This is a genomic window from Priestia sp. 53B2, assembly GCF_056099005.1.
In genome coordinates this window covers 173,014-403,699 of sequence record NZ_JBLZXA010000020.1, presented here as the reverse complement: position 1 = coordinate 403,699, position 230,686 = coordinate 173,014, and the positions used below count along the sequence as shown (strand labels likewise).

The window sequence follows — 230,686 nt, the reverse complement described above, 5'->3', positions numbered from 1 at the left end:
GCGTTCATTTATGGTCCAAAACGTTCTGAAGAACTAATTGGTGAAGTGCTAAAAGAACGTGGAAATCGTGAAGAAGCGGTTATCGCCACAAAAGGAGCACATAAAATTGTTGGAGATGAGGTACTGCTAGACAACTCTCCTGCGTTTTTAAAACAGTCGGTTGAAGATAGCTTAAAACGCCTTCAAACAGATTATATCGATTTGTATTATATTCACTTTCCAGATAAAAACACACCTAAAGACGAAGCGGTCGGTGCGTTAAAAGAATTAAAAGATGAAGGTAAGATCCGCTCTATTGGCGTATCAAACTTCTCGTTAGATCAGTTAAAAGAAGCAAATAAAGATGGTTATGTAGACGTGGTACAAGGGCAATATAACTTAATTCAGCGAGAAGCAGAAAACGATATTTTACCTTATACGGCTGCAAACCGCATTTCATTTATTCCATACTTCCCGCTAGCTGCTGGTTTACTTGCTGGGAAATACGATAAAAACACAAAGTTTAATGACTTGCGCGAAGATATGCCTCATTTTATCGGGGAAGCATTTCAGCAAAATCTAGAAAAAGTAGAGCGTCTTCGTCAAATCTCTAGCGCAAAAGGCATAGAAGTAGCTCATCTTGTTCTGGCTTGGTACTTAACGCGCGATTCAATTGATGTACTAATTCCGGGGGCAAAACGCGCTGATCAAGTACTTGATAACTTAAAAACATTAGATGTTCAGCTCACTTCTTCCGAAATTAAAGACATTGATCATATTTTTAAATAATACAAAAAGAGCTTTGCCACAGGTAAAGCTCTTTTTTCTATACAATTCCGCTGGCTAATAGAACAAAAGCCGTAAAGAAGAATCCCATCTGTACAAAGCTTGTTATGTATTCTTTTGTTTCTTGTTTATATTTCCATTCATCTATACTTTTCAACAAAATATTCACGACTAAGAATAGGAGAGATACGATATAAGGCTCTACAAACATAAAAATCATATCTAATATCAGAAAAAGAACAAAAGCTACCATTACATATTTGTCCCAACGTTCTAAAGCTAGACTCTCATATTCATATTTGCCCCAAAATTTGCTGCGAGGGATATCAAAGACTTTTCTTAAGATAAAGTCTGCTAAGACCGTTGCTGCTACAAGTATTATTAATATATACATTGCCACTCCCCCTTCCTTTTTATGGTATCATTTCAGCTCGTTTCTGTTAAGGTCTGAGCTACAAAGTGCTTAAACTGCTTTGTTTCTTCCGTTTCACCTTTTGTTACGATATACGTGTGTGAAGAAGGCCGGATAATTTTTTGCTGTGAAATTACGCTTAACGTTTGATTTTCAACTTCCTTTTTCACCATAGAAAATGGCAAATAAGATACGCCTAAACCTTCTTCAATAAAGCGCTTTGTAATTTCTACTTGCGTCACAGGAAGCAGCTGAATGTGAGGATAACAAGCCTTGATTTGAAGGAGTAAATCTTCCCAATAAACAGGATGATTATTCGTAAGCAGCCGGTAGTAAGATAACAGCTCCTGTTCCGTACGTACTCCTGCAGAAAACGGGGCGACTAAGACTGCTTTTTCTTTATGAATTAACTCATAAAAAACATCTGCCTGACCCGGAAGCATCCTTGTTAATCCAATATCTGATTTTCTGTCGCTGATGTCTTTTCCCACTTGAAACGAATTTGTGATATTAACCGTGACTTCAATATGGGGATATTTCTCTACAAATTGTTTGATTAAACTAGGCAAAACAGATGCTGCTATTTGAGGAGCAGCGGATATAGTCAGTTTTCGGTTATATCCTTGCTTCCATAATTTAAAATTCCCTACTCCTTCCTCATATGCCCTCACCATTTTTTGAGCATGAGGCAAAAAAAAGCGTCCTGCCTCAGTCAGCGCGATGTATTTACCTTTTTTTTCAAAAAGCTCATCTCCTAATTCTTGCTGCAGTCGCTGAATATGCTTTGATACAGCAGGCTGCGTTAAAAATAAATCTTCAGAAGCTTGTCTGAAATTTTCATAAGAAGCCGCTATGATGAATGTTTTTAACCATTTGATCTCCATTTTCTTCTCTCCATCTCTTTCTATTCATAACAAACTGGAATCAATACTGCTTATTTTTGTTTATTTTCTTTTCTATCAAACTTCTATACGATATATGTATCTCAATATTACCAAATAAAGGAGCTGTAAAAATGAAAAATAACGTTAAAGAAAAATTTAATGCTCATGCTTCTCAGTATGATGAGCAGCGCCGCAAACTCATTCCTTGTTTTTTTGATTTTTATTCTATTCCCGTTTCGCTTCTTCACTTTTCAAAAAAGCCGCTTCGCATACTTGATATCGGAGCAGGTACAGGCTTGTTTTCTTCTTTTGTTAAAGAAAAATACCCAGATGCGCATTTCACGTTGATTGACGTATCAGATCAAATGCTTGAAAAAGCCAAAGAGCGCTTTAAAAATGAACCGCATATAGAATTTATCGTATCAGATATAACAAGCTACAAATTTGAGCACTCATTTGACATTGTGATTTCTTCACTTGCTATTCATCATTTAGAAGACGAACAAAAACAAAAACTGTATGGACAAATTTATGATTTGCTGCATACAGGAGGAATATTCATTAACGCCGATCAAGTATTAGGCCACTCTCCTATTATTGAAGAGCTATATAAAAAGGATTGGAGTGAAAGAATTGCCGCAAGCGGATTAACTCATAAGCAGATTGAGGCTGCTCATGAACGTACGAAGTTAGATAAAATGGCAACTTTAAACGATCAGTTAAATTGGTTAACAGCAAGCGGGTTCAGCACAGTGGATTGCATCTATAAATTTTTTAATTTTGTTGTGATGTATGCCCAAAAATAACGCTTTAAAAACTACTTGCCTCTTTGCAAGTAGTTTTTTTACTCTTTCCCTCCCTATATTCGAATAAGAATATTTATCTATTTCCACAAAACTACGCATACTTCTTTTCCAGTTTCGTATATCTAATAATAGCTTCGTTCTCCTGAACTTTTAAATTTTTTGTACATAAAACCCATATAAAGTATTTTTTATACTATTTTATGTCTTTTTATGGTATGAAAAATACAAATATGTTACAATATGATTACAAAACAATCTATATAACGCTTTCATTTCTTTACACAAAAATGAAGAACTGGAAAGGATGTGATGCTTATGTAAATGTGAATCCGCTAGATTAGTAAACTTATATTCCTAAAGTTGTACAAACAATTAAGAAAAACTTAGATATTCTTATTATTATAAATTCCCGCTAGTAAAGTCTTTCTACTTAATGATTTCCTTATTAAGCTCATACATACAGGTATAGAAAATACAGCTATTCGTCTTTTATTTTATTAGTGAAGAATTTATAGCACAGCCCAAAGCATCATACGTTTTTCATTAATGCAGCCTAAGGAGGCGCAGCACATGGCAAATAGAATATCAAGAACAGTAATCGTACTCATAGCGGCTATTTTAGCTCTAGCCTGCTTGTTTGTAGGAGTTCCAAAAACAGAAGCTGCTTCAACACCATCTCATTTAATTATCATTAACAAAGCGACGAATAAACTCGCTTATTACCAAAATGGTTCACTTGTCCGAACGTTTTCAGTAGCAACAGGACGCACGCAGTCTCTTACACCAGAAGGACATTTCAAGGTAGTGAATAAAATTGTCAATCGCCCTTATTACTCAGGGAACATTCCTGGTGGAGATCCTCGAAATCCCCTTGGCAATCGCTGGCTAGGTCTAAACGCGAGAGGTACATACGGCACGACGTATGCTATTCACGGAAATAACAATCCTGCTTCCATTGGCAAATATGTAAGTAGCGGATGCGTTCGTATGTACGATGAAGAAGTAGCATGGTTATTTAGTAAAGTGACCGTCGGTACACCGGTTGTGATTACAACTTCTTCTAAATCATTTAATGACATTGCAGCAGCAAACGGGTACAACGTTTCTGGAAACTCAGGTTCTACTCCAGCTCCTTCTACAGGAACTGTTTTAAAGAAAGGCAGTAAAGGAAATGCAGTTAAAGAGCTTCAGCAGAAACTAACTTCACTTGGCTATAATACAAAAGGTACGGACGGTGTGTTCGGTGCCAATACAGATTCAGCTGTTCGTAAGTTTCAAAAAGACCACGGCTTAACGGCTGACGGCATTGTAGGCCCATCAACATATAAAGCTTTGGGAAGTTCAGGAACGAACCCGACGACACCAACAAACCCAACAAATCCAAAGCCAACAAATCCACCAGCAGATACAACAATTAACACAAAACAAACACTTAAAAAAGGAAGCAAAGGCAGCAATGTTCAAGCTCTTCAAAAGAAATTAACAGCGATTGGCTATAATACAAAAGGTACGGACGGTATCTTCGGTGCCAATACAGAAGCTGCTGTACGTAATTTTCAAAAAGACAATAAGCTAGCAGTTGACGGCATTGCTGGACCTAATACTTTAACTGCTATTTCCAAACGCTAATAGAGCCTGATTTCAGGCTCTGTTTTTTTTATTGATAAACCTCTTTTTTTACATCGCGCCTTGACCCCTTAATGAACCATTACGCCGTCTTTCTTTTCTACGACATACTTAATCAGCTGATAAACCGTTCTCATAAGAATTTGTTGCTGATAGATATCATTTTTGGCAGGAATTACGTTTTCTATCAGTCTGCTATATTTGTAGGCTTGATCGTCTTCTTTTTGTTTATAAAGAGCGAGCCAGTTATTACGGGATTTTTCAAGCAACTGTTCGTTGAAATAGGAATAAACGACGGTTGCGAACTCACCTGCCAATTCTTGAATAACCTGCTGTCGGTCGGTGACCGAATGATAGGTACTTGACCACCCAGACGGCTGGCTTAGAAAATGCTCGTAGACAGATGAAATAAAAGCGGAAGTAATGACTGGCACCGGCCCTTCATGCTCTCCTAAGGAAATGTTCAAACATGTTTCTCTATCCATATAAGGAATGTTCAGCGACTCCATCGCTTCATAAAAAGCCTGAGAGACAGTTAAGTTTAAATAAATAGGATGCAACTCTTGCTGCTTTTTTCTCGTTTCTGATACTAAAGCCGCCTTTAAGTCTTTATACAGAAGGTGGCTCTCTTTGAATTCCTCGTGTACACATTCTAAAATAGACGTATTCCCTACTGTTAAATAGTAGTGAAGCTGCTTTTTCATAAGAGGTGAAACGCTTTTAAGCGCATAATCTATCATTTTAGCCATAGCATGTTTTTTAGCATAATCCGTACGGCAGCTTGGAGAAGTAAGCAAATCTCCGTGTGTAACACAAACGTTTACCTTAGCACCATGACCATGTACGATGAGCTGTTGAAGAAATTGAATATCCAATTCTTTAAGCCCATGATGTACGTATAAAATAGAAGCTGCTTTTTTAAAAGAATCGTGGATGGTGCTCGTATATTCAAAACACGGATGCTCGCAAATCGCTACTCCTTTTTTAAAAGAAAAAGGGCCGCAAACTTCAATTCTACGAAACAATGGATAAATAAGACGTCCGTTATTTTCTTCTTCTTCATTTGTTAGCGGACCAAAGGAAGACAGCTCTTTTGCTGTGAGACGGCAAGATATTGGCCAGTCGTCTTCTCCTATTTCCCATGTTCCTTCCTTGTATTCTTTCAACCGGGATTCAATTGCCAGAAGCATTTGCTCGGTGATTTTCCTACATTCAAGCCGCTTGTGCCATCCCTCTGCAAAATCTCTTCCTTCTTGATCAACAGCGTCTTTTACTATTTCACTTTCTCGTTTAATTGCATCTACAAATTGTTTGAATGAACTATTTTCTTCGCTCATTCTTAAAGGAACATCATCATTAAAATAACGGGCTTTGTATGGAATATCTCCCAAAAGAGCGCGCAGATTAAAAGAGGAATCTCCGTGTAACAACTCAAAGACCAAGTCATAATCCGTGCCTCCTTCAGCATAAACTTCAGCGCTTCTTAGTAGGATATTCTCCAATTTCCTTTGCACTTCACTTCGCGTAAAAAAAGAGACAGCAGCTTCATAGTGTTGGGAATCCTTCACCTTATACGTAGCAGAATAAGCGCCTTTACTGCCTATTCCTAGAAAGCCACATTCCTTTGTTATACCAAGAAGCTGGCGGATTAAGGATGTTTTGCCGCTTCCTTGTTCTCCGATTACATGAACGTACTCATACTCGCTGTCAATTTGTTCGCTCGTCCTTTTTTCAATATCGTTATAAAAAGCATTCACTACTCGTTCATCATATCTTGCTTTTGCTCTTCCTTTTGCAGTACTTGTCCAAAAATCCTGCACTCTCAGCAGTTCATTCATCTCTTCAACCAGAATGTCAATTTCATCGTGTTGCTCTGTATACATAAACCGTTTAACAAACGGGTGCGATCTTCCTCTTTCATCTTTTTTAAACGGATGCTGAAACATAATTGACCAGCCTTTTCGCATAGGAGATTGACAGGCTTTTGCACGAAAAACTTTCATTCATTTCCCCTTCTTTCCCTAACATTGTCCTATTTGAAATGTATGGCTTTTAAAGGGGGGATATGTCTATGATTTTCCTCTTTTTAGAAGGATTTTTCCTTCATTTATCGAAGTAATTAATTGAGGTGATGGGAGAATGTTGACAAAAATTGTGAAATGCAGCATACCGACTGATAAAAAAGCATCTTTTTCATATACGCAACAGCATTGGGCTGCTCTTGCACACGTGAATGGTTTCATTGGCCAATTAGGGGGTTGGAACGTGGAAGATGAAACAGATGCTTGTATTCTAGCTCTGTGGGAAGATGGAACAACTTATCAAGAATTCATGAAGCATACTCATGATTCTATTTTTTATAAAAGCAAGCAGGATCAAACATATACGAATTTGGACGTTTCAACATCAGATCCGTCCTACTTCATAGGAGCGCGCTACAATTATTATCGAAGCAGCGCCATTGAAAGCCGTTATTTAGTAAAGACGGAAATTGAAGTCGATTTTTACGACAAAGAAGATATCCATGAGATGGTAAAAAGCTTGATAAATCCTTCTTACCGCTGTTTATCTCACGTTGTATCACCAATCGAGCATAGCAAGCTTGTCATTTTTTCATTATACGGATCTGCTTGTCCGCAAAAAACAATTGATACTTTCGTTCATCCAAATGTACTGAACGCGTCTCAATACATATATCAATTAGAGAAAAATTGGAACGTTCTTTCCAATTAAAAAATAGAAGCCTAGGCCCGACGCCAAAGCTTCTATTTTTTTATGATATGAACATCTTGGTTTTGTACGGTAATGACTTCCTCTGTCATGCCTACAAACAAACCGCTCTCTACTACGCCTGGGATCCTTATCAGCTGTTTTTCCAACTCAGCAGGATTTTTAATTTCCGAAAAATGGCAGTCTAGAATGTAATTTCCGTTATCGGTGATAAACGGCGTATGATCATCTAAAAGCCTAAGCTGCGGTACACAACCTGCACTGCGAATGTGCTTCGCCGTCATTTCCCAGCCAAAACGTATAACTTCAACAGGAAGAGGAAAAGCTCCTAGCGTCTTCACTATTTTCTTAGAATCTGCAATCACGATAAACCGCTTCGCTGCGTACGCAATCATTTTTTCTCGAAGCAGCGCGCCTCCTCCTCCTTTAATTAAAGAAAGTTCGCTATCTACTTCATCTGCTCCGTCAATTGCTATATCAATATATTCAACATCTGCTAAGGTAACAATGGGAATACCTAGTTTCCTTGCCAGCTCTTCTGTTTTTTGAGAAGTAGGAACCGCTTTGATGTTTAATCCATTTTTTACTCGTTCACCTAATTTTACAATTGTATAATAAGCTGTTGAACCTGTCCCTAGCCCTACAATCATTCCATCTTCCACAAATTGTGCTGCTTTTTCACCAACTGCTTGTTTTTCAATCATACAAAGGCCTCCTTACTCATATTGTACCCGTTTACATAAAAAAGCAAAAGTATTATGAACCCTTACGAAAAAACTCAGCTGACTATTGAGCTGAGTTTTTTTGAAACTGTGTATTTAGAAGAATTTTTTCTATCCAATACTGCTGTTTTGTACTGTTTGTCTGTTCGCTGCTTTTTAGTTCAAACGTGTAGTAAATATACTTGTCTGAATAATCATCATTCACATAAGCATGATAAATGCTGTACTTTCCATCTCTTGTTTGTTTTTTCACATAAATCGTTGCATTTTTACCTTTTAACATGTAATCAGGCTGAAACGCATCCATTTTATTTTGAGCTGCTTTGCTTTTTTTCTTAGAAAATAAAGCCGTTATTTTCCCAGCATTGTATGAATCATTTTCCTTCGTTGATGCTGTCCATACTTCACTTTCATCTTCACTGCTTTTATAAGAAGATTTATGAATAACATACTGAAGCGGAAACCACGTCCTATATTGATTGGTATCCGAAGTAAATAATTCAAATCCATTGTCTGTTTGTTCATGATCGACCAAAAATGTACTCGTAAACTTATCTGCCTGCGCTTCACTTTTAAATTTCCCGCTTTGAAATAGCCAAATTCCTACGGCAATAACCAATGCTCCAGCTACTGATGCGACTTTTTTTCGATCCATTCTTTCCACACACCTTTTAATATCCCTTTAACTTTTGATAATACCATATTGACGTTTATATCGTCATAAGGAGAAATAACCAAAGGGTTATAAGAGCGCACATGCTAATTTAACTAGAGAAAATAAACTTTTTTACAATAGTAAATTTGATAACAGACGCTGAGCTAACAGCCGGTTAGCCTCACCGGGCTCTATCGTATACGTTAGTAGTTCTTGCTTTTCAGCTTTCGCTTTTATCAAACATTCACCCTTTGGAGAAAGAAGAGAAGTCGTGCTTTTTTGGTTCTCTAAGGCATAATTCACGCTTGCAAAGTAAATACCATTCTCCGTACTTCTGGCAATCATTGCATAATCATAAAACCTCGGATCCGGTACTTCACCAGTAAACTGTGGATGAAACACAATGCTTGCTCCTCTTACAGCAGCCCATCGGACAGTTTCAGGATAGCGCCATCCCTCATGGCAAATAACAATACCGAATTTCACGCCGTTTATTTCAAACAACTGGCGGCCATTTCCAGGCTTATAACCAAATTGATCTTCTGCTGGATCAATTTGATTTTTAGTTTGATACCCTAATTCTTTTCCATTTTCATCAATTACAAAAGCAGTTAAATGCATACCAAGTTCGGCACGCCATTCCAGTGGTAAAATTACGTTGAGCTTTAACTGTTTGGCAAGCAACTTAACTTTATAAAGCGTATTTTGTTGAATTTCGTGATTGTATGTCTCAACTTCAAAACCCACTCCTCTAAGTCCCGGCACAATTGATTCTGGAAAACATACAAGGTTACATCCTTCTTCTGCTGCTTGTTTCATATAATTTTCTACCGTTTCTACACCCTCTGCGGCTGACTTTGGAAATCTCACTTGCGCTAACCCAATTTTCATTCATTGCTCCTCCACTTCCAATATCATAAAAAAACTCATGCTACTAGCGTAACATGAGTTTTTTATCTTTACGTAAATAATTTAATTAGCATGCTAAGAAGAATACCTACCGCACTAAAGTCCGAATCTCCAAATGTTGTGCCTTTAAAACCTAACGACGCGAGAACAGGCAGTAAAATAGCCGGTAAAAAACTAATTAAGATTCCATTGGCAAATGACCCGACCACTGCTCCTCTTCTTCCCCCCGTCGCATTTCCAAATACTCCGGCAGCTGCTCCCGTAAAAAAGTGCGGAACGAGGCCTGGCACGATAATACTTAGACCAAATAGAGGCAAAAAGAACATCGAAATGAGACCTGCGATAAAGCTTGAAAAGAACCCAATGACCACTGCGTTAGGAGCAAACGGAAACACAGTTGGACAATCTAGAGCTGGAATGGCATTTGGTACCGCTTTGTCAGCAATTCCTTTAAATGCTGGTACAATTTCTGCTAAAAGCATACGAACACCCGCCAGCACGACATATACTCCTGCTGCAAAGGTGATTGCTTGAATTAGCGAGTACATAATAAAGTTTTGACCCCCGCTTAATTTCGTTTCGATAAATGCAGGACCTGCGAAAAGTGCAACAACAATAAATAAAACGGTCATGGTCAGTGAGACAGAAACGGATGTATCCCGAAGAAATCCTAAGGATTGAGGAACTTTAATTTCTTCTGTTGTTTTTTCGCGATTTCCTACTCGCTTGCCGATAAACCCTGCTACTAAATAGCCTAAGGAACCAAAATGACCAACGGCAATATCGTTTGACCCTGTAATTTCACGCACATACGGCTGAAGCAGTGCAGGAAATAAAACCATTAAAATACCTAATAATAGTGCACCGATCAAAACCAAAGGTGCTCCCGTTAACCCGCCGGTAGATAAAATTGCTGCAATCAAACAAGCCATAAACATGGTGTGATGCCCAGTTAAAAAGATATACTTAAATTTCGTGATGCGCGCAATAATGATATTTACAATCATACCTAAAAGCATAATCATCGCTGTTTCTGTACCAAACGTTTGTTGAGCTACAGCTACAATTGCTTCATTATTAGGAATGATCCCTTCAACGGAAAACGCTTTATTAAACATTTTCCCAAACGCTTCAAGTGAAGCAATTAATATGTTAGCTCCTGCTCCTAATATAAGAAAACCCATAATTGTTTTTAAGGTGCCTGATACAATATCTGCACTTTTTTTCTTTTGAAGCAACAAACCGATTAGTGCAAACAACCCTACCAGAATAGCGGGTGTTCCTAATATATCTTTCATAATTAAATCAAACATGGCTTACGCCTCCACGAAGTATTTTTGCAGTGCTCCTTTAATTTCCGCTTGATTTAAAATGTTTTGCAGTGCCACGACCGTGCGAGTGCCATCATCCAATTGATTTACAATATCTGCAGATCCTAAATAGATATCTGCCTGCTCCGTTTTACTAGTTGTTAAATCCGTATGAGATACCTGTGCTTGAACACCAAGCTCTACTAAAATTTTCTTTACATTCATTTCTACAATAAAACTGCTTCCTAAACCGTTTCCGCATACAACTAAAATCTTTTTCATTTTTTATCTCTCCTTTTAATTTGAGTAAGCCTCAATTAATGCAAGCATTTCTTGTTTTGTATTTATAGCAATCAGCTTGTCAATATTATCGTTTTCAGATAGCATCATTGAAAGCTGTGACAGTGCTTTTAAGTGGGTTTCATTATCAGTAGCAGCAAGTACGATAATAAGCTGCGCTCCGTGCTGTTTTTCAGTAGAAAAATAGACCGGCTCCTTTAAACGAAGCATGCTCATACCCACACGATTTACACCTTGTTCCGGTCTTGCATGAGGGAGCGCAACTTTTGGCGCAATAACAATATAAGGGCCTAACTGTTCTACACTTTTAATCATTGCTTCTACATAAGAAGGTTCAATATATTCATAGTTCAACAAAGGCTTGGCAGCCAGCCTAATAGCTGATTTCCAATCATCTGCTGAATCTGTAAGCTGCAAGAATGGCTCTTGCAATACTTCATGCAACATTGGCTTTTTATCCTCTCTTACCATTTTTTTAGATTGCTGTATCACTAGTTTTAAATTAGCTAACAGAGCTGGTTCATCCTGAATATTTGCATGCTGCTTAATAATACCCATGATGGCTTGAGTGGTTAGCTGAGAAGAAGCTGGTTCAATTAAGTCGATTAACCGCTGCTTTTCATCATCCGTTAAAATAGGATTCACAAGCATCACATTCATTCGCTTTTTTAATGGCGTAGTTGTAATAACTAAATCATAGGTTTCTTTAAACTGCTCATAATCTCTTACCGTCATTGGCCCTATCAATTCAGCAACTGTTAACAGTTGTTCAAGCTGATACTGAAGCATACGGGACGTTCCAATTCCATTGGCACAAACAATAACAATACGCTTTTGTTTTTGCCTTCCCTCTTGTTTTTTCATCCATCCTCCGAAATGAAGAGCAAAATAAGAAATTTCGTCTTCATTAATACGTGTTTGAAGGCTGTTTTCCAAAGGAAGCAACGCTTTTTTTGTCAGTTCCACTATATCCTGATACTTTGTTTGAATAGCCGAAAGCATAGGGTTAGGGAGGTGAATATTATAGAGAAGCCTGTAATAAGCCGTCTTCAAATGAATATATAAATTTTGTTCAAGACGATTTCGATCTTCAAATACCACACAAGCATATGCTTGAAACCGTGATACCATTTCTTTTACAATGCTTCTCATCCAATCATCACTATCTGCTTGATTTACTACATTTACTTTTGCACTTAGTAAAACCGTGGCCAGATAATGTTTTTCATGAGGTGGAAAATCAAATCCTAAAACGCTTTCAATTTCTTGCAGCGCTTTGTACTGCCTGGTTTTTTCTAATTCATCTTTTCTAGTAATCAAGGCGTCTACATAGCGCTTGCCTCCAATACGCTGAATACAGCACGTGAGCATATAGGCTAACTGCGTCAGCATCTTGTCTGTAAACGCCATTCCCAGTTTATCTTCACACTCTACAAGCCAGTTATAAATCATTGAATATTCGTAATCTGCTTTCATGACCCTTTTCAATAACTCTTCCTGATGTTGACTTAGTAATTCTGTAATGTGTATATAAAGCAAATTTCGAATGTCGCTTTCAGATCCCTTTACTTCGTACCCATCTTTATAGCTGTATATCAAAGATATGCCTTTCTTTGCCCACTTGTTTTTTAAGTCTTTAATATCTTGTAAGACAGTGTTGCGACTAACTTCTGTTTCATCCATGAGCTGCTGAGTTCCGATTTTCCCGCCTCGAAGTATACACATCAAAGCAACGTATATTTGCCGGTCCTCAACTGATAAGTAAGCAGATGGCATAACATGAGAAAATTGTTTAGCAACTTGGTCCTTTGCTTGATCGTTTAGAAAAAAGCCTTTTCCATATGTGTACTGAACAAACTCTAATTCTTGCTGACACAGCCAATCGTTAATTTTCTCAATATCATAATAGATAGTACGTCTTGAGACTTGAAACTGCTTCATTAACTCTTGTACTGATATAAATGTTGCGGCTTGAAGCAAAACTTGCAATACGGCCGTACTGCGTTTGTCTAACAAATGAATCACCTTCAGTCCAATTCATGCACAAATTGAAATACTTACTATGCTTTATGTTTCTACTATACTACGGGTCTTGCAAAATGATTAGACCGAATTCACCCACATACATTGTGCAAAAAATGTACTCAACAAAAAAAAGAAGTGCTGTATGCACTTCTTTTAAGGGTTAATCTTTAATCTGCTGTTCCATTGCTTCTCCAATGGCTTTTTTTAAATGTCCGTCATGTTTATCAAGCAGCCGATACACCTCATCACCTTCTGTAGAAGTAAGAAGCGCAAGAATGGCGGCTTTTGGCGTTTTGTATGTTTGTAAACTTTCCGCTGCCTCCTCTGGTGAGACGCCTGTTAGTTCCGCAATAATATTTTTAGCACGCTGTACGAGTTTATCATTAGTCGGCTGTACGTCTACCATTAGATTGCTGTAGACTTTACCAATTTGAATCATAGAAGCGGTCGTCAGCATATTAAGAACAAGCTTTTGAGCAGTTCCGGCTTTCATTCTTGTTGAACCTGTTACAACTTCCGGCCCTGATTCTGCTACTATTGCATATTTTGCTTCTTGTTCCATAGGTGATTGAGGAGAATTTACAACACAGCCCGTTACTGTCCCTAGGCTGTTTGCATACGCAAGCGCTGAGAGTGTATAAGGAGTTCTTCCACTTGCAGCTATACCTACAAGAATATCTTTATTTGATAAATTAATCGCTTTCAAATCTTCTATCGCTTGTTTCTTATTATCTTCTGCTCCTTCTAACGCATGACGGAGCGCTTTGTCTCCCCCCGCTATGATCCCAATTACTTGTTCGGCAGGTGTACCGAATGTTGGTACACATTCAGATGCATCTAACACACCTAGCCGCCCGCTTGTACCTGCTCCGATATAAATAAGACGTCCGTCTTGTTTAAAAGCACTGACAATTTCATCTACTAACAGAGCAATAACAGGCAGCACTTTATTGATTGCCTGAGGCACTTGATGATCTTCTTCATTAATTTTTTTTACAATTTCCAGACTTGATAATTCATCAATGTTTAAGGTTTGCGGATTGCGTTTTTCTGTTAAGATATGATTTAAGTTCACTGTGATCCCCTGCCTTTTCCACCATCATTTTTTCTCTATTTATACTCTTTCATGAACAGCTGATAAGCTCCTTTAGCAGATGATACTCGCTGTGTTGCCCACTGGATATGCTTTATTCCTTTTTCACATGTTTTTTTATAAACATCAAATACTTCTGGAACTTCCGTTAAAATGCTGCCTTTGCATGCCAGCAAGCAGCTCCCTTCAAACCGCTGTTTCGTATATAAATGAAGAGTCATGTTTGCAAGGTTCTTTCCAGCTTGTTGAAGAATGTCACTTGCTTCTTGTTTATGATTTCTCGCTTGATTTACAACAAGCGGAGTGAGTGAAGCAACTTCTGATTTAGGAGATGAATAGACAAACTTTTTTATATCGTGTATGGTATCTGCTTTTACATGTTGCAAGATTGTCTGACTAAGGCTGCTGTAAGCACGGCTTTGATCATGCTCTTTCGTCAACAATATAAGTGCTTGAAGACCAATCCAATATCCGCTTCCTTCATCTCCAAGAAGGTGTCCCCACCCTCCTCCGTATTCGTACACCCCGTCTTTTTTCCCAATGCTGACGGCTCCAGTTCCTGCAATGGTTAAAATCCCGTCTTTTCCATGCAGTAGTGCTTCATGTGCAATCATGGCGTCATCATATAAACCTACTTCTACCTGATAACGATCATAAAAATATCTTTTTATTTCTTCTTTAGATAATGCTTTACTTCCAGCAAGCCCTAGTGAAATGCCTTTACATGTATGACCAGCAAGCGCAGTTTTGCACGCCGTAATACATTCATCAATATGAGTAATAGCCGTATTGTAATGAATGAGCAAATTTCCATAGCCGCTTTTTGAAGCAGCGAGCTTTTGACCGTCTAAGCTGTACGCAACGGCTTCTGTTTTTGTTCCGCCCCCGTCGATACCAATAATATAGTCCATTTTATCACCGTTCACAAAAAGCAAATTTATCCCATGGCTGCAGTTCATTTAGTAAGAATATTTCCTCTTCTGCAATGCGTCCTACTACGTTTGTTTTACCTGAGTTTTCCATGTCTAACAGCGCAATTTGCAGCTCTCCTTTGTACTGACCATAAAGTTCATTTTCTATTAAAATATCGCCTCTTCGAATGGAAGGAGTATGCGTAGGCTTGAATTCTTCTTTTTTATATTTTACTCGGCTTTGCGTAGAGCGAATTAAATAATCGGATACGTCTCCGCGGTAAAAATGAAACTCTTCCAGCACAATTTTTTTCTCAAGTTCAGTAACCGTATCATACAGCGTCACATTAAAAGTAAAGCGCTCTTGCTGAATAACATCACGCAGTGCCTTCATTTCTTCTTCTGATGCATAAGCATTCGCAATGATTGCACAATCAATTAATTCCGTTTTAAAAAGATGCTTAGCCTGCACGTCTATGGGAAGCGTGCGATGCATTTCAAGCGTACAAAGTCCTTCAGTAACAGGCCACGGTCCAAAAGTAGCGCTTGGTGAATTAATAAAGGCTGCTGTTTCAAGGTTATGTTCTTTAAACAATGCTGAACACTTCAAAAAGTGATCATACGACAATCCCGCGTATCGATGAGGATAGAAGTTGTGCGACCCGAGCAGCTGCTTTCGATTCGGACGGTAACTTAAAATATTATCCACATACTTCGTTGCATTGCTCATATTAATTTCAATTTTTAAGCCGTATGGATTAAAGGTCATAATTGACTCTTCATTTCCCGTATACCCTAGATCAAGCCGAATAGCATAAGCCCCTAATTCGTGAAAAAAAGATAAGTCATCATAAGAAATGCCAAGCGCTCCAAATACGCGAGGAGCAATATCCACTACTACTTCCATCTTTAGCTCATTGGCAAACTCAATGATTTCTTTAAAATTTGCCATTACTTTTTTCTGATCGCCTTCAACAGAAAGCAAGCATGTAAAAATGCGGGTAAATCCGTATTGATGCGCAAGTGCTATATACGCTTTATCTTTTTCGACAGTCGAATGTTCCGGATAAATCGCAATACCTAGCTTTTTCATTGATTTTCGCCTTCTTTTTTAAATTTTTTAATAAGCTTAATCATATGTTCAATTAATTTTTGCTCTGAAATAGCCGTCATTAAATGATCTTGTGCATGAATTAAAAGCAGCGACTTTTCAATTGTTTTTCCGTTCAATTCACGTTGAATAAGCGCAGTTTGCGTTTTATGAGCATGACTGAGCTCTTCTTGAGACTGCTTTAAAAGTTCGTCAGCTTTATTAAAATCATAGTCTTCAGCTGCTTCTAACGCTTCATATGCAAGTGACCTAGCATTTCCTCCGTATGCAATAAGTTCAAAAATTTCATTTTCCATATTTGCTGCTTCTGTCATTTCTTCCATCCCCTTTTTTATAGTGGTGCAGGCGTAATGTTTCCTAATATTACAGGAGACAAAGCGCCGGTTGCGCTTGGTACATTGCTGGGATAACCTGAAAGTGTTTCATTTGCGAGCACCGCAAAAGCTACGGCTTCTTTTGCTTCTGAAGACATTCCTATTTCTTCTTGTGTATACACGCTGCAGCGCTTTCCGAGCTGCGTTTTAATCATATTCATCAGCGTATTGTTATAACTTCCGCCTCCTCCAATAATCACTTCGTCAATAGAATAGGCAGGAAAAATAAATGTTTCATAGTGATGTACAATGGATGATGCCGTGAACATAGTAATCGTAGCTAGCAGATCTTCTTTTTTATGTTTGGTATATTTCTCTAGCAGTCTTTTTGTGTACTGTGTACCGAACAGTTCTCTTCCCGTCGATTTAGGAGGAGAAAGCTTCATGTAATCATGATTCATACAGTCTTCTAAAAGCTCTGAAATAATCTTTCCTCCAGCTGCTAAACGCCCATTTTCATCAAATGAAACATTAAAAAGCTGCTGACACGCTTCATCTATCATCATGTTTCCCGGCCCCGTATCAAAAGCTACTACGGATATAGGAGATTTTTTGGGCGGAATTAACGTTACATTTCCAATACCTCCAATGTTTTGAAGCAGTCTTGTACGGTCATCGTGGCTGTACAAAATCCGTTCCGTGTGAGGAACTAACGGAGCACCTTGCCCGCCTGCTGCCATGTCCATCACTCTGAAGTTTGCTACTACCTTCGTTTTGGTTTCATAGGCAATAACAGCCGGCTCTCCAATTTGCAGGGTAGACATCGCTGTAATTCCCGAAGCATAAGGCTGATGGTAAATGGTTTGCCCATGCGATCCAATAAAATCTATTTGTTCAAGAGAAAAGCCGGCTTCTTGGCACACTTTTTTCACTGCATCTGCAAATGCATAGCCAAGTTTAAAATTTAAGCTGCAGATCAGCTGTACATTTGAATGTTCAAAAGAAAGCGCCTGCTCAATTTCCTTTTTTAACTGAGGTGAAAACGGCATAGTAATGAAATGAAGAAGCTTAACTTTACTTTCATAGCCGCTTCCTTCAATTTGAACAAGAGCTGCATCAATTCCGTCGAGTGACGTTCCTGACATAAGTCCAACAGCATACATACTAGGCGTTCACTTCCTTAAAAAAAGCAGGTAAATACTTGCGATGAGCTTGAAGCAGTTCATCTAAGACCGACTTAGCCAGCTCATCACTTGGAACAAGCGGATTAATGCTCAGCGCAACCAGTGCTTTTTCATAAGATCCTGTAACCGCAGCTTCTGCCCCTACTCGTTCAAACGATTTAATTTGCTGCACAAGCCCATTCACTTCTACCGGAAGTTCACCGACAGCGAGTGCTACTGGCCCTTGCTTTGTTACCACACAGTTTACTTCAACCGCAGATTCGTTTGGGAGTGAGGAAATAGCGCCATTGTTTTTTACATTCAATGTTTGAATATCGCCTTTATCGTTATAAATGGATGAAATTAAATTGCATGCGGCATCGCTGTAATAAGCGCCTCCTCGTTTTTCCAGCTGCGGAGGCTTCATTTCTAGATTTGGATTTTTATAGAGTTCAAAAAGCTCGGCTTCTAATGCTTTGACCACTTCAGCGCGTGTGGTACCTGACTGAAAGGCTAGAAGCTCTTCTGCTAATATTTCTTTTGTTTTGTAGTAGTAGCGGTGATAAGGACATAAAATCAAGCCAAGAGCTTCCAAAAAGTCCGGTTGCCACGAAATAGGAGCTATGTTTCTCATTGTTACTTGGGACTTTGGATCACTTAATCGCCGAATGACTTCTTGCGTTACTTCCTTTCCTTTTGCATACACATGCAGTCCATATACCAAGTGATTTAACCCTGCAAATTCAATGTGAACATCTTCTTTTTCTATTTGAAGCAAGCTGGCGATGGAGTTTGTCATATGTACAGGCAGGTTACAGACTCCTACTACTTTAGAATGCTTTCCGTAGCGAAGCAGCGCCTCCGTTACCATACCTGCAGGATTTGTAAAATTAATAAGCCAGGCGTTTGGACAAACTTCGTGTATTTCCTCGGCAATTTTCAATAAAACCGGTATCGTTCGCAAGCCCTTAAATAATCCTCCCGCCCCGTTTGTCTCTTGACCAATCATTCCGTACTTAAGAGGGATGCGTTCATCTTGAATACGCGCATCAAGCTGACCTACTCTAAGCTGTGTCGTTACAAAATCAGCATTTATCAACGCTTTTTGTCGATCAAGCGTTAAATGAATTTCCATATCAACACCTGCTTTTTTGACCATTCTTCTCGCAAGTGCTCCTACAATTTCAAGTTTCTCTTTTCCTTCTTCAACATCTACAAGCCATAGCTCTCGAATTGGAAGCTCATCATATCGTTTAATAAACCCTTCGACCAATTCAGGTGTGTAGCTTGATCCTCCCCCTATTGTCACTACTTTCATTTTTTGCCCCTCCTTGTTAAAAAACAGCTAAATATGTAACGGCTGTGCACCCTATTCCAAGCAAAACAAAGCGTATATAAACGGCGGTTTTAGATAAAGCTGCGTTTGAAAGCCGAATGGAAATAAATGTTGTAAGCAGCGCTGCTGATAGGCTTGTAATGGCAAATAAACTATGCTGCGCTGATAAACCAGCATACTGCAGCAGAGGTGTAAAAATAACGTTGCAAAGAACCATGGTTAGCAGAAATAAAAACACAGTTTTATATCGAAACCGTACAAACATTGACCCTCACTCCTACTAAAGAGATAGAAGCCAAACAAGTTGGCTTCTCTTTCTTTACATTTGAACTGAACTATCGGATGGTGCAACCGTTGCTTCATCGCTTTTTTCCATTTCGACCATCTTTCGGTCGTACATTTTAAAGAACGGAAGATAAATGACAACAGAAATAGCAATATTAATAACGACTAGCACAACCGCCCGCCAGTCTCCTCCGGTTGATAGATAAGCTCCGATCGGTGCCGGGAGCGTCCAAGGAACCATTACGTAGGTTGGCGTAATAAGACCTGTCGCCGTTGCTGCGTATGAAATGATCGTTGTAATAATCGGGATAATGATAAATGGAATAATTAAAATAGGATTTAACACAATTGGCAGACCGAAAATAATTGGTTCGTTAATATTAAAAACCGCTGGAATAAAAGATGTTCTAGAAAGCGCTTTCGAATATTTAGATTTTGAGAAAAACAGCATCGCTAAGGCAAGACCCAGCGTCGCTCCAGATCCTCCGATCCAAACAAACCACTGAAAGAACGTTTCAGGTGCAATATAAGGAAGCGTGGAAGCTCCGTCTGCTACCGCTTCAGCATTTTTGGCTAAATACACTTCCCATACAGGCCTTGCCACTGTCCCAACAACAGAGACGCCGTGGATTCCAAATGACCAGAAAAACGTAATTAAGAAAACCGGTATTAACACTCCTGCTAAACTATCTCCAGCTTCCACAAGCGGAGCAACTAGTTTATCAACTAAATGGTGAAGATCGATACCTAAAACAATGGTAATAATCGTCATAAGTACAACAACAATCGCAACCGGAATGAGTGCTTCAAAAGACCTCGATACCGAAGGCGGCACTTGTTCCGGCATTTTAATGGTGACATTTTTCGCTTTACAAAACCTGAGAATTTCGACCGATAAAATCGATACAATCATCGTTACAAATAAACCGTGACCTCCAAGGTTTGTCATTGGAAGCATAAACCCTTCTTCTTCAATCAGCTTTGGAGTGACCGTAAGAAGTAGTGCAGCTACTGCAATTTGCGCTCCTGACAGAGGATCGAGATTATAGCTTTTGGACAAGTTGTATCCTATCCCAAAGGCTATATATAAAGACATAATAAACATCGTTACTCGATACGGTATTAAAATATTGGCGCTGTTATCAGCGGCCCATTTCGCAATTGTGCTATCTTGCGGTACAGGCGGAAACGCTAGAATCAAGAAAAAACTTCCGATAATGATAAACGGCAAAGCGGAAATAACACCATCGCGAATGGCTTGAAGATGCCGCTGTTCCGATAACCTGGCCATGGGTCCCGATAAATTGTTCTCTAAAAACGACACAAATTTGCTCATATACCCTTTCCCCCTCTATATTCTCCCCTTGTGTAAATAAAACCCCTTATCTATTTAAAAAGCAGGAATACACCTGCTTTTCTCAGCTAACGAGCTGTTGAACCGTTTTAAAAAGCGTCGGACCTCCAAGCGGCGTATAAGCCTGCGGCGGAATGGGCCCGCATGGAACAGAAGCTTTATCTGCTTCCGCTTTCACTGCGTTAAACCGGTGACGAATCTGCGGTGCAACCATTACAACGTCCCAGCCCTTTTGAATTTCCTCTGCCACTTCATTCGTTCCAATTGCCAGCACTTCCATATCCGTTCCGTGCTTTTGTGCTTCCATTTTTAATGCTTTTACCACAATCGCACTTGACATTCCTCCGGAACATACAAACAATACCTTCATTTTTTCGTTTCCCCCTACCTCTTTATTTTTTGAATTACATTATGTGTATCGATTATGCGTTCAAACACCTGATTGCCTTTTTGAATACATAACCGTATAAACATCGCATCTACAATGGCTAATTGAGCAATACGAGCGCTCATCGTTCCAATTCGAATATGCTGTTCTTCTACCGAAATAGTCAGCAGAATATCAGCTAATCTAGAAGCTGGCGATGATCCGTGCTGCGTTAGCAAAATGACGGCTGCTCCTTTGTCTTTGGCTATTTGCATCAGCTCTATCACTTCTTTTGTTTGACCGGAAGTGGATACCACAAACAGCACATCATCTTTTGTCATATTCGTAGCCATCACCATTTGAACATGACTATCTAATGAAAACAGAGCCGAAATATCAATTCGAAGCAGTTTATACTGAGCATCTAGTGCAACTACAGATGATCCTCCTGCTCCGTATAAAAACACTCGTTTCGCTCCATGAATAGCTTCCGCAGCTGCATCAATTGCAGAAATGCTCACTAATCGACTTGTATTCATCAGTGCGCTCATACTTTTGCTTATGACTTTTTCAAGCACAGCACCGGTCTCATCTTCAAAATTAACTGAAAGATTCGGCAGCTGTTCGGTATTCACCTTATGAGCATCTTTGGCTAATTCAATCTTTAATTCTTTAAAACTATTAATGCCTACACGCTGGCAAAAGCGAATAATCGTAGCTTCGCTGCACTGACACTGCTTAGCTAGCTGTTTGGTCGTTAAGTTCAACGTGATCGTGGGATTTTCTAGCACGTAATCAGCTACTCTTCCTTCAGCAGGACTGTAATGATTCATTTGTGCATCGATTAAAGTAAGTACGGAAAATTGGCGCATGAATTCCTCCATCGTTAAGTAACGTATTTCTAAAATATTCTTTAAATTACCATTATTATATTTTTTCTGAAGTTTAATTTCAATATTTTTATGATGTTTTTAAAACTTTATTTTATTTTTCAGAATATTTCATTAAAATCTATTGTGAATATAACGACCGCATGCTATATTATGAAAGAAATTTTATCTCAACCAAAAAAGAAGGAGGAACGAACATGCATATTAAAAAATGGGTTGGAGGCATCTTGTTTTTGCTGCTGTTTTGTTCGAGCACATTGCCTGCTAAAGCAGACGTACCTACTACGTATCAAAAGCGGGAGCTCCGAGCCGCTTGGATTGCAAGCGTATACAACATTGACTGGCCTTCTCAGCCTGGTCTTCCCGTTGAACAGCAGAAAAAAGAGTTTACCTATTTGCTAGATGAAGTCAAAAAAATGGGGATGAATGCTGTTGTTGTTCAGATTAAACCTACCGCTGATTCCTTTTATCCGTCAAAATATGGTCCGTGGTCAGAATATTTAACCGGTACACAAGGAAAAGATCCCGGCTATGATCCTCTGGCCTTTATGGTAGACGAAGCACACAAGCGCAACTTAGAATTCCACGCATGGTTCAACCCTTACCGCATTACAATGAATCATACTGATTTAAACAAACTAGCCGATAATCACCCTGCCAAACAACATCCTGATTGGGTCGTCTCCTACGGAAAACAACTCTACTACAACCCAGGTATTCCAGAAGTAAAAAACTTTATTATTGAAGAAGTGCTCGAAGTCGTAAGAAACTATGATATTGATGCTGTTCATATGGACGACTATTTTTATCCTTACAAAATTGCAGGTCAAACGTTCCCAGATCAAAAAACATATGAAACCTACGGTGCTCAAACGTTTTCCAATATTGAAGACTGGCGGCGTGACAATGTTAATCAGCTTGTTCGAGATTTAAATAAGTCTATTAAAAAAACAAAATCATACGTGAAGTTTGGCATCAGTCCGTTCGGCGTATGGCGAAACATCGCTAATGATCCAACCGGCTCTGAGACGACTGCCGGACAAACAAACTACGATGATTTGTATGCCGATACGCGTACGTGGATTCAAAATGGATACATTGATTACATCACTCCGCAAATTTATTGGAATATCGGATTTGAACCCGCTGCTTACGATACGCTGCTCAACTGGTGGAGAGATGAAGTGCGCGGAAAACCAGTCCACCTTTATATTGGACAAGCTGCTTACAAAATTAATAACAACGCGGTGGAAGCTTGGTCTGATCCCGATGAGTATCCAAGGCAAATTGCTCTGAATCACCAGTTTCCAGAAGTACAAGGGAGCATGCATTTTAGCCTGAAAGATTTGAACCGAAACCCGCTAGGAATAAAAGACAAGCTGCAAAACGATATTTATAAACACCCTGCGCTTATTCCAGCAATGCCTTGGCTTGATAACACGGCCCCAAAAGCACCAAAATTAAAAAATGCGGGCCCTCATATAAAAGAAGCAGCATTTGAAATTCGAGATTACCAGCAGAATGATTCTGCTTATTATGCCATTTATCGCTTTCAAAGCAATAAAAAAGGCGACATTAACAACGCAGAAAGCTTGCTGACAACCGTTCGAAAAACAGGAGAAAAACAATTGTTTGTAGATCAAAATGCACTCAAAAATCAAACATACACATATGTTGTAACCTCTGTTGACCGTTTGCATAACGAAAGTGCCGTTTCCCGCACGCTTACTGTAAAAGCATCTCATTAAAAAAGGTTCTATAGCAAAATGTATGGTAGGATAAAGAAATCAAATGATGCTTTATCAAGCCATTCTGTTATAGAAAGTAGTGAAAAAAAGATGGAACCAAACTATGATCGCGCCTTTGGCGTATATGGAATTTGTATGCGAGATAACAAGCTGCTTGTTATTCGAAAAAATAGAGGTCCGTATATTCATCGTTTTGATTTGCCAGGCGGACAGCTAGAGCACGGTGAAACATTAATGGAAGCGATGAAAAGAGAATTTGTGGAAGAAACAGGCTTTGAGATTAACATTGTTTCTCAAGCGGGTACAACAGATTTTCAGTATCCTTGTAAGTGGAAAGAGTTTACTCACGTGCATCACATTGCTGTTTTTTATTACGTAGACATTGCCGGCGGTAAGCTTCTTTCCCACCCCGTACAGTTTGAAGGACAGGATTCTTTGGAAGCATTGTGGATTGCACCGCAGGAACTCAACATCGATAATGCTTCGCCTCTTGTTCTAAAAGCAGTGGAATCTTTAAGCTTATTATCATGGCCTTATGAATCTCAGATTTATGATGATTGGGAGCTTAAAACCTCCGAACAATAATAATGATAGTGCCTAAACATTACTTTTGAATATCGTACGCTTAGCTTCTGTCTAGGTCAAAATCAGAAAGCATGTTTAATTTCTTTCTAATGGTGGAACAGACAAGTAACACTACTTAATCACTAATAGAAAGGAAGGTTAAAATGAGTAAAGGTTTAGGAGATAAAATTAAAGGAAATGTATCAAAAGCTAAAGGTGAAGTAAAAGATCAAGTGGGAAATGCAACGAATAACCGCGACCTTCAGCGTGAAGGAAAAGCTGAGAAAACAAAAGGAAATGCTCAAAAAGCAGTAGGCGAAACAAAAGATACATTTAGCAATAAATAAAAAAGGACGAGCTTAATGCTCGTTCTTTTTTTATTTAATAAGCTGATTTAAGCTTTTAATGATTACGTTTGGCTGCAATTCTTTATGTTCAGCTACATTTCCTTTTCGGTTGACCCAAGCCGTTGCGAATCCGTAGTTTTTAGCACCGGCAATATCCCATGTATTCGATGACAAAAATAATACTTCTTCTCTTTTTGCGTTCATTTTATTTTTTGCATAGTGATAGCTTGCCATCGTAGGCTTGTACTGTTTGATTTCGTCTACGGAAATAACGTCTTCAAATAAATGATTCATGTTGTGATAAGAAACAAGCGGATCAATCATGTGCTTAGGACCATTCGTAAAAATAGCCAGACGATATCCTTTTTCTTTCAAATAGGCGAGCACCTCTTTGACCTCATCGTAGACATTCAGCTTCATGTAAGCACTCATCAGCATTTTTTCTTCATGTTCCGTTAAATCAATATCATTTGCTTCTGCTGCATATTTCAGGGATTGATTTGTTAATGTATAAAAGTCAACGTATCGTCCCATCAACTGATATTGCATTGCATATTCGATTTGCTTCAAACGCCATAAATGGCTAATACTTTCTCCTCGTTCCGGATACAGCTTATCACACGTTTCAATAACGGTATGTACATCAAACAGTGTTCCATATGCATCAAACAAAATCGTTTTAAATTTCATCTGCGTTCGCCTCCTTCTTTCATTTTACCCACTCGTAAAAAAACATAACGTTTTTTCTGTTAAAAAAGAGGCATATTAACAACTGAGGTGATCATGATGTATAAAAAAAAAAACAGAAAAATTGTCCCAACTTAAAACCTTGGCTCCTTTGCAAATGGAAGCGTTTATTGAATTTACAAAAGCAGTGATGAAAGACGGTGCACTTTCTATAAAGGAAAAAGAATTAATTGCCGTAGGCGTAGCACATGCTACAGAATGTCCTTACTGCATCGATACTCATACAAAACATGCAAAAAAACAAGGTGCTACAAAACAAGAACTCGTTGAAGCAGTGATGGTGACAATGGCCATTGAAGCAGGAGGCGCCTATACGCACAGCACACATGCCAAGCAAGCTTTTGAAAATAGCCAGGCCGCTACTTTGTATCCACGTACAAATTTAGAAAAATTATCGTATTTACAGGAGCACGTCCCTTCCGCCTTTCATGGAGCTCAAACGTTTTTTAAAGCAGCTTTCACTGAAGGTGTCTTAAGCCCAAAGCTAAAAGAGTTAATAGCAGTAGCAATAGGGCATACAACAGAATGTCCTTATTGTATTGAGCTCCACACAAAAGGAGCAAAAGAAAAAGGTGCTACGTTGGAAGAACTAGGTGAATCAATCTTTGTAGCCAGCTTACTTCGTGCCGGAGGCTCTTACACCCATATGGCAAATATGCTGATTGCATACAAAGAGTAAAAAAACAGTAGGAATACCTACTGTTTATAATCCCACACGACTTTCCATTCTCCTTTTTCACGAACAGCATACACTTTCTGCACCAAATCAAAGTTTCCATATTTCCCTTTATACGTTTGGATCACGGTCATTTCGTAAACAACAGGAAACGCCTGACGATCATTTTCCATCTTCCAGCTCTTTCTTTTTTCAACGTCTTCAATGGAATACGTAAACGTGTCTACTCCAAAATGATTAAGAAATACGTGTGCTCGATCTTGTATGTATGCACCTTTTGTCCACTTCTTTTTCATGGATGGATGAAAAAGGTTCCATGACTCCGAAAAGTTCCCTTCCTGTTCCAGCGTATAAAATTCTTTTACGGCAGATTTGGCTTGATGACTCGGAGAAAAGAATGTAAATTGAAACATCCAAATTCCTAGCGCAATAACAGAAAGAAACACAGCTACTCCTAAACTTCGCTTCAAAAGCAGTGTTTTTTTTCGATACAAGTAAAAAGCCCCTTTATCAAAAATGCAGTATACAACAGCTTATTCGATATCCAAGCTTTTTAGTATTGCCGAACTAAACTTATCCGGCATATCTTTAAAAAAAAGATTGAGACATAACCATAAAAGATCCGAACGATTCATCGTTCGGATCTTCCTTCAACTAAAATACGTTTGTCCCAGCCTCTTTCGTCGCTATACAATGTGAAAAGCCATTTGCATGGCTGCTAAAAAGCCCACGAACACAAGGCCCGTCACGAGACCCTCTTTCCAATCTGGCCGGTCCCCTCGAACAAATTTAGCAATATCATACGATAGCATCGCTGCTAAAAAAATCGATAAAACAATATACAGCGGCTCCATCTTTTATCACCCACTATTTCTTTTCTTCAGTGTAACAACTTTTTAATAAGTATGCATGTAAGAAAAACAACTTGAAATTCTTGACGAATGTGTGAAATTTCTTTTTTTTATGCATAAACTACTTAAAAGCGTGAAAGGAAGATGCCGTTTGTCTGCTTTTAACCCTCAGCAATTTAGCGTCACATACCGGCAAGGAAGCACGCCTACCTTTCCTTTTATCGGGCGCCGCTATACGCTCACTCACTCTGAACAAACAGACGATTTATTTCTTTGGATTGATGAAAAATTTGCTGTTGATCAATTAAACGAGCAGCGAAATGAGCTTTTTGCCGAATGGCTCCACAAAGACGGTGTCGATACGCTGTATGTATACGTATTTATTGGAAATGAACAGACGGAAAAGTCCATTCAAGCCATACGGTATGCTATTTTCAAACAGGAAATGCCTTACTTGCTAAAAGCCCTGCGCTACGGTGATGCCACGTTTTTTAACGCTCATCCTGCCTTGGACCGCTCACCCATTTATGTACATTTTCATTCCAGCGACAAAGACTTTCATTCCATTCGATATTTTCAAACGCCTTCTCATTATGCCTAAGCATATGAGAAGGGGCCTTTACTTCGTTAATCTCCTGTTTTCCAAACCCCATTTCTTCTAGGATCTCCTGCTCCTTCCATCTGTTTATCTTGAAAATTAATTGTTAACGCTTGGATACCGCCATAAAATACGTCACTTTCCTTTGTTTCTATTCGAAACGCAGAAGGAATATTTTTTGTATTTAAATCAGGCTCTACATAAATGGTCGAGTCGTCAAAAATAAATCTTGGTTCATTTACAGCTTCTTGAAGCGGTTCATTTCCTTCAATATTTTTAGAAAGAACTTGAGTTAAAATTTGAGGAATCCGCGTTCCGCCCGGAGAACCTATTCCCATTGCCCACTCGCCTTTTTCTCTTATAATAGTTGGAGCCGTAAAAGTTCTTGCTCTTTTTCCTGGCTCGCGATTATTCGGTTCTTTGCTTCCAAAGGTATCTGCATTGTTATTAAGAAAAAAGCCGTCAACTTGTTCGCCTGTACCAAAGAAGTTACTCAATGTATTGGTTGTAGATATGACGGTTCCTTCTGAATCAATAACCACAAAATGTGTTGTACTTTCATGTTCTTCATCGCCTTCACCTGAAGAACGTGTCGGGTGATTGACCAAGTTTATTATATAATCATCACTAACTAATTCGCTTGAGTTTTGATTATGAAAGTCTGGATCGCCGATTTGTTTTAACCGGTCGGAGTAAGCTGCTTTTTTAATTCTGTTCATCGTTTCGTAATATTCTTTGTCAGGCATTGTTTCAAGATTTTCTTTCTCTGCCATTTTTAACATTTGAATCAGTGTAATTCCGGAAAAAGGCGGAGGCGCTGAAATCACTTCCGTTCCATTGTAAGCAGAAACGACAGGCTTGGTTTCTGTCACTTGATAGGAAGATAAGTCTTTTTTAGAAATAGGCGTTGCATCAGCAAGATCTTGTGCCACATCTCCTTTATAAAATGCAGACGCACCTTCTCGCTGAATCTTGATTAGTGTTTTAGCTAACACGGGCTGCGACAGGGTTTCTCCTTCTTCGATTGCTTCTCCCTTCGGATAAAAAGCGGATAGATCGTCTACATCCATCCTTCCTCTGGAGTAATACAATCGAGAAGATAAAAGAGAGTCTACTTCAAACCCTTTTTCAGCGTATTCAACAGCTGGCTGAATCAAATCACTCATTGATTTTGTACCATACTTCTGCTGAATATATTCCATACCAGCGACAAATCCCGGCACGCCGTTTTTACCGCTCATAGAAGTTGGAGCGGTTTCCCGGTAATCGATAAAGGTAGCAGGCTGATCTTTTTTGGCAATCAGCATACCTCCACCTCCGCCAATTCCAGATCCAAAAGGTTCAACTACGTTGAGGGCATACGAAATAGCAATGGCCGCATCTACTGCATTCCCGCCTTCTCTTAATACGTCCATCCCTACATTTGCTGCCAGAGAATTAGAAGAACTCACACCATAAGAATGATCATTATTTTTTTTAAGCAGCTTTTCAGGACTAAGGTCTGTACTCGATTGAGTCATAAAAAAAGCGGCTATAACGCAAATTAATAATAAAAAAGCAACAATATTAAATAGCAGTAATTTTTTATTCACATATTCTCCTCCATTTTTACTCATATGTATATTTTGTGAAGCGCTTTCATTTTTATCCACACATTACATTGAACACAAAAAAGACATCGTCTAAGACGATGTCTTTTTATTACTATATAAGTTTTATTTTCCAGCAGCTGCTGCAGCATCATCTACTGCATCTGTAGCGGCAGATTTTGTTTGTTCAATCATTTTTACGTTATTTTCAATTTTTTGCTGTTCATCCGTTGAAAGAGTAGCCGGATGTTTTAAAGCTCCAAGTCCTGCTACTACTCCTGCTACAATAGCAATTGGTCCTACAATCCCTACGATTCGTTTTGCGATCATTTTCTATTCCTCCAATTAAGTTAGTCTGTACTTTTTTCCCATAAACCGTGGCGGCGCGGATCAGCGTCACCTTGAATTTTATTTTTCTTTAAGTCTTTTACAAGAGCTTGAACGCCTCCGTAAAACATCGCGTTATCATTGTTTTTTAAGTCATATCCGTACGTTTTTAAACCATCTTTAGTCGACTGTTTCAGCTTAGCTTCTGAATAAAACTTATGAGAATCAAAAATTACACGCTTGTTTTCTACTGCGTTTTTAATGGAATCTTTACCTTCAAAATAATCCCCAATTACCTGCGTTAACACTTGCGGAATGCGATTTCCTCCCGGTGTGCCAATGGACATTACCCACTCGTCACCTTCACGAATAACGGTAGGAGCGGTAAATGTTCTTGGCCGCTTACCAGGTTCACGCTTATTAATTCCTTCTCCAAACGTATTGAGCGTATTATTTAAAAAGAATCCATCTACATATTCACCGCTGCCGAAGAAATTACTCAGCGTATTCGTTGTTGACACAACGGTTCCTTCACCGTCCATGACAACAAAATGAGTTGTACTTTCATGTTCTTCGACGTCGCTTACTTTGGTATGATCTGTTTCAGTATTATTTAATTTATTACGAAGTAAATGCACGTAATGATCGTCGATCCAATCATTTGGTGTTTCTTTTATAAAAGCCGGATCGGCAATTTTTTTCAAGCGGTCTTGATAAGCTACTTTTGAAATTTGACCAAGAAAATGATAATAAAGACTAGGATGCGATTCCTTCAGCGTCCAAATATCTTCTTGATCCGTCATTTTTAACATTTGAATAAGCGTAGCACCAGCAAAAGGAGGAGGTGCTGAAATAATTTGATGACCTTTATAATTAGTCGATAGAGGTTTGCGCTCAACAGGCTCATACTTTCGCAAGTCTTTGTGACTTACTTTCGTTTCTCCGGTAATATCGTCTGCAATTTCTCCTCTATAAAAAGCATTTGGTCCTTCTTCCTTAATCTTTTGCAGCGTGTTCGCTAATTCATGCTGTTTGACGATTTCACCTGTGTTAATGGCGTCCTCATCTGGATAAAAGCTAGGAATTTCATCTTCATTCACATTACCTTTGTATGAAACCAGCCTATCGTGCAAATCTTTGTCCACTTTGTACCCATTCTCGGCATAGTTAATGGCCGGGTCGATTAGTTTGCTCATCGACAGAGATCCGTAGTGATGCTGAATATAATCCATACCAGCGACGAATCCTGGTACGCCAATCTCATCTTCTTTATCATTCTTAGGTGCAATTTCTCGGTAGTCAATAAATGTTGGAGAGGCATCTGCTGGATCAATCAGCATTCCGCCGCCTCCCCCAAGTCCTGATCCATACGGTTCCACAACACCAAGCGTATAGGAAATGGCAATAGCCGCATCAACTGCTGTACCGCCTTGTTTAAGAATTTCCATACCTACTTTTGTGGCTCGAGGATCTGAAGTACTTACTGCATATTCTTGTTTTGGAAACATAAATTGATAAACACATACACCTACTATGAGTGAAAAGATGACAATGGAAACAATAATCGTATTACGTTTATTTATCATCTTTTACCTCCTCTGTGTATGACGGTTATTAGTTAGCTTGCGCTTCGTTCTTTTTGCGCTCCTCTGCATGTTTTATAATGCGAGAATGATCTAAGTTTAATTCAAACTTGTTTCGTTCTTTCTCTAACAATTCAGGGTTTGAAGAAAACTTGTTTAAATCGTTATAAATACGCTGCATGCGCCAAGGGTTATCTGTTGGAGTTGGTGTACCTGCTTTAATAACCATTGGAATAACATCAATTTTAGCTTGACCCTGCTTGTTTAAATGGTACTGAACCATTGCTGTATTTTTCGTACTTGACCACCCTTGGTCAAAAATAAAGTTTCCTAAGCTATAGAAAATAACCGAACCTTTATATACGTCATATGACTGTAGAACGTGCGGATGGTGACCAATGATAATGTCCGCACCAGCATCTACCATCGCTTTTGCTAGTCCTTCTTGACGAGGACTTGGCTGTGCATCGTATTCTTCACCCCAGTGGGCATTCACTACAACTAAATCAGCATTTGCTTTCGCTTGCTGAATCGTGCTGAAAATAAGATCCGGGTCTGCTTTTAAAATACCTGGATTGTTTTTTCCAGCCTGCGTTCCATCTACATATACGTCCGTAAAACCTACGGTTGCAATGCGGATACCGTCAGCATCTTTATACGAAATATGTTTCGCTTCTTCAGAATTGCGTCCAGCACCCACAAAATCTAATTTGTTTGCTTCAAAGGTAGAGATCGTATCTTCTAACCCTTTTGCACTGTAGTCCATTGAGTGATTGTTTGCTAGGTTTAATACATCGAAACCTGCATTTTTAACAGTCGCTAGATCAGCAGGCTTACTATATAAATGAATACCTTTTTCCACTGCTTTATATGAATCTACGTCATTTGTTAAAATCGGTGTTTCATAGTTTCCGCTTACGTAATCCGAATTTTTAAAGAACGGCTCTACGTTGCGGAATACAAAATCTTCTCCATAGCGTTCAGTTACTTCTCTTACATGGCGACCCATCATAATGTCTCCGACCATAGTCATCGTTAAATCATTATTGGCCTCTGGATTAGCCGTCTCAGGGTTTTCAAGAGCATCCGAACGCTCCATCCATCCTGAAAGAGCTAAAATTACGATTAAAATTGGCGTTAGGATAAGAGCTTGCTTGCCAGTTGTAGGCTTTGTTTTCTTTATAAACATCAATACTTTTTCTTGAAAGTTTAATTTTTTCTCTTTCAACGCTTTCACCTTCCTTTACCAGCTGCGGTTTGTTTGTGTATTAAAATAAATAATAAACTTGCATAATTCCAAATGTTACACCACTTAATAAAACCGTTGTTCCAACTGTTAAAGGAAGACCTTGCTTTTGCATTGTATTTGCAATTAAGCCCGGTACAATGATACCAATTCCGCGTAATTCAAACACTTCAAACGGCAAGATCGGGAAGAAATAATCAAATGCAACTTTAATCACAATACCCGTAATTAACATCGCTGTAAATTTGCGACGTCCATATAAAATAACCACTTTTGAGATTCCGTATACGACGATAACGTACGTTAAAATACTAATTAAGAAAATCATTAAAATTGTAATTGGCTGATCAAATACAAGAGCTAAGTAACCTGGTACGATAAGACCGGCTGGCAGCACGCCTGTTTTTTCTGTAAAAATTAAGCTTAGTGTAACCCCTAACACAAGGGCGATATATAAATCTGATCCGAACATGAAATGGCCTCCTAGATTAAACTGCTTTTCTCATCTTTTTCATTTCAATAATAGCTTCAACAAGCGGCTCGGCTGAACCGTGGATATTCCCGACACCGTATACAATACGATCTTTTAAATAAGGCTTCATGCGCTCTAAAATTTCTTCTGTAGAAGCGCCTTCCATATCCCAGAATTCTTTTGTTGGCAATTCGCCTCTTTGATATGCAGCAGCGATTGGTGAGGTCGTCTGACCAATTGCAATCATTACATCCGCTTCAATGTATGGCATTACATCTTCAGCAAATTGCTCCGTGCGATCTACACGATCCGGACGGCAGTTCATAATGACAATAGGAAGCTTTTCGCTATAGTTCATTGAATCTACACGTTCCCAAATACGAAGCGTAGAAGAAGCGTCGTTGGCAGCAAATCCATTTACTAAAAAGGCTGGATTCTTTTCATCACCAAACGTTGTAATTCTCATAGCTCCTGGGTCAGGCTGAGCGTTTAACATTCCTCTCATCGCTGTTTCAGCATCGATACCAAGTGCTTCTGCTACTGCTAAACCGATGGAAGCATTATCAGGAAAAACCATATAATCAAATTTACGTAAATACGCTTCAGATACTTTATCATTATCAGCTACAATAACCTTCGTGTTACGCTCTTCGGCTATTTTTTTATAGTATTCCAAATATGGACCTTCAATTGTGACAAGGTGGCCGTCATAAGGAATAGTAGCAGTGAACGCTTGAGCAACTTCATCTAGAGTTGGACCCATTACATCCATGTGGTCTTCTAGAACGTTTACAATAACGCCTACTTTAGCTTGAATCAGCTGATTTTGAAATGTGATTTGATAATCAGGCTGTACCGCCATACATTCACAAATAAGAGCTTCCGCGCCAATATCAGCAACTTCATTTACGACTCGTCGCTGTTCTCCAATGTTCGGACCTTCTTTACGACGAATAATTGGTTCTTCTTCACTTGTATGCCAGTAGATCATACGCGCTTGTGTTCCTGTCGTTTTCCCTACTGTTTTGTAACCTGCTTCTTTTACAATACCTGTAATCAATCGTGTAACGGTGGATTTTCCGCGAATACCATTAACATTCACTCGTACAGGAATTGAATGCAGCTTGCGTAAATGTCTGCGATACTCCCAAACGCCATACCCTACTAAAAATAGGCAGCATAGGATAATTAAGATCATGTTTCATTCTTCTCCTTCCAAACTTCTCCTGTTGGATACGTTATGAATGCTTTTGATTCATAATGATAGATATACGATTTCATAGTTTCACTCCCTTTATATATGTATGGGAGCTAATCAATTAACAGCGCTAGCATGCTGCTAAAACACCTGCTTTGAAAAATGGACTCGAGTACCAATTTCAACAGCTCTAAAACTATCATCTGCGCTCATTAGTGGTCAATAGCTCAAATGTTATATATTCTTACAATTCCGATTGTCTATTTACAGAATTAAAAACTCATCGTTTTATTTAAAATTTACAAAATAGGTCTAAAGTTCATTTACCTAGAAAAATCCCATCGATACCTTTTTTTACCATAACAACAGGAATATTTTATACATCACTCCTACAATTAACACACGGAAATATTACGTAATTAAAAATTTCTTAACTTTAGAAAACGTTTTGTAATATAAAGATGGAATAAAAAATATTTTATCCCATTAATACCTTTTTATGGATATTCCAATTGAATTTGTCTAATAACCGTACTTGTAAGGATGATAGATAGATATAAAAGTAAGAAAAATACATTTATTTATCATTTTCTGCTTACACTTAACTTACTTAAATAGAAAGGACATTAAATATTTTTTTCTAATTATATAAGTATTTAGACTCTGTATTCGATTAGTTCTTTTGTTGTTATTTTATAGATTTCCTTTATTTAATAATCAATTCAGTAAATCTAAATCTCTTGACTATGGCCTCTTTTCCTATTTTTATTTCAATATTTTCTGAATCTTTCTACCGATAAAGGGAGATTTCGTCCGATAAGATTGCCTAGAAAAATGCATGATTTCTCACTTTTTTGGCATATGATGTTATCATAAAAAGAAGAAGTATCATCAAAAGGAGGAAAACAATGGTTGATACAATCCTTTATTTTCTATTTTCTTTTTGCTATATTGTCCTGTTTTTCTTTAGCATATATGTAGTAAGAAAAAACACTTCGCCGTTTTACATGCTTTTTCTTCCTTTAGTAATAGCTGGACTAATTTACGATAATGTAATGATTGGGATTGGTTCATTTATCGGTGAAGGCGATACTTTACGTTCACTCAGCATGCTTCGCTTTTGGTTTCACGCTTTATTTACCCCTACTTTGGTGCTCTTTGCGTATGGCGTAGCGAAATATTCGACGATTACATGGGCTAAAAAACCTGTTGCCGGCATTCTATTTTTGCTAACTACGTTTGCCTTAATTAGCTATGAAATAATCGAGACGATTAGTCAGCGCATGGAAGTTGTACGTGAATATGGCATTGTTCGCTATACATTAGTGGGATCATCCGGTCCGCCTCTTATGGTTCTCATTGTGGCGATTATTTTGCTTTTTGTTGGAATTTCCTTATTTCGCAAGACGCGATGGAGCAGTATGATGATTGGAGTAGCCGTAATGATTGTAGGAAGTGCCGTGTCAATTCCTATACCAAGCACAGCTGTAACAAATACGTTTGAGCTTATTTTTATCTTCTCTTTATTTTTAACTCAGCGTCATTTAGTGAAAATACATTAAAAAGAAGCGATTCCCTTGCTTCTTTTTTTTATATTTGATATCTTTTACCTAACGACCGTTAGTTAGATTGAGGAGGAGCTTTTCTTGAGTGAATTATCAACTGTAGAAAAAATTAGAGCTGCAGCAATGGAGCTCTTTGGAGAAAAAGGCTATACAGAAACATCGCTTGCTGATATCTCATCAAAAGTAGGCATAAAAAAACCTTCCTTGTATGCTCATTTTAAGAACAAAGACGACTTATTTTTACTAACCGTGCATGATTTAATGAATTTATTTTTAACAAAGTTATCTGTTATATACGAACAGCATAAAACAAAGTCTGCTAAAGAACAGCTTCACTGCTTTGTTGTAGATTTCTGCACGATGATTGAAAAAGATTCTTTTGGCCAGATGTACCGTCGTCTTATTTTATTTCCACCTGAACATTTGCAGTCGGAAGTAAAAGCTATTTTCTTAAAAAGCGAACGATTGTCTGATCAAATTCTGCATGCTATTTTTACACAGGGAATGACTGAAGGCGAAATAATTGAACGTCCGATTGATTTGTATATCAATAGCTTTTATTGTTTAACCGACGGACTGTTCATTCAGCGCTTTTATTATGAACCAGAGTATTATGACCAAAAAATCCACAATGCTTGGACGATATTTTGGGAAGGCATACGTGCTAAATAGGCCCTGTAAAAAGGGCTTATTATTATGTAAGGAGGAATTAAAATGGCTTGGATTTACCTTATTATCGCTGGTTTGCTCGAGATTGTATGGGCAATCGGCTTAAAATATTCACACGGATTTACTGAAGTAACTCCAACAATCATTACAATCGTCACAATTGTCATCAGCTTTTATTTCTTTTCAAATGCCTTAAAAAAAATTGCTGTCGGAACAGCTTATGCAGTATTCACTGGTATAGGAGCTGCTGGCACAGCGATACTTGGAATGACCGTTTTAGACGAAGGCGCAAATATTGGAAAGATTTTATTTTTAGGATTAATGATCTTTGGAATCGTTGGTTTAAAGTTGATTTCTACTGAAGAAACAGAAAGAGAGGAATCGTAACATGGCTTGGATTGCATTAATAGCTGCCGGTTTTTGCGAAGTGGGATTTGTGATTTTTTTAAAACTTTCAGATGGGTTTAAGCGGCTGTTTCCTTCGATTGGATTTATCCTTTTCGGTGCAGGAAGTTTTTATCTTCTCTCCTTAGCATTAAAGGAGATACCTATTGGAACAGCTTACGGCATATGGACGGGGGTAGGAGCTGCCGGAAGCGTACTTCTTGGCATGCTTTTCTTTCATGAAGCAAAAGATATGCGTCGAATTTTATTTATTTTTTGTATTGTAGCAGGTGTAATCGGCCTTAAAATCACTGGATAATGGTGTACTACTTCCTTTCTTTTCATGCTATACTAAACTTGTAAACACTTTCAAAAAATAGGAGACGATGACAATGAACCTTGGGTTTGGAGAAATTGCCTTAATTGTATTTGTCGCTCTATTGCTTTTTGGCCCAAAGAAACTGCCCGAATTAGGGAAAGCTGCCGGAAAAACGTTAAAAGAGTTTAAAAACGCTACAAAAGGAATTATGGAAGAAGACGAAAAAGAAAAAGCCCCTCCTAAATAAGAGGCTTATATCTCTTTTAAAAGCTGACTTAAACGTTTGAGTCAGCTTCTTTGTGGTGAGAATATACTGAAATTCGATTTTGACCCGTACGCTTTGCTTTATATAAAGCCTGATCTGCTTGATGGACAATTGAAATTGGCGGTATGTTTTCGGATGGAACGACTGTCATTATTCCAACACTGATTGTGATACATTTAAACACGTCAGAAGCTTGATGGATAATTCCACGCTGCTCCACTTGCTGTCTAATAGCTTCTGCTATTTTTATCGCTTCATATTGATTAGCTCGAGGAAGCAATATACCAAACTCTTCTCCTCCGTCTCTTGCGACAAAAGCCGATTCGTCAAAGACAACGCTTTTAGCAATATTCGCTACTTCTTTTAAGCATTCGTCTCCTTGAATATGGCCATAGGTATCGTTATACGCTTTAAAATAATTAATATCAAATAAGAGAAAAGAAAGCGGCTCTTTTTCTTTCTGTGCGTATTCCCACTCAATTTCCAGCTGTTTATCAAAAGATCGACGGTTGTTCAGATCCGTTAAGCCATCTTTCATGGACAGCATTTCAAGCTTTTTGTTTGCTTTGCGAAGATCACACTCAGCCTTCTTTTTCTCCGTAATATCTCGATATTCCCAATAATGACCAATATACACATGACCTTCATAGATTGGAATGTAGTCACGCGCATAAATTTTACCGTTAATAAACGTAATTTCTTCATCTACTATTGACTCTTTTGAATAGACGGTGCTTTCTACCGTTTTTAAAAACCTAGCAGGATCTTTCAACATAGGAGCGTGAGATAAAAACAGATGATTACTTTCCAATCCAACGTATTGATTAGGAGATCCGGGTATATCAAACATGTCACAAAAAGTTTGATTAATAACGGCCACTTCGCGCTCTGGCGTTTCAATCATGGTACCTGTCTTTGCATTTTGAACCATAACTGAAAACATTTTAGACAACTTTTTATGCTGACTTGTCGTTACTCGAGATACATATATATATCTACCTACTAAATACACTAGACACCCACCTATAAAAGAAGCAGGCAGTAAATAGATGATAATTGTAGCAGCGTGCTCGATATCTTTAAAAAGAAAGGACAATGAGAAAAATACGCAAAGCAAGCCGATAGAATTCATTAATTGAAAACGAATAAATGGACGATAAGGTAAGCGAACCGTCCACCCAGACAGTAAAGCCATTACGATAATTGTAGAAGCGCCTACTATTCCGCTTGCCGTAATTCCAAACAAAAGCAGACGCATTACCCCTATAATACAAGCCGCAATGATAGCCGGTACCATTCCTGCATAAAGACAAACAATTGTCACCGCTAAAAAGCGAAGGTCAAGAATAATAGTAGAATCTATTTTAATTGTATATATCATTAAAATGGTGCCTAATAGTCCGTAAGAACATCCGTAATAAATTAAGCGGTACATTTTGTACCGTTTTATTCCTTCTACTCTATAAATGATTTGCTCTCGAACTATACTCGCAGCAAACATGAAAGAAATAATTAACGTGATATTAAAGAGAAGTTGACTCACTTTATTCTTCACCTCTTTCCAAAAAGCTAAAACAAAAAACAATAGACTTCTTAGCTTAACATATTGTTTACTGCCGCTTCTTTATAAATCGTGCTGTTTGATTTATCGAACAGCACGATTTTTTCCTTCATTAAATAAAACTCTTCTATCCTCTATTCATTGCCGATAATCCTCTCTATATAAAGAGTGACTATCTTCCTTTTATACACATCACCTTTTACCTTTTTTTAAATATTTTTCCATTTTCTATTTTTTGTATTTTTCACTGTAAGGTAAGTAGTGGAACTTCAGCAAAAATAAAAAAAGAGCGTCGATACAACGAGCGCTCTTTTTTATTTATGGCGTAAAAATTCCCAAAGTCCTGGCGTTCTTGAAAAATCAAACGTCTTAACAGCGGAAAGAATTTTAATCTTTAAATCTTGCTTTACGTCTTCTCTCTCATGCAGTGAAAAGCTTTGGACAGCTTTATTTAGTTTTGGTTCCAGCTTTTTTAATAAACGCCTTGACGCCTCTTCATCTCCAGCTTTCACTTTATTTACAAGCTCATATAGAGTTTCCATTTCTTCACTTCTTTCTTAGGTCAGTTGTTAATTCTTCTACTTTTTCTTCAAGTCGCTTTATATTGTTTTCTACACGCAGTAATAAATAAAAAGAAAGGACAGCGGGAAATCCTACGTTTCCAACAAGTTGAAGCCACTGAGGATCAAACATATCTATCACTCACCTTCATAATTTTTTTCAACTTGCTTAGCGCACGTTGATAATGATTAGAAACCGCTTGCTGAGAAATAGAAAAATAAGCAGCGATTTCTTTATGAGTCCAGCGTTCGACAATAATCAAGTGCAGCATACACTGCTGCTTGGCCGTTAATTGGAGAAAAGCATGATGAAGAATACGATTTTCAAGTTGATTTCCTAAAAATTCATGCTCCCATACAGCCCCGTCCTGTACTCCTAGCATATCTTCAACTGTTCGATTTCCATCTAGCGCAGCCGGCTGCTGCAGGCGAAGAGGAATATAAGAACGCTCTTTTTCTTTGACACGCATAACATCTCTGGAATAATGTCTGCAAAGCTTGTTAATATAATGAAGCAATCTAACTTCGCTATAAAACTGATGAAATTCTTTGTTTAGAAGTCTTTGTTCTTTTGTATCATTTTTAACAACCGCTTTTTGTAATCGCTCATAGCGTTCTGGTGTCAAAAATGTATTCATTATATGAGTCTGAAGAGTTGCGCTGTGGTTTGTAAGAAATGTATGAAAGGTACATTCTTTGTCGTGCCGCTTTTCTTGCTGCGAATAGAGCTGAGTCATTGTGCAAATCTCCTCCTTTTTTCTTATACTTATTAAAAAGGGAGAAAAGAGTAAAATAACAACACCGAAAACGAACATTTGTTCTTATATAAATTTAACTATATTAGGTTTTTTATGTCAATATGATGAAATGCTCATTAATAATAGAAAAGAATCAGTAAAAAACAAAAGAGGTTGAGACATACCTAAATGAATCCAATCTAAAAACGAACAAATAGGATACATGAGCTGAACCTCTTGTTATACCGCAGTTGATTTCCGTGCAAGGCTTCGCTTTCCGCAGGCGGCCGCTGAGCCTCCTCGTCGTTTGCGCTCCTGCGGGGTCTCACCTATTCCGCTTTTCCCGCAGGGGTCTTCGCCTTGCCCTCCAATCAACTGCTAGAAGGAACGAAACAGATGAAATCTACGTTCAGCATAACAAAAAAAAAACGAACTACTAATCAAACATTTTGATCAGTGGTTCGTTTTTCACTTCGACTAAAATATTTTTATCCCGGCTCTTTTTATTTCTTCTTCATGTAGAGATTATTCTTCGCCTAAGACGCGGTTAATACGTTTGCGAAGCATCGGCATTCCATTTCCACCCGCTTGGAAATGACGAAGCTGACCTTCTTTATCAAATACATAATATGCTGGTACATATTTATTTTCAAAAGCGTCTGTTAACTTATGCTCACTGTCTACGTAAATTGGCTGAGTAATATCGTGTCCCATGGCCATTGCCTCAATAACACCCATATCTAAGTCATCTTCCGAACGAGGCATATGAACTGCTACAACATTCAATTGATCATCATACTCATCACGAAGATCATTAACTTCAGGCATTGCTTCTTTACATAAATGGCAGCTTACTGACCAAAAGTGGATAAGCGTTGCTTTATCACCTACTAAATCTTCCTTTGTTACTTCGTCGTTAATCCAAGATGTTGCTCCAGTTAATTCAGGCATTTGTTCACGTAATTTCATTTTAAAATCCTCCTTGTTAATAAAACTGAATATTCTGTATATTTCGATTAGAAAACTATCTTTTCTATTTTAATGGCAGCAGTAGAGGAATTTCTCCTCTACTCTACCGCTATTTATTAAAGTGTTTTTTGACCTGGTTTCCAGTTAGCTGGGCAAAGTCCGCCAGTTTGAAGTGCTTGAAGTACACGTAATGTTTCTTCTACGCTGCGGCCGATGTTGTTATGGTTTACAACTGCGTATTGCAATTCACCTTCTGGATTAATAATAAACAATCCGCGAAGCGCTACGCCTTCTTCTTCAATTAACACGCCGTAATCACGTGCTACTGCATGAGTTGGATCTGCAGCCAATGGATAATTCAAATCTCCAAGTCCATTATCTTTACGATCTGTGTTAATCCAAGCTAAGTGAGTATGAATTGTATCTGTAGAAACACCTACAACTTCAGCATCTAGATCTTCAAACTCTTCGTAGTGATCTGATAGAGCTGTAATTTCTGTTGGACATACGAATGTAAAGTCCATTGGATAGAAGAACAATACTGTCCATTTACCGTTTTTCATATTTTCTTCTAAACTTACTTTTCCAAATTCCTTATTTGCAAGTACAGCTTCCATTTCGAAGCGTGGTGCTTGTTTTCCTACCATACGTTCTGCCATGTTAAAACCTCTCCTTGTACAATATATTTCACAAGCTTATGCTTGTATGTATTATTTTTAATGCAATCAATGACACCTTCTATTTGATAACGATTATTAGTATCATTATAAACTAGTAATGACTATTGATTACATTCTTTATTATACACGAGCTATTATTATAGTCAATACTTTTTTATAATCATTTTAATCTAGGATTAATTATCGAATATTTTCCACTCTTTTTATTCTGTCCTTTGATTAATCCTATGTATGCAGGGATGAATAAAGATAGAAGATACTAAAAAACTTCCCTTGTTTCAACATATTTGCTTTTAAAACGTGCTGCAGCAAGATTTGGAATCTCAATTATGCTCTTTATAACCATAATAAAAGAGAATGAGATATAACTATCTCAATCCAATTTAGAGACGAACAAATTGGAAAATGATCTAGTGTGGATGACTGGTTACACCGCTGTTGATTTCCGTGCAAGACTTCGCTTTCCGCGGGCGACCGATGAGCCTCCTCGTCGCTTGCGCTCCTGACCGGTCTCATCCCTTCCGCTTTTCCCGCAGGAGTCTTCGCCTTGCCCTCCAAACAACAGCTAGAAGCAACTTCATACATGAAACCTACTTTTACCCTACCCATGAAAAAATCCGAACGAGCTTGATTCTCCATCAAGAATCAAACTCGTTCGGATCTTTCTTCAACTAAACTACTTTTGTCCAGCCGCTGTTATTTATTTCTTATCATTTGGATATACAAGACCGATTTGCTCTCGCACTTTATCCATCACGTGCATTGTTAAATATGAATTCTCATAAGAATTTGTGTCCGATTCCATCTTTCCTTGCTTTAACAGCTCTACGAATTCATTTAGTTCATAGTACATAGCAGGATAAGGCTGATCGACCGTTAACTCTTCTACCCGTCCGTCATTGTATCGAATTTCTATCTTTTCAGCGGTATGTATTTTGTCAATAAACATACTGCCTTTTTCTCCTTGAATTTCACTTGGTAAATGCGAATTTGTAATTTTAGAATACATGATGACCGCGTCGCGATCTTCGTACTCTAAAGCAACTGACCCTTCTCCATCTACTCCAGATTCTAGCATAAACGCCGTTGCCTTTACTTTATGAGGCCCTCCAAACAACGTAATGAGAGGATAAAGACAATATACACCCAAATCCATCAGTGAACCATTAGCAAGCTCTGGCTTAAAAGCATTAAGCACGATACCTTCTTTGTATTTATCATAACGAGAAGAATACTGACAGTAAGACGCCACGTATTTTCGAATTGGACCAATTTTATGTAAGTTCTCTTGAATCACTTTGAAGTTAGGAAGAAGAGTTGATTTCATTGCTTCCATTAGTAACACCTTGTGATTTTTGGCTGCTTGAATCATGCGAGTTACTTCTGTTGCATTGGCTGCGAGCGGTTTTTCACACAGTACATGCTTGTTGTTTTTCAAAAATAAGATAGCTTGTTCCGCATGATAAGCATTTGGAGTAGCAATATACACTGCGTCAATTTCAGAACTTGTCGCCATTTCCTCTAAATCAGTAAATATATGAGGAATATCATATTTACCTGCAAATTCTTCTGCTTTTTCAATGGTTCGAGAATAAACAGCTGCAAGCTGAAAGTCGTCTACATACTGAGCTGATTCTAACAGTCGATCTGTTATCCAGTTTGTTCCTATTACGCCAAAACGAATCATCTTTTCATCCCCTTTTTATCATCTATGTTGTATTGTATCGTTTTTAAAAAGAAAAACGAAGAAATATTAAAAAATCTATACCAGTTTCCATTGCTTTATATCTATTTTGTTCTATATAAAAAACAGCTCACAACAAATGTAAGCTGTTTTTCAATATGACTCAAACGTAAGCTTATGCTTTCTCACCCACTACAGCAAAACGTTCATTCATATGGTTTTTATTCTCTAACTCATCTATTAAAGCAATCGCATAATCAGCATAGCTAATATAGCTTTCATTTTGACTATTTGTTATCACATGATCTTTTCCTAATTGATAGGCTCCTGTGCGAGCACCTTCTGCATCAAAAAAGGCTGCCGGGCTTAAATAAGTCCAATTTATAGTCGACTTTTCAAGTTCTTTTAAACCTTTACCCATGTTTGAAGCCGTTGGATAATAAGCTTCTGGAAACCCTTCTGTGCTCATTAAAGGCGTTGTTTTTTCTGTATCTACAAATAAACTTCCCGCTCCGCCCACTACTGCGAGTCGCGTTTGAACACCTTGAAATACTTTAATAAGTGATTGTATAGACTCAACATGGAGCTGTTCGCTTCCAGGAGGTGCATTAAATGCATCTACCACAGCATCGAACTGTTCAATATCTTTTGAAGTAATGGCAAAAATATCTTTTTTAATTACGTTTGTTTGATTTTTTAGTTTAGAAGCATTCCGAACAATGGCTGTTACTTCATGTCCTCTCTGTTTTGCTTCTTCCATAATTAATTGACCTGCTTTTCCTGTTGCTCCAATAACACCAATTTTCATTTTTATTCTCTCCTTTTATTTTCGTTGTAACCATTAAAGTTACATATAACACAAAAAAATTTGAGCTTTTTATAACACTGCTAATTCTTCTCAGCTCGTTGTAACCATTATAGTTACACATTATTCAATTTGTCAACCTCGCTATTCCTTTTTTTTACGAGATAAAAGATTTTAGTGATTGCTAAAGATCCACAAAACAATAGCTTATTTGCTATTTCAAAATATATCCATATTTTCAACTTATTTTTATCTCAGAGTACTTTTTTATGAAAAAAGGTTTCTTTTTTATAAAAAAGTGTTATACTAGGTATATTATTTCTTGTTCGGTGTTAACAAATAGAAAGACTTTCTTTAAAGTGATTCTTATTGAAATTGAGCAGAGATAGTAATATATTCGTGGATTTTCCACACAGGAGGTACTACAATGGTACAAGGTAAAGTAAAATGGTTTAATGCAGAAAAAGGTTTTGGATTCATCGAAGTAGAAGGACAAGACGACGTATTCGTACACTTCTCAGCTATCCAAGGCGAAGGTTTCAAATCACTTGAAGAAGGTCAAGAAGTTACATTTGAAATCGAAGATGGAGCTCGTGGACCACAAGCTGCTAACGTTCAAAAGTAATTGATTAAGAAGCTGTCACTAATGTGACAGCTTCTTTTTATGTCTATTTAACCAATTAAAATTTGATTTTCCTGCCAAAGGTTAGTCAAGTTCGTATCAGCGAGCCGCTGATGCGTCTCTTTTACGCTAAGCCAGCGATGCTTGTTGAAAACAAAGCGAGTTTCGGGAAGTTCAGTCCATATTTCCTGTACAGACTGGACATTTAATAGAACAAAGTTTGCTTCGTTTCCTTCTTCCACTCCATACTTTTCTTTTCCAATCAGCCGGGCTGGTATACTTGTAATCATTCGGAGCAACTGCCGCTGATCATCCGGACTTCCCATATGTGCAGCATAGGCAGTTAGTAACCCTACTTGCAGCAAGTCTGCTTTTCCAAACGGATGAAAGGGGTCGTTCACGTTATCAGATGCAGTAGCAATTGGAATCGCTGCTTTTTGTATGTCGCGAATACGCGTTATGCCTCGTCTTACAATCCCTTTATCTTCTCTTCCCTGTAAATATAAATTAGAAGCAGGTAATGTGACAACTCCAATTTTCGCCTGTTTCAAAAGGTTTAAGATTTCTTTCACTTTTGCATCAGTCATTCCTGCAAGCGAGCAAAGATGCCCCACTACCACTTTTCCTTCCATATTTAATTCAATTGTTCTATGAGCAATATTAATTATTGTATCAACAGACGGATCATCGCTTTCATCCACATGTAAGTCAAGAGGTTTATTATAGGCTTGAGCCAGTGAAAATAGAGCATCAATCTCTTTTTCTGGATTTCTAGCTAAATGAGGACAGCCTCCAATCGCATCAATTTCAAGGTCGAATGCTCGTTCAATTTTATTCATCTTATGCATATCATCAATGTCTAGGTTAGAGAATAGCGGAACAACCTGCACGTCCATATACGGGCTTAATTCATCTCTCACTTCGACAGCCGCTTGTAAACTTCGAAATAAACTATCTTCTTCCATGCTGCAGTCAAAATCAATATGCGTTCGAATCGTAGTCGTACCGTTAGCTAATGCCTGCAAAGCAGTTTTTAACATTCGCTGCTTAATTTCTTCTTCTGGAAATGCCGGCAGGCTGCTGCTGTAATTTTTAATGGCTTCTTGAAGAGTTCCAGATATATTGGGCACTTGAGGAAGCGAATGAGCTTTGTCTAAATGCATATGCATATCTACAAATCCTGGTAATAGGACACGACCCTGTGCATCAAGTGACGTTTCTTTTCCTAACACGGCCGCGTGCAGCGGAAAAAACTCGTCACCTTCAAGATAACCGTTTTGTAAAACGATAGAAGTATACATTCCATTTGAAATTTTCACTTCAAAAAGAGCGTGGTCGTGCATAATTGGCAAACGAACATTAATTAAGTGAAGCAACATAATTCCCTCCTCAATTTTTCAACTTCTTCATTTTTCATAGACCGCTTTATCTTCTCTATCATTTATTGTTTAAAGCATTAATTCGCCAAATTTCGCAAATCACCTTCTCTTTAGAGACCTTTATTTACCGAGAAAAAAGCGAGAACAAAAAAAGGAGCAGCGTCCCCACGCTGCTCATCAAAGAAAAAATGCTAGAAAATAGATAGAATGTACTTCCCATGGTTAAATGAGGGCTTACAGATAAAGCTTCAGTGAGTGATTTCATGCTTTGCATCGCTATTCTCCCCAGAAAGCAATGCAGATACAAACAAGAAATTTCCATCACTCGCTCATACTGTAAATAGACACATAAGAAAAAGCCCAAACAAAGGCAGGTCTCTCAAATACAATGAGCAAAAACCTACCCGCCTGGGCTTTTATCCCTTCGGTGTCATATCCACTTCTTTTCAAAAATGAATATGTGAATCGCTTGGACCAAACTTTCTACTAACGTAAAAATGGGAACCTAGATTCACTTTTTACTCATAGTCCTATCATTTACGGTGATAAGGTAGAAACGTCTGAGCCATATTCTCAAACATATATGAGTGAACCGTATTTAGCTTTTTCTTGTCTACAAATATACTATAGGTCTTTCTGTAAGTCAACTATAAACGAATAATCTTTTTAATAAAATTATATATAGTTCGCCTTTTACAAAAGTTTACTTTTTTAAAAAGTTTGTTAAATTATCTAACACAGTAGTTGCATCTTCCTATAATCCTGCTTATACTTCGAACTACTTACATTACCTATAAAGGTCTTCACTCTGTTGAAGACAAAAAAGCGATCTAGGGTTCCGTTTAACACATGTTAAAGGCTGGTCCGAGAGAGAGCGTACGGAATGGTTTCGTATACACGGAGGGATAAAAGCCTGGGAGAATGACATCATTCTCCCAGGCTTTTCTTTTTTACTACTATAAAATAGAGGAAAGAAGGGATTTATATGAACAACCAACCAGCGTTAAGTAAATCGCTAAAGGTATATCAAATTGTGTTTTTGGGTCTTGCCTGGATGACTCCGATGACTTTCTTTACAGTTTACGGAGTAGCCTACGATGCGGCTGGAGGGCAAATGGTCCTTGCTTATTTAATCGCTTTTTTAGCTATCTTTTTTACCGCATATAGCTATAGCCGAATGGTAAAAGCATATCCGATAGCGGGATCTGCTTTTACGTATACGAAAAAAGCTATACATCCTCGCCTTGGCTTTTTAGTAGGCTGGGCACTTCTTTTAGACTATATTTTCTCCCCTATTATCGCTATTTTAACATTTGGTATTTTTATGCATACGGAATTTCCTTCTATTCCTGTATACGTATGGGTCATTGTCATGAACATTATCTTAGCTTTAGTCAATATTGTTGGTATTAAATCTGTAGCTCGTATAAGCGGCATCTCTGTTGTAGTTCAGATTCTCTTTATAAGTTTGTACGGAAAATAGACGCTTCCCATTTTCCGTCCGCTGCTCAGGCGATGCGAATATACTTGTGGAGTACGGAGAAATAGAGCTTGATCTGCTCTGCTTCGCTTCCAAGTACATGCTTTAATGGAAGCTATCCAAAAGCGTGAGGATTTACCGGTTCTAGATTTAACGCCGGGTATCCGTTCTCTTCAAATTCATATTGATGCAACAAAGATGTCTATTCTTGAACTTTGTCAGCACATTTCAGCTATTGATCGTACGCTTCCTCCTCTTGAAGAAATGGAAGTTCCGTCTCGTATTGTAAAACTTCCACTTTCATGGGATGATCCTGCGACTCAATTAGCTATTGAATGCTATCAGCAAAACGTTCGTCCAGATGCACCATGGTGTCCAAGCAATCTAGAGTTTATTCGCCGAGTAAACGGTCTGGACCACCTTGAAGATGTTAAACGAATTGTATTTGACGCTAATTATCTTGTAATAGGGCTTGGAGATGTATATTTAGGCGCACCTGTTGCTACGCCTCTAGACCCCCGTCACCGTTTAGTTACAACGAAATATAATCCCGCCCGTACGTGGACAACTGAAAATGCAGTTGGTATTGGCGGTGCGTATATGTGCGTATACGGAATGGAAGGTCCTGGCGGCTATCAATTTGTGGGGCGCACGATTCAAATGTGGAACCGACTTCGTCAAACAGAAAGTTTTGAAGCAGGGAAACCGTAGCTTCTTCGTTTCTTTGATCAAATTCAATTTTACCCAGTAGAAGCAGAGGAGCTTTTAAAACTGCGCGAAGATTTCCTTCGTGGGAGATTTGAAGCAGATATTACGGAGACAACGTTTAAACTTGGAGAATATTTAGATTTTCTTTCATCTATTGAAGAAAGCACGGCTGCTTTTCGTAATACCCAGCAGGCTGCTTTTCAAACAGAACGAGAAAATTGGAAAACACTTGGTTTAGCTGAGTACGTCTCTGAACATGAAACAGCTGAAATTACGGAACAAGAACTGCCTGAAGGTACGGAAGCCGCGCGCTGTACAATGCCGGGAAGCGTATGGAAAGTTCTTGTAGAGGAAGGACAAAAAGTTAAAAAAGGCGACACGTTAATTATCGAAGAAAGCATGAAAATGGAGTTTCCACAGCTAGCACCTATGGATGGATATATCAGTTCTATTCATGTGAAACCCGGCGATGAAGTACAAGCTGGACAGCTGATTGCCGGTATAAAAGCCTTTGCTCCAATTACTCATTAAGGACGGTGGATACAATGAAAACAGTGAGCTTGCCTAAAACATTTTCGGTTCAATGGTTGCGTGATATGTATATCAAAAAAGAATTAACTCCGGAAGATGTAGTACATCAAATTCTTACGCGTGTAGAAGCTGACAAAGACATGAATATTTGGATTACCCCTCCTACACTCGGTGAGTTAAAACCTTATCTGGATCGCTTAGCTACGCTAAGCCCTGAAGCGTTGCCTTTGTGGGGAATTCCATTCGCCGTTAAAGATAATATCGATGTAGCACATGTACCAACGACAGCCGGATGTAAAGAATATACGTATATCCCTTCTGAACATGCTACGGTTGTTCAACGCCTTATCGATGCAGGTGCTATTCCTCTTGGAAAGACCAACTTGGACCAATTTGCTACAGGACTGGTCGGTACACGATGCCCCTATGGCGAAACGCACAATGCGTTAAAGCCAGAGCTCATTAGCGGCGGATCGAGCTCAGGGTCAGCTGTATCCGTAGCTCGGGGGCATGCTGCTTTTTCTTTAGGCACCGATACAGCAGGTTCAGGGCGGGTTCCAGCTGGTTTAAACCGTCTAATCGGCTATAAACCTTCCCTCGGAGCTTGGCCATCTGCGGGTGTAGTTCCGGCATGTAAAAGCTTAGACTGCGTCACTGCGTTTGCTCATGAATGGAGTGAGGTACTGCTCGTAGATTCCATTATTAGAGGAGTAGACGATCGAGATCCATGGTCACGCTCTGTTGTTCGGGCTTCTTCGGCGCTTCCTGAAAAAATTTATATGGTAAAAGAACCGCTTTCGTTTTACGGACCGTTTGCTGAGCAGTACGAAAAAGTGTGGAAACAAGCTGTGAAAAAGATTGAAGATTTATCTATTCCCATCGACTACATTGACGGCTCGTATTTAAGTGAAGCAGCTGCTTTATTATATGACGGCCCTTACGTAGCAGAGCGCTGGGCTGACTTAGGAGAATTTATCACTTCTCATGAAGAAACAGCCTTTCCTGTAACCGAGCAAGTGCTTCGTTCAGGAGCTAAATCAGAATATGATGCTGCTGCTTTATTTCAAGCTTCACATAAGCTTCAATCCTTTAAACATAAAGCATATCATCAGCTTAAAAATGCTGTTCTTGTTATGCCAACAGCAGGCGGAACGTGGACGCGGGAACAAGTAAGAGAAAATCCAATTGAAACAAACAGTGACATGGGGCGTTTTACAAATCATTGTAACTTACTCGACTTGTGTGCTGTCTCTCTTCCATCTCAAGATGCAGATCTTGATTTACCGTTTGGCATTTCATTTTTCTCTATATTTGACGGCGAACAATTCATTTGCGGACTCAGCGAATTGTTTTTAAATGGGGAACGAACGGTTGATTCAAAAAAAGATACAACATTAGTAGCTGTTTGCGGTTTGCATATGCGCGGGTTTCCACTTGAATCTCAAATGCGTGAACACGGAGCTTCATTCGTACGAAAAGACCAAACCGCTCCTTATTACCAGCTTTTTAAACTGCCTACTTCTCCAGCAAAACCGGGGCTGTTGCGAACACATCAACAAGGAGAAAAAATTGAAGTTGAACTTTGGGAAATGCCTTTATCACTACTCGGCTCTTTTGCCGATTCTATCCCTTCTCCTCTCGGACTAGGCAAAATCACTCTTGAAGACGGCAGTGAAGTAGCGGGTTTTCTTTGTGAAGCTCATGCGACAGAAGATGCGGAGGATATTACGTCTTATAGAAGCTGGCGGGCTCTCTCAACTTACTAATGAATCGATTATTTACTAAGCTGTTGAGTACATTCTCAACAGCTCTTTTCCATTAAACCTTCAATGTATATAAAAATAAGAACTTAGCATTAATTATGACAAAGTGAATGTATGATGTCACACTTTTATATTTATTCTTGATTCTTACGTTTACCGTTTTAACAGAGAATACCCCCACTTTAAGCTTGCTAAGTGGGGGTACTTCAATTAAATAAACCTAAAAGGTAAGCTGCACAATGCTCTCCAGAACACCTATCGTGTAGAATGGAAACGCAGCTGATCTTGATGAGAAACATACTTCTTGCGCGGATGCTTATCTAAGTATTGTTTAGCAGTTTGTAAACATTGGCGCGCAAACTCTTCATATCCTAGTTCGTTGGCACGTTTTACATTTGGCAACTCTATGGAATAGGGAACCTGCGGGATACGATTAATAATACTTGCAACATCAATACCTTCTTCATTTAAATACAATCGTTCTTCTCTAAGAACTCGAGTCATCTCCTCCTTTGAACTCGGAATTTCCGCAGAAGCATTGCAAAGATGAAGATAGCGAAACCACTCACGAGGCACGTCGTCCAAATCTTCCACCTTATCTCCTGATCGATGAAAATGGTGGATATCAATCATAAGACCTGCATTTTCACGATTAGCCGTATGAAGAACATCCATTGCGCCTTTAAGGTTGTATACGCTTGCAATAGGAACAAATTCTAATTCAATGGTTAACCCAAAAGGCTTAGCTAGATCACAGAGTTCAGCAAAGCATTCGATACCAAAATTGCGATCGTCCGTCCAAATGCTGCTAAGGACGTGACGTCCTCCAAGTTCAGCAGCTGCTTCCATTGCAGGTAAGTAACGTTTTGGATCAACTCCCTCATAGATACGTGCTAACTCTATATCAAGAAGCTTCACTCCTGTTTCTGACATAGCAGATTTTGTTTCTCGCATCAGCTGCTTATTTTCAGCTAACGCATAGTTAGGCTCTCCAGTCAACCCCATGTAAATAGGCCTTAAACTAACAAAATCATATCCTGCCTTCGCAGCCATATACGTCATTTCAGGCGGCGAACATCCAAGAACAGTAAGATACGCAAGGGAAAATTGATTAGGCATTTTATAAATTCCTCCTTTATTCAAACGAATTAGATCGATCTAATTAAAATGACGATATATACTTATAAACGTCCTACATATTGATTTGATTTTAACTCTCTGTAGGCAGTCTTAATACAATCATCTTCGTTTCAGTCATTTCTTCAACGGCGTAACGTGGACCTTCTCTGCCAATACCGCTGTTTTTCACTCCGCCATATGGCCAATGATCTAATCTAAAGTTAGATGTTCCATTAATAACTACACCGCCCATTTCAAGAGAATGAGCTACTTTATAAGCCAAATCCATTTTGTTCGTAAAAATCCCTGCTTGAAGACCAAAAGCAGAATCATTTGTCTCTTCAATAGCTTCTTCAATCGTATCGTACGGCACAATACTAATAATAGGGCCAAATACTTCTTCACAAATAACTTTGCTTTCTTTAGAAGGGTTTAGTAGAACTGTAGGTTCCACCGTAGCTCCGCGGCGCTTTCCTCCGCATATCACTTGTGCCCCCGACTGTACGGCCTCATCAATCCAGCTCGTCACTCGCTCAGCTGCATGGACATCTACTACACACCCTACATCCGTATCTGGCAATAAGGGATCTCCGATTTTAAGTTTCAGCACCTCTTCTTTTAAAAGATTGGTAAACTCAGAGACCACAGATTGATGTACATAAATTCTCTGAACAGAGATACAGCTCTGCCCGGAATTGCTAAATCCGGTTTTAGCACACATAGCCGCAGCACGGTTTAAATCTGCGTCGTTATGGACGATCGTTGCAGCATTTCCTCCTAGCTCTAGCAATACTTTTTTCATTCCAGCTAGCTCACAAATGTTTTTACTAGCTACCGTTCCACCTGTAAATGAAATAATGTTCACACGATCATCTTTTACCATTTGCTGTGCAACCTGTCTTCGACCAAGCACCATATTTACAGCATCTTTAGGGAATCCCGCCCGCAGCAGCAGCTTTAAGAGCTCTGTTGCAATTAAAGTTGTTTGCGAAGATGGCTTTAAAATCACGCTATTCCCAGCAGCAAAAGCCGGCCCAATTTTATGGCATACAAGATTTAAAGGGGCGTTAAACGGTGTGATAGCCGCTACAACACCAACGGGCACTCGGAAAGTAGATGCAATAGCTTGTGGGCCTCGTTCTGAAACGTCGCCAGGCAATGTTTCACCAATCAATCTTTTTGCTTCTTCCCCTGACAGTTCCAATGTTTCAATTGAACGGGCCACTTCGTCCAGCGTATTTTTCAAAGGCTTTCCTAATTCTAAAGAAATAAGTCGAGCAAATTTTTCTTTCTCTTGTTCTAGTAATAGAGCCGCTTTCTTTAAAATTTTAGAACGCTGGTAAGAAGAAAGGGCGGCGACATGTTTTTTTGCTTCATAGGCTGATGCTAATGCTTTTTCAACATCTTCTTCATTCGCTAATAGCTGCTCACCTATGACTTCTCCAGAATAGGGGTTTTTTATTAAAGCAACTTCTCGATCTTCAATAATCCATCCACCGTTAATATAAGGCTGTGATTTCTTTTCAATAGTTTCTATCATGCTTAGCACCAACTTTTCATTTTTATTAAACAAACTTTTATATAAAACAAGGCCTGAACGTTTTTACATGAGAGGAAAATAGATCGATCTAATTTATTTTAATTTAAACGCTCCCATCACCTCCTAAAAGGCTATCATGTTCACTGCTTAGTTATACTAATTTCTCTTGAACCTTTGGCTTGGCATGAAGTTCTGAACAAGGACCTGCTTGCAGCATATAGCTTCCACCGTCATGACCAATTACTTGCTTCACCTCTTTTGCTGCTTCAATAAGCCTGTTAAGATCAATGTCCGTATGAATTCCCATTTCACTTAATCCATGAACCAGATCTTCTGTAGCTATATTTCCAGTGGCGCCTGGAGCGTAGGGACACCCTCCTAACCCGATAATAGAACTATCAAAATGAATAACACCCTGCTGCAAAGCAGCCACTACATTAGAAAATGCCATTCCTCTCGTATTGTGCAAATGCATGGAGAAAATAATGCCGGGATAATTTTGTTTAAGAAACCCTAGCATACGATAAACTTGCTGAGGATTTGCCATCCCCGTTGTATCCGCTAAAGAAATTTCTTCGACACCCATCATTCTGTATCGTTCTACAATAGAAGAAATGCGTTCTATAGCAACTTTTCCTTCATAAGGACATCCAAACGCTACCGAAATTGAACCTCCCACTTTAACATTATGCTTTTCCGCTAATTCGATAATAGGATAAAAACCTTTTTGGGCTTCTTCTACAGAACAATTTGCGTTAGATAAGCTGTGAGAATCTGTAGCTGAAAGCATCAGCTTTAACTTTTTCACTCCGGCGTCAATGGCTCTCTGTGCACCTTTTACATTCGGCACTAACGCGCGAAATTTGATATTTGTTAAATCTTGAACACTTTCTACGACCTGCTCGGCATCCTTTAACTGAGGAATCGCTCTCGGGTGTACAAAAGATGTAATTTCCATTGATTGAATGCCTGTCTTGGCTAGCTGACGGATAATAGATATTTTTTCTTCTGTAGGAATCCACTCATGTTCAGCTTGAAACCCATCCCTTGGGGCTACTTCACAGATTATGACTTTTTCCGGTAATTCTATTTTTTGAATAGTATTCATTAAATAACCCCCTTTTCTTTTAACACCGCTAAGTCTTCACTTGATAACCCCAGTTTTCCGCCTAGAATTTCTTCATTATGTTCTCCCAATTCAGGGGCACGATGACGAATTGCTCCCGGTGTATGTGAAAACTTTGGCACTACTCCCGGAACCTTAATTTTTCCTAAGCGGGGGTGCTCTACTTCTACAATGTTTTCTCGTTCTCTATACTGAGGATCATTAAATATATCTTCAATGCTGTAGATAGGACTAACTGGCACACCAAATGAATCTAACTTTGCCTGCAGCTCGTCTTGAGTGAAGGACTTAATCCAATTTGACACAATTTCCTGAACTTCATGATCATGCTTTAGACGCTCTACGTTTGTATAGTATCGCGGATCCTTTAACATATCTTTTCTTTCCATTGCCTCTGCAAGACGATCAAAGGTCGAGTCTGTACTGCATACTAATACAACAAACTTTCCATCTTTTGTTTCATATGTGCCTGCAGGACTTGAGTGACCTGCAAGTCCAGGGCTTCTCTCTCTTACTTTTCCGTTTTGATCATATTCAGCGATTAAAAACTCCATCATTCGAAAAATAGATTCATATAATCCCATTTCTACTACTTGACCTTCCGGCTGTTCGTGTACATCTCTATGATAGATAGCGCTTACACAAGCGAACGCGGTATATATGCCCGTTACATAATCTAGTAAAGAGTAAGAAGGACTGACGGGCGGACGATCTGAATATCCTTGTAAATAAGTATGTCCGCTAAATGCTGTCCCCGGTGTACCGAATCCAGCTTTTTCTCGATAAGGACCTGTTTGTCCATAACCTGATACGCGCACCATTACTAGCTTAGGGTTAACTTTTTTAAGCTCTTCATATCCTAAGTTCCATTTTTCCAGTGTACCGGGGCGGAAATTTTCAATTAAAATGTCTACGCCACTAATTAGCTTTTTGAAAATTTCTGCTCCTTCTTCTGATCGAATGTCCAGCGTAACAGACTTTTTATTGCGAGCAAGTCCGGGCCACCTTAAGGGTTCAGTCCCTTTCCAAGGCCCTACAGTCCGAAGCGTATCTCCTTTTCCCGGAAGTTCAATTTTGGTTACTTCCGCCCCCAAGTCCGCTAGTAAAGTAGCTCCAAAGGGAGCAGCAATCATAGTAGAAATATCTAGTATTTGAACTCCTGTTAAAGGTCCATAATTTTTGGTTAACACGTTGAATCCCCTCCGGTAATAACTGTTTGTATGCTTAATTAAGATAATTAATTAATAGATTTCCTTTGATATGTTAAAAACGTATACTATTAGTCAAAATATTAAGATTTTTTATTTTTCTAAAGTTAACTCTTTTTCTTCTAATAGGATAGACTCTTTGCTTTCAATCGGGTCTAAATCTGTTAATAAGAACGTATAGCTTAAAATTCCAATCACTAAAAAAGCAGCTGCTAAAAGGAAAGCATACATAAATGAACCCGTGGCTTGAACAATAAACCCAGTCGTAATAGGTGCAACAATAGCCATCGAGTTATTCCCGAATGTTAAAAGTCCCGTTAATGTTCCTACCGTTCCTTTTGGTGCAATAAATGTAGGAATGCTGTAGGCAACAGCAGATGTGACAACAAGACCTCCAAGTGCTGTTGAAATCCAAAATACAGCTACGTTCGCACTGTGAGTAAATGCTGCCCCAATAATTGACAAACCAAATACCATACCTATTACTAGAAAAAACTTGCTGACACGCGTCCGGTTATACCCTTTGTTAATAAGACGATCAACAAGCCAGCCCCCGATTACTATTTCAGTAATGGTACCTACAATCCAAGGTATAGCCGAGTACCAGCCCGATTTTAAAATAGACATGTTCATTTCTGTTGCTAAATATCCAGGAAGCCAAGTCAAGAACAAAAACCATGAATAGCCGTATGCCGCAAACCCAATGAATACTGCCCAGACTTTTCTTTTAGTCAGCAAATATCGAATGTTCTCCATTGCACTGCCTTTAACTTCTTCTGAACTTTGAGAACCGCCTTGAACAATGTAGTCATATTCTTCTTTCGTCAAACGCTCATCTTCATGAGGTTCACGATACCAGATCCAATAAACAATAGCATATATGAAACTAAGAATAGCAGTTGCTAAGAAACCGCCTCGCCAGCCCCACTCTGTTACAATTAGTGCTAATATAGGCGCCCCGATGGCGTTGGAAAGTTTGGATTGAGAATCATAAGCTGCGATAGCTTTTCCGCGTTCCTGACGCGGAACCCAATGGCTAACTGCTTTAGCAGCAGATGGAAAGAATGGTGCTTCTCCAATTCCTAACAGCACCCGAGATAAAATAATTAACCCCCATCCATTTGCTACTGCAGTTAAAAGACAAGCTACTGTCCATATCACGGTCGCTACACGCGTTACCCATTTTACGCCTATTTTATCTAGCAAAGGCCCTATAGGAAGTTGAAGTAAAGCGTAAGACCATGCAAATGCTGATAAGAAAATCCCCATCTGACCTGCTGTCAAGTTAAATTCTTTTTGTAACAACGGCATAGCAATGGACATATTAATTCGATCAAAATAGTTTACAACTACACCAACCGCAATCAAGAATACAATCGACCAACGATGTTTTTTCATTCTTTTCCCTCACTCATAAGATTTTAAGTATGCGCTTTCATTTCTGTGAAATATTTCTTTGCTCAGATCCCATTTATAATTGCTTGCTTGCATAAAGTCTGTCTGAACTAAAGTTGAAAGATGGCAATGCTGAAAACCTAATCCTCTAGCTATTTACTTATTCTTTTATCCTTTCGTAAAAACATTTTTTTAATGGAATTAAAAAGATTAATAGAAAGTTCTAATTAGAACGATCTAATAAATTTTCATTAGAACGATCTAATTCCAGCGGGAATCTCTTCACATATTGCGGAACGGTGCTGTATATTTTATGATCTACTCAAATATCCGAACATGATAATCAACGTCTGCTTTTTAAATTTCTCATTGTAACACCTGCCTTTTTTTCGCTAAGCGTCGTCTTTTGACACAGCCTAATATAAAATCAATTCAAACTTGAGTTTTAGTATACTGAATTACATTTCTCTGCGCAATGTATATTTTTAATTTTTAGAAAATTGAAATACACCTTTTTTTAATATAACAAAACCTTATATATATTAATCATCTGGACTTAGAATCTTTTTTTTATTGTGCTAGAGGAAAAGAGGATATAGCTACTTCATTCATACAACTTTCTAGCAAAGTTAAAAAATACGCGTTTTTAATACTGTAAGCTCGGTTCAAACATTTGTTCCTTAATATAATCCACAGGCATCTCTTTTCCTGTCCACAATTCAAACGCCATGGCCCCTTGCCAGATCATCATTCCTATTCCATTAATGGTGTGACATCCAATTGATTCAGCTTGTTCTAAGAGTTTTGATCTCATAGGCATATACACGACATCTGTTACAATTAAATCACGGCGCAGCATTGATATATCTTCAATAATGCTGAATTCTTCTAACGGTTTCATTCCCACTCCTGTTCCATTTGTCAAGATATCGCTCGTTTTAATTTCTTCTCTTAACCTGTCTGTATCCTCAAGAGAATACAGCTTCGCTTTACATGAAACATGTTTCATCTCTTCATTAATAATTTTTACGTTTTCGACAGCTTTTGAATAAAATTCATCGTGACGAGCAAAAATTGTTAATTCTTCAAGTCCTTCTAAAGCCGCTTGAATAGCAATAGGCGTCGCTGCTCCGCCCGAACCGATCAACGTCATTTTTTTCCCTGTGATATCCACGCCGTGCTCTTTTAAATTTCGAATGTAGCCCATACCGTCTGTGCTATGCCCAACTAGTACGCCATTATCGTTTACGACCGTATTGACAGCTCCTGAAAATTTGGCGCTGTCTGCTAATTCATCAAGAAACGGGAGAATTTTTGTCTTATTGGGCATGGATACATTAAAACCTTTAACATTTAACGCTCTCAGCCCTTTAATCGCATCTTCTAACGAGTCATTTCCTACCTCAAAAGCTAAATAAGCATAATTTAATCCCAGTTTCTTAAAGGCCATATTATGCATAGATGGTGATAATGAATGTCCAATTGGAGTTGCTAAAAGGCCGATGAGCTGAGTTTTGCCATTAATACGCCCTACGCTTTTCATGATTTTACCTCCTGTTTTATTAAAATTTCAGAAATACTTGTGGTACCTAACCTGTACTTTTTAAGCTTATTTTCAGTTAGGATCAAACACATTTCACATTCATGCAATACGGGTAATTAGATCGATCTAATTCTAAACTATACTCACTATTCAACCAACCTGTAACAAGCTGCATTCAAAACCAAAGCTGCTCTACTCACATGTAAAAAGAAAGAAATCGCTTACAAATTTACGGTTTTAATAACATACGTTTGACACGTACTGTACGTCTTACCTCCCTTCACAAGGCAGCATTTCTCAACATTACTAGAAACAAAGCTTTCACCTATACCTGGCTTCTTTTATTAAATGACTGCAGTAAACACTCGGTGAACCAAGACAACTCTTAGCGACCTTATGTATCATAGTATCACATTTTTTTAAAAGGAAAAATGTTTTTTTGTTACTTTTCAGAAAAATCTTTTTATTTAAATAATTTCTTTATATTAAAATAAAGCTATAACCATAATTATAGCTTTATTCTTGAGCGTGGCTTTCTCTTTTCTTTTTCATCCACCAGCCTGCGCCAACTATCACTCCGATTATAAGAATAACAAATATTAAACGATCAACATCATGCAAATATTTTTGGATTTTTTCAATATCTCCAAGTCCTCCTACATAGAGCAAAAAAACAAACCACGGAAAAATGCCTAAGGTACTGTATAAAACAAAGTCCCTAGATTTGATTTTACTAAGGCCTGCCAAATAGGTTATATAGTTTGCGATACTGATGGGACGAGAAATTGTAATACTCCATTTTCCATATTTATGAAACCATTTTTGGGCACGCTTTATATTTTTTTCACCAAACCAGCGCTTGGTAATAGATTCGAACCTGTATCCCATAACGAACGGAATATAGTTGAATGCGATATAAATAACGGTATTGACAGCTGAAACAATAAGGATTTTCCATATTGAGAGCTGCAGCACCGAGCCAATAAGCAAAATCGATAACGTACACGGAAAAGGAATTGCCGCAGCTTCGATTGCTGTAGCAATAAAGATGCCCACTATGCCTAAATTTTGTACAAAATCAATAAACCCTTGCACCTTTTTTCTCCTTTCAATCATACAAATTTCACGTTCTTTCATCATAACTCAAACTATTCAAAATTTCACGATTTCAAAGCAATTTTACTAGTAAAAAAAGCTCATACGCACCCGTTTGCTATATTTGATTATCTTCTATCATATGCAGTTCATAAGTGAAGTAACGCAAAAAAAAGAAAATAGCAGAAAAAGACTCTTTTATTAGTTGTAATAAAAGAGTCTTTTCTGTCCTGCTATTATTTAACTTTAGCAATAATTTTCCCTTTCACGTGGCGTTTTGAAAGCTCTTCTAATGCACTTGGCACTTCTTTTAACGAGATGATGCGCTCAATCATCGGACCTACTTTCTTCTCTGCTACTAATTCTAAAAGCTCATCGCCCATTTTTGCTAAATCCGCTTGCGCAATCAGGTCATCAATGTGGTGTGCAGCATTTAAAGCTACTTCATGATAAGAAATCACCTTTGTAAAAGGCTTTACTTTTGTATAATCAGGTGCACCAGCAATATGTGCTAAATGTCCTCTATAGGCAATCATATCTAAAGAATCCGTTGCGTTCTTTGCGCTCACCGTGTCAAGCACAGCATCTACGCCGCGGCCATTTGTCAGCTCCAATACTTTTTCCACGACATTTTCCTCGCGATAATCAATTACATAATCAGCTCCTAACGACTTCACATACTCATGATTATGTGCTGAAGCTGTTGAGAAAACGGTTTTCCAGCGTTTTTAGCAAGCTCCACGCCAAAGCCCCCTACGCCTCCAGCTCCTCCGTGAATTAAGATGGTTTGAATATGGTTCATTGGAAGTTTACGAAATAGTGCTTCATACGCCGTGTAACCTGCAGTAGGCAAAGCAGCAGCTTCTTCAAATGTAACAGCATCAGGAATGCGCGAAATTGAATGAGCAGTTGTAACCGCATATTCAGCATATCCGCCTTTTTTCATAAAGTCGCCGTGATAGACAACGCGGTCTCCTTTTTTCCAGCCGGCTACTCCTTCACCAATTTCATCAATTGTCCCAGCTACATCTAAACCTAGAATGTGAGGATATGTCCAATGAGGGTTGCCGTTAGTAGCCGTTTTGTAATCTACGGGATTAAGTCCCACTGCGTGAACTTCAACTACTACTTCCCCTTTATTTGGAAGAGGTTTTTCTATTTCTTCTACTTTCATTTCTGTCCATTTATTTTTATCTTGCAATAATAATGCTTTCACAGTCTAACTCTCCTTTTTAAATCATTTGCCTAGCGTTGCTTTTATTATTTTATCTAAAAATGATTTGCTTACTATTTTTATTTTAAAGAGAGCTTGTCTATAATACAAATTAGAAAATAAATAGATATCCATAAATAAATTTATAAGAAAGGATGACATAAATGATTGATTTTGAGTGGTATCGTAGCTTTATTAGCATTTACAAATATCGATCCGTTTCTGAAGCAGCCAGAGCGAGGATCTTAACGCAGCCGGCCATGAGTCAGCACTTAGCTGCTTTAGAAGCTGAAATAGGCGAAGGTTTATTTATCCGTGCACCGAGAAAGATGATTCCAACAGAAAAAGGTAAAGAACTGTACACGCGTATTGTCCCGTTAATTGAAAGTCTAGAAGCTGCTTCAATTGAATTAAAAATGACCGCTTCATCTCCCGACGCGCTGCCGGTCGTAAAAATTGGTTCTCCCGTAGAGTATTTTACCGAACAAGCTTTAGAAAGAATAAAAGATGCAGGTATCCGCTGCTACAGCCAGTTTGGTATTGCTTCTGTTTTGCTTGAAAAGATACAAAGCGACGAAATTGATATTGCGATTACAACCCAAAGATTGCAAATACCTGGAATTGAATATACGGTCATTGAAGAAGAAGAGTTTGTCTTAACCGTCCCTCCTTCTTTTGAAATGACAGCTAGTAAAGACGTAGAAGATTTTTTATATAATCAGCGGTGGATTAGCTATGGTCTTGAACTTCCTATTATCAGGAGATTTTGGCGGCAACATTTTAGAAAACGACCTGAAATTCAGCCTCATCATGTGATTCCCAATCTTCAAACGGTGTTAAAAGCCATTCAGCATCACATGGGAATCAGCCTGCTTCCCCGCTATTTAATTCAAGAAGCGCTTCGAGAAAAAAAAGTGAAAATCGAACTTGAACATTTAGCAGTAAAAAATCAGATCTTTCTTGCTTATAAACTTAAGCATCGCGATCATCCTACTATTCAAAAAACGATACGCTCGCTAAAAAAAGAAGAGGTTGAGAAATAACGACATGAATCCATTCTAAGGACGAACAAATAGGATATATGAGCTGAACTGCTTGTGACACCGCAGTTGATTTCCATGCAAGACTTCGCTTTCCGCGGGCAGGCGCTAAAGCCTCCTCGTCGCGTACGCTCCTGCGGGGTCTCACCTGTTCCGCTTTTCCCGCAGGAGTCTTCGCCTTGCCCTCCAGTCAACTGCTAGAAGGAATGAAACAGATGAAACCTACGTTCACCATAACAAAAAAAACGAACCACTAATCAAACATCTTGATCAATGGTTCGTTTTTCACCTCGTCTAAAATCATTTTGTCCCAGCCTCTTCTTTTTTTGACAGTTGCTGTGCTGAATCTACTCCTACTAAATCTAAAAAGAAAATAAAAATAGGAATACCAAGAATCAGCCCCCATACGCCCAAGAAGTGTTCACCAAACACTAAAATGATAAACGTAATGAACGTTGGCAAGTTTGTTTTAGATGACATGAGCTTTGGATTTAATACATAGCTTTCAAGTGCGTGAAGTACTACCACCATAATTAACACAGATAGTACTTTTACACCGCCTCCTAAACTGTAAGCGATTGTACAAAGTGGAATGAGTGAAACAAATACCCCAAGAACCGGCACTAGCCCTAGCAGAAAGACCATAACGCCAAGTGCAAGCAAATTAGGAAACCCTAACACCCACAGCGCAATAACGGATAAAATGCTGTTCACAAAAGCGATAATAAACTGAACTTCTATTACCTTGCCGAAGGAATTAACAAATTTTCTCCCCAAGTAGCCCGCTTCTTTGAAAAACCAGCCCAGCCTAGATTGTTCCAGTTGGACAAATAATCGGTGAATCCGCGACTTTTCAAGTAAAAAGAATAGGCTTAACAAGAGTGCTAAGAAAACTTGTGCACTTACTTTTCCAATATTAGATAAATAGCTGTATACTAAATCAATATTCTGCTGAATATTTTCTGGTGATTTGAATCTCTTTAGATTATCGATAATATAGGTGACGAATGTATTATCAGGGGGGTGCTTGTAAAAATACATCAGCTTCTGTACAAGCTCAGTAACTTGCGTCATAATAACCGGGATATATACATATCCTACAATACCGAGGGCCCCAATCAGTGCGATATAGATGACGATGAGTATAAGCGTTGAATTAAGCGGAAGCTTTCTTCTTAACGTTTGTTGAAGACGACCAATTAAAAAGGTAAAAATAAACGTAAATAACAGCAGCTGAAGCATACTTCTAATGCTGACAAGTAAAACTGTAATGATAATAAGCGTAATGATGCGAACAGTAAGTTTGTTGTGAAGCCAACTTCTTGCAATATTCATGAAACCTTCAATTCTCCTATCTCTCTTTTTCCCAAGTCATTTGTATACATATAAATAAAACGGATACGCTAGACGCTCATATCCGCTTTCGCTATATATAGTGTATCATTTAATATTCAAATTTTACTATATTTCGGCGCTTTTTAGTATGTCTTTATTTTCTCTCCGCTATTCTTTTTCATTTTCCCATACATTATGATAAATTAGCTTGTCTAAATCCCTTCTTTTTTCCCAGTTTGCTTGTTCTAAGATTGGTTTCTCAGGATATTTATCTGTATAGCCAATTGACATGAGCGCTACAGGATCAATATGAGGAGGAATATGTAAAATGTCACGTACATCATTTTTCTTATAAAAACTTACCCACCCCATTGCCAGTCCTTCTGCATATGAAGCAAGCCACATATTTTGAATCGCACACGCAGTTGACATCATATCGGTTTCTGGAATTGAGTTTCTTCCGAGAACATGAGAGCCTCCTCTTGTTGGATCACACGTTACGCAAATAGTTAATGGCGCTTCTTTTAATCCTTGAATCTTTAGCTCTAAAAAATCTTCTTTCTTTTCACCTTCATAATGAATAGCCAGTGCTCTTCTCTCTTTATCTGCTGCCCAGGCAAGTTTATTTTTCACTTCTGTATCAGATACTAATATAAAATTCCAAGGCTGCATAAACCCGACGGAAGGTCCGCTGTGAGCAGCCTGCAGAATGTTATAAACCGTTTCATTCGGAATCTCATCAGACAAAAATGTTCGTACATCTCTTCTTCCGTAAATCGCTTTGTATACCGCTTGCTTTTCGTCGTTTGTAAACGAATTCATCTTCTTCAACCTCCATTAAATTCTCTTTTTAACTATTTTTCTAAAAGAATATTAAAAAAATGTGATCCAAACTTTATGTTTTCTCGTATTACTATATGAATCTATCATAAAGGAGGTTGCAAACATGTTCAACGACGTTTTAATGAACTTATTTAACGCGGTAAGCAGCATCATTAACACAATTGGATAATTTGATTGTACATATTTAGTAAGAGAGGAGGCATATTACATTGCTAAACGAGGTACTTATGAACTTTTTTAACGCAGTAAGCAGTATCATCAACACAATCGGATAAAAAAAGCACAAAGAAAAGGGTAACTGCCATTACCACCGTCTTTATGCTTTACTAGTTCAAAATCATATATTTTACAATAAAAAGAACTCTTTGATTGGGAGTTCTTTTTATTTATCCTAACATGTTCCCTTTTATTTGTATATATGCCTTGCCATTTCAACAGGTTCACTTATATGTTGCAAGCATACACATAGGTCTGCAGCTCGTAGTGCAGTTCTTTTAAGTCTTCAGCTGCTTGAGTCAATAACTTCTTTCGCTGAGCTGTATACACATCTTGAATAGCTCTTTCTACTTTTACCTTTTCTTCATATAAAATATCTAACTTATCTTCATTTCCTTCAAGCGAAATAGGCTTTAACATAGCAAATTGATAAATGGGTTGTCCATAATCCAATTTTGTTAAAATAGAACCTACTAATACATCCTGCGAGCATTCATATACGAAGTTTAACAGCGTACTTAATTCTTCTAGACGAGAAATATCCAGCTCTGCATTTTCGTTGATCACAGCCCCTATATATTGAAAGCACTCTTCTTCTAACTCATTATAAATAGTTGTGATGCGGTGCAACACTTCATTCAACTTCATAAAGTTCCCCCTTTACACACGCTTCTTGATACAACCATATGACAAAACTTGGTGTTTTATACTAACGAAAAAGCGAGGAATATAAACCTCGCTTCTTCTTTTTACCGATACATACTAGCAATATCTTCAATAAACATAAGCGGTTCTTCTTCTGTTAGTTGTTTAATTGGAGAATAATCCTCTCCACCAAAACTTTGATCTATGTCTTCAATAAATGAAGAAACTTCTTCCGACTCTTCACGATTAGCCGGCATTTCGTATTTTTGTAATTCTGTGCGGTGCACGACGGATAAAATATGGCGAGGAAATTGCTGCTTCGTTTTTCCAAAACAGTATACCGGCTTGTGTTTCAAAAAGCGTTCTACTTCCTCTTGCCGGTTATAAATGCTTCCATGATCACCCCAAGCTACCACAACCAGTTCAGCATCTTCCACTGCTTTTTGAATATATTCACCTGTTCTTGTTCCAACAGCTTCTTCTTTTGAAAGCATGCGTAAAAACGAAACATGATCGGTTTGATAGCTGAATAAATAAACGATTTCTAAGACTCCAAATCCCCACTTTTGCGCTAGTTCTATGCATTTGGATGCAGCTGTATCGTCGCTGTATTCATACGTATTTTCTGGAAATGACAAGATAAACGTAAGTTTACGTTCGTTTACTTCACTCCATTTGCATAATAGAGAGTATTTGTATGTCCCTGTTTCATCAAAAATAACTTCTTTTTTCACTGCTTCCATCCCCCTGCCTTCTTACAATCTTGTTACTTATCTATTGCAAATGAGCTAAGCAGTAATCGTAACCTTGACTGTTAAAAGTTTTATTTTATATGTATTTCAAAATCATGCCTTCATGACAACTTTTCTGCCATTTTTTCAAAAAGCAATTTTTTCTTCTATACATGCTTTTTACAGCTAGTGAACATTCACATATACATCTTTTCTCTTTTCGGACCTCCAGTCAAAATAGATAAAATCAAAAGAATGGTCTATAATAAAGAAATAACCAATGACCTTTTCACTCATGTTTTTGACAGTTACGGATTTTTTCTCAGCAGGTATGTTCAAAACTGATCCTCTGAGAAAATAGAAGATAAATTTGTGTAAAGAAAGGATTTTGTAAATGGCTACTACACACACATTTACAAGAGGAGAAGAAATTGCAAATGCGATTACACACGGCGTTGGAGCCGTACTCAGCATTGTTGGATTAACACTTTTAATCGTACTTTCTTCGTTAGAAGGAACGCCTTGGCATGTTATCAGTTTTACTATTTACGGAGTAACCATGCTGCTTCTCTATGTCTCCTCTACGCTTGTCCATAGTTTTCCGGAAGGTAAGGTAAAAGATCTTTTTGAGATATTTGACCACTCTTCTATTTATTTGTTTATTGCCGGTACGTACACTCCATTTTTATTTATCGCAGTAAAAGGAACCACCGGCTGGACACTTTTTGGAATTGTATGGGGCATCGCTCTTGCAGGAATTGTATTCAAAGCTTTTTTTGTGAAGAAATTCCTTTTTATTTCCACCATTCTTTACGTATTTATGGGATGGATGATTGTGTTTGCTTGGGATTCATTAACTCAAAACATTGCCCATCAAGGAATTGTCCTTCTCGTAGTTGGAGGCGTGTTGTATACAATCGGGGCCGTTTTTTACGTATGGCGAGGATTTCGTTTTCATCATATGATTTGGCATATGTTTGTTCTTGGCGGGACCGTACTCCACTTTTTAGCAATCATTTTATATGTATTGCCTATAACCAATTAAAAAAGGGCCAGAAGGCCCTTTTTTAATTGGTTATAGAATTCCTTACCACAGTTTTGCCATTTGAATCACAAGCGTATAGACTCCTAGCACAGCCATAATAACGACCACAAAACCGCCAAAAACGGTAAGCCAAGTCGGATGCTTGTAATCGCCTACTATCTTCTTTTTATACGCCGCTATAAGCATTGTTCCGAGTGTAATAGGTAAGATTAATCCATTTAATGCTCCAGCTAAAATAAGCAGAGTGACCGGCTGACCAATCGTTAAGAAAACCAGGGTTGAAATCGTAATAAATGCAATGATAATCCAGTTTTCATATTTCTCAATCCTTTTGCTGAAGGATTTAATAAAGGAAACCGATGTATATGCCGAACCAATAACTGAAGTGATAGCCGCCGCTGCCATAACGACACCGAATAATTTATAGCCAATATCCCCTGCGACCAACTGAAAAACAGAGGCAGGTGGATTATCAGGATTCAGTTTTACCCCTTGACTCAACACACCTAATGTCGCTAAAAATAGAAAAATTCGAATGATCGAAGCAATCGTAATACCGGATACTGCTCCTCTTGTTACTTCAGGAATCGCGTCTTTTCCTTTGATTCCTGCATCTAATAAACGGTGACCTCCTGCAAATGTAATATACCCTCCTACTGTTCCTCCTACAAGAGTAACAATCGCCATTACGTCAATGTGATCCGGCCAAAATGTTTTAGAGACTGCTTCTCCTAATGGCGGAGCGGAAGAAACTGCAACATACACCATTAAAACAATTAATATTCCGCCCATTAATTGAGCAAAACGATCCATTAATTTTCCGGCTTCTTTGACTAAAAAGATTGCGATAGAAATGATGGCTGTAATGACTGCACCCGCTTTAGGAGAAATACCAAATAGCGCATTGAAGCCAAGACCTGCTCCTCCTACGTTTCCAATATTAAATGCTAATCCTCCAATTACAATTAAAATAGCAATAAATAAACCGAGACCTGGCAAAACATTGTTAGCAATATCCTGTGCTCTTTTTTCTGAAACGGCAATAATACGCCATACGTTTAGCTGAACGCCAATGTCTAATAAAATCGACAGTAAAATGACAAAACCAAAACTTGCGGCGAGAGCTTGTGTAAAGACCGTTGTTTGAGTTAAAAAACCTGGACCCACTGCTGAAGTAGCCATTAAAAATGCTGCTCCGAGCAGTACACTCCAGTTGCGTTCTTTTTTCATGATGTCACCTCATTGTGGTTGAATAATGATTTGTTCTTCTTTTAGCTTGTCACAAATAGCTTTGGCAAATTCAACAGCATGTGCACCGTCTCCATGAATACAAACGGTATCTGCTTGAATGGGAATCTCTTCATTTTGCACAGTGAATACTTTCTTTTCTTTGACCATTTTAATTACTTGAGAAATAGCCGCTTCTTCATCTTGAATCACGGCGTTTTCAACGTTTCTCGGCGTCAGCATGCCGTTCTCTTGATAGGTTCGATCTGCAAAAACTTCCTGAGACGTACGCAAACCTATTTCGTTTCCGGCTTTAATCAATTCACTTCCAGCCAAACCATATAGAATAGCTTCCTCACTAACATTATAAACGGCTTCAGCAATAGCTTTAGCTATGTCTTGATCCCCTGCAGCCATATTATATAAAGCCCCATGAGGTTTCACATGATGAAGGGTCCCTCCTTCTGTACGTATAAAAGCTGAAAGAGCCCCCATTTGATACACCATTAAATCATAAGCTTCTCGAGGCGTGATTTTCATATATCTACGTCCAAATCCAGCTAAATCTTGCAATCCTGGGTGCGCGCCAATCGCCACATTTTCACTCAAAGCCAGCTTAACTGTTTCTCTCATAACCGAAGGATCTCCGGCATGAAAGCCACAAGCAATGTTTGCTGACGTTACATAGCGTAAAATTTCTTTATCATTTCCTAATCTATAGTTCCCAAAGCTCTCTCCTAAGTCACAGTTCAAATCAACGGTAGCCATCTTCTTCTCTCCTTATATTTTCATTCGAAGTGCTCTTTTAATATGATTTATTTTCTTTTCCTGCTCCATATATAAATGCTGCGCTTCATCCAGTGAAATTGCTTGAAAAGAAACCTTTTTCCCTGGAGAAATTTGCGCCATCGCTGAAAAATCTGCAGTTGCTACCTGTCCGATTCTAGGATATCCTCCTGTCGTTTGATGATCTGCTAATAAAACAATGGGCTGTCCTTCTTTTGGTACTTGAATCGTACCGAACGTCACAGCGCTAGAGAGCAGCTCTTTTCCTTGACCAAGGACTAATTTCTTCCCTTTTAGCCTATAGCCCATGCGGTCAGATTGAGGGGTAACGTCAAATTCTTGATTAAAGAAATGTTGTTGACTTTCTTCTGTAAACCAATCAAATTCCGCACCTTTCATCGTGCGGATAATAGGCGTCTCGTATGAAGGAAGAAGTTTAGGATGAATCGTCCAAAAAGCCTGCTGAAAAGAGCGATCCGTTTGCTTTTTCACCAGTTTCTTTATAATTGCTTTCCCTGTTTCTGTAGGAGGGTGGCTTAATACTTCGTCCCCTGACTGTAATGCTTTACCGTGCAGCCCGCCTATCCGAGCGCGAAGTGAAGTAGATGTACTTCCCATAACTGCAGGAACATTAAAAGCACCGGAAACCGATAAATAAGAACGGCACCCTAAAGTCGGAACACCAAACTGTAGCACGCTCCCTTTTTTCACATATAAAGGCCGCCACATCTTTACGGCTTCATCATTAACAGTTGGCGATAAATCCCCTCCTGTCAGGGCAATCAAAACATCTTGCTGAAATTCAATTTTTGGTCCCATTAACGTAATTTCAACAACCGGCTGGTTTTCTTGATTTCCTACTAATAAGTTGGCAATCCTTAAAGCAACTTTGTCCATTGCCCCGCTGACAATCATGCCGTCCTTTTGATATCCATGTCTGCCGATATCTTGAATCGTTGTTAATAAACCGGGACGTATCACTTTAATACTCATCTTCATCCACCTCCTTTTGGGCTTCATATTCCGTTTCAGAAATGGAAACAAATCGGATACGATCACCTGCTTGAAGCAAGCTTGGCGAATCTTTTTCTGGGTTAAATAGTGTAAGAGGAGTACGCCCGATTAACTGCCATCCTCCAGGTGTCTCAATTGGGTACACGCCGGTTTGCATTCCTGCGATGCCAACTGACCCTTTTGGGATGCTGTTTCTCGGTGATTCTTTTCTTGGGGTCGCAATTTCTTTGCTCATCCCTCCCAAGTAAGGAAAACCAGGAGCAAAGCCTATCATATACACCAAATATTCTCCATTTGTATGAATGGAGATAACTTCATCAGGCGTTAATGAATGAAAAGCGGCTACCCTCTCTAAGTCCGGGCCGTACTTTCCTCCGTAACACACCGGAATTTCAATTTGTCTAGCGACCGCTTCAGATTTTTCTTCCTGGCGGAAAAGCAGTTCTTCAATATATGTAGATATTGCTGTGTAAGGATTTCTTCTTCCTTTTTCACTCATTATCCAAGGATCATAATAGATTGTAACTGTTGTAAAAGCCGGCACATATTCAATCATTCCCTTACATAATGATTGCTCTAGCACCTCAGTAAATTGCTGAATACGTTTATGTATGCCGAAATTAATTTCGTCTCCAAATGAAACGACAATGCCGCTGTCACCAAGAGGATAAAGTCGATAATCGTGACTCATTCCGTCTCCTCCTTTTTACTTAGTATTGTTTGAGCAGCTCCCTTTAATGCTGTAGTTAGATACATTCATTAGAATTACTAATGGAATTGTTGTTTTCAAATAACATTTTCTTATATATCTAATAAAAAAAAAGAACAATAAATCTCTATCCTGTATGGATAACATTATACAAATATAAAATAATCTTATGTTCTACTAAAACAAACTCCAAAGAAAAATTCAACCTTTTTAAAGTTTTATGGTCAAAAGGATCACGTTTTTTCAATTTTCCCCATAAAAAAACTGCTTTGTTTTTTATACCAAAGCAGTTTTTTGTAAACATGTACAAAAAGGAAAAACTCATGGGCAGTAAAACATTATATACCTCTGCGAGCAAAATCTACAAAACGAAACTTATCAAGACGATGACGTGATTCCGTATATTGAAAAAGGCTTGCATCTTCTAAATACACATAGTTTCTTACTACCACAATATGTTCATAGTCTTTTAAATCTAAGTAACACTTATCTTCGTCCGTCAGCTCGTCAACGGAAATTTCTTTTTTGGCAAAGCTTATTTTCAGCCCAAGATCTTTTTCTAAGTATTCATAAATAGAGCCTTTGCATATGTCTTTTGTGAGGTGAGGAACATACTTTTTATGAAAAAAATCTTTATCTAAAATAATTTTCTCTCCATCGATTTCACGAGCTCGAACCACTTTCCATATGAAATCTTTTTTCGTCACCCCAAGCTGTGTGCACAGATCTTGATCGGCCTTAACTAATTCAAATTCTTTTACAATAGTAGTGGATGTATGTCCTAACTTTTCCGCCACTTCTTTGAAGCTAACAAGTCCTGATACTGGAAAATCAAAGCGTGATACGTCCAATACAAATGAGCCTTTTCCTTTCATTTTTTGAATGTACCCATTTTGTGAAAGTAAATTTAACGCTTTCCGTATTGTTTCACGAGACGTTTGATACTGTTCAACAAGCTCATTTTCAGAAGGAAGTTTTGTATTGGGGCGCCAGTCACCACGTTTAATTTTATCGACTAACTGTTCGTAAATGCTGATAAATTTATTTTCTTTCAATTGCCATCACCTATTTTACTTTCTATATATACCCAATTGTATAAAAAGAACGATAGATTGTCACCCATCGTTCTTTTTACTTTTTTCTCTATTTTTTTAAATGATACACGATTGATTCATACGGCCGAAGTAAGATTCGCTTGAATTCCTTTGATGAATCTTCGTAGTTAGACAACAATATTTCACTATGATATCCTTCAAAAGTTATATCTTCTGGCAGTTCAAAGGCTGTTTCGCTGCCGTAGAAATTATTTATCACCAACAGCTTTTCATCTGCTCCATTTCGGATGTAAGCGAAAATCTGCTCGTCTTCTCCAAGAATCAATTCATAGTTTCCATAGGTGATAATCTCGTACTGCTTTCGCAGTGCAATAAGCTTTTGATAAAAATAAAAAATTGAATCTTCATCATCTAACGCTTTTTCTACATTAATTTCACGGTAGTTATCGGCCGGATTAATCCATGGCTTTCCTTTTGTAAAACCTGCATTTGGCTCATCGCTCCATTGCACCGGTGTACGGGAATTATCTCTTGATTTATGTTTTAAAATCTCCAAAATTTCATTTTCGTCCATTCCTTGTGCACGTTTTATCTCATACACATTTAATGACTCCACATCTCTATATTCATCAATAGAGGAAAACTTCGGGTTTGTCATCCCTATTTCTTCCCCTTGATAAATATAAGGTGTTCCCTGCATCAGATGAATCGTTGCAGCGAGCATTTTGGCAGATTTATTATGATAGAGTTCATCGTTTCCATAGCGGGAAACAACGCGAGGCTGATCATGGTTGCACCAAAATAGTGCATTCCATCCCCCTCCTTTATTCATCTCCGTTTGCCAAGTTGATAGAATCTCTTTTAATTTAATGAAATCAAAATCTGCTAGCGCCCACTTTTCTCCGTTTGGGTAATCGACTTTCAAATGATGAAAATTAAACGTCATGCTAAGCTCTCCCCGGTCCGGATGAGAATATTGAATACAGTGGTCAACAGTTGTCGACGACATTTCCCCAACGGTCATGCTATCGTATTTTGAAAAAACTTCTTGATTCATTTCTCGCATATATTCGTGAACGCGAGGACCGTCGGTATAAAATTTCCGTCCATCTCCTGGCGCGATAGAACCATCATCATCTAAAAAGCGCTGATCTTTTGAAATTAAGTTAATAACGTCCAGACGAAATCCATCTACTCCTTTTTCAAACCAAAACGTCATCATATCGTACACGCTGCGGCGCACACGCTCATTTTCCCAGTTCAAATCCGCTTGCGTGACATCAAACAAATGCAGATAGGATTGTTCTGTCAGCTTATCATGCTCCCACGCCGAACCTCCAAATTTTGAAACCCAATTCGTCGGAGCACTTCCATCTTCTTTTTGATCTTTCCAAATATAAAAATCTCTGTACGGGTTATCTTTCGATTTTTTAGCTTCTTGAAACCATTCATGTTCAGTTGACGTATGATTAACGACAATATCCATGATGATTTTAAGATCCCGCTTATGCGCTTCTGTTATTAAACGATCGAAGTCCTCCATTGTTCCGTATTCTTCTTGAATAACAAAATAATCACTTATATCATATCCATTATCCCGCTGCGGCGATTTATAAATTGGCGTTAGCCACACGACGTCTACGCCAAGCTTTTTCAAATAATCTAGCTTTTCAATAATACCAGCTATATCACCCACGCCGTTGCCAGTCGTATCGTAAAAGCTTTTAGGATAAATTTGATAGACAACCGATTTTTTCCACCAAGGTTCTTGCATTTTTAACACCACCATTTAATTCTTTGAATTATGTTGAAACGATTCTGTAGCCGCGACAGTTGATGTAACGGTTGATTTTTTCTGAAGCTTTCCAAGCGTTAACGTTAAAAGAAACGGCACCACAATTACGATTACCATTCCAATAATAAAAGCTGACCAGCTCTGTGGAACAATCGATAACGGAGCTGGGATACCACCAATTCCCACCGATGCTGCTTTCACTCCCGCCACGGATATGACGACACCTGCAATAGCTGAACCAATCACTGCAGAAATAAAAGCAAATCTAAAGCGTAAATTCACACCAAACATCGCAGGCTCCGTAATGCCAAGCCACGCTGAAATCCCTGACGTTAAAGACAGTCCTTTTAATTTCTCATCGTCTTTTGAAAGAACCATTATCGCGAAAGCGGCAGAGCCTTGTGCAATATTAGATAATGCTACCATTGGCCATAAGAACGTACTTCCTACGCTTCCAATTAGCTGTAAATCTACGGCCAAAAATGTATGATGCATGCCTGTAATAACAAGGGGAGCATATAAGCCTCCGTATACAAGCCCTCCAATAAATGGAGCCGTTTTAAACAGCCATACAACTGCACCTGTAATCACATTTCCTATTGCAAATGTAATCGGACCAATCACAATGAAAGCGAGAAACCCTGTTACTAAAAGAGCTACAGGCGCTACAATTAAAAGCTGAAAACCATCTGGTATTCGTTTTCTTAGGAATAATTCGATTTTTGCCAGTACAAACGAAGCAGCTAACACAGGTAAAACCTGCCCTTGATAGCCAACCTTTTCAACATGCAGGCCAAATAAATTCCACGTATCGATACTTCCTTTTTTTAATGCTTCTCCATAAGACCAGGCATTCAGCAAATCAGGATGGACCAGCATGAGCCCAAGGACAATTCCAAATAAAGGACTTCCTCCAAAACGCGTAACAGCTGACCATCCAATAAGAGCCGGCAAAAAGGCAAAAGCCGTATTGGCAATTAAATTAATCATGCTCGCGAAGTCTTTCCACTGTGTATGAACATCTACGATTGATTTATCATCGTAAAAAATTCCGGCTCCTGTTAATACATTATTGATTCCCATTAATAAACCCGCGGTTACGATGGCCGGTAAAATGGGAATAAAAATGTCAGCTAATGTTTTTATTGCGCGCTGCAGAGGATTTAAGTTTTTAGCCGCTTCGTTTTTCACTTCCTCTTTTGACAGTTCACCTATCCCTGTAAGCGCCACCATTTCTTTATATACTTTATCAACCGTGCCTTGACCAATAACAACTTGAAACTGGCCGTTTGTAGAAAAAGATCCTTTTACTAATTCGTGCTCATCTAGCATACGTTGATTGACTTTACCTTCATCTTTTAAAACAAGTCGAAGGCGCGTTACACAATGCGTTGCAGCAGAGATATTTTCTTTTCCGCCCACGGCTTCTACAATGCGTTCAACAGATTCTCGATTCATGTCTTTTCCCCCTTGTTTCCGTTTTCATTTTACTCCTGTATTTCCTATCCCCCATATAAATCTCACCACAAACCTGTATATACAAGTTTTATGTTTTTATTCTAACCTGTATATACAAGTTCGTCAACAAAAATAAAATTACTTCTTTTTCATTTCATGATATAGTCAAAAGCAAAGTATATGGAAGGAGACGTTACAATGCTGCAAGTAAGATTAATGGGAAAACAAGAAGAAATTAATGAAGCGATCAAACAGTTTGAACAGAACTACCATATAGAACATCAGTCAAAAGAATATACGCGAAGCGCTAATCCAAAGTACGAGCGCAAAAAAGATACGCGCGTGTATCTTTCAATGCATTTAAAGGAGAAATAAAAAAGAGGCTGGGACATAACAAAATGAATTCAATCTAAAGGCGAACAAATGAGATACATGAGCTGAACCGCTTGTGACACCGCAGTTGATCTCCGTGCAAGACTTCGCTTTCCGCGGGCGGACGCTGAGCCTCCTCGTCGCTTACGCTCCTGCGGGGTCTCACCTGTTCCGCTTTTCCCGCAGGAGTCTTTGCCTTGCCCTCCAATCAACTGCTAGAAGGAACGAAACCGATGAAACCTACGTTCACCACAACAAAAAACGAACCATTAATCAAACATCTTGATTAATGGTTCGTTTTTCACTTTAGCTAAAATACTTTTGTCTCAATCTTTTTTTTATTCTATATCGAACCAATTTGATGGAAATGATAGCTCTCAGGATCCGTAACTTTTTTTGTTAACTGAATTATTTTTCGTAATTCATCAATTGGAACTTGCCCAAGAGCTGAGCTGCTTTTCCCTACAGCGAAAGTAACAGAAGAGCCGTACATCCACCCGACGATTCGGCTAATAGCTCCTAACCCTCCCATCGACATGGTAATGAGAGGAATCCTGAGCTCTTTTTCAGCCTCTCTTGTAGCTTCTAATAAAGTTAAAACATCTTGATTGTTCTGAGGCATGACAGCTGCTTTCGCTGCATCTGCTCCGTAAAATTCAGCTAGAAATAAGCTTTTTAAAATTTCCGCTTTAGGAGGAGTAAAAGAAAAATTATGATAAGAAAGCACAAGTTTCTTTTTACTTTCCTTGGAAATTTTGCGCAAATAGCGGATATGCTCTGGCTGATTTGATACTTCAAAATCAATAATTGCTACATATGGGTGTTTACATACCTCTGCAAGTACGGCTACTACTTCCTTTTCTGATAAGGAAATAGGCTGCCCCCCTTCTTTTTGAGAACGTACAGTAAGCAAAATAGGAGTGCGCTCGCTATTTTCATATATATCTTTAGCTGCAGAAAGGACGCTGTTTATATCTTGAATTTCTTCGTAAAAATCTAAGCGCCATTCAATTATATCCGGTTTTTTTAATAGAATTTCCGCTAGCTCTGTTAAAAGCTCTTTGCGATCTTTGCCCACTAAAGGCGTACAAATAGATGGAGAATGAGCTCCTTCTCCTCGTTCTAACATAGGAACAGCTCCTTTTTATCAAAGTTAAATGTTTCCGTTTTCATTTCAGCATTTGTTCCATATTTGTTAAACAGATACATGGTGTACTTTCTTATCCGGCGAGTAAATATCCATGATGTTCCAATGTCCTGACGTTGGTACAGGATTATTTAACATCGCTACATCAATTACAACTGGTTTATTAGAAGCAATAGCTCTTTGAAGTGCCGGTTTAAACTCTTCGGCTGATTGAATCTTTATACCTTCTACTCCATAAGCTTTAGCGATACTTGCAAAGTCAGGAGAATATACCTCTCCCTCTTTTTCAAATACCGTGCCTAGAGTGGTTCCAAAATGTGCTTTTTGCAATCCAGCGATCGTACCAAACGCAAAGTTATTCATAATGATCCAAACCACAGGAATATTCTCTTCGGCTGCTGTAGCAAGCACAGCTGGATTTTGGCCGAATCCCCCGTCTCCTACTAGAGAAACTACTACTTTATCAGGCTGAGCTACCTTTGCTCCTAAAGCTGCCGGCGCTCCAAATCCCATTGTGGCAAAACCTCCTGGAGTTAATATACTTCCAGCTTCATAGATTGGAAACTGCTGTCCTACCCCATTCTTATTCCAGCCTACATCAGTAGTAATATAGGCATCTTTCGGCAGGACTTCGCGAACTTCATTTAAAATTCGCTGCGGCTGCATTGGGAATGAATTGTCGTGAATATATTCTTCATTGCTAGCTTTAAACTCTTCACGATAAGAAGCAATCTCTTTGATTAATGCTTCATTTTTTACTCCTTCCGGAATAAGCTGTTTAGCTACGCGATTTAAGACTTTAAGGGCTTGTTTTAAATCAGCCACTGCACCGATTTCGGCAGGGTAATTACGCCCTATCTCGCTAGGATCAATATCAATATGAATTAATTTTGTTTGTGAAAAATCAAACGTATATTCCGGCTCCCAGGAGCTAGAATCTGCTTCTGCAAATCGTGTTCCTAATGCTAAAATATAATCAGCAGTCCGACACTTTTCATTAATAAACTTCGTGCCCCAAAAACCAGTCATCCCTAGAGTCAAGTCATGATCATCTGGAAGTGCTCCTTTGCCCATTAAGGAGTGGGCTACCGGAATGTTCAAGTGGTCCACAAGCTCTTTTAATTCATTTGCTGCATCTGCTAATAGGATGCCTCCGCCTACATATAGCACTGGATTTTTAGCATTAATTAATTTTTGTACAATACTCTTTGCCGTTTCATCATCGATAGAAGGTTTTTGCAAAGATTTCGTTTGGCGATGCAATCGATCAAATAAAGAAACATCGATCTTTTTTGAAAAGATATCCATAGGTACAGATACTAATACGGGGCCAGGATTTCCACTTTCCGCTAGTAAAAATGCTTTCTCTAATATTTCTGGAAATAAATCTGGACGGTCAACTCTCCATGCACGCTTAACGAATGGACGATAAATTTCATATTGCGAAGCATCAGCATGTAAATTTACCTCTTGATGCGGATGCTTTCCATAATAATGAGTAGGAACATCACCAGCGATGACAACCATTGGAATCGAATCTAACGCTGCATTGGCTACACCTGTAGCAGCATTTGTTAAGCCAGGACCTAAGTGACTTAATACTACTGCTGCTTTTTTCGTCACACGTGCATAGCCATCAGCTGCATGCGCTGCAATTTGTTCGTGTCGAACGTTGATAAATTTAATTTTGCTTTCTTCTAAGGCTGTTAGTACCGCTATGTTTGTATGACCACACAAACCAAAAATATGCTCGATGCCTCGTTCCTCAAGATAATTTACTAATTGATGTGATATTAATTTTTCCATTGTATATCCCCCTTTAAATTCACTATATATTTTTTCAGGTAATAAACTCAGCTACGATAGCTGCAGGACAATCATTTTTGTTTCTGTCATATCTTCAATCGCAAATCGAGGTCCTTCTCTACCAACGCCGCTGTCTTTTATCCCACCGTACGGCCAATGGTCGAGTCGAAAATTAGAGGTCCCATTAATCACAACTCCTCCTACTTCTAAAGATTCAGCAACACGGTAAGCTAAATCCATTTGATTTGTAAACAGCCCTGCTTGCAAACCGAATGATGAATCATTTGTTTCCCGAATAGCTTCTTCAATATCTTGATAAGGAATAATGCTTACCACAGGCCCAAACACTTCTTGACACACTACTTTGCTTTGTTTAGGAGGATTTAATAGAACAGTAGGTTCTATAGAAGCCCCTGTCTTTTTGCCGCCGCATATCAGCTTTGCACCTAGAGCGACTGCTTCTTCAATCCAAGCCAAAACTCGGTTTGCAGCTTTTTCATCTACTAAACATCCAACATCCGTCTGCGGCAGCAGAGGATCACCAACTTTTAAAGACGTTACCTCATTCTTCAGAAGCTCTGTAAATTCAGAAACAACTGAGTCATGTACATAAATACGCTGAACTGAAATACAGCTTTGACCGGAGTTGCTAAACCCTGTTCTCCCACACATTTCAGCAGCTTTCTTAATGTCGGCATCTTCATGAACAATCGTTGAAGCATTTCCTCCTAATTCTAGAAGCACTTTTTTCATTCCAGCCAGTTCACATATATTTCTGCTTGCCACTGTTCCACCGGTAAAAGAAATTATATTTACACGGTCATCTTTTACGATTTGCTGTCCTGTTTCTACTCCCCCTAAAACCATATTAATAGCGCATTCAGGCATTCCAGCTTCTAATAATAGAGCTATAAATTCTGAAGCAACTAAGGTTGTTTGCGGAGCCGGTTTTAAAATAACACTGTTGCCAGCAGCAAAAGCTGGTCCAATTTTGTGGCATACTAAATTCAAAGGTGCATTAAAAGGAGTAATAGCAGCAACAACCCCGACAGGCACACGAAATGTGGAAGCTATCGCTTTTCCCCCTCGTTCGGAAGCATCTCCTGGTATCGTTTCACCGATAAGCCTTTTTGCTTCTTCCGCAGATTGCTCTAATGTTTCTACAGATCGAGATACTTCATCCAACGTATTCTTCAGCGGTTTTCCTAACTCATTTGAGATGAGAGAAGCAAATTTTTCTTTTTGCTTTTCCAAAAGCCGTGCTGCTTCTTTTAAAATTTTGGCCCTTTCATAAGAAGACAGACTCGCAATTGTTTTTTTAGCTTCATAGGCGGCTGATAGCGCTCGTTCAACATCTTCTGGCGTTGCTATAATTTGCTCACCAATTACTTCCTGCGAATACGGACTTTTAATACTTACTGCTGATCGATTACCTTCAAGCCATTCTTTATTTACATAGGGCCTTGCTCGTCTAAAGCTCATTGTTATCTCTCCTTTTAACAATTGACCTGATTGTTATTTTAGATCGATCTATTTTTATCTTTAGATCGATCTAAAATTTAATGCAGTTTTCTATAAATCCTATTGATTTAAAGTAATAACTCGTTTTGTAAACGTTATCATAATCCTACAACAGAAATTTCAATCTAGCAATAGAAAATTAAAGAATTTTCTAAAAATATTCATTGATCCTGAGTTCAGTTTGCTTATACTCGCTTACGTAGTCTCACATTCACTTCCTTTTTTTCTTACATACACTGTAGGATTATGTAAGATAGCAGCACTGTCAATATGACAAAGATTTATGATTGTGATCGAGCTTAACTATTACTTATTTGTTTCCGTTACAGCGTATCACCATCTGTTGACTAACAAAAATTTTATAAACGTGAGCTGATACTTGCTTCTTAGGACATAATATACCTTTCACTGTTTTTACAAACAGTAAAATTTGTATTATAATTCTAATAACTAAAATACAAAATAATAAGTTTTTTATTGTTAAAAACAGAAAGAGGCTTTGAAAAATGAATTACAGCGAGATGTCTCTTAGAGAAAAAAGCATTGTATTTATTGGCTTTATGGGCGTAGGTAAAACAACAATCGGCGAACTAGTCGCTAAGAAATTATACAGAGATTTTGTCGATATAGACCAAGAAATCGAAAAAATGTTTCAAATGCCTACATCACAAATCTTTAAAGAGTTTGGTGAAGAGTTTTTCCGAAATAAAGAAAAAGAAGTAATTAGCCAGTTATCTCAGCAGCGTTTAAAAATTATATCCGTTGGCGGAGGCGCATTTCTTCAAGAAGAAATTCAAAAAATATGCTTATCAAATTGTATTGTATTCTTTTTAGACCTTTCATGGGATTCATGGAAAGAGCGCATCAGCCTCATTATTGACAGTCGCCCTGTTTTACAAGGAAGAAGTCTAGAGGATATTGAAGAATTATTCTATACGCGACAAGCAATTTATTCCAACCACCATTCCAAAGTAGAAACTGACAATTTGGATATTGAAGAAGTAGCAAATTATATTGTTGATTCCTTGAAAATGGCTTGGGATATTTATGAACCGTCTAAATAATTCACAAGGAAAAGAAGCAGTTCATTAACTGCTTCTTTTTTTTGATGACGATTCTCGAACAACTAACTGAGGCGTTAAAATAATGCGATGATGATGTTCTTTTTTATCAACAATTTGGTTATGAAGACACCGTGCAGCATCTTTTCCTATTTGTCTTGCAAAAGAAGAGACGGTTGTTAGAGTAGGGTGACATACGGATGATTCCATGACATTATCAAATCCCACTACCGCTATATCTTCTCCCGGAACAATCCCTTTCTCTTTTAAACCTTGCATAACACCAAATGCAACTAAGTCGCTAAAACAAAAAACTGCTGTTGGAGGCTCAGAAATGTCCAGCACTTGACGTGCAGCTTCTACACCGCCGCTTCTTGTCGGACCGCTCGGAATAACAAGCTCTTCATCAATAGAAATTCCTGCGTTCTTTAGAGCCAAGCGGTAACCTTCCATTCTTTCTTTCCACGTTGTAGAACCGGTTGTTCCTCCTAAAAATGCGATTCTTTTGTGTCCCTGTTCAAGTAAGTGTTGAACCGCTTTTTGAACGCCTAAGCTATAATCTACCCCTACATAATCTGACTCCACCTCAGGCAATTCCCTTACTGCTAGTACTGAAGGAACATCTAAATGCTGAATTTTTCTTATCGTATCTTCCGATGTACCCGCAACAGGACATAAAATAATGCCTCCTACCCGATGCTCTAGCATCGTAGAAAGCAGCTGATCCTGTCGATTATCCGAATCAAACGTCGTACCTAAAAACACCGTATATCCGTCTTTCTCGAGCTCCTCGTGCACTCCAATTAACAATTCTGTAAAAAACGTATTAGATATATCCGTAATAATAACTCCGATTGTTGATGAAGTTTGAGATCTTAAATTTGCTGCAATACGGTCATATACATATCCTAACTCTTTCATCGAAGCTAGAACTTTTTTCCTTGTTTTTTCAGAAACACTTGGACTATTTCGCACAATAAGCGAAGCGGTAGCTCGAGATACTCCCGCGTGTTCTGCCACTTGTTGTAAGGTTACACGTTTGCGTTTACTTTGTTTCAATTTATCCCACCAACCCTTTATAACGCACCTTTTATAATTATTTTACAATTATCTAAAATAAAAGAAAAGCTTCATCCTTTCACGATGTTCTCTGACAAGGAATCAGTAACCAAAAAAGACGCAGCGTGGGGCTACGTCTTTTCTTCCTAATGCGAACTCATATAAAAATTGATAAAAAAGGCAATCGTGATCACATACATCATCCAATGAATTTCGCGATGGCGTCCTGTAAACAGTTTAATCGCTGTGTATGAAATGAAGCCGAATGCTAAACCTTCTGCAATGCTGTAGGTTAACGGCATCATGACAATTGTTAAGAAAGCGGGAACAACTTCAGTAAAGTCGTCGAAGTTAACGTTTTTAATGTCACTTAGCATAAGCGAACCAATAATAATGAGTGCTGGAGCAGTAGCAACGCTTGGGATAAATTGAATAAGCGGTGCAAAAAACAAGGTAAATATAAATAAGATGGCAACCGTTAATGCCTTTAAGCCGGTACGCCCTCCTTCTGCAATACCTGTTGCATTTTCAATATACGTATTTAACGCAGTGCTTCCAAAAATAGCGCTCGCCATTGTACCGATTGAATCAGCTGCAAGCGCGCGATTTAAACCTGGAATTTTACCGTTTTTATCTACTAAGTTTGCTTTTTTAGATAGTCCAATCAATGTCGCTAGCGTATCAAATAATTCTACGATGGTGAAAGAAAATACAACTGAAAAAATGCCGTAGGCAACTGCGCCCTTTAAATCCATTTGAAAAAATGTTTCTCCAACACTTGGCGGCGTAGCTGAAAAGACGTCTTTCAGGGAATGAGGAACTGCTTGTACTCCTACAATCATCGCTAATATTGTCGTAGCAAAAATACTTATAATGAGAGCGCCTTTTACATTTTTAGCCATCAGTACAGCTGCTAATATCAGCCCAAAAATAGCCAGTAAGGGGCCTTTATCCATGACATTTCCAAGCCCTACAAAAGTAGACTCGTTTGCCACAACTAATCCAGCGTTTTTCAAACCGATAAACGCAACAAAAAGACCAATTCCAACTGCTATGGAAGACTTTAGTACGTTCGGAATGGCATCAATAATCTTTCCGCGTATTCCTGTTACCGTTAAAACAAAAAATAAGACCCCGGATATAAAAACTGCTCCAAGTGCCGTTTGCCATGACAATCCTTGCCCTAATACTACTGAATACGTAAAAAACGCATTTAAACCCATCCCTGGACCGGTTACAATCGGGAAATTTGCCCATAGAGCCATCAGTAACGTACTAAATACAATGGCGTAAATGGTAGCTGCAAGAGCCGCTTCACGGGGGATACCCGCGTCAGACATGATAATGGGGTTGACGATTACCATATAACTGACCGTCATAAAAGTTGTAAGTCCTGCTAGTATTTCTTGTTTTGGTGTTGTGTTGCGCTCTGATAGTTTAAACAAGCGCTCTAATATTCCGTTACGCTCCAACACGCGCGCCTCCCTACTTCTAAAAAAAATAAAAAATCCTACCTATTCAAATGTCCTAAAAAGGACACGATTTAGGAGGATTTTACATTGCAAAGTAAAATCTTTTGTCCTATTATAGTCTTAATTTGTAGATATGCAAAGGTAGAAAACGCTATCATTATAAAAATTTTTATCTTCCGTTAGTTTGGAATTTTGAAAATTTATTTCTTCTATCCCTTTAGTCTGTGGCAAGAGTGCTCTTTTTAATCATTTATACAAAAAAAGAGATTGAGACATAACTAAATCAATCCCATCTAAAGACGAACAAATTGGATAAATGATCTGGACTGCTTGTGACACCGCTGTTGATCTCCGTGCAAGGCTTCGCTTTCCGAGGGCGGGGGATGACCCTCCTTGTCGCCTATGCTCCTGCCGGGGTCTCATCCCTTCCGCTTTTCCCGCAGGAGTCTACGCCTTGTCCTCCAATCAACAGCTAGAAGCAACTAAACAGATTAAACCCACGTTCATCATGACAACAAAAAACTCGAATTATTAATCAATAATTCGAGTTTTACTTCAACTAAAATACTTTTATCCCAGCCTCTTCTTTGTTTTACATCTATGATTATGAAATTAAAAGCGGGATTCTTTTTAAAAGACGATCAATCGAATGATTTGCTTCTTTCAATACAATTCCTTGGTCAATTGTTTTTAACACGCGATTTTCCATCACAATTTCTCCATCAACCATCGTTAGTTCTACATCTCCTCGCGTTGCTGAATACACAACTCTGGAAATAGGGTCTACGCCGTAAGATGGAAAGGTATGAAGCTGATTTAAATTTAAAATAGCAAGATCCGCTTTTTTCCCGACCTCTAAACTTCCAATTTCTTTTTCAAGTCCAACTGCTTTCGCTCCCCCGATTGTAGCCATTTCTAGCACGTGCTTTGCATTCATGGCCGTTGGTCCGTGCGAGGGTTTATGAATCGTAGCGGCCAGCCTCATTTCGTTGAACATATCCAAATTATTATTACAAGGAGCACCGTCAGCGCCAAGACTTAAAAATACACCTTGCTCTAATAAACCGGGCACATCTGCGATTCCCGATGCAAGTTTTAAGTTTGAGCCTGGGCAATGACTAACTTTTACTCCTTGATTCTTAATAATTTGCTTTTCTTGATCATTTAGCCACACACAGTGCGCTAAAATAAGGCGCTCATTGGCTAATCCTAAATGATCTAAGTACATGATATTTCTCATACCCGTTTCAGCTTCTACGATGCGAATTTCTTCTTGATTCTCAGAAGCATGAGTATGTACATGGACATTATATGCAGCTGATAAATGGCTCACTTCACGCAGCAAATCTTCCGTACACGACAGCACAAATCTTGGGGAGAATGCGTATCGAATACGACCGTTATTTGAATTATGCCATTTTTCAAGCAGCTCTACACTTTCTTTGATCGAGTCAGCCGTTGTCTCCTGCAGAGCTTTTGGCAGATCATCGCCTTTTTTATCCATCATTACTTTTCCTGCAAGAGCTCGGATTCCACTTTGAGATATAGCTTGAAAAGCAGAGTCCGTATGATGAACAGTTTCCATATCTACAATTGTTGTAGTCCCGCTTTGAATGAGTTCGCCGATCCCTAACAGCGCTGAATAATAGATAGAGTCTTCATCATGTGAAGCTTCAAGCGGCCATATTTTCTTCTTTAGCCAGTCTAGCAGCTCTAAATCATCTGCTTGCCCTCTAAAAAGCGTTTGACATAAATGAATATGAGTATGTATAAAGCCCGGCACAATCGTTTTATTTGCTGCGTCAATGACTTTATCTACCTTTTCCGGATGCAGGTTTTTCCCGATGGCTGCAATACGATTTCCAACAATATAAAGGTCACCGTAAATAATATCATTCTTCTCATTCATCGTAATAATCTCTGCATTTTTAATTAATGTGTGCGTCATACCTTCTTTCCCCTCTTTCGTAACATCTATCTATTTCTAGCTCAAGCCGAACACTAACATTTTCAAGCAATCTTTCTTACACTGGTCTTAAATATATATGGTGCATGCTCTGAGTTGAATAAGTGTAGGTAACCTCATGCGCGATAGAGAGTTTGGGTAAAAAAAATTCCTAGCTGATTATACAGCTAGGAGGTTGGATTTATGATAAAATCCCAAGTCCCTTTTTCAAGAGGTTATACGAAATCGCAGGAGAATAATGTGATCTTGTATTTATAATATGGTGTTTTCAGTCTATATACCAGCTTTTTGTCAGAAGTTCTAACATTGTTTTTTTATTCTTTTTCATTATGTGACTTTTCTTAACACCCTTATTTTTCATGTTATGCAATTTATTTTCGTTTCTTCTATGTAATATTTCCTAAAAATAAAGAATCTATCTTCTGTTTCTATACAAAACAGAAAAGTTATTTTATGATTTGTATGATTAAAAAACTACAAATCTATATTTTAGGGGTGATTAACTTGGAAAAAATAAATGTTGGCTGTCGTTTTACGCTTTCCGTTATGAGTGATAACTTCATCGATATTATTTTAGGCGCACTAAACGAAGTGGATATGTCTAAAGTTCAGCGAAAAACGGACCGTGTTAGTACGTTTATTGAAGGAACTGCCAAAGACATATTTGAAGTTGTGCAGGCCGTTTATAAAAGTGCTGGAAAATCAGGAAAGCATATTGTGCTGAATGCCACGTTTTCAACAGGGCAGCACGAAGAATATTTTGAAGAAAGAAAAATAAAACCAAAAGAAAACATGTCTTCAAACCAACAGCTTTGTGTTTCGTTCCCTGTATCCACTCAATTTTCTTTGTATCCATTAGATACGCCGCATTATGTAGACATCATCAAAAGCGGAATTGGCGCAGTTAAACAACAGGGAGTATTTTCCGAAACCGTGCCTTTTGCAACAGCTTTAGAAGGAGATGTGGACAAAGTGTTCGCTTCTCTATACAAATGTTTTATGAAATCTGTACAGCAAGCTCGTGTCGTGATGACAGTTAATATGTCAGCACACAGTCCTTCTTCAAAACGATAAATTACTTCTTATCTATTTATAAAGACAGAATACTAGAAAGGATTTATATAAATATGGCTACAAAAAGAACATTTTTTTCTTTTTTCCTGATAAGTGCGTTATTATGCCTATTAGTCGTACCAACCTCAGTTATGGCTAGTGAAAAACCTGCACATTTAACGGTTGCTTCTTACACGCAGTTCTTGAAAGCGCAAAATGATAAAAGTTCACTGTATGAATTTTCAAAACTGTCGCGTCAACAAAAACAAAAAGTTGTACAATCACTAAAGGATCCATCTCTGTTAAAAATGGATATTGAAGAGACTAGCGGCACGGTCGAAGCTGCAAGTACAGCAGCATACGGAGCAAGAACGGCTTCACCTTTATTCAAAACAGCAGCTTATACGGCTTCTTATAAAGCGGCTGGATTTACAACAACAAAACTAACCGTGTATGTAGACTATTACACGAAAAACTCATCGGTGACTTCAGTCAAAAGTGTACGAGGCGTCGTCACGAAAAATGTAAACCCCCTTGTATCTATTTCAAAAAAGAGCTCAAAATCTTGGGTGCAAAATAATCGAGCCTACGGGCGAATTGACTGGCAGTGGAAAATTGCAGCTAAAAATGCCGGAATCAAAAGACAAACTGCTTACGGTACAGCTTCGGGCGCTTCCGGCGGATCAACAGCTATAGTTAATTGATAAAGAGGAATAAATAATGAAAAAAATGATGTGGTGGATTGTTGGTATTACGATTGGAGTATTTTTACTAGGAATTCTGGTAGGTTATTTATCATTTTACAGCATATAAAAACAGCAGGTAATTTCGCCTGCTGTTTTTTATCTAAATGTCATATTCTTGTCATAAAATTAAAACCTCCACTTACAGTGTCTAAGTGCCTGTAAGAAGAGGTTGGGATCACAATTGTTAGTAAGCCTGGTCTCTTCTTATCTTTCAAGCACTGCTTGTGGGAGTTGGCACGGTTCTATAAAGTCCGTTGCCGAGGTTTCACAGGGCCTATCCCTCCACCTCTCTTGATAAGAAGTTTGTCGAAGTTTGTCGAATTTTGTTGATAATTGTTGATAAGATAAATATTATGTTACATGCTGCACAAACAGATGTCAACTACTTTTCAGAAAATTGTTTTCCCTCTAAAACTATGATATCGCTACCATTACTATGACAACTAGGTTACAAATATATAATTTTTTTATATTTTTTTATCACGCTTTTACAGCTGACTTTTTCTCAAAAGAAGTGATAGCCTCATCTAGCATGCGAATGCCGTCATCTATCTGTTCTTTTGTTACAGTAAGCGGAGGTACCATGCGAATAACTTCACTTGCATTTCCGCAAAAATAAAATAACACGCCTTTTTCTAAAGCTAAGTCCAAAATCTCGAATAAGGCGTCTCCATCGCCTTCTCCAGTATCCGGATTAACAATTTCAATTCCAATCATAAGTCCTAAACCACGGATATCCCCAATAATTGAATGTTTGTCCTTTAAAAGATGCAGCTTTTCTAACGCATAAGCGCCCATTTTTTTCGTGTTATCCAGCAGTTGTTCTTCTTTCATCACTTCAAGAGTTGCAAGGGCTGCTGAACATCCAATAGGATTTCCTCCAAATGTTGTACTATGTGTGCCAAGGGGCCACTGCTTCATTAATTCTTGAGAAGCTACCGTTGCACTAAGCGGAATTCCAGAAGCAATTCCTTTTGCTATAGCCATAATATCTGGCACGACATCAAACGTTTGTCCAGCAAACCATTCGCCGGTACGGCCAAACCCTGTTTGCACTTCATCGAAAATAAGTAATATTCCGTGACGATCACAAATCTCTCTTAACTTCTTCATCCAACTTTTCGGAGGAATAATATAGCCGCCTTCTCCTAATACTGGTTCCAAAATAACGGCAGCCACTTCTTCAGGCGTGACTTGGTGCTTAAAGAGTATTTCAAAATCTTTTTCAAGCTTTTCAGTAAAGTACACATCGCTGTCTAGCTCCGCAGGGCACTCTTTTGGATTGGCATATGGAATCTGATACGTCAGTCCCGAAGGCTGCTGAAATTGTCTATATTTGCTTTTCGAGGTTGTAACACTTAAAGCTCCCATCGAGCGGCCATGAAAACACCCTAAAAAAGAAATAACATACGGACGCTTTGTGACATGTCTCGCTAATTTCAAGGCTCCTTCAATTGCTTCGGTGCCACTATTTCCAAAGAAAAAGCAGTCTAAATTGCCCGGCGTTACTTTTGCTAACTCATCGGCTAACTTTAATATCGATTCGTACATAATAACACCTGAAGGACCGTGCAATAATTGGTCTGCTCCGTCTTTGATTGCTTTTACTACTTTCGGATGCCTGTGTCCTACATTTGTCGTAGCGATTCCAGAAGTAAAATCGAGATATTCTTTACCATCCAATCCATAATAATAGCATCCTTCTTCTTTCACAACGGGCAAATTCGGATGGTCTTTAGCCATCGTCGGTGCTAGCAATTCAGGCATTCTTTCAAATAAGCGACTCCAATCTTTTGACATACTACATCCTCCTTGAAATTATACAAATCAATTAATCTTATTCCGAAATATAGTTATTTATTAAACAATATTAGGAAATTCAGTTATATTAAACGCTTTAATAGAATAGTAATAAAACTTATTTTACTATGCATTTTTATTAAAATCAATTGTATAAATATTTATATATAAAATTAATATTCGGGGTCTCATCCCTTCCGCTTTTCCCGCAGGAGTCTTCGCCTTTCCCTCCAATCAACAGCTAGAATTACTTACATATATAAAACCTACGTTCACCATCACCATAAAAAAATCCGAACGATTAATCGTTCGGATCTTCCCTCAACTAAAATACTACTGTCACAGCCTCTTTAAGTATATTTATTCAAGATGTTTGGCATCATTGATCGTTTCAAGACGCCATTTCCCACTTTCATAAGCAAAAGTTGTAATCGATGTATTTTGTAAAATAGTAGTCCCTGTTCCTTGTTCTCCGCTTGTTACATGATGAATGAATGTATTAATTGCCGCCCCGTGACTAACAACTGCTACTTTCTTTCCGATAGACTTCTTCATAATTTCCGTTAACCGCCGAACCATCCGTTCTTGAGCGGTTTCGAGTGTTTCGATATTATATAAGGGTTCTTCTCCCCAATTTGTTGCATAGTTTGGCACAAGCTCATGCAAAACTTCTACGTTCTTTGATTCTAGTTCTCCAAAAGAGCGCTCACGCAGCTGCTCACAAACTTCGATTTTCTCTACTTTAGCAGCTGCTGCAATTTCCCTAGCCGTCTCCTGCGCACGAAGCAAATCGCTTGTATAGATTACATCAATATGGATATCTCGAAAACGTTCCGCTACGCGTTTAGCTTGTTGCTTTCCCGCTTCGTTGAGCGGAATATCAGCATGCCCTTGAATAAGTTTGTTTTTATTCCAATCTGTTTGGCCGTGTCTAATTAAGTAAAGCATCGTAATCCCCCTTTAATCCCGTTTTAAAAATTGATAGACGGCTTTATCAACCTCTGAGCTTTCATGTAAATCTGAATGTGCTTCATGAAACGTTTGGAGATGAATGTGTTCGGTGAACTCTTGCAGTCCGTACGCACTTTCTACTGTTACCACTCCATCTGTCTTATCTCCCACATCTCCTGCTCCTGAAAAAACGTCGATTTCTTTTGAGAAATCTTGACGACTTTCGTACAGCTTGTTTAACGCTATAGAGTGAAAAGCTAAATCACGAGCACCCATAGATTCAATATGATTGCGTGCATGAGGATACATCTCCATTAATTCCTGATAATCTAATCCTTGAATTGGCGATCCTAACGTAACTAACTTTTGAATATATTGAGGGTTAGACAAACTAACAGCTACTGCTGTTACTCCTCCCATACTATGTCCAACTAAATCAACAGAAGATGCTTTATATGTATCACGTACATCTTGCATAATAGCTTCAATCCATTTTTGCTGCTGTGCAATACTGGCATCTGGCTTTTTAAAGACGATATGAATAAGCGGAAGTTTTCCCTCTTTTGCTTTCATAATATGCTTCCACTGAATAGCTCCATCTTTTTGAACAACGCAGTAACCTACTTTAGTTCCCCATCCGTTTTGTTCAAATCGTTTAATCATTTTCCCTAAGCTTTTTTGACTGCCTAAATAGCCATGAATAAATAAAACCGGCACATTTTTCGATTGGGCACCTCGTTTTATTTGTGGGGCAAAAATATAAAAACAAAGCGAAATAAATAGTATGATACTGATCAATAAAATTAACAGCCGCAAGTTCTCACCCTCCGATCGTCTCGTCCATTACACTCATTAATAAAAAAATTTGGAGTAAATTTTATTCTGATACGTCCTGTAAGCTGCAGAACTTGTCATCTTTTTCTTGTCAACGAGCTGCTCAAAGCGCAAACGCTTTTCCGTAAGCATCTCTGTTAGCCTTTGTTCTTCATTAGCATCCGTGCATATAGAAATCAATTCTTCTATTGTAGCCATATCTCGTTTCAGCTCTTGTTCATCCGTTATCATGTTTGCATTTTTTAATATCCTATACGCTTGGCGCAGTTCTTCAGGTATATGTGATAAATCTTCTAACTTTAATGGTTTTCCTTCCCCAGGCAGCTTATCAAAGTCACCGTCTTTTATTGCTTGTCTAATTCTTTCTTCAGCAATTATATACGCAATATCCAAGGAAAGACCTCCTTTAAGAAAATATAAAATTCAACCTTACCTTCTATATAAAAGATGTATAACAAACACAGCTTTTATAACCGTATTTTTTATTATACTATGATTATAAAAATTGAACTACCTTCACTTCTTGGATAGACTATCCTCCCTTTGTGAAATAATCTCCAGAGCTTCACTCCTTTCACTATCAAACTTTCTTGAGCAGTTTCTTAACTAGCTGAAATTCAATGAACGATTCTGCATCAGGTTTTGTTATCTTATCTTACTATATTTATACAAAAAAGCCTCCTTACGCATGTAAGGAGGTGGAAAAAGGTAATTCTAAGGTCATCATGTTATGCCTACTTTCTATAAAACCACATTTTGATAGCGTTTTCAATAATTTTTTTATATTATTTTGCTAATTTTCTTTTCGTTTAATGAGACTCCGTAAATATAACGAAGCCTCACCAAATTTCTACTCTTCTTTATCTGATGGAATCATAATTTCTCCTTCGTGCTCTTGTTTTTTCAAAAGCAGCTGGAGAATCGTTTTGGATAATTTACTAGGCTGATAGGGTTTAATCAGAAACTCACACACTCCAAGCTCTAACCCTTTGCTTCTTTCGTCTAAAGCAGATGAGATTAAAATAGGAATTTTTTCTGTCTCTGTATTTTCTTTGAGCTGTCTTAAAACATCCCAGCCGTCTAACTTATTTTCTCCTAACATAATATCTAGAACAACCACTTCAGGCTTTTGCTGATGAATAGAGTTTAATGCGTCTTCTCCGTTGTTAAAATACCGAACGTGAAAACCGCTTTCTTTTAATTCTACCTGTAAAAGCGTCGCTAAACTTTTATCATCTTCTACAATCACTACGCTTTTACGATTATCATTCGTACTTATCATCTCTTCATCGTACTGAACTTCATATAGAAGCGGGAGAACAACCGTGAATGTTGTTCCTTTTTTCCATTCCGATTGTACAGTAATGTCTCCACCATGAGCTTTTACAATTTCTTTTACAATTGCTAATCCTAGACCCGTTCCGCCAATTTTGCGCATATCGGAGTTATCTACTCTGTAGAATTTGGTAAACAATTGACCTAGCGCTTCACTTGGTATACCAATTCCTTCATCTTGAATATCAATATAAACAGCGTGTTCCTTTTGATACACTTTAACTGTAACGTTCCCTCCATCAGGCGAATATTTCACTGCATTGCTAATTACATTATTAAACAATTGCAGCAGCTTATCTTTATCTCCCATTACTGTAAAATGCTCTTGATCAGAAATCATATCAAATTCATGCTTACTTGTTTGTATTTTCTGGACCTCAATCACCTGCTTAATAAGCGGCAGAATGTCTTGATACTTTTTATCGTAGGTTTGTTTCCCCGCTTCCATTCTTTGGACGTCCAGAAAATCGTTGATTAAAGACGTTAACCGCTGTGCTTCCTGATAAATAGTAGTTAAATACTTCTTCTGTCTTTCTTCTTTTAATGTTTTGTTTAGCATAAGCTCAGTGAATCCTAACACACTTGCTAAAGGTGTGCGCAGCTCGTGACTCACAGTGCTTACAAATTCCGACTTCATCTGATCAACTTCAAATTCTTTCGTAATATCCCGATGAACGAACAATACGCCAAACATCTGACGGTTTCGATATACGTATTCACTATAAACTTTTATAACTTTTCGCTTACCTTCCGTGTGCAGGTAATAAACAAAAGACTTTTCTACTTGCTCTCCCTTACAAATGGATTCAACGTATTGTCTCAGCTGCTGTATATTTTCGACTTTTTGAGAGAGAGCATCTAGCCATTGATCGCGAGAGAGCTGAAGAAGCCCGCTTTGATGCTCATATTGAAACAATTCGCTAATCTTCGTATTCACTTGTAGAATCGTACCGCTTGTATCTACAAGCTGCATTCCTTCTTGAATCGAATTTAAAATATCTTGAGATAGCAATCGGTCATGCTCAGACTCTTCGTAAATATAAATTTTTTCAAGAGCAATCGTGATTTGTTTGGCCAGTATTTCAAATGTCTGTAATTCATGGTCTGTGTATTCATCCGCGTAGCGGCTGTAAAACATATAGGCTAGCATATCTCCCTGTGAAGACAGCACCGGTACGATAACATCATACAAATAAAACGTTTGCTGATGATATAGGCGCTCATGTTCTATACACTCTCTTTTTACTACCATACATTTTTTCGTCTTTTGCACATGATCAACGTAATTATTATGAAGATTTGCCACCATCTGTTGAACACTTGATGAAGATAGACCAAATGAAGCATGTGTCTTTTCATCGGCCAGCATAATAAACCCGTGATCAGCTTTCATCACCCGGCTCATGTTTGTGACAGCACTCGTGAGAACCTCTTGCTTGTGAAGAGAATTTGTTAGTCCATGCACAAATAAATTGCGCAATTCTAACTCTCCTTCTCGTTCCTTTGTCAATTCTAATGCGTGCTGAAGTTCATCTTGCTGACTGTGCAATTCATCTTGCTGTGCAATCAGCTCCTCATTTTGAGCCGTTAACTCCTGTTCATTATTTTGCAAAGCCGATACCATTTGGTAAAAAGCTTGAGATAGCATACCAATTTCATCTCTTCTATGTTCATCAAATGTCATAGGCATTTCTTTTCCGGCAGCAATTTCGCTTGCCGTATATGCGAGCTGACTCAGTGGCTTTACAAACTTATTTAGCAGTACCCGTGTAAGCAATAGTAAAATGACCACTGTAAACGCTAAAAATAAAATAAAGAACGTTTGACTTTTCTGCATGTCACTCGACGTATCATCGTACTGTGTATTTAAGTCTTTAGTTAATTCATTTTGGTAGCCATCAAGTTCTTTTTGCATTTGTTCTATTGACTTAGAAGCAGCCTTCCGCTCAGGACTAGAGCGGACTCCTTCAATACCTTTTTTGTCGTAAATATCTTTAAAATAAGGAAGCGTTTGATTAAAATACGTGTTTAGCATCACCGTCGCTTCATTTACAAACGTACGCTCACGTCTATCTGCGGCTAGACCTGAAAGTCGGTCAAGATTTTCTTCGATAATTTTTTGCTGACTTGCAGCCTCGTTATACATATCCTCTGAATCAAACGCAATAAACCCACGAGCCTGCAAAAAAGCCTTGTTCATTGATTTATCAATTGTAGATAGCAGCTGTGCCTTTTCCCGTACTTGTGCCCTGTACTGGGCATAATCAGCTGTAATTTCTTTTTGCCGTACAACAAGTACAGTTGAACCCACCGCAAAAGCAAGTAAAAGGATACTTGCTAAGAGGATGAACTGGGTTGAGATACTTTTTCGTTTTAGTTTATTGTTCATCTAAAATTTCCTCGACACGTTCGGCTAGTAATAGGGGACTAAACGGCTTAGACATAAAATACGCAGCCCCTGCTTCTAACACTCGGCTTTGATCAGCAGCTTGACTCTTAGCTGAAAGCATCAATACTTTTGTATGGCGCTTATCTTTCATTTCTTTCAGCTGCTGAATGACTTCAAGCCCGGTGAACACGGGCATCATATAATCCAAAATAATCAAGTCAAAATCACGTTCTTTAATAAATTCCAAAGCTTCTTCGCCATTTTCTGCTTCCGTCACATCATGTCCTTCATCTTCAAGCGTATCTACCACTAACATACGAAGCACTTCTTCATCTTCCGCTAATAAAATTTTTGCCATTGTTATTCCTCCGCTTGTAGTCGTCCATACGTTTTTTGCAATATGAAGTAGGACGGCTTTATTCGTTCGTGAAAAGTTGGATACTCCCAATTTTTCCACTTGTATAAGTAAAAATCTTTTAATAAAAGTTCTCCTTTTTTCTGAGTCGGAAACGTATCTTCCACGTCATTGCTCTTCTTATTAACAGCTACGACTCCCACTTGAATTCCTTTTATTTTCTCGCTGGATTCTAATCCTTTTTTGGACCAAATATCTCCCATTATTTCTTTTTGACTCGGGTCTTTTACGTTTAAAAGCGCCCAAGGAATGCGAAGTTCAGCAATTCCATTTAATTCATTCACTTTAAAATCAGCAAGCGAATCAAATGAAGAAGAATTAGGATCGCTGTTTCCTTCTTGGAATTTCCCTGTTTCATAGGCGTCAAAAGGAATGGTTCTCTTGTTTTTACCCTCTCCAATCGCTAACTCTTTGTTAAGGGCGAGCCTGATTGGATTAAACATGCCGTTGTCTTTTGTATCGGTTCCTTTTACCGCCGGGATCATTTGAAGCTGATGAGCATATGAAAAATAATACGTATCGTAATAGCTGTCTATCCATAAATGACTGTCTTCTTTCCCGTTTAATTCTGCTACAAAATCAATTTCTTTTGTTTTTAAGGAAGGAATTTGAGGAATCTTTGACTGTCCCTGATTGTTAATCGTGTTAAACAAGAAATAAAGCTTTTGATCTTCCAGTTCTTTTGCACTCACGTGTAGATATAGATAACCTTCATCACTTGTAATGTTCAATGCTTTTAACTTCTTAGACGGCTTATATACCGACTTACTGTTCAGCTTTTTCCAATCATCTGATTTACCGTCTACTTTGACTTTTAGCTTCGTTCCTGGATCAAAACTCAGCAGTCCAAAATGCTGCTCTCCCGTTTGCAAATTCGTCCAAAATGGCCTGCGGTTCGGATTGTCGTACTCCATCGTATTCCACGTTCGCTTGAACCATTCATCTTGCCATGTAAAGACCATACCGCCAGCCATTTTTTCTTCAACAATGTCTTCGTATAAGCGTGACAGAATCTTTCCTTGTTCTTGTTCTGTATGAAAGCCTTGATCCCACCCGTATACGTTTCTATGGGTCAATCCTCGTGAAGCAGGGATACCGAATTCTGCAACAAGAACGGGCATATGATGAACTTCTTTCATATTTTGCAAATAGCCTGCATAGTTATTTTTCTCTCCTCGATGATCTTGATAAGCGAGATAACGAGGTTCATAGTTTAAGAAATCAGGATAGTACGGATAAATATGATAAGAGGCAAATAATCCCGGCTCAAATTTTTTAGTTGTGTGAATTAAATTAGGATTAACAGACACTTTATCTTCGTCTTCAGAAGGCTCATATGGATGAGTCAGCAAATCCGTCGTCACCCAGTTCGTAAAGCTCATAGGCCGTTGCCAATCATATTTATCCTGCTCATAGGAAATTGTTTTTTCCATAAGCTGAGCAAGCCAAATTTCAAAGGGGTTGCCTTTTTCGGTATAGATATACTGCCCTTTAAAATCTTTCATTCCTTTATGTTTTTCATTTGTCGAAAGAGCTACCGTGGGATCCCATTCAACTCCTATAATCCAGCCCAAAACGTAAGGAGAAACGTCTGCTGTATACGTTCCGCTAGCATGTCCCGTCCGTTTTGGCAGTGTTGCATTTCCGTGAATAACGTTTACAATCCTTTTCATTTCAGCTTCAAATTCTTTTGTATTTTCCTTTGCAAAAGCATCTTGTGAATCATAGAAAACTTCTTCATTCACCCAAACCCCATGAAAAAGATAAATGGGTTCTTTGGCTTTTTGGTTATACTCAGCAAGCGCTTCATAAAAGGCGGGAGGATGAATGGTGTATACGCGGATTGAGTTTGCATTCATTTTTCCTATTTCTTTAAACCAGCGCAAATATTCCTCTTTCGAAATAGCAGTCTCACCAGGGAAATGGCCTGGCTTACTAATGCCCATATTTACTCCTTTAATCAGCAAATCTTGCCACTTGCCATTTTGATAAACTTGCAAATAATCTTTTCCTACTTTCCCGGCTACTTTATGGTCAGCATCTTCATAGATTTCCATATTTTCATTAAACGTAACAGAAGCAGGCTGAGATTCATTTTGCTGGTGATCTATGATCTTATTCATAAGAGGCAGGTAAACAGTCCAGTAAAAAGAAGACTCATCTTCTTTTCCGATTTTCTCTGTCCATTTCTTCCACACCGGGTAAAAAGAGGTTTGATAAATGGAAGGTACTTCTCCTTGATCTGCAAAATCTCCTGCAAAGTAATAGGTATCATATCGCTCTTTATTATGATGAACGACTGCTGGTATGGACAAAGGAATACCATTTTCCTTTAGCTTGTTTTTTCCTTCAGAATCCAAGTGAAAGACAAACTGAGCCTGCACATCACTTTTTTGCTGCGGTGTAATTACGTCAAACCAATATTGATAAGCAGATTCATCTTGTAAATTCAATGTTTTCTTTCCTTGTTTTGTATATTGAAACCATACTGGATTTTCTTTTAATTCTTTTTCCGTTATAATAACGAGCTTATTGGACTCATTAACGAATAATAAACCTTTTCCTGTAAGGCTCCACTCTTTGTTGTACTGCTTTTTGTAAGCACTTTTCACCCAAGCAGGAACTTCTTCACTGCCGAATTCCTCAAAATAGCGACCAATCCAGCCGGACCACGTAACATTGTACAATTCATACAGTTCTTTGCGAACGTCTAAAGAAGTAGGGCTTCCAAATGTATTAAACTCTCCAATCAGCGTTTTTGTACGTCCATTCAGCGCTTTCTTAACGTAGCTCACGTCTTCAGAAGTCATTCCGCCATACACCAATTGAGAGCGATCTCCTCTTTTAGCTTTTACGCCTAAATCTTCTTTGTATACGCCATACGTGTCCGTGATATAAATCATATCTGCAGAGTTTGTTTTTGGCAGAGATTTAATGCTGTATGTTTTATCTCCTTTTGGGTAAAACCCTGCATAATCTTTTGAGATTTCATAAGGCTTCCCGTCTTTGCGTACTTTCGCTTGATTCAGCATCCACATTAAACCTTGATGCTCTCGAAACGTTTGATCCGGCACTGTTTTATCAATGACAAGCATATTCAAATCAGTTGGTTTCTTTAACTGCCAAATAAGAAATGGAGAGGCCGTTACTGCCATAACCAAAATAATGCCGCCAATTAGTAACCATTTTTTCATTGTGAAACTCCTTTTCGCTTCATGTCTCCCCAGCCTTTTTTATTGCGAATAACATCCAATAATCCATGACACCGCCATATAACAGTTAGAGGGCGATACCAAAAAGATTCGGTCAGAGAAAAGACAAACAGCTTAGCGATATCAGATACTTTTGGATATTTGCGAAGGCTCCACTCTTCTAGCAAAACGGCCGCCATTGAATAAAGAGAACCATATACAACCATTAAGAGAAAAAGCAAATAAGCAAACTCTACATAAATCCCGCCTATAACTAGAGAAATGACAATAAACAAATAGCCTAACATTTCCATGACCGGCCCGATTAGTTCAATAAACACAAAATAAGGCATCGAAATCATTCCGATACTTCCGTATTTCGGATTAAACAGCATCTCTTTATGCTTCCAAAGACTATCAAATAAACCTCGGTGCCAGCGGTTTCGCTGTCTTCGCAAATATTTGATTTCATCGGGTGCCTCTGTCCAGCATACGGGATCTGGAATATAAACAATTTGATTGTTGGCTTTTTTCTGTTTAATCAGTCGGTGCAGGCGAACAACAAGCTCCATGTCTTCGCCGACTGTATGAGAATATCCCCCAGCTTCAATCACCCAGCGTTTAGAAAATACGCCGAATGCTCCTGACACAATAAGTAATAAATTATGGCGACTGAGACCAATGCGCCCCATAAGAAAGGCACGTAAATATTCAATAATCTGCATCACAACAAGCGGCTGCGTATCAAGTCCAATCGATACGACCGCACCGTTTTCGATTTTACATCCGTTTGCAATTCGAATACTTCCCCCTGAAGCAATTACTTCTCCGTCTGAATCAATAATTGGCTTCATAACTTTTAAAAAAGCGTCTCTTTCTAACACTGAATCGCCATCGATCGAACAAAAATAAGGATAGTTGGATAAATTAATTCCTGCATTTAATGCATCTGACTTTCCCCCATTTTGTTTATCGACTACATATAAATAATCGTATAATTTAGAACGATATACAGCTTTTACTTCTTTCGTCTTTACTTGCTTTCTCACAACTCGATTCATTTTCACAAGAGAAAACTCCTCGATTAGCCTTTCTAACGTATCATCTGAAGATCCGTCATTTACTACAATTACTTCATATTCCGGATATTCAATTCCAAGCAGCGAACGCACGCTTCCAATAATCCCGACAGATTCGTTATAAGCGGGAACTAATATAGATAACGGCGTTGTATAGCTAACCGCAAGCAAATCTTCATAAGGTTCTTCATCATTTAATTGATATTGCTTTCGCAGTTGAAAAGCAGAGATGATAAACATCATAAAATAAAAACAAAGCACAAAAATCATATAAGCAAATACAGCCCATTCGCAAATGGACAATAAAAGATGCCAAACACTATTCCACAACCGTAACTCCTCCTTTTTCAAGCCATTCTGCTGCCATATCTTTCGAAAACTTGTCATCAGTCGTTTTGTATACATGAACTAAGTATTCTTTACCTGTTGGGATTTTCATCATTGACTGAGCAGCATTCGAACGCACAAGAAAATGAGAATCTTTTAGCGACTGCTCAAGAAGTGACAATCCCTTCTCATCTCTCGTTTTGCCTATTAGTTTTGTAGCCATCATTCTTTCTTGCCAAATACCTGACTGAAGATGGTTCGTGAGCTCCTCTATTCTTAATGGAAAAGATAAAGCATTAAGTGATTTCAACGAACGAATTCGCAGTTCTTCTGATGAACTTTTCATGTGCATTTTTAAGAAATCTATATACTCTAACTTATGATTGATACCGATCATATCGATAAGAGGCAGCTGAATTTCTTCTTGTAGATTTTCAAATTTATTAATAAATTGCTGAAACTGCTCACTGTTCATAGTTCCAAACAAAGAGCGGTACATACATTCAGACAGCGGTCTAGAAGCGTTCGTTATGTACACAACAAACTCAGGACGGTTCAGCTTAACTAAAATTTTTAAAATTTGATTTTTTTCAGCCGCTGTACTATTTTTTTTCTCATACATTTCTACTAATTGGTCTGTTAGCGTAGTTAGACCAAAGTCTTCGATAGCATAAAGGGCATTCATTCTGACACTCCATCTAGAATGATGCAGCTCTTTTTTATATTTGGGTGTAAAAACCTTCTCCGCATAAAGCGTGATGTTATTTAGAATTTCATCGCCTTGCACAGCTGCAGAAAAACCGCTCAATAGTTCCTCTACACCCGCCAGCTCTATTTTATTTTCAGGCTCTACCCGATGTTCTTCATCTTTTCTGTATAAATAAATAAAAAGAGATTCTTTCATACTATCTTTATAGGATTCTACTTTTGCTCGACAAGCGTTTAAACGCGCTTTTTGAATAAGTAAATAACTCAGAAAACAGACTAAAAGCAATAGTAATCCGCCAAATAAGACATATACCACTTGAATTGAAATTGCCATTTATTTCACCTTCTTCATTAAATGACGCACGCGCGCTTCAAGCTCCATTAACTTAAATGGCTTTGTCATGTAATCGTCTGCCCCAAGTTCTAATGCTCTTTGAATATCTTGTTCGCTGTTTCTTGATGTAAGCATAATAACCGTATACTGATCGTGACGTTTATGCTGTCTTAATTTTTGCAGAACTTCCAAGCCATCCATCTTAGGCATCATTCCGTCTAAAATAACAAAGTACTGATCGCTAGAGTGAATCCATTGGGACTCAAAAAATTCGATGCCATCTTTAAACACTTCTATTTTCACTTCATAGCGATCTCCTACATCTATCTTACTTAAAAGCTCTTTCAGCATCGTTCGAATGATAGAATCATCATCAATAATAGCCATACGAAGCGTTCGCTTTTTAACCAGCTTGCTTTGAGAAGAAGCTACAATTTTTTGACGTCCTGATTCCTTCGCTATATATAATGCTTCATCAGCTTGATGAAGAGCTTTTTCTAACGACCATTCAGTGTTATGAACTTCTACAACTCCGCCGGAAAAGCTGCAATAAAACGAATTGCTTTGATGTGTGAACACTTTTTTCACAAACAAATCCAACAGTCTATTTAATACTGTTTCTGCCTCTTTTATATTGGTTTTTGGAAGTAAAAGAATAAATTCTTCGCCTCCATATCTAAAGATGTAATCTGTTGGACGAATTTCATGCTTCATATACTCTACAAATGCTTGCAGCACGCGGTCTCCCATAAGGTGCCCATACCGATCATTTATTCTTTTAAAGAAATCTAAGTCTAAAATCGCTAAACAAAAAGGCTCTTTCAAGCGGTCGTAGCTTGATAGCTGCTGACTGTAGACTTCTTTTAAATACGTTCGGTTATAGGCTCCTGTTAATTCATCAAACATTAAATAGGAGTTAAACATCTGCTTTCGTTCAATATGGTGACCAATTCGAAGTAGACTTTCTTCCATATCGAGAGGTTTACCAAAAAAATCATCGGCCCCTAATTTAAAAGCCTTCAAACGCGTCTCTCTTTGATTATCAACGCTCATCATGACAATCGGGACGAACAGTTGCTTTGTTTTATCACGTAAAAATGAAAGAATGTCAAAGCCTGTACAGTCTTTCATATGTACATCAACAACAAAACAATCCGGCTTTAATTCGTAAAAAGCCGTAATAGCTTTTTCTTTAGAGGCAGTTGCTAATACGTACCACCCTTGTTTTTCAAACTGTTCTTTTAAATACATCAGCATTGAAAGATCATCATCCACAAGTAAAACATTAGCTGTTTTTTCACTGATTTCTATCGATTTATTTATATCTTCTACCGATTGAATTTCATCTTGATAACAAATTTTAATAATATCTAATAAAAAAGTATTCAACTCCGCGTAATCCCAGTTTTTTTTCTGATTTTTTTCAACAGCTTCCATTAACTCGCGGGAACGGTCTCCTAAATAACGCAGTCCAATGGTCGCAGAGGTTCCAGAAATTGAATGCAAAAAGCGGTACACCTCTTCATGAGGTATTTCTTCATTTTGATCAGTCCACTCTTGCAGCTGCTTACGCACATTAGCTAATAATGCAATTTGATATTTATCCATCTTATACACCCTTTGTTCGATATAGTTAACACTTACCCCATATTACTCCATCCATTTTTCTATAATATTTTGTGAGTGGATGAAATATTTTCTTACTTTTATTTTAAGTATGTTTTTTCAAATGAAAATCAATTCCTTTTTAACCATACTTTTCCTCTAATGATTTTACTTTAAAATGATTCTTTTTTCACTCATTATTTTTTCTTCCAAATAAGCAAAATGACCTGTTATCTTCTTTATAAATAGACCTACAACCTTATTGACAAAATTAATGAGTCTTTGTTACCCTTATACACGTTGTGAAAAATTTAAAAGTGAATGTTAAGGAAAGCAGCCGTTTTGATGAATAATCAATCAAATCAGGTTCTTTCCTTTTTATATTTTTACTAAGGTAGATACTTTGCTAAATAAAGTTTCGCTTTATACACCGTGTCCTCTTTGTCATAGGCGCACTTAGACCGAAAACAGACGGAAAGGAGTATAAAATGTTTACTCAGCTTACAGAAAAAAACCAGAATGCAGAAGAACTAAAAGAAACACTTGATGATTTAGAGTTTCAGCTATTTCGCATGCAGGATAATTTAAAAGAAATTGCTAAAAAGTATGAAGTTATTGGTGTCGATCAGCCTGAAGATAATCAGTTAGTTATTGTATCGGCACAAAATGACGGAAACGCATGTAAAATTATGCTAAATGAATGTACAAAAGCCTATAGAGGGGCTTGGGATTTTGCCATCGATAGCGTATATGAAGATAATCACACGATTTTTATTGGTGACATTAAAGGGCCCGCTAATAAGGGATATGGCTCTGTATGTATGAATTATTTAAAAGAAGTAGCGGTTGATCAAAATGTTCATATCATTAAAGGCGATATCGCTGAGCGCGATTGGGATCATCTCGAAAGATTGATTCATTTTTATGAAAAACATAACTTTGAGGTAAATATTGATTATACGAATAAGTGCGGAGAAATTGAGTGGACTCCAGCTTATCAATAAAAAAACGAACAGACGCTGTCTGTCCGTTTTTTATTTGATATATGCTAAGCTTTTTTTAATGCTGCTAAGAGGACTTTCTATGCATTGATCTTGTTCAACGATCCACCATTTTACGCCTGCTCTATGTCCTTCTTGCATTACAGCCTTTACATCTACTCCTCCGGTACCAAGAGGAGCAAAAAATTGCTCGCCGTCTGTTGTCATATCTTTCAAATGAATAAAAGGCGTACGATTTTGATAATGCTTCATCCACTCCACTGGATCTTCGCCTGCTTTAGTCAGCCAATAAATGTCCAGCTCTACGTTTACCTCAGTTTCTTCTAAGATTGTTTGGAGAGCTGACTTTCCAGTTGACAATTTCTTCAGCTCAAAATCATGATGATGATAGCTAAACGACATGCCTTCTTTTTTACAATACGTATCAATATCATTTAAAGAATCAATAAGCACGTGATATCCTTTTTCAGTTTGTCGTTCAGGCATTAAATAAGGACAAACAATATGTGAATTTCCAATTTGCTGTTCAAAGTGAATCACTTGCGCTAAATTAGATTCTAATTGTTCAAGCGGCACATGACTAGAAGCTGGCTTCAGCTGTAAATCCGTTAACCATGCTTTTACTTCTTGCGCTGTATATCCTTCGTACCCTGCAAATTCTACCCCCTGATATCCTAAAGCAGCTACTTTTTGAAGCGTTCCTTTAAAATCTTTTTTCGTTTCTTCACGCAGCGTATAAAGCTGAACTCCTACAGGTATTTCTCCCATCTTCTCTCCCCCTGTTCATTGAGAAAGCTCCTATAGTAGGAGCTTCTGCTTTTATTTTACTGCACTTCCAAGCATTCCTGAAATAAAATGACGCTGAAGTGCCAGGAAGAAAACAATGATTGGAATGGTTGCAATCGTTACCCCCATCATTACTTGACCGTAATCAATAATCGATAAGCCAATTAAGCTTGAAAGAGCAACTGGCAATGTAGCCATTTCGTTAGATGTAGTCGCAACTAGAGGCCACATAAAGTTATTCCACTGTGTCATAAATAAGAAAATAGCTGTTGCAGCCATAGCAGGCTTCATAGAAGGAAGCACAATAGTTAAAAAGATTCTCATCTCTCCAGCTCCGTCCAAACGAGCTGCTTCAATAAGTTCCGTTGGAAAAGCTAAAAAGTTCTGACGTAATAAAAAGATAGCAAACGGAAAGCACAGCTGCGGAACAATAAGTGCAAAATACGTATCAAGCAAATTAAAATTCGACATCAGCTGAAAAAGCGGAATGAGCGTTGCTTGATATGGAATCATCATAGACAATAAAAGCGTAGTAAAAATTGCGTTTCGGCCTTTGAATTCAAATTTAGATAGGGCATATGCAGCTGTGGAGCAGACCATTAAAGCTACAATCACATACACGACTGAAACAAATACTGAGTTAAAAAAGACGCGCCCTAAATCAATTGAAGCATTTAAATTTTGTAGATTTGTCATAAATTGATCGCCAGGCTTCAGCGTTGGAGGGTTTGTAAACATTTTTCCTGATTCATTCGTAGCGCCGATAATCATCCAGTAAAAAGGAAAAATAGAAATAATCGTGAACAGCCCAAGCATGCTGTATAATCCTATTTTGCGCATGATGTTACTTTTCTTTTTAACCTTAGGCACGGTAGCTACTGCGGTTGCTTCTACTCTCTCTAATACACTCATGATTTATCACCCGTAAATTTAAATTGGAAGAACGTTAAAATACCAACTAATAATACAACAACGTACGCAATGGCTGATGCATATCCAAAATCAAAGTATTTAAAGCCATTTTGATAAATATATAAGCCTAGCGTCATCGTTGAATCAGCAGGGCCGCCTTTTGTTAAGTTAAAAGGTTCGTCAAACAATTGAAGCGTGCCAATTGTCGATAAAATAGTAGCGAACAAGATAACGGGTTTTAATTGTGGAACCGTTACGTGGAAAAACTTTTGAATACGATTTGCTCCGTCTAAATCAGCTGCTTCGTAAACTTCATGAGATAAACTTTGAAGAGCTGCTAGAAAAATAACCATGTTATAACCTGTCCATCTCCAAGTCATCGCAACGATGATTGAGACTTTAGCCCAAAATGGATCTCCCAGCCACTGAATGGCATCAATACCGAAAAATCCTAAAATAGTATTCATAATTCCTTCATCTTGAAGAATGATTGAAAACAAAATAGAGTAGGCAACTAGTGACGTTACCGCCGGCAAGAAAAACGAAACTCGGAAAAAACCTTTTAGTCTTAAAAGCTGACTGTTTAACGCGTTAGCTAGTACAAGCGCTAATAAAATCATAACGGGTACTTGAACGATTAAAATGATACCCGTATTTCCAAGGGCTTTCCAGAAAATATCATCTCCGAGCAAACGTGTATAGTTTGATAACCCGGTAAATACATACTTTCCGCCTTCCATACTCTGAAAGCTTAGAACAAACGATGAAAAAATAGGGTAGATTGTAAACAGCGCGAACAGCAAAAGTGCTGGAGCAATAAATAAGTAAGGCAACGATTTATTTGTCTTCATGATGACCTCCTAGTACCGCAAGAAGAAGAGATAGAAGGCAATTTTCTAGAAATCACCTTCTATGCTTCTTGATTATTTTTGAATTCGGTTTTCTAAGCGTTTTTGAGCTGCTTCAAGCGAGTCTGTAACGCCCTTACCATTTGTTACTTCTGACACAGCTTTGACTGCTTCACTGTTTGCAACTGAGTAATTGCCCGTAAAGTTAACCGGCTTAATATCTTTCATTTCATCTGCGAATGTTTTCCAAATCGTTTGATTGTTAAAGTACTCATCTTGTGCAGTGAATAATTTTGAAGAATATACGGTATTTAATGATGGGAATAATCCGCCCTTCATCGCTTCTTCTTGAACTTTATCCGTTGTTGAGAAATACTCCATAAATTTGTACGCTTCATCTGCTTTTTGACTAGTTGCTGAAATCACATAGTTGCTTCCGCCTAAGTTAGAAGCACGGTTGCCTCCTTCTTCAAACGAAGGTAATAAAAACACTCCCCATTTTCCTTTTAAATCCGGAGCCTGCTGCGTAATAGAACCGGATAGCCAAGCACCAGATGGTGAACTTGCTACTTTACCTTCTGCTAAAGCACTGATTGAAGCATCCCAGCCCACTGTATTTTTAACAATGCCTGCTTCTTTTAACTTCTTATTTAACTCCATTGCTTTTTTCGCTTCTTTAGAAGTTAAATTCAACTTTCCTTTGTTATTAAAATAGAACGTACCTTGCTGCGTCAGCGCCATTCGGAATAAGCCATCGTCATTATTAAAATCTAAACCTAGTAAATCAACACCAACTTTTTCTTTAATTTTCTTACCAGCCGCAATGTAATCATCCCATGTTTTGATACTGTTTGGATCTACGCCTGCTTTTTCAAAGTAATCTGTGCGATAGAAAACGCCTGTTGGACCTGCATCAAACGGGAAGCCGTACATGTTCCCATCCTTTGATAAAAGAGCTTTCTTAAACTCTGGAAACTTATCTTCTTGCTTATCAAATCCTTTTTTAGATAGGTTTAAAAATGCTTTTGGAAATGCATCCAAGTATCCTTGGAAACGATCGTCTTCTACTAATACAATATCAGGAAGGCCTTTTCCGCCAGCTTGCAATCCTGTTGTTAATTTTGAATAAACGTCTTCACGTCCCATATCCACTACTTTTAATTTAAACCCTGGATTCTCTTTTTGGTATTCTGCTGCTGCTTTCTTTAATACTGGTACGTTAATATTCCAAGCCCATGCAACAACTTCTTTTCCACCGCTACCACTTGTTTCATTAGCGGACTTTCCTCCGCATCCTGCAAGTACTAGGGTTAAAATGAGTGCAAAACTGATTAAACTAAACCAACGTTTCAATGAATACCCCTCCTATAATCTCGTCTCCTAGTGTGGCAAGTTTTTTTGTAAACGCTCATAATTCTTTCTCGAGAGAATTATTGAAAAATAATTCTGTATATTGAAAGCGTATACAATTTACTTAATCTAAATTATATGAATGAATATCCTTTTCCTCAATGGTAAATATAAAAGCCAAAAACCTTACATTTTTGCCTTTTTCTAAATTGATTTTGTTATTATGGTTTCTATTAACTTTTTCGTTCATGAAAAAAAGCGAATGTACTGTCGTTGTTGAAACAGAACACAATCGCTTATTTAAAAAAATCCAATGTATACTATTTTTTTGCTACATAAGTAACACTTTCTTGCTTATTTGGGACGTTCTAAGGAAAATAATTGCCCCAATTTACTATAGTTAGAACCCGCAAGTCGGCTGACTGGCTTCACACGTTCTGCAGAAACGCGATCGTTTTCTATCACTTTTTCACTAATATGAAACATCACAACTTCACCGATAAACAAATCTGAGCTGTATGCCTCATCCGTTCCTAATGGAACAATTTGGTGAAGCTTACACTCCATCCGAATGCTGGCTTCTTGAATTCCAGGAACCTGCACTTTTTTGCTCGGTGCTAGTGTTAACCCTGTTTCTTCGACTTCACTGACGGAAGAAGGATAAGAAGATGCCGCTTGATTCACCTGTTCCACTAAGTTTTCGTCTACAAGATGAACTACAAATTCTTTAGATGCACTAATATTTTTGGCCGTATCTTTCGTCATTTGACCTTCACTTCTCGAAACCGAAACAGCAATCAGCGGAGGCTCTGCCGCAACTACATTAAAGAAACTAAACGGCGCGGCATTCACTATACCGTCATCGTTTTGACTTGTAACAAACGCAATCGGCCGGGGAATGACGACACCTGTTAACAAATGATAATTGTCTTTTGCACTTTGTACCGCTGGGTCGACTATCTTCATTTTACCCACTCCTTTTCTTCCATTTACTTTATTGTATGGTAACGAAAAGAGTATAGATTAGCTAGCAACTTGCTCACCAAACATGCAAAAAAGAGATTGAGACATAACTACATCCACCTAATCCGAAGACGAACAAATGGGAGTAATGAGCTGGTATAGATCACTTGTGACACCACTGTTAATTTCCATGCAAGGCTTCGTTTCCGCGGGCGACCGATGAGCATCCTCGTCGCGTACACTCCTGCGGGGTCTCATCACTTCCTCTTTTCCCTCAGGAGTCTTCACCTTCCCCTCCAATCAACAGCTAGAAGCAACTAACTAGATGAAGCCTACGTTCACTACAACAATGAAAAAATCCGAACGATTCATCGTTCGGATTTTCCTGCAACTAAAATATTTTTGTTCCAGTCTATTTCTTTAATTTAACACCGTAATTTTCACTGTACGACGTCCGAATGCTTTTGCAGCTGACTCAGAAGGTACTAATACGTCAATTCGATATCCTTTAATCGCACCGCCCGTATCACCTGCTGTTGCTACTCCGTATCCTTCTACATATACTTTTGAACCTAATGGAATAACGGATGGATCTACCGCAATAATTTTATGAGTGCCTGAACTTACATTTTGTCCAGTGGCTGTTACACCGCTACACCCTGCACAATTAGCTGTATAAGCTGTTGCTTCTACATACATTTCTTTTCCAGAATGCTTTTGTGTGCTTTCTTCTTTTTTCGTTTCTTTTGCTTCTGAAGAAACGGCTGCTTTCTTCTCTGTAGCTGCAGCTGTTTTTACTTCTTGTTTTGGCTCTGTTTTTACTTCTTTTTTAGCTGTTGCTAGTTCAGCTTGACGCTTTGCTTCTGCATCAGCCTCAGCCTGTTCAGCTGCCTGCTGTTTTGCCACTTGCTCAGCTTGCTTTTGAGCTGCTTCTTTTTCTTTTGCAATCTTATCTTGAATGCCTGTTAATTCAGACTGAAGGTTTGCTTTTTCAGAAGAAGCTGCATCAATTTCATTTACGACCGTGCTGTACTTTTCTTGCATAGTTGTTAACGTTGCCGTTTGTTTGGCAACGTTTTTATCTAATTCAGCTTGTTTAGCCGCTAAGCTACCTTTTGCTGCTTCTAATACTTTTTCTTGCTTATCAATTTCTTTTTTATCTTTTTCAATTTGATCTAAATCATTTTGATGCTGCTTTAAAATATCATTATCTGCTGACAATAAAGTTGTGACAGCACCCATACGTGCAACAAAATCTCCAAAGTTATCAGCATTCATTAATGTATCAATAACAACGCTTGTTTTATCGTCTTGCTGTAAAGCAACTAATCGATTTTCAATAATATCTTTACGACTTAACACTTTTTCCTGAAGCAAAACGATTTCTTTTTTCTTTTTCTCAATCATTTTGTTCGCTTCTGAAATCTGCTTTTCAGTCGATGCTAACTCTTTTTTATTGCTAGAGATTACTGTATGTAATGAATTTAATTGTGATTGAATGTTTTGAACATCTGAATTGATAGACTGTTTCTCTTTCTCTTTTTGTTGAACAGCCTTTTCTGTTTCTTTAATTTTATTTTCAGTACTCTGGAGCGCTTCTTCATTCGATTGGGCGTGAGTCTCTGTGATGCCGGTCATGAAGAAAATTCCTGTGACTGCTGCAAGAGTCATACGCTTAAAAATTTTCATAAAGTAATAGTCCCCTTTCCTCATAGACATAGTTATACCATAAAAAACTATCTGTTTATGTTACAATACAGTTAAAAGTTTCCCATAATCTGTATAACCAAGAATCTCTTTCTGGGAATTCATCACCAAAATCCCTTGATAGAGAGGTTTACTGTTTATTAAAAAAGATATATTTTTGTCATAAACAGGGCAAAATTGCTCTTTAAAAATAGAAATAAACGCTTATTGTTACAGGTATATTACAAATTTTTCACAGAAAATTATGTGTTTTACCGTCTTTTTTCGGTGTTTTTTACTTTTTATTACATAAATTCCACCTACATAATTCCTACACTATTTATAAAGTTGTGACTTTTTCACTTCTTTTTTACACTTTATATACATAAAAAGACGCCCATAAATCAAATGAGCGTCTTTTTTCTACACACGTACAAAACCATTATTTGTCAGAGGTTACTAGTTTTAAAGGCACTGGAATTTGCTTATCTACCTTTTTGCCTTGAAGAACATTTTTAGCAGACTTTACGGCAAGTTTACCAATTAAAACAGGCTGCTGGGCTACAGTTGCTCCTAGCTTCCCTTCTTTTACCGCTTTAATTGCATCGTCGTTTCCATCAAACCCTACTACTAGCACATCTTTTCCTGAGCTGTTAATCGCTTGAATAGCTCCTAATGCCATTTCATCATTATGAGCAAATACGGCTTTGATACCAGGATTTCCTTGAAGAACATTCTCCATAACGTTTAAGCCTTTTGTACGGTCAAAATCAGCCGACTGTTTAGCCGTAATATCTAGCTTTTGATCCGCAACGTTGTGGAACCCTTTTCCTCGTTCACGAGTTGCTGAAGCTCCCGGCACGCCTTCAAGTTCTGCTACTTGAGCTTTTTCCCCTACTTTTTTCACAATGTAATCAGCAGCCATTTGACCACCTTTTACATTATCTGAAGCTACCAGGGTTTCTACTTTTCCTTTTTCTGCTGAACGATCTAGCGTAATAACTGGAATACCTACATTATTAGCCGATTGTACAGCTGTTGAAATAGCAGCTGAATCCGTTGGGTTAATAAGCAGAATATTAACACCTTGCTGCATTAAATCTTCTACATCGTTAATTTGTTTTGCTGAATCATTTTGAGCATCTACTACAACTACTTCCATGCCCAGTTTTTTTGCTTCTTTTTGTACCCCTTCTTTTAGCGAAACAAAGAACGGATTGTTTAATGTAGAAACGGATAAACCAATTTTAATATCTTTTAAATTTTTACTTTCAGATGGTTTCGCCCACTCAGGAGGCTGAAGTGAACAAGCCCCTAACAGTAATAATGAAAATGATAATAGCACGAGCCAAATTTTCTTCATGTTTTTCCCTCCTAAGCTGACTTTTTGCGATCAATTAATACCGCGATTAAAATAACAATTCCTTTTACGACCATTTGGTAAAATGACGAAACGCCGAGTAAGTTCAAACCGTTGTTTAACGTTCCGATAATCAGCGCACCAATTAATGTTCCAACAATGCGTCCACGTCCTCCAGAAAGGCTTGTTCCACCCAGTACTACTGCAGCGATAGCATCTAACTCGTAAGACGTACCTGCCGTTGGCTGAGCAGAGTTCAAACGAGAAGTCAAAATCGCTCCTGATAGCGCTGCCAATAATCCTGCTAGTGAGTAGATCATAACCTTAACTTTTGGTACTTTAATTCCTGAAATAAATGCTGCTTTTTCATTTCCCCCGATTGCATATGTTCTACGGCCAAACGGCGTTTTATGCAAAATCACCCATAGGACAGCAAACGCTAGTACCATCGTAATTGCCGGAACAGGAATACCTAGAAAATAGCCGCGGCCAAATAACTGGAAGTAATAGTTTTCGCCTAAGCCCGTAATCGGATTTCCATCTGTATAAACAAGCGTTAACCCTCTAAAAATTGTCATCGTCGCTAGCGTTGCAATAAACGGCGCCATTTTTCCTTTTGTAATAAGCAAGCCGTTAATCATACCCATTACAGCTCCTAACACACATCCTATTAAAATAGCTAAAATAGGATCTACACCTGACACAATCATACCTGCCATTAACGCACTTGATAAAGCAAGTATAGAGCCAACCGATAAATCAATTCCGCCTGTTAAAATGACAAATGTCATACCGAATGCAATTAAGGCATTAATGGCTACTTGACGCAGCAAGTTTAAAATATTTAAAGGTTCTAAAAAGCTTGGATTTAAAATCGATACAATGACAATAAGAATAAATAGACCTAGTAACGGACCTAACTTTTGCATCACGTTATCAACGCGATTTTCTTTTATCGCTGTGTTTGCTTTCATTTTACTGACCTCCTGTTGCAAATGTCATAATTTTTTCTTGAGTTGCTTCTTCACTTGTCAGTTCGCCTGTTATTTTCCCTTCATGCACAACCAAAATGCGATCGCTCATGCCGAGTACTTCCGGAAGCTCTGAAGACACCATGATAATGGCCACGCCTCTGTCTGTCAGTTCATTCATAAGCTGATAAATTTCACGCTTTGCCCCGACGTCAACTCCTCGAGTTGGTTCATCCAAAATCAGCACTTTTGGTCCAATGCCAATCCACTTGGCAATAACTACTTTTTGCTGATTTCCCCCCGATAAGTTACCCGCACTCGTCTCAGACGACTCGGTTTTGATCGTTAAACGTTTAATAAGTAAATCTACGAATTGCTGCTCGCTTTTTTGTTCAATAAAGCCTTTTGGCGAAAAGCTGAATAGACTCGGAAGTGCAATGTTTTCGCGAATAGAAAAATCTAGGACAAGCCCTTCTGTCTTACGGTCTTCTGTAATAAAACCGAGACCCAATTTGATGGCTTGATCGGGCTTTGTGATGTTGACCTGCTGGCCATTTAAGATAATTTCGCCTTTTTCTAACGGATCCAGCCCGAAGATAGCGCGCATAATTTCGGTTCGTCCAGCTCCCATTAGCCCCGCAACACCGACAATTTCTCCTGATCGCACTGAAAAATAAACGTTTTGAAATACACCTTTTCTCTCCAAGCCTTTTGCTTCAAATACAACGTCTCCCTTAGGAGATGTCCTAGCAGGAAATCGATCCGTTAGCTCTCTTCCTACCATTTTGCGAACAACATCATCGAAGCTGGTTTCTGGAATCGGCTTTTTGTCTACCGTCTGTCCGTCACGCATGACCGTAATGGAATCACAAATAGCGAAAATCTCTTCCATACGATGTGAAATATAGACAATCGATACACCTTGTTTTCGCAGCGCATTAATTACGTCAAATAACTTTTGAATTTCTCTTTCAGTAAGCGCTGCAGTTGGCTCATCCATGATAATGACTTTTGCATTCGTCATCAGCGCTTTGGCTATCTCAATCATTTGCTGCTGTCCGACAGAACAAAGTCCCGCTTCTTGATCAAGAGGAATGGTCACAGCTAATTTTTCAAACTGCTTCTTTGCTAACGCTTTCATTTCTTTTGTTTTTAAAAAACCTAAAGGCGTTTTTAATTCTTTGCCGATAAATAAGTTCTCAAGCACCGTCATTTCAGGCCAAACGTTCAGCTCTTGATGAATAAAGGTAATTCCGTTTTGTTCTGCTTCTTTTGGATTTTGAAAATACGTCTCTTTGCCATCAATCAGAATCTGCCCTTCATCTTTTTTATGAAGGCCGGTTAAAATATTCATCAGCGTAGATTTCCCCGCTCCATTTTCCCCCATTAGTGCGTGAACTTCACCTTCATGTAATTCAAAATCCACGCCCCTTAGTACACGGTTTGCTCCAAAGGCTTTATGAATCCCTCTCATTGCAATATGCATGCTGTTCACCTCTTTTAAAAAATAACTCCCGCTTGTAAAATGCAGTTTGCATAAGGAGTTGCTTCTCCTGTACGAATCACAACTTTCGCTTTGCTTGTCAGCATTTTTAATTGTTCATGCGATACTTCTTCTACTAAGATGTTTTGCTTCTCCATCAACTCGTAAGCCTTTTGATTTCTTTCTTTCATTTCAGAAGCAATCACTATTTTTTCTGTAGCCATATCTTCTAACACAGCTACTACTACATCTTCAAAGCTAGGCACTCCTAGCTTTAAAGATAAATCAATTTTAGGCACGTCACTAGGAACAGGTAACCCTGCATCTGCAATGACAATAGTGTCTGTATGACCTAGATCTGTTAGTATTTTCGTAATATGACTGTTAATTATTCCGTGACGTTTCATTTACAGACTCTCCTCCACTTCTTTTCGAGTCGGCATACCGCCTTGCGCACCAAATTTAGTGACGGATAGCGAAGCTGCGCGATTAGCAAACTGAATTCCTTTTTCAAAACTCATTCCTTCGGCAAGTGCCACGGCAAGCGCTGCGTTAAATGTATCTCCTGCTCCTGTTGTATCAATCGTTTCTACTTGATAAGAAGGAACCAATACTTCTTTCTCGCCGTTAAAATAGCGTACACCTTGTTTTCCTTCTGTAATAAACAATTTATTTGGATATTGTTTTAATACTTCTTCTTTTTCTTTTCCTTCAAATAAAAGCTCTGCTTCATGTTCATTTGGAGTGATGTAAGAAACTTTTTCAATCACTTCTGCTTTTAATGGTCTTGCAGGCGCTGGATTTAACAAAAGCGGTACTTTAAGTTCCTGACAAAGCTGAGCAACATATTCAACCGTTTCTTCTGGAATCTCTTGCTGAATAAGTACGATATCAGCTTCTTTAATTTTTTCTTTTGCTTTTTCTACGTAGTCTGGAGTAATATAATCGTTTGCTCCTTTGACAACTACAATGCTGTTATCTCCTTCAGCGAGTATAATGTGAGCTGTTCCGCTATCTGAATCTGTAACCGGTTTCATATTTTCCACAGATACACCGTTTGATTTGAAATTCTCCAGGATTGCTTTTCCGTAATGATCTTCGCCCACACACCCAATCATACTCACATCAGCTCCAAGACGGGCTGCTGCAACAGCTTGGTTCGCTCCTTTTCCTCCAGGAACGGTTTTGAATGATTCTCCTAACACTGTTTCTCCAGCTCCAGGACGAATATTTGATGTTACTACTAAATCCATTGATGAACTTCCAATCACAGTTACTTTAGCCATGTTCCTCAACCTTTCGTGTCGTATTTCGTTCAATAAACGTAACGGGTAGTTGTACTTGCTTTTGAATTAAAGGTTCTTTCTTAATGCATTTCATTAACAGACCTGCTGCTTGCTTGCCCATTTCATAAGCAGGCTGACGAATTGTAGACAGCGCTGGAAACGAAAAGCGGCTTTGCGGAATATCATCAAAACCAATTACTTGTAGATCATCAGGCACGCTTTTTTCTAATCGAAACGCCTCGTGTAAAACGGCTGTGGCTACAATGTCATTACTTGCAATAATCCCGTCCGTTTCAGGGTACTTTTGAAAGATTTCCTTTGCCCATTTCTGCGCATCGTCAAACGCTAGAGAATTTGTATTTAATACGTAAAAGTCTGCATCAGACTGACTCAAAACAGACAAAGAGCCTTGAAAACGTTCCTGGGCAGGCTTTACATTTACTGGACCTTTGATAAGTGTAATTCTTTTACTTCCTCTTTTGATTATTTCTTCTGCAGCAAGTTTTCCACCTTCAAAACCATCAGCATAAACGGATGGATACTGATCAGAACTTCTATCTAAAAACACGACGGGAAATGTAAGACCTTCATATAGTTTCTGAGCTAGACTTGTTGTTGCCGTGATCATACCTACTACATGGTTTTGCGTAAACGTTTGGAGATAGGTTAATTCTTTCTCTAACTGCTCATCACTATTGCCAAGAATTAAACGAAATCCATGGCTATGTACTTCATCTTCTATTCCTCGTGCAAGCTGAGGGAAAAAAGGGTTTGTAATGTCTGGAAGCAAGAGACCAATCAAACGCGATTCACGTGTATAAAGCGAACGGGCTACCTCGTTAGGGCTGTAGTTTAATTTTTGAATTGTATTCATTACTCGCACACGTGTGTCTTCTTTTACATATCCTGTACTGTTTAAAACGCGCGAAACGGTCGCAACGGACACGCCTGCTTCTTTTGCTACATCGCGAATTGTTACCACTTTATTTCCCTCCTTTCATATATGTAACCGTTTACACAAATGATAACATGGAAAAGTGAAGTTGACAATCTTTTTATTAAAAAAAATCACTCCATTAAGAAGTGATTTTTCTTTCATTAGATATTAGCGTCTAGTTTCTTAAATAATTTCAAAAATTGCTCTTGATCTTTCGGTTCATAGCAAGAAAAGAAATGAGCAATCATCTTTTGCACAATTTCATTTGCTTCTTCAATCACTTGTTCACCTTTAGCAGTTAACTCAATGTTTACCTTACGACGATCCTCTTTAGAGTGATAGCGTGAAACTAACTCTAAGTCTATTAAGCGATTAATAACAGGAGTAATTGCACTAGGCTTGACGCGCATCTCTTCTGCCAGCTTGGTTACCCCAATGTGACTGCACTTACCGATAATTAATAAGATATGATATTGAAAAGGTGTAATCCCTTGTGAAAGTAACCTTTCTTTTATCTCCGTCATTACCTTTTTGTTAAGGGATATCGAAATTCTCTGGACCTCTTCAATAAATGTGAGCTGTTCCATGTTTTGACGTCCCCTTTCTTATAATCAGGGAGTCGATGTTAACATGTCAGCCCCCTGCTGCACTCCAAGCGAAACCTAGCCTGGGGAGAGCGGCTGGTTTCGCGGAATGCTTATACCCTATTTTCTATCTACTTTATTCCGTACTATTATAATAGAAGAAACTCATTCACTATCGTTTTTCTTAAACGATCTTAAAGCTTTACGAAAAGCGTCATCATTCATAACGTCACGTTCTTCTTTTGTAAAAACCGTGTCGTCTTTTTCGCCTTCTCTAAACTTTTGCAGCACTTGACGATACATATCATCGTTCATGACATCTTTTTCTCTCTTATGTCTAGATGTTCTTGTTTCCGTCTTCGCCTGCGGCTCTTTTGGCTCTTCTTTTGGTGCTGCAGGTTTTTCTTCTGCTACTTTTTTCTCTTCTGCTTTTCGTTCTTTAGGAGCATTTGAAGCAGCCGCTTCTTTTTTAGGTGGAACTGGACGCTGGCGCTTAGAAGATGATGCTTTGGCATTCATTGTAATAATTAGTATAACCAGAATCACAGCTACAACGATCAGTAAAATACCTAACATACCGTCACCTACTGTCCTTGTGTCATTCGTTTAGTCACTTGAACAACACGTTCTCCTAATGCTTTACCTAGCGCTTGGTCGTTCTCTGTTAATAATTCGTCACCTTCGATTGGACAAGTAATTCCAACACCGTAATAAGTACCGTAAAGCGCATTTTCTGGGATGTTACCTGGTAACCCAGCGATAATCATACCTTGATGAAGCATAGGTGTAATTAAATTTAAAAGCGTCGCTTCTAAGCCACCGTGCGTTGTAGCTGTTGTACAGAACACCGCACCTACTTTATTAATTAATTTACCTTCTGCCCATAGATAACCTAATTTATCGATCCACGTTTTTAACCCTGAACTAATTGTTCCAAAATGCCCTGGGCAGCCCCAAATAATAGCATCCATTTCAGGCAGTTCACGTACATCTGCATCTTCGACATGCTTTACATATACGGTTGCTTCTCCAGACAGCTCGGCGCCAGAAGCAATCGCTTTTGCTAATGCCTCTGTATGTCCGCCTTCACTATCATATACGATACAAATTTTCATCCTTTATCCCTCCGTTGCTTATGAGTTCATATCTTTTGGTGCCGGTAACATACGAATATCGTCTGTTGCTTCTTTTTCTGTTTCTTCTACTTCTACTACTGCATCTTTACGAACATCACGTAGGAAGAAACTTAAAATCAATCCAATAATGGCAATAATAACTGTCCAGTAAAATGCGTCGTTAATTCCTTGTACAGTTGCTTGCGCTTGAACTTTTCCAGCTAAAGTTGTTAAAGCTTGTTTTTGCGCCTCAGTTTGAGAAAGGTGAAGCGTTTGAGCAATCTTTTGAACAAACACCTGGAAGTTATTCATAAAGAATGGATCAGATGTATTCATTGAACTGCTCATTTCATTTACATGATATGTTGTGCGATTTGTAAAGATTGTAGTCATTAGACTGATACCGATTGAACCGCTAACCTGACGAAGCGTGTTCGCCATTGATGTACCGTGGCTGCTTAATTTTGCCGGCAGCTGATTTAAACCAGCTGTCATAATTGGCATCATTAATAATGACATACCGAATGCACGGATCATATAAATAATAACAATATGGCTAAACGGTGTTTCTAGCGTTAATTTTGTAAATTCAAATGTTGTCACAACCGTAATCAACATCCCGACAATTCCTAATGGGCGCGGTCCTAATTTATCAAACAGCGTACCAGAAATTGGTGACATAACTAACATAACAAGTGCACCAGGCAAGATTAATAAACCTGAATCAAATGCTGAATAGCCACGAATATTTTGCAAGTAAATTGGCAATAAGAACATACCAGCATACATGCTAATTGTGATGGCAATACTAATAATATTAGATAATGAGAAAATACTGTATTTAAATACTCTCACATCAAGTAATGGACTTTTAAGTCGAAGCTGCTGCACGACAAAGATGATTAATAAGACAATACCGCCAATCATCGTTGACAATACAACTGAATCCGTCCAGCCATCGTTTCCAGCTTCACTGAATCCGTATAGAAGTAAAGCCATACCTGCAAGAGATGTAAACACAGAAATTAGATCTACTTTTACATTTTGAGGTGGTTTAATATCTTTTAATTTAAAAGCTGCAATAATAAGTACGATCGCACCTAGTGGCACCATTCCCGTAAATAAAATGTGCCAGTCATAGTTCTGAATAACCCATCCTGAAAGCGTCGGTCCAATTGCCGGAGCGAACATCATGGCTAAACCAAAGATACCCATTCCTTTTCCGCGCATATGAGGAGGGAAAATAAATACGATAATGGTCATAACTAGAGGTGCTAGCACTCCGCCTCCGACTGCTTGAACCAGACGTCCGATTAGCATAATCGAGAAAGTAGGCGCAATTCCACAGACAAGTGCCCCTATTGTAAAGCAGGCCATTGCAAATAAGAATAAGCGACGAACTCCAAAACGTTCAATTAAATAGGCTGATAATGGAATAAGTGCACCATTTACAAGCATATATCCTGTAAGCAACCACTGTGCGGTATTAGCCGTAACGCCAAACTCTGTAATCAGATGCGGAATCGCAACATTTAGCAGCGTTTGGTTTAAGATTGCTAAGAACAATCCAAGCATAAGTACGACTAGCAGCGGAATATGCTTTTTAACTGAGCTTTCCTCTGGTTGTATCGTGTTTGCTGACATCAGTTCCTTCCTCCTTTCTTCTCTTCTTAATCATGTACGTTCTTAGTTTTTAGAGATTTTAACTTCTGCGTTCATACCTGGTAGTACGTTTTCAGAGTAGTTAGAAATAGAGATTTTAACAGGAACTGTTTGTGATACTTTCGTATAGTTGCCGTCTGAATTAGAGCTTGGCATTAATGAGAAAATTGAGTTTGTTGCATAACCGATTTCTTCTACTTTTCCATCGATTGTTGTTTTAGTATCTCCGTCAACTGTTACATCAACGTCATCGCCAGCTTCAATATCTTTTAATTTGTCTTCTTTAATGTTTGCAATGATGAATAAGTTATTCATATCTACTTCGCTAGCAATTTGTTGACCAGCTTGAACCATTTGATTTTCTTTTACCTGTGTTTTGATGATTTTACCGTCTTCTGGTACTGTAACTGTTTTTTCTCCATCTTCTGATTGGATTTTAGCTACCTCATCATCTTTTGAAACATCTTTACCTTCTTCAATGTTCCAGCTTGCTACTTTACCTGCCGCTGGCGCTACTACTGTATAAAGGTCGCCGGACACTTTTGCATTGTCTGTAGATACATAATTAGATTTTTGAATATAATAGTATCCCCCACCAATAATTAAAGCTAATACTACAATAATTCCGATAAAGTTCATTAAAATTAAACGCCCTCTTGACATTTATTTTACCTCCTTAATATTTCATTCAGTTAAGTATTACGCTAGATAACTTTATCACAAAGATATTTAGTTGTAAATAACTTTGATTTTAATTTATTTTTAAAACTAAACATTTATGTTTCATAAAGTTTTCCCGACTGAATACTTTACTACATCTTTAACTGAAATACAACTTAAAAGTTTTGGTTTCTTTACAAGTACTTTACTTTACTTTAAAGTTAGATACATAAGCATAGGGTTATACACAAAACAGCTCCTTTTTTCGGAACAAACTCCCTATATACATAAACCACAATAGGTAACTAGCAGCAATTGTTTAACACCTATAATGATAAAGAAAAGGTGATTATAATGGATCAGCAGTTAATAGATAAACTAGAAAAACTTGACCAAGTTAAAACCTCATTATTTGAACTCAAGCGAAAGCTCTTGGAAGATAAAATCAGTGAGCAGCCCTATAATTTGACCATTACGAAATTTTTAATTCTAAAATTCATTGGAGTCAGCTCTAAACGTATGGTAGCCGAAATTTCTTCAAATCTAAAGCTAACCTCCGGGGCTACTACCATTTTATTAAATCAATTAGAAGATGATGCACTCATTAAGCGCGTACGTGACCAAAAAGACCGCCGAATTGTATGGATATCCTTAACAGAGGCTGGCGAAACATTAGTGAACTATGTAATTGAGCAGCGAAATTTATTTTGGCAAGACATGCTTTTTGCTCTAACTCCTGAAGAACAGGATGAGTACCTCCGCATGCTTGAAAAAATGGAAAAACGAATTAGACAAACTGTGGATCGTTAATGCTAAAAAGCGTGTGTTCATTTATTTTATGGACACACGCTTTTTATGACCCGCTACTATTGACGAGTTTAGGAAGCTTGTTGTTTGCTGCCTTTAAAATTCAGGATTTTTTTTCAAAAATCCATTCCAAGCCTGTGCTGTAGCTTTCTCAATTTCTTCTTTGGAAGCATGAAGCCTCTTAGCGCTGTCTCCATAGCCAATTTCGATTTTACCTTTTTTCAATTCTTCAAATATCGAATCAGCAAAGTCATCAAGCGGTGCTCCAAATGTATGAAGACCGGGTCCTCCTAAATCCGTGTTCACGGCTGGAGGAAGAATTTCTATCACTTCGGTATTTGTTTCTTCTACTTGATGTCTTAAACTAATCGTAAACGACCTTAACGCCGCTTTTGTTGCGCTGTAGATTGGCACCCATGCTCCAGGTGTTAAAGACAGTCCGGACGTTACGTTAATAACCGTAGCACGTTCTTGTTGAACGAAATGAGGAATCAATAACGACGTTAAATGAATAGGAGCACTTACATTACTCATTAGTTCTTTTTCATAATACTGCCACTCTTCGTGCATGTGTAAAAGATTTACGCGCTGCTGAATACCTGCATTATTCACAATCACATTTAATTTTGGGAACGTTTCAGTCGCCCATTTTACTAGCTCTACTCTGCTTTCTTCCATTGATACGTCGCACACTTTTGTATGTAACGAAGGGAATCTTTCTTTTGCTTCTTGCAGCTTTGATTCCCTTCTTCCACAAATAATGACTTCATTTCCTTCATTTAAAAAACGTTCTGCAAGCGCCAACCCAATTCCGGACGCTCCGCCCGTAATTAAAATAGTGTTTCCTGACATTTTCATTACTTTTCCTCCTCGTTCAACCATCACATTTACTTTTTAATAAACAAAGCGCTACTGCATGAATGACAATAGCGCTTTGTTTATTATTTATCTTACAAGACGTTTTAGCCTTGTTTTAAAATTAAAAGTCAAAGTTATCCGGATCTGGACCTACGCGATAATTTTGATTTAATGCGTTAATTTTTTCAACTTCTTCTGCATTTAATTCAAAATCAAATACATCTGCATTTTGGATAATACGATGTTCTTTTGTTGACTTAGGAATAGTTACTACTTCGTTTTGTAAGTCCCAACGTAAGATAACTTGAGCAGTTGATTTTCCGTGCTTTTCAGCGATTTGAGTTAACACTTCGTTGTCAAGCAGCTCACCTTGTGCAAGCGGTGACCATGCTTCCACCTGGATTCCTTGTTTTTTGCAGTATTCACGCACTTCTGTTTGTGTTAAAAGTGGATGAAATTCGATTTGGTTTACCATCGGCTTGACTTCTGCATCTGCAATTAAGTCTTCTAAATGATGAACTTGGAAATTCGATACGCCGATTGCACGAATTTTCCCCTCTTTATAAAGCTTTTCAAGTGCTTTCCACGTATCCTTATACTTACCTTCAACTGGCCAGTGAATTAAGTATAAATCTAAATATTCAAGACCTAACTTGTTTAAGCTTGTTTCAAACGCTTGAAGAGTTGTGTCATATCCTTGATCTGCATTCCACACTTTTGATGTAACAAATAGTTCTTCGCGAGAAACACCTGATTCTTTGATCGCTTGTCCCACGCCTTCTTCATTTTCATAAATTTTAGCCGTATCAATGCTTTTATATCCAGCTTTGATTGCATATTTAACTGAATCTACAACTTCTTGACCATCTTCTACTTTATAAACACCTAAACCTAACCAAGGCATTTTAACGCCGTTTGCTAAGGTCGTCGTTGACTGTAAGTTTTCCATGTTGCTGTTCATCCCCTTTTTTACTGTTGAATTATTCGTAAAGAGTAATTGCTTGTGAAATTTGTTCTGCGCACTGTCTAACGAGTGCAGCATGTTCTTCGTCTTTCTCTTGTGAAATACGAAGGGATGGACCTGATAAAGCAATAGCCGCCATTATTTTTCCTTTTCTGAAAATAGGGGCTGCAATACAGCGAACGCCGGGCTCCCGTTCTTCATCATCGACAGCATATCCTCTTTCCTTACTTAAAGCCAAATCAGCTTCAAGCTCGTCCAGCTCGGTGATCGTTCGATCTGTATAAGCTTCAAGCGAAAGTTCATGAAGAATAGATTTTTGTACGCTGTCCTCTTGATAAGCAAGAATACACTTTCCAATAGCATTTGCATGAAGCGGCTTTTTATTTCCTACTTCGGAATGCGTACGAGTGCTATATTGCCCGTTGACCACCTGAGTTGTAACCATTTGTTTATGATGGAGAATTCCCGCGTAAATGGTCTCTTTGGTCTCTTCACTCAGTTTCTGCATAGCAGGAACAGAGAGCCAATTCATTTCATAGTTCGTATGCATCGTATTTTGCACGAGTGCCAGCACCAGTTGTGGTGAAACCGTATAGCGGTTAGACGGGTTTCTTACAATAAATCCGTTTTGTTCAAGCGTGCTCACAAGACGATACATCGTACTCTTATTAAAACCGAGCGCTTCCATCATTTCTGGAATAGTCATATTCGGACGGTTTAAAAGCAAAGAGAAGATATCTAATCCTTTTTTTAAAGTTCCAACCTCGGACATGCCCTTCTTCCTCCTTTTATCCGAACAACAATTTTATTATAAAACAAAGCTCTTTATCGTATCAAATAAGGAAACTAAACTAAGTTATTTTCCCTATATGAGAGAATACATAACGTAATTGTTCTTCTTAATCTATTCCACTGTTTTTTCTATTTAAACATAAAAAAAGCCTTAACAATAGAATTTTTTTACAGTTTTTAAATTAGTTTTGCTTTTCACTCGTTAACTTCTTCAAATCGCTTCAGCTGCTCCAGCTGATTTTCCTTTTTCATAATTTCTTTCTGACGCTCGCCTAGTAAATCAAAATGAGGATAGCCAGATCGATTATCAATATACTTAGCGGGAATACCATACTTTTTTCCCCACTTAATCAGCTTATTTAAGTCACTGCAACCTACTTTTGTTACGGTAGTTGCATGTGGAAAACGCTCATCAAGCCAGTAATGAGTTAAAAATGCGATCTCTCCTCGCTTAACAGCTGATTTCCATGCGTTTAGTTCGGGGCGTTTAATTCCAAATGCCATTCTTTCACCTTTCCTCTTTTATATAAGTAGTCACATGATTTGTTTGCTATAAAGAAAAAATATCATTCATATAGAAATCTTTCATAATATCTTGTCTATTTATAACCATCTCTAAATAATAGCGTACTTTCTCAACCTGTTTCCTATCTAAGCATTATTGTGTGCTTATGATTTTATCATCATCTTCTTTTATTTTTCAAAAGATCAAACAAAAAAATAACGTTTAAATAATAAAGAAAAGCCTTATATGTAAAAGAAACTAAGGATTAATTTCAACATTTCTTTTTCGAATGATTTTTCCTTTGTATTGAATGTTGTTCTTTTTTTATTATGGCAGTATGCATTTATTGTGAACCTTCAGTACATTAAAAAACTTACACAGTTACCATTCTCGCAAAAAGACAGAATTTACTTTTTATTCCGAAAATAATATAATTCAAGTGATATGAAGCTTTTCGCTTCATCTATTTATTATCAAAGGGGGAATTCCGCTTGGCGATGAATGAAAATTCTTTAAAGAAGGTAAACAATGCTTCTTCCTCTCCTGATTACACAGAAATTGTACAGTCTGCTTCATTTCAAAAGCTTTTGAAACAAAAACGCAATTTTATTTTACCGCTCTCTCTGTTTTTTCTTGCTTTTTATTTTACCTTGCCTATCTTAACGGCTTACACAACCGTCCTAAACAAACCAGCTTTTGCTTCTATGACCTGGGCGTGGGTATTTGCTTTTGCACAGTTTGTGATGACCTGGACCCTATGCATTCTATACACAAAAAGAGCCTCGAAATTTGATGAACTTGTTGACACGATTAAAAAAGAAGCTGCAAATTAAATAGGGGGTTAAATGAATGAACGTACTAGCTTTTTCACTTTTTTTAGCCATTGTAGGTCTTACGCTAATCATTACGTATGCGGCATCCAAGCGGACAAAAACGACCAGTGACTTTTATACAGCAGATGGAAGTTTAACCGGCTGGCAAAACGGTATGGCGATTGCCGGAGATTATATGTCTGCTGCATCATTTTTAGGCATAGCTGGAATGGTAGCGCTTTCTGGTTTTGACGGTTTTTTTTACAGCATCGGCTTTTTAGTTGCCTACCTCGTTGTGTTATACATTGTAGCTGAACCACTTCGCAACTTAGGAAAGTACACGATGGCAGATATGATAGCAGCTCGTTTTAACGAAAAGAAAGTGCGGGGAGTTGCTGCGTTAAACACGATCACCATTTCCATTTTTTATATGATTGCGCAACTTGTTGGAGCAGGAGCATTAATTCATTTATTACTTGGTCTAGATTACGTGTACTCTGTCTTGATTGTCGGCGTCTTGATGACGGTTTACGTTGTATTTGGAGGAATGACAGCGACTAGCTGGGTGCAGATTGTCAAAGCCTTGCTTCTGATGATTGGTACGTTCATTATTTCCATTATCGTATTTTCAAAATTTGATTTTAGCTTAGCTAAAATGTTTTCCGAGATGAAAACTGCAACTCCTCTTGGTGACGGCTTTTTAAATCCAGGAAATAAATTCAAAAATCCGCTGGACATGATTTCGTTGAATTTAGCTCTTGTTCTTGGTACAGCAGGCCTGCCTCATATCCTTATTCGTTTCTTCACAGTAAAAGATGCCATCACCGCAAGAAAGTCTGTTATTTATGCAACGTGGATCATTGGCGTTTTTTACATTATGACAATCTTTTTAGGATTCGGTGCTGCTGCATTTGTAGGATACGATGATATTATAAAAGCAAATGCAGCAGGAAATATGGCAGCTCCCCTGCTCGCTCAAGTTCTTGGCGGAGACTTTCTTTTTGCGTTCGTCTCAGCTGTAGCTTTTGCTACAATTTTAGCTGTTGTAGCTGGACTGGTGCTCTCAGCAGCTTCAGCATTCGCGCACGACTTCTATAGTCATATTCTCCGTAAAGGAGCTGCTACTGAAAAAGAACAGGTAGTAGCTGCACGATGGGCTTCTATTGGGGTATCCATTCTATCTATTATTCTTGCATTATTTGCTCAAAACATGAACGTGGCATTTTTAGTGGCACTTGCGTTTGCGGTAGCAGCGAGCGCTAACTTACCAATTATTCTTCTCACTATTTTTTGGAAACGTTTCAATACAGCAGGAGCAGTCACTGGCATGCTGGTTGGACTATTCAGCTCACTGTTTTTAGTTGCCATTAGTCCAAACGTGTGGGCACTTGAGCCGGGAGCTGCTATCTTTGTAGGTGAACCGCTCATCACGCTAACAAACCCTGGTATTATCTCTATTCCTCTAGGCTTCTTAGCTGCTTTTATAGGAACACTTCTTTCGTCTAAAAAAGCAGATGAAAAGAAATTTGATGAGATTTTAGTAAAAGCAAATACAGGTATGGGAATCGAAGAGCCTGTCAAACATTAACGCCAAAAAGCCTTGAAGCACTTTGCTTCAAGGCTTTTTACTAGAATAAATCTTCTTGTAAACCAATAGCGGAAATTTGTTCATTTCTAAATTTTACAGCTAACATATGCTCTTCTTCCCACGTACACTCAAAAAACAAACCAAGTTCTCTTGTATCATGAGGTGCTTCAGGAACAAAGATTTGAATACACTCAACTAAAAAACCGATGTCTTTTCGCTTTTTTACATTCGGAACTAATAAGTCTACAACATCTTTTTCAACTTGAGTTCTGTATTCATCTCGCACCTGTTGATAATAATCAAAAAGAGCTTTTTCCGTCCTCTTTAACAATAATTCACCTTGAAGCCAAAATGCTTGAAAGGCCTCTTCTTGTTGTTTTTGAAATGGCTTCTCTTTATCTCCATCAATTGTCAGCAACACGTGTTGTTTTTGTCCAAAAAAAGTGACCTGTTTTTCTCCAACCCAGGCCGAGTCATATAACAAAGATCCAAAAAGCGGATGATGTACTCGTAATGTTTGATTCATTGCATACCTGACCCTCTCAAAAAGTGGATTTCTGCTTGCATTGGCGTATAATAAATGGTGCTTGAAACAAACTTCTAAACTTATTCTATGTTACCATATTTTTTACAGAAAGGAGTGCCACAATGTGTGAATACAATTAAATCTTTGTACCCTTACTTAAAACCTTACAAATGGCTCGCGCTGTTTGCCCCGCTATTGATGGTAATTGAAGTGTTAGCTGACCTTCTTCAGCCTGCTATTATGCAGCATATCATTGATTATGGCATTGCAAACAACGATCAAACATATGTTATCACTCGAAGTATCCTTATGCTCATGTTAGCACTCATTGGCTTAGCTGCCGGTATCGTCTGCGCCATCCTTAGCACAAAAGCGGCAGTAAATTTTTCTACCGATATTCGGAAATCGCTTTTTGAAAAGATTGAGAACCTCTCAAACAGCAACAGAGACAAACTAGGAACTGGTCACTTAATTACCGTCATGACAAATGATGTAACGAGTGTTCAAAACGCATTGAATATGACGCTAAAAGTATTAGTTAGAGGTCCTTTACTTTTTGCAGGAAGTATTGTGATCGTGTTATTAACCGCTCGTTCTTTGTTTCCTATTATCGTCGTGGTCGTCCCTATTTTATTTTTATGCATTTGGTTTGTGATCACGAAAGCTGGAAAACTTTTTAAAAAAGTTCAGCAAAGCGTTGATCGTGTAAATACAAAAGTCCAAGAAAATTTATCAGGGATGCGTGTAGTAAAAGCGTATGTAAGAGAATCGTATGAAATCAATCAGTTTAAAGAAGCAAACAGTTCCTTGACGCGAGCTAATATGAGTGCTGTTCAGCTTATTTCTCTTTTAATGCCCGTTATTTTATTTGTAGTAAATATCGGAATGGTAGCTACTCTATGGCTGGGAGGACTTCAAGTCGAAGCAGGAAAAATTGAAGCAGGTGTGATTTTAGCTTTTATTAACTACTTAACGATTATTTTAAACGGACTTATGTCAAGCAGCATGGTGCTTATGCAAATTACACGCGCATTCCCTTCAGCTGAACGAATCGATTCTGTTTTAAAAACAAAAATAGACATCCCTCCAGCAAACTCTGCTGCTCAAATCAACAGACTTAAAGGTGATCTATCGTTTCAACACGTTACATACAGCTATAGTAAAAATGGCGAAAACGTATTAAAAGATATTTCGTTTACTGCTAAACACGGGGAAACCATTGGCATTATCGGCTCTACTGGAAGCGGAAAGTCGACGCTTGCAAAACTTATTTCCCGCTTATATGATCCTGATGACGGCGAAATCTTCGTAGATGGAAAAAATCTTACGGACTATGACGTAAAAGTGCTTCGCTCATCCATTGGGTTTATTCCTCAAAAAGCTACGCTGTTTACCGGCACGATTGATATGAATATTCGAATGGGAAAAGATCATGCTTCTTCCTCAGAAATTGAAGATGCTGCGGATTTTGCATGCGCAACGGATTTTATTGAAAAACTCCCAGAAAGATATGAGTATCCTTTAACGCGAGGAGCAACCAATTTATCAGGAGGACAAAAGCAGCGTCTTTCAATCGCGCGTGCATTTGTTAGAAAGCCCGCTATCCTGGTCATCGATGATGCAACTTCGGCATTAGACGCTGTCTCAGAAGCGCAGGTACTAACACATTTAAAAGAAGAGTTTGCTGATGCGACCGTTATCATTATTGCTTCTAAAATTTCGTCTCTTCTCCACGCTGACCATATTATCGTCATGGATGAAGGCAAAATTGCTGAACAAGGGACTCATGAAGAATTGCTTCGTTATCGCTCTCTTTATTACGACATTTATCTTGCACAAGGCGGAAAAGAGGTGTTGCCTAGTGAATAACCAAGGTAAAAATCAAATGAGCTCTATTCGCGGCCCTAGAGGAATGATGAAAGGCCCTATAGTTAAGCCAAAAAATGCGAAAAAAACACTGCACAGAATCTGGTCATATATGGGGAAACGAAAACCTCCGCTTGCGGCTGCGATAATCTTAGTTATTGTGACTTCCCTGCTTAATTTATTAGGCCCTTATTTAATTGGGGTTATTATTGATGAGCATATTATTCCCAAAGATATCAGCGGAACGATACGAATGTCACTTATTCTTGCAGGAATTTATATTACGACATCTTTGTTAACATGGCTGCAAACCTATTTAATGGTGAACGTTTCGTTTAAGACTATTGGCATGCTTCGACAAGATTTATTTGCAAAGCTTCAGACTCTCTCCCTTCGCTTTTTTGACAAACGAGCTCACGGAGAGTTAATGAGCAGAGTCACAAATGATATTGATAATCTAAACAACGCTCTGAGTCAAAGCGTTATTCAGGCTCTGTCCTCTATTTTGTCTTTAGTCGGCATTACTATTGCGATGTTCTCGCTCAACTGGATTCTTGCCATTATCACGCTGATTGTTATTCCCTTGATGGTTATAATCGTTCGACAAATATTAAAACGAAGCAGTGAAAATTTTGTCAAACGCCAAAAAGACTTAGGTGAGCTAAACGGCTTTGTAGAAGAAGCAATCTCTGGAGGAGAAGTTGTTACGCTTTTTAGTAAGGAAAAAGACTTTTTAACTGTTTTTAATGAACGAAATGAACAGCTGAGAAGTTCATCAACAAAAGCGGAAACATTTTCAGGCTTTTTAGGTCCTGTCACAAACTTTATTAACAACTTAGGCTTAGCACTAGTGATTGGAGCGGGAGCATTTATGGCTGTTCAAGATAGCGTTACAGTCGGGATGATCGCTTCATTCGTTAACTACTCACGTCAGTTCTCTCGCCCAATCAGTCAAATGGCAAACTTAGTAAACACCATTCTTTCGGCTATTGCCGGCGCAGAGCGCGTGTTTGCGATTATGGATGAGCAGCCGGACGTCACAAACAAGCCAAACGCTCTTTCTGTTACAAAATTTGCAGGAGACGTTGCTTTTGAGAACGTATCATTTGGCTATACTGACGAAAAAATGATTTTAAAAAATGTTACACTGACAGCAAAAAAAGGTGAAATGGTTGCTTTGGTCGGTCCGACAGGTTCTGGTAAAACAACAATCATTAACTTGCTCACACGATTTTATGACATCTCAAACGGAGACATTAAAATTGACGGACGTTCTATCAGTGACTATAACATCCATGATTTACGAAACCGAATCGGCATTGTTCTTCAAGATACCTATTTATTTTCCGGTACGATTGCGGATAACATTCGATTTGGCCGGTTAGATGCCAGCGACGAAGAAGTTAAAAATGCCGCAAAGATGGCCAATGCTCATTCGTTTATCAAGCATCTGCCGCAGCAATACAATACCGTGATTTCAGCTGGCGGAGGAAATTTAAGTGAAGGTCAAAAGCAGCTTTTATCGATTGCTCGAGCCATGCTTTCTGACTGTGATATTTTAATTTTAGACGAAGCTACTTCCAATATTGATACAAAAACAGAAATTGATATTCAACGAGGAATGAGTAATCTGTTAAAAGGAAAAACAAGCTTGGTGATTGCCCACCGCCTTAAAACGATTGAAAATGCAGATCAAATCCTTGTCTTAAAAGACGGACAAATTATTGAAGAAGGAAATCATCGCGAGCTGTTAGAAAAACAAGGGTTTTATCACAAGCTCTATACGCAGCAGTTTACGATTTAAAAGAGGTAAAATAAAAAGTATGTTAGTTTAAGGAAGGTCCGAACGAGTAATCGTTCGGACCTTTTCATTGTGCTGGTAAACGTAGGGTTCATCCAGTTAGTTGCTTCTAGCTGTTGATTGGAGGGCAAGGCGAAGACTCCTGCGGGAATAGCGGAACAGATGAGACCCCGCAGGAGCGCAAGCAAAGAGAAAGCTCATCGGCCGCCCGCGGAAAGCGAAGCCTTGCACGGAAATCAACAGCGGTGTAATAAATGATCGATACGAGCTCCTTTACTCCATTTGTTTGTCTTTAGATTGAATTGATGTAATTATGTCTCAATCTCTTTTTCGTTTTATCATTTATCTATTACAGCTACAATTTTCCCTTTTACTCGACGAGTCGCCAGTTCATCTAATGCTGCTGAATCAAGTCCTAATACGTGAGGATATGTCCAACTAGGATTACCGCCGTTTCCTGTTTTATAATCTACAGGGTTCAGGGCAGTAGCTTTAATTTTAACTAAAATTTCACCTTTAGCTGGATGCGGCTTTTGGATATTTCCGACTTTCATCTCACTTACTTTCCCTTTGCCTTCTAGCAGTAAAGCTTTCATCAAGATCTCCCCTTTTACATTTCTTCCTTCAATTAAAAGTTCTTTTTCAGTATAATAAATACATGTTGTTTACAAAAGACAGCACTTTCATGTAACCAGGTACCTTCCCGGTAACCTAGGTCTATGGATATTAAATTATTATATCCATATTTCATATCTGTTTATGAATGGAGGATTAACGGTGAAAGCACCCCACTATAATGTACCTGTTGAAGCAACGCTTGAAGTAATCGGCGGGAAATGGAAAGTCGTTATTTTATGCCTATTAAAAGAAGGCGAAAAACGTTTTAGTGAACTCCAGCGAGCTATGCCTGCTATTACCAAAAAAATGCTATCTCAACAGCTAAAAGAATTAGAAAAAGACGGTGTGGTTAATAGAAAAGTATACAATGAAGTTCCTCCTAAAGTAGAGTACTCACTCAGTGAAGAAGGCGAAACCTTACGAGAAATTTTAAATATGATGTGCGCATGGGGAGATAGAAGAATGGGAAACACCCCAAATTGCAGCTAAGTTCTCCTAGCGGCTCTGTTAAGACAAACGAATAGCTATTGCCAAGAGCTATTCGTTTTTGTTTTATCTATTCTCCTACTCTTTCTTGCGATTCGCCCCTGTGTAAGAACATCTGACAACACTATAGAATTCTTTCGCATTTTCAGCTATGATGATGTCGAACGATGCAGCCAGAATTGTCGAAATAAAACTCAAGAATGATAGGTGATTCAATGATGCAATTAGGTTTAGATTTATCCCAAAAACAACTATTAAAATTGGCTATGACACCTGAATTACGTCAGTCTATCAACATTTTAAATTATTCTACGGCCGATTTAGTTCATTATCTTCATCAGCAAGTCAATGAAAATCCTGTAATTAAACTGTCTGCTGGCGACTCTCAGCAAAAAGATTCATTTGATACTCGAGAACAGCGTTCATATTCAAAAGGTTATACCGATGACGAGTATAATCCGTTTAATTATATATCTGATCAAACTGTGACATTAGAGAGTCATTTATTAGAGCAGCTATCTATGCTAAATCATTTACACTCACACCAAAAACACATCGTTCAATTTCTAATTGGAAACTTAAATAAAGACGGCTTTTTAGCAATTGAGCAAAAATTGGCAGCCGAACTGCTGAATGTTTCAATTAGCGAAGTCAACGATATGATTCACGTTTTACAAAGCTTTGATCCGATTGGCGTGGGCGCTCAAAATTTTGTCGATTCACTGCTTATTCAAATTAAGGCCAAAAAGTCAAAGCCTCCTCTTTTATACGACGTGGTAAAACACGATATTGAAGATATTGCCAACAAAAAATATCGGAACATTTCAAAAAAATACTCTATTTCGATGCGCGAAGTACAAGAAATTGTTGACTGCTTGCGGACATTAAATCCTCGTCCAGCAGGAGATTTCTACGTCCCGCTTACGAAGTACATCTCGCCTGATGTAACGGTACAAAAAGTTGACGGCCGCTATCATGTTATTCTTCATAGCGAGCTGCTTCCGTCCATCGAAATTAACAGTACCTACCAAAAGCTGGTTCATCACTCTGCATGCGTAACAACCGATCGATACGTACAGGAAAAAATTCATGAAGCTACTTGGCTAATCAATAGTATTGAGCAGCGTAATGCCACGATTTACAACGTGTCCAAAGCCATTGTGGAACATCAGCAAGATTTTTTTGAAATGGGTATTTCGGGGCTAAAGCCGCTTACCTTAAAAGATATTGCGCAAAAAGTAGACTGTCACGAATCAACGGTAAGCCGTGCGACCAATGGAAAGTATATTCAAACGCCACGCGGGCTGTTTGAGTTAAAATACTTTTTCACCAATTCTTTAGAGCGAACTGATGGCGAACAAAGCAATTCTACTGCCTTTATAAAAGAAAAAATCAAAACATTAATTGCCGAAGAAAATAAATTAAAACCTCTTTCAGATCAAAAGCTCATGTCTCTTCTTTCCAGCGAAGGAATTCAAATTTCAAGAAGAACAGTAGCTAAATACCGTGAAGAAGCAGGAATTGAAAGTTCTTCTAAGCGGCGACGATTTTAATATTGCTTATTCTAAATTACAGCTTTATCACTACTAAAAAGAACCCGTTGATTTTACTCAACGGGTTCTTTTTATCGGTTTCCAATAAATAAAAGCCATATGATATTGATACGTATATTCATATGTGCTCTTTATTTTCTTTACATGCTGTAAAATAATCTTTTCAGTTTCTAACTTGTCAATATCTTTAGAAAGCACCTTTGTCGAGTTCTTCTTGATGAGATCTTCGTACGTCTCATAGGTTACCGTTTTGGTTATAGGAACAAGTTTACAATCTGCGTAAATACCCAGTTCATATAAAATATTTAATAAGTCAATATATTCCTTACGGCGCCATTTAATCTCATACCCAAGTTTTCTATGTAACTCTATGTAATGGGGCTTTTCTGGACCCGTTGACATGCCGATAACCGCCAAACGATTAGCCGAATCATTCATATTTAAGAGACCATCGACAATATTATGCATACGGTAAAAACAGTTTATTCCTACTACGGCATCATAAGTATCCGTTAAATTCTCATGCTCCCATTTTCCTTCTACAAACGTTAGATTAGAGCGATCACCCGATTGTTTTTGCAAGTAGCGGATGATGCTTGGCGAACAATCCATACACGTAAGTTCTCTTACATAGTCAGCAATCGAAAACGTATAATTTCCCCACCCAGGGCCAATTTCCATAACAGAGTCACTAGGATTTAAAAAAGCAAGAAGTTCTTGTTGAAGCTGGTTTACTGCGGGATCATTTTCTGAATCAAAAGACATTTTTTCTAAATACTGCTGCCAAAATTCATCTTCAGCTCGGTCGTTTATCATTCGTTCCGATATTGAACCGTCCCATTCTTTCAGGCCTTCCTGCCACTTTTTCACACGATCACTTTCATATACCAAATTTTTTGTAAGCTGCTGCATGCATTCACGTTCCCCTCTTTTATACGTAAACCTATACTATCATAAAGAAAAAGAGAGTTCCTTTTTAAACTGGAACTCTCTTTTATATTAACTAAATTATGCTGCTGCCTCTTCCTCTGTGTGATGCTTCTCTTTTCTGGCATTGATATAAAACATTATCAATGAAAGAGTGATGAAGATTGCTGCAAAGATTCCAAGTACGCCAGCTTGATGCCATACATAGCCGAAATCATCACCAATTGAAATGATTTCACGGAAACCGCGAATGGCATAGGTCATAGGCAAGTATGGGTTGATCGCTTGGAAGAATTCCGGCACAAGTGCTTTAGGGAATGTACCTGCACTGCCGCCAATTTGAAGCAGCAGAATAATAAAGGCTAAATACTGCCCTACTTTTCCTAAACCTGTTGTTAAGAACAAGATAAGTGTAAAGAATGTCACACCTGTAATCATGGTAAAGATATAGAAGTGCCAAATGCTTGTTACGTTTAAATGCAAGCCCCATAGAAGAGCCGTAACCGCAATCGCTGCCTGCAGCATACCTACAATAGTGATGACACTAAACTTACTTAAGAACCACGAAATACCTGATGTCGGTCGAATTGATGGCTCTTTCATTGGATACACCGCCGAGAACATTAACGTTCCTGCAAACAAGCCAATACATAAGATATATGGAGCTAACCCAACACCGTACTTATCTACGTTGTTTTGTTTATCCGATTTTAAATCCGTTGGATTTGAAAACATGCTATATGTTTTATCATCGGCTTTAACATCTTTTGCATCTTTTGCACCGTCTGCTAAAGAAGAATGAAGTTCGCTTGTTCCATCTGATAGTTTAGATGAGCCATCATATAACTTGGATGAACCATTCGTTAACTCTTTAGAACCATTTGCTAGTTTAGTTGCGCCGTTTTCAAGCTGTGTTAAACCATTAGCTAGCGCTGCGCTTCCTTGTTCAGACTTTTTAAGTCCATCCACAATTTGCTGCTGCCCGTCAGCAAGCTTTCCGGCTCCTGTATGAGCGTCAGCAATACCGCTGTTTAGTTCTGCAAATTTGCTGTTGAACTGCTTTTCTCCGTCTGCTAGTTTAACAGCACCGTTGTATAATTGAGTTTGAGCATTATATAATTTTGTTTGGCCATTGTACAGCTGACTTTGTCCGTCAGCAATTTTATTAATCGCGCTTTGGATGTCTTCTCCGCCTTTAGAAAGCTTTTGAAGCGCTGCTGATAACTCTTGCACTTTATCTACTTTTGCTTTTAGCTGCTCTGCTTTTTGCTGCTGTTCATCCATAAACTGCTGAGACGTGAGTTTTTTAATTCCTGCAATCAGCGTTTGTTTTTGCTCATCAGGAATGGACTCGTTGCTGTTAATACTGTCAATTAGAGCTTGCTGCTGCTGTTCAAACTCTGCTTTTTTTGAATCGACCTGCTGTTTAATCTGCGTAATTTCCTGTTCCGCTTGATTAATTTGCTGCGTAACGCTGCTCACTTCAGCATCCACTTGATTTAAGCCGCTTGTGAACTGCGGTAGTTTCCCTTGAAGTGTTTTTGTTCCTTCATTGAGCTGCTGTGTTGCACCTTGCAGTTTTGCAGTTCCGTCTTGCAGTTGTCCTAATCCAGTGCTAAGCTTTCCTGCACCTGTTTCTAGTTCTTTAGAAGCCCCGTACAGCTGTCCGCTTCCACTTTCCAACTTCCCTAAACCGCTGTTTAGGCTGCCTAAATTTTCATTAATTTTATCCGCACCGTTTAGTAGCTTAGCTGTACCAGCATTTAAATCTGTTGCTCCTTTTCGTGCATCCGTTAATCCGTTTGCTAATTTAGCTGTACCGTCTTCAAATGTAACCGTGCTGTCTGCTAATTTCTTCATGTTATCTCGCAGCGTTTTTGAGCCGTTTTCGAGCTCTCCTGCACCGTCACTTGCTTTTTGAAGACCGTCCGCTACTTGCTTAAAGCTGTCAAATACCGTTTCAGCATACTGCTTTGTGACTGCTTCTTTAATCTGATCATTGATTTTAGCCACTGCATTTGAGCTAATTTGAGCGCCTGAATAGTTCTTTCCGGCATTTGTATGATAGATAAATTTCATTTTTTTAGGATCTTTATCCATTAATGTTGTTGCATTTTTGGAGAAATTCTTTGGGATTTCCAACACTAAATAGTAGTCCTCATTTTTTAAGCCTTCTAACGCTTTTTCTTTGTTCGTAAATTTCCAGTCAAATTTATCGTTTTTCTTTAAATCATCAACAAAATCACGACCAACATTCAATTTCTTTCCATCTAACGTAGCACCTTTATCTTCATTTACCACTGCAACTGGAATTTGATCTGTTTTTCCATATGGATCCCAGTAAGCAGATAAAAAGATGACATTATAAAGTAATGGAACAAATAACAATCCGCAAATCACAACAATAGTCATTGGTTTGGAAAAGATTTTTTTCCATTCTCCTTTAATCATATTCATGTTTTTTAGCCTCCAATAATCCTTACTTTCGCCTGACTATTTGACCGAAAAACATTTTCGGTCATTAAGTTCTGATTAATGTTACCATATTCACAAGAACAAGGTCAATCGTTATTCTGTAATTAAAAGCTGATTTTAACAGAAAGTTCAAAATCAGCTTTTTTAAGATAACGTTCATGCTATAGGCTTAAATCATTAACTTCATCCGCATCGTTTTTAACAAATGCCCTTCAAATTCATCATCAAATTCATCCACGAGCTGGAAACCTTTTGATTGATAAAAAGCACGGCCTATTCCGTTTTCCCTTTCTACATTAATGTAAACGATTTTTAATTCCTTCGAGCGCTTCATTCCTTTTTCTAACAATTGCGAACCGATTCCTTTTCCTTGATAAGCAGGCAGTATATAGATAGATCCTAGTTCTATTTCCCCTCTGTTTTGTAGTCGGAAAAAGTTAGCGTATCCTACGATTTTCTCATCAATAGTTGCTACATAAATGAACGAATTGCGCAAGCGCCACAGCAGCCTTTTATTGGAGTATGCTTCTGAAAGAAACCGATTCTGAACGCTTCTAGGAATAATTCCTTCATATGTATCATACCAGCTCATCTTTGCGACGTATTGAACAGACGTAATATCTTCTTTTCTCATTTTGCGAATGATTACCTCCACTCACATCCCTCCTGACAATTTGCTGCTAAAATCGTACATAATTTCACCTGAAAAATATAGTTATAAATATATATTTTTAATTGTAACGCTCTAGAAGCATTGATTGATTGATTTTAGAACCTTACGTATAATCGAGATAGATACAAATTGAAAATGATTATCATTAACAGGAGTGCTGAATGATGAATTTAACTACCGTGAGTATTGGCGACAAAGTAAAAGTTAAAAACATTGAATTTTTAGATAGATCATTAGAACGCCGCCTTCTTTCTTTTGGAGTAAAAAAAGGCTGCGAACTATGTATGAAGCAAAAAAACATCTTAGTGGGACCTTGTATTATTGAATGTCAAGGTCAAATGATTAGCATCCGAAAACGCGATGCGGCTAAAATTGAGGTTGAGACAGCATGAGTACAATTGCACTTTTAGGAAATCCAAACACAGGAAAAACTTCTTTATTCAATATATTAACAGATTCCTATGAATACGTAGGAAACTGGAGCGGTGTAACCGTTGAAAAGAAAGTTTGGTCTATTAAAAAGCAAAACAGCCAGCTGGTTGATTTGCCGGGTGTGTATGATTTTACTCCTCTTTCTTCAGATGAAGCAGTGGTAACTAACTTTTTGTTAACCGGAGAATTTAACAGTATGCTGAATATTGTAGACGCTTCTCAGTTTGAAAGAAGCATGCATCTCACTATTCAAGCATTGGAGTATGGAAAGCCATTAGTAATCGGCTTAAATATGATTGATGTAGCGGAAAAACGCGGATTGACTTTTCATTTGGAGAAGCTTAGCAAATCATTACATATTCCGGTTTCTGCAATTATTGCCCGGAATGGAAAAGGAATTAATGAGCTTCTCTCCACTTTGAAGCAAGATTTAAAAGCCCCGTTATTTCAACTAAATTACGGGGAAACCGCTGAACACGCAATTCATATGATTCAAACAAAAGCGGATGTCAGCAGATGGATTGCCATTCAATTTTTAGCTGAAAATAGCGTAATTGAATCAACATTAAAAGAAAAAACGAGTTACTCAGAGCTGCTTGAGCTTCGAAAAGCAGCTGCACAAAAATTAACCAAGCCGCTTAGCGAGCATTTCTTCGACGTGCGTACAGCATTTATCGAGCGCATTTCCAGCGAGTGTATCGTAAAGGGCAGTGAAACACCTCTAACCTTCACAGATCGAATCGATCGAATTGTGACGCATAAGTGGCTTGGCCTCCCTATTTTTCTTAGCTTAATGTATTTGATTTTTAATATTACGTTTACTTGAATTGGCGTTCCTCTTTCTGATAAACTGGACGGTTTTTTTGGCGGAACGCTTAGTAAAGGCGCTGATTCTCTTCTAAATGCAGCAGGTGCTGCTCCATTTATTCATGATTTAATTGTGGACGGCATCATCGCAGGCGTAGGCGGCGTACTAGTATTTGTACCACAAATCTTTGTCCTGTTCTTTTTCATTTCACTGCTTGAAGATTCAGGATACATGGCTCGAATTGCTGTAGTAATGGATCGTATCATGGAATTTTTCGGTTTGAACGGAAAAGCATTTATTCCGATGATTATTAGCTTTGGATGTAACGTACCGGGGATCATGGCCGCGCGTACAATTGAACAGCGAAAAGAGCGCCTTATGACCATTTTAGTAAATCCATTTATGAGCTGCTCAGCACGCCTTCCTGTATATGCTTTGTTTGTAGGTGCGTTTTTTGTGCAAAACGGAGCAGCTGTGGTGTTTTCTATGTACTTGCTTGGCATTATTTTAGCACTTGTTGTAACGAAAATTTTATCAGTAACGCTTCTCAAAGACGAACAATCAACTTTTATTGTTGAACTTCCTCCTTACCGCGTACCTCAAGCCAAGACTCTTTGGAGAAGCACGTGCAAAAGAAGTGGTTGTTTCGACTATGAGCATCATTTATAAAGTACAAGAAGGACAGCTTGGCGACACAATGAAGACATTCTTTACACCTCTAACAGCCTATACGTTTATGGTGTTTGTTCTTCTTTATGTTCCGTGTCTAGCAACCGTCGCTGTTATTCGACGAGAAACCGGCTCATTGAAATGGACAGCATTTGCTGTAGCCTATCCTTTGGTTGTCGCTTATCTCGTAGCTTTGCTTGTACACACTATTGGAAAAGTACTTGGTTTTTCTTAAAAGGAGTGAATAATATTGATTATTAACATTTTAATTGGGGTTTTGATATTTGGATATGCCCTTTATCATATGACAAAATTCTTCCGCAAGAGTACTCAGGGAAAATGTGCAAGCTGCGCACAGCAATCTTCTTGTGCAACGGATGATTTGCGGTATTGAGTGGGATAAAACGATTCAAGAGGCTCAAAATCAATCATCTTAATACATTAAAAAAGCATCCTGATAGATAGGATGCTTTTTTAATGTTACCCAACTAGTTTTAAAATGAGATGAGAAAGGACTTCCTGTTCCTCTTCACTGCTGACTTTCCATAACTCATGAAGGACTTTTTCTTCTCGGTTTCGAGGTTCCTCATTTTCAGCTAAATAGCTAGCCACTTTTTTTGTAGCGGCCGTTAATTGTTCCTCACTTAACCCGAGCTTTTTACCGACATGAACTTTTTGACTTAAATAATCAGTAAACGTATCAAAGTTCTGCAAAATTGCTTCTTTTTTCTCCGTCCCTAAATTATCTGCCGTTTCTTCAATTTTATTCATGTCTTTTGTAGTTCCTTCATTCATTTGACTCACAGTTAACATCTCCTTTTTAGTGAATAGACTGGTATGTTCTTTCACGCTCAGCTTCTGGTTTTTCGTCTGGCGTCATCTTTTCCTTACTTATTTCAGAAGTTGCATCTTTCACTTTTTCACCAATTTGCTGTAAATCACTTTTAGCATCTTCTACCGTCGATTTTGCATCATGCGTAACGCTTTTCACATCTTCTGCTTGCTTAAAGAAATCTTCATTTACACGCTCGTACAAATGTTTGGCATCATTAATTGCATCTTTTAAAAGATTCGATGCGTTTTTCATTTGTTGCACCATTTTTTCTTTTGTTTCTTGAGGGTTCTCTTTTACTTGATTAATCATGTTTGCAGAAGAGTCCTTCAATGTAACGGCTCTTCTTTTAACAGATGAGCGAGTTTTATTATCAAGCAATGTTATACATCCACCCACAACTGCCCCGACAACAACACCTTTTACTAGCTTGCTGCTGCAGCTTTTTCCAGCGCTAACAGCAGCAGTGCTATTAGCTGTCTGTGGATTGTTATTGATTCCCACATCGTTATTAATGCCTGCGCTGTTGCTTAAAGCAGGGTTTTGTAATTTAGATCGGTTTCTTTCCATTTTTACTGCCTCCTTTAGCATTGTTATTGAGTGATTTCCCATCTTTTTTTATATTTAAACAATTGAATTCCTTAAAAATAAAAAACATGACTAAAGGCCACCTTTTACGCCTCACTAGTCAAGAATAACTATATAGTAAGAAAAGCTGAACTTTTTAATGGAAAGATACAAGCCGGATTTTTGTAAAAGGATTGTCAGCACCGGTATAATAAGAAGTACTTTAAAAGAAATTTTATACTATTGGTCATAGGGGTGAAGCAATTGAGCCAGCTTAATAAGGAATTTAACTGTGAAAAAGAATTAACGCTTGCTATTATCGGTGGAAAATGGAAGATGCTGATACTATGGCACTTAGGGCGGGAAGGAACAAAACGGTTCGGGGAACTAAAATCGCTTATTCCTGACATTACGCCGCGCATGCTGGTTAACCAGCTGCGGGAACTGGAAGAAGATCTAATTGTTAACCGTAAAGTTTATCCTGTTGTACCACCTAAAGTCGAATACTCACTTACAAAAGAAGGAGAAAGTTTAATGCCCATTTTGACAGCCATGTATGATTGGGGTAAAAATTACCGTGATACAGTGCTGATCAATCAAGAACAAAAGGCGGAAACGTTAATTAAATAATGGAAACTACTCCTTCTATTCCATAGTTTTTATTTTTTTATGCGGATGATGTTACTCACTATCATCCGTATTTTTAATGACAATTAAGCGGTTACAAGACTGGTATGTCCATTAGTATACTTCTGTATACTATCATTCCCCACACTATTTGTGGGAAAAGTGCGTACTTTTAAGAACCTCAAACTGCGGGTACAATAACTACACCAGCTGCTTTTTATGTAAAAAAGCACAAAAGGTATATATAGATTTCTGTAAGGAGTGGAGTAGAATGGAATTACAATTAGCATTAGATCTTGTTAATATCTCTCAAGCAAAAGAGGTAGTAAAAGAAGTTGAAGAACATATTGATATCGTGGAAATCGGTACGCCCGTTGTAATCAATGAAGGGCTTCGCGCCGTTAAAGAAATTAAAGAAGCATTTCCTAATTTAAAAGTACTAGCTGACCTAAAAATTATGGATGCAGCTGGCTATGAAGTACAGCAAGCTTCTCAAGCTGGAGCAGACATCATTACCATCTTAGGTGTTGCTGAAGATATGTCAATCAAAGGTGCAGTTGAAGAAGCCAAAAAACAAGGTAAAAAAATTCTAGTCGATATGATTGGTGTAAAAGATATTAAAGGACGCGCAAAAGAGCTAGACGAATTTGGCGTTGACTATATCTGTGTACACACAGGATACGATCTTCAAGCAGTTGGCCAAAACTCTTTTGAAGATTTAGTAACAATCAAAAGCGTTGTAAAAAATGCAAAAACAGCCGTTGCTGGCGGCATTAAATTAGAATCTTTACCTGAAGTAGTAAAAGCACAGCCTGATCTTGTTATCGTTGGCGGAGGAATCACAAGCCAAGATGATAAAAAATCAGTTGCTTCTCAAATGAAAGAGCTTATTACAAATTAAGGAGCTTTCTATGCAGACGAGCGAACATTTAAAAACGGTTATGAATGAGCTTTTACAAACAACGGCTCTAATCGCTGACGATGAAGCGGAGCAGCTTGTAAATGGCATCATCTCATCTAAAAAAGTGTTTGTTACAGGAGCAGGCCGTTCAGGTCTTATGGGCAAGTCGTTTGCTATGCGTATGATGCATATGGGCATTGATGCTTATGTCATTGGAGAAACCGTGACGTCCACTTTCACGCAGGATGATTTATTAATCATCGGATCAGGTTCTGGCGAGACGAAGAGCTTGATTCCTATCGCTCAAAAAGCAAAAGAACTTGGAGGAAAAGTTGGAGTAGTCACAATTTCTCCCGACTCCACGCTTGGCAAGCTGGCTGACTTTATCGTGAAGCTGCCTGGTGCTCCGAAGGATCAAGAACAAAGCAGTTATCAAACAGTGCAGCCTATGGCGTCACTGTTTGAACAAACGCTTCTTCTCTTTTACGATGCGCTGATTCTTCGCTTCATGGAGAAGAAAGAACTTGATACCCATACAATGTACGGAAAGCACGCAAATTTAGAATAAAAAAAGAGGCTGGGACAAAAGCTTTTTAGTCCAAGTGAAAAACGAACCATTAATCAATATGTTTGATTCGTGGTTCGTTTTTTTGTGACGGTGAATATAGTTTCATCTGTTTCGTTTCTTCTAGCAGTTGATTGGAGGGCAAGACGAAGACTCCTGCGGGAAAAGCGGAACAGATGAGACCCCGCAGGAGCGCAAGCGACGAGGAGGCTCATCGGCCGCCCGCGGAAAGCGAAGCCTTGCACGGAAATCAACTGCGGTGTAATAAGCGGTTCAGCTCATGTATCCCATTTGTTCGTCTTTAAGTTAAATTCATTTGGTTATGTCTCAACCCTCTTCTTATTTTGGAATTTTCTATATAATCAAATATTCACTTATGTCATAACCTAATGTACTTTATCGTTAACTTTTTTTAAAAGCCCTATTCGAATTTTGTTGCATCTCCATAAAACGGCTGCTCTGCGACTTTAATGAATTCTGTTGGGCATCCTTCATACGCTTCCCTCATCTCATCTTGCTGATGTTCAGGAACTTCTTTTGTTCCTTCGTTGTTATCTAACACTGCATAAGCAAGACCTTCTGAATCATAATCATAAAGATCTGGTGCGCTCCCTACACATGCTCCGCAAGCAATACATGTTTCCTTATCTACCATCGTAAAAGCCATAAAAAAACCTTCTTTACCTTTTCACTTTCTCGTTCAGAAAGTTACGTTCAGTATAAGAAGGTTTTTTTTATTTGTCTTAAGTTATTTACTTAGATTCTGCGATATTCTCAAACATTTCATCTACATTTGGCTTTTTCTTAATTAATCCTGACTCTTTTAACCAGTCCACATTTGACTGCCATGATTCTTTCGTTTGACTGCCAAATCCTTGTTCAGACTTCATTTTCGGAAGTAAAATATTTAAACTTTTTGTTTCCACGTCTTTTTCAAGAGGGAAGTTTGATTTATCTTGATTATCTAACAAAATTTGAAGTGATTCTTTTGGATGTTTCTCCGTGTATTCATACCCTTTTGTCGCGGCACGCCAAAACGCTTTAATCGTATCAGAATCTTTTGCCCACGTTTGATCCCCAGTAACTGCCACTAGCTCGTAATAAGATGGCACGCCGTAATCTGAAGGATCAATGTCAACCGTTTTATATCCTTTTTTATGAAGTAGTGGTACTTCATGGTTAATATATGCACCTATTACGGCATCTACTTTTTTGCTAATCAGCGACGAATTTAACTCAAATCCTACGTCTACTAGTTTTACCTTATTCGGATCTCCTCCATCGCTTTTCACCATTTTCTTGAGAACAGATTCACTTAATGGTGTTCCGCTGTATCCTACTACTTTTCCTTCTAAATCTTTAGGACGCTTAATACCGCTATCTTTGAGCGCCACAACTCGGTTTAACGGAGACCTTACAATCGCTCCTACCGACTTTACCGGCACATCTTCATTTGCTCGTGCCATTGCTACATCAGGCTGATAATAAAGGCCAAGCGTAACTTTCCCCGCAGCTGCTAAATTAAGCGAGTCTGTTGGATTAGCAGGAAACTGTACTTTTACATTCAGCCCTTCTTTTTTAAAATATCCTTTTTCTTGTGCAGCGTAAATGAAGCTGTGCACTGCATTCGGGTACCAATCAAGCATAATTGTAACATCTTTTAATTTTTCACTGTCACCAGCTTTATTTTCCTTGTCCTGACCGCAAGCAGCGAGCATCATAACAAGCATCAGGCTTAAGCCAATTACAAACCATTTTTTCATTCTGTTTTCCTCCACTTTAATGAACGTTTTTCGAAACCTACTACAATAATAAAGAATAAAATACCAAGCGCGGATAAAATCACAATTGGTGCAAATACACCAGCTGCATCAAACTGTGTCATCATGCGCCGGCTGAAATATCCTAAGCCTGCTTGTGCACCTAACCACTCCCCAATGGCAGCACCTATTATACTAAAGGTAACCGCTACTTTGAGCCCTGAATAAAAATGAGGCAGTGCAGAAGGAATGTTCAACTTAAAGAAAATATCTTTTTTTGTTGCTCCCATCGTTAGCATGAGTTCTTTTAACTCTTTGTTTGTGGAACGAAGCCCATCAAACGTGCTAACAGTAATGGGAAAAAACGTAATTAATACGGTCACAATCACTTTGCTCCAAATGGAGTAGCCAAACCAGAGAACAAATACAGGAGCAATGGCAATGGTCGGAATCATTTGCGACGCAATAATAAGCGGATAGAAAGCACGCTCAATAAGCGGACTCCAATTCATCCATACGGCCAGCAGAATCCCTAGCACAACGGATATAACCAGCCCAATTACGACAATAGATAACGTAGCTGGCAAATGCTTAAACAATAAATCCATTCGCAAATCCCAAAGCTTCGCTAAAATACCGGTGGGCGTTGGTAAGATAAACGGATAGTTTACAATGCGTGCTCCAATTTCCCAAGCAGCCAGTAAAATGACTACTAATATCACTGAAGCTCCGTACTTTTTCATGTGTTCACCTTCGATCTAAGCTGTTCAATTAAATACTCTTTCACGTCAAGCACACGCTGTTGATTCAAATCTTTTTGCGTTCGAGGTCTGCTAAGCGGCACTTGAATCTCTTCAAGATGACTTACCGGCTTGTCTGAAAAGATAAAAATACGATCTGACAGAAAAAGCGCTTCGTTTACGTCATGAGTGATAAATAAGATGGTGTGCTTACGCTTTTGCCATTGTTCAAGCAGCCATTCTTGCATCGACAAACGCGTAATGGCATCAAGCGCACTGAAAGGCTCATCTAAAAGCAGCACGTTAGAACCGCTTAATACCGTTCGCAGAAAAGAAACACGCTGCTTCATCCCACCGGATAAATCACTTGGAAAACGGTTTTCATACCCTTTTAACCCAAACTCTTCGAGCAGCTGAGATACTTGCCTATGAGCACTTGCTTTTGACACATTGTGAAGCTCAAGCGGCAGCGCTGCATTGTCTAAAATCGTGCGCCACGGAAGAAGCAAATCTTGCTGCGGCATGTAGCCTACTTTTCCAAGCCGCTTTTCATAAGACTGTCCGTTAATCACGATATCGCCTTCACTCTGCTGTTCAAGACCTGTGATAAGACGAAACAACGTACTTTTTCCAGATCCGCTTGCTCCAACGATACTGACAAACTCGCCTTCTTTCACGTCTAAGTTTAATGATGTTACAATCGCTTGATCACCGTTTTTGTACGTAAAACTGACGTTTTGAAAAGATAACACAGACTTATTCATGAATTGGCCACATCGCTTCGTTATAAGCCATATCCCAGAACATGTACTCAAAACGCGTTGTATTTAAGAAAATTTCTTCGAGCTTTTCTAACTCTGCTTCTGATTTGTCTTCAGTAAGTGAGTCAAATAAGTTGATACACCACGTCGCTAGTTCTCCAAATTCTTCTGAGCTGTACATTTCAATCCACTCACGATAAAACTCATTGTTAGCTCCAGGCTTTTCACTGAGTTCTTTTCCTATTTCCCAGTAGCTCCACATACAAGGCAAAAGAGCCGCCACTAATTCAGCCAATGTTCCGCTTTGACCAACGTGCAGCATATAGTGTGTGTATGCAAGCGTTGTAGGAGATGGCTGCGCTTTTTCTAATTCTTTTTCGCTGATTTCAAATTTCTTGGCATACTCACGGTGCAGGCTCATTTCTTCGTTTAATGTAGAATCTAAAAGGGCTGCAAATTTCCCCATCGTTTGAACATCGGTAGCTTTCATGGCTCCAATCGCAAATAATTTAGCATAATCAATTAGGTAAAGATAATCTTGAATCATATAAAAGCGAAACTTCTCCTTTTCAAGCGTTCCGTCTCCCATTCCCTCTACAAAGGGATGATTATGATTTTGGCGCCAAATCGGCTGCAGCTTTTCATATAATCGTTCACTAAATTTCATGATGATCACTCCTTATGCGTATGCAGCCACGTATAAATGAACTGCACCATCACTTTTGTATATTGAATAAGCTGATTGACATCTAATTGTTCGTTCACAGCATGTGCATTTGCTAAATTTCCTGGACCATAAATAGCTGCCGGAATTCCAGCATCAGCTAGCCATCCCCCGTCTGTTACGCTAGTTGACACATCAATTGGAGGCTTTTTCCCTTCAATTTGTTCATGAGTATGTGCAAGCAGCTGTACTGCAGCATGATTTTCATCAATTTCTAATGACGGGAAGATTTCTCCTCTGTCTTCAATCATTGATGTGCCTCCCCATTCAAAGGTTGGCAGATTATCTTTTAACCATGGATCTGCTTTTGCAATAGATAAAATGTATTCTTCCACTTCTTTTGATACTTGGTCGTATGATTCATTGGGATAATAGTGAACGGTGATCCACAGCCTGCATTCATCTGCAATAAACGCAGCATGCCTTCCGCCTTCGATTACTGCTGGATTAATCGTATTTGTCCCCGGCAAAAATCCTGGATAGCTTTTTGTAACAGCCCAGTGGCGCTCTAATTCTTGCAGCCCTCCGATCACTTTTGCCATCTTCTCAATAGCACTCGCAGCTAACAGCCCTCCTCCAGCATGAATCATACTTCGGCGTGTACCGTCATGATAGGTTTTGCTGCTTTTTATCGTAATCCATCCTGTGATCACTCCGCCTTGACCTTGAATATGTAAATCACTCGTATCGGCAACGAGCGCAAAGTCAGCAGTATATCCTTTCTGACAGCATTGCAGCGTACCTGCCTCTCCAACTTCTTCTCCTACAACGGATTCAAAAATCAAGTCTCCCGGCAGTTCAATGCCTGCTTCCGTTAAAAGCTGCACTGCAAATAATGCTCCTGCCATGCCGCCTTTCATATCAGAAACTCCGCGTCCGATTATCATGTTGTCTTTTACCACAGCTTCAAACGGATTTGTCTCCCACTTTTCATTTTCTTGTACCTCAGCAACATCCATATGCCCGTTAATAATCAAGCTTTGATAGTCAGCTGATTTTTTCCCTTTTAACGTACCTACTACGATGGGATCGTTAGAATATAAGTCCCACATATCGATGGAAAAACCGCAGTTTTTAAGGAAATCCGCTACGTAGCGCTGCGCTTCATGAGAATTTCGTGCAGGAGGCGCCGGCGTTTTATATGAAACAAGCGTTGTTAATAATTGGATTAGCTCCCCTTTGCGCTCCTCTACCTGTTTGACAAGCAAATCAATTGTTTTCTCCATGTATGACACCTTCCTTTACGCAAAAAAAACACTTCTTTCGCAGGAAAGAAGTGTTTTTGTTTATATACAAAAAATTATTATAACGAGTTCGTAAGGAAATACCATACAAAACATCCATTACAATACCTCTTTCCTACGCTAGTATTACCTAGTTCAGGTTATAAGGGTTAAGACTTCTCGTCTCTCTCAGCTTAGAAAGCACCCCTAGTGGCGTTGTATCTCTATAAAATTAAACGATTATCATATGTTTACCTGTAATAGTTTTATCATAGTAAAGCGTTTTATTCAATAGAAAGGTTCATGATTCAGCCATGAAAATATTTTCCTTTTTAGTAAAATAAAAAGCACACACTTGTTTCAAGCAGTGTGTGCTCTTTACTTTTATAAGCTTACTAGTTAGCTATCGGCTTCTTTAAAAATACGCGGTTTTTCCATTTAGACAGTGACAAGCTCAAGTTTTTGCCCCGGCCTCACTAACGAAATCAGCTCATGATCTTCCTCTATCACATACCCAATCACGTTAACGTTAGCATTGGCAGGCAAATTCGTTTTAGCTATTTGAACCTCTCCTCTGTAACGTCCGTAGCCATCGTTGTCCATTGTAATTGCTCCGATTCTGCGTTCTACTGTATGACATGGCGGCACTGGTTTTACAGATCGAGTATCAACTAAACGCAGAACGTCTCTTGATACATCCGGACGCACGCTGTACGTTCCCTCTATATGAGGTGAACGAATGCGCAGCGGAATAATGCGGCTTTCTTGATATTGAACTAAACGCTTTAATAAACTCGAACCCGGGTATGGATCTCCAATATAAACCTCCGCTACTCCGCATCTGTATAAATCTACTGCAGAGGTAAAAGGACATCTATTACGGTCTTTTTCTCTAGTAGGAAGACCTTGATAAATAGGGCCTCTTTTTTCGCCTTCTCCAGGAATATAAGCGCAGACTGGAATACGAAGTTCATTAAATAAATCTGTCTGTTGTTGAAAAAACGTTTCTTCAAGTCCTGTTTCAGGCCGCGGATAAAAATTATGCCATGCAAGCAGCTGATGATGATGAAGCCCTGCAGATAAGAGCGCTTCAATTTCTTGTTTGGATAACGTACTTGCATTAACAGCAATATAAAATTCATTCGCAAGTGAAAGAGTTTCTTCTACACTAAAGCCATCGTCTAGTCTAATACCAGGTACGCCAAGTGAAGATAGCGACATAAGGCTTTCAATACCTAAATGAACCGGCGTATGCTTGGATACGTCTGCATACACGCTTATTCCACAATCTCTAGCCACATGAAGCAATTCTTTTGCCCGTTCAGCCAAATCTCCTTTTTCTTCTGGAATGTGAAGCGAAGTGAATGCACGTGTGACACCGCACTCACTCGCTTCTATTAATTTTTTTTCGGCATCACTATCATTTAAATAAAACGAAATACCAATCATTCAAACTCCCTCGCCATTTCATCGTTAAATCCAAAGAAATAGGTACAAATAAAGCCTGCTGCGTAAGCAATAACTAATCCAAGTAAATAAAGAAGAATTTGATGCGCATGAACTAAAAAAGTAAGAGGCAAACCTGATACTCCCACTGCTACAGTTGCAATATGAAATTGCGCCTGAAACGCTCCGCCGATTCCAGCTCCGAGACAAGCGGTTAAGAATGGACGCCCTAAAGGAAGTGTGACTCCAAAAATAAGCGGCTCTCCGATTCCAAGCAGCCCTGAAGGAAGAGCGCCTCCAATTGCTCGCTTTAAACGTTTTTTCTTTGTTTTGATATAAATAGCAAAAGCGGCACCTACCTGACCAGCTCCGCCCATTGCTAGTATAGGAAGAAGCGGATCATCTCCAATTGAATTGATAAGCTCTAAATGAACAGGAGTAAGACCTTGATGCAGTCCTGTAATGACGAGCGGCAAGAACGTTGCTCCTAAAACAAAGCCTGCTACAACTCCTCCAACCTCTAAAACTCCTAAAAGGCCTTTTGTGATTCCGTCTGAAATCAAGCCGCCGATTGGCATGAAAACTACATACGTAATAATGCCTGTAATTAACACCGTAACGGTCGGTGTAATAATAATATCCAGTGACTGAGGGACAAATTTACGCACTCGTTTTTCCACTACGGCCATAAAGATTGCTGCAAGCAACACGCCTATTAAGCCGCCCCGCCCCGGCAAAAGTGCTTCACCAAAAAGTTTAATATCAGCTACGGCAGGATTAATGACTAAAATACCGGCTAAGCCTCCTAGAGCCGGCGAACCACCAAATTCTTTTGCCGCATTAATACCTACTAAAATACCAAGATAAGCAAATAAGCCGCTTCCGATAACGGTTAAAAGAATAGCAATCTGTGAATCTGCCGGAAGCCACTTCGCTTGAACAGCTGCTTTTGTCACTCCGGTGATAAGTCCGGAGGCTACAAGAGCAGGTATTAACGGAATAAAAATACTCGCAATTCGGCGAAGCAAGAGCTTAAACGGAGTTGCATTTTTTTCTTTCAGCTCCGATTTCCGCTGAGCCGCACGATTTTCTAAATTAATACCGTCAGATTCATCAATTAACTTTCCAAATTCCTCTGTTACTTTGTTTACTTTTCCAGGACCAATAATGATTTGCAGCGTTTCTTCTTCAACTAATCCGAGAACGCCTTCAAGCTTTCGTATATCTGCCTTTTTTACAATTGAATCATCTTTTACAGTCACGCGCAGCCGAGTCATACAATGCGTATACGCTTCAATATTCGATGCTCCCCCAAGCATCTCCAAAATAACCTTTGCTAATTGATGATTATCTAAAGACATGTTAATCCCCCTTTGTATTTTTCCTCTTAGATGGACACGGTACTGAGGAAACAGACCACAAAATCCCCTTTTTTGTAATCGCTTTCTTTTTTTATTTCTTAGTTTTCAAAAACTGAATGGCATCCCTTGTTTTATCAATATACTCAATCGTCTGGTCATACTGCTGCGCTGCAATACTTAAAAATAACACATCAATCACATAAAGCTGGGCTAAACGAGACGATGTAGCTGCGCTTCGAAACGGCGCTTCTTGAGAATAAGACGTATACAAACAAATATCTGCTAAAGACGAAACGGTAGACTGTCCGTACTTGGTTAAGCTAATTGTCTTTACTCCGTGATTTTTAGCTAAAGATAAGACGTTGCTTACTTCAGGAGTCTCCCCTGAAAAAGAGATGCCCACAACTACATCGTCTTTACTTGCATTTGCGATGAGTGTAGCTGCTAGATGGCTATCTGCAAAAGCCGTCGCATTTTTATTAATTCGAAGAAATTTTTGCTGCGCATCCATAGCAATAATATGTGAAGCACCGATTCCAAAAAAATGAATGTTTTTGGCTTCAATCAGCGCCAAAACAGCCCGCTCTGCTTCTTTGTAATTCACAAGCTCGGCCGTATCACTTAGACTTTGAATGCTGTTGCTTGCCGTTTTTTTGACAATAGATTGAATCGTTTCATTTGTTTCAATATCCCGGTATCCTTGCTCCGTATCTCTAGCTAAATCACCGGCTACTCTTACCTTTAATTCTTGAAACCCGCTAACCCCGATAGATTTACACAAACGAATAACAGCAGCACTGCTCGCATTCGCTAGTCTACCTAATTCTCCAGCCGTACTGTTTACCACAGTATGCGGGTTGTTTAAAATATATTCAGCAATTTTCCTCTCCGAATCAGGAAGCTTAGCCACCGTGTTTTTAATCATTGTTAATCCGCCTGTTGACATCGTTTCTCTCCTTTATACGTAATGTTCAATCGCTTTTCTCACATAACCGCCCGCATTATTCAGTAACATCTTTGCGGTGTCGTAATTTTCATTTGTTTTGATCATAACCACTGCTGTTTTTACCTCATTATTTGCTTCTTCAAGCGTTTGACTTGCTTGTTCATAAGAAACACCTGTAATTTTACAAATAATACCTATCGCTCGTTCTTTAAGCTTTTCGTTACTCACATGAACATCTATCATTAAGTTTTCATACGCTTTTCCTGCTTTGATCATAGCCGCGGTAGAAATCATGTTAAGAATCATTTTATGAGCGCTTGCTGCTTTTAACCTTGTGGAACCTGTTAGTACTTCCGGACCTACTACCACCTCAATACTATGGTCCGCTTCTTTTCCAATAAGAGAATTACCATTGCAAGACAGCGCCACCGTTTTAGCTTTTACAGATTTTGCATATCTTAATGCACCAATCACGTAAGGAGTGCGTCCGCTTGCAGCAATTCCAATGACTGTGTCTCGTTCATTCAAATAAATTTTTTGTAAATCTGCTGCTCCCAATTCTTCTTTATCTTCAGCACCTTCAACTGCTTTAACAAATGCTTTTTCTCCTCCAGCCATCAATCCCTGTACCTGATCAGGATTGGTACTGAAAGTAGGCGGGCATTCAACAGCATCCAATACTCCCAGCCTTCCGCTTGTTCCTGCTCCGACATAAATAAGCCGGCCTTCCTTTTGAAACGATTCACTTACAAATTCAACTGCCACCTCTACGTCTGGAAGTACTTTTTGTACAGCCAGCGCCACTTTTTGATCTTCTTTATTCATTATGTTTAAAATTTCTTTTGTACTAGCTGTATCTATCTTCATTGTCTGTTCGTTTTGGGACTCTGTTGTTAATAACGTAAGCTCTTCATTCATCTTTTGGGCTCCTTTTTCATCATGTAGTGAAGTTATGGTTATTATAATTTGTTTGAAATATAATTTCAATAATTTATTTTATTTTTTAAAATTATATTTCAAACAAACATAAAAAAAGACTTCAGGCATATAGCTGAAATCTTTTTTTATGTCTATTTATGATTGTTGAGCAAATGTTAACAGATACTCATCTTGCATTAAAACTTCGTAATCTTTTTCACCATTTCTTACGACGTGTACAGGGACTGTTTTTGCCGAAAGTAATTCAACTGGCTCACGATAGCGTTTTGCTACTCCGTCAATAAGTTCGTTTACTAACTGTTCGTTACTCAGCTCACCCGCCTGATATTTTTCTGCAAGTGGTGTCATGACTTCCGCTAATACACTTGCATCGTTAAATCCTTGAATTTCGACTTGTACGACGTACGCATCATCTTCATCACTATACGCTGCATCTTTAATTTTATATTTTGTAGATGAAAGAGCTTTTAGAAAAGCGCTGCTTACTTCGTTTAACTGCTCGTCGGTTATATTTGAGCTCAATGATGATAAAGCACCTTTAAAATTCGTTTCAAAAAACTCTACAAACGAACTCTTTTGGAACTCCCCTTTTTCTTTTACCTGTTTCTTATCTTGCTGATTCGGATGTTTAGCAGCAAATTGATCTGTATTTTGATAAACAGTTGCTTGAATTAAAGCATCCACGTATTGTCCCGCTTCCTTGGCATAGACAGCTTGCTTTTCTTTACTTGGTGTTTCGGTGCTGCTATCTTTAGAAGCAGTAGCGGCTTTTGCTTCCACTTTTGGTTTTGTTACATTGTCTAATTGGTTATATGTATACGTATACGTTTGCTTAGACTTTGAGTTTTCTGTTTTTCCGTCTACTTTAACTGAATACGACTGATTTTTTACTACTTTCTTTATTTGCTTCGTTTCTTTATCAATTGTCACAACAAGCGAAAAATCTTTTCCTTTAATTTGGTCAAGGTCTACAGCGGTATCGCTGCCTTGGTTTGTTATTTTATAATAAGCTTTAGCATCACCTGCTACAATTTTTTGCTTTTTGTCTTTGCCTCCGTTAAATGTTAATACATACTCTTTGTCTTTTTCGGTGACGTCAAATTCATTTGGAAGATTTTTATCATATTTTTGATAGTAGCGTATTGGATTTTGTTGAAGCTCCATAGCGTTATTAATTAAAGCCACAACGTACTTTTTTTCTTCTCCCTGTACTTTTGTGCTTTCTTCTCCAGCCACAGCTAACGTTTCATCACCATCATGATACATCTTCAATTCTTCGCCGTTCATTTTTGTGTTAATGTAACCTGCTTTACTTTTAAAATCAAACTCTTGTACTCCGTTTACTTGGTAATCAGAGGATCCTTCTTCTTTTCCAGTGACCTTCACTTGAACATTTTTCACCTTTTCTTGTGCTTCTTTCACGTCACCCGTTAATTCCTCTGAAGACGGCATCCCACATGCCGAAAGCAATAGAGCGAATGATAGTGCTAAGCCTGTATTCATTATTTTTTTCATATAAGAAACTCCTTTTTCAAATATTTTTCCAAAAATAAGAATCTATGTACTTAGTAAATACACATTTTTACCATTTACGAAACTAAACTTCACTAAATTACCATATTTACATTTAAATGTTAACCAACAAAAGAAGGAAATTGCACAATAAAAAAGTCACGAATCCGTGACTTTTCTAACAACATTCATAACTTATTTTTTGTTAACGCTTTTATTTTAATCTCTAATAATTCCATTACTTGTCCCTATCAGTACTTCTTTACCTTGTTGATTTCGATACACTGATTTGATTTTCACTTTTTGAAAACCATCTGCTTTTTCTACTTCAGTTAATATGCATTCACAGGTAACTGTATCTCCTGCAAAAACTGGACGAAGAAATTCACTCACCATTTCTCTTGCAATGTAGTTTAAGTCTCCTCCTATTTTTGTCCCAATACTAGCAGTCATAAGTCCATGCACCATTAGCCGCCCTTTTTCGTCACGTTCTATATGATGTTTGCCCCGGTCTCCGGTCATCTCCGCAAACTGCATGATTTCTTCCTCTTGAAACGTTCTTTGCCACGTGAATGTATCTCCTGCTTTACATTCCATCTTATCCATCCCCTTAAGATTATGACTTTACTTTTTAACTATATCACAAAAATGAACGGTCATTCATTTCTACATCAAAAAAAATAGCAGAATAAATATATCCTGCTATTTTTGACAAGTAGGACAGTAATAAAGCCTTCTAGAAGCAGCTTGCATTTTTAAGATAGGCGTGCCGTCAATTCGGCAAGCTTCTCCTTCACGGTTAAAAACCCAGTGGCGGTATTCAGAGCGCTTTTGGCCTTTCTTTTTTAACCTTTCAGCAAGCTTTACATCATTTGTAATACCACCTGTTTCATAGGACTGTTTTACAAGAGAAATGGTTGCTTCAGCTGCCTTTTTAAGCTGTTCTTCCGTGCAGTCTACCGGACGAGCTGCAGGATTAATTCCCGCTACAAATAGGATTTCACTGCGCAAATAATTTCCAATCCCCGCTATAAAGCTTTGGTCTAGCAGCAGCGACGCCCATTTTCTGCGGTAAAATGGCTTAGAGTAAAAGCGATCTAAAAGCTCATCTGCCGTTACTTCTTCACTTAAAATATCCGGACCTACTCTTGATACAAAAGGATGAGCAGAAACTTCTTCATCACGCAATACTTCAATATCAGAAGCGCTATAGAGCAGCGCTGATTTCTTTTCATTATGAATAGCAAGACGCAGCTGTCTGTTTGTAGATGGATAATTGTAAGACGAACGTACATACCATTTTCCATAAAGCTGATTATGTGAATAAATGGTATAGCCGTTGTCAAAACGAATAAGCATAGCCTTCCCTTTTGTATCTACCCTTTTAATACGAGCACCCGTTAATACTTCTTCGTAATGCTGTAAAGATGGAAAAGCAAACCATATCTCTCTAACGGGAAAACTGATAATCGCTTTTTCCACTTCATCGGCTGCTCGTCTAATTTCTGGACCTTCTGGCATATAATGAAACTCCTTTCTTGCCTGACTTTCTTCATTTATTATTTCGGTTTTATTTCTGCTTTGCAAGAAAGAAGCGGTTGAACTCTTCTTTTCCTAAAAGAACCTTTAAATTATGCATGACGGTTACTCTTATAGTAAAATATTGATACCTTTTTTTACTTTCTATAGTGTTTATCTTACTTCCTTTGACTTATACTAGTTGATAACCTTAATTATTTTCGGATTCTTTTTATTTGCTTTATTTGAAGCATATTTCAAATGTCCTTCTGCTATCAGCAACTACGGGCGTCGATGTTGCCGCAAGAAGTGATGTACGATCTTTTTTTCGCAGCTTGCTATTAAAAACAGAAAAGCTTAATCAAACGATTACAGATTTGTTGTTAGAAAAACAAATTTTTATAGAGCTTCCTCCTATTCCTATTGCAGATGCGTCTGATATGAACGATAAAGAACTCTTCTTGGGAAGCTATTTTGATGAAAAGCGGCCGTTAACGGTCATTGAAATTTCTCATATCGTGTCAAGCATACAGACGAACTTAATTGCAAAGGATTTAATTTTAGGGTTTGCTCGAACAGCTCCTTCTCAGGAAATTCAAGCTTTTTTGTTAAAGGGTAGAGAGCAGATACAGCAGCACATTGAATCCCTGTCACAACCGCTAATGGTAGAAAACATACCGGTCACAATGAAGTGGGATTACGGAATAGAAAAGTCTTCCGTTCCTCCATTTTCAGAAAAACTCATGATGTTTCACCTAGCTGCGATGATTACTGAAAATGTACGTGGATATGGGCTTGCGATGTCAACGAGCCCGCGTTTAGATCTCGCTTTAAACTATACAAACTTCACGAATGAAATTTTGGAATACGCCAAAGAAGTATCAAGAATAAGTATTGAACAAGGATGGCTAGAAGAGCCTCCGCATATTTTATTCCCAAAAATTCATTTGGAATAAAAATGAGATTGGGACATAGCGAAATGAACCCAATCTAAAGACGAGCAATAGGGATATATGAGTTGGACTGCTTGTGAAACCTACGTTCACCATGATTACAAAAAAACACGAACTATTCATCCATTTTTGATGGATAGTTCGTGTTTAACTTTAACTACACTACTTTTGTCACAGCCTCATTTTTTAGATTCTCTCCACAGTAAATAAAGAAAATACGGAGCGCCGATAAGGCCAATGATTAATCCGGCCGGAATTTCAATCGGAGGAGCAATTCCTCTCCCAATTAAATCTGCTGCTAGTACAAACAAAGCGCCAAGCAAAGCGGCTGTAGGAATCAATTTTTTGTGTCTCGGTCCCACTAACCGTTTGGCCACATGAGGAATAATAAGCCCTACAAAGCCAATGGTGCCAACAACCGATACAACCGCAGCCGTCATTGCCACCGCGCTTGCTAGCAATACTAGACGAATTAACTCTACTCTAGCCCCTAGTCCTCGAGCCACTTCATCACCTAAATGAATCAAATCTAATCGGGCAGCTAACAGCCAAATCAGCGGTAATAATATAATCACCCAGGGAAGTAAACCAATTAATTGATCCCATGTCCTTCCCCATAAGCTGCCGCTCAGCCAAATCAGTGCCGCATTTACGTTTGGATTTGCTTTTGAAATTAACAAGTGAATACCGGATGAACAAAAAGCGCTGACTGCTACACCTATTAATGCAAATCGAATAGGTTCTACTCCTTTTTTATAAGCAAGCAAATAGACGATGACAAAAACAAGCGAGCCTCCTGCAAACGCAGCGGCGGATAAAACAGATGGGCTTGCTAAAGGCAGTAAAATAGTGACTGCAACAGCTGCTAATCCTGATCCGCTTGATAGACCTAATGTATCTGGACTAGCGAGCGGATTTCTCATAATGGACTGTACGACAACTCCGGACACAGCTAGGCCGACCCCCGTTAAAATAGCCAGCAAAATACGAGGCAGACGAAATTCTACTAAAATGGACGTCAAGTCAGGATCGCCAATACCAATAAAAGACGTAATAATATCTAATGGCGGTATATTAATGTCTCCTAAGCTAAGACTTATCACGCTCAGCGCTATAATTAAGACAGAAAGAATGATAAACAGGCCGACAGACTTGAATCGAGATGGCTGCTTTTTTGTTTTATTGACAGTCTGCATATAACTCATGCCTTCCTTTCCGTTTTTTTGCGTCTCGCTAAGTAAATAAAGTACGGCGTTCCGAGCAATGCCGTTACTGCCCCTACAGGAGTCTCGTACGGATATGTAATAAATCGCGACAATACGTCTGCTAACAGCAATAAAGATGCACCAAGCAGCGCGCTCATTGGCAAAACGACTCGATAATCTACGCCTATTAAATAGCGTACCATATGAGGAACAACAAGCCCTACAAATCCAATAGGACCCGCAATAGCCACTGAAACACCAGCTAATACAATCACAACAACTGCCGTGAACGCTCTAATGGCAAAGACCCGCTGCCCGAGTCCTCTAGCTACGTCATCTCCTAAAGACAACAAAGAAGATGCTCTTCCCAGACCAAAGGCAATAATCAGACCTACGATGCTAAAAGGAAGCAATACATGAACATGTCCCCAATCTCGTCCAATAACTGAACCGGTGAGCCAGAACATAACGCCTTCTGTTTTGCTTTCATTAAAAATCAGCAGCGTTTGCGTTAGAGACATAAGCATACCTTGTATAGCAACACCGGTTAAAGCAAGCTTTACATCACTGTCGCCGCCTTTAATCAACGAACTCATCACGTAAACAATAACAGCAGCAACGGTCCCGCCTAAAAATGCACCAAATACCCCGCCAATCATACTTACACCCGGCACTAAAACCGTTAAAAATACCATTGCCGCTGAGGCCCCGGCATTAATACCAAAAATACCAGGAGAAGCTAATGGATTTCTTGTTAATGCTTGCATCAACGCTCCAGCGACAGCCAAATTAGCGCCAACAAATGCCGTTACCAGTAAGCGAGGCAGACGGACAGTTTGAATAATCGACTGTTCTTTTGATCCGTCAAAATTTAGTATAGCTTGCTTAATCGTTCCAAAAGAAATATGTATAGAACCGATGGAAATAGATAAAAACATTGAAATCAGTAAAAGAATAATAACCGCAAGAAAAATAGCTATTACACGAAGCGGAGATTTGTTTCTTTTGGATAAGCCGTGAACAGCTTTCATAGTAGACTGCGCCTCCTTTCATTTGAAAGTTCATTAAAAAGAAAAAAACAATCCCGCTGGATTGTTCTTTTCTTCGTTATTATTTGCCTTCAAATAATAACTTTTCTGCTTCATCTGCAATACCATTTGCACCTTGTACACTTCGGCGAAGAGACCATTTAAATACATCAACTTCATACACTTGATTATTTTTAACCGCTTTTAGCTCTTTCCATAATGGCTGTTTTGCTAAAGGCGTATGACCTTTTTCATTTCGCATAACAATGAGTTTGTCCGGATCTGCTTTTACGAGCTGTTCCATTGTCATTTTTACACTGTACTCTTTTGTAGGATCTGTTAATGCATTTTTGAAGCCTAATTGCTCAAGAACACCCGTTGTAAAGAAATTTGAAGTTCTAGCATTAATATTACCATTTGCATCAGCGATAACAAGTACATTGCCCGGATTTTTTGGAGCTTTTGCTTTTAAATCCTTCATTTTTTGCTTATGCTCTTCTACCACTTTTTCAACTTTTGCTTTCTTGCCAACCGCTTCTCCTACTTTTAACTCTGTATTTAGTAAATCATCGTAATTAGCATTTAAGTTTTTTAACTCAATCGTTGGCGCAATTTTCGATAATTCTTTGTATACATTTTTATGACGTTCTGAATCGGCGATAATCAAATCGGGCTTCAGCAGTTTAATCGATTCCAAGCTTGGCTGCGCTCGCGTGCCAACTGATTTGTATCCTTTGATTTCTTTTAGTACATCTTTATCAATAAGCTGTTCTGCTTTATCATCATCAGCTACTCCTACAGGTTTGATACCAGCATCTAACAATGCATCAATAAAACCTAACTCTAATACGACTACTCGCTTTGGATTCTCTTTTACCTTTGTCTCTCCAAGCTCATGTTTGACCACTCTTGTTTGTTCACTTTTTTCATCAGCTGAATTTTCCTTATTCGTGCTGCTGCAGCCGATAAGCATTCCGATTGCCAGCATTGTAATAAAAGCCAGCAGTCCTATTTTTTTCTTATTCAAATGTCATTCCTCCTGCTTGTATCTTTATGTAGATAATCGACTCTTGAAACTGATAATCGTTATCATTATATCAGTTTTATCTATTTAAACAAGCTGATTCGTTATTTTTTAATTAAAAAAATTATATCTATTCTACAAAAAAAGAGATTGAGATATAGCTACATCATTCCAATCTAAAGACGAACAAATGGGATATATGAGCTGAACTGCTTGAGACACCGCTGTTGATTTCCGTGCAAGACTTTGCTTTCCGCTTGCGGCCGATGAGCCTTCTCGTCGCTTCCGCTCCTGCGGGGTCTCACCTATTCCGCTTTTCCCGCAGGAGTCTTCATCTTGCCCTCCAATCAACGTCTAGAAGCAACTCAATATATGAAACCTAGGTTCAACATCACCATAAAAAAATCCAAACGATTCATCGTTCGGATCTTCCTTCAACTAAACTACTTTTATCCCAGCCGCTTTTTAGCGGACTTTCTATGAATATGGTGTAATAGGCGGCAGTTCACTGCTAAGACACCATTTCCCTATGTCACGCAGCTTGTAAGCAATAGGATCGTGTAAGCTAATTGTCCGGGCATTGCGCCAGTATCGATCAAATTTATACTGATCAGACGTGGCTCTCGCTCCCATCCCATCAAATATAGTAGAAGTAATATGTAAGGCCGTTTTGACAGTAAATGTTTTGGCCAACGCAATGGCGACTCCGCACTCACCCCGCTGCTGTTTCGTTAGCGCATCTTCTTTTTTCCATGCATGATCAAATTCTGCAACAGCTTTTTCTATAAGTGCTGAACAAGCATGAAGATTTAAACTCATTTCACCGTATTGCTGAATAATGTAAGGATCTTGCTCCGCTGCTTCAACATCCGAACTTATCCACGGCTTTGTATGAGCCTTCACATAAGCTTTTGATTCCTCCAAAGCTCCTTGAGCAATACCGTACAATAAGTGAGTGAGCATAAGCTGAGCCAAATGCGTTCGTACCGTAGGAAAAACCTTTTGCTCTTCGGCTGCTTTATACAATATTTCTTCTTCATAAACGATAACATCTTCAAACTTTACACTTCCGCTATCCGTTTGGCGCTGTCCAAATCCGTCCCAATTATCTTCAGTAACGATTCCGGCTCTATTAGTAGGAAGTACACATAGCAATGCCTCACCGCTTCCTTCTTCTTGAGCCGATACTAACAAACGATCTGAATCGGTTGCCCCGGAACAAAAACTCTTGCTTCCGCTAAGCATTAATCGTCCATTTTCTCGAACTGCTTTTAGTCCTGAACCTCTAGGATTAAAGGCATTGCCCCAAAATAGCTGGTGAGCTGCTGTGTCTTTGTAAAAAGTTTTGTACTGCTCAGTACTTCCAAACAGAAACGTCGAACAAACCGTCAAATAATGATACCCCAACAAGTGTGCAAGTGAACTATCTGCTTTCGCAATGATATTCACGACTTTAAAAACAATCGGCCAGCCGGCTCCATAACCTCCGTATTCCTTAGGAATCGGGAGAGCTAAAAGACCGCTTTTTCTAAGCAGATTACGCTCATGTAGAGGCGTTCCACCTTCTCTATCTCTTTTTACAGCAGTTTTGGAAAACTCTTGAGCCAACTGGTTAGCCAATTCAAGGATCTTTTCTTGAGACGCTGCAATCGTTTGGGTGTTGTTCACGATTTCCCTCCTTTCTCACCTTTTAGCGGGTGTTTTATCATTCACTTTCACTTCACCAAATGGACTGATAAATGTGCGCTCGTTCTCATCGTGCTTACGCTTAACTGGAAGCCTTGGAAACAAAAGCTCTGCTGTTCGATATGCTTCTTCTAAATGGGGATATCCAGATAAAATAAATGTTTCGATACCTAACTCTGCATATTCTTTGATTCGTTGTGCCACCGTATCAGCATCTCCTACTAAAGCAGTCCCTGCTCCTCCTCGAACTAACCCTACACCAGCCCATAGATTAGGGCTTACCTCTAAGTTTGAACGATCGCCTTGAGGCAACGTCCATCGCTACAGGAGAAGAACCTCCAAAATAAAGGGGAGGATACGGTTTTTGGATTGGCGGATAAAGCACGTCTCCACCCTTAACACTCAAGTAGTCTCCTTCGAAGTGAACATCGGATTCATTTAATACCCTTCTCCATATCGTTAAAAATTCATCTGTCAGCTCATAGCGATCGTGATGGTTTAAAAACACTCCGTCTCCTTCTAACTCAACGGGATCTCCTCCTGCTACGACATTAATAAGGAGCCTTCCTTTAGAAAAGCGGTCAAACGTTGCAGCCATTCTTGCGGCTTGTGTAGGCGACATTAAACCCGGGCGTACCGCTACTAAAAACTTCAGATTTTCAGTGACTGGCACTAAAGTAGATGCAGCAATCCACGCATCTTCACATGATTTTCCCGTCGGAAGCAAAACCCCGCTATAGCCTAGCTCATCCACAGCTTGTGCAACTTGTTTGCAATAAGAATAGCTTGCAGCCCTGGCTCCTTCATGGCTTCCTAAATAACGTCCATCTCCATACGTTGGAATAAACCAAAATAACTCCACTTGTATTCGCCCCTTTTTAAAGCTACAAAAAAAAACTCCGTTATTACAAATAAACTGCAATAAGGAGCCTCAGTTGTCTGATAGCTTCATTTTTTACTATTTTTAAATCAAGCATACGGATTAGGTGTAGGGTACTGCTGATTCAACACCCAGTTCCCTACCGTTCGAAGCTTGTATTCAGCTGGATTATGAAGAGTATGAGTTCTTACATTACGCCAGAATCGGTCGTATCCGTATTCAGCATGAACCGAACGCGCTCCCATAACTTCAAATATCTTACTTGTGATATCCAGTGCAGCATTACCAGCAAAAACATTGGCAGCCGCTACGTGAACTGCTAGGTTTCCACGTTCTTCTTCCGTTAATTTTCTGCCTTTTTCCCACGCTTCATCCAATATGAGAGCTGCTTCATCTGCAAGTGCACTGGCTGCTTTTGCTTGAATCCAGAGTTCACCGTATTTTCGCAGTATACCTGGATCATCCGAAGCTTTTTCTACTCCTGATGTTAACCAAGGCCTTGTTTTAGAAGCCGTGTAATTTTGTGCTTCTTCAATTGCTCCGAAAGCGCTTCCTATAAAGACATTCGTTAAAATAATTTGCGACAGCGAGGCTCCAATAGTTGAAAAAGGAGTAGGATTTTCAACAAAATCTCGAATCACTTCATGTTCTTCTATTCGTACATTTTTAAAGTCTACATTTCCACTTCCCGTCTGTCTTTGTCCCATCGCATTCCAATCATCTTTGACGGTAATGCCTGTTCTGTCAGTAGGCACGACGCCGTTTAAATATTGCCCCGTTTCTCTGTCATTAAATGATAGCCATAAGTACTGAGAATCAGGTGAACCAGAACCGAACGCTTTCGTTCCATTTAACAGATAACCTTGTGATTGCTTATCGCCTTTTAGGCTTTCTACTAAAGGATTAGAGGCATTTCCCCAAAAAGCTTGCTGCTGAACAGATAAAGGATAAAAATAGGCCTGCTGTTCTTCTGTGCCTTTGATTCGAATATCTGAGACAAACAAGGAGTGATAGCCATATAAGTGACCTAATGCTGCATCGCCTTTCGCCAACTCTTGAACAATAGCCAAAGCCGTTGACCATTTCCCGCCTTCTCCGCCATATTTTTGAGGAATTAATAAATTTAACAGCCCGCTTTGGCGAATAGCATCTTTTTGCTGTTTAGGTGTTCCCCCTTCTTTATCTCTTTGTGCCGCATCCTTTGCAAAAGAAACGGACAGCTTTTTTGCTTGATCAAGATAAATTTCTTCCTTTACAGTTGTTGCAGTCATGTTAAACTCTCCTTTTGGCTCGTCTTTCGATACTGAGCGCCATAGTGTTCATCAGGCAAGAAATGTGATTTTTTAAATAGCTTTTCTCTATAAGTTCCTTCACTGTAATCTTTTTTGAATAAATCTCTTTCCTGCAAAACAGGAATCACTAAATCAATAAAATCAGCAAACGTTCCCGGTGTGGTCACATAAGCCATATTAAACCCATCCATGCCTGTATCGCCTATCCACTCTTCCATAAAATCAGCTACTTGTTCCGGACTTCCCACAGTAACCGGTCCCATTCCTCCGATACTGACAAATTTCACTACTTCTTCTACCGTCCACTTTCTATCGGGATCACTTATTGTAAATTTCTCTAAAGCGGAACGAACTGAATTCGTCACAATAAATTCAATGGGCTGTTCTGGTTCATAGGTAGAAACATCGATTCCCGTCCAGCCGCTAAACAGCGTAGCTGCTCCTTCAAAATTGACATAGCTCTCAAACTGAGCAAGCTTCTCCTCAGCCTCTTTTTCAGTTCGTCCAACAATTGGTGTAAATAAATTAAAAATTAATACGCTCTGTGGGTCTCTGCCTTCTGCAGCGATTTGAGCGCGCATTTTTTTCACATAATCTGCGGCTACTTTTTTAGTAGGAAAACTTGTAAAGATACACTCAGCATGTTTGGCAGCAAATTCTCTTCCTGGGGCAGAAGCTCCTGCTTGGAATAAAACTGGAGTTCGCTGTGGGGAAGGTTCTGATAAATGTACACCCGGAACACTAAACCACTTCCCTTTATGATTAATCGGATGAACCCGGTCTGGAAGTGTAAAGATCCCTTTTTCTTTATCTTTTACAACAGCTCCTTCCTCCCAACTTCCTTCCCATAATTTATAGCAAATTTCTAAAAATTCATCGGCAATATCATAGCGGGTTTCATGCGTAAAATGTTCTTCTAATCCTAGATTAATTGACCCGCTTTCAAGATATGAAGTCACAATATTCCATGCAATACGTCCATTTGTTAAATGGTCCAACGTCGAAAATTTTCGCGCAAACGCATAAGGCTTCTCATAAGTAGTAGACACCGTTACCCCAAACCCTAAATGCTTTGTGGCATATGCCATAGCGGAAATAAGCGCAGTTGGTTCATTCACTGGAAGCTGAGCAGCTTGTTTAAGAGCTCCTTCGTTACTTTTCCTGTAAACGTCATAAATACCTAATACATCGGCTAAAAACAAACCGTCAAACTTTCCTTTTTCCAATAGCTTAGCTAACTTCACCCAGTAATCTAACGTTTTATATTCGGCCGCCTGATCACTTGGGTACGTCCACAAACCAGGTGTCTGATGTACAACACAATTCATATCAAACGCATTTAAATAAATATGTTTCCCCATAGAAACCTCCAAAACTAATTAAATACATAAATTAACTAAGAATTAAATCTGTTTGGAAGTAATCTTAAAACATATTCTTCCAGAGTGTCAATAAAACTTCTCTCTTTATAATGAAACATAAATGAAGCTATTACTAATGCTGAATTAGGATTTCTTTAAAGCTTATTGACTTATTATTGCAACAACTAAAAAAACACTACGACGGCGTCTATAACCCTGTAGATAATCCTTTTGATTTGACTGAAGAAGCAGTAAAACAATAAAAAAAGCGCCACATTTTCTTTTGAAAAATGTGGCGCTTTTAGCGTTAGTCTTCAATACAAAGATACTGAATCACTTCTTTTAAACTTTTCTCTTTCATCGATTCGATGTGTAAGTGATATCTTTCGAATGACAGATGTTTAGTTAACGGATTTGGTACAATCACACAGCGCAAGCCTGCTGCCATAGCAGCTTTTGCTCCATTAGAAGAATCTTCAAATGCTAAAGCTTCAGAGGGCTCTACTCCTAGCTTTTCAATTGCATTTCGGTAAAGAGCCGGATCTGGCTTCACTTTTTCTACATCATCGCGCGTTTGAATGACTTCAAAATAGTGCAGCAAATCTAGCTCTTTTAAAAATGCTGTTACCCAGTCTCGATATGAGCTGCTTGCTAAACCAATTTTTAATCCAAGTTCTTTTGCTTCTGCCAAGTACTCCGCTACACCTTCTCGGGCTACTAATGATTTCATTTTTTCTTGATGACGTCTTAACGATTCTTGAGCTAGTTCCTCTTTTGTGAACTCATTGTTAAACTGCTGAAGCAAGTAATCGTAAAGTGCCGTAGCATCCGTTCCCACATAAGAAGCAAACGTTGCAATCGGTAGATCTACTCCCCTGTCTTCTAACATTTCGCGGTACACCTCGTACCATACAGATTCTGTATCAATAATTAATCCATCAAAATCAAACACAACTGCTTTAATCATAATTTACCTACCTTTTTCTATCTTATCGTTCTTACATAGTAACACGTTCAAAATACGTAATCCATAAATGTGGCTTCCTTAATAAGATAGGCTTAAACAGGTAGTTTCTATCCTTGCTTTTCTCCGACTTTCATCAAAGGTGACATTTCTTCTGTTTCCTTAAACTCAATGGAAGACAGCTGCCTTCTAAAACCTTTCGTTGCATACACTAAATAAACTAAACCGGCAATCGCCCAGCCAATACCAAGTAAAAATGAATTGCGCTCCAAGTTAAGCCATAAAACGCCAATCGCTGCTGCTCCTAATAGTGGCATAATAATGTATGACCAAAAACCTTTAGCCGACCGGTGCTGCTTTTGATGAACAGCATAGTGCGCAATAACCGAAATATTAACAAAAGAAAACGCAATGAGTGCTCCAAAATTAATAAATGACGTAGCCGTTGCCAAACTGAAGAAAATGGCAGTTGCTGATACAACTCCGACTAATACAATATTTCGAGAGGGAGTGCGCAGCTTAGGATGAACATAACCAAAAAATGACTGAGGTAAAATTCGATCGCGTCCCATTACGTATAATAAACGCGAAACGCTTGCATGCGATGACATGCCTGACGATAATGTTCCTGCAATTCCTCCAGCTAAAAAGACAATTTGAAACAGCGTACCGCTCACATACATAGCAATTTCAGGAGCTGCAGCGTCTGGATGCTTGAATCCTTCTAACGTTGGAAAAACCGCTTGAATAAAATAAGATGTCACGGTAAACATGACTCCTCCGATTAACGCAACTAAAAAAATAGCTTGTGGAATCGTTTTTTTAGGATTAGGCGTTTCTTCTGATAACATAGCCACTGCATCAAATCCTAAATAGGAAAAACACATAAGTGTGGCTCCCGCTATTAGTCCTGATGACGTCATGTTCTGATTAAAGAAAGGCTTCATAGAAAAAAGAGTACCTTCCCCCATTCCGCCTAACAAGGCTTTGATTGAAACAGCAACAAACAATACTAAAATCGTCATTTGAAATACAACAAGAAACGTATTGAAATTGGCGGTGAAATTAACGCTTCGTAAATTTAGCAGCGTAACGATAATGACGAAGCTGACAACCCAAATCCACGATGGTACCGAAGGAAAAATAGATGATAAATAAATTTGAAAAATAAGTGCGTTAACCATCGGTAAAAAGAGATAATCCATTAGTGCAGACCAGCCAACTAAGAACCCTAAATGTGGATTGATTGTCTTTTGCGTATACGTATAAGCTGACCCTGCATTTGGAAACACTTGAATCATCTTTTTGTAGCTTACTGCCGTGAGAAGCATCCCGACAAGGGCTATGATATAAGACGTGGGAACGTGTCCATTTGTCATATCAGACGCAATCCCAAACGTATCAAACACTACCATCGGAGTCATATATCCGATCCCCATTAATACAATCTGCCATAATTTCAACGACCTTTTTAATGTTACTGTTTCATGTTTCATTTATCTTCCCCCTTCTATTTATTGAGAACATTCCGACAATTAAACCCATAAATACCTGTATTTAATTTCTTTATATAAAAATGAATGACTTTCATTCATTTTTATATAAAAAGTAGTTACATTTACTATAGCAAATATATGATTTATTTCTTTAAGTTGGTAAGGGTTGCTAACAAACTATCTTTTTCTTTTATCATATTATGAAAGCGCTTTATTTTAAATAGCTATATGTTCCTAATCTCCTTCTGTATCAACGCAGAAATACCCTCTGAATAAGAGGGATTTCTGCTTACAAGCCGTTATTCAATCATCGTATCCAATGACTCTCTTTTCGTTTTCACTGCAACTAAACTAGCAAAATCATGAATGATTGTAGCTGCAAGCAACGAGGTTATCTGAGTTGGATCATAAGAAGGCAGCACTTCCACCAGGTCAAATCCAACATAGTTAAATTCCGCCAGAGAACGAATCATTTGCAGCGTTTCTCTGCTGCTGAATCCGCCTACTTCAAGCGTTCCTGTTCCTGGTGCACAAGAAGGATCAACAAAATCAATATCAAACGTTAAAAAGCACGGCGTATCTCCAATCGCTGTCTTCATTTGCTCTAAAATCACTGAAAATCCTTGATATTCAAGCTCCCCTGCCGTTACTACATGATAACCGAGGTCTTTGCTTTCTTGAACATCTCCCGGATGATTTAATGTTCCTCTGATACCAATTTGAAAGACCTTTTTTGGATCTACTAGCCCTTCTTCATAAGCGCGTATAAAAGGAGATCCGTGCCAATATTTTTCATCGTAATACGTATCCCACGTGTCTGTATGAGAATCAAAATGAATCATAGCCACTGGACCATATCTTTTAGCAGCAGCACGAAGGCTTGCTAAGGTAATCGAATGATCTCCTCCAATTCCAATTGGAACAATTCCTCTATCCATAAGAGTGCCTACCGCTTCCTCCATTAATTCATAGCTTCTGTGAATATTATGCGGAATAACGGGCACATCACCAATATCGATAGCATTTGTATCATCGAATGGATATACGTCGTGTACCGGGTGATAAGGAAACAGCGTCATGGAAGCTTGCCGAATTGCCTGAGGTGCAAAGCGCGCACCTACTCTGAAAGATGCTGCCGTATCAAACGGCATCCCTACTAGCCCTACTTTTGCATTTTCTCTTTCCGCTGGCAGCCTCATAAATGAGCCCGTTGTACAAAATTCTGGTTTGACATCTGGTGACAATGGATATTTCATAATTTACTCCTCCGTTTCAATGATTTCAGTTAGTCGCTAGGCATTTCCACTACTAAAATCATTGAAAGCAATACGGGAATAAGAAACGTTTGCCGACTCATATTCATTGCTCCTTGTTACATTTATTGGTGGTTCAGCTCATTTAATACTTTTTCAAATGTAGAAATGACTTGATCTACTTCTTCTGCTGAAATAGTCAACGGCGGCTCAATACGAATTGTTTTAGAGTTTACAAGCGTCCCGGCTACTAGAATCCCTTCATCAAACATACCTTTAGAAAGCGCGTAGCCAATTTCATCTTGGTGAAACTCAATTCCAATCATTAAACCTTGCCCTCTGATTTCAAGTACTTTATCTCCATGTTTTTCAGCGGCTTTCTTTAAACCAGCAAGGAAATATTCTCCCAGCTCTTTTGCACGGTTTGGCAGCTGTTCTTCAATCAACACGTTAATGGTTGCAATAGCGGCTGCGCAGGCAAGCGGGTTGCCTCCAAACGTTGTTGTGTGCATAAAAGGATTATCAAAGAAGCTTGAAAACACTTTTTCTTTTGCTACGACTGCCCCAGCAGGCATAACTCCTCCTCCAAACGCTTTAGCAAGACATAAAATATCGGGTACAACATCATATAGTTCTGATGCAAACATTTCACCGGTACGTCCCATACCTGTTTGAACTTCATCAAAAATTAAGATAGCGTCGTACTCATCACATAGTGCACGCACTTCTTTTAAATAATTTTCAGGAGGAAGAATAATGCCACCTTCTCCTTGAATTGGTTCTAATAAAACAGCTGCCACATCTTCCCCTACAAGCGCGCACGTTTCAAATGTTTTGCGCATCATGTCAATATCACCAAACGGCACGTGACGGAAACCTGGAATTAACGGCAGAAATGGTTTACGGAACATTCCTTTTGCCGTACCTGATAAAGAACCTAGACTTTTTCCGTGAAAAGAACGTGTTGTGGAAATAAACGTTGTTCGATCACTATACATTTTCGCTAATTTTAAAGCGGCTTCTACACTTTCTGTTCCGCTGTTTGTGAAAAAGGAATACTTCAAATCACCCGGTGTAATATCTGCTAAAATTTTCGCAAGCATCGCACGAAGTGGATCTAATAAGTCTTGGCTATGGAGCGCTTGACGCTGAAGCTGATCTTGAACAGCTTTGACTACTTTAGGATGGCGGTGCCCCACGTTATAAATTCCAAATCCGCCCAAACAATCAATGTATTTTTTACCGTTTACATCCGTAAAACAAGAGCCTTCATCTGACCATTCAACAGCTGCAAACTGCGTATCCACCGTTACTGTTTTGCGATATTCTAAAAAGCCTGGGTTGACATGCTCACGAAATCCGTCTACTGTTTCTTTCGTAATCCACTGTGCTTCTTCAGCTGACACTTCGCTTTTTTCAATAAGCCCCAATACTTTGTTGATATATTCGTTTACTTCACCATATGCTTTGTTTACCTCTTGATTTTTCGTCACTGTATTCATTTTTATATCGCTCCTTCTCTACTTTTTAATTTTTAAACCAGCCGATTGGATCTACTTGTAAATTAATATTAATTTGTTTTACTTCTTGAAATTCTTCCAATCCAAACGTGCCCAGTCCTCGACCAATTCCGCTCTGCTTATATCCGCCCCAAGGCGCTTCGTTAAATGTAAAATGATATGTGTTTACCCAAGTGATGCCCGCACGCAGCTTTTTAATCACCCGAAGAGCTTTTGCGCCGTCGTTTGTAAACACACTGCCTGCCAAACCATATTCCGTATCATTTGCAAGCTTAATAGCTTCTTTTTCGTCTTTAAACGTTTGAATAACGACAACGGGTCCAAAGATTTCATCTTGCACAATTTTCATATTTGACGTAACGTTACTAAAAACCGTAGGTTCTACAAAGAATCCTTTTTCCAATCCACTGCTGGTGATTCGATTGCCTCCGCATACAAGGCGGGCGCCTTCTTGCTTTCCAATTTCGATGTACTTTAATACTTTTTTCATATGTTCTTCACTTACAAGAGGGCCCATTTCAATCTCTTGATCCATTCCATTTCCTACTTTAATTTTTTGAGCACGCTCTGCAAAACGTTCGATAAATCTCTCAGCGATGCTTTCTTCTACTAAAATACGAGAACCTGCAGCGCAAATTTGGCCGCTCCCTGCAAAAATTCCAAATAAGGCATAATCTACAGCTGTTTCAAAATCAGCGTCAGCAAATATAATGTTCGGTGACTTTCCTCCAAGTTCTAAAGAGACTTTCGTTACATTCTCTGCTGCTTGACGCATAATGTGTTTTCCAGTTACCGTTCCGCCTGTAAAGGAAATCTTATCAACACGCTTATCTTGAATAAGCGTATTTCCCACAGTATCTCCAGCTCCCATAACAAGGTTTGCTACTCCTTTTGGCAATCCTACGCTTTCTAAAATCTCAAAAAGTTTTGTAGGAGTAACCGGTGTCACTTCAGAAGGTTTAAATACAATCGTATTTCCTGCAGCTAAAGCAGGTGCAATTTTCCACACGCTCATCAACAGCGGATAATTCCAAGGTACAATCAGTCCGCACACCCCAATTGGTTCTTTTATAACCATTGCTTGCATAGGTGCCGGAACACTGTACGTTTGACCGTCTGGCTTTGTAATTAATCCAGCGTAATATCTAAAACAAGCAGCTGCATCTTCCACATCAGCCTCAGCTTCGCGATATGGCTTTCCGTTATCCATTGTTTCTAGCGCTGCTAATTCTTCTTTCGCTTCTTCAAGCTTATCGGCAATTTTAAATAAGATAGCTGCTCTTTCAGATGCAGAAGTCTCAGACCAAATTCCGCTGTCAAAGGCTTCTCGTGCTACTCCAATAGCTGTTTTCATATCTTCTATGCTGCCTTCTGCAGCATATCCAATCACTTCACCTGTAGCTGGATTAACAGTAGGACGCTGCTTCTCTGCTTTTTTCCACTCTCCGTTTATGTACATATTCAAAGTTAACGTTTTAACGGCTGTACGATCCATAAGATACCTCCTTATTAAATAACGACTGATTGTCAGTCATTTTAAACTTTTAAAAACTTTTAAAAACTTTTAAAAACTTATAATTCTGATAATTAATTGTATAGTTTGAATGAATGTCAGTCATTTTAATAGGTGTAATATTAGCAGCGCTAATATTACACGGATGGCACAAGAGAACGCTTTAAGAATTGAAAAAGTTCTTCCTTTGATTGCTCAAGTGTGACATCTTGCTCTCGCCCGATATAAAAAAGTTCAGCAGCATTTTCAATCAAATTGATCATCATTTTAGCTGTCCATTTAACGTTAAGCTGCTTGATGACTTCTTCTTTTTTTACAGCCTCATTTAATACCTCTTCAAACCAGTTGTAATAAGGTAAATAAATAGCTTCCCATGTTTCTAATGAATAGTCAAAAGCAAGCCCCGAATAGCATAAAACAAGAACATCTCTATATTCATCTGTTGTTTTATACGTTTCGTCAATCATTACCTCTAATGTACTTAAAAAATTTGTTGCTGTTTTAGCTCTTTCTTTAATTTTTTCAAGCGACAAAGAAAGTAAGTTTTCTGCAATAGCAGGAACAAGGGCATTTTTGGATCTAAAATAAAGATAAAAAGTTCCTTGAGCTACGCCTGCACGCTTTACAATGTCTGAAATTGACGTTTTATCAAGCCCCTTTTCAGATATAACTTCAATCGCTGCCTGTAAGATTTTATCGTATTTTTCATTTGTGCTTGTAACCAACTCTTTCCCTCCACCTATAAAATGAATGACTTTCATTCATTTTACTATAAGCAACCAGAATTACGCAAGATAAAATTTTCTGAATCTTTAAATTTAATTAAAAAATTGGTCGTATGCCGACTTCAAAAATATTTTTTATTTTATTAGTTTCCTCTCACTTTTCTTATATACCTCACTATTATTTTCCTTCCTTTTACAATTCACGGTAAAAGCTGATACAACGCTCTTTAAGCAACTATTCTTCTGAAAAAGTATCTTTATTAGAAAGATAACTTTCTGCGTTTATTCATAAAGCTTTATCGCCTAATTACTCTTCACTTAAAGTTGACGGAGTAAAAAAAAGAGTGGTAACATGTAAAACTGATTCTACAGTCACTTATTTTATCCATTTATTCCCCATATTTTCTCTTAACTACGATGTACATTTTTAGCTAAAAATAACTTTATAACGCCGAAAAATCACCCACTCTATTTCACATTTTATATTTTCTATGTTTACCACCTAAAAAAACCGGGTATACACTTCGTTGTGTTTAGCATCCGTTCTACATATCAGTCATATTGATTTAAAACTTTATAAAGGAGTTACATTGCATGAAGAAACTATTGTTAATCAGCATGATTTGTTTTCTTCTAGTTATTACTTCGGCTTGCGGCAACGGTAATGGCGCATTTAAAGATAAAAAAACCATTACCATCGGCATGAATAACTATACTGAAAACATCGCCTACACGTACGTATGGAAACAGATTTTAGAAGATCGAGGTCATAAGGTTAGAACTGTTTTCTTAGAGAAAGCCGGTGTTTGGGTAGGAACGGCCAATGACGACATTGATATTTCGTTTGCACCATGGCTGCCCACAACAGATGCGCCTTTTTACAAAAAGTATAAAGATCAAGTGAACATCGAAGACCCTTGGCTTAAAAACGCACGCTTAGGATTTGCAGTTCCCGCCTATATGAAGGATGTGAACACAACGGAAGACCTTGCTAAGGTTGCTTCTGATGTCGATAACAAAGTAATTGGAATTGACCCAGGCTCCAGTATTAATGGATTAGCGGAACAAGCGTTAAAAGATTATAACCTTAAAAGCTATACGCTTGTAAAATCGTCTGAAGCAGCTATGCTCAGTGAACTGCGCAAAGCTTATGATGCCAAAAAACCAATTGTTGTTACTATGTGGAATCCTCACTGGGCTTTTGCAGACTTTGATATTAAATACTTAAAAGATCCTAAAAATTCGTTTGGAGACCCTGACAACATTTACACAATGACAAGCAAGGAATTTAAAAAGACAAATCCTCAAGTCATAAAATGGATGAATAATGCACAGATGAATGATAAATTAATCAGTCCTCTTCTGTCACAAGTTGAAAAATCTTCGAATCCTGAAGAAGCAGCGCAAGAATGGGTAAAAAAGCATAAAAAGCTAGTCGAAAGTTGGACAAAAGATTAATGGACGTAAAAGAAAACAACAATTGAGGTGGACATATGGAACACGTAAAATTAAAAGTACAAAATATAACCAAAGTGTTTGGTAAGAACCCGTCAAAAGCGATTGATTTACTTAAAAAAGGAAAGACAAAAAAAGAAATTCTAGAAGAAACAGGAATGACAATCGGGGTTAATCAAGCAAACTTCGAAATCAAATCCGGTGAAATCTTCGTTATTATGGGCCTGTCTGGAAGTGGTAAATCCACTTTAGTTCGTATGTTTAATCGCCTTGTTGAACCAACATCTGGATCCCTTATTTTAGACGGTGACGATGTAGTAAAAATGAACAAAGATGAACTCCGCGACATGCGCCGAAAAAAAATGAGCATGGTTTTTCAAAACTTTGCCCTATTCCCTCACCGTACGGTTCTTGATAACACAGAATACGGATTAGAAGTTCAAGGTACACCAAAAGCCGAACGTGAAAAGAAAGCAAAAGAAGCGCTTGAATTAGTAGGTTTGAAAGGGTATGAAAATCAATACCCTGGTGAACTGAGTGGCGGTATGCAGCAGCGCGTCGGACTGGCCCGAGCACTTGCCAATGACCCTGACATTTTATTAATGGATGAAGCATTCAGTGCACTAGATCCGCTTATTCGTAAAGACATGCAAGATTTCTTACTGGAGCTTCAAGAAAAAATGGAGCGTACGATCATTTTTATTACCCATGATCTTGATGAAGCTCTTCGAATCGGAGATCGCATCGTTTTAATGAAAGACGGCAGTGTTGTGCAAGTAGGAACACCCGAAGAAATTATGACAAACCCTGCCAATGATTATGTCGAGCGCTTTGTCGAAGACGTTAATGTGGCTAAAGTATACACAGCTGAAAGCGTGATGAACCGTGCCGAATCTATTACCGTAGACCGAGGTCCGCGCGTGGCTCTTAAAATTATGCAAGAAGCTGGTTATTCAAGCATCTACGTCGTAGACAAGAAAAAAACTCTTCTAGGAGTTGTAACTGCAGATGATATTAGCCGTGCCATTAAACAAGATAAACTGACAGCAGACGTATTAGATACGGATATTCCAACTGTTACAACAGATACGCTACTAGAAAACTTGTACGACAAAATGGTTATCAGCCGCTTTCCGCTACCGGTTGTAGATGAAAACCATCGTCTGCGCGGCATCATTAAAAAAGAACGAGTGATTGAAGCACTCGCCGGTACTGATAGTAATGAGGTGAACGTAAATGAATAGTATTCCTAAAATTCCCGTTGGCAATTGGATTGACCATTTTGTCACGTTTTTAAATGATAATATCAAAGGGTTTTTTGATGTTATTTCAGCTATTGTCGATGGTATTGTAAGTTTTATTGTACTAGTGCTAACCTTTCCACCAGCATTAATTTTAATCTTAATTGTCGGAATCATTGCTTGGTTTTCAAGTAAAAAATGGTCATTTACTATTTTATCGATGATTGGCCTGTTATTTATTCTTAATCTTGGCTACTGGCAAGAAACCATGGACACACTAGCCCTCGTTTTAACAAGCGTACTGATTTCGATTATAGTAGGAATTCCGCTTGGCATTTGGGCATCTCAAAGCGAAAAGACGGCTCGGATTATTACGCCAATCTTAGACTTTATGCAAACAATGCCCGCATTTGTTTATTTGATTCCAGCACTTTTCTTCTTTGGAATTGGTGTGGTACCAGGTGTTATCTCATCTGTTATCTTTGCAATGCCTCCGACGATTCGCTTAACGAACTTAGGTATTCGTGAAGTACCCGCTGACTTAGTAGAAGCAGCAAATGCCTATGGTTCAACAACAAAACAAAAATTATTTAAAGTACAGCTTCCATTAGCTACAAAAACAATCATGGCCGGAATTAACCAAAGCATCATGCTATCTCTTTCAATGGTTGTTATCGCCTCTCTTGTAGGTGCTCCAGGACTTGGTGCGGAAGTATACCGTGCAGTTTCTCGACTTGAAGTCGGCACGGGCTTTGAAGCCGGAATTTCAATCGTTATTTTAGCGATTATTTTAGACCGTATTACGCAATATTTTGGAAATCGTTCAAACCAACGAGCATAAGTAAAAACAGAAGCCAACTCCGGTGAGTTGGCCTCTTTTTATTTATTTTTATAACATGCTACAAAGATTGCTTCTCCTTGAAACGATTCAATTCTTTGTTGATTCGTTTTGATATCGAAAAACTGCTTAAACCCGCTTGGTATATTCAGCATATATTGAGTAAGTTCACGCTTTGTCTCTTCCGAAACATTCATTATCCCGCACCAGTCATCAAATAAAAAGCGCTTTGGGAAAGTTGTCAGCACTTCTGTACGGAATCCTTGCATTTCAAGCATAGAAAGCCACTCTGTTTTTTTATAAGCACGATAATGGCTTGGATCTCTTGTCTTTTCAACACGATTATAAAACTCGTCATAAGCATTCACTTCCGGTGCTACATTATCAATGAGCAAGAACTGTCCGCCTGGCTTTAACACTCGGTATACCTCTTTGATGAACTGTTTAATACTAGGAAAATGGTGCGGTGCAATTCTGCACGTTACCGTATCAAACTCGTCATCTTGAAATGGCATATCTTCAGCATCTCCTTGAACAAACGATACATTTTCATGACCATTTTCTTTAATGAAGCCTTCAGCACTTTGCAACATTTGAGGAGTTAAGTCAAAAGCCGTTACTTCTTGGAAGACAGGTGCTAGCTTATTTGCCACGTGTCCTCCTCCTGTTGCTACATCAAGCAGCTTTCCTCCTCTATTTTCTTCAGCAATTTCCGCTAAAACAGCTAAATCTTTGCCTTTCGCATGACCTTTACTTTTGACGTACTTTCCAGCATTCCCCCCGAACTGACTGACCACCATTTCTTTATTACTCATCTATTCTCCCCCCATTTTCCTCTTTAAAACTCTCTATTACTTTGCCTAGTGCATTCACATATTTATTATGAAACGTGTGAATGTATTCTTTTTCTTTCTCCCCATTGATGAAACATGCGAAATAGCGGAGGAAGAAGCAGCCAAATGGTTAAAATTCGAAGCACTTGGACGGCTACTACCAACGTCGAATCGGCTTGCAGTACAATTGATGTAGTCGCCATTTCTGCAATGCCTCCAGGAGCAAACGCTAAAATAGACGTAATAAGCTCAATTCCAGTTATTTTGGAGACTGCTAGTGCACAAACAAACATAGCAGCAATTAAGCCGATTGTATTAATAAGCGCAACAACTATAATTTTTTTTACGCCAATAAACATTTCTTTATGAAAGCGAGAACCAATGCTTGACGCGATAAAAATTTGCGATAAAATCATTACAGAATGAGGCCAGTAGGCTTGAAGATTATAGCCCGCGTACGATGAAGCAGCTGTTTGAACAATCGCAACAGTAAGCATTCCCCCTACTAACCAAGGAGCAGGAAATTTTAGTTTTTTTCCTATATAATAGCCTACTACTGCTGTAACGATTAAAACGCCTGTCCATAGCAGTGATTCCCACCCAAAAATACTTGGAGTAGCTGCCACTGCATGCCGACCTGTATTACTTCCCCAATAGACCACAAATAAAGGAACGGCAAGCACAACTAAAAACACGCGCATCGTTTGAATGATGCTTACAACTGCCGTATTGGCCCCTACCTCTTCAGCCATGCCTGGCATTGCGCTCATTCCTCCAGGAGTCGTGCCGAAAAAGCTTGTTAATAAGTCTGTGGAACTGAACTTCCATAGCAAATAACCGGATAAAAGAGAAAAAACAACGGACAGCAAAAGCATGATCGTAATCGTGGACCAGTGAGATTGAAACGTAGTTAATACAGACAAGTTAATCTTTTGACCTAATTCAATCCCTAAAATACACTGTCCTGCGTACAGCCAATATTTTGGAATACCTTTTTTGCTTGTTTGAGATAAAAAACGCGGCTTTCGGAAAGCTAGAATAGCAGCTAAAATGAGGGTCCCAAGCATCCAGCCAATGGATAAGCCCGTTAACGATAGAAGAAATCCTCCCACGCTTGTTAATAAAATAAAAAATATAGATTGTAAAAAAATAATTCTTGCGTTCATATCTACTTCCTTCCTTCTACAAGGCTTTTCTTTCTTACACCGAACATTCTTCTTCTTAACTATAGTATAATTTTAGAGATAATTAAAATATCGAAATTTTATTATAAACCATTCATTTTTTTTATTCCTGGAGGGGTAGTATGGACGATCGAGATTGGCTTATTCTACAAGTGTTGTATCGAGAAAAAAACATTACAAAAGCAGCCAAGGAGCTGTTTATCTCTCAGCCTGCGCTTACGCATAGACTGCAGCAGATGGAGAAAGAATTTCATGTTCAGATCGTGAACAGAGGGCGCCGCGGAGTTCAGTTTACACCGCAGGGAGAATATTTAGTGAAGTGCGCAGAAGAAATGCTGCTCACGCTTCAAAAAATAAAAGAAAATGTGTTAAACATGGATGATCAATTAACTGGTACTTTACGTCTAGGAGTGTCTAACTTTTTCACTGACTACAAGCTCCCTGGACTATTACGGTTATTTAAAGAGCGATTTCCTGACGTTGAATTCAAAGTCACGACCGGATGGAGCAGTGACATGTCCCACTTACTTTATAAGCACGATGTTCATATTGCGTTTGTAAAAGGTGATTATAACTGGCAGGATCAGAAAGAGTTGCTTTTTAAAGAAACGATTTGCATTGCGTCTGCACAGCCTGTTGACATAAACAACCTTCCCAATATACCTCGAATTGACTATCACCAAGATCGTTTTTTAAAAACATCTGTTGATAACTGGTGGGCTGAAAATTACTCTCAGCCTCCCCTTGTCAGTATTGAAGTGGATAAAGCAGAAACATGCAAAAAGATGGTTGTAAACGGACTCGGTTATGCGATTTTGCCGAGTATGCTGCTTGATGACGCAGCAGAGATTTACAGATACACGTTAAAAACAAAAGACCAGCAGCCTTTAACGCGCAGTACATGGATGTTTTATCATAAGGATTCATTAAAAATTAACATCGTAAAAGCTTTTATTGAGTTCATTCAAAACTTGGATTTAAAAGATGTACACTGATAGAAAGAGGTTGAGACATACCGAAATGAATTCAATCTAAAGACGAACAAATGGGATAGATGAGCTGAACTGCTTTTGACACCGCAGTTGATTTCCGTGCAAGACTTCGCTTTCCGCGGGCGGCCGGTGAGCCTCCTCGTCGCTTACGCTTCTGCGGGGTCTCACCTGTCCCGCTTTTCCCGCAGGAGTCTTCGCCTTGCCCTCCAATCAACTGCTAGAAGGAACGAAACAGATGAAACTATGCTCACCAAAACAAAAAAACGAACCATGAATCAAACATCTTGATCAATGGTTCGTTTTTCACTCCGTCTAAAATCCTTTTATCCCAACCTCTTTCTATTGTATTTATTCATCATTTGTTCCGCCCATTAAGTCAGAATACAGCTTACTTTGCTGTTCAAGAAAGACTTTAGCACCGCTGCTATTTTTATAAAAAGAGGTTAAATCGTTATCTTTAAGCAGCTGTTCCCATTCTTTTGTATGAACCATTTCATACACTGTCTTATTCCAATATGCTACCTGCTCTTTGCTCATATTAGGCGGTCCCATTAGACCTCTCCAATGGCTAAATGTTACGTCAATTCCCGCTTCTTTCCACGTTGGGATCTCTTTTAACTCTTCTAGCCTGCTGGGAGAAGAAACGGCGAGTATTCTTACCTGCCCTTGTTCATACTGCTTTTTTACTTCTGATAATGACATAGGTGCTACATCTAGCTGATGATGAACGAGCGCATCGATCACTTTATGACTGCTGTTGTAAACGAAGAACTCAAGCTTTGAAGAGTCTACGCCTGCTTTTTTATTTAGCTGCATGAACGATAAATGATCGTCGTTTCCTAAGCGAGGTGATATTCCCACTTTCATGCTGGATTCACTTTGATTTAACGTGCGTATGAGCTGTTTTAAATTATATATAGGAGAGTTAGCAGGGACTACGATAACCTCCCATTCAGATGTTAAAATAGCGAGGGGAGTAAAGTCTTTATAGGTTAATTGACTTTGTCCTAGCAAATTATTTGTAATCAGTAAGCTGGAATTTCCGGAAACAATATTCCCTTCTTTTCTCTGTTTAATATATTTCCATCCTTCTTCACCTTGCCCACCTATTTTATTACTAACAGAAACGGGTACCTTCACAATCTTCTTTTCCGTTAGCACTTGTTGAATGGCTCTTACTGTTGCATCTGCTCCTCCGCCTTTTGCACCGGCTGCCACAATTTCAATTTCCCCCATATCAATACGGTCTTTTTTAGAGGGAGAAGAACAGCTAACAAGCAATACACTTATAAACACTATCATGAGCTTTTTGATCATATATACCATCCTTCAAGGCTAATGCTACGCTAAATAGTACTTGCGCTCCGGCCGTCCAATAATCCCATAATCATATTCAACGTGACATTCACCAGTTGATACTAGATACTCTAAATATCGTCTAGCTGTCGTTCTAGATACTCCCATGTGTTGTCCCATCTCTTCGATCGTAATTCCTTTGATGCTTTTTAAAATGTCTTTTGACTTTTGTAATGTGATACCATCAACACCTGAAGGAAGAGATTTATCCGCTTTTGGCTTTGTTCTGACATGTCCAAAGTACGCATCAATAAACGATTGATCAACTTCTTCATGCCTACTAAACAGTTCCTTTTTTTCTTGATACTGTTTAATAGCATTAATGAAGGATTCCATCATAACCGGCTTAATCAAATAATTAACGACGCCGTTTCTCAAACAGATTTCTACAATGTTTTTTTCGGTTGCAGCCGTTACAACGATAACGTCAACTTGTGGAAACTGCGCTCTGATTTTCGGCAGTAAATCTGTTCCCATTTCATCTGGCATATAGATGTCTAAAAGAAGTAAATCAACTTTCTTCTCCTTTAGCATTTCAAGCGTCTCTTTTGCATTCAACGCTTTGCCTACAACTTCCACACCATCTACTTCTAATAAAAATCGCTCTTGAACTTGAGCAATTCGAAAATCGTCTTCTGCAATTGCAACTCGTAACATTTCGACTCTCCCCTTACTTCTCATGATTCAGTTTTTTGGAAGGTAAACTGAAAAAATGGCTCCTCCTTCTGGCTGATTATACACTTCAATAGATCCTCCAAGCTCATCTACCATTTTCTTTATATTTGCCAGTCCGTATCCTCTGTCTGTACCTTTGGTTGAAAAACCTTTTGTGAAAATTTGATTTAGTACTTCTTCTGATATACCTGGTCCGTTATCCATCACTTCAATAATTAAATCATGACCAATATCGGTAATAAAAAACGACACTTCTTTTTTAGACTGCTGACTCACCGCTTCAAATGCATTATCAATTAAGTTCCCAATAATGATAATGAGATGAGAAATTTCAATATGTTCTGGGAGCATATCGAGTGTACTCTCCGAGTCAACCGAAAAATAAATTTTCTTTTCAGATGCTTTTCCAATCTTTCCAAGCAATATTGCTTGGACTTTAGAATCTAATATCTGATCAAATAGAATACGATTTTGTGTTTGGTGTACAGCTGATTCTTTTTGAATAAACTCAAATGCATCTTTGTACTGCCCTAATTGCAGCAAACCCGACAAAACATATAGCTTATTCGTAAACTCATGCGTTTGGGCTCGTAAATCCTCTGAATACTTTCGTACTTCTGAAATCGTATTGATTAAGCTTTTTAATTCTGTCTTATCACGAAAACTAGCGACCACTCCTACAATTCGTTGATGTTCAATAATAGGTGTTAAGTTTAAGATAAACGTTTTTTCATTCAAAAAAATTTCTTGGTCGCTTCGGGCTATTCCCGTATCTAGCACTTCAATCATATTCGTATAAGGAAATACTTCAATGATATGATGATGCAAATATTCCGTCTGTAGTCCTAGCATATTTTTAGCTGATGTATTCATCATCGTAATAAAGCCTTGATGATCAATAGCAATAATTCCTTCTTTTATCGAAAGTAAAATCGCATTTCGTTCACGGTATAAAGAAGCGATTTCATGGGGCTCAAGACCGAGAGTATCTTTTTTAATACTTTTAGCTAAAAAAATACCCCCGATCATACCAAGCAATAAAACAGCTAGTGAAAATAGGATAATTTGTTGAATGCGCGTGATGAGCTGAGCATGAACATGAGACTTTAAAAACTCAACCGTCACCACTCCCACGACCTCCATATACTTTCCGTGACTGATGACAATAGGCGCTTTGCCCATAATTGCAGGACCTGTGGTTCCCTCTCCGTCAAGCGTATAATATCCGCCGAATAATAGTGCTCTATCGTTAACCGCCTCTTTGTTTTTCTTTCCTATCCATTTTTGATTAGAATGAGAATAGATGATTTGCTCACGGTTTTGAACCACAATACTTGCTGCTCCGATTTGTTCCCTCACTTGCTCGGCAAGCGGCTGAATATAGCGACTCGGCTGTTTTTTTTGAAAAGCAGCTTTGACTTCCGGCATAAATGATATTGATTTGGCCGCTTGAAGAGCCAGCTGCTCGGCTTGCCTTTTAGATTCTACAAACTGCATGTAAGAGAAAATACTCGCTAAAAGAACAATAACAGTTATGATTAATGCTGCGGATAAACCTACGATTTTTGTTTGCAGCGATACTTGAAACCATTTTTTCATTTCATCGCACCTTTAGCCTTTACCTTATAGTTCTATTCCTCTTTTATTTTATCAAAATTTTTTGTATATCCGCTCCTTATTCCAAAAGCTTTTTAGACAAAAAAACTTATCAATCCCAAAAGCGGAATTGATAAGTTTTTAGGTTCATGATCTTTACAGCGTAATAACTCCTGTAATAATAGCTACTAAAAGCATCACCATCGCTGTTCCAATCGTCCACTTTAAAGTAAAGCGCTGGAATTCACCAAGCTCGACTTTTGCCATACCCACCAATAGATACGTAGAAGCAACTAAAGGACTTAGTAAGTGAACAGGTTGACCAATCAATGAAGCACGGCCAATTTCTGCAGCATCAATACCGTATGCTGAAGCTGCTTGAGCAATAATTGGTAAAATCCCATAGTAGTAAGCATCATTTGACATAAAGAACGTAAATGGCATACTTGTGATGGCTGTAATCACAGACATGTAAGGCCCTAACGCATCTGGAATTAATCCTACTAAACTATTACCCATTGCATCTACCATTTTTGTACCTGATAAAATGCCTGTGAATACGCCTGCTGCGAATACAAGAGATACAACAGCAAGTACATTGCCAGCATGTGCTGTGATACGCTCTTTTTGAACTTCTAAATTTGGATAGTTAATCATGATAGCGATTGCAAATCCAATCATAAACAGAATTTGAAGCGGCATAACTGCTGTGATAAGTCCTACTAATAAGAGAGCTGTTAAAGCAAAGTTTACCCACAAAAGCTTCGGACGCTTGTACTCGATTCCTTCAGCAGCGGCTGCTTCTGCAAAAGCTACTTGAGCATTTGTGACGTCTTGAATATCAATAACACCTAAGCGCTGGCGCTCTTTTTTTCCGAAATAGTAAGCCGTGAATAATAACCAAATAGCTCCACCGATCATGGCTGGAATAAGTGGTGTAAACACCTGTGAAGCATCTAACTTCAATGCGCTCATCACACGAGCAGTAGGTCCGCCCCAAGGCGTTAAGTTCATAACTCCACTACCCATAATAGCGATACAGGCTAAGATCATCGGCTTCATATTTAGCTTTTTATAAAGCGGAAGCATCGCTGAAAGCGTAATCATATATGTTGTTGTTCCGTCTCCGTCTAATGAGATAATAAGAACTAAAATAGCTGTACCAATTGTGATTTTTAGTGGATCACCTTTTACGATTTTTAAAATTCTTCCTACAACTGGATCAAACAAACCAGCATCAATCATAATCCCAAAATATAAAATAGCAAACATTAACATAACGCCTGTAGGTGCTAATTCTTTTACACCATTTAAAGCCATTTCTCCAATATCAGTTGTGAATCCCCCTATGATTGCAAACAATACTGGAATAACCATTAAAGCAATAAGCGGCGTTAATCGTTTTGTCATAATTAGAAACATAAATGTACAAACCATCAAAAACCCAAGAATAGCTAACATTATTACCCCTCCTATTTTTGAATCCGCTTTCATAACAGTGGAAGCGATTCGTTTGTATGTATGACCCGCATATGTATGCCAGTTCGTCTATACGATTACAGCATCGCTTGTTCACTATTAAGTTGTACCTTAAAACTTTAAAATTTTCTGTTTTTTCTTAAAATAATCATAATTTACAGGAGGGTATAGTGTAAATAATTCGTACTATAAAAACTTTTAAAACTTTATGGGTAATTAAATCCTTTTTGTTCATTGGAAAGATAAAAGAAAGGAAGAGGAAAAAGATAGAAAAATAAAAAACGGAGAGGGAGGAACTATTCTCGTGAATTATTCAATTTGAACTCTAAGAGAATAAGCTCCAGGATGAGGAGTTTTATTCCATTGAGTAAGAGACTCCTCTAAAAATGGAATGTTTTTCAACTTCTTTGTTTGGAACTTTTCTATTTTTGAATATTTCTCTAAAGCATACGTATTAGCAAACATTTCTTGCGTTCTATTTCCTTCTTTTAAAAGCGTTCCATTTGTCATACGATCCACATGATGGCCTAATTCATGCAGAATGATAAAAGCAAATTGATGAGGCTTTTTATTTTTTGTTGTATCGATAAAGACAATAGGACATTCCGTTACTGTATATTTAATATAGTCAATTTCAAACTGAAGTTTACGCTTCTCTTTTGGAAGGTTATCATTAAATTGGCCATAGTACACACCTAGCACATCTTTCCCTTGCACTTTTACACTGCCTAAGCAATACACACCTTTTAGCCCATCCCAGTCTTTTTCATCTGTTACATTAGCAATTTCCTGCAGGGCGGCTTTTTGCTTCGCACTCATGACTCCATGAAACGTTACGCCATGAATTTGGATTTTTTCACTACGCTTAAACATCTTCTTGCCTCCTTTGCTAAATTCCTTCTACAACATATTATTTAGCAATAAGTATATTCATTCACAATACATGGTTAAAAACATGAAGTTAATGTCAAGATTCCCGTTTTGATGTTTTTTAACCCTGCTTATATGCTGCTTCGTTTATTTTCTATTTTTACTATATTACATATGTAACCATTAATAAAATATCATTTTTTTATGATTTATCATTACTTTTTTTTATTTCTATTTTTGTTTATCGATAATTTGAAGCCTGCGTATCATTTTTAAATTTAAAACCATTGCTATATAAAGAAAAGGATAGCAAAAAAACGAGTATAGCGTCTTCCATTCGTTATAATAAAACACTTCTGTTTGGGCAGAAATATATTCAAATAGTGTTGTAAGAATTACCCACACTGTAATATATAAAGCTTTTTTAGCCAAACTCTTGTTTTGCGGATAAAAATTCAAAAATACACTATTCGCCGCAGGATAAATAAAAATAAAAATTAAAAGATATTCAAGATCTACTCCTTTTGTAAAGAATCCATAAAGATCATATTTAACATCAAGATATACATCTGCTAACGCCCCTAAAAACATGACAAACAAAGAAGTTGTATAAATTCCCATCCAGCTGATGCGCTTTGGCATAACTAGTACACTCAGAATAGAAATCACCGTTGTAAGGATTAATAGCATCATACTTATAACCCCGTTTCCTATAGGAGATAAAAACAGCTTTCCCATTGGATATTAAATTCATTCTGAAGTCTAAAAATTAAGACTTCGTAAAAAAAGAGGTTGAAGCATAACGAAAGCAAGCCAAGCTAAATACGAACAAATGGGATAAATGATTTGGACTGCGTGGTATGCCGCTGTTGATTTCCGTGCAAAACTTCACTTACCCTTCTGCGGGGTATCAGCCACTCCACTTTCCCCGCCGAAGTCTTCGCCTTGCCCTCTAATCAACAGCTAGAAGCAAATATATATAATCTACGTTCACCATCACAATAAAAAATCCGAACGAGTTGGATTCTTTACCAAGAATCTCGATTCATCGTTCGGATCTTCCTTCAACTAAACTACTTTTGTTTCAGCTTCTTTTTGTTAATGAAAGGAAATGATGCAAGAACCAAGCTCTTGCTGTCCCCATTTAAGTGAAAGATGATCGTGATGTGAAAGCGGACCTACTCCCTCAGGGGTACCTGTAAAAATAAGATCTCCTTTATCAAGACCAAAATGTTTTCCTGTAAAATCAATAATCGTTTGTAAGTCAAAAATCAAATCTTTAATATTCCCCAGCTGCACGCGTTCATTGTTTTTCACTAGCGAAAAGTCTTTCTTCTTAGATGCTGCTACTCCTTCAAATAGAATAAAGTTTCCTACAACCGCTGAATGTTTGAATCCTTTTGCAAGCAGCCAAGGGTGCTTTTTTTGTTTTAATTCGCTCTGCACGTCTCGAAGCGTCAAATCTAATCCAATCGTCATCTCATCAACAAGTTCATCCACTGTTATGCCTTCTTTGTAAGATTGTCCAATATGAAGAATCAGTTCAGTTTCAAAGTGCACCTCTCCTTGGTCGCTAGGAAGAGTAATTGATTGTCCAGCTGCTTCAACGAGAGCGTGAGTAGGTTTGGAAAATAAAAAAGGTGATGTTGGAATATCATTATGTAATTCTTTTGCATGCAGTGCGTAGTTCCGGCCTACACAATAAATATTTTTAATATCTTTCACTTTCATCATCCCTTCTTTCGTTCAAATAAAGATTTTTCAACTTGTATTCTTTTATTTTACAAGAAAAAAAGGTTGGGACATAATAAAATAAATCCAATCTAAAGACGGAAAATGGGAATAAATGAGCTGAACTGCTTGTGACACCGCTGTTGATTTCCGTGCAAGGCTCCGCTTTCCGCGGGAGTCTTGGCCTTGTCCTCCAACCAACAGCTAGAAGGACCTGCGCACATGAAACCTACGTTCACCATGACCATAAAAAAACACGAACTATCTATTTTTGATAGATAGTTCGTGTTTAACGTTAGCGAAACAACTTTTCTCACATTCTCTTTCTTTCAATCCGTTATTTTCTAGCCCATTTTGTAATGCCCTTGATATCATCTGGAGTTGTACGACAGCACCCTCCAATTAACTGAGCACCTGCTTCATACCAGCTGTGAGCGCTGCACCCATACGTTTCGCCCGCAGATGTCCCGTTCCATGTTTTAGATTCAGCATCATAACTCTCCCCTGAATTTGGATACACAATGACTGGCTTATCCGTTTGAGATTTAATTTCTTTAATAAGTGAAGAAATATATTGAGGCGGCGTACAGTTAACTCCAAGAGCCGCTACTTGCTCATAGGAATTCAGATAGCGTGCACACTCCGAGATTAATGTTCCGCTGCTAATGTGCAGGTCATCTTTTGAGCTGAACGTAATCCATGCGTACGCTCCTTCAAATTCTTCCAGCAGCCTCGCAATGGCTCTTGCTTCCACCAAATTAGGAATGGTTTCACAAGCTAATACGTCCGCTCCTGCTTCAATTAATGCTTTTATACGAGGACGATGAAATTCCATTAACTCTTCTTCTGTTACGTCATACTGTCCAGTATATTCCGATCCGTTTGCTAAAAATGCTCCGTAAGGCCCTACCGAAGCGGCGACAATTGGTTTTGGACGATTAAGACGATTCTCTTCTTGCTGCCAAAATTCATCTCTTGCTTCAGTCGCAATTTTTACAGATGCTTGAATTAACTCGCGAGCCTGTGCTTCACTCAAGCCACGTTTAGCAAAACCTTCGAATGTGCTTTGATAACTTGCTGTAATTGCACAGTCAGCTCCTGCTGCAAAGTAATCTTGATGCACTCTCTTAATCAATTCAGGCTGCTCCATCAGCACTTTTGCAGACCATAAGCTGTCGTTCAAATCACAGCCATATCTCTCCAGTTCAGTTGCCATTGCACCATCTAGTACAATCACAGGAAATGTATGTAAAATTTGTTGGATAGGATTCATTGTTTAATCTAGGGTTGTCCACTAGCAGTTAGCTTCGATTACCCTATCCTCCTTTCAGATAATTTAAAATATATGCAAAAAAGTCTAAAGGACTAGGCAACTTTTGTCAAGAAGCCGAAAAAATGAGGAGAGGCTTATAACCAAGCTTTTTTCAACCGCCTTATTCCTTCTTCTATTTCTTCTCTCACCATACTTCCAAAACCTAATAATAGATGAGTCTTTTGTTGAGGTAATTCCGTAAGCCAATAACGAGAAGTACCGTAGACAGAGACATCTTGCTTTCGAGCTGCGTAAATTAACTTTTGTTCGTTCATATCGTTGTGCACGCGGACAAGTATATGCAAACCTGCATATTCTCCTGACACAGTGATGTTTTTGTTAAACTCCTTCTGTAAAGCCGCTAAAAGAGTACCGTGTTTCAGTTGATAAGCAGTTCTCACTCTTCTTAAATGCTTACTCCACTCACCGTTTTTCATCATCAGTCCGAGCGTCTGTTGATGAAGAGCGGGAACAGATTGCTCGTATAAAGAGAAACGTTCATGATATGTTTTTAGAAGAACTTCCGGTAATACAAGGTAGCTGATTCTTAAAGAAGGCATAAAAGATTTTGAAAATGTCCCTGTATAAATGACGCGCTCCTTAGAGTCTAAGCTTTGCAATGAAGGGATGGGAGAGCCTTTATAACGAAATTCTCCGTCATAATCGTCTTCAATAACAAAGCCATTGCAGTCATTCGCCCATTTAAGAAGCTCTATTCTTCTTGAAACAGGCATGATCATTCCGTATGGAAACTGATGAGATGGTGTAACATAAACAGCTCGTGCTTGGCTATCATAAAGCTCTTGAATGTTTATGCCTTTGTTATTAAGCGACACGGGTTTTAAGGAAAATCCATGCTGCTTAAATACAAAGCTAGCCCCGTCATAGCAAGGATTTTCAAAGGCAATATCTCTGATGCTTTGCTTTAACATCTGCGCTAATAAACTGAGTGATTGCTGCGTCCCTGCTCCAATAATAATTTGATGTTTTGAACAAACCACTCCTCTTGACTGATAAAGGTACGTCGCAATTTCTTCACGCAGTGATTCTTCTCCTTGACTTTCTTGGTATGTGAACAGCGCTTCTCTATAGGTTTGAAGACTTTCATTGTATCGTTTTTTCCACTCATTCAAGGGAAACAAACGACTATCAACTTTTCCATACCGAAAATCATAGGTACACGACTTTGTTTCTGAGTGAGGGTGTAAAAATACAGTCGGCTTTTTATCTGTTTGCAGTAAATCAAACTGTGTATTCGTTACGTACAGTCCACTTTTGGGCCTGCTTTCTACATACCCTTCAGCTAAAAGCTGCTGATAGGCCATATCTACAGTATTTCGACTTAGGTTTAAGTAATCAGCAAGAGACCGAATAGAAGGCAGTTTGTCATTCACTTCCACCCTGCTGGATACAATTTCTTTTTTTATATATTCATATAGCTGGTGATACAAAGGCATATCATCCTTGCGGTTTAATAAAGGTGTGAACTTCACGCTAGCTCCTTTCATCTGTCCCTATTTTTTTTTTCAAATCTGGCTCTTTTAGAGGGGATACATTTCTTTTACTATCAGTGTAGATCATCTGATTAAAAAGGAGAAGATTTAATGACTACGATTACAATTCGTCAAGCTAATGCTGCTGACATGGAAGCACTTATTTCATTAATGAACGAATACATTGTTGATTTTTACAAGCGCCCTCAGCCTACCAAAAAGCAGCTGAGAAATTTAATTAATCACTTGTTTCACCATCCGGATGCTGGCGTTCAGTTTATCGCGACTCAAAATGACGAGACAGTAGGTTTTTCGACGCTTTATTTTACATTTAGCACCACGCGTGTAAAGCCTGTAGCGATTTTAAATGACTTGTACGTTACTGAAAAAGCAAGAGGACAAAAAATTGGAGAAAAGTTATTTTCGACTAGTCACCAGTATACAAAAGAACATCAGTATGCAGCTATGTCTTGGGAAACGACTTATGATAATACAAGAGCCCAAACGCTTTACAGAAAAATGGGCGGAAATGTAACGAACGATGAATGGATTCACTACAACATTTCAAACGATATTTTATAATATTCTTCCATCCATAAAGTTTTAACACGTTCTTAACACTCCTTTCATAAATGTGTTTTATGATGAATACGACAAATAAATCAGTTTCTGTATGTATTTGTCACATTCTCTGTTAAAGTTTTCACAAAGTGTTCAAACTTTAAGTGAAAACGCTTTCTATTTTTGTGTATAATAAAAATATGCAAATGAAAATGAATGTTACAGCTCGTTAATCATACACATTTTAAATATGGAAGGAGTTTTGAAAATGATTTTAAAAGCATTAAGAAAAAACGGAGCCGTTACAATTAACTATTATAAAAACGGTTTGCTTCAAACGTTTAAAGGAAAAGTACAGCGCCTAGATTTAACAGACCAAACGCTTTCATTAAAAGATGAACAGCAAAATACTTTCTCTATTCGCTTATCGGGAATTAAAGAAATTTATTGATGAATAGTTTACAGTAAAAAAGAACATGATGTTCATTCTGCTTTGCAGAAGTCATCATGTTCTTTTGATTTTAGCTTTATTTAGCTGATGTTTCTGTTTCTTCTTTCCCGTACATATATTTCGAAGGGTCGACTGTTTGGAAATCCTTCAGCTTGTGGAAACGAAGTAAGTCTCCGTAAAGAACTTGATCAGATAACTCCAGTTCTTTCGCTACCTTCTGTTTATAAGCTTTCATTTGATTATTTTCTTTAAGCGCTTGGCCCGTCTTAGAATCATAATACGTTCCATCCACTAATGTATATTTCGGAGATACGTAGTTGCCATTGCGGAATGCCACTACATCATCATGATCCTTAGAAAATAAATCTGTGCCAAATTGGATAAACTCTTTGCTGTCAATCCCTACTAAATGAAGAAGAGTTGGCACAACATCAATTTCTCCACCGTACGTATGATTAACTCCGCCTTTTACTCCAGGAACGTGAATGAATAGAGGTACACGCTGCAGCTGAGCATTTTCATAAGGCGTAATTTCTTTTCCCATTACTTTTTCCATTGCCGCATTATGATTTTCAGAAATACCGTAGTGATCTCCATAAATCATAATCACAGAATTATCATAAAGCCCAGAAGCTTTCAGTTCTTGGAAGAAAGATTGCAATGATTCGTCTAAATAACGAGCCGTTTGGAAATAACGGTCAACTGTTGCATCGCCCGTGTTAGCTGGCTGTATGCTTGCCTCATTGTTCCCAAGTAAAAATGGAAAATGATTTGTTAACGTAATTAAATGCGCATAGAACGGCTGTGGTAAAGACTGCAGCATTGGAACAGATTCTTTAAAGAACGGTTTGTCTTTTAAGCCATAATTAATTTTATTTTCACCCGTCATATTGTAATAACTTGCATCAAAGAACTTATCCACACCGAACTGCTTGTAAATTTCGTTGCGGTTCCAAAACGTCTTATAGTCTCCGTGCAGCACAGCGCTCGTATAGCCAGCTTTTTGATCTAAAATAGCTGGTGCTGCCTGATACGTATTGCTTCCTTTCAGTACAAAGGCAGAACCTTGAGGAAGGCCGTATAGAGAGTTGTCCATCATCAGCTCAGCATCTGATGTTTTTCCTTGTCCTGTTTGATGAAAGAAGTTATCAAAATACGTAAAGTCATTTCCATGGGCCAACGAATTTAAGAAAGGTGTCACTTCCTGACCATTTAATTTGTAATCAATTAAAAAAGACTGAAATGATTCCAAATGAATTTTAATAATATTTTTCCCTTTAGCTTTTCCAAAATAAACGGAATTAGGCTCCGCATAGTGACTGTTTTTAAAATTAACGACGTTTGTTAAATCATTGCTGCTTGCAAAAGCTCGCTGTTTAGAGTTTTGAGCAGTTTGAACACCGTCATACATCGTATAATTATAGGCCCCTAAATACTTTACTAAATAATTGCGGTCAAAAGTTCGAGATAGAAGCTGCGGGCGATCAATTTCTGCTAATGTTAAGTTGACGGAAAAGACCATGAATCCTAAAGAAAGAATGGTTACAGCATTCTTAACCGATACTTTTTCATTATGCCAGTCAATTTTTTTACTAAAAAAGAAGAAAAAATAAATAATAAAATCAACAAAATAAAAAACATCATGTGCTTTTAATAAATCCATAATGCTTCCGCCCATACTCCCTGCATTACTTGTCTGCAATAGTGTAGGGAGCGTTACAAAATCGTTAAAAAAACGATAATAGAGAATGTTGCTGTATAACAGCAGCGTCATAATGAAACTGCCTGCAAGAATCCAAGCTCCTGCTTTCTTTCCTTTAAAAAATAAGCCGATTCCTAAAAAAATCAGCACTGAACTCACAGGGTTTATAAACAGCAGCATTTGCTGCATTACGCCGCTTACGCCTAAGTTAAATTCAGTTTTATAAGCCACGTACGACTTTATCCACATTAAAACAGCGGCTAATATGAAATAGTGCAGCGGCTTAGAAACGATTCGCTTCATTTTGATTTTCCTTTCTCGATTAGTTTATGAGTAGATTCACAAAGAACATATAGAAAACCTTTATCATTATACTCATAGAAAATGAAAATTAAATGAAATCCTAGCCTTCACAACTATAGATAGATTCTTTAAATTCATCTACTAGTTTACCTAATACCCACAAATAAATAAACTAAAATCACCTTTTTTATCATAAAACCCCTTCTCTCCTCATATACTGTATTCTGTTGCAACACCCGTACTGCAAACTTGTGCATTTTTTCACAATTTATCTACAAACTATTCTCATCTTGCTGTATAATAATAATTCTGCCTTGAGCATTCTCCAAATTCTTATGCTTAAGCCACAGCTTTCTTTTCATAACAGGTGCACACATGAAAGGAGATGAATAAATGATTTTAAAAGCGTTAAAGAAAAACAAACATGTAACCGTGAATTATTACGAAAATGGCCTGCTTCAAACCTTCAAAGGAAAAATCCAAAATTTAAACCTAACCGACCAAACCCTCTCCCTACGAGATGAAAAACAAAACATTTTTTCCATTCGTTTGTCTGGCATTAAAGAAATTTATTAACAAAAAAGATCCTGAAGAATTCTTCTAGGATCTTTTTTGTATTTTTTATTCATTACTTATTGAAAAATCATCCAATTGATGTTAAATTAACTTTACATAATGTTAAATCAACTTAACAAATTCATTAAAAAGGCAGCGGGTGATCATATTGACTCTTATTAACCACGTAAAAGAGCTTAGAGCTAAACATGGATATACGCAAGGAGATTTAGCTGAAAAAGTTGGAGCCACTCGCCAAACCATTTCAGCTATTGAAAAGGGAAATTACGTTCCTTCCCTACTACTTGGTTTAACAATTTGTGATGTCTTTCAATTAAAAATGGAAGATGTTTTTAGACTTCAAAAGGGGGAGAAAAATATTGAGTAATGTTATTAAATCTTATTTGTTGAATGTAGTGTCTCTGTTATGCGTAGGTTGGTTTTTATACGATTTTTTAAGCCTAAATATTCAATTTAGTGAAGTTATGACCCACCCTGAACCCCCGTGGGAAATTACTATGTCTATAGGCTCTTTTGCTTCTTTAATTGTTCTTTTAATCGTCTCATTTTTTCACTACCGCGCGCGTAAAAAGATGAAGAACGTGTCGCCTTTATTATTTCCTTTTGAATTTGCAGAAGAAGATGAACGTGAAAAGATGATAACAGCAGAAGCTTGTAAAAAAGCCTTTGTTTTCCTCCTATTTTCTATTCCTATAGGTGCTATATTAATAGCTTTTTATCCGCTGTTACCTAATTCTTTTAGCTTCTATCCCATTGCCGTTCTTTTGCTTCTTTCTCTTGTGCAGTTAACGGTTTATTACGTATCAATTAGTAAGATTTATCGCTGATTAAAAAAGGGTTGTTCTAAAAAGAACAACCCTTTTTTAATCTAATAATTCACTGAATTCCCTAAAAAAATAATCCAACCTACATCTATTTCACTATTTTTTCATTTTTTCTGTCTATATTGAACTATAACAATTGAACGATGTATGTTACCTTCCACTGCAGTTTTTCTTCAGTGTTCAGTTGCAAAATATGAAAGATAAAAGGAGCATATCAATGGCAGCTAATAAATGGACAAAATGGATGGTTGGTTTATCTAGCGTTGCTGCATTTACCACTTTTGTAGGACTTTCTCAAAAATATGATCAAACAAATTCAACAGCTACAGCACTAAATAACGATACATCAGCCGATAATTCATCTCAAACTCAAACGGAAGATGAGACGGACCTATTTCCAGATTCAGGATCCGACTCCAATACGGACAATGGAACTAACGGACAAGATCAATGGTCAAATGACAGTTCTAATGAGCAAAGTGATTAATGGTCAGACGATAATTCAAGCAGTCAAGATGATCAGTGGTCAGACGATGATTCGAGTAATCAGCAAGATCAGTGGTCAAATGACGATTCCACAAATGGCCAGGATAACGGAGGCAATAATAATGATTCTTCTATCCAATCAAGACCTTCTTAAGGATGTGATGTAATGAGCTACTCATTTAAAGCAATGAATACCGAATTTAATGTATACCAGCTTGAAGCACCTGTCAGCAAAAAAGTGGAGAGCTGGTGTTATCGTGTAGAAGAAACCCTAAGCCGCTTTCTTCCAACAAGCGAGCTTTCATAGCTGAATTCGCTGAACAGAAGATTATTTTTACTGTCAAAAATGTTGTATGAAGCTGTAAAAATTGCCTCTTACTATTACAATGAAACAAACGGAATTTCCAATCCATTTCTGTATCATTCTATTCAAACTCTAGGATATGACCAAAGCTTTGAACAACTGCCTAACAATCAGCTTCCTCAAGAAGTAGCAGCTTTTGAGGCTGTTAACCCTATTATGATTCATAAAGGAATGAGAAGTATTCAGCTTGCTTCTAATGTGGGTCTGGATTTAGGCGGAATCGCAAAAGGTTGGAGCATTCAGCAAATGGCGAATCAATTAAAGAAAAAAGGATCTTCACTTCGGGCAATCGATGGAGGCGGTGATATTGTAACGTGGGGGCCTGCTAGCAAGCACTGGTCTATTGCGCTCTCTCATCCATTTGATTTATCAAAAAATCTCATGAGTATTAAAGTAAAGAGCAACAGCGGCATTGCCACAAGCAGTGTGGGCAAGCGATTGTGGAAAGTAAACGGACACACTCACCATCATATTATTGACGGCAGAATCAACAAGCCTAGTTCATCAGAGCTTCTGCAAGCAACGGTTGTTTCAGAAGACTTGACCGTTTCTGAAGTCTATGCAAAATGCATGCTTATTCTCGGATGGGACGCCGGATTAAGATTAGCTAAAATGCATCACCCTTCTTTAGAGGTAATTGCGGTTACAAAAGAAGGTAAGGTGTTAATCGAAAAAAATGTGAAAGGTCAGGTATACCATTATGGCTACTCTCCTCGCGCAATTTAGTGCCCACTTTCCCGTTTGGAATACCATTCGGGCAGCCGGCTTAACCTCTTATTTACTAATGTTTGTATCGGTTGCCGCTGGCATTTCTCACAGCTTTTCATTTTTTAAACCAAAACGAAAAAAACAGCTTTTGCTGGTTCATCAATCATCAGGGTGATTCGGGTTATTATTTGGCATGATTCACGGACTTGTTTTATCATTTGATCAATCTATTCATTTTTCACTTTCTGACATTTTAATTCCGTTCACTTCCGATTACAAACCAATTAGCACAGATCTTGGTACTATTTCACTCTAAATTTTATTCGTACTGATTATTACATCCGATTTTATAAAACAGCTTGGGAGAAAAACCTGGAAAGCCATTCATTTTCTTGCTTTTCCAGGCTATTTGCTAGCACTGTATCACGGCATTACTTCTGGAACAGATACACAGCAGCCGCTTATTCTTGGGATGTACAGCATCACTGGCTGCATCGTTTTGATTTTGCTTTTTTTACGAATTCAACACTAGTCAGCTCCTAAGAACTAAAAAAAAGCTCAGGAAAACTAAAAAACGCACTCTATGATAGAGTGCGTTTTTTCTTATCCGCGTCCTGCTTGGAATGATGGGTACTGTGTCATACCACCGTCAGCAAAGAGCGTAATCCCTGTTACATAACTTGCCTCTGAAGAAGCTAGCCATGCAGCAACCGCTGCAATTTCTTCCGGCTCTCCGATGTATCCCATTGGAATCATGCTTTCTACATCTGCACGCTGCTCAGGATCAGCAAATTTCTCAGCGTTAATCGGTGTATTAATCGCTCCCGGCCCAATGTTATTTACACGAATACCTTTTGGAGCATATTCTAATGCAAGTGTTTCAGTCATGAGCTTCATGCCGCCTTTACTTGCTGCGTAATGAACAAATAATGGCCAAGGAATTTTCTCATGAACACTCGACATATTAATAACTGTTCCCTTAATATCATTTTCCACGAAATATTTAATCGCTTCACGGCTTCCTAAAAATGCTCCCGTTAAGTTCGTATCAATTACTTTATTCCAATCGCTTAAAGGCATTTCATGAGATGAAACCGGGTTTTCTAGTCCTGCGTTATTAATCATAACGTCGAGCTTTCCAAATTCTTTAATAGCAGATTGAACTAAATTGATAACGTCAGACTCAACTGTTACATCACCTTTGACGGCAATTGCCTCTCCGCCAACTTTTTTAATTTCTTCCAAAACGCTGTTAGCTTCTTCTTCTTTAGAACGATAATTTACAACTACTTTGGCTTTTTCTGTTGCAAAACGAATCGCCATGGCTTTTCCTAAGCCAGTAGATGAACCTGTTATGACAACTACTTTTCCTTCTAAATCTTTATACATTGTTAATACCCTCCTAGTTAGCTTTTGGCGAGCCCTAACATGACTCCTGCTATGATGATCAGTATAATTCCAATAATAATCCCAACTAACTGACGCTTCGTTTTCTTCTCACCTAAAATAATGATCCCGCCTAATGTTGAAATGACGATTCCCATTTGGGAAAGCGAAAAGCTTGTCGCTACGCCTACTTTAGGTTGTGAGATGAATAAAAACATATTACCAGCGGCCCAAATAAGACCTGGGATAATGTTGCGAATTGCATATTTATTAAATGGCTTATGCTTAAACGTCAGCAATACTCCTCCAATAACCATACCAATTGCTTGAGGTAATAAAGCTGACCATCCGTCTACATTAAATAGACGGGCTACTACAACATAAACTAAATAACCAACGGTTGAAATTAATAAAATAACAATTCCTTTTTTGAAGTTTCCTTTTCCTTCTTCAGTCTCTTTCTCTTCTTTGCTTTGAAGTGATGCTAAAACAATCCCTACGATAATAAAGATAAGAGCGAGCACACCAAGAATAATTGAAGTTTTTGTAGACCACTCGTGAAACACAATTACTCCAAATAATGAAGTGGAAACTAACTGAAGCCCAGTTGAAATAGGCATCGTTTTAGAAACTCCAATTAAATCAATACTTTTCAGCTGATTACTTTGTCCAACTGCCCAAAATAGCCCCGACACAACTCCAACGCCAAAGATTAAAGGCGTAAGCGTAGGGTGTACAAAAATATAAATAACGATGGAGAAAATCAAAGCTCCCAATGTGGTTCCAAGCGTTTGACTATAAGGTCCTCCGCCTAGTTTCACATTGAAAAGCACAATGCTTCCCCAAAATATGGCTGGCAAGACGGCTAAAAATATGTCCATGTTTCAAAACCTTCCTGTGCTAAAATTAAATGTCAAAGTGCATATTCCCTAATTTTTCCGCCATTAATCCTTTTTCAGGGACATTTTATGAATTAATGACCGCACGAAATATTCTTTAGATAGCGAAAACTGTATACCTTAATTTGTTCTAGGAGAGAAAAAGATATACTTTCTAACGCAAAAAAACAGCTTTTTCAAATAAAAGCTGTTCTGTATGATTTAATTTATTTTTAACATATAGCGATTAATAGGTCTCCCCACTCTGCCGTATTCAACTGATAATTTCAGCTCGTTTTCCTGTTCTAAAAACTCTAAATACCTTCTTGCCGTAACACGCGCAATTCCTACGCCGTCCGCTACTTCTTCAGCAGAAATTGGATGATTTTGTTCGGAAAGATATTGTTGTATCCTCCTTAACGTAACCGCATTTAGCCCTTTTGGAAGCAAATCGGCTTTTTCTTCGAATTGCTGAAACAGCATAGAATCTAATTCAGACTGAGTAATATGTTCTTTTTGATTTATTTTAACTTGAAACGAACGATACTGCTCAAGCGCTTGCTTCATTCGTTCAAACTTGAACGGTTTCATAATATAATCCATCGCGCCGTATTGAAGAACTTTCCGTACGGTTTCAATATCACTTGCAGCCGTAACTGCTATCACGTCTGTTTTATAGCCATTTGCTCGAATTTGCTGTAAGGTGGTTAAGCCATCTTGACTAGGCATATACATATCAATAATCGTTAAATCAGGCTGATGCTGTTTAATGAGCTGTATACCCTCTAAACCATTCGAAGCTGCAGCGATAACGATGAACCCTTCAACTTGTTCAATAAATTGGCGGTTCACTTCTTGTACCATAGGATCGTCTTCTATGAGAAGTACCGTCCATTCTTTTTTATTCATTTTCCACTCCCCCTATAAAAAGAATGTAATGATAAAAGTCGTTCCAACATCTATTTCTGACTCTACTTCGATCTGACCGTTTCCTTTTTCAACAATTTGTTTTACTAAATGCAAACCAATTCCTCTATTTTCCTTTGCTTTAGTTGAAAAACCTTCATCAAAGATTCTCTCTACTTGATCCTCATTCATGCCGCACCCGTTATCTTCAACTAATATAGAAAGAATGCCGTCATTTTGTTCCATACTTATATAGATCTTCCGTTCATGACGCTCCATATGTTGATACGAATCAAAAGCGTTCTCAATTAAGTTACCAATAACAATCACAAAATCATGATGATCTAAGTAAGGAGGAAATGAGTGAAGCTCGCTGTGGCGATCGATAGCTAACTCAATTCCAAGTTCTTTGGCACGGCTGACTTTGCTCAACAGCAATCCCGATATACTTTCATCTTTAATATGCTTATGAAGAAATTGGGTGAGCTCTTCTTGCTGTTCAGACACTTGAAAAACGTACTGAAGAGCCTTGTCTTTATTTCCAAGTTGGATAAGCCCTGCAATCGTATGAAGTTTATTCATGTATTCATGGTTTTGAACTCTAAGAGCGCTTACAAATGATTTAACTCCTGTTAACTCTTCAGCTAATTTTTTAACTTCCGTTCTGTCTTGAAAAATAGCGACCGCACCGACTGTGTGATTATTAACCTTAATCGGCACACGATTGCTTAAAATATTCAAATTTCGAACTTGAAGCTCTCGGTTATAAACAGGCTGATTAAGATGCAGAATTTCTGGAAGCCTTGTATCTGGAATCACATCATAGATCTTTTTTCCAATTACCTCATCGGGTACATCCATCATAATTTTCGCTTTATGATTAAAAATAGTGATGTTCTCCTCTTTATCAATGGCAATGACTCCTTCATGCATGGCATTGAAGGTCTCCGTTCGTTCTACGAACAAACGAGCAATTTCATGAGGTTCAAGCTCAAACATCTCTTTTTTGATACGAGATGCAAGCGCCCACGCTCCCCATCCTCCAAAAAAAAGAGCAAGACCTGAGATAAGAAAGATTTCTTTTTTTAAACTTAAAATGACCTCTGTAAATTTCGGAAGAAGATAACCTGAGACAACCACTCCTACTTGTTCATGCTGATCGTTTACAACGGGCACAAAAGAGCGAATGACCATTCCGCCTTCTCCTTTTGCTTTATCGGTATAGGTATGTTCTGCAAACGCCTGTCCCTCATCATCTCCTTTAGAGATTTTTCCAATCATGCTTTGCAAAGGGTGAGACAAACGTTCATGATTCATATTCATAACCACTACATAATAAGCACCGTGAATAATGCGAATCGGCTCTACAATTTGATTAATGTTCTTACTATCTTTTTCAATTTTTTCTCGAATTTCAGGCATTTCAGCAACTGTTCTCGAAGTGATTAAAGCCCTTTGCTCTAAATCATTTTCTTTTGACTGTACAAAATTATTAATCACCACGATACTTGCTAAAAACAACGAAAAGGCCACGATAAAAAAGATTAACCCCGTCATTTTCGTTTGCATCGATAAGCGCATCATAGCGGAACACCTACTGCTGATTGAAGTTTATTTTAATTTTACCACGTTGAGAAATTGCGTGTTAGAATATTTGTAGAGAAAAATTATTGAATCGCGGGGTTGGACATTTTGAAGATGTTTATAGGGGCAAGTATAATTGTCAGCGTTTTCTTGATGATCTATGTTTTTTTGCAGTATACGGTTATAAATCAGGATAATGTGTATCATGACGATGAGCAAAAAGGATTAAATAAGCAAATCGTGATTAATTTTAGCCACGTTGTAGCTGAAAACACTCCAAAAGGCTTAGCCGCTCAAAAATTTGCTGAAATCGTTAATCAAAAATCGGATGGTAAAGTTAAAATTGAAGTATATTCAAACGGTGTATTGTATTCAGACGACGAAGAACTTGCCGCCCTTCGCCGAAATGATGTACAAATGATTGCACCTTCCATTTCAAAGCTAAGCGACCTCTCCCCTACGTGGCAACTTTTTGATCTTCCCTTCATTTTCGATGATTACAGCGAGGCAAAACAAGTGTTTACCGGTAAAATCGGACAGGATTTGTTGAGTACGCTGCAAGAGAAAAACATTAAAGGGCTTGCTTTATGGAGCAACGGCTTTAAACAAATGACTAGCAATACGAAACCTTTGCTCCATCCAGCAGATTTTCAAGATCAAGCGTTTCGCATTATGCCAAGTGAAGTAATCAAAAAACAATTCGAACTTCTTGGCGCCAAGCCTCAGGCTGTCTCGTTTAATAAAGTATATCAATCCCTTGAACGACAGGAATTTGATGGACAGGAAAATACCATTTCTAATATTTATTCAAAACGTTTGTACGAGCTGCAAAAATATATGACTATCAGCAACCATGGATACTTGGGCTACGCTGTTTTAATGGATGAAAAGTATTGGGACAGCCTCCCTGAAGATGTAAAACAACTATTAAGTGATGCAATGGTAGAAACAACTAACTGGATTTGGACTCAATCAAAAATGATGAACGATGAACAGCTGCAGCAAATAAAAAATAAATCTGGCATGCGCGTTTATTACTTAAATGATTTACAAAAAGCCGAATGGAAAAAACAATTTAACTCTCTTTATCAATCGTTTGAAAACAATGCAACAAAACAAACGCTTGATATCATTCAACAAATAAAAAATATCGAAAGCAAAAAGTGATGACTATATGTTCATCACTTTTTTTGACCAAAATGACCAAAAAGAACATTATCACCAGAAATATAAATAGTTAAAATTATCAGTTAATATAAGGATAAGAATAATGTAAGCGTTAACAAAAAACGTTCTCGAAAGGAGCATTACGTATGAAATTAAGTTTTAAAAATCTAACTGTTCAAGTTGTTATCGGTATCCTGCTTGGTATTGCAATTGGCTTCATGTTTCCTGAATTTGGAGCTAAATTAAAAGTATTGGCTGATATCTTCATTAAATTAATTAAGATGGTGATTGCCCCAATTATTTTCTTAACAGTGGTCATCGGTATCGGAAGCATGGGAGATTTAAAGAAAGTGGGACGAATTGGAGGTAAAGCTCTTTTATACTTTGAGATTGTCACTACTTTTGCCTTAGCAATTGGAATTATCGTTGTAAACTTTATCAAACCTGGGGCTGGCTTTAATATCAATGGCGCAAGCGGAGCTGATGTTACTCAATATACGCAGCAAGCAGCTGAAGCGGAGCATGGCTTTATGGAGTTTATCATGGGAATTATTCCAGACAGCGTATTTGGGGCAATGGCAAATGGTGAATTATTGCCAATCTTATTCTTTGCCGTACTATTTGGAATGGCTACAGCTACACTCGGCGAAAAAGCGGCTCCTGTCATTACATTCTTTGAACGCTGTACAGATATTTTCTTTGGCATTGTTAATATGATTATGAAACTTTCACCCATTGCGGCGTTTGGAGCGATGGCTTATACGATCGGTAACTTTGGAATAGGCTCTCTTCAAAAACTCGGTTTCTTAATGGGATCTGTTTACATTACTATGTTCTTATTTATTGTATTTGTACTTGGAACCATTGCTAAGATTTATGGATTTAATATTTTTAAATTCATTGCTTTTATTAAAGAAGAAATTCTACTTGTATTAGGTACGTCTTCTTCGGAATCTGCACTGCCAAAAATGATGGACAAAATGGAGAAGTACGGATGTTCAAAATCTGTAGTAGGACTTGTCATTCCAACTGGTTACTCATTTAACCTAGATGGAACAGCAATCTACTTATCCATGGCTGCTATCTTTATCGCTCAAGCGTATGGAGTCGACCTGTCGTTAATGCAAGAGATTACGCTACTTGGTATTTTAATGCTAACGTCTAAAGGAGCTGCCGGAGTTACTGGCTCTGGATTTATTACACTAGCAGCTACGCTTGCTGCATTCCCGATGATTCCAGTTGAAGGAATCGCGCTGTTAATTGGGGTAGACCGCTTTATGTCAGAAGCTCGTGCCATTACAAACTTAATTGGAAATGGTGTAGCAACTGTAGTTGTATCAAAAATGGAAAATGAATTTCATCCTCCTGTAGAGACGATACAAGACGTTAATTCCGCACCTCCATTAGCTAAGTAATAAAGAGACATAGCGAAATGCATCCAATCTAAAGATGAATAAATGGGATACATGAGCTGAACCGCTTATGACACCGCAGTTGATTTCCGTACAAGACTTCGCTTTCCGCGGGCGGCCGATGAGCCTCATCGTCGCGTACGCTCCTGCGGGGTCTCATCTGTTCTGCTTTTCCCGCAGGAGTCTTCGCCTTGTCCTCCAATCAACTGCTAGAAGGATCTAAACAAATGAAGCCTACGTTCACCACAACAAAAAAACGAACCCCTAATCAAACATTTTGATTAGGGGTTCGTTTTTCACTTCATCAAATACTTTTGTCCCAACCTCTTTTTTAGGATTAATGCGTTTCTTTTTTAGAACGTCCGCTAAGTTTCCCAACAACAACAACTAAAATAGCTAACAAAATAGGAATAATCGTATGCAAATACGGATTCAACCCTTCTAATACATGTCCCACCGCTTTGTCTTTAAAGATCATTTCACCAGCAGTATAGCCAAGAAGCGCTGCTCCGGCAATGATGATAATCGGGAATTTTTCCATGATTTTCATTAAAAGCTGACTTCCCCAAATGATTAACGGAATGCTGATAACAAGACCAAGGATAATGAGTAGAATATTGCCGTTAGCCGCACCCGCAACCGCTACTACGTTATCTAAACTCATAACAAGATCCGCTATAATAATTGTTTTAATAGCACCTGCTAGAGTTGAATTCGCTTTAATATCTCCGTCATCTTCACCTTTTAAAAGACTAATCGCAATCCATAGAAGAAGCAGGCCTCCGATGAAATTTAAAAATGGGATTGTTAATAAATATACAGCGACAAACGTTAGCCCTACACGTAATACAACCGCTCCTAATGTACCGAAAACAACCGCTTTGTTTCGATGCTCGTCGGGAAGATTCCGACAAGCTAAAGCAATTACGACTGCGTTATCGCCACTCAGTACAATGTTAATCAGTAAAATTTCTAAAAGATTTAAAATAAAACTCTGATCCATAAAAAAACTCCTTGATTGATTTTTATTAGTCTATTTCCCTATCTCTTCTTTCATTACTTAGAAATAGAGAACTAAAACTCTATCAATATAACCCGTTCTTACCCTTTAATGAAGAGAAGTAGTTATTTCACTAACAGTATTTTATCACTAAAAAGAAAATTGAAATAGGTATTTGTAAAGGAAAAGTCAGTTCATTACAATAAATCAAACCTTATTCTTTATCTTTCATCTGTTTTTCACCATCACCCTCTACTATTAGTAGCAGGAGAGCATTTATAAAAGATAGAGTAATTTTTATAAATAATACAAGCCTCCAATGCTTCTTCGTTATTTTGTAGTTTTTCGTCAGCTACGATATAAGAAGGGAGAATATAGGTATGATTTTAAAAGCGCTAAAAACGAATAAATTATTAACTATTAGCTATCAAAACAACGGTTTTGTTCAAACGGTAAAAGGTTATATTCAAAACTTAAACTTGCTCGAACAAACTCTTCTATTAAAAGATGAAAATCAGCATGTGCGATCACTTCGACTATCAAGCATTAAAAATATTTATTGATTGAGAAGAGATTGAGACATAACTACACCAATCCCATCTAAAGACGTACAAATTGGACCAATGATCTGGACTGCTTGTTACACCGCGGTTGATTTCCGTGCAAGACTTCGCTTTCCGCGGGCGGCCGTTGAGCCTTCTCGTCGCTTACGCTCCTGCGGGTTCTCACCTGTTCCGCTTTTCCCGCAGTAGGTCTTCGCCTTGCCCTCCAATCAATCGCTAGAAGCAGCTAAATAGAGTAAATTCACGTTACCATAACCATAAAAAGATCCGAACGATTCATCGTTCGGATCTTCTTTCAACTAAATAAAATACTTTTGTCCCAGTATCTTCTTTTTATTTAGCTCACTGTATAGCGTGCAATTACTTCTTTAATCGATTCATATACAATTTCAACCATTCTTTTTAATTCTTCGTCTGTCATTGAAAGAATAGGCATCATCGTAATCACAGGACCTAGCTCTCTAATAATTAAACCTTTTTGGCGAGCCGCTAAAATGATGTCTCCCATCACTTTTTTATCTTCAAAAATAGACTTTGTTTGGCGGTCTTTCACAACCTCAATTCCTGCCATTAATCCTCTTTGTCTAATGTCTCCCACGTTAGGCAGCTCATAAAGCTTTAATAGATAACGTTTAAAAACTTTTTCCTTTTCTTTTACGCTACGAATTAACTCTCTTTCTTCTATCAGTTCAATATTTCTAAGCGCTACTGTACAGGCTAATTGATTTCCCGTATACGTATGTCCATGAAAGAACGTTTTATTTTCATCTGGATGAGCTAAAAAAGCATTAAATATCTTTTCGCTTGTTAACGTAGCAGCAAGCGGCATATACCCTCCTGTTATCCCTTTTCCTACACACATAATATCCGGTACAACATCTTCTTGCTCACATGCAAACAGCGTTCCTGTTCGTCCAAATCCAACGGCTACTTCGTCACAAATCAGCAATACCCCGTACGCTTTGCACAGACGCTCTACTTGTTTTAAAAAACCGGGAGGATGTGTAATAATACCCGCTGCTCCTTGCACAAGCGGTTCAATAATCAAACCGGCTACTTCTTCTCCTTTGTTCTGCAAGAGCTTCTCTAGCTGGTGAATACAGTAAGCTGAAGCTTGCTCTTCCGTTTCGAACCCGTCCATACGGTAAGTATAAGGAGAAGGTGTGGGAATTCGTTCAAACAGCAAAGGCTTAAAGATGCGATGAAATAAATCCATTCCTCCCACACTGACTGCCCCAATTGTATCTCCGTGATATGCCTCATTCAATGAGATAAATTTACTTTTGTTTTTGTACTTTACAGAGTCGAGATTTTGCCAATATTGATAGGCAATTTTCAACGCAATTTCGACAGCGGCGGAGCCTGTATCAGAGTAGAAGACTTTCGATAAGCTGCCAGGAGTAATTTCCGCTAGCTTTTTGGCTAACAAAATGGATGGAACGTTTGCCGATCCAAGCAGCGTAGAATGCGCTAATTTTTCCACTTGTATATGTAAAGCTGTATTTAATTCCGGATCATTATGTCCATGCACATTCACCCATAGAGAAGCGTATCCGTCTAAATATTTGTTTCCCTCTACATCATATAAATAGCTTCCTTCTCCTCTTTCAATAATAAGAGGATTCGATTGACGGTAAGCTTTCATTTGTGTAAACGGATGCCATACATATTCTTTATCCCATTTCTCCAGCTCAGCTTTTTGATACGGCACAGTCAAACACCTCCTGAATATGCTGAATAATACTTTTTTGCCTCATCATTTTCTCAATATATGCATCTAACTCTTCATCGATATGTGTGAATACTGGAACGGTCATTAAAGATGATATTTGAAGCAGCTTTTCAATCGTTCGAACATTATCGTTATGAATGATACTGCTGTGATTAAAAAGATTAAAAATGAGTCCGTTGATTTTAAGGTGATGCTCACTTGCATATGAAAAGGTAGAAAGCGTGTCGTGAATGGCTCCTAACCCCGTTGTTCCAACAGCAATAACCGGCATTTGTGCATCTATGATCAAATCTTTTGTCATATAGAACGTTGTTTCCTTCTCAATTAAAGGTACGGCAAGACCTCCCGCTCCTTCCACGAGCACTACATCAAATTTCTTTTTTAATTCATTAATGCGTTTTAAGACGATTGAAGGCTCTACTTGCTTGTTGCTCAATGCAATAGCCAAATGAGGAGACGTCTCTGGCTTTAACTGATAAATAGCCGTATCTGCTACTCCGAGCCTTGTTTCAAACCAGTGAATATCCGGATAACCTCCAATTTCATCTTGGTAGCCGGTTTGAAATGGTTTGCAAATTGTCGTTTTTATTCCTAGACGACCAAGTACTTTATACAAAATACTTGTAACCAGGGTTTTTCCAATATCTGTTCCAGTTCCCGTAATAAAATATGCTTTACCCATTTTCTTTTCTCTCCTTTTTTTCTATGTCTTAGTTACCCCGCTTTAATCCGCTTTGATGACAAACGACTAAATTGAGGCTGCATTCGGTGAATCAGCACTGAACATAAAATGCACAATAAAAGATCTCCAGGCATTGGCAAAACAGCTCCAAAAAGAAGTGTATCACTCAGTGAAAGAGGCTTTTCAATTATCCATTTCATTGCTCCGTAAAGCCAGAAGCAGCCGGCTGCGTACACAATAGCTAACGTAGATAAGTTAGCTAAAAAGATAGAAAAAGGTTTCTTTAAGTCATATTTTTGAATAAGGTAGCCGCTCATAAATGCACCTGCAGCATAGCCAATTAAATAGCCAAACGTTGGTTTGAAGATATACCCTAAACCTCCTCCTTCTGCAAAAACCGGAACACCGATTAACCCAATACCTATGTAGCATAGCTGACTATACAAACCTAAACGGGGACCTAGCAGCGCACCGGCTAAATAAACAGGAACAATTTGAAGAGTAAACGGTATGTAGGGAATAGGAATTTTTATAAATGCACCAATCGCCGTTAAAGCTGCAAATAAGGAAACATACGCCATTGTTTTGGGTTTCATATTCACCCTCCTTTCTCTTTTCGCTGCTTTAATTTTGCAATAATTTCTTTTTATTTGTCAACTTAATTTTATTTTAAGTTTACAAATAAACGATAAAAAAAGACGCAAAAACCTGGGCTTTTGCGTCTTTTTTTTATAAAATTACTTTTTTGTCGTCTTTAAGCTGCACTTCTTGACGGCTGATAGATAAATCAACTTTCTTTTTTACACGTGCATGATAATAAGCATAAAACAGCAGCGCTAGTGGAATACCGACATACAGTGCCATTCGCTGTTCTGCATCAAATGCCATGCTTCCCAATACGATTGTATTTAATACTAATGCGATTAAAGGTAATACCGGGTAAAGAGGGACTTTAAATTTTAAATCCTCGATTTGCCCTCCTTGATTTATATATCTTTTTCTAAATGCAAGCAGTGATGCAGCAATCGTAATCCAGCCGATTTGTGCACCTAAACCCGCTGCAGAAATGAGCCATACAAATACTGTTTCTTGAGCAAAGAATCCTGAAAGTAAAGATAAAAGCGCAATACCTAATGTTAAAAGCAAGGCATTCATCGGCACACCTCGTTTATTTACTTTCATGAAAGCTGAACTTGCCATGTTATCTTTTGACAATGAATACAGCATACGCGTTGCTGCATAAAGACCTGAGTTAGCTACAGATAACAGTGCCGTTAGGATAACAAAGTTCATAATATCTGCTGCATATGGAATACCAATTTGATCAAATACAACAACAAATGGACTCTCAACTACGCCTGCTTTTTCAAGCGGAATCATACCCGCTAAGACAGCTACAGCTAGTACAAAAAATACAAGCGTTCTCCATACCGTTTGTTTAATTGCTCTTGGTACAGTCTTGTCTGGGTTTTCACTTTCCCCAGCCGCTACACCAATAAGCTCCGTGCCTTGGAATGAAAAGTTAACTGTAATCATGGTAATCAACACGGCACTAATTCCGTGAGGAAACACGCCGTGAGCCGTATAATTAGAGAAAAGCGGTGCGCTGTCTCCATTACTTAATGGAAGAAAACCAAACATAGCAGCTCCACCAAGCACGATAAATAAAATAATAGCTAACACCTTAATGCTGGCAAACCAAAACTCCGCTTCACCAAACGCTTTAGCTGAGAGTGCATTTAATGAGAATAATAAAAGCGCAAATATAGCACACCAGATCCATACAGGAGAATCAGGAAACCATCTTTGCATAAGCTGACCTGCTGACAAAAATTCTAATGCAACCGTTACAGCCCAGCCCAACCAATATAACCATCCAAAAGCGAAACCAACACCAGGGCCAATAAATTTTGTTGTATATGTCTGAAACGAACCGGAAACCGGCATTGCCACTGCGAGTTCCCCTAAGCAAAGCATTGTTAAGTACATAATGAAGCCACCTACGATAAACGAAAGGATAGCTCCAATCGCTCCTGCTTGGCTAATCGTGTATCCTGTTCCTAAAAAGAACCCTGTACCGATAACCCCGCCGAGCGAAATCATAAACAAATGTCTGCTTTTCATCGTCTTTTTTAATTCATTTGTTTGCTGTTTTCCTTCTATCATATTAACGACATTTCCTTTCAACCTATTTATTACGAGATATTACCTAGAAAAAAATTAATAAACCTTTGTTTTCTATGCATATTTACTTACATATTTATGCGGTGTTCTAAATTTAAATGAAACAGCCTTTTGTAATCTTAACATAATGCTCACTAGATTTGAAATGTTTTTCTGCAAAAGTAAAATGAATTTTTCTTGAATAGTGTGATTTTCTTTTACTGTTGATATTCATAACCGTTTTTCTTCAAATGAATAGATGATGCAACAAGAAAAAAGCTGTGCTTTCGAAGACGAAAGCACAGCTTTTTCACACTTTTTACCAAACAAACAATCCAACAATCATAGCACTTAATAACGAAACAGCGATACCGCTCACAAGCAGTTTCCATACGTTTTTTCCAATAATCGTTGATTTACCTTCTGATAACGTAGAATTATACGTCCCATAAATCATACCCACCGTACTGAAGTTAGCAAAAGATGTTAAGAATGTTGTAGCAACTGCAATCGTATGCGGTGGAAGTGTATCTAGATTTTTCTTCAAATCCATCATCGCCACGAATTCATTTGTTGCTAGCTTGATACCCATCAGCTGAGCTACGTACATTGCATCATGCCCCGTTAGCCCTAGTAAGAATGCGAATGGACTAAAGATATAAGAGAAAATCTTTTGTACAGTCAAGCCGTCTACGATAACGCCTAAAATACCGTTAAGCGCAGATGTAAGAGCTACATATCCAATAACCATCGCTAAAATAACAATAACCATGTTCATTCCGACTAACATACTGTTTGAAATGGTAGAGAAAAAGTCTTTTTTCTCCGACTTTGGCGGTACGTAAATCATATCTTCTTCTTTTGTAACATGAACTGGATTCAATAAGCTCACTAAAATAAGCGCGTTTAAACAGTTCAGTGGAATTGCTGTAAACACGTACGTAGCGGGAACCATCGTTAAATAAGCACCGATAATAGATCCGCTAATACTGCTCATACTCATAATTCCAAACGTAAGCAAACGGTTGTCTTTTAACACAGAAAGTTGATTACGAATAACCGCTAATGCTTCCGTATTTCCTAAAAACATCATTTGAATAGCGAAAAAGCTTTCTAATTTAGGCAAACGAGAAACTTTCGAAATGACCCAGCCTACTTTATCAATAATCCACGTTAAAATACCAAAGTAAGATAAAATATCAAAAAATGTCACAACAAAGATGATAGGCAGTAATGCACTGAAGAAAAAGTCAACCGTTTCATTTCCCATTACGGATGGGAACGCAAAAGCAATTCCATCGTTAGCACAGGAAATTAGCCAAGTAAAGAACGAAGCAATTTTATTAATGATCCATGTTCCGATTGAAGTTCCTAACATAAACCAAGTAATGAAGACTTCAACGACCAACAGTGAAGCAATAGGACGCCACTTTATTTCTTTCTTTTTAGGAGAACATAAGAAGACGACACCCATTACTACAAAAACGCCTAATAAATTTAATAAAAAGTACATGCAAGCCACTCCCAGGTGTGTATTTGAAAACCAAAAAAAGCTCTTACTTTTCATAAATTCTGACAATAACAGAAAGTATGAAAAGTAAGAGCTTTGAAAGAAGGCTGTATCTATGATAATACGCCCTTCTTTTTGCTGCTTATATCCAAACTTTCTTGTAGTCTAGTTTTTTACGGTTACTAGGTAGAGACTATCAGACCATATTACTGATAATATACAAGATCGTAATCTTAGCTGTATTCAATTGATATGAACAAATTCTACCCTTTATTTTTTTAATAATCAACACTTTAAAAGTTTTTCGGAATAATAAAATTGGTATGAAAATTCTATTTATTTATCACTTCTTTTGAACTACTCATAGGGAAATTACACAAAAAAAGTGAATTTAATCGTTCTTTTAACTCAATTATTTTCCTATTTTTGAAGAAAAGAAATTGATTCTTTGATGAGTATGTTTAAATATCTAATTCGCTTTTCATTTAATTCCTCAAAAAAATGTTTCACTTTTACGACTTGAGACGTAGAAAAAAATAATCCTGCTGTTCGTTGAAATTAACCGCTTTTCATTTTACACTTTATGGTAGAAGAAAACAAATTTAATTCAGGTAGAAAGCGGGTTATAACGTGAAAAAAATATTGGCTTTTATTTTAGTGATAGGTGGTACGGCAGTCCTCTTTTCTACTGCGTTTGCACCTTCCTCTTGGTCGTTAAGTTCATTCAAGACGTCCAAGTCTGAAGCGGCGTTATCAAGTGATATTCAGCATATTAAAATTGACTCTCCAAGCATTAGTACAACTGTCGTGCCGCAAGATCGTCAAGATATTAAAACAAAAGTAGAAGGTAAAGGAAAAGTAGATGTAAAGCAAAATGGAGACACCCTAGTCGTCACTTATCAAAAAAGTCCTTTTCAATGGCTTTCTATTTTTTCAAACACAAAAGTAACAATCTACATTCCTACAGATTATCACCACAACCTTGCGCTTACGGTAGGTTCTGGGGACCTTCAAGTTGCTGCACAGCCTGAGCAAGCGCTTCAGCTGAAAGATGTTTCGATTAAAGTAGGTTCTGGAAATGCAAGTATTTCAAACTTGAGGAGCACTTCTCTTCGTACGGATGTCAATTCTGGAGATTTACAGCTGAGTAATGTTGAAAGCCAAACGGCTAAATTTGCTGTAGGCTCTGGGAAAATTAAAGGAACAAACTATAAAGGAAAACTTCAGGCGCGCATTGGATCTGGTGATCTCTATATGGATTTTAAAAAGCTAGAAGAGGCCGTTTCTGTAGATGTAGGATCTGGAGATGCCGTGCTGGTTCTTCCGAAAAGCGCTGGTTTTAAAGTGAATGGAAAAGTAAGCAGCGGGGATATAAACAATGACTTTAAGTTAAGCAATGCAACCGTAACAGAAGATGTATTAAAAGGAAAGCATGGAAATGGAAAATATCCTATTGATGTAGCTGTTTCAAGCGGAGAATTAACGTTAAAATCAAAATAAAACGAACATAGAAGTGTTCGTTTTATTTATGGTCTCACTGCAATATACCACGCTACTCCTACGATTGATCCTATGAATACGACTCCGTAAATAATAGATAAATTCACTATACTTTTCTTTTTAGATTTTCCGTAATCTTCATCTACTTTCTTTGCAGCACTGATCGTACCTGCAAGGGCAGCAACGCCGATAATAATGACAAGAAGCAATGCTAGTTTCATTCATTCTCTCCTCCATATTTCGGTGATTGAATAAGACTGAATACCAAGATGTTATTTATTTCATTTTAAGCAGCACGATTTAATCAGAATATGAAAGCGTTATATCTTCTCTTTCTATCATAAAGCTAAATTATGTAAAATCAACCATCCAATCGTGCATTATTTTCCTCCACCACTTTACATACATAAAAAATTCCCGAGCTTAACTGCTCAGGAATCTTCACCTAATAGAAATGGCATTTTAAGGTTTTAAAATGACTTTAATACAGTTATCTTGATGATCATTAAAGATTTTGTAGGCATTAGCTGCGTCTTCTAAAGCGACTTTATGAGTAATAATTTCTTTTGGATCGAATTCTCCCTTTACAATTTGATCATACAATTTCGGCATAACCGGAATGACAGGAGCTTGCCCCATTTTGAGAGTTACATTTCGAGCAAAAAAAGCTCCTAACGGAAAACTGTTATAGTTGCTTCCGTATACCCCGGTGATTTGGACGGTTCCACATTTACGAACGGCTTTTGTCGCAATTTGAATAGGTCCGAGCGTTCCACCTTGAAGTTTTAATTTTTGTTCAATGTATTCAAGAGGCGACTTTTTGCCATCCATACCTACACAGTCAATCACCACATCAGCTCCGCCTTTTGTGATTTCTTTTAAATGCTCCCCCATATCTGGGTATTCTGTAAAATCAAAGGTTTCTACGGCATTCATTTTCTTTGCATGCTGCATTCGGTATGGAACATGATCTATTGCAATAACCCGTTTGGCACCTTTCATCCAAGCAAACTTTTGAGCCATTAATCCCACTGGCCCGCAGCCGAGTACGATAACGGTATCTCCTTTTTTAACATCCGCATGCTCTACACTCCAATAAGCAGTTGGAAGCACATCTGATAAAAAAAGAAGCGATTCATCTTCTAATTCGCACGATTCTGGAATGACAAATGGTGTAAAATTTCCAAACGGCACTTTTAAATATTCAGCTTGACCTCCTGGATGATTTCCAAACTTTTCAGTATAACCGAAATAGCCGCCAGAATCGTAATGTGGATTAGAATTATCACATTGGCTCGTTAAATCATCCTTACAGTACGCACACTGTCCGCATGCTACGTTAAACGGAATAATAACGCGATCTCCTTTTTTTACTTTTGTAACATCCGGTCCTACTTCTTCCACAATTCCCATTGGTTCATGACCAATAATATAACCGTGAGGCAATGGCATACTTCCTTGATATAAATGCAGATCAGAACCACAAATAGCCGTTGACGTTATTTTAATGACAATGTCATCTTTCTTCTCTAACTTCGCATCTTCTACTTCTGCTACTTTTACCTGATTAGGCCCTTGATACGTTACCGCTCTCATTTTCACCCTCCATTTTTACAACCTTCATATTACTTAAATTTATCTAAAGGCATGTATTCTATCCGGAGAAATCAAGGAAAATAAAAAAGCAGCGCTTACGCGTCTGCTTAAATGATCATTAAAACTGAAATATATGTTTTCCTACCAGTACATCTGCCATCTTTACAAAGCGCTTGATTTCTAATACGTCATGAACTCGAACCATTTGAACGCCTTGTGCAATCCCTGCATATACAGTAGCTGCAGTTCCTTCCATTCTTTCCGTAGGAGGAGCATCGACTATTTGTCCAATAAATCCTTTACGAGAAGTAGCAAGCAGCACAGGATAGCCCATCTTTGTCAGCTGATCTAGATGCTGAATCGCTTCTACATTATGCGCAGCCGTTTTTCCAAAGCCAACGCCTGGATCTAAAATAATTTGATCATCTCGAACTCCTGCAGCTTTTGCAATTGATATGCTTTCTTCCAAATCATTTATCATATCTGTAATCAGATTTGTATAATTGGGCTCATGGCGGTTATGCATTAAAATAATGGGTACATTATAGTCAGCTGCAACTTGAGCCATTTTGGGATCAGCCTTTGCTCCCCATATATCGTTAATAATATGTGCTCCTGCTTCTAGCGCATGCTTGGCCACTTCCGACTTGTATGTATCTACAGAAATCGGCACCTCTACGCGCTTAGCCACTTCAGAAATAACGGGCACAATCCGTTTAATCTCTTCTTCATCGCTAATTCTTGTATAACCAGGACGAGTTGATTCTCCTCCGATATCAATGATGTCTGCTCCTTGCTTCACCATTTCCTCAGCATGAGCCACCGCTTTATCTACATCGTAGTATTTTCCGCCATCTGAAAATGAATCCGGGTTTACGTTTAAAATCCCCATAATAAGCGTACGGTCCGCATAATTCAGTTCATACTTTCCGCATTTGATGACCGGTTGAGACGTTAAAGTTGACACTATCCTCAGCCCCTTCGTAATTTGCAAATTGATGTATATTTATAAATATCATGTATTTTGAGAATGTTATACCGTTCGTAATTATATCAAAAGTCAACAGTTCTATGTGATTTTTCTTAGAGATTCTTTCTTCTATAGTGTGAGATAAACATCAAAAGTGAATACACAGATCATATTAAAAATCTCTATCGGGCTCGTTTTCAGGGTCTTTTTTCCTTTTCTCACATCTTTTGTGAGTCTTTTTATTCAAAAAGAAAGGATTCACATCAAAAGCGTTTAATTTATAGCAATAGGTGGGAATTTATAATTAAACAACTTCCATTTTTATGGAATTCATTTTAAGGAGGATGACTATGACTCAACAACCGTTACAAGTCAAATTAATTCCTTATACAATTGAGTCGATTATCGACTCAACAAACGAAACGCCTAAAGGAGTAAGCTTAATTCAAGCACCTGCTATTTGGGAACAAAGCAATCAAGGAGAAGGCATTGTAATTGCAGTTATCGACACTGGTGTTGACACCAATCATCCTGACTTAAAAGATTGTATTATCGGAGGAAAAAACTTCACTTCAGATCATAACGGAGATTCTTCTGTATTTGAAGATAATAATGGGCACGGTACTCACGTGTCTGGTACCATTGCTGCTGCGCTCAACAATGAAGGGGTAGTAGGAGTGGCACCCAAAGCAAAAATTCTCAGCTTAAAAGTACTTACCGGTGAAGGATCCGGAAATTACGAATGGATTATTGACGCTATTAACTACGCTGTCGAATGGCGGGGCCCTAACAATGAGCGAGCACGAGTGATTTCCATGTCACTCGGCGGACCACAGGACGTTCCAGAACTTCACGAAGCTGTTCAAAACGCTGTTAATAAAGACGTTTCTGTTGTTGTTGCAGCTGGAAATGAAGGTGATGACCGTGAAAAAACCTTTGAATATTCATATCCGGGAAGTTATAACGAAGTCATTCAAGTAGGAGCTGTAGACAGCAGCTTAAGTTTAGCTCCTTTTACTAATGTCAATGAAGAAGTAGACTTAGTCGCACCCGGAGTTAACATCATCTCTACTTTTTTAGAAGGTAAATATGCTACTCTTTCAGGAACTTCAATGGCAACTCCCCACGTGGCTGGAGCTTTAGCTCTATTGATTAACTTATGTGAGAAAGAATTTGGCCGTTCTTTAATCGAAGCCGAAATCTATGCTCAACTTGTAAGAAGGACGCTCCCTCTTGGATATCGGAAAAGCTCTGAAGGAAACGGATTTCTCATGCTCGATTTGGTAGAGAAAATACATGATATTATTAACATAGCACGCATCAGTCCTAGTAAGTAATAAATAAGAAAAACGGATCATTAAATGATCCGTTTTTCATCGATTAACGAGAAAGCTTCTTGGTTCTCGTTAGCTTGAAATCAAAACAAACAAATACATTTCTTTATTCATACCTTAGTGCTTCGATTGGATCTAGCTTAGCAGCTTTGTTTGCAGGAAGCATACCGAATACAATGCCAATCGTCATGGAGAACAACACTCCTCCAAGTACTACTTGCCACGAAATTAATGACGGCCAGCCAGCAAATAATGACACAAGAGCTGCTCCGCCCGCGCCGAGGCCAATTCCAAGCAAACCACCAATTAACGTGAGGGTAATGGATTCAATCAAAAACTGAGTTAGAATTTGTCTTTTAGATGCTCCCAACGCTTTACGAATACCAATTTCTCTTGTACGTTCCGTTACAGAAACCAGCATAATGTTCATAACGCCAATCCCGCCAACAAGCAGGGAAATGCCTGCAATCGATCCAATAATCGTTGTCATAATTCGCGTTACATTTCCAATGCTATCTGCTATTTCTTCTAAGTTCTGCACTTGGTAAGCATCTTCCGCATCATGCAAATTATTTAACAAATCTGTTGCGTCATTGCCTACTTTTTTTAGTTGATCAGAGCTTTTTGCTTGAACACTAAGGTTGGTGTAATCGAGCTTACCGAAGCTTGATTTATACGTATTATTCGGAATATAAATGGTCGGTATTTCAAATGCTAAAAAGCCCGTTGCCTTTTTTGTGACACCAATAATTTTGATAGGCTGTCCTTGAACCCATACTACTTGCCCAAGGGCTTCTTTTTTATCAAATAGCTCTTTTTTCATATCGCTTGTGATAACACCTACTCGATTACCTGATAAAAAGTCAGAACTGTCTAACATTCTTCCTTTTGAAACTTCCAGCTGATTAACTTCAATATATCCTTCGTTAATAGCATTAACAGTCGTATCAGAATCCTTGTCTCTATATCTTATCCCCATTCCCATTGAGCTAGAAGCCACCACATTCTTCACTCCGGGAATAGTCGAAAGAGCTTTAATATCATCCTCTGTAAAGATGGGCTCACCCGTCATTGAAAGGTCATCAGCTTGCATCTCGTCTTCAGGAGGCTGATAGTATACATCAACTGTATTGCTTGCTCCTGTTATTTCCGACTTAATCATTTGTTCTCCGCCTTGGCCAATGGCTACAACGATAATAACAGCCGCTACGCCAATGATAATACCAAGCATCGTCAAAATAGAGCGCATTTTATGAGCAAGAACCGAAGAGAGAGCCATGCGAATATTTTCTATCAAACTCATAAGCTATCGTTCTCCTTATCGCTATGACTTAGCACTTTACCGTCACGAACGATAACTGTACGCGATGTGTATTCTGCCACTTCAGGTTCATGGGTAATGACTACAACCGTTGTGCCATCTGCATTAAGCTGAGAAAATTGTTCCATAATATCAGCACTTGTTTTTGTATCTAGAGCTCCTGTTGGTTCATCTGCTAAAATAAGCGTCGGATTGTTAACAATAGAACGAGCAATAGCAACGCGCTGCTTTTGCCCTCCTGATAGCTCGCTCGGTAAATGTTTCATCCGCTCACTCAGCCCTACTTTTTCAAGCGCAGCTTCTGCTCTGGCTCGTCTTTCCTTACGCGTTACACCGGCATATACCATTGGAAGCTCTACGTTTTCTACGGCTGTTAAACGCGGCAACAACTGAAATTGCTGAAAAACAAAACCGATATGAATATTTCTTACTTTTGCAAGCCGCTCATCACTATAAGTGGAGATTTCTTGTTCATTTAATAAATAGGACCCTGAAGACGCACGGTCTAAACATCCGATAATGTTCATTAGCGTTGATTTACCAGAGCCAGAAGGTCCCATAATCGCAACAAATTCACCGTCATAAATCTTCAAGTTAATATCTTTTAAAATTGGCACTTCCTCTTTGCCAAGATGATAACTTTTATGAATATTCACAAGCTCAATCATTGAACAGTCACTTCCGCACCGTCAGTTAAGTTCTTTGTAGGATTTGTAATGATTTTGTCTTTAGAAGATACGCCACTTTTGATTTCAATAAATTTATTTGTTGTTTCTCCAATCTTTACTTCCTTACGAACCGCCTTTTTATCTTTCACCACATATACATATTTTTCTCCGTCTTCATTTACAACTGCTTTTATCGGCAAAGATGAAGCTTTTTTACTGCTTGTTTCAATTTCAAGCAGCAGCTTAAATCCCGGCTTAATCATCGTGATATCCTGGTCATCTACTTTTACTTCAATTGGATATTGATTAGCCGCATCATTGCCCGCTTCTGCTGATGCCTGCTGCTGAGGTAGATAGTCAATTTGTTTAACGCTCCCTGCCCATTCTTTATCAGGCAGCACATCTGATGTAATTTTGACAGCTTGACCGGTTTTAATTTTTAATGCATCGTACTCAGACAGCACACCAGTAGCTAAGTATTCATCGGTATTACCAATATGTATAAGCGGTTTTTGAACGTCACTTGTGTTATTAACCGCTTCTTTATCTACTTCTAGCACCGTCCCATTAATATCACTCGCTACGTCTAAATTACGTTCTTTTTTAGCAATTGATTCGGCTTCTAGTTTGTTTCGTTCTAAATCAATTTTAGCCGTTTCTAAATCGAGATTGAGCTGCGTACGCTCTGTATCGATTTGATCTCTCGCTTCTTGCTTACTCATTTCTTTTTCCAATTCTTTTTGTTTTTTATTTAAATTAGAAAGCTGTTTACTTACTGAGTCAATTTGCAGCTGACTGGATTTTTTTTCTAGCTTATTTTGTTCTTGCTCTAAATCAAGCGTATCGCTTTCGTATGTTACAAGAGAGGTTCCCTGCTGTACACGAGAGCCTTCTGTTACGTGAAATCGTTCAACCTCGCCTTTTTCAGCATCAAAATAGACATATTGTTCATCAGCAAGCTTTAACGTACCCGGAACCATAACTGTATTTCTTAACTTTTTTTCCTTTATATTTGCTACGTGAACGTTGACTGCTTTCCCACTTACACTTTGTGCACGATATACGTTAATCCCAATAACCGCAACAATAACAACTGCTACAGCTGTAATAATTATTCCTTTTTTCATTTACAACCCTGCTCCTTTAAGCGCTTCTGAAGCAGCTCCTCCAACTCCTGAAATAGCGGCTCCTAAGATGAATAAAATAATCACTGTAATAATAGAAGCAGCTTTTGATACATTTGCCACTTTTTGTAGTCCTACTGCTGTCAGAATAAGTCCCCAGATAGAAAAGATTTCAATGGAAGTAAATACTCCTCCCATAGCACCTTTAGCACCAACCATTCCATTTAACGAAGTCACATTAGCTGAAGTATGTGCTAGTGCAGCTACTCCCGTATTAATTAGCTGACCGATTGCTGTGATGAACGTAACAAACAAATTCAAACTAAACATTTGGCGGTAAGTTGTTTTTCCAGTCCCTAACTTTGCAATTAAAAACAGAATCAAACTTGTGAATGCCAGTGTAGCAACTACTGCAATAACTCCTCCAATCGCTCCGCCAATCATACTAAATGTTGAATTCACTTCAATGCCAGCTTCTTTTTGCTGTTGCAGCGCTTCTTTTGCCTGAGGGGTATAGACGGCTAGAATCGTTGTTGCAGCTGTTAAGATGAGGATAAACAAAAGAGGTCCCCAGATGACCGGGCTGCTTTTCATTTTCTCAAACTGGACAACCGGACTCGTAATAAAACCAAAAATAGAAGGTTTTCCTTTCTCTTGGACTTCCGAAGATACATTGACTTCTGTGCTCATAATCAAACTCCTTTTATTTTGTTTCGTTATCAGCTCTTAAGACCCGTCTTTTACTATTTTTTAAAGTCTTCTAGCAAAATCGGCTCTCTCTAAGAAACTCTCAAACACCTAATATTCTAACATAATTATACAAATTAATTTACATTTTTCTTACATTTTATATTTTTTATGGTATTTTTAGAAATTAAAGAGATGTCTTAATGCTGAATTACAATATTAATTTTATTTATATTTTCTAAATATTCTAATTATCATTTGACATCATTCAGTAGAATTCGTATATTATGATTAAAGTTTATTATTCCTATGTTTTTTATAAGTTTTATATCTAAGGAGGAGTTTCAATGTCTGCTAAGAAACCATTTCGTCCTGAAACACAAGCCATCCATTCTGGTCAACAGCTTGACCCCGCTACTTTTTCGCGTGCCGTACCTATTTATCAAACAAGCTCATTTGGATTTAAAGATACGGAGCATGCTGCGTCTTTATTTAATTTAAGTGAACAAGGCTATATCTACACTCGAATTGTAAACCCTACTACGGACGTTTTTGAACAGCGAATTGCTGAGTTAGAAGGCGGAGTAGGCGCTCTAGGAGTAGCTTCGGGTCAGTCAGCTACTACCTTTTCCATTTTGAATATCGCTTCCGCAGGAGATGAAATTGTATCAGCAAGCAGTTTATATGGGGGAACATATAACCTCTTTTCGTCTACGCTTCCTAAACTGGGCATTACCGTCAAATTTGTAAATGCCGATAATCCAGAAAATTTTAGAAGTGCAATCACTTCCAAAACAAAGGCAATTTATGCTGAATCCGTTGGAAACCCGCAGGGAAATGTGCTAGACATCGAGGCAGTTGCAGACATTGCTCATGAGCATGGAATTCCTCTTATTATTGATAATACGGTTCCAAGCCCTTACCTTCTTCGTCCCATCGATTTCGGAGCAGATGTTGTCGTTCATTCTGCTACTAAGTTTCTTGGAGGGCATGGAACAGCAATTGGGGGCGTTATCGTAGACAGTGGAAAATTTGATTGGGAAGCGAGCGGGAAATTTCCAGACTTAACAACTCCAGATCCAAGTTATCATGGCCTCGTATACTCAGAAGCTGCCGGTGAAGCTGCTTATATTACAAAAGCGCGCGTTCAGCTTTTACGAGATATTGGAGCTGCTTTATCACCTTTTAATTCCTTTTTACTCCTTCAAGGGGTAGAAACACTCCATCTGCGATTAGAGCGTCACAGCGAAAACGCATTAAAGGTAGCTAATTTTTTAAAGCAGCATGAATTAGTAGAATGGGTAAATTATGCTGGGCTTCCTTCCCACCCTTCCTATTCTTTGGCACAAAAATACTTGCCTAAAGGGCAAGGAGCAATTTTAACCTTTGGTGTAAGGGGAGGAAAAAACGCTGCGGCTAAGTTAATTGATTCGGTTCAGTTATTTTCTCATTTAGCCAATATCGGCGACTCTAAATCACTCATTATTCACCCGGCAAGCACCACTCATCAACAGCTATCTGAAGACGAACAAAAAGCTTCAGGTGTGACGCCAGAACTCATTCGTCTATCGGTTGGAACAGAAGCAATCGAGGACCTTCTTGAAGATTTAGATTATGCCTTAAAAGCCAGCCAAAAAGTGAATACAACTGTTTAAAAGCTGTGATTTTTCACAGCTTTTTTTATATCACCCAATACCTTTTTATACTTTCGCTTATGCTACAATAAACAAAACGAATGAAAAAGGAGTTACTATGAACACGTTCAATTCAATATCTGCTATCACATTTACAGACGTTCATAAAACATTTAAGAATAAAGAACATAGTGTTTTAAAAGGCATATCGGGTACAGTGATGCAAGGCTCGCTCGTCATGATGGTAGGACCATCAGGATCCGGAAAAAGCACCCTTCTTTCCATGGGCAATTTACTTTCTGCACCTGATGAAGGAAGTATTGAAGTATATGGAAAAGACATTAGCAAATGGAATATTTCTGATTTACGAAAAAAAGTGGGCATTGCTTTTCAATCAGCCCCTGTTATTGATGGAACAGTGCGAGATAATATGATGCTTGTTCAAAAACTGCATGGCAAACAGGATATTATGCCTGAAGAACTCTGTGCCTTAACCGGTCTTTCCCCTGACTTGTTAGAGCAGGATGCAAGAGATTTATCCGGTGGTCAAAGACAAAGGTTATCATTAGCCCGCACGCTGTCGAACGGATCTGACCTTTTACTTTTAGACGAAATCACTTCCGCCTTGGATGCCACTTCTGCTCATGAAATTGAACAGCTTATTTCTCATTTACATAAAGAGCAGAAGAAAACGATTATTTGGGTTACCCATAATTTAGATCAAGCCAAACGTTTAGGAGAGGAAGTCTGGCTTTTAATGAACGGAGTGATTGTAGAAAAAGCAAAGACCGAGACCTTTTTTAATGCTCCTGTAAAAGCTGAAACAAAACAATTTATTGAAGGAGCCTTTCTATGAGTTCACTTTCACTGATTTTTACAATCGTTTTTGTTTTTATTGCTCTTTTTTTATCAAAATCGTTTCGTATAGCACTCGAAAAAGATATTATCATTGCCAGTATTCGAGCAGCCGTTCAGCTGTTAGTGATAGGATATGTTTTATCTTTTATTTTTGACGCGAATCATCCTGCTTTTATGATTCTCATTTTATTCCTTATGCTGACGGTCGCTTCCCAAAATGTTGTAAAGAAAAAAAAGCAGGGATTTAAAGCTTTCTTTCGTGTATTTGTCACTCTTTTCATTGTAGAAACCCTGACCCAAAGCGTTATGCTCGGCCTACATATTATCCCTGCTACTCCGCGATATATCATTCCTGTCAGCGGTATGATTATTGGAAATTCGATGATTTTGGCCAATTTATTTTTAAATCGGTTAGATGCTGAAGTAAATAGAAGACGAGACGAAATTCAATTGATTCTGGCGCTTGGCGGCACTCCTAAACAAGCTATTCATAGTATTTTAAATGCCGCAATCAAAGCTAGCATGATTCCTACTGTAGAAAGTCAAAAAACAATTGGACTCGTTCAGCTTCCGGGTATGATGACAGGCCAGATTATTGGAGGGGCAGATCCGATACAAGCTGTCAAATTCCAGTTGCTTATCGTTTTTACTATTCTAGCGTCTGCTACGCTTTCCTGCGTCATTTTAAGCCGATTAACATACCCTACCCTTTTTAATAGCTATCAGCAGCTTATCCGTGAGCATACATAAAAAAAGAAAGGAGTCTCCTTTCTTCTTTTTTTATTGAGCAGCTTTTTTTAATCTTGATCCTATGTCACTTCCAAAGGTCACTCCTAAATCGCCGAGCCATCTTCTATAGGCAATACTCAGTCGGTCCGGGTTCAAATGAAGCTCTGCTTGTAAGTCAAGCGGCAGCTCTTCTGGTTTTTGACTTTCCACAATACTGGTATCTTGTTCAATAATAAGCTGCTGAAAATCGCGGAAATATTGATCAGGTGCATCAAACGAATAGTTTCTAGAAACCAGCGCAAACACGGTGGACTTTCTTTCCTCTTCAGGTAAAACCGCAAACAGCATTGAAAAGATTTCACCCGTTTCGTAGTTCACTTTTTTCAACCTTGCGACGGTAGGACGAAGAATTTCAAAGGTATAATAAATAGTCGCAAAGTTACCCGTACCATCTGCATCTGCGTACACAGCGATTTCATCAGAAACGTATCGGTTATCTTTCCAATGCACCTTATAATCAGGAATTTCGGCGTAGTCAGAGTGTCCAAGGCTTCCTTCGTGAACAAAAGCCAAATGACTTACATCTAGAAAGTTTTCTACGACACGAGGAGCTGCTGCCTGTAGAGTATGAGGGTTTGCGCAAACCGTTTTGAATCCGGAGTTAAGATGTTCGTCATACAGAGGAAGAGGAGTATCACCTGCCTCCCTGTTCATCTTCACCCATATAATCCCGTACTTTTCAACGCAGTCATACACCTGTGCTTTTGCTTTTGAAGGAATAGCTCTTCCCGGCGGCTGTTGAGGAATTTTCACGCAAGCCCCGGTATCATCGTATTTCCATCCGTGATAAGGGCATAAAATGCAATCATCTACCACTTTTCCAAGAGATAACGCTGCACCGCGATGGATACACAAATCTTTAAATGCTTTAATAGCATTAGATGTGCGAAAAAGCACAACTCGCTCTTCTAAAATCGTTACTTGCAAGGGCTGATCCGTTAAATCATGTGAATAAGCTGCAGGCAGCCATTCCTTAGCCAGTACTAAATCTTTAATCATCTGCATCGCCTCCGTACGATAAGTAAATTTATTTCTTGTTTATAAAAAAAACCGCAGAAATAGAAGGGGTGCTTCTAATTCCGCAGCTTTTTCGTTCCGTAAAACAGACTATAAGCGCGCGAAGATTCTACATGATTGCAGATAGAGCGACCTTAGCACTTCATCTACAATGACAATACGTATTCATCGCTATTTTTTAATCTCAATACCTAACCCTTATATTATATATTGAATAAAGAGCGGCCAGCCGCTAAAAGCTTTTCTGTCCACTGATTTCTCTTATTTTTACTTTATCAATTTCCCACTGAAAAATCTCTTGCTTTGTAAGTATCTCTAACATAATTTTTTCGGTTAAACGAATAAAAGCTGCGGTTTTTAAAACCGCAGCTTGCTTTATTATGAGCTCATATAACTGGCCGTATATTTTTTCGTCTGTTTTTGTATTTCTTGATTTAAATGTTTGAAAAATGAGAGCGTTTCTTCATAATCCGTCGCTTTTTCATGAAACTTCAATGTAAGATTTTCTTCAAACAACGTTTCTCCTTGATGACCGACCGCTTTCAGTTGCACATCTGTAACAATACCTTGCGAAATCGAACATAATAAATAATTAAAGCAATGAACCGGAACGATATGCATGAGATGAAAATCATCGATAGTTCTATCACTTTTTGTTTTCTTAAATTCCACGGTGAGCTCTTCCGGATGAATAAACACATTTATATGCTGTTTGGACAAACAAGTAGGATTCATTTTTTGTGTATACTCACAAAATTCCAGTCCAATAAATACAGAATTCTCGGAGTCAGCTTCAATGAAGATTTGCGAATTTTTTACCATTATCCTCGTCCTCCATATTCAATCTAGTTACCCCACCACTCGCATTCGTTTGTATAATATCACCATTTCCTCTCTATTTTATCATTGATTTTTCTCAGTGCCTATTTAACAGACGGAAGTTCTCTTTAAAAGAGAGAGAACCGACAGGCAGTTCTTTATGTGAAGAGAATAAAACAAAAGACACCTCTTTTGTTTTATTGAGGTGTCTTTTGATATCATCAGCCTGTGTTACGCAACCCTGCTGCAATGCCGTTAATCGTTAATAACGCTTCTTTTAAAAGTTCTTCATTTAACGTTCCAGCCTCATCTTCACGCAGCTTGGAAATGACCTTAACTTGTAAGAATGTTAGAGGGTCCACATACGGATTTCGTAATTTAATAGATTCTTTAATCGTAGGAAGGTGATCCATTAATTCTTTTTGACCTGTAATTTGAAGAATCATTTCTTTTGTGAGATTATACTCTTTTTTAATGGCGGTAAAAATCCGCTCTGAAATAACCGGATCTTGCACCATTTCCGTGTATTCTTTTGCTGCCATTAAATCTGCTTTTGTTAAGGCCATTTGCAGATTATCGACGGTCGAGCGGAAGAATGGCCATTCTTTATACATTTGCTGAAGAAGCTGTATATCTCCGGATTTCTCTACTAAATGCTGTAAGCCTGTACCTGCAGCGTACCAGGCTGGAAGCAGCTGTCTGCTTTGCGTCCATGCAAATACCCACGGAATTGCTCGCAAGTCTTCAAAGCGATCACTTCCTTTTCGACTCATTGGACGTGACCCAATATTTAAAGCCCCCAGCTCAGGAAGAGGTGTAGCTTGTTTAAAGTACGTTAAAAAGTCTGGATCTTTGAAAACAAGCTCTTGATACTTACGTAAAGAAGCAGTTGAAATCTCGTCCATTGTTTCTTCCCATTCATGTGTACGAATATCACATTGTTCAGCTTCTTGAGAAATATTTGCTGCCGCTGTAAGAAGAGCTGAGACCGCTTGTTCAAGGCTTCGGTAAGCAATGTCATATAAAGCGTATCTAGAAGAAAGAACTTCTCCTTGCTCTGTAATTTTGACGCCGTCTCCTAGCGTCTCAACAGGCTGAGATAAAATGCTTCGGTTTAACGGCCCACCTCCTCGACCTAGTGAGCCGCCTCGGCCATGGAAAAACTTCAGACGAACTTGATACTTCCTCGCCATATCGTGAATTTCCTGCTGCGCTTTATAGAGCTTCCAATTAGCAGTAAGCGTTCCTCCGTCTTTACTTCCATCTGAGTAGCCAAGCATAATTTCCTGCAAATCCTGCTGTTTCCTTAAGTGCTCTCGATAAAAATCTAATTGAAATAGCTGTTCCATGATTTTAGGACCTGCTGTGAGATCATCAATCGTTTCAAGCAGCGGAGCTATATTTAACTTACTTTCAATGCGGCCATCTGCATGAAGGCGATAAATACCCGCTTCTTTGGCGAGTACCATGACTTCTAACAAATCACTTGCAGACTGCGTCATACTGATTAAGTAGACTTCAATAGATCTTTCTCCAAATTCTTTATGTGCTCGATGTATCATATTAAATACTTCAATTACTTGCTGCGTTTCTTTAGAGTAATTCTCTACAAACGATATCACAGGTCTTGGGTCTTGAAGAACTTTCCCTAGCAGCTCAACTTTTTTCTCTTCTGTTAACGCTGAATAATCTTCAGCTAAAGAAACAGCATGGAAAATTTCTTTGATTGCCGCTTCATGTTCCCCGCTGTGATTACGGATATCAAGCGTTGCTAAATGAAAACCAAACAGCTCAACTTGGCGAATTAATTTACATAAGCTTTTTAACTGATAATCGTGAGGCTGGTGCTTTTGCAAGCTATCTTTGATTAGAAATAAATCATGTAGAAGTTCTTCCGACCTTTGATAACCTGCTTCCGATTCTCCAACTAAATTTAATTTATGAAGCATAATCGTAAGCTTGCAGCGATATACTTCGTGTTTGATTCTCCATCGCTTTTTCTCAGGCAGCAACGATATTTCTTGATTAATAGAATCAAGAAGATTATCTGAAACTGCGACTCTTTTTGTAGACTGACTTAACCTTTGTCTCAATTGAGTAAGCGACTCTTTATATTTACGAATAGCTAACTTCCTTTGTTTGACAAGCGTCTGCCACGTTACTTTAGGAGTTACGTTTGGATTTCCATCTCGGTCTCCGCCAATCCATGAACCAAATCGAAGAATATTAGGCACCTTCCAATTTTCTTCAGGGTAATTCTCCTGCAAGGAATTCTCTAACTCCTGATGAAGTTGAGGAAGCACTTCAAATAACGTTTCATCAAAATAATATAATCCATTGGATACTTCATCCATCACGGTCGGCTTGCGATCTCGCAGTTCATTTGTTTGCCATAAAATTAATACTTCGCTAAACAGTCTTTCTTCAATTTCCGTACGTTCACGTTTTGTTAACGTTGGATTATCCAAATTTTTCAGAAGCTCAGCCATTCGTTTATGAATATCAAGGACACTTCGTCTAGTGGCTTCTGTTGGATGAGCAGTGATGATGAGCTCTAAAGATAGAGTTTGAAGCAAGTTAGCAATTACGTCTGGCGCCACGCCATTATTTTTAAGCGAAACAACGGCACTTTCCAATGAGCCCGGCTGCATAATAGAATCTTCTTGCTGCTGATATTCGCGTCTGCGACGAATTCGATGATTTTGCTCTGCAATATTAACTAAATGAAAATAAACTGCAAACGCCCGAATAACCTGCTCGCGCATCGGCTGTTCAAGAGTAACGATTTCATTTTTTATTTCTTTATAGATAACTTCATCTTTGTTTTCTCTAAGTGATTTTGCTACTTCGCGTATTTTTTCTACTTTGCTGAGCAGTTCTTCTCCACCTTGGTGAACCAGAACTTTCCCTAACAATTGACCGAGAAACTTTACATCACGGCGCAGGGCAGTGCTGCTGTTTTGTCTTTCTGCTGCTTCTACTGTTACCATTAGACACGACACCTTTCTTCATAAATGTTGTACTTTTTAAACTTTTTAGAAAATTATATTAAATTCATATTACCATGAACGAAAATAAATTTCATATAATTTTATTTCCTCCCCTCGTTCAGGAGAGGAGATTAATCAAATATAAAAAAGAGGTTAAGACATAACTAAATGAATCCAATCTAAAGACGAACAAATGGGATACATAAGCCGAACCGCTTGTGACGCCGCAGTTGATTTCTGTGCAAGACTTTGCTTTCCGCAGGTGGCCGCTGAGCCTCCTCGCCGCTTCCGCTTTTCCCCCGGGAGTCTTCGCCTTGCCCTCCAATCAACTGCTAGAAGGAACGAAACAGATGAAACCTACGTTCACCATAACAAAAAAAACAAACCACTAATCAAACATTTTGATCACTGGTTCGTTTTTCATTTGAGCTAAAATACTTTTGTCTCGGCCTCTCTTTTATGCTACCAAGGTTGTCCTAAATCCAATACCGAGGCTAGTTCATTGCTTTTTTTACGCACTTGTTTACGCGTGGCAGCGCGATCTGCCCCCGTTTGAAACAGGTATTTTTCTTCTTCTGTTTCTGGAATAAGCTCCGGTACTGCACGGGGCTTTCCATCATCATCCATTGCCACAAAAGTTAAAAATGATGTCGCTGCAATTTGACGCTCCCCGGTTTTTAAATTTTCTTTAATCACTTTCACAAACACTTCCATGGATGAACGACCTGTCCATGATACGTATGACTCCAAACATACAGAATCCTGAGGCGTAATAGGGTGCAGAAAATGAATAGAGTCTGCTGAAGCTGTCACACACTCTGTACGACTGTGACGATAAGCTGAAATGGACGCAATCATATCAATATCACTCATTAACTTTCCGCCAAATAACGTATTGTGATTATTAATATCATTAGGAAAAATGCGGCTCGTTCGAACAGCCTTTGTATCTTTACAATAATTTGCTTTCATTAGTAAGAACCTCCATTGATGCCTATCATAATAAGAATAAAAGAATGAATGAACCTATACTAGCATATTTTGATAAATTTAGCTTTACAAAAAACTCGTTGATTTATTTACAGAAAACAAAAAAGAGAAGAAAAATTCTTCTCTTTTTTGTCTATCGAATATAGCTTGACCCAAACGTTTTACCTAAAGAATCACTGTATAGGTCACTTGACTTTACAGTCCATTTCCCATCTTCTTTCACCATAAAAATTCGTAGGGGACGACTTCCTTCTTTCGTTTCTAATTCATTTACAATATCTTTGAATTTAGAAGCCGCAAACTCTTCAGAGTGTTCTGTATCGTAATCTTTCGTTTCATCTGTATACGCTCGCTTAAGTTGCGATACGTACGAATATAAGTCTGATAAATTAAGAGTAGTGTACTCCACTTCTACTACGGCTTTATTATTTGCATTCGCAATCACATTTGTTTTCACACTTGCTTTTTCTTTTAAAACATCTTTATACATGTTAAAAAAATCTTTTTTTGCTTTGTCGGTTAAACCGTTAGAAAACGCACCTTTTAATTCCTCATTAAACGCTTTTTTCTGTTCTTCTATGACAGCTGTTTTGTCTGCTGTTACATATTTATCATAGTCTACGTTTTCTTTGTTTAAGTAAAGGACTTCTGTATAAGCTTGCAGAGCTTTTTCTGGGTCTTGCAGCTTATTATAGCTTTTCGCGTATTTTTTCGTATCCAGTGTTAAGGTCACTTCGTCAATTTCTTCATCATAATCAGATGATTTGGGCTGAAGCCCAATTTTGTACTTTTTATCTTTTTTGACTTCAAAGACAAACGTTAAATTTTTTTGCTTTCCAGCGCCAATCTTGTCAAATGCACTGCTTTCTAGTCCAAGCTCACGACTGTTCACTCCCGTTTTTGGAGACAGCTGTTCATCTCCTTCGTATAAATACACACCGTCATAATCCGATAAAGATATACTGTTTTTGGATACATTTTTCACTTTTAAATCAACTTTCAACAGCCCTTTTTCTTCACTTGTAGCTCCTTCATCACTATCTACTAAAATATAAGAAGCGCTGTCAATGTATGCCTCAATCGTCTTATTTTTAGCCGAAGTGGATCCTCCCGTTTCCTTAGAACTGTTACAAGCCGCTAATACTAGCATAAGTACAAAAGCCAAAGCCAAAACATTCATTTTTTTCACAGCTGCCTAATCCCCTTTATTTTGTTTTTTTAGAACTTTATCCCAAATAAAGGTTCCCTCTGTATAAATACTCAAACCTTAAAATCTATATTTTTTACAATATTTTGATAAAAACTAAGTCTAAATTCTCCACTCACCTAAATAAAAAAACACGAGCACAGGCTCGTATTTTTTTATTTAGATTTAAAATTTTCTTGATTGATTTGTTCAGCTTCTTTCATATATCGGTTAGATTTGCCACTTTTAATTCCCCAGTAATAAAAAGCTAATGATACGCAAGCAATCACTAGCATATCCCATCCGAAAGGCAAAATATTTTTGCCTCCGAATTTTTCGCTTCCTATGTAGGAAATAAAAATCATGCACGCTAAATAGATAAGCATCCAAGCCCCGGTTAAAAATTCTTTTTTAAAGCCCACCCATTTATTTTTCGCTTGGTAATAAAAATAAACAGGCAGGCCAATTGCCATAATAAAGATCACTTCACCTGTAAGTGGCCACCTTGCCCAATAAAGCGTCAAGGAAGCAAAAACGAAGCCGCATGGCGCAATAAATGATGCCCCTTTTAAATAAAATGGACGGTAAAAGTGTGAAGCCGTTTTTCTTAATGTTATAAGCGCTACAGGGCCCATAATATAAGAGATAAGCGTCGCTACTGAGATCACTTCTGCTAAGACACCCCATCCTCTAAATAAAAAGAGAAACAAAAAGCAAGCTGCTAAATTTAGCCACATAGCTGGGCGCGGGACATTGTAAAGTGGATGAAGCGTACCAAATATCTTTGGCAAATATCCATTTTGCTGCATCCCGTATAACATTCTAGAAGTAGTTGCCGTATATGTAGCACCTGTGCCGGAAGGAGAAACAAATGCATCTGCGTATAACACAATTGTTAGCCAGTTAATTCCAAGCGCAATCGCTAAATCAGCAAAAGGAGAATTAAAATTCAAATGATTCCATCCATCAGCAATTGATGACGGACTTACTGCTCCGATAAAGACAATTTGCAATATAATGTATACAATTCCTGCAATAAAAATTGAACTAATTACAGCTACCGGAATCGATTTATTAGGTGATTTCGCTTCTCCTGCCATATTTACAGGACTTTGAAACCCATTAAATGCAAACACAATACCTGATGTTGCCACTGCCGTTAAAACACTAGCCCATCCGTAAGGTGCTACCCCATGCTCA

Annotated in this window: 226 protein-coding genes, 6 pseudogenes and 5 riboswitches (2 of these 237 running past the window's edge); of the genes and pseudogenes, 63 read left to right on the top strand and 169 right to left on the bottom strand. The window is 38.3% G+C overall.

Annotated features, from left to right (window positions below; translation table 11 throughout):
• Positions 1-768: the 3' portion of an aldo/keto reductase gene (locus ACN6NE_RS16215; RefSeq protein ID WP_129706671.1), read on the top strand. It extends 165 nt beyond the left edge of the window; 768 of the gene's 933 nt are visible here — the last part of the coding sequence; the start codon falls outside the window, past its left edge; its stop codon occupies positions 766-768.
• Positions 769-805: 37 nt separating this feature from the next.
• Here the strand turns inward: ACN6NE_RS16215 and ACN6NE_RS16210 are convergent, their stop codons facing one another.
• Both ACN6NE_RS16210 and ACN6NE_RS16205 read right to left on the bottom strand, forming a co-directional pair.
• Complete coding sequence (locus tag ACN6NE_RS16210) at positions 806-1,159, bottom strand: DUF4181 domain-containing protein (protein ID WP_474325945.1); 354 nt, start codon at positions 1,157-1,159, stop codon at positions 806-808.
• Positions 1,160-1,191: 32 nt separating this feature from the next.
• Positions 1,192-2,061 carry a LysR family transcriptional regulator gene (locus tag ACN6NE_RS16205; RefSeq protein WP_129706667.1) on the bottom strand — a complete coding sequence of 290 codons (870 nt, stop codon included), beginning with the start codon at positions 2,059-2,061 and terminating at the stop codon, positions 1,192-1,194.
• 131 nt (positions 2,062-2,192) lie between these two features.
• On the opposite strand from ACN6NE_RS16205, the gene ACN6NE_RS16200 reads away from it, so the two are divergent.
• Together ACN6NE_RS16200 and ACN6NE_RS16195 are read left to right on the top strand one after the other, a co-directional pair.
• On the top strand, positions 2,193-2,867 hold the full coding sequence (locus ACN6NE_RS16200) for a class I SAM-dependent methyltransferase (RefSeq protein WP_129706665.1): 675 nt from the start codon (positions 2,193-2,195) through the stop codon (positions 2,865-2,867).
• Between the two features lie 570 nt (positions 2,868-3,437).
• On the top strand, positions 3,438-4,496 hold the full coding sequence (locus ACN6NE_RS16195; protein WP_129706663.1) for a L,D-transpeptidase family protein: 1,059 nt from the start codon (positions 3,438-3,440) through the stop codon (positions 4,494-4,496).
• A gap of 68 nt (positions 4,497-4,564) precedes the next feature.
• Here ACN6NE_RS16195 and ACN6NE_RS16190 read toward each other — a convergent pair whose 3' ends face one another.
• Entirely contained in the window at positions 4,565-6,496 is a 1,932-nt protein-coding gene (locus ACN6NE_RS16190) for a hypothetical protein (RefSeq protein ID WP_474325943.1), read from the bottom strand.
• 136 nt (positions 6,497-6,632) lie between these two features.
• Here ACN6NE_RS16190 and ACN6NE_RS16185 point away from each other — a divergent pair, with 136 nt between their 5' ends.
• Entirely contained in the window at positions 6,633-7,226 is a 594-nt protein-coding gene (locus ACN6NE_RS16185) for a YdbC family protein (RefSeq protein ID WP_013055735.1), read from the top strand.
• Positions 7,227-7,258: 32 nt separating this feature from the next.
• On the opposite strand, the gene rpiA is transcribed toward ACN6NE_RS16185, so the two are convergent.
• The 16 genes from rpiA to ACN6NE_RS16105 all read right to left on the bottom strand — a co-directional run bounded on the left by rpiA (position 7,259) and on the right by ACN6NE_RS16105 (position 21,950).
• Entirely contained in the window at positions 7,259-7,927 is a 669-nt protein-coding gene (gene rpiA, locus ACN6NE_RS16180; RefSeq protein ID WP_129706660.1) for a ribose-5-phosphate isomerase RpiA, read from the bottom strand.
• Positions 7,928-8,009: 82 nt separating this feature from the next.
• Positions 8,010-8,600 carry a hypothetical protein gene (locus ACN6NE_RS16175; RefSeq protein WP_129706658.1) on the bottom strand — a complete coding sequence of 197 codons (591 nt, stop codon included), beginning with the start codon at positions 8,598-8,600 and terminating at the stop codon, positions 8,010-8,012.
• A gap of 132 nt (positions 8,601-8,732) precedes the next feature.
• Positions 8,733-9,491 (bottom strand): carbon-nitrogen hydrolase family protein, encoded by a 759-nt coding sequence (locus ACN6NE_RS16170; protein ID WP_129706656.1) that lies wholly within the window; start codon positions 9,489-9,491, stop codon positions 8,733-8,735.
• Between the two features lie 68 nt (positions 9,492-9,559).
• Positions 9,560-10,822 (bottom strand): PTS ascorbate transporter subunit IIC, encoded by a 1,263-nt coding sequence (locus ACN6NE_RS16165; protein ID WP_474325941.1) that lies wholly within the window; start codon positions 10,820-10,822, stop codon positions 9,560-9,562.
• A gap of 3 nt (positions 10,823-10,825) precedes the next feature.
• Positions 10,826-11,101: a PTS sugar transporter subunit IIB gene (locus ACN6NE_RS16160; RefSeq protein ID WP_474325939.1), complete on the bottom strand. Its 276-nt coding sequence runs from the start codon at positions 11,099-11,101 to the stop codon at positions 10,826-10,828.
• A gap of 15 nt (positions 11,102-11,116) precedes the next feature.
• On the bottom strand, positions 11,117-13,144 hold the full coding sequence (locus ACN6NE_RS16155) for a BglG family transcription antiterminator (protein ID WP_474325938.1): 2,028 nt from the start codon (positions 13,142-13,144) through the stop codon (positions 11,117-11,119).
• Between the two features lie 160 nt (positions 13,145-13,304).
• On the bottom strand, positions 13,305-14,219 hold the full coding sequence (gene murQ, locus ACN6NE_RS16150) for an N-acetylmuramic acid 6-phosphate etherase (RefSeq protein ID WP_474325936.1): 915 nt from the start codon (positions 14,217-14,219) through the stop codon (positions 13,305-13,307).
• 35 nt (positions 14,220-14,254) lie between these two features.
• Complete coding sequence (locus ACN6NE_RS16145) at positions 14,255-15,163, bottom strand: BadF/BadG/BcrA/BcrD ATPase family protein (RefSeq protein WP_474325935.1); 909 nt, start codon at positions 15,161-15,163, stop codon at positions 14,255-14,257.
• Entirely contained in the window at positions 15,153-16,241 is a 1,089-nt protein-coding gene (locus ACN6NE_RS16140; RefSeq protein ID WP_129706650.1) for a DUF871 domain-containing protein, read from the bottom strand. The genes ACN6NE_RS16145 and ACN6NE_RS16140 overlap by 11 nt, the downstream gene beginning before the upstream one ends.
• Positions 16,238-16,573 (bottom strand): PTS lactose/cellobiose transporter subunit IIA, encoded by a 336-nt coding sequence (locus ACN6NE_RS16135; protein WP_013055725.1) that lies wholly within the window; start codon positions 16,571-16,573, stop codon positions 16,238-16,240. Before ACN6NE_RS16135 ends, ACN6NE_RS16140 begins: the two co-directional genes overlap by 4 nt.
• 17 nt (positions 16,574-16,590) lie before the next feature.
• Positions 16,591-17,736: an anhydro-N-acetylmuramic acid kinase AnmK gene (anmK, locus tag ACN6NE_RS16130; protein WP_474325933.1), complete on the bottom strand. Its 1,146-nt coding sequence runs from the start codon at positions 17,734-17,736 to the stop codon at positions 16,591-16,593.
• Position 17,737: 1 nt separating this feature from the next.
• The gene (locus ACN6NE_RS16125; RefSeq protein ID WP_129706646.1) at positions 17,738-19,054 is read right to left on the bottom strand and encodes a 6-phospho-beta-glucosidase; all 1,317 of its coding nucleotides are present in this window, start codon (positions 19,052-19,054) and stop codon (positions 17,738-17,740) included.
• 16 nt (positions 19,055-19,070) lie between these two features.
• A complete protein-coding gene (locus ACN6NE_RS16120; protein ID WP_078081517.1) occupies positions 19,071-19,337 on the bottom strand; it encodes a hypothetical protein in 267 nt (88 codons plus the stop codon).
• A gap of 54 nt (positions 19,338-19,391) precedes the next feature.
• Positions 19,392-20,693: a PTS sugar transporter subunit IIC gene (locus ACN6NE_RS16115; RefSeq protein ID WP_013082024.1), complete on the bottom strand. Its 1,302-nt coding sequence runs from the start codon at positions 20,691-20,693 to the stop codon at positions 19,392-19,394.
• Positions 20,694-20,775: 82 nt separating this feature from the next.
• Positions 20,776-21,081, bottom strand: a complete 306-nt coding sequence (locus ACN6NE_RS16110) for a PTS sugar transporter subunit IIB (protein ID WP_129706644.1) — start codon at positions 21,079-21,081, stop codon at positions 20,776-20,778.
• 14 nt (positions 21,082-21,095) lie between these two features.
• Complete coding sequence (locus ACN6NE_RS16105) at positions 21,096-21,950, bottom strand: MurR/RpiR family transcriptional regulator (protein ID WP_129706642.1); 855 nt, start codon at positions 21,948-21,950, stop codon at positions 21,096-21,098.
• Positions 21,951-22,165: 215 nt separating this feature from the next.
• On the opposite strand from ACN6NE_RS16105, the gene ACN6NE_RS16100 reads away from it, so the two are divergent.
• From ACN6NE_RS16100 to ACN6NE_RS16090, 3 genes are all read left to right on the top strand, one after another.
• The gene (locus tag ACN6NE_RS16100) at positions 22,166-23,716 is read left to right on the top strand and encodes a glycoside hydrolase family 10-like protein (RefSeq protein ID WP_474325930.1); all 1,551 of its coding nucleotides are present in this window, start codon (positions 22,166-22,168) and stop codon (positions 23,714-23,716) included.
• Between the two features lie 90 nt (positions 23,717-23,806).
• On the top strand, positions 23,807-24,301 hold the full coding sequence (locus ACN6NE_RS16095) for an NUDIX hydrolase (protein WP_129706638.1): 495 nt from the start codon (positions 23,807-23,809) through the stop codon (positions 24,299-24,301).
• Between the two features lie 143 nt (positions 24,302-24,444).
• Complete coding sequence (locus tag ACN6NE_RS16090) at positions 24,445-24,627, top strand: CsbD family protein (RefSeq protein ID WP_013055716.1); 183 nt, start codon at positions 24,445-24,447, stop codon at positions 24,625-24,627.
• 30 nt (positions 24,628-24,657) lie between these two features.
• Here ACN6NE_RS16090 and ACN6NE_RS16085 read toward each other — a convergent pair whose 3' ends face one another.
• On the bottom strand, positions 24,658-25,317 hold the full coding sequence (locus ACN6NE_RS16085; protein WP_013082018.1) for a haloacid dehalogenase type II: 660 nt from the start codon (positions 25,315-25,317) through the stop codon (positions 24,658-24,660).
• Positions 25,318-25,438: 121 nt separating this feature from the next.
• On the opposite strand from ACN6NE_RS16085, the gene ACN6NE_RS16080 reads away from it, so the two are divergent.
• Positions 25,439-26,053: a carboxymuconolactone decarboxylase family protein gene (locus ACN6NE_RS16080; protein WP_474325928.1), complete on the top strand. Its 615-nt coding sequence runs from the start codon at positions 25,439-25,441 to the stop codon at positions 26,051-26,053.
• Positions 26,054-26,070: 17 nt separating this feature from the next.
• On the opposite strand, the gene ACN6NE_RS16075 is transcribed toward ACN6NE_RS16080, so the two are convergent.
• Together ACN6NE_RS16075 and ACN6NE_RS16070 are read right to left on the bottom strand one after the other, a co-directional pair.
• A complete protein-coding gene (locus ACN6NE_RS16075) occupies positions 26,071-26,544 on the bottom strand; it encodes a hypothetical protein (RefSeq protein WP_474325926.1) in 474 nt (157 codons plus the stop codon).
• A gap of 192 nt (positions 26,545-26,736) precedes the next feature.
• Positions 26,737-26,904 carry a hypothetical protein gene (locus ACN6NE_RS16070; protein WP_013055713.1) on the bottom strand — a complete coding sequence of 56 codons (168 nt, stop codon included), beginning with the start codon at positions 26,902-26,904 and terminating at the stop codon, positions 26,737-26,739.
• Positions 26,905-27,052: 148 nt separating this feature from the next.
• Here ACN6NE_RS16070 and ACN6NE_RS16065 point away from each other — a divergent pair, with 148 nt between their 5' ends.
• Positions 27,053-27,502, top strand: coding sequence for a staygreen family protein (locus ACN6NE_RS16065; protein WP_413919755.1), 450 nt, complete (start codon positions 27,053-27,055; stop codon positions 27,500-27,502).
• A 26-nt stretch (positions 27,503-27,528) separates the two neighbouring features.
• On the opposite strand, the gene ACN6NE_RS16060 is transcribed toward ACN6NE_RS16065, so the two are convergent.
• The 6 genes from ACN6NE_RS16060 to pgsB all read right to left on the bottom strand — a co-directional run bounded on the left by ACN6NE_RS16060 (position 27,529) and on the right by pgsB (position 33,914).
• On the bottom strand, positions 27,529-29,091 hold the full coding sequence (locus tag ACN6NE_RS16060; protein ID WP_474325924.1) for a gamma-glutamyltransferase family protein: 1,563 nt from the start codon (positions 29,089-29,091) through the stop codon (positions 27,529-27,531).
• 123 nt (positions 29,092-29,214) lie between these two features.
• The gene (locus ACN6NE_RS16055) at positions 29,215-29,418 is read right to left on the bottom strand and encodes a CapE family protein (protein ID WP_129706628.1); all 204 of its coding nucleotides are present in this window, start codon (positions 29,416-29,418) and stop codon (positions 29,215-29,217) included.
• A 20-nt stretch (positions 29,419-29,438) separates the two neighbouring features.
• Positions 29,439-31,001: a gamma-glutamyltransferase family protein gene (locus ACN6NE_RS16050; RefSeq protein ID WP_129706626.1), complete on the bottom strand. Its 1,563-nt coding sequence runs from the start codon at positions 30,999-31,001 to the stop codon at positions 29,439-29,441.
• A 28-nt stretch (positions 31,002-31,029) separates the two neighbouring features.
• Positions 31,030-32,226: a CapA family protein gene (locus ACN6NE_RS16045; protein ID WP_129706624.1), complete on the bottom strand. Its 1,197-nt coding sequence runs from the start codon at positions 32,224-32,226 to the stop codon at positions 31,030-31,032.
• Positions 32,227-32,266: 40 nt separating this feature from the next.
• On the bottom strand, positions 32,267-32,716 hold the full coding sequence (gene pgsC / locus ACN6NE_RS16040) for a poly-gamma-glutamate biosynthesis protein PgsC (RefSeq protein WP_013055707.1): 450 nt from the start codon (positions 32,714-32,716) through the stop codon (positions 32,267-32,269).
• Between the two features lie 16 nt (positions 32,717-32,732).
• Positions 32,733-33,914, bottom strand: coding sequence for a poly-gamma-glutamate synthase PgsB (pgsB, locus tag ACN6NE_RS16035; RefSeq protein WP_474325921.1), 1,182 nt, complete (start codon positions 33,912-33,914; stop codon positions 32,733-32,735).
• Between the two features lie 908 nt (positions 33,915-34,822).
• Between pgsB and ACN6NE_RS16030 the strand changes: the two genes are divergently transcribed.
• The 5 genes from ACN6NE_RS16030 to ACN6NE_RS16010 all read left to right on the top strand — a co-directional run bounded on the left by ACN6NE_RS16030 (position 34,823) and on the right by ACN6NE_RS16010 (position 37,098).
• Positions 34,823-35,476, top strand: coding sequence for a hypothetical protein (locus ACN6NE_RS16030; protein WP_028407688.1), 654 nt, complete (start codon positions 34,823-34,825; stop codon positions 35,474-35,476).
• Between the two features lie 84 nt (positions 35,477-35,560).
• A complete protein-coding gene (locus ACN6NE_RS16025; RefSeq protein WP_129706618.1) occupies positions 35,561-36,151 on the top strand; it encodes a TetR/AcrR family transcriptional regulator in 591 nt (196 codons plus the stop codon).
• Between the two features lie 42 nt (positions 36,152-36,193).
• Complete coding sequence (gene sugE / locus ACN6NE_RS16020) at positions 36,194-36,535, top strand: quaternary ammonium compound efflux SMR transporter SugE (RefSeq protein ID WP_043980074.1); 342 nt, start codon at positions 36,194-36,196, stop codon at positions 36,533-36,535.
• A 1-nt stretch (position 36,536) separates the two neighbouring features.
• The gene (locus ACN6NE_RS16015) at positions 36,537-36,851 is read left to right on the top strand and encodes a DMT family transporter (protein ID WP_047933611.1); all 315 of its coding nucleotides are present in this window, start codon (positions 36,537-36,539) and stop codon (positions 36,849-36,851) included.
• 73 nt (positions 36,852-36,924) lie between these two features.
• Positions 36,925-37,098 carry a twin-arginine translocase TatA/TatE family subunit gene (locus tag ACN6NE_RS16010; RefSeq protein ID WP_013055701.1) on the top strand — a complete coding sequence of 58 codons (174 nt, stop codon included), beginning with the start codon at positions 36,925-36,927 and terminating at the stop codon, positions 37,096-37,098.
• A gap of 28 nt (positions 37,099-37,126) precedes the next feature.
• On the opposite strand, the gene ACN6NE_RS16005 is transcribed toward ACN6NE_RS16010, so the two are convergent.
• The 10 genes from ACN6NE_RS16005 to ACN6NE_RS15960 form a co-directional block, all read right to left on the bottom strand.
• The gene (locus ACN6NE_RS16005; protein ID WP_474325918.1) at positions 37,127-38,659 is read right to left on the bottom strand and encodes a GGDEF domain-containing protein; all 1,533 of its coding nucleotides are present in this window, start codon (positions 38,657-38,659) and stop codon (positions 37,127-37,129) included.
• 332 nt (positions 38,660-38,991) lie between these two features.
• The gene (locus ACN6NE_RS16000) at positions 38,992-39,219 is read right to left on the bottom strand and encodes a helix-turn-helix domain-containing protein (protein ID WP_114894338.1); all 228 of its coding nucleotides are present in this window, start codon (positions 39,217-39,219) and stop codon (positions 38,992-38,994) included.
• 4 nt (positions 39,220-39,223) lie between these two features.
• A complete protein-coding gene (locus ACN6NE_RS15995) occupies positions 39,224-39,370 on the bottom strand; it encodes a YvrJ family protein (RefSeq protein ID WP_013055696.1) in 147 nt (48 codons plus the stop codon).
• Positions 39,363-39,974: a sigma-70 family RNA polymerase sigma factor gene (locus ACN6NE_RS15990; RefSeq protein WP_129706616.1), complete on the bottom strand. Its 612-nt coding sequence runs from the start codon at positions 39,972-39,974 to the stop codon at positions 39,363-39,365. Before ACN6NE_RS15990 ends, ACN6NE_RS15995 begins: the two co-directional genes overlap by 8 nt.
• Positions 39,975-40,214: 240 nt before the next feature.
• Positions 40,215-40,349 carry a hypothetical protein gene (locus ACN6NE_RS15985; protein ID WP_264295255.1) on the bottom strand — a complete coding sequence of 45 codons (135 nt, stop codon included), beginning with the start codon at positions 40,347-40,349 and terminating at the stop codon, positions 40,215-40,217.
• A gap of 150 nt (positions 40,350-40,499) precedes the next feature.
• Positions 40,500-40,943, bottom strand: a complete 444-nt coding sequence (locus ACN6NE_RS15980; RefSeq protein WP_013055693.1) for a TlpA family protein disulfide reductase — start codon at positions 40,941-40,943, stop codon at positions 40,500-40,502.
• Between the two features lie 116 nt (positions 40,944-41,059).
• Complete coding sequence (locus tag ACN6NE_RS15975; RefSeq protein ID WP_014461319.1) at positions 41,060-41,602, bottom strand: peroxiredoxin; 543 nt, start codon at positions 41,600-41,602, stop codon at positions 41,060-41,062.
• A gap of 448 nt (positions 41,603-42,050) precedes the next feature.
• On the bottom strand, positions 42,051-42,185 hold the full coding sequence (locus ACN6NE_RS15970) for a hypothetical protein (protein ID WP_276319778.1): 135 nt from the start codon (positions 42,183-42,185) through the stop codon (positions 42,051-42,053).
• Positions 42,186-42,323: 138 nt separating this feature from the next.
• On the bottom strand, positions 42,324-43,310 hold the full coding sequence (locus ACN6NE_RS15965; RefSeq protein WP_474325915.1) for a Gfo/Idh/MocA family protein: 987 nt from the start codon (positions 43,308-43,310) through the stop codon (positions 42,324-42,326).
• 172 nt (positions 43,311-43,482) lie between these two features.
• Positions 43,483-44,115, bottom strand: a complete 633-nt coding sequence (locus tag ACN6NE_RS15960; RefSeq protein WP_474325913.1) for an NAD(P)-dependent oxidoreductase — start codon at positions 44,113-44,115, stop codon at positions 43,483-43,485.
• Between the two features lie 424 nt (positions 44,116-44,539).
• Here ACN6NE_RS15960 and ACN6NE_RS15955 point away from each other — a divergent pair, with 424 nt between their 5' ends.
• A complete protein-coding gene (locus ACN6NE_RS15955; protein WP_013055689.1) occupies positions 44,540-44,737 on the top strand; it encodes a cold-shock protein in 198 nt (65 codons plus the stop codon).
• Between the two features lie 47 nt (positions 44,738-44,784).
• On the opposite strand, the gene ACN6NE_RS15950 is transcribed toward ACN6NE_RS15955, so the two are convergent.
• Complete coding sequence (locus ACN6NE_RS15950; protein ID WP_129706610.1) at positions 44,785-46,113, bottom strand: amidohydrolase family protein; 1,329 nt, start codon at positions 46,111-46,113, stop codon at positions 44,785-44,787.
• 505 nt (positions 46,114-46,618) lie between these two features.
• Positions 46,619-46,720, bottom strand: a riboswitch (purine riboswitch).
• 212 nt (positions 46,721-46,932) lie between these two features.
• A riboswitch (guanidine-I (ykkC/yxkD leader) is annotated at positions 46,933-47,035 on the top strand.
• A 63-nt stretch (positions 47,036-47,098) separates the two neighbouring features.
• On the opposite strand from ACN6NE_RS15950, the gene ACN6NE_RS15945 reads away from it, so the two are divergent.
• From ACN6NE_RS15945 to atzF, 3 genes and pseudogenes are all read left to right on the top strand, one after another.
• Positions 47,099-47,596: an APC family permease gene (locus tag ACN6NE_RS15945; RefSeq protein ID WP_474325911.1), complete on the top strand. Its 498-nt coding sequence runs from the start codon at positions 47,099-47,101 to the stop codon at positions 47,594-47,596.
• A pseudogene (locus ACN6NE_RS15940) lies at positions 47,589-48,832 on the top strand (biotin/lipoyl-binding carrier protein); the annotation flags it as partial. The gene ACN6NE_RS15945 and the pseudogene ACN6NE_RS15940, both read left to right, overlap by 8 nt.
• Positions 48,833-48,846: 14 nt before the next feature.
• Positions 48,847-50,598 (top strand): allophanate hydrolase, encoded by a 1,752-nt coding sequence (atzF, locus tag ACN6NE_RS15935; protein WP_474325909.1) that lies wholly within the window; start codon positions 48,847-48,849, stop codon positions 50,596-50,598.
• Between the two features lie 252 nt (positions 50,599-50,850).
• Here atzF and ACN6NE_RS15930 read toward each other — a convergent pair whose 3' ends face one another.
• From ACN6NE_RS15930 to ACN6NE_RS15895, 8 genes and pseudogenes are all read right to left on the bottom strand, one after another.
• Positions 50,851-51,714: a sugar phosphate isomerase/epimerase family protein gene (locus tag ACN6NE_RS15930; RefSeq protein WP_129706608.1), complete on the bottom strand. Its 864-nt coding sequence runs from the start codon at positions 51,712-51,714 to the stop codon at positions 50,851-50,853.
• Between the two features lie 91 nt (positions 51,715-51,805).
• Positions 51,806-53,254: an aldehyde dehydrogenase family protein gene (locus ACN6NE_RS15925; protein WP_474325907.1), complete on the bottom strand. Its 1,449-nt coding sequence runs from the start codon at positions 53,252-53,254 to the stop codon at positions 51,806-51,808.
• A gap of 151 nt (positions 53,255-53,405) precedes the next feature.
• Positions 53,406-54,362, bottom strand: a complete 957-nt coding sequence (locus ACN6NE_RS15920) for a hydroxymethylglutaryl-CoA lyase (protein ID WP_129706604.1) — start codon at positions 54,360-54,362, stop codon at positions 53,406-53,408.
• Complete coding sequence (locus tag ACN6NE_RS15915; RefSeq protein ID WP_013055684.1) at positions 54,362-55,570, bottom strand: CaiB/BaiF CoA transferase family protein; 1,209 nt, start codon at positions 55,568-55,570, stop codon at positions 54,362-54,364. Before ACN6NE_RS15915 ends, ACN6NE_RS15920 begins: the two co-directional genes overlap by 1 nt.
• Positions 55,571-55,681: 111 nt before the next feature.
• On the bottom strand, positions 55,682-56,986 hold the full coding sequence (locus tag ACN6NE_RS15910; protein ID WP_129706602.1) for an MFS transporter: 1,305 nt from the start codon (positions 56,984-56,986) through the stop codon (positions 55,682-55,684).
• A gap of 643 nt (positions 56,987-57,629) precedes the next feature.
• Positions 57,630-58,526 carry a shikimate dehydrogenase gene (locus ACN6NE_RS15905; protein ID WP_164797215.1) on the bottom strand — a complete coding sequence of 299 codons (897 nt, stop codon included), beginning with the start codon at positions 58,524-58,526 and terminating at the stop codon, positions 57,630-57,632.
• Between the two features lie 516 nt (positions 58,527-59,042).
• A complete protein-coding gene (locus ACN6NE_RS15900; RefSeq protein ID WP_474325904.1) occupies positions 59,043-59,621 on the bottom strand; it encodes a DedA family protein in 579 nt (192 codons plus the stop codon).
• Between the two features lie 236 nt (positions 59,622-59,857).
• Positions 59,858-60,837 (bottom strand): annotated as a pseudogene (locus tag ACN6NE_RS15895) (zinc-binding dehydrogenase).
• A gap of 161 nt (positions 60,838-60,998) precedes the next feature.
• On the opposite strand from ACN6NE_RS15895, the gene ACN6NE_RS15890 reads away from it, so the two are divergent.
• Positions 60,999-61,877, top strand: a complete 879-nt coding sequence (locus ACN6NE_RS15890; protein ID WP_474325902.1) for a LysR family transcriptional regulator — start codon at positions 60,999-61,001, stop codon at positions 61,875-61,877.
• On the opposite strand, the pseudogene ACN6NE_RS15885 reads toward ACN6NE_RS15890, so the two are convergent.
• The 5 genes and pseudogenes from ACN6NE_RS15885 to ACN6NE_RS15865 form a co-directional block, all read right to left on the bottom strand.
• A pseudogene (locus tag ACN6NE_RS15885) lies at positions 61,828-62,068 on the bottom strand (hypothetical protein). The gene ACN6NE_RS15890 and the pseudogene ACN6NE_RS15885 sit on opposite strands and share 50 nt — an antisense overlap.
• Positions 62,069-62,174: 106 nt before the next feature.
• Positions 62,175-63,209 carry an AI-2E family transporter gene (locus ACN6NE_RS15880; RefSeq protein ID WP_013055677.1) on the bottom strand — a complete coding sequence of 345 codons (1,035 nt, stop codon included), beginning with the start codon at positions 63,207-63,209 and terminating at the stop codon, positions 62,175-62,177.
• A 168-nt stretch (positions 63,210-63,377) separates the two neighbouring features.
• Positions 63,378-64,031, bottom strand: coding sequence for a 5,6-dimethylbenzimidazole synthase (bluB, locus tag ACN6NE_RS15875; RefSeq protein ID WP_013055676.1), 654 nt, complete (start codon positions 64,029-64,031; stop codon positions 63,378-63,380).
• Positions 64,032-64,496: 465 nt separating this feature from the next.
• Positions 64,497-64,916: a hypothetical protein gene (locus tag ACN6NE_RS15870; protein WP_129706595.1), complete on the bottom strand. Its 420-nt coding sequence runs from the start codon at positions 64,914-64,916 to the stop codon at positions 64,497-64,499.
• A 101-nt stretch (positions 64,917-65,017) separates the two neighbouring features.
• Complete coding sequence (locus ACN6NE_RS15865) at positions 65,018-65,656, bottom strand: DUF1643 domain-containing protein (protein WP_240702596.1); 639 nt, start codon at positions 65,654-65,656, stop codon at positions 65,018-65,020.
• 382 nt (positions 65,657-66,038) lie between these two features.
• Here ACN6NE_RS15865 and trhA point away from each other — a divergent pair, with 382 nt between their 5' ends.
• Entirely contained in the window at positions 66,039-66,689 is a 651-nt protein-coding gene (trhA, locus tag ACN6NE_RS15860) for a PAQR family membrane homeostasis protein TrhA (RefSeq protein WP_013055671.1), read from the top strand.
• 42 nt (positions 66,690-66,731) lie between these two features.
• Here trhA and ACN6NE_RS15855 read toward each other — a convergent pair whose 3' ends face one another.
• From ACN6NE_RS15855 to treP, 7 genes are all read right to left on the bottom strand, one after another.
• Complete coding sequence (locus tag ACN6NE_RS15855; RefSeq protein ID WP_474325901.1) at positions 66,732-67,919, bottom strand: NRAMP family divalent metal transporter; 1,188 nt, start codon at positions 67,917-67,919, stop codon at positions 66,732-66,734.
• Positions 67,920-67,928: 9 nt separating this feature from the next.
• The gene (locus ACN6NE_RS15850; RefSeq protein ID WP_474325900.1) at positions 67,929-68,684 is read right to left on the bottom strand and encodes a LamB/YcsF family protein; all 756 of its coding nucleotides are present in this window, start codon (positions 68,682-68,684) and stop codon (positions 67,929-67,931) included.
• A gap of 12 nt (positions 68,685-68,696) precedes the next feature.
• Positions 68,697-69,695, bottom strand: coding sequence for a 5-oxoprolinase subunit C family protein (locus ACN6NE_RS15845; RefSeq protein ID WP_129706588.1), 999 nt, complete (start codon positions 69,693-69,695; stop codon positions 68,697-68,699).
• Complete coding sequence (gene pxpB / locus ACN6NE_RS15840) at positions 69,685-70,407, bottom strand: 5-oxoprolinase subunit PxpB (RefSeq protein WP_129706586.1); 723 nt, start codon at positions 70,405-70,407, stop codon at positions 69,685-69,687. Before pxpB ends, ACN6NE_RS15845 begins: the two co-directional genes overlap by 11 nt.
• A gap of 356 nt (positions 70,408-70,763) precedes the next feature.
• Positions 70,764-71,480, bottom strand: a complete 717-nt coding sequence (gene treR, locus ACN6NE_RS15835) for a trehalose operon repressor (protein ID WP_129706584.1) — start codon at positions 71,478-71,480, stop codon at positions 70,764-70,766.
• 88 nt (positions 71,481-71,568) lie between these two features.
• The gene (treC, locus tag ACN6NE_RS15830) at positions 71,569-73,254 is read right to left on the bottom strand and encodes an alpha,alpha-phosphotrehalase (protein WP_129706582.1); all 1,686 of its coding nucleotides are present in this window, start codon (positions 73,252-73,254) and stop codon (positions 71,569-71,571) included.
• A 15-nt stretch (positions 73,255-73,269) separates the two neighbouring features.
• Positions 73,270-74,733 (bottom strand): PTS system trehalose-specific EIIBC component, encoded by a 1,464-nt coding sequence (treP, locus tag ACN6NE_RS15825; RefSeq protein ID WP_474325898.1) that lies wholly within the window; start codon positions 74,731-74,733, stop codon positions 73,270-73,272.
• Positions 74,734-74,931: 198 nt separating this feature from the next.
• On the opposite strand from treP, the gene ACN6NE_RS15820 reads away from it, so the two are divergent.
• Positions 74,932-75,108, top strand: coding sequence for a YvzF family protein (locus ACN6NE_RS15820; protein WP_075421344.1), 177 nt, complete (start codon positions 74,932-74,934; stop codon positions 75,106-75,108).
• Between the two features lie 29 nt (positions 75,109-75,137).
• Here the strand turns inward: ACN6NE_RS15820 and ACN6NE_RS15815 are convergent, their stop codons facing one another.
• The 4 genes from ACN6NE_RS15815 to ACN6NE_RS15800 all read right to left on the bottom strand — a co-directional run bounded on the left by ACN6NE_RS15815 (position 75,138) and on the right by ACN6NE_RS15800 (position 79,540).
• The gene (locus ACN6NE_RS15815; RefSeq protein ID WP_129706578.1) at positions 75,138-75,317 is read right to left on the bottom strand and encodes a hypothetical protein; all 180 of its coding nucleotides are present in this window, start codon (positions 75,315-75,317) and stop codon (positions 75,138-75,140) included.
• 131 nt (positions 75,318-75,448) lie between these two features.
• Positions 75,449-76,234, bottom strand: a complete 786-nt coding sequence (gene aroD / locus ACN6NE_RS15810) for a type I 3-dehydroquinate dehydratase (protein ID WP_474325896.1) — start codon at positions 76,232-76,234, stop codon at positions 75,449-75,451.
• Positions 76,235-76,300: 66 nt separating this feature from the next.
• Positions 76,301-78,058 (bottom strand): thiamine pyrophosphate-binding protein, encoded by a 1,758-nt coding sequence (locus tag ACN6NE_RS15805; protein ID WP_474325894.1) that lies wholly within the window; start codon positions 78,056-78,058, stop codon positions 76,301-76,303.
• A gap of 51 nt (positions 78,059-78,109) precedes the next feature.
• Complete coding sequence (locus ACN6NE_RS15800; RefSeq protein WP_013055660.1) at positions 78,110-79,540, bottom strand: aldehyde dehydrogenase family protein; 1,431 nt, start codon at positions 79,538-79,540, stop codon at positions 78,110-78,112.
• Positions 79,541-80,085: 545 nt separating this feature from the next.
• Here ACN6NE_RS15800 and ACN6NE_RS15795 point away from each other — a divergent pair.
• Positions 80,086-80,643 carry a shikimate kinase gene (locus ACN6NE_RS15795; protein ID WP_129706572.1) on the top strand — a complete coding sequence of 186 codons (558 nt, stop codon included), beginning with the start codon at positions 80,086-80,088 and terminating at the stop codon, positions 80,641-80,643.
• A 24-nt stretch (positions 80,644-80,667) separates the two neighbouring features.
• Here ACN6NE_RS15795 and ACN6NE_RS15790 read toward each other — a convergent pair whose 3' ends face one another.
• The 3 genes from ACN6NE_RS15790 to ACN6NE_RS15780 form a co-directional block, all read right to left on the bottom strand.
• Positions 80,668-81,699, bottom strand: a complete 1,032-nt coding sequence (locus ACN6NE_RS15790) for a LacI family DNA-binding transcriptional regulator (RefSeq protein ID WP_034654015.1) — start codon at positions 81,697-81,699, stop codon at positions 80,668-80,670.
• Between the two features lie 146 nt (positions 81,700-81,845).
• A complete protein-coding gene (locus ACN6NE_RS15785; protein ID WP_057241507.1) occupies positions 81,846-83,171 on the bottom strand; it encodes an NCS2 family permease in 1,326 nt (441 codons plus the stop codon).
• 604 nt (positions 83,172-83,775) lie between these two features.
• A complete protein-coding gene (locus ACN6NE_RS15780) occupies positions 83,776-85,119 on the bottom strand; it encodes a 5'-deoxyadenosine deaminase (protein WP_474325892.1) in 1,344 nt (447 codons plus the stop codon).
• Positions 85,120-85,641: 522 nt separating this feature from the next.
• Between ACN6NE_RS15780 and ACN6NE_RS15775 the strand changes: the two genes are divergently transcribed.
• Positions 85,642-86,211, top strand: a complete 570-nt coding sequence (locus tag ACN6NE_RS15775) for a YkoF family thiamine/hydroxymethylpyrimidine-binding protein (RefSeq protein WP_474325890.1) — start codon at positions 85,642-85,644, stop codon at positions 86,209-86,211.
• A 53-nt stretch (positions 86,212-86,264) separates the two neighbouring features.
• Positions 86,265-86,894 (top strand): hypothetical protein, encoded by a 630-nt coding sequence (locus ACN6NE_RS15770; protein WP_129706564.1) that lies wholly within the window; start codon positions 86,265-86,267, stop codon positions 86,892-86,894.
• A gap of 243 nt (positions 86,895-87,137) precedes the next feature.
• Positions 87,138-87,237: riboswitch (SAM riboswitch) on the bottom strand.
• 179 nt (positions 87,238-87,416) lie between these two features.
• On the opposite strand, the gene ACN6NE_RS15765 is transcribed toward ACN6NE_RS15770, so the two are convergent.
• The 10 genes from ACN6NE_RS15765 to ACN6NE_RS15720 all read right to left on the bottom strand — a co-directional run bounded on the left by ACN6NE_RS15765 (position 87,417) and on the right by ACN6NE_RS15720 (position 101,907).
• Positions 87,417-88,736 carry an aspartate aminotransferase family protein gene (locus ACN6NE_RS15765; RefSeq protein ID WP_474325888.1) on the bottom strand — a complete coding sequence of 440 codons (1,320 nt, stop codon included), beginning with the start codon at positions 88,734-88,736 and terminating at the stop codon, positions 87,417-87,419.
• Between the two features lie 360 nt (positions 88,737-89,096).
• Positions 89,097-89,684 carry a histidine phosphatase family protein gene (locus ACN6NE_RS15760; RefSeq protein WP_129706558.1) on the bottom strand — a complete coding sequence of 196 codons (588 nt, stop codon included), beginning with the start codon at positions 89,682-89,684 and terminating at the stop codon, positions 89,097-89,099.
• A 12-nt stretch (positions 89,685-89,696) separates the two neighbouring features.
• A complete protein-coding gene (locus tag ACN6NE_RS15755; RefSeq protein WP_129706557.1) occupies positions 89,697-90,503 on the bottom strand; it encodes an alpha/beta fold hydrolase in 807 nt (268 codons plus the stop codon).
• Between the two features lie 36 nt (positions 90,504-90,539).
• Positions 90,540-90,914: a DnaJ family domain-containing protein gene (locus tag ACN6NE_RS15750; RefSeq protein ID WP_043980127.1), complete on the bottom strand. Its 375-nt coding sequence runs from the start codon at positions 90,912-90,914 to the stop codon at positions 90,540-90,542.
• A gap of 457 nt (positions 90,915-91,371) precedes the next feature.
• Positions 91,372-94,245: an ATP-binding protein gene (locus ACN6NE_RS15745; RefSeq protein WP_474325886.1), complete on the bottom strand. Its 2,874-nt coding sequence runs from the start codon at positions 94,243-94,245 to the stop codon at positions 91,372-91,374.
• On the bottom strand, positions 94,235-94,603 hold the full coding sequence (locus ACN6NE_RS15740) for a response regulator transcription factor (protein WP_013055647.1): 369 nt from the start codon (positions 94,601-94,603) through the stop codon (positions 94,235-94,237). Before ACN6NE_RS15740 ends, ACN6NE_RS15745 begins: the two co-directional genes overlap by 11 nt.
• A gap of 2 nt (positions 94,604-94,605) precedes the next feature.
• Positions 94,606-97,854, bottom strand: a complete 3,249-nt coding sequence (locus ACN6NE_RS15735; RefSeq protein ID WP_474325884.1) for a hypothetical protein — start codon at positions 97,852-97,854, stop codon at positions 94,606-94,608.
• Positions 97,851-99,260, bottom strand: a complete 1,410-nt coding sequence (locus tag ACN6NE_RS15730) for a glycosyltransferase family 2 protein (RefSeq protein ID WP_474325882.1) — start codon at positions 99,258-99,260, stop codon at positions 97,851-97,853. The genes ACN6NE_RS15735 and ACN6NE_RS15730 overlap by 4 nt, the downstream gene beginning before the upstream one ends.
• Positions 99,250-100,299: a HEAT repeat domain-containing protein gene (locus tag ACN6NE_RS15725; RefSeq protein WP_474325880.1), complete on the bottom strand. Its 1,050-nt coding sequence runs from the start codon at positions 100,297-100,299 to the stop codon at positions 99,250-99,252. The genes ACN6NE_RS15730 and ACN6NE_RS15725 overlap by 11 nt, the downstream gene beginning before the upstream one ends.
• Positions 100,300-101,907: a GGDEF domain-containing response regulator gene (locus ACN6NE_RS15720; protein WP_474325878.1), complete on the bottom strand. Its 1,608-nt coding sequence runs from the start codon at positions 101,905-101,907 to the stop codon at positions 100,300-100,302.
• A gap of 485 nt (positions 101,908-102,392) precedes the next feature.
• On the opposite strand from ACN6NE_RS15720, the gene ACN6NE_RS15715 reads away from it, so the two are divergent.
• Positions 102,393-102,908, top strand: a complete 516-nt coding sequence (locus ACN6NE_RS15715) for a GNAT family protein (protein ID WP_129706545.1) — start codon at positions 102,393-102,395, stop codon at positions 102,906-102,908.
• Between the two features lie 30 nt (positions 102,909-102,938).
• Here ACN6NE_RS15715 and ACN6NE_RS15710 read toward each other — a convergent pair whose 3' ends face one another.
• The 18 genes from ACN6NE_RS15710 to ACN6NE_RS15625 form a co-directional block, all read right to left on the bottom strand.
• Positions 102,939-103,673, bottom strand: coding sequence for a sugar phosphate isomerase/epimerase family protein (locus ACN6NE_RS15710; RefSeq protein WP_129706543.1), 735 nt, complete (start codon positions 103,671-103,673; stop codon positions 102,939-102,941).
• 51 nt (positions 103,674-103,724) lie between these two features.
• Complete coding sequence (locus ACN6NE_RS15705; RefSeq protein WP_474326631.1) at positions 103,725-104,531, bottom strand: carbohydrate ABC transporter permease; 807 nt, start codon at positions 104,529-104,531, stop codon at positions 103,725-103,727.
• A 68-nt stretch (positions 104,532-104,599) separates the two neighbouring features.
• The gene (locus tag ACN6NE_RS15700; protein ID WP_013055639.1) at positions 104,600-105,454 is read right to left on the bottom strand and encodes a carbohydrate ABC transporter permease; all 855 of its coding nucleotides are present in this window, start codon (positions 105,452-105,454) and stop codon (positions 104,600-104,602) included.
• Between the two features lie 72 nt (positions 105,455-105,526).
• Entirely contained in the window at positions 105,527-106,804 is a 1,278-nt protein-coding gene (locus tag ACN6NE_RS15695; RefSeq protein WP_129706541.1) for an ABC transporter substrate-binding protein, read from the bottom strand.
• A 351-nt stretch (positions 106,805-107,155) separates the two neighbouring features.
• On the bottom strand, positions 107,156-107,767 hold the full coding sequence (locus tag ACN6NE_RS15690; RefSeq protein WP_129706539.1) for a flavin reductase family protein: 612 nt from the start codon (positions 107,765-107,767) through the stop codon (positions 107,156-107,158).
• Between the two features lie 117 nt (positions 107,768-107,884).
• Positions 107,885-108,052, bottom strand: a complete 168-nt coding sequence (locus ACN6NE_RS15685; protein WP_165351685.1) for a hypothetical protein — start codon at positions 108,050-108,052, stop codon at positions 107,885-107,887.
• Positions 108,053-108,184: 132 nt separating this feature from the next.
• On the bottom strand, positions 108,185-109,453 hold the full coding sequence (locus ACN6NE_RS15680; protein ID WP_129706537.1) for a 3D domain-containing protein: 1,269 nt from the start codon (positions 109,451-109,453) through the stop codon (positions 108,185-108,187).
• Between the two features lie 439 nt (positions 109,454-109,892).
• Complete coding sequence (gene rbsB / locus ACN6NE_RS15675; RefSeq protein ID WP_013055634.1) at positions 109,893-110,813, bottom strand: ribose ABC transporter substrate-binding protein RbsB; 921 nt, start codon at positions 110,811-110,813, stop codon at positions 109,893-109,895.
• Positions 110,814-110,824: 11 nt separating this feature from the next.
• A complete protein-coding gene (gene rbsC / locus ACN6NE_RS15670; protein WP_025749709.1) occupies positions 110,825-111,784 on the bottom strand; it encodes a ribose ABC transporter permease RbsC in 960 nt (319 codons plus the stop codon).
• 1 nt (position 111,785) lies between these two features.
• A complete protein-coding gene (locus ACN6NE_RS15665; RefSeq protein ID WP_129706535.1) occupies positions 111,786-113,267 on the bottom strand; it encodes a sugar ABC transporter ATP-binding protein in 1,482 nt (493 codons plus the stop codon).
• A 14-nt stretch (positions 113,268-113,281) separates the two neighbouring features.
• Positions 113,282-113,671, bottom strand: coding sequence for a D-ribose pyranase (gene rbsD, locus ACN6NE_RS15660; protein WP_129706533.1), 390 nt, complete (start codon positions 113,669-113,671; stop codon positions 113,282-113,284).
• Complete coding sequence (rbsK, locus tag ACN6NE_RS15655; protein ID WP_474325874.1) at positions 113,672-114,550, bottom strand: ribokinase; 879 nt, start codon at positions 114,548-114,550, stop codon at positions 113,672-113,674.
• On the bottom strand, positions 114,543-115,532 hold the full coding sequence (locus ACN6NE_RS15650) for a LacI family DNA-binding transcriptional regulator (RefSeq protein WP_013081939.1): 990 nt from the start codon (positions 115,530-115,532) through the stop codon (positions 114,543-114,545). The genes rbsK and ACN6NE_RS15650 overlap by 8 nt, the downstream gene beginning before the upstream one ends.
• A 116-nt stretch (positions 115,533-115,648) precedes the next feature.
• Positions 115,649-116,074 carry a MarR family winged helix-turn-helix transcriptional regulator gene (locus ACN6NE_RS15645; RefSeq protein WP_013055628.1) on the bottom strand — a complete coding sequence of 142 codons (426 nt, stop codon included), beginning with the start codon at positions 116,072-116,074 and terminating at the stop codon, positions 115,649-115,651.
• Between the two features lie 162 nt (positions 116,075-116,236).
• Positions 116,237-116,647, bottom strand: a complete 411-nt coding sequence (locus ACN6NE_RS15640) for a hypothetical protein (RefSeq protein ID WP_474325872.1) — start codon at positions 116,645-116,647, stop codon at positions 116,237-116,239.
• 8 nt (positions 116,648-116,655) lie between these two features.
• On the bottom strand, positions 116,656-117,186 hold the full coding sequence (locus ACN6NE_RS15635) for an NAD(P)H-dependent oxidoreductase (RefSeq protein WP_013055626.1): 531 nt from the start codon (positions 117,184-117,186) through the stop codon (positions 116,656-116,658).
• A gap of 18 nt (positions 117,187-117,204) precedes the next feature.
• A complete protein-coding gene (locus ACN6NE_RS15630) occupies positions 117,205-118,830 on the bottom strand; it encodes a DHA2 family efflux MFS transporter permease subunit (RefSeq protein WP_025749715.1) in 1,626 nt (541 codons plus the stop codon).
• Between the two features lie 42 nt (positions 118,831-118,872).
• On the bottom strand, positions 118,873-119,511 hold the full coding sequence (locus ACN6NE_RS15625; protein ID WP_028412179.1) for a biotin/lipoyl-containing protein: 639 nt from the start codon (positions 119,509-119,511) through the stop codon (positions 118,873-118,875).
• A 351-nt stretch (positions 119,512-119,862) separates the two neighbouring features.
• Here ACN6NE_RS15625 and ACN6NE_RS15620 point away from each other — a divergent pair, with 351 nt between their 5' ends.
• The gene (locus tag ACN6NE_RS15620; protein WP_016763199.1) at positions 119,863-120,318 is read left to right on the top strand and encodes a MarR family winged helix-turn-helix transcriptional regulator; all 456 of its coding nucleotides are present in this window, start codon (positions 119,863-119,865) and stop codon (positions 120,316-120,318) included.
• A 93-nt stretch (positions 120,319-120,411) separates the two neighbouring features.
• Here ACN6NE_RS15620 and ACN6NE_RS15615 read toward each other — a convergent pair whose 3' ends face one another.
• The 4 genes from ACN6NE_RS15615 to ACN6NE_RS15600 all read right to left on the bottom strand — a co-directional run bounded on the left by ACN6NE_RS15615 (position 120,412) and on the right by ACN6NE_RS15600 (position 123,433).
• Positions 120,412-121,173, bottom strand: coding sequence for an SDR family oxidoreductase (locus tag ACN6NE_RS15615; RefSeq protein WP_474325870.1), 762 nt, complete (start codon positions 121,171-121,173; stop codon positions 120,412-120,414).
• A 121-nt stretch (positions 121,174-121,294) separates the two neighbouring features.
• A complete protein-coding gene (locus tag ACN6NE_RS15610) occupies positions 121,295-122,122 on the bottom strand; it encodes an aldo/keto reductase (protein WP_474325868.1) in 828 nt (275 codons plus the stop codon).
• Positions 122,123-122,153: 31 nt separating this feature from the next.
• A complete protein-coding gene (locus tag ACN6NE_RS15605) occupies positions 122,154-122,909 on the bottom strand; it encodes an IclR family transcriptional regulator (protein WP_057241481.1) in 756 nt (251 codons plus the stop codon).
• Between the two features lie 215 nt (positions 122,910-123,124).
• Positions 123,125-123,433: a hypothetical protein gene (locus ACN6NE_RS15600; protein ID WP_129706521.1), complete on the bottom strand. Its 309-nt coding sequence runs from the start codon at positions 123,431-123,433 to the stop codon at positions 123,125-123,127.
• A gap of 498 nt (positions 123,434-123,931) precedes the next feature.
• On the opposite strand from ACN6NE_RS15600, the gene ACN6NE_RS15595 reads away from it, so the two are divergent.
• Positions 123,932-124,267 (top strand): DUF485 domain-containing protein, encoded by a 336-nt coding sequence (locus tag ACN6NE_RS15595; protein WP_034275644.1) that lies wholly within the window; start codon positions 123,932-123,934, stop codon positions 124,265-124,267.
• Positions 124,268-124,283: 16 nt separating this feature from the next.
• Positions 124,284-125,834: a solute symporter family protein gene (locus tag ACN6NE_RS15590; protein ID WP_129706518.1), complete on the top strand. Its 1,551-nt coding sequence runs from the start codon at positions 124,284-124,286 to the stop codon at positions 125,832-125,834.
• Between the two features lie 40 nt (positions 125,835-125,874).
• On the opposite strand, the gene ACN6NE_RS15585 is transcribed toward ACN6NE_RS15590, so the two are convergent.
• Complete coding sequence (locus tag ACN6NE_RS15585; protein ID WP_474325866.1) at positions 125,875-126,360, bottom strand: DUF6985 domain-containing protein; 486 nt, start codon at positions 126,358-126,360, stop codon at positions 125,875-125,877.
• A gap of 126 nt (positions 126,361-126,486) precedes the next feature.
• Between ACN6NE_RS15585 and ACN6NE_RS15580 the strand changes: the two genes are divergently transcribed.
• The 3 genes from ACN6NE_RS15580 to ACN6NE_RS15570 all read left to right on the top strand — a co-directional run bounded on the left by ACN6NE_RS15580 (position 126,487) and on the right by ACN6NE_RS15570 (position 130,278).
• Positions 126,487-128,229, top strand: a complete 1,743-nt coding sequence (locus ACN6NE_RS15580; protein WP_474325864.1) for an ABC transporter ATP-binding protein — start codon at positions 126,487-126,489, stop codon at positions 128,227-128,229.
• Between the two features lie 16 nt (positions 128,230-128,245).
• Positions 128,246-130,030, top strand: a complete 1,785-nt coding sequence (locus ACN6NE_RS15575; RefSeq protein WP_474326629.1) for an ABC transporter ATP-binding protein — start codon at positions 128,246-128,248, stop codon at positions 130,028-130,030.
• 113 nt (positions 130,031-130,143) lie between these two features.
• A complete protein-coding gene (locus ACN6NE_RS15570; protein WP_276319774.1) occupies positions 130,144-130,278 on the top strand; it encodes a hypothetical protein in 135 nt (44 codons plus the stop codon).
• An 87-nt stretch (positions 130,279-130,365) separates the two neighbouring features.
• Here ACN6NE_RS15570 and ACN6NE_RS15565 read toward each other — a convergent pair whose 3' ends face one another.
• Entirely contained in the window at positions 130,366-130,623 is a 258-nt protein-coding gene (locus tag ACN6NE_RS15565) for an alcohol dehydrogenase catalytic domain-containing protein (protein ID WP_240702595.1), read from the bottom strand.
• A gap of 163 nt (positions 130,624-130,786) precedes the next feature.
• Here ACN6NE_RS15565 and ACN6NE_RS15560 point away from each other — a divergent pair, with 163 nt between their 5' ends.
• Together ACN6NE_RS15560 and rpoN are read left to right on the top strand one after the other, a co-directional pair.
• Complete coding sequence (locus ACN6NE_RS15560; RefSeq protein ID WP_034668472.1) at positions 130,787-131,134, top strand: winged helix-turn-helix transcriptional regulator; 348 nt, start codon at positions 130,787-130,789, stop codon at positions 131,132-131,134.
• 212 nt (positions 131,135-131,346) lie between these two features.
• Complete coding sequence (gene rpoN, locus ACN6NE_RS15555) at positions 131,347-132,684, top strand: RNA polymerase factor sigma-54 (protein ID WP_474325861.1); 1,338 nt, start codon at positions 131,347-131,349, stop codon at positions 132,682-132,684.
• 57 nt (positions 132,685-132,741) lie between these two features.
• Here rpoN and ACN6NE_RS15550 read toward each other — a convergent pair whose 3' ends face one another.
• From ACN6NE_RS15550 to ACN6NE_RS15540, 3 genes are all read right to left on the bottom strand, one after another.
• Positions 132,742-133,596, bottom strand: a complete 855-nt coding sequence (locus tag ACN6NE_RS15550) for a class I SAM-dependent methyltransferase (RefSeq protein ID WP_474325859.1) — start codon at positions 133,594-133,596, stop codon at positions 132,742-132,744.
• A 96-nt stretch (positions 133,597-133,692) separates the two neighbouring features.
• On the bottom strand, positions 133,693-136,068 hold the full coding sequence (locus ACN6NE_RS15545) for a YhgE/Pip family protein (RefSeq protein ID WP_474325858.1): 2,376 nt from the start codon (positions 136,066-136,068) through the stop codon (positions 133,693-133,695).
• A gap of 187 nt (positions 136,069-136,255) precedes the next feature.
• A complete protein-coding gene (locus ACN6NE_RS15540; protein ID WP_078081507.1) occupies positions 136,256-136,741 on the bottom strand; it encodes a GNAT family N-acetyltransferase in 486 nt (161 codons plus the stop codon).
• Positions 136,742-136,920: 179 nt separating this feature from the next.
• On the opposite strand from ACN6NE_RS15540, the gene ACN6NE_RS15535 reads away from it, so the two are divergent.
• From ACN6NE_RS15535 to ACN6NE_RS15525, 3 genes and pseudogenes are all read left to right on the top strand, one after another.
• Positions 136,921-137,151 (top strand): FeoA family protein, encoded by a 231-nt coding sequence (locus ACN6NE_RS15535; RefSeq protein WP_129706506.1) that lies wholly within the window; start codon positions 136,921-136,923, stop codon positions 137,149-137,151.
• A pseudogene (gene feoB / locus ACN6NE_RS15530) lies at positions 137,148-138,903 on the top strand (ferrous iron transport protein B). Before ACN6NE_RS15535 ends, feoB begins: the two are co-directional and overlap by 4 nt.
• Positions 138,904-138,972: 69 nt before the next feature.
• Positions 138,973-139,062, top strand: coding sequence for a hypothetical protein (locus ACN6NE_RS15525; protein WP_240702606.1), 90 nt, complete (start codon positions 138,973-138,975; stop codon positions 139,060-139,062).
• Between the two features lie 86 nt (positions 139,063-139,148).
• On the opposite strand, the gene ACN6NE_RS15520 is transcribed toward ACN6NE_RS15525, so the two are convergent.
• The gene (locus ACN6NE_RS15520) at positions 139,149-139,472 is read right to left on the bottom strand and encodes a DUF3243 family protein (RefSeq protein ID WP_474325856.1); all 324 of its coding nucleotides are present in this window, start codon (positions 139,470-139,472) and stop codon (positions 139,149-139,151) included.
• Positions 139,473-139,488: 16 nt separating this feature from the next.
• Positions 139,489-140,070, bottom strand: a complete 582-nt coding sequence (locus ACN6NE_RS15515; RefSeq protein ID WP_129706502.1) for a hypothetical protein — start codon at positions 140,068-140,070, stop codon at positions 139,489-139,491.
• 261 nt (positions 140,071-140,331) lie between these two features.
• Between ACN6NE_RS15515 and hxlR the strand changes: the two genes are divergently transcribed.
• The 4 genes from hxlR (at position 140,332) to ACN6NE_RS15495 (ending at position 142,425) form a co-directional block, all read left to right on the top strand.
• Positions 140,332-140,697 carry a transcriptional activator HxlR gene (hxlR, locus tag ACN6NE_RS15510; RefSeq protein WP_013055600.1) on the top strand — a complete coding sequence of 122 codons (366 nt, stop codon included), beginning with the start codon at positions 140,332-140,334 and terminating at the stop codon, positions 140,695-140,697.
• A gap of 268 nt (positions 140,698-140,965) precedes the next feature.
• Entirely contained in the window at positions 140,966-141,595 is a 630-nt protein-coding gene (gene hxlA / locus ACN6NE_RS15505; RefSeq protein ID WP_013055599.1) for a 3-hexulose-6-phosphate synthase, read from the top strand.
• Between the two features lie 10 nt (positions 141,596-141,605).
• Positions 141,606-142,163 carry a 6-phospho-3-hexuloisomerase gene (hxlB, locus tag ACN6NE_RS15500; RefSeq protein ID WP_013055598.1) on the top strand — a complete coding sequence of 186 codons (558 nt, stop codon included), beginning with the start codon at positions 141,606-141,608 and terminating at the stop codon, positions 142,161-142,163.
• A gap of 127 nt (positions 142,164-142,290) precedes the next feature.
• Positions 142,291-142,425 carry a hypothetical protein gene (locus ACN6NE_RS15495; protein ID WP_255323478.1) on the top strand — a complete coding sequence of 45 codons (135 nt, stop codon included), beginning with the start codon at positions 142,291-142,293 and terminating at the stop codon, positions 142,423-142,425.
• 156 nt (positions 142,426-142,581) lie between these two features.
• On the opposite strand, the gene ACN6NE_RS15490 is transcribed toward ACN6NE_RS15495, so the two are convergent.
• From ACN6NE_RS15490 to nei, 13 genes are all read right to left on the bottom strand, one after another.
• A complete protein-coding gene (locus ACN6NE_RS15490; protein ID WP_474325854.1) occupies positions 142,582-142,827 on the bottom strand; it encodes a ferredoxin in 246 nt (81 codons plus the stop codon).
• An 85-nt stretch (positions 142,828-142,912) separates the two neighbouring features.
• Positions 142,913-143,923 carry an ABC transporter substrate-binding protein gene (locus ACN6NE_RS15485; RefSeq protein WP_474325852.1) on the bottom strand — a complete coding sequence of 337 codons (1,011 nt, stop codon included), beginning with the start codon at positions 143,921-143,923 and terminating at the stop codon, positions 142,913-142,915.
• A complete protein-coding gene (locus ACN6NE_RS15480; RefSeq protein WP_129706498.1) occupies positions 143,920-144,663 on the bottom strand; it encodes an ABC transporter permease in 744 nt (247 codons plus the stop codon). Before ACN6NE_RS15480 ends, ACN6NE_RS15485 begins: the two co-directional genes overlap by 4 nt.
• Positions 144,660-145,424, bottom strand: a complete 765-nt coding sequence (locus tag ACN6NE_RS15475; protein ID WP_474325851.1) for an ABC transporter ATP-binding protein — start codon at positions 145,422-145,424, stop codon at positions 144,660-144,662. Before ACN6NE_RS15475 ends, ACN6NE_RS15480 begins: the two co-directional genes overlap by 4 nt.
• Positions 145,417-146,088, bottom strand: a complete 672-nt coding sequence (gene tenA, locus ACN6NE_RS15470) for a thiaminase II (RefSeq protein WP_129706493.1) — start codon at positions 146,086-146,088, stop codon at positions 145,417-145,419. The genes ACN6NE_RS15475 and tenA overlap by 8 nt, the downstream gene beginning before the upstream one ends.
• A 5-nt stretch (positions 146,089-146,093) precedes the next feature.
• Complete coding sequence (locus ACN6NE_RS15465; RefSeq protein ID WP_474325849.1) at positions 146,094-147,371, bottom strand: acetylornithine deacetylase; 1,278 nt, start codon at positions 147,369-147,371, stop codon at positions 146,094-146,096.
• A gap of 113 nt (positions 147,372-147,484) precedes the next feature.
• Positions 147,485-147,587: riboswitch (TPP riboswitch) on the bottom strand.
• A 219-nt stretch (positions 147,588-147,806) separates the two neighbouring features.
• A complete protein-coding gene (locus ACN6NE_RS15460) occupies positions 147,807-148,817 on the bottom strand; it encodes a MupG family TIM beta-alpha barrel fold protein (RefSeq protein ID WP_129706489.1) in 1,011 nt (336 codons plus the stop codon).
• Positions 148,814-150,175 carry a PTS transporter subunit EIIC gene (locus ACN6NE_RS15455; protein WP_129706487.1) on the bottom strand — a complete coding sequence of 454 codons (1,362 nt, stop codon included), beginning with the start codon at positions 150,173-150,175 and terminating at the stop codon, positions 148,814-148,816. Before ACN6NE_RS15455 ends, ACN6NE_RS15460 begins: the two co-directional genes overlap by 4 nt.
• 91 nt (positions 150,176-150,266) lie before the next feature.
• Positions 150,267-151,121 (bottom strand): MurR/RpiR family transcriptional regulator, encoded by an 855-nt coding sequence (locus tag ACN6NE_RS15450; protein WP_129706485.1) that lies wholly within the window; start codon positions 151,119-151,121, stop codon positions 150,267-150,269.
• 12 nt (positions 151,122-151,133) lie between these two features.
• Positions 151,134-152,039 carry an N-acetylmuramic acid 6-phosphate etherase gene (gene murQ / locus ACN6NE_RS15445; protein WP_129706483.1) on the bottom strand — a complete coding sequence of 302 codons (906 nt, stop codon included), beginning with the start codon at positions 152,037-152,039 and terminating at the stop codon, positions 151,134-151,136.
• A 156-nt stretch (positions 152,040-152,195) separates the two neighbouring features.
• Complete coding sequence (locus ACN6NE_RS15440) at positions 152,196-153,575, bottom strand: DUF6612 family protein (RefSeq protein WP_129706481.1); 1,380 nt, start codon at positions 153,573-153,575, stop codon at positions 152,196-152,198.
• 216 nt (positions 153,576-153,791) lie between these two features.
• Positions 153,792-154,169 (bottom strand): FAS1-like dehydratase domain-containing protein, encoded by a 378-nt coding sequence (locus ACN6NE_RS15435; protein WP_013055587.1) that lies wholly within the window; start codon positions 154,167-154,169, stop codon positions 153,792-153,794.
• A 105-nt stretch (positions 154,170-154,274) separates the two neighbouring features.
• A complete protein-coding gene (gene nei / locus ACN6NE_RS15430) occupies positions 154,275-155,093 on the bottom strand; it encodes an endonuclease VIII (RefSeq protein WP_129706479.1) in 819 nt (272 codons plus the stop codon).
• Positions 155,094-155,317: 224 nt separating this feature from the next.
• Between nei and ACN6NE_RS15425 the strand changes: the two are divergent.
• Positions 155,318-155,497 (top strand): annotated as a pseudogene (locus ACN6NE_RS15425) (DUF3231 family protein); the annotation flags it as partial.
• Between the two features lie 33 nt (positions 155,498-155,530).
• Complete coding sequence (locus ACN6NE_RS15420; protein ID WP_306461250.1) at positions 155,531-156,046, top strand: DUF3231 family protein; 516 nt, start codon at positions 155,531-155,533, stop codon at positions 156,044-156,046.
• Between the two features lie 176 nt (positions 156,047-156,222).
• On the opposite strand, the gene ACN6NE_RS15415 is transcribed toward ACN6NE_RS15420, so the two are convergent.
• The 14 genes and pseudogenes from ACN6NE_RS15415 to ACN6NE_RS15350 form a co-directional block, all read right to left on the bottom strand.
• A complete protein-coding gene (locus ACN6NE_RS15415) occupies positions 156,223-157,239 on the bottom strand; it encodes a FecCD family ABC transporter permease (RefSeq protein ID WP_129706909.1) in 1,017 nt (338 codons plus the stop codon).
• 5 nt (positions 157,240-157,244) lie between these two features.
• Positions 157,245-158,279, bottom strand: coding sequence for a FecCD family ABC transporter permease (locus ACN6NE_RS15410; RefSeq protein WP_474325846.1), 1,035 nt, complete (start codon positions 158,277-158,279; stop codon positions 157,245-157,247).
• Between the two features lie 79 nt (positions 158,280-158,358).
• Positions 158,359-159,303, bottom strand: coding sequence for an ABC transporter substrate-binding protein (locus ACN6NE_RS15405; protein ID WP_129706475.1), 945 nt, complete (start codon positions 159,301-159,303; stop codon positions 158,359-158,361).
• A 132-nt stretch (positions 159,304-159,435) separates the two neighbouring features.
• A complete protein-coding gene (locus ACN6NE_RS15400) occupies positions 159,436-159,651 on the bottom strand; it encodes a hypothetical protein (protein ID WP_165351681.1) in 216 nt (71 codons plus the stop codon).
• Positions 159,652-159,777: 126 nt separating this feature from the next.
• Positions 159,778-160,968 (bottom strand): acyl-CoA dehydrogenase family protein, encoded by a 1,191-nt coding sequence (locus ACN6NE_RS15395; protein ID WP_474325845.1) that lies wholly within the window; start codon positions 160,966-160,968, stop codon positions 159,778-159,780.
• A 15-nt stretch (positions 160,969-160,983) separates the two neighbouring features.
• Positions 160,984-161,848 (bottom strand): annotated as a pseudogene (locus ACN6NE_RS15390) (LLM class flavin-dependent oxidoreductase).
• Positions 161,849-161,955: 107 nt separating this feature from the next.
• A complete protein-coding gene (locus ACN6NE_RS15385; protein WP_129706469.1) occupies positions 161,956-163,137 on the bottom strand; it encodes an acyl-CoA dehydrogenase family protein in 1,182 nt (393 codons plus the stop codon).
• Positions 163,134-164,519 (bottom strand): LLM class flavin-dependent oxidoreductase, encoded by a 1,386-nt coding sequence (locus ACN6NE_RS15380; protein ID WP_129706467.1) that lies wholly within the window; start codon positions 164,517-164,519, stop codon positions 163,134-163,136. Before ACN6NE_RS15380 ends, ACN6NE_RS15385 begins: the two co-directional genes overlap by 4 nt.
• Positions 164,520-164,826: 307 nt before the next feature.
• Complete coding sequence (locus tag ACN6NE_RS15375; protein ID WP_014461428.1) at positions 164,827-165,486, bottom strand: HAD family hydrolase; 660 nt, start codon at positions 165,484-165,486, stop codon at positions 164,827-164,829.
• 107 nt (positions 165,487-165,593) lie between these two features.
• Positions 165,594-166,979, bottom strand: coding sequence for an APC family permease (locus ACN6NE_RS15370; protein WP_129706463.1), 1,386 nt, complete (start codon positions 166,977-166,979; stop codon positions 165,594-165,596).
• 299 nt (positions 166,980-167,278) lie between these two features.
• A complete protein-coding gene (gene speB / locus ACN6NE_RS15365; protein ID WP_474325843.1) occupies positions 167,279-168,235 on the bottom strand; it encodes an agmatinase in 957 nt (318 codons plus the stop codon).
• A gap of 122 nt (positions 168,236-168,357) precedes the next feature.
• Positions 168,358-169,734, bottom strand: a complete 1,377-nt coding sequence (locus ACN6NE_RS15360; protein ID WP_028407593.1) for a putrescine aminotransferase — start codon at positions 169,732-169,734, stop codon at positions 168,358-168,360.
• A gap of 25 nt (positions 169,735-169,759) precedes the next feature.
• Positions 169,760-171,247, bottom strand: a complete 1,488-nt coding sequence (locus ACN6NE_RS15355; RefSeq protein ID WP_129706457.1) for an aldehyde dehydrogenase family protein — start codon at positions 171,245-171,247, stop codon at positions 169,760-169,762.
• Positions 171,248-171,402: 155 nt separating this feature from the next.
• Complete coding sequence (locus tag ACN6NE_RS15350; RefSeq protein ID WP_129706455.1) at positions 171,403-171,990, bottom strand: TetR/AcrR family transcriptional regulator; 588 nt, start codon at positions 171,988-171,990, stop codon at positions 171,403-171,405.
• A 594-nt stretch (positions 171,991-172,584) separates the two neighbouring features.
• Here ACN6NE_RS15350 and ACN6NE_RS15345 point away from each other — a divergent pair.
• Genes ACN6NE_RS15345 through ACN6NE_RS15335 form a run of 3 tightly spaced genes read left to right on the top strand, consistent with a single transcriptional unit; the run spans position 172,585 to position 175,527 of the window.
• Positions 172,585-173,448, top strand: coding sequence for a glycine betaine ABC transporter substrate-binding protein (locus tag ACN6NE_RS15345; RefSeq protein ID WP_474325841.1), 864 nt, complete (start codon positions 172,585-172,587; stop codon positions 173,446-173,448).
• Between the two features lie 35 nt (positions 173,449-173,483).
• Complete coding sequence (locus ACN6NE_RS15340) at positions 173,484-174,689, top strand: quaternary amine ABC transporter ATP-binding protein (protein WP_129706451.1); 1,206 nt, start codon at positions 173,484-173,486, stop codon at positions 174,687-174,689.
• Positions 174,682-175,527, top strand: a complete 846-nt coding sequence (locus ACN6NE_RS15335) for an ABC transporter permease (RefSeq protein WP_013081885.1) — start codon at positions 174,682-174,684, stop codon at positions 175,525-175,527. The genes ACN6NE_RS15340 and ACN6NE_RS15335 overlap by 8 nt, the downstream gene beginning before the upstream one ends.
• A gap of 38 nt (positions 175,528-175,565) precedes the next feature.
• Here ACN6NE_RS15335 and ACN6NE_RS15330 read toward each other — a convergent pair whose 3' ends face one another.
• On the bottom strand, positions 175,566-176,339 hold the full coding sequence (locus tag ACN6NE_RS15330; RefSeq protein ID WP_129706449.1) for a class I SAM-dependent methyltransferase: 774 nt from the start codon (positions 176,337-176,339) through the stop codon (positions 175,566-175,568).
• Between the two features lie 65 nt (positions 176,340-176,404).
• Entirely contained in the window at positions 176,405-177,523 is a 1,119-nt protein-coding gene (locus tag ACN6NE_RS15325; RefSeq protein ID WP_129706448.1) for an AbrB family transcriptional regulator, read from the bottom strand.
• A gap of 140 nt (positions 177,524-177,663) precedes the next feature.
• On the opposite strand from ACN6NE_RS15325, the gene ACN6NE_RS15320 reads away from it, so the two are divergent.
• Positions 177,664-178,536 carry a LysR family transcriptional regulator gene (locus ACN6NE_RS15320; protein WP_129706446.1) on the top strand — a complete coding sequence of 291 codons (873 nt, stop codon included), beginning with the start codon at positions 177,664-177,666 and terminating at the stop codon, positions 178,534-178,536.
• 31 nt (positions 178,537-178,567) lie between these two features.
• Here ACN6NE_RS15320 and ACN6NE_RS15315 read toward each other — a convergent pair whose 3' ends face one another.
• The 10 genes from ACN6NE_RS15315 to pdxR all read right to left on the bottom strand — a co-directional run bounded on the left by ACN6NE_RS15315 (position 178,568) and on the right by pdxR (position 189,045).
• Positions 178,568-178,747 carry a hypothetical protein gene (locus tag ACN6NE_RS15315; RefSeq protein WP_129706444.1) on the bottom strand — a complete coding sequence of 60 codons (180 nt, stop codon included), beginning with the start codon at positions 178,745-178,747 and terminating at the stop codon, positions 178,568-178,570.
• 134 nt (positions 178,748-178,881) lie between these two features.
• Positions 178,882-179,850, bottom strand: a complete 969-nt coding sequence (locus tag ACN6NE_RS15310) for a tripartite tricarboxylate transporter substrate binding protein (RefSeq protein ID WP_129706442.1) — start codon at positions 179,848-179,850, stop codon at positions 178,882-178,884.
• Between the two features lie 24 nt (positions 179,851-179,874).
• Positions 179,875-180,546: a response regulator transcription factor gene (locus ACN6NE_RS15305; RefSeq protein WP_129706440.1), complete on the bottom strand. Its 672-nt coding sequence runs from the start codon at positions 180,544-180,546 to the stop codon at positions 179,875-179,877.
• Positions 180,547-180,573: 27 nt separating this feature from the next.
• On the bottom strand, positions 180,574-182,163 hold the full coding sequence (locus tag ACN6NE_RS15300) for an ATP-binding protein (RefSeq protein WP_129706438.1): 1,590 nt from the start codon (positions 182,161-182,163) through the stop codon (positions 180,574-180,576).
• Positions 182,164-182,316: 153 nt separating this feature from the next.
• Entirely contained in the window at positions 182,317-183,621 is a 1,305-nt protein-coding gene (locus ACN6NE_RS15295) for a CitMHS family transporter (RefSeq protein WP_116515200.1), read from the bottom strand.
• A 327-nt stretch (positions 183,622-183,948) separates the two neighbouring features.
• The gene (locus ACN6NE_RS15290; protein WP_074679049.1) at positions 183,949-184,512 is read right to left on the bottom strand and encodes an ImmA/IrrE family metallo-endopeptidase; all 564 of its coding nucleotides are present in this window, start codon (positions 184,510-184,512) and stop codon (positions 183,949-183,951) included.
• Between the two features lie 228 nt (positions 184,513-184,740).
• Positions 184,741-185,202 carry a CBO0543 family protein gene (locus tag ACN6NE_RS15285; RefSeq protein ID WP_474325837.1) on the bottom strand — a complete coding sequence of 154 codons (462 nt, stop codon included), beginning with the start codon at positions 185,200-185,202 and terminating at the stop codon, positions 184,741-184,743.
• A 405-nt stretch (positions 185,203-185,607) separates the two neighbouring features.
• The gene (locus tag ACN6NE_RS15280) at positions 185,608-186,240 is read right to left on the bottom strand and encodes a fumarylacetoacetate hydrolase family protein (RefSeq protein ID WP_129706907.1); all 633 of its coding nucleotides are present in this window, start codon (positions 186,238-186,240) and stop codon (positions 185,608-185,610) included.
• 337 nt (positions 186,241-186,577) lie between these two features.
• The gene (gene mmuM, locus ACN6NE_RS15275) at positions 186,578-187,513 is read right to left on the bottom strand and encodes a homocysteine S-methyltransferase (RefSeq protein WP_474325835.1); all 936 of its coding nucleotides are present in this window, start codon (positions 187,511-187,513) and stop codon (positions 186,578-186,580) included.
• Between the two features lie 134 nt (positions 187,514-187,647).
• A complete protein-coding gene (pdxR, locus tag ACN6NE_RS15270) occupies positions 187,648-189,045 on the bottom strand; it encodes a MocR-like pyridoxine biosynthesis transcription factor PdxR (RefSeq protein ID WP_240702591.1) in 1,398 nt (465 codons plus the stop codon).
• A gap of 111 nt (positions 189,046-189,156) precedes the next feature.
• Between pdxR and ACN6NE_RS15265 the strand changes: the two genes are divergently transcribed.
• Both ACN6NE_RS15265 and ACN6NE_RS15260 read left to right on the top strand, forming a co-directional pair.
• Positions 189,157-189,627, top strand: a complete 471-nt coding sequence (locus ACN6NE_RS15265; RefSeq protein ID WP_474325833.1) for an N-acetyltransferase family protein — start codon at positions 189,157-189,159, stop codon at positions 189,625-189,627.
• A 229-nt stretch (positions 189,628-189,856) separates the two neighbouring features.
• Complete coding sequence (locus ACN6NE_RS15260) at positions 189,857-190,057, top strand: YolD-like family protein (protein ID WP_074893948.1); 201 nt, start codon at positions 189,857-189,859, stop codon at positions 190,055-190,057.
• A 76-nt stretch (positions 190,058-190,133) separates the two neighbouring features.
• On the opposite strand, the gene ltaS is transcribed toward ACN6NE_RS15260, so the two are convergent.
• On the bottom strand, positions 190,134-192,062 hold the full coding sequence (gene ltaS / locus ACN6NE_RS15255) for a lipoteichoic acid synthase (protein WP_057274364.1): 1,929 nt from the start codon (positions 192,060-192,062) through the stop codon (positions 190,134-190,136).
• A gap of 393 nt (positions 192,063-192,455) precedes the next feature.
• Here ltaS and ACN6NE_RS15250 point away from each other — a divergent pair, with 393 nt between their 5' ends.
• From ACN6NE_RS15250 to ACN6NE_RS15220, 7 genes are all read left to right on the top strand, one after another.
• A complete protein-coding gene (locus tag ACN6NE_RS15250; protein ID WP_013081871.1) occupies positions 192,456-192,638 on the top strand; it encodes a YolD-like family protein in 183 nt (60 codons plus the stop codon).
• A gap of 148 nt (positions 192,639-192,786) precedes the next feature.
• Complete coding sequence (locus ACN6NE_RS15245; RefSeq protein ID WP_129706426.1) at positions 192,787-193,005, top strand: helix-turn-helix transcriptional regulator; 219 nt, start codon at positions 192,787-192,789, stop codon at positions 193,003-193,005.
• Complete coding sequence (locus tag ACN6NE_RS15240) at positions 192,998-193,465, top strand: MFS transporter (RefSeq protein ID WP_240702590.1); 468 nt, start codon at positions 192,998-193,000, stop codon at positions 193,463-193,465. Before ACN6NE_RS15245 ends, ACN6NE_RS15240 begins: the two co-directional genes overlap by 8 nt.
• 214 nt (positions 193,466-193,679) lie before the next feature.
• Complete coding sequence (locus ACN6NE_RS15235) at positions 193,680-193,949, top strand: hypothetical protein (RefSeq protein WP_474325830.1); 270 nt, start codon at positions 193,680-193,682, stop codon at positions 193,947-193,949.
• A 165-nt stretch (positions 193,950-194,114) separates the two neighbouring features.
• Positions 194,115-194,255: a hypothetical protein gene (locus ACN6NE_RS15230; protein ID WP_240702589.1), complete on the top strand. Its 141-nt coding sequence runs from the start codon at positions 194,115-194,117 to the stop codon at positions 194,253-194,255.
• Complete coding sequence (locus tag ACN6NE_RS15225; protein WP_474326625.1) at positions 194,256-195,038, top strand: FAD:protein FMN transferase; 783 nt, start codon at positions 194,256-194,258, stop codon at positions 195,036-195,038.
• The gene (locus ACN6NE_RS15220) at positions 195,013-195,195 is read left to right on the top strand and encodes a hypothetical protein (protein WP_474325828.1); all 183 of its coding nucleotides are present in this window, start codon (positions 195,013-195,015) and stop codon (positions 195,193-195,195) included. The genes ACN6NE_RS15225 and ACN6NE_RS15220 overlap by 26 nt, the downstream gene beginning before the upstream one ends.
• 428 nt (positions 195,196-195,623) lie before the next feature.
• On the opposite strand, the gene gdh is transcribed toward ACN6NE_RS15220, so the two are convergent.
• The 4 genes from gdh to ACN6NE_RS15200 all read right to left on the bottom strand — a co-directional run bounded on the left by gdh (position 195,624) and on the right by ACN6NE_RS15200 (position 199,774).
• Positions 195,624-196,409 carry a glucose 1-dehydrogenase gene (gene gdh, locus ACN6NE_RS15215; protein ID WP_129706422.1) on the bottom strand — a complete coding sequence of 262 codons (786 nt, stop codon included), beginning with the start codon at positions 196,407-196,409 and terminating at the stop codon, positions 195,624-195,626.
• A 17-nt stretch (positions 196,410-196,426) separates the two neighbouring features.
• Positions 196,427-197,287, bottom strand: coding sequence for a RhaT/GlcU family sugar-proton symporter (locus ACN6NE_RS15210; protein ID WP_129706421.1), 861 nt, complete (start codon positions 197,285-197,287; stop codon positions 196,427-196,429).
• Positions 197,288-197,506: 219 nt separating this feature from the next.
• Positions 197,507-198,193: a response regulator gene (locus ACN6NE_RS15205; protein WP_129706419.1), complete on the bottom strand. Its 687-nt coding sequence runs from the start codon at positions 198,191-198,193 to the stop codon at positions 197,507-197,509.
• A gap of 12 nt (positions 198,194-198,205) precedes the next feature.
• Positions 198,206-199,774 (bottom strand): ATP-binding protein, encoded by a 1,569-nt coding sequence (locus ACN6NE_RS15200; RefSeq protein ID WP_129706417.1) that lies wholly within the window; start codon positions 199,772-199,774, stop codon positions 198,206-198,208.
• A 108-nt stretch (positions 199,775-199,882) separates the two neighbouring features.
• Here ACN6NE_RS15200 and ACN6NE_RS15195 point away from each other — a divergent pair, with 108 nt between their 5' ends.
• Both ACN6NE_RS15195 and ACN6NE_RS15190 read left to right on the top strand, forming a co-directional pair.
• A complete protein-coding gene (locus tag ACN6NE_RS15195; protein WP_474325825.1) occupies positions 199,883-200,941 on the top strand; it encodes a DctP family TRAP transporter solute-binding subunit in 1,059 nt (352 codons plus the stop codon).
• 146 nt (positions 200,942-201,087) lie between these two features.
• The gene (locus tag ACN6NE_RS15190; protein WP_013055541.1) at positions 201,088-202,356 is read left to right on the top strand and encodes a dicarboxylate/amino acid:cation symporter; all 1,269 of its coding nucleotides are present in this window, start codon (positions 201,088-201,090) and stop codon (positions 202,354-202,356) included.
• A 334-nt stretch (positions 202,357-202,690) separates the two neighbouring features.
• Here ACN6NE_RS15190 and ACN6NE_RS15185 read toward each other — a convergent pair whose 3' ends face one another.
• Positions 202,691-203,356, bottom strand: coding sequence for a TerC family protein (locus tag ACN6NE_RS15185; protein ID WP_057241420.1), 666 nt, complete (start codon positions 203,354-203,356; stop codon positions 202,691-202,693).
• A 377-nt stretch (positions 203,357-203,733) separates the two neighbouring features.
• Here ACN6NE_RS15185 and ACN6NE_RS15180 point away from each other — a divergent pair, with 377 nt between their 5' ends.
• The gene (locus tag ACN6NE_RS15180; RefSeq protein WP_474325823.1) at positions 203,734-203,916 is read left to right on the top strand and encodes a YolD-like family protein; all 183 of its coding nucleotides are present in this window, start codon (positions 203,734-203,736) and stop codon (positions 203,914-203,916) included.
• Between the two features lie 77 nt (positions 203,917-203,993).
• Here the strand turns inward: ACN6NE_RS15180 and ACN6NE_RS15175 are convergent, their stop codons facing one another.
• From ACN6NE_RS15175 to ACN6NE_RS15150, 6 genes are all read right to left on the bottom strand, one after another.
• Positions 203,994-204,125, bottom strand: coding sequence for a hypothetical protein (locus ACN6NE_RS15175; protein ID WP_276319773.1), 132 nt, complete (start codon positions 204,123-204,125; stop codon positions 203,994-203,996).
• Positions 204,126-204,253: 128 nt separating this feature from the next.
• Entirely contained in the window at positions 204,254-205,627 is a 1,374-nt protein-coding gene (bioA, locus tag ACN6NE_RS15170; protein WP_129706414.1) for an adenosylmethionine--8-amino-7-oxononanoate transaminase, read from the bottom strand.
• On the bottom strand, positions 205,608-206,330 hold the full coding sequence (gene bioD / locus ACN6NE_RS15165) for a dethiobiotin synthase (protein ID WP_129706412.1): 723 nt from the start codon (positions 206,328-206,330) through the stop codon (positions 205,608-205,610). Before bioD ends, bioA begins: the two co-directional genes overlap by 20 nt.
• 32 nt (positions 206,331-206,362) lie before the next feature.
• Positions 206,363-206,926, bottom strand: coding sequence for a biotin transporter BioY (locus ACN6NE_RS15160; protein WP_129706410.1), 564 nt, complete (start codon positions 206,924-206,926; stop codon positions 206,363-206,365).
• Between the two features lie 133 nt (positions 206,927-207,059).
• Complete coding sequence (locus ACN6NE_RS15155) at positions 207,060-208,496, bottom strand: amino acid permease (protein ID WP_129706408.1); 1,437 nt, start codon at positions 208,494-208,496, stop codon at positions 207,060-207,062.
• Between the two features lie 316 nt (positions 208,497-208,812).
• On the bottom strand, positions 208,813-210,006 hold the full coding sequence (locus tag ACN6NE_RS15150) for a NupC/NupG family nucleoside CNT transporter (RefSeq protein WP_129706406.1): 1,194 nt from the start codon (positions 210,004-210,006) through the stop codon (positions 208,813-208,815).
• Positions 210,007-210,144: 138 nt separating this feature from the next.
• A riboswitch (purine riboswitch) is annotated at positions 210,145-210,246 on the bottom strand.
• Positions 210,247-210,633: 387 nt separating this feature from the next.
• On the opposite strand from ACN6NE_RS15150, the gene liaG reads away from it, so the two are divergent.
• The gene (gene liaG / locus ACN6NE_RS15145) at positions 210,634-211,503 is read left to right on the top strand and encodes a LiaG family protein (RefSeq protein WP_129706404.1); all 870 of its coding nucleotides are present in this window, start codon (positions 210,634-210,636) and stop codon (positions 211,501-211,503) included.
• Between the two features lie 26 nt (positions 211,504-211,529).
• Here the strand turns inward: liaG and ACN6NE_RS15140 are convergent, their stop codons facing one another.
• From ACN6NE_RS15140 to folP, 3 genes are all read right to left on the bottom strand, one after another.
• Positions 211,530-211,724, bottom strand: coding sequence for a hypothetical protein (locus ACN6NE_RS15140; RefSeq protein ID WP_013055532.1), 195 nt, complete (start codon positions 211,722-211,724; stop codon positions 211,530-211,532).
• 241 nt (positions 211,725-211,965) lie between these two features.
• Positions 211,966-213,099 carry a zinc-dependent alcohol dehydrogenase gene (locus ACN6NE_RS15135; RefSeq protein WP_116076497.1) on the bottom strand — a complete coding sequence of 378 codons (1,134 nt, stop codon included), beginning with the start codon at positions 213,097-213,099 and terminating at the stop codon, positions 211,966-211,968.
• Between the two features lie 118 nt (positions 213,100-213,217).
• Positions 213,218-214,066 carry a dihydropteroate synthase gene (folP, locus tag ACN6NE_RS15130; protein WP_474325818.1) on the bottom strand — a complete coding sequence of 283 codons (849 nt, stop codon included), beginning with the start codon at positions 214,064-214,066 and terminating at the stop codon, positions 213,218-213,220.
• Positions 214,067-214,419: 353 nt separating this feature from the next.
• Here folP and ACN6NE_RS15125 point away from each other — a divergent pair, with 353 nt between their 5' ends.
• A complete protein-coding gene (locus ACN6NE_RS15125) occupies positions 214,420-215,406 on the top strand; it encodes a S8 family peptidase (protein WP_129706400.1) in 987 nt (328 codons plus the stop codon).
• Between the two features lie 103 nt (positions 215,407-215,509).
• On the opposite strand, the gene ACN6NE_RS15120 is transcribed toward ACN6NE_RS15125, so the two are convergent.
• Genes ACN6NE_RS15120 through yknW form a run of 4 tightly spaced genes read right to left on the bottom strand, consistent with a single transcriptional unit; the run spans position 215,510 to position 219,206 of the window.
• Positions 215,510-216,706 (bottom strand): ABC transporter permease, encoded by a 1,197-nt coding sequence (locus ACN6NE_RS15120; protein ID WP_129706398.1) that lies wholly within the window; start codon positions 216,704-216,706, stop codon positions 215,510-215,512.
• The gene (locus ACN6NE_RS15115) at positions 216,703-217,392 is read right to left on the bottom strand and encodes an ABC transporter ATP-binding protein (RefSeq protein ID WP_129706396.1); all 690 of its coding nucleotides are present in this window, start codon (positions 217,390-217,392) and stop codon (positions 216,703-216,705) included. Before ACN6NE_RS15115 ends, ACN6NE_RS15120 begins: the two co-directional genes overlap by 4 nt.
• Positions 217,389-218,519 (bottom strand): efflux RND transporter periplasmic adaptor subunit, encoded by a 1,131-nt coding sequence (locus ACN6NE_RS15110; protein ID WP_129706394.1) that lies wholly within the window; start codon positions 218,517-218,519, stop codon positions 217,389-217,391. The genes ACN6NE_RS15115 and ACN6NE_RS15110 overlap by 4 nt, the downstream gene beginning before the upstream one ends.
• Positions 218,520-219,206 carry a YknW family membrane protein gene (yknW, locus tag ACN6NE_RS15105; protein ID WP_129706392.1) on the bottom strand — a complete coding sequence of 229 codons (687 nt, stop codon included), beginning with the start codon at positions 219,204-219,206 and terminating at the stop codon, positions 218,520-218,522. It lies immediately after the preceding gene.
• A 344-nt stretch (positions 219,207-219,550) separates the two neighbouring features.
• Here yknW and ACN6NE_RS15100 point away from each other — a divergent pair, with 344 nt between their 5' ends.
• From ACN6NE_RS15100 to ACN6NE_RS15090, 3 genes are all read left to right on the top strand, one after another.
• Positions 219,551-220,858 carry a homocysteine synthase gene (locus ACN6NE_RS15100; RefSeq protein ID WP_474325815.1) on the top strand — a complete coding sequence of 436 codons (1,308 nt, stop codon included), beginning with the start codon at positions 219,551-219,553 and terminating at the stop codon, positions 220,856-220,858.
• Positions 220,859-220,955: 97 nt separating this feature from the next.
• Positions 220,956-221,693 carry an ABC transporter ATP-binding protein gene (locus tag ACN6NE_RS15095; protein ID WP_474325813.1) on the top strand — a complete coding sequence of 246 codons (738 nt, stop codon included), beginning with the start codon at positions 220,956-220,958 and terminating at the stop codon, positions 221,691-221,693.
• Positions 221,690-222,445 (top strand): ABC transporter permease, encoded by a 756-nt coding sequence (locus ACN6NE_RS15090; protein ID WP_129706386.1) that lies wholly within the window; start codon positions 221,690-221,692, stop codon positions 222,443-222,445. The genes ACN6NE_RS15095 and ACN6NE_RS15090 overlap by 4 nt, the downstream gene beginning before the upstream one ends.
• 30 nt (positions 222,446-222,475) lie before the next feature.
• Here ACN6NE_RS15090 and ACN6NE_RS15085 read toward each other — a convergent pair whose 3' ends face one another.
• From ACN6NE_RS15085 to ACN6NE_RS15060, 6 genes are all read right to left on the bottom strand, one after another.
• Entirely contained in the window at positions 222,476-223,483 is a 1,008-nt protein-coding gene (locus ACN6NE_RS15085) for an aromatic ring-hydroxylating dioxygenase subunit alpha (protein WP_474325810.1), read from the bottom strand.
• 396 nt (positions 223,484-223,879) lie between these two features.
• Positions 223,880-224,323 carry a hypothetical protein gene (locus ACN6NE_RS15080; RefSeq protein ID WP_014461480.1) on the bottom strand — a complete coding sequence of 148 codons (444 nt, stop codon included), beginning with the start codon at positions 224,321-224,323 and terminating at the stop codon, positions 223,880-223,882.
• A gap of 218 nt (positions 224,324-224,541) precedes the next feature.
• The gene (ppc, locus tag ACN6NE_RS15075) at positions 224,542-227,310 is read right to left on the bottom strand and encodes a phosphoenolpyruvate carboxylase (protein ID WP_474325808.1); all 2,769 of its coding nucleotides are present in this window, start codon (positions 227,308-227,310) and stop codon (positions 224,542-224,544) included.
• 462 nt (positions 227,311-227,772) lie between these two features.
• A complete protein-coding gene (locus ACN6NE_RS15070) occupies positions 227,773-228,282 on the bottom strand; it encodes an acyl-CoA thioesterase (protein WP_013055518.1) in 510 nt (169 codons plus the stop codon).
• A 151-nt stretch (positions 228,283-228,433) separates the two neighbouring features.
• Positions 228,434-229,480 carry a DUF5105 domain-containing protein gene (locus tag ACN6NE_RS15065; RefSeq protein WP_474326623.1) on the bottom strand — a complete coding sequence of 349 codons (1,047 nt, stop codon included), beginning with the start codon at positions 229,478-229,480 and terminating at the stop codon, positions 228,434-228,436.
• Positions 229,481-229,662: 182 nt separating this feature from the next.
• On the bottom strand, positions 229,663-230,686 hold the 3' portion of the coding sequence (locus ACN6NE_RS15060) for an APC family permease (protein ID WP_129706377.1). Its footprint extends 572 nt past the window's final position; only the last 1,024 of its 1,596 coding nucleotides appear in the window; the start codon falls outside the window, past its right edge; its stop codon occupies positions 229,663-229,665.

Bases quoted from the DNA above. Each gene is read 5' to 3' on its own strand.
- gdh (WP_129706422.1), bottom strand. From the start codon at position 196,409: ATGTATAAAGATTTAGAAGGAAAAGTAGTTGTCATAACAGGTTCATCT.
- ACN6NE_RS15310 (WP_129706442.1), bottom strand. From the start codon at position 179,850: ATGATCAAAAAGCTCATGATAGTGTTTATAAGTGTATTGCTTGTTAGC.
- bluB (WP_013055676.1), bottom strand. From the start codon at position 64,031: ATGAATTCGTTTACAAACGACGAAAAGCAAGCGGTATACAAAGCGATT.
- ACN6NE_RS15210 (WP_129706421.1), bottom strand. From the start codon at position 197,287: ATGGACATATTTTTAGCCGTCTTGCCAGCCATATTTTGGGGAAGCATT.
- ACN6NE_RS15085 (WP_474325810.1), bottom strand. From the start codon at position 223,483: ATGATTAAAGATTTAGTACTGGCTAAGGAATGGCTGCCTGCAGCTTAT.
- ACN6NE_RS15975 (WP_014461319.1), bottom strand. From the start codon at position 41,602: ATGGCAGAACGTATGGTAGGAAAACAAGCACCACGCTTCGAAATGGAA.
- ACN6NE_RS16135 (WP_013055725.1), bottom strand. From the start codon at position 16,573: ATGACAGAAGCAGCAAATATGGAAAATGAAATTTTTGAACTTATTGCA.
- ACN6NE_RS16090 (WP_013055716.1), top strand. From the start codon at position 24,445: ATGAGTAAAGGTTTAGGAGATAAAATTAAAGGAAATGTATCAAAAGCT.
- rpiA (WP_129706660.1), bottom strand. From the start codon at position 7,927: ATGATTGAAAAACAAGCAGTTGGTGAAAAAGCAGCACAATTTGTGGAA.
- rbsC (WP_025749709.1), bottom strand. From the start codon at position 111,784: ATGAAAGCAAACACAGCGATAAAAGAAAATCGCGTTGATAACGTGATG.
- ACN6NE_RS15330 (WP_129706449.1), bottom strand. From the start codon at position 176,339: ATGAGTAATAAAGAAATGGTGGTCAGTCAGTTCGGGGGGAATGCTGGA.
- ACN6NE_RS15480 (WP_129706498.1), bottom strand. From the start codon at position 144,663: ATGAAAAAGTACGGAGCTTCAGTGATATTAGTAGTCATTTTACTGGCT.
- ACN6NE_RS15865 (WP_240702596.1), bottom strand. From the start codon at position 65,656: ATGGAAGCAGTGAAAAAAGAAGTTATTTTTGATGAAACAGGGACATAC.
- ACN6NE_RS15300 (WP_129706438.1), bottom strand. From the start codon at position 182,163: ATGAAAAAATGGTTTCAAGTATCGCTGCAAACAAAAATCGTAGGTTTA.
- ACN6NE_RS15595 (WP_034275644.1), top strand. From the start codon at position 123,932: ATGAATGAAAATTCTTTAAAGAAGGTAAACAATGCTTCTTCCTCTCCT.
- ACN6NE_RS15925 (WP_474325907.1), bottom strand. From the start codon at position 53,254: ATGATAGAAACTATTGAAAAGAAATCACAGCCTTATATTAACGGTGGA.
- ACN6NE_RS15550 (WP_474325859.1), bottom strand. From the start codon at position 133,596: ATGCAGCAGCTTACAAAAAATTTGGTATATGAAAGTGATCGTGTGAAA.
- ACN6NE_RS15585 (WP_474325866.1), bottom strand. From the start codon at position 126,360: ATGAATCAAACATTACGAGTACATCATCCGCTTTTTGGATCTTTGTTA.
- ACN6NE_RS15515 (WP_129706502.1), bottom strand. From the start codon at position 140,070: ATGGAAAGAAACCGATCTAAATTACAAAACCCTGCTTTAAGCAACAGC.
- ACN6NE_RS16190 (WP_474325943.1), bottom strand. From the start codon at position 6,496: ATGAAAGTTTTTCGTGCAAAAGCCTGTCAATCTCCTATGCGAAAAGGC.
- treP (WP_474325898.1), bottom strand. From the start codon at position 74,733: ATGAATCGAGAATCTGTTGAACGCATTGTAGAAGCCGTGGGCGGAAAA.
- ACN6NE_RS16195 (WP_129706663.1), top strand. From the start codon at position 3,438: ATGGCAAATAGAATATCAAGAACAGTAATCGTACTCATAGCGGCTATT.
- bioD (WP_129706412.1), bottom strand. From the start codon at position 206,330: ATGGGTAAAGCATATTTTATTACGGGAACTGGAACAGATATTGGAAAA.
- ACN6NE_RS15160 (WP_129706410.1), bottom strand. From the start codon at position 206,926: ATGAAACCCAAAACAATGGCGTATGTTTCCTTATTTGCAGCTTTAACG.
- hxlA (WP_013055599.1), top strand. From the start codon at position 140,966: ATGGAATTACAATTAGCATTAGATCTTGTTAATATCTCTCAAGCAAAA.
- ACN6NE_RS16085 (WP_013082018.1), bottom strand. From the start codon at position 25,317: ATGAAATTTAAAACGATTTTGTTTGATGCATATGGAACACTGTTTGAT.
- ACN6NE_RS16030 (WP_028407688.1), top strand. From the start codon at position 34,823: ATGGTTGATACAATCCTTTATTTTCTATTTTCTTTTTGCTATATTGTC.
- pgsB (WP_474325921.1), bottom strand. From the start codon at position 33,914: ATGATCTTAATTATCCTATGCTGCCTATTTTTAGTAGGGTATGGCGTT.
- ACN6NE_RS15285 (WP_474325837.1), bottom strand. From the start codon at position 185,202: ATGATGCTATTAATCCTTACAACGGTGATTTCTATTCTGAGTGTACTA.
- ACN6NE_RS15450 (WP_129706485.1), bottom strand. From the start codon at position 151,121: ATGTCAACAGGCGGATTAACAATGATTAAAAACACGGTGGCTAAGCTT.
- ACN6NE_RS16120 (WP_078081517.1), bottom strand. From the start codon at position 19,337: ATGTTTGTACGGTTTCGATATAAAACTGTGTTTTTATTTCTGCTAACC.
- ACN6NE_RS15610 (WP_474325868.1), bottom strand. From the start codon at position 122,122: ATGGAAAACTTACAGTCAACGACGACCTTAGCAAACGGCGTTAAAATG.
- ACN6NE_RS15135 (WP_116076497.1), bottom strand. From the start codon at position 213,099: ATGAGAGCGGTAACGTATCAAGGGCCTAATCAGGTAAAAGTAGCAGAA.
- ACN6NE_RS15740 (WP_013055647.1), bottom strand. From the start codon at position 94,603: ATGGCAAAAATTTTATTAGCGGAAGATGAAGAAGTGCTTCGTATGTTA.
- ACN6NE_RS15115 (WP_129706396.1), bottom strand. From the start codon at position 217,392: ATGATTGAGCTTGTGAATATTCATAAAAGTTATCATCTTGGCAAAGAG.
- ACN6NE_RS15290 (WP_074679049.1), bottom strand. From the start codon at position 184,512: ATGTTTAAGCGTAGTGAAAAAATCCAAATTCATGGCGTAACGTTTCAT.
- ACN6NE_RS15070 (WP_013055518.1), bottom strand. From the start codon at position 228,282: ATGAAAGCAAATTATTGTAAAGATACAAAGGCTGTTCGAACGAGCCGC.
- ACN6NE_RS15250 (WP_013081871.1), top strand. From the start codon at position 192,456: ATGATTTTAAAAGCGTTAAAGAAAAACAAACATGTAACCGTGAATTAT.
- ppc (WP_474325808.1), bottom strand. From the start codon at position 227,310: ATGGTAACAGTAGAAGCAGCAGAAAGACAAAACAGCAGCACTGCCCTG.
- aroD (WP_474325896.1), bottom strand. From the start codon at position 76,234: ATGTTAGAACGAGGAGAAGGAGCTCATTCTCCATCTATTTGTACGCCT.
- ACN6NE_RS15965 (WP_474325915.1), bottom strand. From the start codon at position 43,310: ATGATTCGTTTTGGCGTAATAGGAACAAACTGGATAACAGATCGACTG.
- ACN6NE_RS15930 (WP_129706608.1), bottom strand. From the start codon at position 51,714: ATGCCTAATCAATTTTCCCTTGCGTATCTTACTGTTCTTGGATGTTCG.
- ACN6NE_RS15905 (WP_164797215.1), bottom strand. From the start codon at position 58,526: ATGAAAAGCGTAGGGCGTATTAATGGCAAAACTCAGCTCATCGGCCTT.
- ACN6NE_RS15220 (WP_474325828.1), top strand. From the start codon at position 195,013: ATGGCTACTCTCCTCGCGCAATTTAGTGCCCACTTTCCCGTTTGGAAT.
- ACN6NE_RS16105 (WP_129706642.1), bottom strand. From the start codon at position 21,950: ATGCGCCAATTTTCCGTACTTACTTTAATCGATGCACAAATGAATCAT.
- ACN6NE_RS16170 (WP_129706656.1), bottom strand. From the start codon at position 9,491: ATGAAAATTGGGTTAGCGCAAGTGAGATTTCCAAAGTCAGCCGCAGAG.
- ACN6NE_RS15185 (WP_057241420.1), bottom strand. From the start codon at position 203,356: ATGGATCAGAGTTTTATTTTAAATCTTTTAGAAATTTTACTGATTAAC.
- ACN6NE_RS15490 (WP_474325854.1), bottom strand. From the start codon at position 142,827: ATGGCTTTTACGATGGTAGATAAGGAAACATGTATTGCTTGCGGAGCA.
- ACN6NE_RS15345 (WP_474325841.1), top strand. From the start codon at position 172,585: ATGAAGAAACTATTGTTAATCAGCATGATTTGTTTTCTTCTAGTTATT.
- ACN6NE_RS15190 (WP_013055541.1), top strand. From the start codon at position 201,088: ATGAAATTAAGTTTTAAAAATCTAACTGTTCAAGTTGTTATCGGTATC.
- ACN6NE_RS15870 (WP_129706595.1), bottom strand. From the start codon at position 64,916: ATGAAGTTGAATGAAGTGTTGCACCGCATCACAACTATTTATAATGAG.
- ACN6NE_RS15095 (WP_474325813.1), top strand. From the start codon at position 220,956: ATGAACACGTTCAATTCAATATCTGCTATCACATTTACAGACGTTCAT.
- ACN6NE_RS15850 (WP_474325900.1), bottom strand. From the start codon at position 68,684: ATGGCTACCGTTGATTTGAACTGTGACTTAGGAGAGAGCTTTGGGAAC.
- ACN6NE_RS15890 (WP_474325902.1), top strand. From the start codon at position 60,999: ATGATTGATTTTGAGTGGTATCGTAGCTTTATTAGCATTTACAAATAT.
- ACN6NE_RS15605 (WP_057241481.1), bottom strand. From the start codon at position 122,909: ATGTCCGAGGTTGGAACTTTAAAAAAAGGATTAGATATCTTCTCTTTG.
- ACN6NE_RS16125 (WP_129706646.1), bottom strand. From the start codon at position 19,054: ATGAAAGTAGTGACAATAGGGGGAGGATCAAGCTACACACCTGAATTG.
- ACN6NE_RS15335 (WP_013081885.1), top strand. From the start codon at position 174,682: ATGAATAGTATTCCTAAAATTCCCGTTGGCAATTGGATTGACCATTTT.
- ACN6NE_RS15465 (WP_474325849.1), bottom strand. From the start codon at position 147,371: ATGGAGAAAACAATTGATTTGCTTGTCAAACAGGTAGAGGAGCGCAAA.
- ACN6NE_RS15760 (WP_129706558.1), bottom strand. From the start codon at position 89,684: ATGCTTTACTTAATTAGACACGGCCAAACAGATTGGAATAAAAACAAA.
- ACN6NE_RS15435 (WP_013055587.1), bottom strand. From the start codon at position 154,169: ATGGAATGTAAAGCAGGAGATACATTCACGTGGCAAAGAACGTTTCAA.
- ACN6NE_RS15645 (WP_013055628.1), bottom strand. From the start codon at position 116,074: ATGGAACAGCTCACATTTATTGAAGAGGTCCAGAGAATTTCGATATCC.
- ACN6NE_RS15575 (WP_474326629.1), top strand. From the start codon at position 128,246: ATGAGCTCTATTCGCGGCCCTAGAGGAATGATGAAAGGCCCTATAGTT.
- ACN6NE_RS16165 (WP_474325941.1), bottom strand. From the start codon at position 10,822: ATGTTTGATTTAATTATGAAAGATATATTAGGAACACCCGCTATTCTG.
- ACN6NE_RS15705 (WP_474326631.1), bottom strand. From the start codon at position 104,531: ATGCGCAAAATAGGATTATACAGCATGCTTGGGCTGTTCACGATTATT.
- ACN6NE_RS15620 (WP_016763199.1), top strand. From the start codon at position 119,863: ATGGATCAGCAGTTAATAGATAAACTAGAAAAACTTGACCAAGTTAAA.
- ACN6NE_RS15280 (WP_129706907.1), bottom strand. From the start codon at position 186,240: ATGAAAGTGAAAGATATTAAAAATATTTATTGTGTAGGCCGGAACTAC.
- ACN6NE_RS15200 (WP_129706417.1), bottom strand. From the start codon at position 199,774: ATGATGCGCTTATCGATGCAAACGAAAATGACGGGGTTAATCTTTTTT.
- ACN6NE_RS16015 (WP_047933611.1), top strand. From the start codon at position 36,537: ATGGCTTGGATTGCATTAATAGCTGCCGGTTTTTGCGAAGTGGGATTT.
- ACN6NE_RS15725 (WP_474325880.1), bottom strand. From the start codon at position 100,299: ATGGCAATTTCAATTCAAGTGGTATATGTCTTATTTGGCGGATTACTA.
- ACN6NE_RS15295 (WP_116515200.1), bottom strand. From the start codon at position 183,621: ATGTTAGCTATTCTTGGGTTTTTGATGGTTTGTACATTTATGTTTCTA.
- ACN6NE_RS15780 (WP_474325892.1), bottom strand. From the start codon at position 85,119: ATGACGCACACATTAATTAAAAATGCAGAGATTATTACGATGAATGAG.
- ACN6NE_RS16210 (WP_474325945.1), bottom strand. From the start codon at position 1,159: ATGTATATATTAATAATACTTGTAGCAGCAACGGTCTTAGCAGACTTT.
- ACN6NE_RS15090 (WP_129706386.1), top strand. From the start codon at position 221,690: ATGAGTTCACTTTCACTGATTTTTACAATCGTTTTTGTTTTTATTGCT.
- ACN6NE_RS15325 (WP_129706448.1), bottom strand. From the start codon at position 177,523: ATGAACGCAAGAATTATTTTTTTACAATCTATATTTTTTATTTTATTA.
- ACN6NE_RS15440 (WP_129706481.1), bottom strand. From the start codon at position 153,575: ATGAAAAAAATAATGAATACAGGCTTAGCACTATCATTCGCTCTATTG.
- ACN6NE_RS15955 (WP_013055689.1), top strand. From the start codon at position 44,540: ATGGTACAAGGTAAAGTAAAATGGTTTAATGCAGAAAAAGGTTTTGGA.
- ACN6NE_RS15415 (WP_129706909.1), bottom strand. From the start codon at position 157,239: ATGCAGACTGTCAATAAAACAAAAAAGCAGCCATCTCGATTCAAGTCT.
- yknW (WP_129706392.1), bottom strand. From the start codon at position 219,206: ATGAGCACAGAAGTCAATGTATCTTCGGAAGTCCAAGAGAAAGGAAAA.
- ACN6NE_RS15455 (WP_129706487.1), bottom strand. From the start codon at position 150,175: ATGTCTTTAGATAATCATCAATTAGCAAAGGTTATTTTGGAGATGCTT.
- trhA (WP_013055671.1), top strand. From the start codon at position 66,039: ATGGCTACTACACACACATTTACAAGAGGAGAAGAAATTGCAAATGCG.
- ACN6NE_RS15260 (WP_074893948.1), top strand. From the start codon at position 189,857: ATGGAAGGAGTTTTGAAAATGATTTTAAAAGCATTAAGAAAAAACGGA.
- rbsK (WP_474325874.1), bottom strand. From the start codon at position 114,550: ATGGCTAAAGTAACTGTGATTGGAAGTTCATCAATGGATTTAGTAGTA.
- ACN6NE_RS16110 (WP_129706644.1), bottom strand. From the start codon at position 21,081: ATGAAGGTATTGTTTGTATGTTCCGGAGGAATGTCAAGTGCGATTGTG.
- ACN6NE_RS15845 (WP_129706588.1), bottom strand. From the start codon at position 69,695: ATGAGTATTAAAGTGATACGTCCCGGTTTATTAACAACGATTCAAGAT.
- ACN6NE_RS15630 (WP_025749715.1), bottom strand. From the start codon at position 118,830: ATGTCAGCAAACACGATACAACCAGAGGAAAGCTCAGTTAAAAAGCAT.
- ACN6NE_RS15560 (WP_034668472.1), top strand. From the start codon at position 130,787: ATGAATGGAGGATTAACGGTGAAAGCACCCCACTATAATGTACCTGTT.
- ACN6NE_RS15410 (WP_474325846.1), bottom strand. From the start codon at position 158,279: ATGAAAGCTGTTCACGGCTTATCCAAAAGAAACAAATCTCCGCTTCGT.
- ACN6NE_RS16200 (WP_129706665.1), top strand. From the start codon at position 2,193: ATGAAAAATAACGTTAAAGAAAAATTTAATGCTCATGCTTCTCAGTAT.
- ACN6NE_RS15460 (WP_129706489.1), bottom strand. From the start codon at position 148,817: ATGATTGGTATTTCGTTTTATTTAAATGATAGTGATGCCGAAAAAAAA.
- ACN6NE_RS15155 (WP_129706408.1), bottom strand. From the start codon at position 208,496: ATGATAGAAGGAAAACAGCAAACAAATGAATTAAAAAAGACGATGAAA.
- ACN6NE_RS15545 (WP_474325858.1), bottom strand. From the start codon at position 136,068: ATGAATATGATTAAAGGAGAATGGAAAAAAATCTTTTCCAAACCAATG.
- ACN6NE_RS15910 (WP_129706602.1), bottom strand. From the start codon at position 56,986: ATGAAAAAACATCGTTGGTCGATTGTATTCTTGATTGCGGTTGGTGTA.
- ACN6NE_RS16175 (WP_129706658.1), bottom strand. From the start codon at position 8,600: ATGGATCGAAAAAAAGTCGCATCAGTAGCTGGAGCATTGGTTATTGCC.
- sugE (WP_043980074.1), top strand. From the start codon at position 36,194: ATGGCTTGGATTTACCTTATTATCGCTGGTTTGCTCGAGATTGTATGG.
- ACN6NE_RS15535 (WP_129706506.1), top strand. From the start codon at position 136,921: ATGATGAATTTAACTACCGTGAGTATTGGCGACAAAGTAAAAGTTAAA.
- ACN6NE_RS15150 (WP_129706406.1), bottom strand. From the start codon at position 210,006: ATGTACTTTTTATTAAATTTATTAGGCGTTTTTGTAGTAATGGGTGTC.
- ACN6NE_RS15355 (WP_129706457.1), bottom strand. From the start codon at position 171,247: ATGGATCGTACAGCCGTTAAAACGTTAACTTTGAATATGTACATAAAC.
- ACN6NE_RS15305 (WP_129706440.1), bottom strand. From the start codon at position 180,546: ATGTTACGAGTTGCAATTGCAGAAGACGATTTTCGAATTGCTCAAGTT.
- anmK (WP_474325933.1), bottom strand. From the start codon at position 17,736: ATGTATGCTGTTGGACTTATGTCAGGAACGTCACTCGACGGAATTGAT.
- ACN6NE_RS15565 (WP_240702595.1), bottom strand. From the start codon at position 130,623: ATGAAAGCTTTACTGCTAGAAGGCAAAGGGAAAGTAAGTGAGATGAAA.
- ACN6NE_RS15265 (WP_474325833.1), top strand. From the start codon at position 189,157: ATGACTACGATTACAATTCGTCAAGCTAATGCTGCTGACATGGAAGCA.
- ACN6NE_RS15665 (WP_129706535.1), bottom strand. From the start codon at position 113,267: ATGCATATTGCAATGAGAGGGATTCATAAAGCCTTTGGAGCAAACCGT.
- ACN6NE_RS16055 (WP_129706628.1), bottom strand. From the start codon at position 29,418: ATGATCGCAAAACGAATCGTAGGGATTGTAGGACCAATTGCTATTGTA.
- ACN6NE_RS15765 (WP_474325888.1), bottom strand. From the start codon at position 88,736: ATGTCAAAAGATTGGAGTCGCTTATTTGAAAGAATGCCTGAATTGCTA.
- ACN6NE_RS15615 (WP_474325870.1), bottom strand. From the start codon at position 121,173: ATGAAAATGTCAGGAAACACTATTTTAATTACGGGCGGAGCGTCCGGA.
- ACN6NE_RS15140 (WP_013055532.1), bottom strand. From the start codon at position 211,724: ATGAAACTAGCATTGCTTCTTGTCATTATTATCGGCGTTGCTGCCCTT.
- ACN6NE_RS16000 (WP_114894338.1), bottom strand. From the start codon at position 39,219: ATGGAAACTCTATATGAGCTTGTAAATAAAGTGAAAGCTGGAGATGAA.
- ACN6NE_RS15960 (WP_474325913.1), bottom strand. From the start codon at position 44,115: ATGAAAATTGGTGTTATTGGAGCAACAGGAAAAGCAGGTCAATTAATT.
- ACN6NE_RS15855 (WP_474325901.1), bottom strand. From the start codon at position 67,919: ATGAAAAAAGAACGCAACTGGAGTGTACTGCTCGGAGCAGCATTTTTA.
- ACN6NE_RS16140 (WP_129706650.1), bottom strand. From the start codon at position 16,241: ATGAAAAAGCTAGGTATTGCGATTTATCCGGAACATTCGACTGTCGAA.
- ACN6NE_RS16070 (WP_013055713.1), bottom strand. From the start codon at position 26,904: ATGGAGCCGCTGTATATTGTTTTATCGATTTTTTTAGCAGCGATGCTA.
- ACN6NE_RS15625 (WP_028412179.1), bottom strand. From the start codon at position 119,511: ATGTCAAGAGGGCGTTTAATTTTAATGAACTTTATCGGAATTATTGTA.
- ACN6NE_RS16010 (WP_013055701.1), top strand. From the start codon at position 36,925: ATGAACCTTGGGTTTGGAGAAATTGCCTTAATTGTATTTGTCGCTCTA.
- ACN6NE_RS15805 (WP_474325894.1), bottom strand. From the start codon at position 78,058: ATGGAAAAATTAATATCACATCAATTAGTAAATTATCTTGAGGAACGA.
- ACN6NE_RS15065 (WP_474326623.1), bottom strand. From the start codon at position 229,480: ATGAATGTTTTGGCTTTGGCTTTTGTACTTATGCTAGTATTAGCGGCT.
- ACN6NE_RS15485 (WP_474325852.1), bottom strand. From the start codon at position 143,923: ATGAAAAAATGGTTTGTAATTGGCTTAAGCCTGATGCTTGTTATGATG.
- ACN6NE_RS15590 (WP_129706518.1), top strand. From the start codon at position 124,284: ATGAACGTACTAGCTTTTTCACTTTTTTTAGCCATTGTAGGTCTTACG.
- ACN6NE_RS15360 (WP_028407593.1), bottom strand. From the start codon at position 169,734: ATGAATACAGTGACGAAAAATCAAGAGGTAAACAAAGCATATGGTGAA.
- ACN6NE_RS15370 (WP_129706463.1), bottom strand. From the start codon at position 166,979: ATGAAACATGAAACAGTAACATTAAAAAGGTCGTTGAAATTATGGCAG.
- ACN6NE_RS16185 (WP_013055735.1), top strand. From the start codon at position 6,633: ATGTTGACAAAAATTGTGAAATGCAGCATACCGACTGATAAAAAAGCA.
- ACN6NE_RS15475 (WP_474325851.1), bottom strand. From the start codon at position 145,424: ATGAATAAGTCTGTGTTATCTTTTCAAAACGTCAGTTTTACGTACAAA.
- ACN6NE_RS15385 (WP_129706469.1), bottom strand. From the start codon at position 163,137: ATGACTGCAACAACTGTAAAGGAAGAAATTTATCTTGATCAAGCAAAA.
- ACN6NE_RS16205 (WP_129706667.1), bottom strand. From the start codon at position 2,061: ATGGAGATCAAATGGTTAAAAACATTCATCATAGCGGCTTCTTATGAA.
- ACN6NE_RS15745 (WP_474325886.1), bottom strand. From the start codon at position 94,245: ATGAACAATAAACTAAAACGAAAAAGTATCTCAACCCAGTTCATCCTC.
- ACN6NE_RS15690 (WP_129706539.1), bottom strand. From the start codon at position 107,767: ATGAAGATAGTCGACCCAGCGGTACAAAGTGCAAAAGACAATTATCAT.
- ACN6NE_RS15320 (WP_129706446.1), top strand. From the start codon at position 177,664: ATGGACGATCGAGATTGGCTTATTCTACAAGTGTTGTATCGAGAAAAA.
- nei (WP_129706479.1), bottom strand. From the start codon at position 155,093: ATGCCAGAAGGTCCAGAAATTAGACGAGCAGCCGATGAAGTGGAAAAA.
- murQ (WP_129706483.1), bottom strand. From the start codon at position 152,039: ATGAATGAAGAGCTTACGTTATTAACAACAGAGTCCCAAAACGAACAG.
- ACN6NE_RS15820 (WP_075421344.1), top strand. From the start codon at position 74,932: ATGCTGCAAGTAAGATTAATGGGAAAACAAGAAGAAATTAATGAAGCG.
- ACN6NE_RS15525 (WP_240702606.1), top strand. From the start codon at position 138,973: ATGACAAAATTCTTCCGCAAGAGTACTCAGGGAAAATGTGCAAGCTGC.
- ACN6NE_RS15945 (WP_474325911.1), top strand. From the start codon at position 47,099: ATGAACAACCAACCAGCGTTAAGTAAATCGCTAAAGGTATATCAAATT.
- ACN6NE_RS15990 (WP_129706616.1), bottom strand. From the start codon at position 39,974: ATGACTCAGCTCTATTCGCAGCAAGAAAAGCGGCACGACAAAGAATGT.
- ACN6NE_RS15600 (WP_129706521.1), bottom strand. From the start codon at position 123,433: ATGGCATTTGGAATTAAACGCCCCGAACTAAACGCATGGAAATCAGCT.
- ACN6NE_RS15800 (WP_013055660.1), bottom strand. From the start codon at position 79,540: ATGAGCTTTAGACGAGCAAGGCCCTATGTAAATAAAGAATGGCTTGAA.
- ACN6NE_RS15980 (WP_013055693.1), bottom strand. From the start codon at position 40,943: ATGAAATTACGTGAACAAATGCCTGAATTAACTGGAGCAACATCTTGG.
- ACN6NE_RS15120 (WP_129706398.1), bottom strand. From the start codon at position 216,706: ATGAGTTTGATAGAAAATATTCGCATGGCTCTCTCTTCGGTTCTTGCT.
- pgsC (WP_013055707.1), bottom strand. From the start codon at position 32,716: ATGTTCGGATCAGATTTATATATCGCCCTTGTGTTAGGGGTTACACTA.
- atzF (WP_474325909.1), top strand. From the start codon at position 48,847: ATGAAAACAGTGAGCTTGCCTAAAACATTTTCGGTTCAATGGTTGCGT.
- ACN6NE_RS15795 (WP_129706572.1), top strand. From the start codon at position 80,086: ATGAATTACAGCGAGATGTCTCTTAGAGAAAAAAGCATTGTATTTATT.
- ACN6NE_RS15235 (WP_474325830.1), top strand. From the start codon at position 193,680: ATGGCAGCTAATAAATGGACAAAATGGATGGTTGGTTTATCTAGCGTT.
- ACN6NE_RS16100 (WP_474325930.1), top strand. From the start codon at position 22,166: ATGCATATTAAAAAATGGGTTGGAGGCATCTTGTTTTTGCTGCTGTTT.
- ACN6NE_RS15100 (WP_474325815.1), top strand. From the start codon at position 219,551: ATGTCTGCTAAGAAACCATTTCGTCCTGAAACACAAGCCATCCATTCT.
- ACN6NE_RS15635 (WP_013055626.1), bottom strand. From the start codon at position 117,186: ATGAAAATTTGTATCGTATATGATAGTGAAGGCGGACATACAGAGGCA.
- ACN6NE_RS15230 (WP_240702589.1), top strand. From the start codon at position 194,115: ATGAGCTACTCATTTAAAGCAATGAATACCGAATTTAATGTATACCAG.
- ACN6NE_RS15950 (WP_129706610.1), bottom strand. From the start codon at position 46,113: ATGTTGCTTCACTTAATTAATGTTCGTTTGCCAATTATGCACGACCAC.
- rbsD (WP_129706533.1), bottom strand. From the start codon at position 113,671: ATGAAACGTCACGGAATAATTAACAGTCATATTACGAAAATACTAACA.
- ACN6NE_RS15180 (WP_474325823.1), top strand. From the start codon at position 203,734: ATGATTTTAAAAGCGCTAAAAACGAATAAATTATTAACTATTAGCTAT.
- ACN6NE_RS16095 (WP_129706638.1), top strand. From the start codon at position 23,807: ATGGAACCAAACTATGATCGCGCCTTTGGCGTATATGGAATTTGTATG.
- rbsB (WP_013055634.1), bottom strand. From the start codon at position 110,813: ATGAAGAAAATTTGGCTCGTGCTATTATCATTTTCATTATTACTGTTA.
- ACN6NE_RS15080 (WP_014461480.1), bottom strand. From the start codon at position 224,323: ATGGTAAAAAATTCGCAAATCTTCATTGAAGCTGACTCCGAGAATTCT.
- ACN6NE_RS15110 (WP_129706394.1), bottom strand. From the start codon at position 218,519: ATGAAAAAAGGAATAATTATTACAGCTGTAGCAGTTGTTATTGTTGCG.
- hxlB (WP_013055598.1), top strand. From the start codon at position 141,606: ATGCAGACGAGCGAACATTTAAAAACGGTTATGAATGAGCTTTTACAA.
- ACN6NE_RS16115 (WP_013082024.1), bottom strand. From the start codon at position 20,693: ATGAGCAAATTTGTGTCGTTTTTAGAGAACAATTTATCGGGACCCATG.
- rpoN (WP_474325861.1), top strand. From the start codon at position 131,347: ATGATGCAATTAGGTTTAGATTTATCCCAAAAACAACTATTAAAATTG.
- ACN6NE_RS16050 (WP_129706626.1), bottom strand. From the start codon at position 31,001: ATGATAAATAAACGTAATACGATTATTGTTTCCATTGTCATCTTTTCA.
- ACN6NE_RS15710 (WP_129706543.1), bottom strand. From the start codon at position 103,673: ATGGGAGAAATACCTGTAGGAGTTCAGCTTTATACGCTGCGTGAAGAA.
- ACN6NE_RS15680 (WP_129706537.1), bottom strand. From the start codon at position 109,453: ATGAAAATTTTTAAGCGTATGACTCTTGCAGCAGTCACAGGAATTTTC.
- ACN6NE_RS15640 (WP_474325872.1), bottom strand. From the start codon at position 116,647: ATGTTAGGTATTTTACTGATCGTTGTAGCTGTGATTCTGGTTATACTA.
- ACN6NE_RS15720 (WP_474325878.1), bottom strand. From the start codon at position 101,907: ATGGATAAATATCAAATTGCATTATTAGCTAATGTGCGTAAGCAGCTG.
- tenA (WP_129706493.1), bottom strand. From the start codon at position 146,088: ATGAAATTTAGTGAACGATTATATGAAAAGCTGCAGCCGATTTGGCGC.
- ACN6NE_RS15770 (WP_129706564.1), top strand. From the start codon at position 86,265: ATGGCTACAAAAAGAACATTTTTTTCTTTTTTCCTGATAAGTGCGTTA.
- ACN6NE_RS15715 (WP_129706545.1), top strand. From the start codon at position 102,393: ATGTTTACTCAGCTTACAGAAAAAAACCAGAATGCAGAAGAACTAAAA.
- ACN6NE_RS15375 (WP_014461428.1), bottom strand. From the start codon at position 165,486: ATGATTAAAGCAGTTGTGTTTGATTTTGATGGATTAATTATTGATACA.
- ACN6NE_RS16160 (WP_474325939.1), bottom strand. From the start codon at position 11,101: ATGAAAAAGATTTTAGTTGTATGCGGAAACGGTTTAGGAAGCAGTTTT.
- ACN6NE_RS15880 (WP_013055677.1), bottom strand. From the start codon at position 63,209: ATGAATATTGCAAGAAGTTGGCTTCACAACAAACTTACTGTTCGCATC.
- treC (WP_129706582.1), bottom strand. From the start codon at position 73,254: ATGCAAGAACCTTGGTGGAAAAAATCGGTTGTCTATCAAATTTATCCT.
- ACN6NE_RS15380 (WP_129706467.1), bottom strand. From the start codon at position 164,519: ATGGGGAAACATATTTATTTAAATGCGTTTGATATGAATTGTGTTGTA.
- ACN6NE_RS15420 (WP_306461250.1), top strand. From the start codon at position 155,531: ATGAACGATAAAGAACTCTTCTTGGGAAGCTATTTTGATGAAAAGCGG.
- ACN6NE_RS15125 (WP_129706400.1), top strand. From the start codon at position 214,420: ATGACTCAACAACCGTTACAAGTCAAATTAATTCCTTATACAATTGAG.
- ACN6NE_RS15700 (WP_013055639.1), bottom strand. From the start codon at position 105,454: ATGAAGACAAATAAATCGTTGCCTTACTTATTTATTGCTCCAGCACTT.
- ltaS (WP_057274364.1), bottom strand. From the start codon at position 192,062: ATGAAGCGAATCGTTTCTAAGCCGCTGCACTATTTCATATTAGCCGCT.
- ACN6NE_RS15735 (WP_474325884.1), bottom strand. From the start codon at position 97,854: ATGAAAAAATGGTTACTAATTGGCGGCATTATTTTGGTTATGGCAGTA.
- pxpB (WP_129706586.1), bottom strand. From the start codon at position 70,407: ATGAGTCACGATTATCGACTTTATCCTCTTGGTGACAGCGGCATTGTC.
- ACN6NE_RS15995 (WP_013055696.1), bottom strand. From the start codon at position 39,370: ATGTTTGATCCTCAGTGGCTTCAACTTGTTGGAAACGTAGGATTTCCC.
- ACN6NE_RS15340 (WP_129706451.1), top strand. From the start codon at position 173,484: ATGGAACACGTAAAATTAAAAGTACAAAATATAACCAAAGTGTTTGGT.
- speB (WP_474325843.1), bottom strand. From the start codon at position 168,235: ATGAAATATCCATTGTCACCAGATGTCAAACCAGAATTTTGTACAACG.
- mmuM (WP_474325835.1), bottom strand. From the start codon at position 187,513: ATGAATCCTATCCAACAAATTTTACATACATTTCCTGTGATTGTACTA.
- ACN6NE_RS15205 (WP_129706419.1), bottom strand. From the start codon at position 198,193: ATGAATAAAAAAGAATGGACGGTACTTCTCATAGAAGACGATCCTATG.
- ACN6NE_RS15920 (WP_129706604.1), bottom strand. From the start codon at position 54,362: ATGAATACTATTCAAAAAATAGAATTACCGGAAAAAGTCATAATCTGT.